This is a genomic window from Microbulbifer mixtoriginis (SeqCode), assembly GCF_052467235.1.
The window spans coordinates 4466089-4696774 of record NZ_CP174305.1 but is presented as its reverse complement, the minus strand read 5'-3'; the positions used below and the strand labels follow the sequence as shown (position 1 = coordinate 4696774).

Below are 230686 nucleotides of genomic sequence, written 5' to 3'. Positions count from 1 at the left end.
TGGGTATCTCCGATATCAGAAAAGTTCTGGTCGAGGAGGGAAATCAGTATGCCAGTGAGCAGGAGGCCGATGATGCAGCTCAAGCGCTAAATCGTGAACTGGCCTTAAATCTCAATCGTGATATTTCTATCGAAGAGGATTCCAGTGATTTGGATGGGGATGTGAAAGCGAGTGTAGGCAATCGTTTTTCCCTCAATGATCATTGGGAGTTGGGGTTTCTGGCTGGAGCTTCTTATAAAAATAAGTGGAGGGAGTCTGAGAGAACCCTACGCAATTTTGGTGCCCCCAAAGAGCAATTGAATAATCGTAACAAGTCAACTTATTCAGTGGATATCAGTGGGAATTTAAATTTAGGTATACGCTTTGCTGATGAGCATGTGATTGAAACTACGAGTATATTCCTGCGCAATACTGATGATGAAACCTCTATTACTGATTACTTTAATGAGAATCGACAGGTGTCGGACGGTTCTGGTTATCGTGAGTATTTGCTGAAGTATGAAGAGAGAGAGCTAGCCCTGAATCAGGTCAAGGGCAGTCACTCTCTGGGGCCTGAGACCAAAACTCTTATGCCCTTTGACCTCCTCAATTGGGTTCCGGAAGAGGTGGTTGTCGATTGGTTTTATTCGGATGCAACAGCGACCACAGATATCCCCAATCAGGTCGACGTCATTTCCGATACAGTTACTGATCCTACGACGGGTGAAGTGCTTAGCTCTAAGGTCAGTACGGGTTCTGGAAGTGCAGGTTTCCGATTTACAGAGCTTGAAGACGAAGTCAAAAATTACGGTTGGTCAGTCAACTTGCCTCTAGAATTTTCATTTTCAAGTTTGGAGTTGACGGGCGGCTTCGCGAGGATGGAGAAGGGGCGCTCATACAAGCAAACTGAGCTGCGCCTAGATATCTTCAGTGTGGCTACTGAAGATGTACTCGTTGGCCCGCTGGGCGAGGTATTTGGTGATGAAAATATCACCAACAATGGAAATGACTACGTTTTCGACTTGGCGGGAAGTAACAAGCAAAGCTATTTAGCAGCTACGGCTACAGATGCAGTATTTGGTAAATTCGATTGGACATTATTTGAAACCTGGCGAATTTCGGCTGGGGCGCGCTGGGAGGATTACAGTCAAGTGGCACTTGAGTGGAATCCTTATGGCTACACCATAGATGACCCTCAAGTAATAACTGACCCGAAAGAACTGCTGGAAGCCGTATATTCTGAAGATGACATTTATCCATCTTTCTCACTGACTTATATGGGAGAGTTTTGGACGGAGACTTTTCAGCTTCGTTTTGGAGTCTCAAAGACAGCTGTACGGCCGGATCTTCGTGAAATTACCGATGCGTATTATATCGATCCTATTACTGGAGAGCAGGTCAAAGGTAACCCCAGTGTTCGTCCCTCTGAAATCCATAATTATGATCTGCGTGCCGAATGGTTCTTCGATAGTGGGGACAACTTAACGGTTTCCGCTTTTTATAAGGATGTTATTGACCCCATAGAATTTTTTGAAGCGGCTTCCAGTGATACCAATGTAGCCAGGGAAATTATTAATGCCGAGTCTGGAGAAATTACCGGTATTGAAATCGAGGGCATGAAGCAGCTCGGCTTCCTGGGTGACTCGATGGAGAGTTTCTTTGTGCAGGGCAACGTCACTTTGCAGGAGACGGAATTGGTTGCGGGGGGTGAGGCTGATGCGCCTACGAATCCTGAGCGGGAAATGACGGGGGCTTCGGAGTTTGTCGTGAATATGCTTTTGGGCTTTGATAGTCCTGATGGCAACCATTCGGCAACATTGGGGTATAACGTATTTGGTGAGAGGTTGCATCTCGCCGGCCGTAAACTCGATCCAGACTCATATGAACAACCTTTTCATTCTTTGGATTTGACTTACTCCTGGTATCCCATCGAAGAAGTGACAATAAAAGCCAAGATGCAAAATTTGTTGGATGAGTCTATCGAGATTGAGCGTGATGGCGTCATCGTATTCGAAGAGAAGCTTGGCCAATTCTTTGCCTTAAGTGCTCAGTATAAATTCTGATTTTCTGCCTGCTAAATCCTGCTTCCGACTTCTGGGAGCAGGAGTTCATCTGGTTTTGCGTTCTTAGAAGAGCGCTGACTAATAACGCGGATACAAAAATGGCGCCCGAAGGCGCCAGAAAGCAAACTGCTTACATATTTGGGTAGTTGGGGCCGCCGCCACCTTCTGGAGTAACCCAGACAATATTCTGGGTTGGGTCTTTGATGTCACAGGTCTTACAGTGCACACAGTTCTGTGCATTTATCTGGAAACGTTTGCCGTTGGTATCTTCAACCACTTCATAAACGCCTGCAGGGCAGTAACGCTGAGCCGGTTCATCATAAATCGGCAGATTGTGGTTAAGCGGAATCTCCGGATCCTTCAGGGTTAGGTGACAAGGCTGGTCTTCCTCGTGGTTGGTGTTAGAAATAAACACAGAGGAGAGCTTGTCAAAGCTGAGTACGCCATCGGGCTTGGGGTAATCAATTTTTGCGCAGTCCGCAGCCGGTTTCAGTTGTGCATGGTCAGCTTTGGTGTCGCGCAGGGTCCAGGGCAGCTTGCCTTTGAAGATATTGATATCGACAAATGCGTAAGCTGAACCGAGGATGTTGCCCCACTTGTGTTGTGCCGGGCCGAAGTTGCGCTGCATATGCAGCTCTTTCCAGGCCCAGCTGTCACGATACTTGGTGGTGTAGTCGGTCAGCTCTTCACTGTTGCGCTCTGCGGCAAGGGCTTCCACTACGGACTCAGCGGCGATCATGCCGGACTTCATCGCGGTATGATTGCCCTTGATTTTGGCGAAGTTCAGGGTGCCGGCGTTGTCGCCGATCAGCAGGCCGCCAGGGAAGGTCATCTTCGGCTGAGATTGCAGTCCACCTTTAACAATGGCACGTGCACCGTAAGCGACACGCTGACCACCGTCCAAGTATTGTTTGATTACCGGATGATGTTTGTAACGCTGAAATTCGTCAAAGGGGCTTACGTGTGGATTGCTGTAAGCGAGATCGGTAATTAGGCCAACCACAACCTGGTTGTCTTCCAGGTGATAAAGGAAACCACCACCGTGGGTGCCGCTTTGCTCCAAAGGCCAGCCTGCTGTGTGAACTACCAGGCCTTGCTGGTGTTTGTCCGCAGGAACTTTCCAGATTTCCTTAACGCCAATGCCGTAATGTTGCGGATCGGCATCTGTATCCAGCTTGAAGCGCTCGATCAGTTGCTTGCCCAGATGGCCGCGACAGCCTTCGGCAAAAAGAGTGTACTTGGCGTGCAGCTCCATGCCTGGCATATAGGAGTCTTTCTGCTCACCATTTAAGCCAATACCCATATCGCCGGTGGCAATACCTTTTACAGAGCCATCTTCGTTGTACAGAACTTCTGCAGCGGCGAAGCCGGGGAAAATCTCCACCCCCAGGTTCTCTGCCTGCTCGGCCAACCAACGGCAAAGGTTACCGAGGCTGATAATGTAGTTGCCCTCATTGTGCATGGTGCTTGGCACAAACATGTTGGGCACTTTGATGGAATTCTCATCGCTGCGTAGAACGTAGATATCGTCGCCCTTGACCTCTGTGTTCAGCGGGGCGCCGCGCTCTTTCCAGTCTGGGAATAGCTCATTTAGAGCAGTTGGCTCAAAAACTGCGCCGGAGAGAATGTGGGCGCCGACCTCGGAACCTTTCTCCACAACGCATACTGAGACATCTTCATTGAGCTGGCGAATACGGCAGGCCGCTGCCAATCCGGCCGGACCGGCACCCACGATCACTACATCGTATTCCATTGATTCGCGTTCCACGGCACTCTCCTCAGCAGTTGTATTCAACTTTTTGCGGCCATTCCGGCCTTATCATTTATATAGAGGGCGGATTATATAGGCGTTTATTCAACCCTACCAATTGCATGACTATTCATTTGCTATGGCAAATGTGCTGTATTTCAACAGCTTAGGGAAGCTGAATAGATGGTCTCTATTTCCTGAAATAGATTGCATGAATGGCAGAAGTCACTTCTATTTGGCTATTGATTTTGCGGTATAGAACCGCCACCATACACGCCGTTCAAACACCTGTTTGACCAGAACACCGTATCCGTTCGCGATGAGAATCGTCAGTCGCGGCTGTTAAAAAGCATATTTGAGACGGGATTTCCATGAAAGTTCTTGTAGCTGTGAAACGCGTTGTCGACTACAACGTCAAGGTTCGCCCCAAGGCGGACGGCACTGACGTTGATACTGCCAACGTCAAAATGTCTATCAACCCCTTCTGCGAAATTGCAGTAGAAGAGGCGGTTCGCTTGAAGGAAAAAGGCGTTGTTAGTGAGATAGTCGCCGTTTCCATGGGTCCCAAGCAGAGCCAGGAGCAAATTCGCACAGCACTGGCGCTGGGAGCCGACCGAGGCATTCTGGTTGAGACCGATGCCGAACTGCAGCCTCTGGCTGTGGCTAAGTGCCTGAAGGCGATTGTCGATAAAGAAGAGCCGCAAATGGTTATTCTCGGCAAGCAGTCTATCGATGGCGACAACAACCAAACTGGCCAGATGCTGGGCGCATTGACTGGTATGGGGCAGGGCACCTTTGCTTCCGAAGTGGTTGTAGAAGGCGACGCTGTGAAGGTAACCCGTGAAATCGATGGCGGCCTGCAGACTGTTGAGCTGAAGCTGCCAGCTATCGTGACTACCGACCTGCGTTTGAATGAGCCACGATATGCATCTTTGCCGAATATCATGAAGGCCAAGAAGAAGCCTCTCGATACTACTACTCCCGATGAGTTGGGTGTAGACATCGCTCCTCGCACTAAAACCCTGAAAGTCGAGCCACCAGCAGAGCGTCAGGCTGGCGTTAAAGTTGCCGACGTGGCGGAACTGGTAGAGAAACTGAAAAACGAGGCGAAGGTAATCTGATGAGCATCCTGGTTATTGCTGAACACGACAACGCCGAACTGAAGGGCGCTACGCTCAACACTATCGCCGCAGCTAAGGCTATCGGTGGCGACATCGCCGTCCTAGTCGCTGGCGCAGGCTGTTCTGCTGTTGCAGACGCCGCTGCTAAAGTTGATGGCGTAAGCAAAGTATTGCTGGCTGACAACGCTGCTTACGAGCACCAGTTGGCTGAAAACGTTGCCAAGCTGGTTGCCGATCTGGGAAAAGATTACGGCCATATCCTGGCGCCAGCCACTACCACCGGTAAAAACATGCTGCCGCGTGCCGCTGCGCTGCTGGATGTTCAACCGATCTCTGACATTATCTCTGTAGAGAGTGCCGATACTTTCAAGCGTCCAATCTACGCTGGCAACGTTATCGCGACCGTGCAGAGCTCTGACGCCATTAAGGTGATTTCCGTTCGTACTACTGCTTTCGACGCAGTGGCTGCAGAAGGTGGAAGTGCAGCTGTTGAGGCTGTAGATATTGCCGATGACGCCGGTGTTTCTTCTTTCGTAGGAGAAGAGCTTGCTAAATCCGACCGCCCTGAGCTTACCGCCGCTAGCGTGGTAGTTTCCGGTGGTCGCGGTATGCAGAATGGCGACAACTTCGAGATGCTGTACAAGTTGGCAGACAAGCTGGGTGCGGCGGTTGGCGCCTCACGCGCTGCAGTAGACGCTGGATTTGTGCCAAATGATATGCAAGTTGGCCAAACCGGTAAGATCGTTGCTCCGGACTTGTACATTGCCGTTGGTATTTCCGGTGCCATCCAACATTTGGCTGGCATGAAGGATTCCAAGGTTATTGTGGCTATCAACAAAGATGAGGAGGCTCCAATCTTCTCCGTTGCTGACTACGGCTTGGTGGCAGATTTGTTTGAAGCAGTCCCCGAGCTGGAAGCAAAGCTGTAATTTCTGATTAGTATACTGATCAGTACTGGAAAAGGCGGCGTATTGCCGCCTTTTCTCATTTTTGGCTTCTGGACTACGGAACTAGTGTGCAATTTCGGGGACGAAGTGTTGGTTTGCAACGTTTAACTGGGCAGGAGCGTTGCCTTTCGAAGGCGAAGGCAACAAAATAGGCGTCAAAAACCAATAACCTAAGAAAGTTGAACTTGTATGTGGGTATGTTCATGTCCCCATTAAAGCGAGCCATTGGCTCAGTCGGTAAAGGCTTTAGCCAGGGCGATTCACGCAGATCGCTCTCTCGTGGCACCATGGCGGCATCTGCGGTGGGGTTGCTGTGGGTATCTGGCAATCTACTTGCCTATGGCTCTTTACTGATTCCTGCAGAGCCGGAAGAGTCTCTGCTGGCCGAGCGCAATGATAGTCGTGTGAGTGCCCCCCAGGCAGCTTCAATACCGAACACTCCCTTCTTTGGTTATGCCGAAGCCAAGAAGCAAGAAGCTGTTCCCGAAGTTGATCTCTCCAACCTCCCTATAACCCAGCTGAACATCGTCCTCTCTGGCGTTTTGGATAATTCGGACAAGAGTAAAGCCAGCGCCCTGGTTGCCGAAAAAGGCAAGCCTGCAAAGCGTTTGTATGTGGGGGATTCCCTTCCTGGTGGCGCAGAACTTTATTCTGTTGAGGTAGACCATGTAGTTCTTCGTCGTAATGGCAGGATGGAAAAGCTGACATATCCCGAGATGGATGGCCGCCCCAATGTCCCGCTGAAAAACTACTCAAGCCTGTCACGCAAATCTAGGCAAAGTAGTAGTGCGGGAAGTTCCTCAAGACGTGAGGCGAGCCAGGAAAGTATTCGAGAGCGGATGGAAAAGCTGCGTGAACTGGCCCGTGAGCGTCGTGCTCAGCGCCAGCCCCAATAAAAACTGTCTAACTAGATTGTTTTGAGTTTTTTGAACATTTACTAGAGCCAGATAAATAATGATGAAGATGTTTTATCGACGGCTGATTGCGGTCGGGTTTAGTTTTTTTGTGTCTACTGCAACGCTGGCTCAGGGCCCGGAGAGAGTTACCCTTTCTCTCGACAATGCCGATGTTCGCGACCTGATTAACTGGGCAGCGGATTTCACCGGAAAAAATATAATTGTCCACCCCAATGTAAAGGGAAAAGTCACCGTTGTTGCCGGTGACCCTATGACACATGATGAAGCCTTCGATGTTTTTATGTCGGTGCTTCAAGTAAATGGTTTCAGCCTGGTAGAGCAGGGTGGTACCTGGAAAGTGGTACCCGATGCCCTTGCCAAGCAGCAGGCGATTCCGGTTGCTGATGAAAATACCCGTGCGCCGGCCGAATCATTAGTCGTTCGTACTGTTCGAGTTGAGAATATCTCAGCTTCCCAGTTGATCGCTATGTTGCGCCCGCTGATTCCTCAGACTGGCCACCTGGCAGCTTATGCTGATACCAATACCCTGATTATTGCTGATCGTGCTGCGAATATTGACCAGATTGTTCTATTGGTAAAACAGCTCGATCGTGCAGGTGCCATCGACATTGAAGTGGTGCCACTGATGTTTGCTTCCGCCAAAGAAGTGAAGCAAATTCTCAATGACTTGTTGCAGGCGTCTGGTGGCAAGGGCGCTGGCCGGGAAGTTCAGCCGTTGCGAATCGCAGTGGACGAGCGTTCCAATAGCGTTCTTTTGACCGGTGACCCAGTAACACGCCAGCAGATCAGAACCGTTATTGCCCGCTTGGACCAGCCGCTGGATGGTGATGGCAATACGGCTGTGGTTTATGTTCAGTATGCCAATGCCGCCGACCTGAAACCAATTCTGGAAGGCATGAGCGGTAGTATTCAGAATACAGAAAAAGACCAGCAGGCTGCGAACGTTGAAGTCAGTATTCAGGTCAACGAATCCCTCAATGCGCTGGTTCTCACCGCGCCTCCGGCACTACTGGAAACAATGAAAGGCGTGATCGCACGGCTGGATGTACGTCGTGCTCAGGTGCTGATTGAGGCCATTATTGTCGAGGTTAAAGAGGATACCAATAATAACCTTGGTATCAGCTGGATCACGGGTGATGAAAACCTTGTTGCAGGCTGGAACAACCTACCGGCTGAAGACGGAGATGGGAATATCAATCCGTTCTCCCTTCCTTTCACGAGTATCACTGGCGCGAATGCATTACATTTAGGCTATTTGAGTGGAAGTGATATCCGAGTTGCAGTGAATGCGCTTGCCACAGCGGGCAATACCAATATTCTGTCTACGCCGACCATTATGGCTTTGGATAACGAAGAGGCTGAAATCCTCGTCGGGCAGAATGTACCCTTTATTACTGGTGAGCAATTGTTGTCCGGTAGCAATGACGACCCTTTCACCACTATTCAGCGGGAAGATATTGGTACCACCCTCAAAGTCACTCCACGTGTAAATAACAATAACTCGGTAACTTTGGAAATTGAGCAGAAGGTTGAAAACCTGCTTTCCGCTGCTGCTGATGCCGCTGTGGGTGCCTCGGACATCGTTACTAGTAAACGTGAAATTCGCACCAAGGTATTGATTGATGATGGTGCGATTTTGGTTTTGGGTGGGCTGATAGAAGATAATGTTACTGACTCCGTGCAGAAAGTGCCTCTGTTGGGGGATATTCCAGGAATAGGGCGTCTGTTCCGAAACAACACCAAGAAAGTCGTAAAAACTAATTTGATGGTGTTCCTGAAGCCCAAGATTCTGAGCACCCAGTTGGCTGGCTATGAAGAAACCCGCAAACGCTACATGGATATGCAGCAGAAGCAGATCTTCTTGAAAGACAGAACGAGCCTGCTGTGGGATTGGCACCGCGGTGATGCACTGCCTGACCTGATGCCGCCAACAGGAACTTATAACGAAAGCCCAGCGCCGGTAGATGGTTCTATCAATGCCGTTGACAACCTGGAAGACGCCCTTGAGGGAGTACCTGGCGAGGTTGAAGTGTTGGATGGTGAGGTTGAGGTGCTGGAGGTAGAAGAATCTAAATGACGGTTGATACAGGAACAGGGACTCCAGCAATTCGTCGCCTTCCATATGCTTTCGCTAAGCGCCACAAGGTCCTGCTACTGGAGCAGGAGGGGCGCCCGCTGTGCCAATACGTTGCACCGCTGAGCCCCTCTGCGATTGCCGAGGTGCAACGTATCAATGGTGGTGCGGTAAGCCTGGAGTCGGTGGAAGATGAAATTTTCCAGGTAGCCTTGCAGCGCCTCTACGAAAACCGTGAGGGGGGCAACCTCTCCGAAGTCGAGGGGCTGGGTGATGACTTGGATTTGGCCGCAGTTGTAGATTCGCTACCGGAAACAGAAGACCTACTAGAGCAGGAAGACGATGCGCCCATCGTTAAGCTGATCAATGCGATTTTTGCGGAGTCCCTGAAACAGGGGGCTTCGGATATTCACATTGAGACTTTTGAAAAACGCTTGATTGTGCGTTTTAGGGTAGACGGCGTGCTGCGCGAGGTGTTGCAGCCTCGGCGCGCCCTGGCTCCGCTATTGGTTTCCCGTATCAAGGTAATGGCCAAGCTGGATATCGCTGAAAAGCGTATTCCGCAGGATGGCCGTATTTCGCTGCTGATGGCCGGGCGTGAAGTCGATGTACGTGTTTCCACCATGCCGTCCTCGGCAGGTGAACGGGTGGTGATGCGCCTGCTTGACAAGCAAGCGGGTAAAATGGACTTGTCCAAACTTGGCATGTCCGAGCGGGACCACAATGTCATGACTGAGCTTTTGGCTCACCCACACGGCATTATTCTGGTTACGGGCCCGACGGGCTCAGGTAAAACGACCACTCTCTATGCCGGCCTCGGCAGCATTAACAGCCGCGAAAAAAATATCCTGACGGTGGAAGACCCGGTCGAATACAACCTGGAAGGGGTTGGACAGACCCAGGTCAACACCAAGGCAGATATGACTTTTGCACGGGGCTTGCGCGCAATTTTGCGTCAGGACCCGGATGTGGTGATGATTGGTGAGATTCGAGATCTTGAGACTATGCAGATCGCCATCCAGGCGAGTTTGACTGGTCACTTGGTACTCTCAACCCTGCATACCAATACTGCACTTGGTGCTGTTACCCGTCTGATGGATATGGGCATCGAACCTTTCTTGCTGTCCTCCAGCTTGATTGGAGTTCTGGCACAGCGCCTGGTCAGGGTGCTTTGCCCTACCTGTAAGCAGCCCCATGTTCCCGATGAAGGGGAGAGGCTAGTGCTCGGCGTCGCTCCCGCTGAAGATGCTCTCATCTACCGCCCCAATGGTTGTGATGAATGTAACCATAGCGGCTATGTGGGCCGAATCGGTATTTATGAGTTGGTGCCGCTTAATGAAATCATGCGCCAGCTGATCCACGATCGAGCCTCCGAGAGCAAGCTGGTGGCAGAAGCACGTAAATTGGGGCCGAGTATCCGCGATGACGGTATTGCCAAGGTCCTGGCCGGCAGGACTTCCCTTGAAGAAGTCATGCGGGTAACCCAGGAGTCTTAATCGTGGCAGCGTTTGAGTACACAGCCCTCGCGGCATCCGGTCGAAAAAGCAAGGGAACCCTAGAGGCCGATAGTGCCCGTTCGGCGCGGCAGCAATTGCGTGCTAAAGGCATGGTGCCTCTGGATGTTACCCCTGCCGCCGAGCAATCTGAGAAGAGTGCTGGCGGTTTTATGTCCGGAAGTCCCGGGCTCAGCATTAAAAATCTGGCCCTGCTTACCCGCCAAATTGCCACTTTGTTGCGCGCCGGTATTCCGTTGGAGGAGACCCTAGGGGCAATTGCCAACCAGACTCGCAACCAGAAAATCCGGCGGGTAGTGCTGGCGGTGCGCGGAAAGATTTTGGAGGGCCACAGTTTTGCCCAGGCCCTTGGGTGTTTCCCCAAGGCTTTCCCCAAGCTCTACCGGGCTACCGTGGAGGCCGGTGAGCACTCCGGACACTTGGATGCGGTGCTGGAACGTTTGGGAGATTACACCGAGGGGCAGCAGCAGTTTCGTCAGAAAGTGCAATTGGCACTTATTTACCCCATGGTATTGGTATTTATCTGTGTCCTCGTGGTTACTGGCCTGATGGTTTATGTGGTGCCGGATGTCATTGAGGTCTTCACCGGCACAGGACAAATTTTGCCGCTGCCCACTCGGATACTGGTCTCAATGAGTGACTTTATTGCCGCCTGGGGCTGGCTGGTGCCTCCAGCGCTAGGGGCCATTATTGCGGGTGTGGTCATTATGCTGCGCCGCCCGGCGATCAAATATAAGTTTCACCATCGCCTATTGGACCTGCCGGTAATTGGTTGGATGGTTCGCGGTGCGCAGAGTGCCCGTTATGTGGGAACCTTAGCGATCCTTACCGGCAGTAGTGTCCCACTGGTGCAGGCAATGGGTATTGCTCGCGGGGTAATGACCAATGAGTTCTTAAAGGATCGTCTGGAAACTGCACAGAAGACGGTACGTGAGGGCGGTAGTTTGCACCGAGCTATGGAGGATATTGGGTATTTCCCGCCAATGATGATCTATATGATCGCCAGTGGTGAGTCTTCTGGCACCCTGGACGAAATGCTGCAGAGGGCTGCGGAGTCCCAGGAGCAAGACCTTCAGGGGGCGGTGACTGCTTTTGTGAGCTTGTTCGAACCGCTGATGTTGCTTGTTATGGCCGCTATCGTACTATTTATCGTGATGGCCATCATGATGCCAATTATGAGCATGAACGAACTGGCTATGTAGAGTTCAAAGTAGTGAAGTCCACAGATTCAGGATGCAGGTTATTTAGGAGGGGAAGATGAAATCCTTACTAAACAGCCGTGGCTTTACCCTACGCGAGGCCTCAAGGGTACTTATTGGACTCGGCTTAGTAGGGGTGCTCGGCTTCTTACTGCTTTGAGAGTGTAGATAGATCTCTTTTTACAAAAACTGAATATTTTTAAATTGGGGCCACGATTCCCTTCGTGGCCCTGGGGGTTCCCAGCTTTCAGCTGAACTTGGAGAAAAAAATGCGAAACCTACGCAGAAGTGGTGGCTTCACCTTGATTGAAGTCATGGTGGTGATTGTGATCCTCGGTGTTCTCGGCGCCATGGTGGTTCCCAGTGTTTTGGGCAAAACTGGTGAAGCCCGTATGAAGGCCGCTCGCGTTGACCTTCGTGCTATCGAGACTGCCCTCGACATGTACCGCATGGACAACTTTGTTTACCCAAGTTCTGACCAGGGTTTGGAAGCTCTAGTTTCCCGTCCCTCCGGTTTTCCCGAAGCTAAAAACTGGACTGAGCCTTACTTAAAGAAAGCGCCCAAGGACCCTTGGGGTAATCACTACCAGTACATCAGCCCCGGCAGTGCCGGCGCATTCGATTTGTTCTCCCTGGGTGCAGATGGTAAGCCTGGTGGAGAGGGTGAAGCCGCCGATATTTTTGCCGCTGACCTGTAACTCGGTTCAATCAGCAATCGATGTATAGGCGATCAGCCCGCAGTAGGCTCAAGCGTAATCAGGGTTTCACGCTGGTCGAGATTCTGGTGGTGATTGTTATCATCGCCAGCTTGGCTGGCATGGCCATGATGTCCCTGGGCAGTTCCGGGGTGCGTGTCTGGGAAGGGGAGACTCAACGTCTCTCCGCCTTGTTGCAGCTTGTCGCGGACCGTGCCCTGATAGATAAAGCCCATTACGGCGTAGTGCTTGAACCCGAGTCTTATACGGTAGTGCGATTTGATCCCACTTCAATGACTTGGCAGGCTCCCGATATGGCTGCTGCCGGTCGGCGCAGCCAGCGATTTGCGGCTCATGAGCTTCCCGCTATCGTTCGTTTGGAGGTGCTTGAAGAGGCGGAACTGCCTTCCACCCAATCCACAGAGTTTGCTGAAGAGCAGAGCGATGAGGAAAAGATCAAGCCGCAGTTTGTCGCTTTATCGAGTGGTGAAGTGCTCCCGATCAAACTAGCCGTTTTTCTGGTCGAGGATGGTGACTTCTCTCGTGGCGCGACAATTTCTTACAGTAGCCTCTATGGCTTGCAGCTAGAGTGGCAAGCTGATGACCTTTAAGCGCAATTCCCTGGCCCGGCAGGGCGGTTTTACCCTGGTTGAGGTTTTGATCGCCCTGGTCATCTTTGGGGTTATTGCCGCCAGCGTATTGCGTACTATGCAGAGCAGCGTGCAGCGCCAAAGAGTTATGGAGGAGCGGCTCGCAGCTAACTGGGTCGCTCAACAGGTACTTTCGCAAATTAGAGTACAAACTCCCTGGCCCCCGATTGGTGAGAAAAAAGAGGAAATGTCCTTTGCGGAGAGAGACTGGGAAGTGACCGCAAAGGTAGAGGCAACCAGCGAAGAGCGCCTTCGCCATATCGTGATTCAAGTGGGTTACCCCGATGCCGAAAACCCAACTTTAACACTGGATGCCTGGGCGGCGCAGGAGTAGCTTCTATGCAGATTTCTCCAATAAAGGGCCAGTCAGGCTTTACTCTGGTTGAAGTGCTCGTCGTACTGGTGCTGGTGGCGATTATCAGTGTTGGTTCGTTTTCCCTTCTAGAAGTTTTCCATAATTCCGACAGTGTTGTTGAGCGTCGTGCAGAAGAGTTGCGCCGTTTTTCCATGGCTCTCTATCGTCTGGAGGAGGACCTACGCCAGGTAACAGCGCGACCGATTAAAAATGCCTATACGGGCTATGAACCCGCTTTGCGCGGTGATCAGGACGAATTCGAATTTACCCGCCTTGGGGCGGCAAACCTTATTGGTGAGCCTCGGGGTGAACTTCAGCGGCTGGGTTACAGTATCGGCTACCCGGAAGACGATGAGAGAAGCAGCTCCTTTACTGAAGAGGAAGATCCTGGGGCTTTGTTATTGCGCAGTCGCTGGCAAGTTTTAGACCGAGGCCCTGATTCCGAGCCAATTGTTGAACCTCTGCTCGCCGGTGTGGAGAGCCTGACTTTACAATATTTTGACCCTAGCTCAGATGCCTGGGTTGCCCAATGGCCGCCAGCCGGTACTACAGCATCTACTACCAGTGCAGATAGCCGCCTGCCAAAGGCTATCGAGTTCGTGTTAATGACTCGTCAGTACGGTGAAATACGCCGCGTATTCTCCTTCTCAACTGTAGAGTTCAGTCCTCCTGGAGTTAATTCCGGCAACGGTGGTAATGGAGGGGGGAACAACTCTGGAGGTGGGAACAACTCAAACGACGGCAATTCAGGTGGGGATAATTCCGGCGGAGGTGGTAACGATGAGCGGCTCTAAGTCGATAAAGACTTTTCGCCGCCAGCGGGGCGTGGCTTTAATTACCGTTTTACTTGTAATGGTGATTGCAATTGCCCTGGTCTCGCACGCCATTACCCGCGATCAGATTTCCATCACCCGAAGCGGTGCTCTTTTGGCCAATTCGCAATTAGCCGAGTTTGTCGCTGGGGCTGAGGCCTGGAGTAGGGTGGCGCTTCTCAAGGATTATGAAGAGGATAAAGACGCTGCCCAACCTGCCGATCACGCTCTTGAGGCCTGGGCAGCACCGGCGTTGCAGTTCAATCCTGATAACGGAAAAATACGCATAAATATCAAAGACTTAAATTCTTGCTTTAATGTAAATAATCTTGTCGATAGCGGTAACGGCACCGATCAGTTTGATATTTTTCGCCGACTGGTGAGCAATGTCATAGGAAAATCAGACTTAGCCGGGACTATTGCCGACTGGATGGATGACAACGACACGCCGCGTTCTTCAGCAACCGAGGATGATGGCTATCTCGGTAGGGATCTTGCCCATCGCACCCCAGACACCTTAATCAGTGATATATCGGAACTGTCTTCTGTACAAGGTATGGAGCCGGAAGACTGGCAGAAGCTGGCTCCATACCTGTGTGCGCTACCGGAGACTGGAAGCAAGATCAATATCAACCTGGCTTCTCAGGAGCTTCTGGAAGCGGTGGACCCCTCTGCTAGCGTGAGTAAGTTGCTGCTGTTTCGAGAGTCTGGCGGCATCCTTAGCCAGTCGGGGGATCTGTCCTCTCATGGCTTCAACAACACCAACCAGTTTGTGTTTCATAGCCAGCACTTTCTGGCGCGTATTGCTGTCCAATTGGGGGATAGTGAAGACTACCGCCAGTATTGGGAGACGTCTCTATGGCTCGATGAGGCCGGGGACGGTGAAGTCAAAGTTGTACAGCGCCAGCGGCGCACTTTTTCTGGTGCAATGATGCAGGAATTACTCGACTACAAGGCACCGTAGCGAGTCTAGATAGTAGATAGCCAATAAGATTGTATGTTTAAAAAGAAAAGCGTAAATGAAATCGGCATGCCTGCAGTGCCACCCAAGCCAGCTTTGGTCTTGCTGCGGCTCTCTGAAACTGGCGCCGGTGGGCTCACCTTACATCATTGGGAGAATGGCTCTTGGTGTGAAGCTGCTCTGGATGATGAATTCCTTTCAGCCTTCAATCCAGAGTTTGAGGCATCGGCTGTACCTGACATCCACCCAGCGTTGAACTTGCCAGAGGGCAGTAAGGCGCTGCTACTTCTGCCTGGTAACTGGGTTTGGAGTGGCGTTGAATCTATCCCCAAAGCAGCTAGACGTCAGGCCAACGCTATTGGCTATATGGTCGAAGAGCAGCTTGCGGAGGATGTAGAAGATCTGCATTTTGTCTGTGCGCCTCGCAATGGTGATATCTGTAGCATTTACGCGATTTCCAAAGACAAAATGGAAATTTTGCACAGTCAGGTGGAGCGACTCGGCTGGCCTTTGACTGCGGCATTACCAGAATATTTACTTTTGGATCTACTCGATATTGACCTTTCCCTTTGGTTGGATGGAGAGCAGGCTCATTTTTGGCAGTCGACGGGGCAGGGATTGTCGATCCGCCGCGAATACCTCCAGCCTCTGTTAGGCTCCCTTCTTGGCGCAGATATTACTTCTGAAGAAGGTGCTGATGAGGAGGAAGGGGAAGAGGGCAAAGAACTCCTGTTACTGGGTGGCGGTGAAGAGGACGGTCTTGTTGTTGCCGAGCTGGAATCACTTTTTGCCGATCGCCTACAAGTCAATCAGCGCCCACCTGAAGAAGTTTTTCTTGAGCGTTATAAGCCCGGCAAACTTAGTAATTTGCTCAGTGGCGATTATCAACTAGCCAGCGGCAAAACTGAGTCGGTATGGTGGCTAAAGCCGGCCAAAGTAGCCACCTTCTGTTTTGCCGCACAACTTCTGTTTTTTGTCGGTGCTGGGGCCTACTACCACTGGCAGGCTGAGCAGGCAGAAGAGCAGGCTAGAGCCATGTTCACAGAGATGTTCCCCAATGTACGTCCCTCGGCCCAGATGCGTAGGCAGCTAAATGGCTTCTTAAAAAATGCGGGGAATCAGGGCGGCGCCTTTACCACCCATATGCAGCAGCTCAGTAAGGTGTGGACTCAACAGCGAGGTAAAGAGTTGCAACTTCAATCACTTCGCTTTGATGGCCAGCGCGGTGAAATGGTATTGCAGCTTAAGGCACAGAACCTCTCAGATTTGGACACTTTTGTCAGCAAGCTGTCTGGCAATGGTTTGCGTGCAGATTTACTTGGTGCCAATGAGTTGAAGAAGGGCGTATCCGGGCGGGTGCGTGTGCGCTAGAGGCGCAAGGTATAAGGCGAAAGAATTCGGTATTTAAAGCAGAATGAAAGAACAAATCGAGCAGTGGAAACAGAAGTGGCAGGCGATGTCACCCAGTGATCAACGCGCCTTGAGCATCCTTAGTCTTTTTGCCGGGGCGCTTTTTATTGTCTATGGCCTTTACAGTCCGGCCAAAGGTTTTTTCGATGAGTCTCGCGCGCGAGCAGAGGAGTCACAGGAGCTGGTTCAGTGGATGGAGTCCCAGCGACCCGTGCTCTCCCGTGTTAAACCCAATGGTGGGGGCGGCCAGGCTTCCGGCACTTTGTTGCAGCGGGTAACTAATGCGGCCAAGCAAAACCGGGTCACGATTAAACGATTTGAGCCCGAAGGGGAAAATCGTATTCGTCTATGGGTTGAGGAGGTGCGCTATCAGGATCTTCAGCCATGGTTAAACCAGTTGATGAAAGAACAATTGGGTGTTCGCACCATCAACCTTGATGCCTTGCCGGAGCAGGGTATGGTTTCCGCTCGCCTGACTATTGAGGGCTAAAGGAGCCCTATCATTTTCTATAGAATTTGGAGAAGTCCGGATAAGATTAGGCTTCTCCTTATCAATCCATATGTGTTCTGCAGATCACAAGCTCTTTACAATTATGTGCTCCTCCTTGCCCTGTAGCTGCATTTCTTTTTTACATCTTTTCAATAAACCCTAATTTAGCCAGAATTGTCGCCAAAAGCCCTATACTGAAGATGGGAAGTGGAAAAAGGTGCCACTATGCTTTTTAAAGATGTAACCACCAAGCACTTGGTTGAGGTGGCAGATGTTGTCACACTCTCAAATCCCTATGAGCTCACGGTAGTTGGCCGCTATCTGTGGGGGGAAGAGGTACAAGACCCAGAAGTTTTCGATAAAACAGACTTATGTTTTCTGTCTGGTGAGCCACTACCAAGATGTTGGCACGATAGCCGCTATCGTGAGAAGGAAGTGCGTCGTTTGCGCTGTGGAACCCACGCGCAGGAAGATGGTGACTATTATCAGGGTGCTTGAACTGCCAGTCATGTTAATGGGTGAGCTGACCGACTGTATTCGGCCAAGTCTTACCTGTAGCTGTTAAGCGCTGTACAATGCGCGCCAATTTTTACAAGCGAAGATTTGCATGACTTTTGAGCAGTTTGAAGAGTATTCCCTGTGGTTGGGAATTGGCGCACTAATCTTATTCATGGTGTTTATCGTCTGGAACCTGGCCAAGGATTCTAAAGCGGGTAGGTTTGGCACCTTTATCCTGTTTCTGGCACTAGGTCTTGGACTGCTCGGCTTTATTATAAAAACAGTACTGGTTGAAGTACTTGGGATAGGCTAGGGACCTCTATGTCACCGGATACCCAATGCTCCAGGGAAGGTCGCTATGACATTATTTGATCGCCCTGAACTCAAGGTGCAGAAGGATCGGCGTATTTGCCGTGCCACCGATATGCGTATCGCCAAATATAGCCGGCGAGGCATGGTGCTCTCATTCTGTGCATTTTTGATCGCGGCCACCATCGGTGATATGCGCCTGGAAGCTCCGCGCTTATTGCTGATTCTAGGGGCCGGGTTAGTGGTTCTCACGCTGATCCGCGGTTACTACGTTTTTCGTTTTGGTCATTTGTATAGTTCGGGACCCAATCGCTGGCGTAATCATTACTTTTTTGTATCGATTCTTGGCTCTATCTGGTGGGGCCTGACTTTATTCTATTTTGTTTACTATATGGGGTTTGCCCCAGAGACCCACTTTCTGTGGATCTATACCGTCATCTTTTGCTCCAGCGTGACCACGGTATTCTCGCCTTATCACCGTTTTCTCACTTGGTTTACGGTTACTTCTCTACTGCCAGCGGCATTGATGGCTCTTTTCTCTGGCATGATCCTCGGTACTATTTACGGGACGCTCACTCTGGCCTTTATCTGGCTGACCGCTCACCAGGGGCGGCGAGAGTCGGAGAATTATTGGGAGCGCCTGTCGGCTATGCAGGAGTTGCAGCAGCGTGCGAGCAGCCTGGCCGCAGCACGAAAGCACTCTGAAGCAGCCGTTGAATTGACGAATGAATTTATTGTTAATATTGGTCAGGAATTCCGCAGCCAGCTTTCTGATGCCTTGGGGGCCTTATCTCTTTTGGAGGCAGAACCGCTAAGCGAGCGTCAAAAAGAGTGGGTGGGGCTGGCCAAAAATGCCAGCAGCCAACAGCTTAAGCTAGTGGACAATGTAGGGCTCTTTACCCGCGTTGCTCGCAAAGATATCCGTATGCGCCAGGGGCCGTTTAACCTGGTCAAAACCATTGAAAAGTCCTTCAAGTTCGCTGCGCGAGCAGCCCATAGTCAGTCTTTGGAATTTAACTTTCAGATTGATGACAGCCTGCCGGTGATGGTCACTGGCGATAATCGCAAAACAGCTCAGTTGATTCGCAATCTGGTGGACTCGGCTACGGGTATTGCCCAACGGGGAGAGCTTTGGGGCGAAGTGAGTTTTACCCCGATCACCTCTGTAGAAGGGCAGTTGAATATTACTCTGAAAGATGACGGCCGCGGTGAAATCCTGCCCGATGAGAGCGAGCTGTTTGGCGCTTTTTCCAGAATGGATACCAATCAGGTAACTACAGGTTTAGGGCTGTCTATCGCCAAGGGTCTGGCGGAAGCTATGGGGGGGTATCTACAACTGCACTCCAATCAAGACGGTAACCGCTACCAGGTCGTAGTCAAATTTACTATTGAACCTAATCAGCGTACCTACTTAACCCCGGACCGCCGTTTGCAGGATAGTGAGGTTTTACTGATACACCAAAAGGGCCTGTTTATTTCCGGCTTGATGCAGATGCTGCGCTCCTTTGGTATGGACGTAAAGTCCCAGCGCTGGTGTGAAGGTTGCGAGTGTGAAGTACAGCAGCTCCTTCAGCAGGCTTTGGAGCGAGGGCAACTGATCATGTTGGTGCCCGCCATGGGCGATGAGATACTCTTCGAATCAGTTACACCATTCTTTGAAAAGACTCATGCTGAGGACCGTGATTGCCCATTGATATGCCTGGGCGGCTTTGGTCAAAAGTCCTCTTTTGCGGAATTGCAAAGACTCGTACCTTCAGCTCTCTACCTGGGACGACCGGTAACCCGTAAGGAGTTGCACGATACTCTGGTGGAGAGAATCTTTGGCGGCGCCAAGCGAACTACTCGGCGTGTAGTAAAAGGTGGTGCCGACCAGCCGCGGCAATATTCTCTGCTGTTGGTGGAGGACTCCCGTCCACATCAGTGGGTAACGGAAGAGATGTTGCAGGCACTCGGTTACCAGGTAGATATCGCCAGCAATGGAGAGGAGGCCTTGCTGCGTTTATCAGAGGGGCATTACGACCTGGCCCTGGTAGATTGTCAGCAAAATACCGATCACAGTGCCGAGATAATCGAGATACTGCGCCGATGGGAAACAGAGCACAGGCCTGATGATCGATTACCAATCGTTGCTTTAACTAGTACCACAGAAGAACAATTCGAAGGGCGTTGTTTAGCGGCAGGAATGGATGATTATCTAACCAAGCCCCTGAGCAAGGATCTGTTACGGGAAACCTTGGCCCGTTGGTTGGGTAGCGCCTAGAGTTGCTGAACTAGGATTATTTAATAATTGGATAATAGAAAGCCGCGGCAATTGCCGCGGCTTTCTTATGGTTAGAATTCGTAGCGAACGCCTATACGAGCGCTCCAATAAGACGGTTCAGCAACCCGTGTCTGGCCTGATGGCTCTAAGAATTTATTGAAAACGTAGCGGCCTTGATCATCGATATCAGCCTCTACAGCGGCCTGATAGCGCGGGAAATCTCCTTCATACATCACGCCCCAATCATCGTTAATCAAGTTCCCCAGATTTTCTACGATAAAGTAGGCGTTGATCCTGTCATCCGCGCGCCAACCGGGTAATTCCTGGTCAATACGTAGGTCGAACTTGGTCCACCAATCACTATGGATTTCATTTCGCTCCATAATCTGACCGCGATCAAGATCTTCAGAATCAACAAAAGCGAAAAAGGCTTCAGTATCGAAGTCTTCAGCAAATACTACATTTGCGTCATCGCTACCGGTTGGTATGTACAGTAGGCTGCGGCCGGAGCCTACATCGCCAAATAAGCCGCCGCCAAAGGTATAGCTATAGGGTAGCCCTTCATTTGCACTGCCAAACAAGGTAAAGCGCGTTTCATAGCCTGCAAAAAACTCGTGAGCGTAGTCCATTTTGAGAGTGAAGCGGTGGGGTACCACATAGTTGGAGGTAGCGGCCCCCGGGTTCTCAGCATCGACAGTTGCAATTTTGGTGTAGTTAGACCAAGCCACAGAACTGGTCATTGGATTCACATCCTCGGCTTCTGTGTAGGCATAGCCCAAGGCTACATTGAGACCAAAGTCGAAGGATTTGCTTAGACCCAGGGATAGAACGCTGGAAAAACCGGAATCTCCTTTTACGTTAGTGAGCATAAAGTCTCCGCTACGACCATTGGCGCTTTCATAAATTGGGCGCCCATCCACAGCAGTATCTACTTGTTGCAGGGATATATCGCGGACAATGGCAGCATCTTTATAGTCGCTATAGAGGTAGTCAGCAGAAAGCAAATAGCCGGATTCAAACTCGTAACTAGCGCCGATGGCATACTTCCAAACTGAAGGGATTTCGAAATCCGGATCCATTAGATTGACGCCACCAGATCTACCTTCTCCATTGGCAACCTGGTCATATAGATTTTGCGGTATGTCATAGATGGGGCGGCCACTGCCAGTCCAGTCCATATCGAAGAGCGGGGTTCCACTACTATCGGTGGTTTCTATCTGCAATACCCCGTTGTTGGAATAATTGTTGGAAATCCAAACGTTGGGATTGCCACCAGAATATAGGCCCAGGCCACCGTGTAGCTCCAGGCTATCATTGACATTCCAGTTGAGACCGAGACGTGGCTGTAAAAGGTCTATGCCATCCATATTATGCTGGTTACTGAAACCGTACGTTTCTGTGATATCCAGATTCTTCACCGGCCTATCGTTGCTGCTGTAGCGGTCATAGCGCAAGCCTGCTACGACTGTGAGATCAACTTCGGCAAAAGTGTATTCATCCTGCAGGTAGAAAGTATCGATGTCATAAGCAAACTCTGCTGCAGCATCCAAGGGATTATTGGTGATGGCAGCATTTTCATAGATAATTTTGCTGGCAACGCCATTTTCAAAATCTTCGATACTAGCAAACCGGTACTCCCCCTGTGCTTCCTGAATAAACAGGTTAAATACATCGAAACTTTCATGTTCGTAGCCGGCGGTGAGATTGTGCTCACCCAGCAATAAGCGCCCGGCGAGTTTTATGCTCAAATTATCGTAACTCAGCTTATTGGCATGGCGGGAGTCATCAGATCCCAAGTAAACCGTTGCGCTCTTTAGGCCTTCTTCGTCCTTACTGGTGACCTGGACTTCACCAAATTCAGTACCACCGAGAGAGAGTTGCCAGTTATCCAACTCTGAATAACCGATCTTTATTTCTGTAGAAAAGATATCGCTCCAATCGGAAAACAGCTGAACAATATAAGAATTCAGTTCGGCACCGCGCTCATAATAATGATTGGATAGCTCTAGCTCATTGTAGTCGTCGTCGGATTCGGCAATAGAGTAGCCATCGTTGTAGTTATAGGTAAGAGAGGCTCGATGATTATCGCTGATATTCCAGTCTAGCTTGATCAGCAATTTCTCATCTTCTTCCGGCAGGCTTGAGGGGAGCCGGCCAGGGTTATAATCGTACACATCATTCGCGATGCGCACGATTTCCTGCAGCTGCTCCTGAGATACGCCCTCAACCTCAGAGGGAGAGTTACTACCTGTTGGTCCACGGTCAAAAGTAGCGACACCTTCTAGCTTTTCGTAAGCGGTGAAGAAGAACAGTTTGTCCTGGATAATGGCTCCACCTAAGGTAGCGTTGTAGCGTTTCTCATCAAAGCTGGCTACAGGGAAGTCTTCACCCTCAAGAGAATCTCCACGGAAACCATCATCGGTATAGTCATAAAAGAATGAACCATGCCACTCATTGCTGCCGGACTTGGTCACTGCATTGATGTTACAGGCGCTGAATCCGCCGTACTGCACATCGAATGGAGCCAGCTCTACAGCAACTTGCTCGATTGCATCGTATGAGAAGGGCATGCGTTCTGTTGGATAGCCATTGCTATTCAAGCCAAAGTTGTCATTCATGCGCACCCCGTCAACAGTAAGGCTGTTGAAGCGCGGGTTGGCGCCAGTACATTGAATAGAGTCATAACTGGCTTCGTCGATGTAAACTCGTGGGTCCAGACGTAGCAAGTCCTTGATATCGCGGTTTACTGCGGGTGCACTGGCTAGGTCATCGCTATTGAAGTGAGATGCCGGGCCTACCGCTAGTCGGGAAGTAGTGATAGCTTGTCCAAGCACGCTGACTTCCTCAAGGTTACTTGTGTCGAGGGATACCACCAGGGGCAGGGTATCGCCTACTGAGAGATAAATATCTTCAAAGGTACGATCCCCCTGTTCGGTTTCAATTTTGACGATATAAGGGCCACCCACACGCAAACCACTGAGATTAAACTGTCCTGATTCTCCTACCTCGGCCACTCGCCGACTATTGGATGGCGTGTGCACTACAGTAATTTTTGCATCGCTGATGGCTTCGCCTGCGCTACCAGTAATAGAGCCGCGAATGGCTGCGGCAGTTTCCTGAGCGTAAGAGATATGTGTTGAACCAATCGCGGAGATAATCGCGGCGGATAAGCACATGCGCCGGAAGATAGAAGGTTTCATAACTAGATCCTGGTCTTTAAGTGGGCCAACAGCGTGGCTTTGAGAGAACTGGTTGTAAACGGCTCCCGAGACTCATCCCCAGGTCTCGGCCAGAGTGCTTTTTAGCGGGTGAAATTGAAGGGCTGGTTAACGATTTGTTGCAATTTTGTAACAGGTTCGTGAGATGGCATTGATGCATACCAATTTGTCACAAGTGTTTATTAAGCTTGCCGCAAATTTCTGCAGTGGATGATTGAGATGATTAACCTAAAAAAAATAATTTGTATAAATATTCTATTGGTTGGGCTGCTCAGCACCCTAAAAACCCATGCTTGGGGAGATGATGGCCATAGAGTGGTTGGAGAAATCGCTTGGCATTATTTGGCACCTAATGTAGCCGCAGAAGTTGAATTGTTACTTGATGAGGTTGGGGAACCACATCTGGCAGAGTCAGCCACCTGGGCGGATCGTATTCGTTCCAACGAGCAATATAATTGGGCAGCGCCCATGCACTATATCAATCTATCTCGGGACTGGAACCGCTATGACGCGGAGAGGGATTGCCCTCCAACAGGATGTATTGTCAAAGCCATTCAGCAGTTTGAAGAAGTTCTTGCAGATCGCACCCGGTCAGGGACAGAGCGTGCCGAGGCCTTAATGTTTATTGCGCACTTTGTAGGGGATCTTCATCAGCCGCTACACACAGGTCTTTATTCGGATCGTGGTGGCAACGATGTATTCGTGCACTTTTATGGAGAGGAGACCAATTTACACGCTCTTTGGGATATCCATCTTGTCTCAAGAGTGGTTACCGATTGGCAGGGTTATGCAAAAGAACAGACAGAAAAAATTGGTGCAGTCCAGAGCCAGCTTTGGCAGTCTACAGATGCAATAGACTGGGCAAAGGAGTCCCATCAGTTGGCTCATAAACTGGCATATACCAATGAAACTCAATTGGGGGAAAAGTACTTCTTGCGCTGCAGGGATTCCTTAGAAATGCGTCTACAGCAAGGTGGTGTGCGCTTAGCTGCCGTACTTAACAAAGTTTTGGGTGGAAGATCATTGAAGATGGTCGATCGATAATTAATCTAGTGGTTTTATTGTGGTGTTAGCCTCCACGAGATAAGGGAAACTAGCATCCATCGCTCATTGAGTGAAGGAGTTTTCCTAAACACCGGCTTAAGGATGGTAGATTCTAAATAATGCAATTCGAGCTCTTTTGACAATTAAAGTGCCCGTCCAAGCCCGAATTGCTCCTAAAAACTGGACATTAGTTTAGAGCTACTTCTCCTTGAGCATGTGAGCGCAAAAGCAACTGTTTGGAAGTAATTGAAGACATGCTATCTCCCAAGCTCAACCTTGAAGAACTCCCAGGCTAACTGATTATCTGAAGCGGACAGGTTACGATTTGCGTCCGCCATCACATATTTTCCGTGGGCTGTTTTCAAAGTGATTTTGTCATTTTGATTCAAACAGGCCCATCCGTTGGAATGGTTGTAAAGGACAAATTTCTCCCAGCCTAAAAGCACACTGGCTCTTACATCGACATTATGGTTGTTATGTGGAGTGGCACGTAAGTAATGACCGTTATGGGCGCGCAGTGAAACCGTGTCACCACTCTGAATACAGCGGTGATCCACCCACTGCTGGGTGTTCCCTTTTTGCTCCAGCGCAAGAGTAAAAGTCTCCCATTCTGCAGCCGCAGCAGGCATATTTTTTGCCTCATCGTTACCACCGTAGACAGCCTGAATGCGTGTGTTGTGGTGGGTATTAAGCAGGGAGGCTGTATGTGCCCTCGCATAAGTGGATGAATAGGCGGCAGCGTGATTGGTCCAACTTAATGTTGCCGTAATGGGGTTGTGATCACTGATGCTCTGGTGGACTTCATCATACCGGTTGGTAAAGAAGCTAATTTGCGAGTTGCCGCGAAAAGCAATATGGTCAACACCCTTACAGGGGCCCTTTACATCGTTAATATTCGTATTACCTGCGGCATAACTTACCTGGCTACAGGACCAGGTTAAGCCCAACTCGGAAGCCCAGCGCCCCAACTCCGACTGATTAGGTCCTGGCTGCCAGCCGCCGTTGTCAATCCATGCATTAAAGTCACCCATTACAATCACTGGATATCCGGCCGAATTTTGTTGAATAAAATGTTTGAGCTGGTTGAACTGGCCTGTTTTCTCCTGGCCGTTACTGGTGTCCATGTGAGTATTGTAAAAGTGTACTTTTAGGTCCTTGGCTAGCTGAACTTCAGTGAAGGTGAAGCCTTTTTCCGTCTCACAATCGGGACTTGAGCCGTTTGCGATGAAGTCTGAGTAGGTACCCTTACAGCTTGAATACTCAACATGCAGCTGCCTTCCATTAATAGGGTGTTTGCTGATAGTGCTTAAACCATCGCCAAAACTGAAGACCCCGCCCTGGAAATGATCACTTCGATAAGGATATTCTGTTTGGCTAAGGGGAGACATCACCGCGTAATTTCTGACCCAGTTTTCCTGGAGTCCGACAATATCGTAGGCCTGCCCAGCAATATAGGTGGATGAAAATAGAGATGCCTGGCCATCAGAAATACCCTGTAAACCTTCAGGAAAGCCCTTTATGTTGGCTGCCATTACTCTAATTTGGCCACTTTGCCCAGCCAAGCTTCCCGGCCTGCTATAGGCTTGATTGCCCACAGTGCCGGTAAAACCTACCTGAGTGCTGGAACTAACCAGAATATCCCATATTTCTGACAAAGTTATTGCTGAAGCAGAAGCGCTTAGGCCCAGGCTTCCTACGATAAGAGCTGATCTTAATAGTTTGTTTTTCATTTATTGTTATCCGTTATTTAAATTGTCCGATTTTATTGTTCTATCAATGGTGTATCTCGGATATCGGTCTTTTGGTTGTGCGTGATAAGGGGAACGATTTTTAATTAATTATGAGGCCTCCTTAATTGACAAATATTACTAGCAATATTTAAGCGATTTTATTTGGCGCCTACCGGACGGATAAAAGACTTCAGTAATAGATACTAATTGTCATTTCATCAATAAGTAAGATAGAAAGAGCTTTAACGGGCTATGGCCAAAATAAAAGGTTGGGCAAGCGTACTAGAAAGCAATTGCCGGAATAATAAAGGATTGGTGATATGAGTGGATACAGGATTAGTAAATTTTAAAATCAATAATAGACTGAGCAGTTCCGCTTGTTGTCTTAGCTGCCAGCCTGATTAACAATGGTTGCAGTTTAAGTACACAACGCCCACCTCAGGCTCCAGAGCCTGGGAAATATTAACAATAATGTAGTAGGTGTACATACATGGAACTGGTAGGACCTCACCGGAGCCTTAGGCTCTTCTGCGCCCCCCTTATTGTGGCTTTACTGACGAGTGGTTGCTCGGAATCCAGCGACAGTAGCCCTAAAAACCGTTTGGCCTTAGCCCAACAAGCGCTGACTTTGGCGCCCGCTGATCCAGAAATTGCTGAAATCTATCAGCGAACCTGTCGCAGCTGTCACAGCACTGGGGTCAGCGCTGCGCCACTCACTGGGGACATTGCCGGCTGGGAACCGCGTCTCGACAAGGGAATGGATGTATTGGTTGAAAACGCGATTAATGGTTTCCAGGGGATGCCGCCACTGGGTCTTTGTTTCGAGTGCTCACCGGAGCAGTTTGAACAGTTAATTGCCTTTATGGCCTCTGCGGAGTAAGGGATTATGCAGCAGTCACGTCGCCGCTTTATTACAACTATTGCCGCTGGTTCTACAGCTATCGCTGCTACTCCAATCTCCTCTATGGCACGCACCTTGGTACAGGCGAGTGACCCAGTAAAGCGTAAGGGTATCCGCTGGCGCAACTGGTCTGGTTCGCAAGACTGCCTGCCCAGTGAACGTCTGGCACCAAAGACAATCGCCGAACTACAGCAACGTGTAGCTGATGCTAGAGGTACTGTTAGAGCTGTGGGGGCTGGGCACTCCTTCACGGCCTTGGTGCCCACCGATGACACCATTCTCTCGCTCGGGCGCATTAGCGGTGTGGCCGATCATAGTAGCGAAACCACCCAGGCTACGATTTACGCGGGTACACGTATAGCCGATCTTGGCCAGCCGCTTGAAGATATTGGTCAAGCCTTGATTAATCAGCCGGATATTGATGAGCAAACTCTCGGCGGATGCCTGGCCACTGCCACTCATGGCACTGGGGCCGGTTTAGGTTGTATGTCCAGCTATGTAACGGGATTGGAGCTAGTTACGGCAGATGGCAGCACTCTGTGGTGCGATGCAGAGCAAAACCCAGAGACTTTCATAGCAGCCAAAGTTTCCTTGGGTAGTCTGGGGTTAGTGACCAAGGTGCGTATGCAGAACCAGTCCAGTTACAAACTTCGGCGAGAATCCTGGGTGGCTCCCATGGGGGAGGTGCTTGAGCAGGCGGAGACACTGGCGGAGTCAAATCGCAATTTCGAGTTTTACTATATTCCTTTCTCCGGAATGTGTATGGCTGATACGCACCAATTAACCGATGAAGAGATCTTTACCACCGCGCGTGAAGATACTAACGAAGCTGTAATGACCCTTAAAACTGTTCGAGACTGGCTTGGCTGGTCGCCCAGATTACGGAAATACGCCTTACAGTCTGCAATGGAGGATATTGAAAAGGAGGTGGTTGTGGAGTCCTCTTGGCGAAACTACGCCAGTGAGCGAAATGTTCGCTTCAATGAGATGGAATACCACCTTCCCAGGGAAGCCGGACTGGCCGCTTTTGAGGAGCTACGCCGTACAATCGAAGAGAACAATCTTAATGTGTTCTTTCCTATCGAAGTGCGCTTTGTAAAGGGGGATGATATTTGGTTGAGCCCCTTCTACCAGCAGGATTCCGTATCTATTGCGGTACACCGTTACTTTGAGGAGGATTACCAGCCCCTTTTTAAGGCACTGGAACCCATTATGCGCAAGCATGGTGGCAGACCGCACTGGGGGAAACTTAATACCTTGCATCGGCAGGACCTGGCTGGTTTGTACCCCCGCTGGCAGGATTTTCTTGAGGTAAGACGTGAACTTGACCCTAAAGGAAAATTTTTAAACCCGTACCTGAAAAAACTAATTGGTTGATAGGGCCCTTATTCATCTCAGGGCTGAAGAGAGACTAGGGGAGCGAGCTGTGCAGAAAACGCGGAGAAAATTTTTACTGGGCGGAGCGGCATTGGGGGTTGCGGCCGCATTTCCTTTGTTAAGGCCTAAAGCTTTGGGGAAGGGGGGGCACACTAACTATTTTCAAAGTCTCTCTAAGGCTCTGGATTCCGCAGGTTTCTCTGGTCCCACAATGGTAGTGGATTTAAACCGCCTGAGAGCCAATGCGACTGTACTTTCTGGGCATCTAAATGGGCACTTTGACTATCGAGTTGTTGCCAAATCGTTACCAGCTCTGGGGTTACTGGAGGCGGTTGCCAAACAGACTGGTACGCAGCGGTATATGGTTTTCCATCTACCTTTTTTGCAACAGTTGGCGCAGTCACAACCACAGGCAGATATTTTGCTGGGTAAGCCTCTTCCGATTGCTGCGGCCAAGAGCTTTTATAGCCGCCCAACAACCAGTGGATTTGACCCTAGAACACAACTTCAGTGGCTGATTGATAGCCCTCGGCGGCTACAACAGTATGCGGCACTAGCCGGTAGCCTTGAGCAAAGGTTACAAATCAATATCGAGTTGGATGTGGGGTTGCACCGCGGTGGAGTCAGCGATGCTCGTGACCTTACTGAAATGCTCAATATTATTAAGGCAGAACCACTGCTTACTCTGTCGGGATTTATGGGCTATGACGCCCATGCGGCTAAGATGCCGGGTATTTTAGGTGGCCCAGAGAAGGCCATTGATCGCGGTTTGGAGATTTATACTCAGAGGCTTGAGCAAGCTAAACAATTGTTGGGTGACCAGTATCCTAAAAGGTTGACGTTGAATGGCGCCGGCAGCCCGACTTACCAGCTTTATAAATCACGCTCAGATAGTGCACCCTGTAATGAGCTGTCGGCAGGTTCCTGTCTTGTTAAACCTATAGATTTTGATATCCCCACTCTCAGTGATCACAAGGCGGCTGCATTTATCGCCAGCCCAGTATTGAAGAAGTTACCGCAGACACAAATTCCTGGTTTGGAGAAACTAACGGGTACGATGCGCTGGTTAAACCCAAATCGCGAGCAGACATTCTTTATCTCTGGGGGGTATTGGAAGGCGCTGCCCGAATCTCCAGAAGGTCTTTCGATCAATCCTATTTATGGACGCTCTACAAATCAGGAAATGCTCAATGCTTCCAATCAGGTTGTCCTACAAGAGGATGACTGGGTTTTCCTGCGACCAACTCAAAGTGAGTCTGTATTTCTTCAGTTTGGGGATATAGCTGTGTATGACAAAGGGGAGATCGTGGAGCGCTGGCCTGTATTAAGTAACTCCTGAAAAAACATCTTTACATGGTTCTAAATAGATGACGCTGTACTGTATATAACCGTATGTAATCACAAGTAATTATTATAATAAATTTGGAGAGTGACGTGATCTTTGAGCTGGTTTTAGTGCTAAATACTATTTGGTTTTTAATGGGTTTCAATGTTTTCTCCTTGCGGGGAAAGATTTTTGCCAAGCTGGTTGTTCCTAGAGAGCATAGGGATACCCCTGTCTTTGGAATACTGGCTGAGTCAGGTAAATTTCTAGGCGGGTTTAATTTTTCATTGGCGCTAATGAGTATTCTTTTATTGGTTAATCACGCCTCCTTTTCTGGGGATATTCAAAGATCTATATTGCTTTTTGTTTTTTCTGTTACACATGGTTCTCAGTTTATTTATAACTTGCCAGTCGCGCTAAAGAACCGAAAAGGGGGTGGGCCTTGGAAAGTGAAAGGTGTGATGAAGTTTATATTTATTATGGACTTTATCATGATGATGATTAATTTAACCCTGGCGCTTTGGTATTGGTTGTAATGAGGCTGGTCGTTCGGTGTCGGCTAGTGTTGCCATTGCTGTTATGGGTGGCTTTTACGGTTTAATAGGTGATGCGATATTGAGTGATATTTTCCATATAAATATGCTGCGTTGAAGGGATGTGAAATAGGTGCTTAAATTAACAGATGTACCTACTGAACAAGTTTCGGCAATAACAGACTTGGTATTGGCTGTATTGGCGTTGTTTATATTTCTTTATTTTATTAGACCGGAATTCAAGTCCGGCTGGAAGAGAAATTGCTGGATTTGTTTCTTTGGGGTGATGTTTATCGTTGGCCTATTGGGTTCGGTAATTCATGGCTTTCAGATTGCCGGGCCTGAAAGAATATTCATGTGGCATATTTTATTTTTTTTCCTCGGTCTTTTTCTGGTGTCGTTTACACTCGCTATTATTGGTGATCTTGCCGGTGAGCGAATATCGAGAAAATTATTGCCCTACATATTTTTAATTGGCCTGATATTTTATTTCATTGCAGTATCTAGAATTGATGGTTTCATAGTATTTGTGGGTTATCAAGCGTTAGTGATGATTCCTGTTGTTATTGGTTATACATGGATGGGGGTTAGGGGGCGTTTACCTGGGGCTTGGTATATGGTTGTTGGCGGGTTTATTTCTCTCCTAGCTGTGGTATTGCAAGTCAGAACGGCTCTGGAGTTTACGTTTATTTGGACGTTTAACCACAATAGTCTTTATCATATGGTTCAAACAATAGGCGTATTGTTCTTTTTTGCAGGAATAAGAAAGTCACTGCAGGCATCAATATGATTTTTTACGCAATTTAATTCTTTAGGTTTTTATGAATCGAAATCCTCTACTCAAAGTGCTGTGATCTATAGGGGGGCAGAGAAAAGGCGCCCACACCCCCCTAAGTATTCATGATTGAAGCTGTATTATAAGGCCCCTGGCCAGCTTTAGGGTTATAGTGTTTTAGGCTGCACAATTTATAAAGAAGGCATTCTATGGGCGCCCGAAATACTATCTATGAATATGGGGCAGTTGCTAAGTGGCTTCATTGGATAATAGCATTCTTAATTCTAGGATCTTACGTCAGTGTCTATTACCTCCAATGGTTTACTGAAGAGGATACCCCAGCAAACTGGATTGCCTTACAGCTGCACTTGTCTATTGGCATAACGATTGGTGCTTTTGTACTGTTACGGATATTTTGGCGTTTGACTAACCCCACTCCGAAACTGGAACCTGGCTCCAGGCTAGAGCACTTTGCCGCGCATACAGGCCATTTTCTGTTATATGTAGTCATGATACTAGCACCATTAACCGGATACCTAGGAACTGGGGTGAATACTGAGTACTTTTTCCTGTTTGAAATCCCTCAGTTTGCTGACACTTCCCTTTTTGCCCACCTTGTTCAGAATAAAATGGGCTTGACCTTCAAACAGTTCGAGGAACCTATCGATTTCATTCATAAGGAAGTGCTGGGTGAATGGCTTATCTGGTTACTTATTTTGGGACACTTCTTGGCAGCCCTTTATCATCACTTTATAAAGAAAGACCGTACACTGATTAGGATGACTACGGGTAATCAGTGAAACAAGTACTCTTATAAAGTCATTTACCTTGCCCGTGATTTAAATGGCTCTACTATGTGTTCGTTGGTCGAAAACCATAAAGCCGGAGTGCTCTGTTTGACCCTTGATAATGTTGCAGAGACCAGGAATGTATTTTTGAAAATCAGTTGTGCCTGCATTAAGGTTTTATTTATGACTCTAGTGAGGAAATTACTTTACCTAATCGCATCCTCAAAGATATAAAAGGCTTTACTGGCGATTAAGTCCAGTATCTGAAAGTTACAGGGGGCTGATAACCTTGGTCTTTCATACCTATGTAAGCGCTATTGAGCTAAAAAGTTCTCCGCACCTGACAGAGTTTTGAGACTAGTATTGGCGCCAGATTTCAGTGCCGTTCCCGCAATTGATGTTTATATAAATTTTGGAGATCCTTCTAAGGAAACCTGAATGTTTATTGTACTGAGTAATTTGCATATATAACCCCGTCAAGATTTTACCCAGGTGTATTGGCAGAATTTGATGCCAATTTGGCATAGAAGTTTGGCGCTCGGTTTTCTAATCTTCTGCCCATAACAATGTACCCATCCATAGAGATGGCCTGATAGTTTGGAGTCTGGGTAATAACCGGTATGGTCGTTTACTGCGGGTCCTAAGTGGTAGCTTATGTGTAGTCGTTTATCTTGGATATTGTGGTCCGGAGCTCTCTTGTTGTTGGTTGGCTGTGATCCCCCCGGGGAATTCCACCCCATAGCGAGGGTGGAACCATTGTTCATACTTTCAATTGAAAGCCTCTAATCAGCTATCTGATTAAGTTACTGCATTGATCATCGGGTTGTCTTCTTCGTTGTGTTTTGGCAATGCAAGCGAAATGAAGGTTGCCAAAAACAGCAAGCACGTGGATACCAGCAGGCAAGCTTGTAAACCGGCAATCTGGAAAATCCAGCCCGACAACATAGTTCCGGTAAGGCGGCCCAGAGCGTTTGCCATGTAGTAAAACCCCACATCCATAGAAACGCCATCTTCTCTGGCATAAGCGACGATCAAGTAGCTGTGCACAGAAGAGTTCACTGCAAATAACACAGCGAATACCATGAGGCCCAACAAAATGCTGAGTTGAGAGTGGAAGCCGATATAGAGTGAGAAGGCAATCAGCGCAGGTATCAGAGTTAATGCGCAGCCCCACAATAGGGCGGTTCGCCCATCAGGCAGTGCCGAAGAAAAACTTCCAGTGATCCTTGGGGCAAAGGCTTGTGCTGCGCCATAACCGATGATCCAGCAGGCTAGGAATGCACCGACTTGCCAGTGGCCCCAGTCGAATTGGCTCGCCAGGAAAACGGGCAGGGCGATTACAAACCAAACATCACGAGATGCAAATAGGAACAGTCTTGCAGCCGCAAGGATATTCACCGGGCGACTCTTAGAAAATACATCTTGAAAGCGGGCTTTCACCTTTGCTTTACCCAAGTCTTTTCGTAAAAATTTCTTACTCAATAGCAGTACTGAGGCGAGAGCGACTGCCATTGCGAATATAGCCCCACGAAATTCCAGTAATGCCAATAGGCCTCCGCCCATAAAGAACCCAATGCCTTTCAGGGCATTCTTGGAGCCAGTCAGTAGTGCAATCCAGCGATAAAGAGTTCCTTGGGTATTGTCGTCAGGTAGTAAAAGCTTGATTGAGCTTTTCGCGCTCATCTTGTTTAGGTCTTTGGCTATGCCAGATATTCCCTGAGCGGCCATAACCAAAGGCACACTGAGATAGGTAGAAGGGACCAATAACAGAGCTAAAGCACAAACCTGTAATATCAGACCAATATTCATGGTGCGATTAAGGCCTAGCCGGGCACCGAGCCATCCGCCCACCAAATTGGTGACCACTCCAAAAAACTCATAGAAAAGAAACAGTAGGGCTATTTCGAGAGGGGTGTACCCGAGGGTATGGAAATGCAGAAGCACCAGCATGCGCAGTGCGCCATCGGTTAGAGTAAAAGACCAATAGTTACCAGTCACCAATAAATATTGGCGTACCGAGGGCGAAAGGGTGGAGAAAAACTGCATGGGTTTTGGCTCTAACTACTAGGGGCTCCTGGCCTGAAGATCAGGCCAGCCCCGCGGGTATTTATCAGTTTTTTATTGGTGGGATCTAAGACATTGGCTTATCCAATCAGGCGAGCCAGCTCTGCAGTACGGTTGGCATAGCCCCACTCGTTGTCATACCAGGTATAAATTTTCACTTGAGTGCCATTGACCACCATGGTGGACAGTGCATCAACAATGCTGGAACGTGGGTCGGTTTTGTAATCCACAGATACCAGAGGACGTTCCTCATAACCGAGAATATTTTTCAGCTCGCCCTCTGCTGCGGTTTTCAGTAGGTTATTAACTTCATCCACAGTTGTTTCCCGTTCTACTTCGAAAACACAATCCGTCAGGGAGGCATTGGCCAGCGGGACTCGTACGGCATGGCCGTTTAGCTTGCCAGTCAACTCCGGGAAGATGGCGGTGATTGCTGTGGCTGAGCCGGTAGTAGTGGGTATCAGACTGGCTCCACAGGCCCTTGCGCGGCGCAGATCTGAATGGGGCGCATCAAGGATTGTCTGGGTATTAGTGATATCGTGGATAGTAGTGATAGAGCCATGCTTGATGCCCAGTTTTTCATGTATCACTTTTACCACCGGGGCCAAACAGTTCGTGGTGCAGGAGGCTGCAGTAACAATTTGATGCTTGGCTGGATCATAAATATGCTGATTCACCCCCAAAACAATATTTGGGACCCCGTCTTCTTTGACGGGGGCCGAAACCAGTACACGCTTTACCCCCTGCTTTAAATAGCCCTCCAATTGCGCGCTAGTCTTCATTTTCCCAGAGGCTTCAATAACTAGGTCGCAAGCACTCCAGTCTGTGTCGGCAATGGCGAGATTATGGTTACAACTTATTTCCTGGCCAGCAACCGTAATTGTGTTGTCCTTAGCTTCTGCATAATGCTGCCAACGCCCGTGTACCGAATCAAAATTCAGTAAATGCGCAAGGGTGGAAGCATCTCCAGCGGGGTCATTGATTTGCACAAACTCCAATTCTGGCCAGTCCCAGGCTGCGCGCAGCACAAGCCGACCGATACGACCAAATCCATTGATTCCGACTTTGATAGCCATGTTGTAACTCCTGAGTAATCTGAACATATGAAAAATCGCATATGTCCAGGTAAATTTTTTCAGCGACTTAGTGATATTACTTGCCAGCAAAATACCTACTGCCGTGACTTAGCAGCATAGGCTAGCTCTTTGGGGCCTATCTCCCATTAGGATCAAGTTGCGAAGATCTTCGGCAATAAAGTGCTGATTTGCCTGCAAAGTGTCTTGAAGGATCGATTTGGCCCAGTTGCCCAGTTCAGGGTTGATGCGGTAAAAGATCCACTGTCCCTGGCGGCGGTCCCGCAATAAATCAGCGCCGCGGAGTAGGGCTAAGTGCCGAGATATTTTGGGTTGACTCAAACCCATAGCAGCAGTGAGCTCGCACACGCAAAGTTCTCCCTCGTGGGCGATCAGTAGAAGCGTACGCAGGCGGGTATCGTCTGCCAGGCACTTGTAGAACTGAACTGGGTTCAAGGCTTACCCCAAATCTTGTTTATGCCGCTTTAGCGGCCTTGTTATACACCAGTACAAAAAGTTTGATGCGGGTACTCAGTTCCAACACCGTTGTGTAAAAGGGTTTGAAGCAATGCCGACTGGCAGGGTCTTCAAAATTCCATGAGATCAATTTTCCGTGCCCAGCGGCAGGCACATATTCATTGTGGCTTTTATCACATAAGGTAATGACTAAATCAAAATCCCGGTCAGCTACTTCTTGTAAACTCTTGGAAAAGAGCCCTTTGATCGGGATACCAAAACGTTGGAGAGCCTTGATGGCACGAACGTCCACCGGGGTGGGGTCTGTCCCTGCACTTGAAACCTCGAAGAACTCTCCCCCATAGTTACGCAGTAAAGCCTCAGCTATTAATGAACGAGCCGAATTCCCCGAGCAGACAAACAAAATCTGCCTCTTCATAAATTGCTCCCGAACGGTATACCGTCCGACTTAGTCCGCATTATATATGGAAAAACGAATATTCAAAGGACCAAAAAAACCGGGAGCAGGTCCCGGTTATTCACTATAAATGTTTAGAGCTTGAACTCTGCCCAGACCGGCGCATGGTCTGAGGGGCGCTCCATAGCGCGTATATCATAATCGACCCCTGTGGCCACACAATGTTCCATCAGAGGGCTTGTAGCCATAATCAAGTCGATCCGCAGCCCACGCTTGGGCTCGCGGTCAAAACCCTTACTGCGATAGTCAAACCAGCTAAATACATCATCTGTATCAGGATTCATCGCACGGAAAGTATCCGCCAAGCCCCAGGCCTCAATTTTCTGCAGCCATTCGCGCTCTTCTGGAAGGAAGCTGCACTTGCCGTCGCGCAGCCAGCGCTTGCGATTGGGCTCGCCGATACCGATATCTTGATCACTCGGAGAGATGTTCATGTCGCCAATAACCAGCACCGGGGCTTCGGGATCGCAGGTGGTTTGTAGATAGGTATCGAGGTCAGCGTAGTACTTTTGCTTTGCCGGGAATTTTACTGGGTGTTCACGATTCTCGCCCTGGGGAAAGTAGCCGTTGATGACGGTGAGAGGTTTACTGCCGCCAATATCGAACTTTCCCATGACCATACGGCGCTGGGCGTTATCGTCGTCGGTAGGAAAGCCATATTCGCGATCGATAAATGGTAGGCGTGAGAGCAGGGCAACACCGTAGTGTGTTTTTTGGCCAAAATAGATTAGCTCGTAACCCAGGTCGCGAATGGCATCTACAGGAAAGTCTTCATCGGTAACCTTGGTTTCCTGAAGACCAATGATATCGGGTTGATGGCTATCTACCAGAGCCTGCATTTGGTGCAGGCGAGTGCGAATACTGTTGACGTTAAAGGAAACGACTTTCATTTCTTCCCCCAAATGAAAAAGGTCGGGCAAGCCCGACCTAATTGTTTACTGTGCGCATGGGTGTGCCTGGCACACCCAAAGGGCATCACATCTTTAGAAATTGGCGACTTGCGGCGGTGCCTTGCTGGCTTTGTCAGCCAGTCCAATAAAGTCCGCCATTATATAGCCCGCTTCGTTCAAGATTGGATCTTTTTCCAATTTGATTTCCACAGGGCCACCAATAGTTGCCACTTCTTCAGACTCACTCTCTTCATAAGCCTCGAAATCCTTGTAGGGTTCAAGCCCTTTTGCTTCGCGACGGCGGTTCTCCATGGAGAGCAGGCGCTGGTTCACGTTTTCACGTTCTTGCTCTCGCATTACCTCATTAAGGGAGAGATGCTTTCTGTCGGCGCGTTCGCTCTCAAACTTGAATTGATCGCGCAGGAATATGAAGTCCGGATCTGATGCTGTGCGCTTATTGTGCTTAGTGAGCAGATTAGGAATCAGAGTCTTCAGATTAAAGTACTTGGCGTGTGGTACGGCGTGGATACGGTCCCAGGGCAGGGCGGTATCGTAAGCGCTTTCACCAACACTCTCCGCATCAATAAGTTGCGGCATGGGGATATCGGGTTTCACGCCCGCGTGCTGGGTGCTATCACCAGATACGCGGTAGAACTTGGACTGGGTAATTTTTAACTGGCCTTCTTTCAGGGGCGCCATAGTTTGCACGGTGCCTTTACCAAAAGATTGATTGCCAACAACCAAGCCGCGGTTGTAGTCCTGGATGGCGCCGGCGAAGATCTCGGAAGCTGATGCCGAGAGGCGGTTAATCAATACCATCAGCGGGCCGCGATACATTGCGCGAGAGCGGGAGCGGTTGTGCCGTGAAATCTGCTCATTAGCGTGGCGGATTTGGACTACTGGACCCTGATCGATAAACAGGTCGGTCAACATGGTGGCTTCCTGTAGGGAGCCGCCGCCATTGTTGCGTAGATCCAGAATGATACCGTCTACCTTTTCCTCTTTCAGTTCGCTGAGCAATCTAGCCACATCGCGGGTAGTACTCTTGTAATTGGGGTCGCGGCGACGGTAGGCGTCAAAGTCTATATAGAAGGTCGGCAAGTTGATTACACCGATCTTGTAGCTCTTCTTACCATCTGAAAATTCGAATACGGCCTTCTTGGCAGCCTGATCTTCTAGCTTCACTTTACTGCGCTTGATCAGGATGGTCTTGTGCGTGCCGTCGCCGCCGGTGGGAATAGTTTCCAGGCGCACGAAGGTGCCGGCCTTACCGCGGATTAGATCCACCACGTCATCCAGCCGCCAGCCGACGACATCGACCATTTCACCATCTTTATCCTGGCCGACCCCTACAATCTTGTCGTTAGGCTTGATCTTACCGGTGCGGTCAGCAGGACCACCCGCTACCAATCGGGCAACCTTGGTGTATTCCTCATCCCCTTGCAGCACGGCACCGATGCCCTCCAGAGACAACGACATGCTCATGTTGAAGTTTTCCAGGGAGCGTGGGGACAGATAGTTGCTGTGGGGATCATAGAGGCGAGTCAATGAGTTCATATAGAGCTCGAATACGTCATTGCTGTTTTGCTGCTCAAGGCGCTTCTTTTGACCTTTATAGCGGCGTTCCAGCAAATCGCGAATATCCTCATCCTCTTTACCTGTGAGCCTCAGGTTTAAGACGCTGCTCTTCAGGCGCTTACGCCAAAGATCATCGGCATCACTGATGGAGGTAGGCCACTGACTCTCCTCACGGTCGAGTTCGAGGGATTCATCGCGATCGAAATCGAAAGCGGGCAAGCCTTTTTCGAGCTGGGATAGGATATTGTCCAACCGATCGCCCATACGCAGGCGGAAACGGTTATAAATCTCAAAGCCTGCTTTGACATCGCCAGCGCGTAACTGGTCATCCAGCTTGGTTTGCCACTCGCGGAACTCATTGATGTCTGAGGCGAGGAAGTAGCTTTTGGTGGGATCTAGAGCATCAATGTACTCGTCCCAAAGGTCTTCCGACATTTCGTCTCCGACCTTGATTTTGTTGTAGTGCAGCATTTCTAGCTTGCCGACAATCTCCCTGGCAGTACTGCCCTGGTCCTTTTCAGGTGCCAGAGGCTCGGTCTCTGCCAGAGCGGTTGTGGAAAGCAGGCCAATGACCAAGAAGCCGGAAAATAGAGCGGCGATCCGATTGGTAAGCATAGGGAGTCTCTTTATACGTCCTACTTCATAGGCGACCAGCCTTTATGGCTTAGCGACCTATAGCTTAGGACAAGTATAAAGGCTGAAAGCTCCGAAGGGCATGAAATACCTCCAATCAGAGATGGATCTTTTCCACATTAGGCACATTTAGCAAAATAGAGTTTCCTACTATCCATTATTTAGGGCATTTGGTCTCAAATGGAGGCGGTTGGCACGGCTCGGTTTTGATGATTTTTACGCCGGAAGAGCATCTTTGACCAGGTAGTCGAGTATAGAGTGATTGAGTGCCGGGAAAATGGATACCGCTAAAAAGAAAAGGAATTGAGTTGATACGCCCGCTGTTTTAAGAGCCCCTAAACAGTTCCGGGATGTCTCTAGCGTTCTGAGTGGTTCGGGTGAAAGTGCGGCTTCGCAAGGATATCTAGCCCTCAGAATGAAATCGCAACACAGAGTGAACTGCTCTAAGTGAACTGCTCTAAAAGACTTACCGGAAGGGCCCCTAAGGCCGAATTTTCTTTTACGGCGAGCGGTGCCAAGCAGCGGCAATCCTCAAGTCCCGCAGAGTCATTCTGAATTAGTTCAGAGGCCTTTTAAATGCATACTGCTTCAACGTGGCTTAACGGTCACGCCCGAGGGCTCAATTAATGGGATTGGTTACCGATTATTTATATCTAAGACATATGTATTGATATTGAAGGTAAGCATCTAGGCGAGAGTTAATTGCGGTTCAGGTCAACCTTTTCTGCTTAATACTGCTCATTATTCCCGGTAAAAATGTTGCACTGAATCGATCTACTGGCTCCCTAGTGCTGTTCCATGGAGTTGTAGGATGAAGGTTGAATTTGCAACGTCGCGTTCACAAGAAATCTATGAGATGGCTGACCTAGCGGTAATAGGTATAAGTCCTTTCAACAGCTACTTTTCCGAGGGGCAGATTGCTCGGCTTGCAAAGTGGGCGCAAAGTCACTTTAAGCGAGTCATGTTTTTTATTCCCGATAATGCTGCTGAATATACACAGATCGCACTTGGCTATGAGGAAGAGAAGGCGAGAAAAAGAGCTCGACGACAGTGCCACTATCTGCATAACAAGGTCTATCGCGCTTCGGGCTCGTGTGCTATAGACAGTGAATTGGTTGACTCCGAGTGGTTGAAACAGTCTGAGCTCTATTCTCGCTGGCTCTATCAGTTTGAGCAGGAGTTTCACTTGAATGATGGTTTCCGCGAGGGTTGCTTGGAGGCTAGTAGATGGGTGCTGGAGCACCATCTTGCAGAAGAAGAAGTTACTGTCGAGATGGTTTCAATAGCAGTGAGATATCTTTTGGCGGAGTTGCCGGTGATTTTGCATTCTGCAGATATCGTGGGTACAGATTCCTCATGTTTCTGCTATCACAGCTGTCCCAGATATTTAGATGACCTTTTTCACGAGAGTGGCCAAGAGGCTGCGGGAGAGAGAAATGGTTATGTGATTGTGAGAAATGACGGTGAGTAATAGAAGACGCTATGGCCTGCAAATGTGGTGTGAAAGGACACAGTTAATCTAGAAAGTACATTAATAAATAGGCATAACTCATTGATATATATGTATTTGTAAAAACTTAATGTAAATTCTAACTTTCAGGGGGCGAGTGAAGCAAAAGCTCCGCTCGCCTTTGGTTCATTGGGTTAATTTGGTAGCTGCTTGGTCATTATGATGTGGTCGATATTGTAACCGTGCTTAGTGACAGCCAATTCAAGCAGCTCATCTACAATGGCCTCATCCAGTTGTGGAGTTCGACTTAGAAGATAAAGGCTGCTGCGATCGGGGTCGCCCACGAGGGACCATTGATATGCTGGGTCTAGCTCTAGAACCCAGTAGTTACCATTGGTTTTCCCATCGAAGAATGAAACCGCAAGTTTGCTATTCGTATCATCTAGAGGGGTAGCGGTACCTTGCACGCTGATGGGAAAACCGTACTTTGGGTGTAGGATTCGGCAAAAGTTGAAAACACTGAGTGTGCCATCATCGTTGAGACCGTAGTCTGCCGTGACTGCTGTACAGGCAGGCTGGAAGATCTGTGGCAGTCGGGCTATTTCATACCACTTGCCAATGTACTGATAAACGTCCACGTAGGGGACCGTCTCAAGCTCAGATTCATTATCAGCCCAAGAGAGGTGCCCTCCAAAAGCCAATAGAAGAACCCCCAAACCTTTTACCAAACCCTTCATATTCACATTTCCTTGTCATTGGATTGAATTACTTTCCACCGTACCAATTGTGCGATGGCCAACTCTTTACGGGAGGTAAGCTGGAACGGATTAATCAATTGTCCGTTTGGAGCAAAGCTTCACAATAACTTCAAGAATGGCCAGCACTGCCCGCTGAATTTAGGCCAATCGATTGACAAAAAAGGCAATCTTGACTAACTGCCTATTCATTAGCGGAGTAGCAAGGGAGCAACAGTGAGCAAAACGCCATCACTATCGGCCGTAGTTACATTGACATGGGCGGTTAGCTGGAGAGCAATTCTTATCAACCTTCCGATTTACATGCCGTTTTCCGTTCTACATAAACTGGGCTATGAGTTTCCAATCTGGTTTTGGTACCTTCTTTGTATCGTGGGTGGGTTTTTGTCTTATGTTCTTGCATTTTGGTGGCTCTTCTCGCGAGGTTACGGCGCCCCAAATCTCCGGAAATTGAAAATAGTTGAATAAAAAAACAGCAACAAGCAAGTAGCAAACGAGATAGATTGAGGTTGTTTTTCCGGCATCGTCGCAAATTCATTGCGGCAACTAGGGCTGACAACTACTCCAATCATGCCAAACCATTAAGCAGGCCATCCTATGTCACAGGAAATTCCCGTTGATGTACTGATCCTAGGAGGTGGTATTCAGGGGGTAACCCTGATGAGAGAGCTGATACCAGAGTACTCGGTGGTACTGGTCGACGATGAGTTCGGTGACGCCGAGTCTCTACATTTCCACGGTTATTTCTCTTCCGGCTGGAATGCGGCTAACCCCCAAGCTGCTGAAATTTACCGATGTACCGCGCAGCGCTGGCACAAAGAACTTGCGACTAGCGGCGTGAACAGTCGAATAACAGATTTCCATGCAGCGCTGACTCCGGACTTTCTAAACACTGTTGAAGATAACTGGGCCAGAGCGGCTATTCCCTTTGAGGAAGTTGAGTTGCCTGAGATCTTTGATCCGGATAATTTGCCATCAAATCGCAGGTTCAGATTTCCTGATGATCTTATTTTTGATGGAGCTGCAGCCTATCGCAGTGTCAGCGAACCCTTGAGGAAGCAAATCTATCGTGGGAGGTTGGCCTCGTTTCAGCTTGGGGGGGCAGGGATTGAGCAAGTAACTCTGGATATGGATGGTCGCTCGTGTGTGTTAAAACCAGAACTGGTGATTTCTGCTTGTGGTGCGGGGAATGCTGAAGTAATTCGGCACTTGGGTGTGGCAGAGGAGCAGATACAAAATGCCCAGTTAGTAAGGCCTCTTCATATGCTCTTGGCTCGCGGCTCCAATATCCCGCCAGTTTCAGCTTTGTTGATCGACTTGGTAGTGATGTACCACCCGCTGGAGGGTGGGGAAGGGCTCTGGATTCTTACGCTTAACCCAGAAGTTCCCAGGTTCAAGGCGGGTGTTGTCGATATGTGTATCCCGCCAGAAATAGAGAATGATCTACTTTGTGCATCTTTTGAGCGCCTTTCCAGCGCGATGGTGGCTTTTGAGGCTTGGGCGCAGGGCTGCCAGTGGTCGGTATATGCAGGCTGGAAAACAGATGCACCGGGACCAGATGGTGATCTATTAGTGCACTTGGATTATCCCACTCCATACCAACTGGATGATTATGGCGTGAAAAATTTTCTCGCGGTATGGCCAAACCATTGGGGATTGGCTGCTAATGTCGCCGATGATGCTGGAAACTGGGTGCGTACCAAGCTCAAAAGCTGTCATCCCCAGCCGGGCGCCGATAGTGGATTGCCTCCAGACTCGGGGGTTGGCCATCCCATAGAAAATAAGTGGCAGAGCGACAAACTCAATTGGCTGTGCTGGGAAGATTTCGCTCGAAAAGTAGGTTATCACCGTTAACTTTAACCTCTTCGGGTTAATCAATTTGATTGGTTTCTGTTCGGTGTGGATATAAATACATCGCTCTAAGGAGCAAAATAAACGTCATGCAATGAAACTGTTGCTTGCAACGGTGAGTTTTTTCTGTATCTTAAAAACAAATGTAACCGGTTACATTTTGCTGCAAGGGTCCGTGAAAGAAGAAGTGGACCAATAGCGAGGCAAGATACTTGGCCGGATAGAGACTCAAAATAATAAGAACCTGGTTGCCAGAGGCAGCTATACGGGAAGTGGTATGGGAAAAAAAATAAGAATGGGCATGGTCGGTGGTGGAGAGGGTGCCTTTATTGGTGCTATCCATCGTATGGCAGCTTCCCTCGACGGTGAGATAGAGCTAGTGGCGGGATGTTTTAGCAGTAATCCTGAGCGTGGCCGTAGCAGTGGAGAGAAGTTGGGCCTCAACCCAGAGCGCGTTTACCAGAGTTATGAGCAGATGTTCCTGGAGGAATCCCAGCTTCCTGTTGATGAGCGCATAGAGTTTGTCTCTGTGGTAACTCCCAATGATTTACATCTACCAGTTTCTATAGCCGCACTGCGAGCGGGGTTTCATGTTCTTTCTGATAAGCCAGCCGCTTCCACACTTGAGGAAACCCTTGCGCTCAAAAACGAGGTCGTGCGGAGCGGCCATCTCTATGGTTTGACTCATACCTATGCGGCTTATCCACTTGCGACACAGGCCAGGGCAATCTTAGCCAGGGGAGAGCTAGGGCAAGTCCGCCGAGTGACTGTTGCCTATCCACAAGGCTGGCTGGCATTGGCTGGCGACTCCAGCGGAAGTAAACAAGCCAGTTGGCGGACAGATCCCACACGCTCGGGGGAAAGTGGCTGTTTTGCTGACATTGGTACCCATGCTCACCACTTGGTCGAATTCTTTACCGGTCAGCGTATCTCTGAGGTCTGTGCGGACTTGCAATCAGTAGTCGACCAAAGGGCTCTGGATGATGATGGTGCGGCGCTATTTAAATTAGATCAGGGTGCGCGCGGCACCCTGACAGCCAGCCAAGTCTGTGGTGGGGAAGGGAATAACCTGAATATCAGCGTTTATTGCGAACATGGCTCGCTGTTCTGGGAGCAGGAATCTCCCAATCAATTGCAGTTAAAACGCAGGGGGCAGCCAGTGGCCCTTTTGAAGGCTGGTGCAGACTGTGAATACCTGGATGACGAGGTCCGAGCTCTTTGTCGAACCCCGCAGGGGCATCCTGAAGGTTATATAGAGGCCTTTGCGAATATTTACCGCGACTTTGCTGCCCAGGTTCGATGCCGCCGGCAAGAACAACCCATTAAAGAAAGTTCTGTCGTGGGGGATATTGATGCGGGAGTCCGTGCTATGGCATTTGTGCGCGGTGCATTGGAAAGTAGTCGTGCGAGTTCTTCTTGGGTGGCGCTGTCGCCATATTGGGAATAAGCAGCTAAATCGTATTGATTCATTTTCAAATAATTTAGGAACCTCTGGCAGGGTGGAAGTCCGGCAGTTAGTACGGCACAGGGAGGTGTCGATGTCGGCCCAGTGCCAGTCCGCTTTTGGAAAGACAGCATTGTGCTTTTCAAAAGAAGCAAGCTGATCACCCAGGACGGATTGATTGGTTGCAGAGGTAAATAAGTACAGCAGTAAAAAGGATAAGAATAAATGAAGGCACCCAGAATTCAGGGGCCCGGGATATTTCTCGCCCAGTTCCTTCCTCCGAGCGACCAACCGGCTTCACTGGAGTCTATGGCCTGCTGGGCATCGGATCTGGGTTATAAAGGCATTCAGGTTCCCACTTGGGACAAGCGCATCTTTGATCTGGAATTAGCCAGCAGTAGCCGGGCTTACTGTGACGATGTTTTGGGAATCTGTGAGAAGGCGGGAGTTGAAATCTCAGAACTGTCCACGCATTTGCAGGGCCAGCTGGTTGCAGCGCATCCAGCATATAAAGAGATGCTGGATATTTTTTCCCCAGAGGAAGTGCGAGGCAACTTGCCAGCCCGCGCTGAGTGGGCGAGCAATCAACTGATGTTGGCTGCTCGTGCCAGTGCCAATCTAAAGCTTAAGTCGCACGCTACATTTTCTGGCGCACTACTTTGGCATACTTTTTATCCCTGGCCCCAACGCCCCGCAATGTTAGTGGAAGAGGGCTTTCGCGAACTGGGCCGGCTGTGGCGCCCTATATTGGATGCGTTTGACAGTGCTGGAGTTGATGTCTGTTATGAGCTTCACCCTGGTGAAGATCTGCACGACGGGTTGACCTTTGAACGTTTTCTCTACGAAGTGGAGGACCACCCAAGGGCGAATATCCTCTATGACCCCAGCCACCTGCTTTTGCAGCAGATGGACTACCTGGCTTTTATCGATATCTATCACGAGCGAATCAAGGCGTTTCACGTGAAAGATGCTGAGTTCCATCCGAGTGGTAGGGCCGGAGTTTATGGCGGTTATGCCCCTTGGATTGATAGACCTGGCCGCTTCCGTTCCCTGGGCGATGGTCAAGTGGACTTCCGTGGGATTTTCAGCCGCTTGACCCAATACGGTTACGACCGCTGGGCGGTACTCGAATGGGAGTGTTGCATTAAGGATCAACAACAGGGGGCCAGTGAGGGTGCACCATTTATTCGGGATCACCTGATTACCGTGGCAGGCAAGGCTTTTGATGATTTTGCTGGTGCAGAAACAGATCGCGCGCGAAATCGTCGGATTTTAGGATTGGATTAAATTTTTCCAAACCAAGTGAATAACCAATAACAATAAATCATGCGGAGACTGGATAGATGAGTACACAGACAAAATCCCTGCATAAGAATGTCTTTCTTGTGGGGAACCTCTCGATTTTTATGATTGGCCTCGGATTTGCTGTGAGGGCTTCAATCGCCGGTGATCTCCAAAGCGACATTTACGATCATATTGATCTTGCCAACTCTACCGCCATGCTTGGTGAAGCCCTGGGTTTCACTTTCACAGGTTTTGCTCTCACCTTGTTATTTGGAAGCGCACTTGTGGACTTGGTCGGTATCAAGCGAATGCTGATGCTCTCATCTATAGGCTATGTATTGGGCAGTTTGCTTATTATTGCTGCCTCTTTTGTGGCTCCTGGGGAGGGGGTAGAGAATCTGGTACTAGCCGGCCTATTACTGACAGGCTTGGGCTGGGGTGCCGTGGAGGCAGCCAGTAATCCTATGGTTGCTGCAGTCGACCCAGAAAATAAAACGCAACGTTTAAACGTACTACATGCCTGGTGGCCTGCAGGCATTGTGGTTGGAGGATTACTGGGGTTGTCAATCTCTGCCCTCGAGCTTCCCTGGCAGTTGAACCTTGTCGTGTTGGCACTGCCAGCTGTTGTTATGGCTTGGCTTGTGGCTAAAACAGATTTCCCAGTTACTGAACGGGTTTCTTCAGGTATCAGTTATGGCGAAATGTTTAAAGAGGTATTCAAGCAGCCGATGTTTATCCTGCTGTGGGTGTGCATGTGGCTGACCGCCGCAACCGAGTTGGCCCCTGGGCAGTGGGTAGACCTGACCCTGTCACGCGTTGTTGGCATGAAGGGTATTCTTATTCTTGTTTATGTCAGCATGTTGATGTTTGTGATGCGCCACTTTGCCGGACGGCTGGCAAAGAAACTGTCCTCTATCGGACTTCTATGGTTAAGCAGTCTCCTTGCCGCAATTGGGCTCTATTGCCTGGGTATGGCTAGGACGCCAGTAACTGCATTTTTGGCGGCGACTGTCTGGGGCATTGGTGTTTGTTATATGTGGCCCACTATGCTGGCCACAGTCTCCGAGCGTTTTGTGCGCGGTGGGGCATTGTTTCTGGGATTGCTGGGTTTTGCCGGTGGTATGTCTATCCAATTTGTTCTGCCAAAGCTTGGCGCTATTTTTGACAATGCCAAGATTGAGGCAGCGGGGGGCTTGGAAGCCTTTGAAAAGCTGAGTGGGGATGAGTTGGATGCGGTATTAGCCACCGCTTCTGTTGAGTCATTCCAGTCATTGGCAGTAGTTCCACTTATCCTGCTCCCCATTTTTGCCTTTATTTGGCTTTGGGATCGAAGGCAAGCAGCCAGCAAATCAGAAGCAGCCGTTTCAGTGGGGAATCCGTAGATGGTATCCATCTGTGCGAAAATAACCCGCTTCTAACAGGTAATTAGCAGGAAATTATGTCAAACATTCGCGAAGTTGCACGCCGCTCCGGCGTATCGGTCGCGACCGTATCCCGAGCATTGAAAGATCCGCAGATGGTCTCTCCGCGAACCAGAGAGCGGGTGCTAAAGGCTGTAGAGGAGGCGGGCTACCGGCCGAACCTCCTTGCGCGGAACTTCAGTTCGGGAAAGTCATACGCAGTGATGGTTTTGGTTCCCAATATAGCTAATCCATTTTTTTCCCGGGTCATTCGCGGGATTGAGAAAGCGGCACAGGATCAAGGCTATTCGGTGCTGCTGGGGGACACAAAAGGGGATTCCAGCAATGAGCAATTTTATGCAGGTATGGCGCTAACCAATCAAGCGGATGGTGTTATCCAGCTTGGTAGTCGTTATCCGTTTGCAGAGAAGGACGCAAACCTGGCTGCATCTGTTCCTTTGGTGAATGCCTGTGAGCGCATAGTAGAAGATGATCGTTATCCGGTGGTGGAGTTGGATAACCATGGTGCGGCCCAGGAAGTTGCGCGGCACTTGATGAAGATGGGACACCGTCGCATCGGGGTTATTACCGGGCCCTCGCAGAGCCCTATAGTGCGAGATAGGCTGTCCGGATTTTCCGAGGCGCTAAAAAAACGTGGGTTAGAACTTGATCCTGAAATGGTTGTTCATGGGGAATTCACCATGACCTCTGGGCAGAAAGGCGCAGAGACTTTGCTATCGACCCCTCATCGGCCGACGGCCATTTTTTGTATGAACGATGAGATGGCAATTGGTGCTGTGCACCAAGTGAAGAGAATGGGCCTCAGGGTGCCGGAAGATGTGTCTGTTACAGGGTTCGATAACATTGAATTCTCACAATTCACAGATCCGCCTTTAACTACGATCAACCAGCCCGCAGAGGAGTTAGGCCGTTACGCAATGGAAACGCTGCGATTGATCATCGATGGCAAGCCATTGAAATCCAGCCGGACTATTTTGCCATTTGAGCTGGTGGAACGGGAGAGCACAGGTCCTTGTTCGTACAAGTGAGAGCCGCAGATTCCCATGGACTGTTGCCCTAGAAAGAGCGGCATTGATTAGATAACAGCGTTAGGTGTGGAGATAATAATGATGAAAAACCTTACTAAAGCCAGATCCAAACTATCCGTAGCGATCGCAGCAGCAGTGATGCTGGGTGCTGCAGGTTGCGAGCGGGTGCCCGTGTCGAGTACCCAACAAGTGGACGGAGAGTGGCGTTACCTGTTTGATGGAGAAACGTTACAGGGCTGGACTGGCACAAATGGCTCGCAAATTGGAGAGGCCTGGCAAGTTGTTAATGGCAATCTGGTCTTAACTGCCGGAGGTGCTGGGGATCTGGTAACAGCTGAACAATTTGAGGATTTTGAATTGCAGCTGGAGTGGAAAATTTCTGAGGGCGGCAACAGTGGCATTATTTATCGTGTCGCTGATGGAGATGCGCCAGTTTGGATGAGTGGCATGGAATACCAGGTGTTGGACAATGCTGCGTTTCCCAATCTCGAAAAGCCAAGCCACAGCGCCGGCTCAGTGTTTGATATGTATGCGCCCAGTGAAGAGAGTGTCAAACCTGCGGGGCAGTTTAACCAAACTCGTATACGCGTAGAGAACGGAAAGGTCGAACATTGGTTGAACGGCAATAAGATTGTTAGCTACGAGCTTTGGTCAGAGGATTGGGGCAAGCGTTTGGCGGGCAGCAAGTTTTCGAATTATCCAGATTTCGCACGCTCTGAAAGCGGCTATATCGCTTTGCAGGATCATGGTGACAAAGTCTGGTATCGCAATATAAAAATCCGGGAGCTATAAGCTCATGGGTATTTCAGGAATCAGTCTCTGGCAAATCCTGATAGTACTGGTGCTTGCAGTTTTACTGTTTGGCAGCGGCAAGATTCGTCGTATGGGAGAAGACCTGGGGGGAGCAATCAGTGGCTTTCGCCGCTCTTTAAAGGATAACGGAGAAGAAGGCTTCTCTGCTGAATCTCCCTCAAAATCTGCTGCTGAGGTTTCCCAAATAGGAGGGCGGCAATGACTATCAATAGAAGGCAGTTTTTGGCAAATAGTGCAAGGCTGGCAGCTTTGGGGCTTGCTGCCCCCCTTATTGGGTTTAGTCGTCTTAGCCACAGCGCGGCAAGTGAACGCTTTTTTAAAATCTCTTTAGCCCAGTGGTCCCTGCATCGGCAACTGCGAAGTGGAGCTCTTAAGGTTCTGGACTTTCCAGTAAAAACACGCAAAGTCTTTGGCATTGAAGCGGTTGAGTATGTCAATCAGTTCTTTAAGGATCAGGCAAAGGACTTGAAGTTTCTCGCTGCAATGAAGGCTAGAGCAGAAGACCATAATGTTCGCAGTCTGTTGATTATGGTTGATGGCGAAGGCGACCTAGGCGACCCCGATAAAGGCAAGAGAAAGCAGGCCATAGAGAACCATTACAAATGGGTCGAAGCGGCTAAGTACCTCAATTGTCACTCTGTGCGTGTCAATGCCGCAGGGCAGGGGAGTCGCGAAGAAGTCGGTAAGGCTGCTGTTGAGGGACTGCGCGCGCTTTCGGAATTCGCCCAGGATTTCAATATTAACGTGATTGTTGAGAATCATGGTGGCTATTCATCGAACGGGGAGTGGTTGTCACAGGTCCTTCAGCGTGTAGATATGTCCAACTGTGGCAGCTTGCCGGATTTTGGAAACTTCGGAGATTACGATCGCTATTTGGGGGTTCAGCAACTGATGCCGTTCGCCCAGGGTGTTAGTGCCAAAAGCTTTGAGTTCGATTCAGCGGGAATTGAAATCAATACGGATTTTGCTCGGATGTTACGGATAATTCGCGATGCGGGTTATCGAGGCTATATCGGCATTGAGTTTGAAGGGCCGGGAGATGAGGACCATGGAATCCTGGCAACTAAGCAGCTGCTTGAGCAGCTTGGCAGGAAGGTGGAGCTGCCCGCGCAACTAAATGAAAAAAATCGATAAAATTTAGTTTTGCATGTAACCGGTTACATATTTTTAATTTCTCCAGACGTAAAAATATGTACTTTAATGTCTGTTTTCTTTAAGAAATCAGACTCCAACGCTAAAAATTTTAAATCTAGACTTTATAAGCGCCGAAAAAAGCAGAAAAATTTTCCAAAAATGTAACCGGTTACAGGAAAATATTTCCAGCTGGTAGAATTTATCCGGTCAGAAGAAAAATAAATGATCATGTAGGAGAGATGTTATGGCGAGTGAAGATATCGAGAATAAAGAGTACGACGCCTTAATAGTCGGCTCTGGTGCTGGGGGCGGCATGGCTGCCTATGTGCTGGCCACAGCCGGTTTAAAGGTACTGCTGCTTGAAGCGGGGCGATCCTACGACCCGGTCAAAGAAACCCCTATGTTTAACTTGCCCAAAGACGCGCCCCTGCGCGGTGGTAGTACGCCAGAAAAACCGTTCGGTTTTTACGATGCGACAGTGGATGGTGGCTGGCAGGTACCCGGCGAGCCCTATTCCCAGGGATCTCAAGAGAAAGGTCGACGTTTTGACTGGTGGCGAGCGCGTATGCTGGGTGGCCGCACGAACCATTGGGGGCGTATTTCCCTGCGTATGGGTGAATACGACTTTAAGCCCTACTCAAGGGATGGGCTCGGCTTTGACTGGCCCATCAGCTACCAAGACCTGGCACCCTACTACGATAAAACCGAGATGCTTATTGGTGTCTACGGCACCAATGAGGGATTGGAAAATACTCCGGACTCTTCCGACGGCGTATTATTGCCGCCCCCTAACCCCCGTGCTTATGAACTGCTAGCGAAAAAAGCTTGTGATAAGCTGGGTATCCCCGTGATCCCCTCACACTTGGCGATTCTCAGTGAGCGCCTCGACCATGAAAATATTCCGCAGAAACTGTTCCCCGATAACAAGCTTGCCCAGGATGTAACTCGCGAATCGATGAAATCCCGCGCAGCCTGTTTTTGGGCCACACCCTGTGGTCGCGGTTGTTCCATCAAGGCAAATTTCCAGTCCACCACAGTACTACTGCCTCCTGCGTTGGCTACAGGCAATCTAGACATCATCACTGACGCGATGGTGCGCGAAGTTACCGTTGATAAGAAAGGCAAAGCCAACGGGGTTGTTTACATTGATAAAGATACCCGCCAGGAAAAGTTTGCCAGTGCCCGCGCCGTTGTCGTCGCGGCCAGTGCCGCCGAGACATCGCGCATTCTTCTCAATTCAAAAAGTACCTTATTCCCAGACGGTATCGCCAACGGCAGTGGTGTTGTAGGTAAATACCTGATGGATACTGTGGGTGCCGGAGTCGGTGGCCAAATTCCAGCCCTGGAAAATATGCCCGCCCATAACGAAGACGGCGCGTCGGCAATGCATATGTATATGCCCTGGTGGTTATATAAAGAGCAGTTGCGCGGAGACCTGAATTTTGCGCGCGGTTATCACATTGAATTCGGTGGTGGCCGCAGTATGCCTGGAGCAGGTGCCTTCGGTGGTATGGGTGACTTTACCGAAGGTGCCTATGGTAAAGATTTGAAAAAGGCCTGCCGACGCTATTACGGCTCCTTTGTTTGGTTCGATGGTCGTGGGGAAATGATCCCTAATGATGATAGTTACTGTGAAATTGACAAGAATCAAGTTGACCAGTGGGGTATCCCGGTTCTGAAATTCCACTGGAAGTGGAGCGACCAGGAGCTCAATCAGGCTGCCCACATGCACAAAACCTTTGCCGAAATTATCGAGGGTATGGGCGGCAATGTGACCACAACGGTACAGACCGATGGTGCCAAGGCCATTATCAACGGTGGTGCGATTATTCATGAAGTTGGCACCGCGCGAATGGGTTCCAACCCGAAAGACTCTGTGCTCAACCCTTACTGCCAGTCTTGGGAGGTTCCGAACCTCTTTTTAACCGACGGCGCTCCCTTTGTTTCCAATGCCGATAAAAACCCAACCCTGACCATTATGGCGCTGGCTTGGCGTACCTGTGACTACATCGTGGAACAGTTTAAAAAGAGGAACATTTGATATGAGCAAGGATAAAACAAACCTGAGCCGCCGTAATGCCCTGCGTTTGATTGCTACTACTGCGGCTGCGGTCCCGGTAATCGGTTGTTCTGAGAAAGCAGCACCAAAAGTTGAGTTGAAGGAAGATAAAGCAGCTACAAAACCAGCGGTTAAGAATCTTGACGCACCTAAACAAACTTTAGCCAGGGGTACACCAACAGATCCTGATCTGCTTAACCCCGTCGTACCATGGGAAATGCAATTAGATGCGCGTGAGTTGGCGGTACTCGCAGCGCTTTGCGATGTGATTATACCTGCAGATGAAATTTCACCGAGCGCTTCTTCAGTAGGTGCACACCATTACATCAATGAATATGTCAGCGCACCTTATTCCAACAATAAGGCGGACCTTGTCACTATTCGCGGAGGGGTGGTCTGGCTAGATGGAGAGTCCAGGCGCAGGTACCAAGGCCCATTTGTTGAGCTGAATGAATCTCAAAAAAATGCAATCTGCGAGGACATCAAATGGACTCGTAACGCGAAGCCAGAATTCCAAGCCGGTGCACGTTTCTTTGCCAAGGTAAGAGTTCTTGTATCTACCGCATTCTACACCACCGAGGAAGGCATGGCGGATATTGGCTACGTAGGTAATAGGCCTATGGCCAGCTTCCCTGGCGCACCGCCTGAAGTATTAAAACGACTCGGCTTAGAAAGCTGATAACCGTGTAAGGCAACCCCCTGGGAAAGGGGTTGCCTATAAAAGTAAGCCAGGGATGGATAGATCTGGAACCGGGCTTATTCCGAAAACTTGGTATGAGGGTATGCCGAGTTTAGAGGGTGCACGGAAGGCTCAAAAATTATAATAAAAGTGATGCTTAGCTATGAAAGAGAAAACCCAAAAAGAAAACCGCAGGGCGGAGTTACTTCGCACATCCGCCAGTGCACTGGTGTTATGCAGTGTCGTCGGCATGGCACAGGCGCAAAATACAGAGGAAGCCCAAAAAGAAAACTTGGCTCTTGAAGAAGTAGAGGTATTGGGCATTCGACAGAGCATGGAGAAAAACCTCGATGTAAAGCGTTTTTCCAATGCGGTGGTGGACTCAATTACCGCTGAAGATATTGGCAAGTTCCCAGATAAAAACGTAGCCGATGCCTTACAGAGGGTGCCAGGAGTCTCTATCGTACGTAGTGGTGGTGAAGGTGCGGAAGTGAGTATCCGCGGTACCGCTCCGGAGCTTACCTTTACCCAGCTGAACGGTAACTATATTGCTACTCCGGGCGATGAGCCGTCACGCTCGCTAGATTATTCCTTGTTGCCCGCAACAATGATTGCCCGTACAGATGTTTATAAGAGCCCTGAGGCAAAGCTGGATGAAGGCGGAATCGGTGGTACTGTCATTTTGCATACCCGCAAACCTCTGGACCTGGACGCGGGAGAGGGCATGCTATCGGTTGAAACAACCTACGCGGATGTCACTGAGAAGTATGAGCCACAATACACGGGTTTTTACTCATGGAAAAATGATCAGGAAACCTTTGGTGTATTAGTTGGTTATTCCAAGCAAGACCGTCAAAATCGTGTGATTAGCACCACCACAGAAAACTGGGGATGGCAAGGTGACGTTAAGCCCCATGAAGGGGTAGAAGAAAGGGGGCCCATGGTAGATATCGACGGTAATGAGTACCGGGATTTCTATGCCCCCAGAGCCGTAGTGGGTAGCGTTTTTGAAGAGGAGCGTACCCGCGAGGGAATTCAGCTCAGTGCTCAGTGGCGTCCGGTTGAACAACTTGAGCTAGGTGTCAATTATTTTCGCTTTGAGCAGGGTGGCAACTCAGAGAATTACCGTATTGTATTTCCAGAGTGGAACTATGGTGATGCAGTTGCACCCGGTAGCCTTAAATTTGACGAGGATGGCGATACCTTACTCGGTATTGGCATGTTGGACAGAGGCCAGGCCGAATTGCAGTCTCCTCAAGTCGCTGGTGACTACACGCGAGCTGAATATGTGTCAGATACCTTGGATTTTAATGCTATTTACCAAGGAGATGGATATAGCGTGCGATTGGTTGTGGGCAGCACCAGTGCGGAAGGCGGACCTTCCGAGAAATTGTTTGCCTCAGTAAACTCTCGCTATGGCACTGTGACTGACTGGAGCTGGGACCTAAGCAGTGGTACTGCAGAGATTGATACCAGTGCCGATCTGGGAGACCCCAATACTTACCCCTTATACGATTGGTTTTCTTCGCACTGGACCAGTAGTGAAGATGATGAAAACTACTACCAGCTAGATGTGTCTATCGATATGGATTACGGTTGGCTGACTTCCCTTGATGTAGGGCTTAAATACCGCGACCACGAAATTAACCGACGCATTACTAAACAAGCTTGGGATGATGATAACCCGCCGTGTCCGACTATTAACTGGCCGAATGAAGACGGTAAAGATGGTCTTTGTTATCCCTGGTGGCCGGACGATTCTTTCCACACCGACCCTAATGGCGTTCCGGATACGATTGATATCCTTTCCAGTGGCCCACTCGATAATATTATTGGTGGTGTAAAAGTGCCCAACTTTGCCCACCTGGAGTTTGAGAAGCTAAAAGAGTTTCTCTATGAGACTTATGGTGATCCTACAGTAACCGTAGAACGGGACCAGGACTATCGCATCGGTGAGGAAGTTACTGCGGCCTATGTACAGCAAAATTTTGCTTCTGCCACTTTGCGCGGTAATTTTGGTGTTCGCGCGGTGCAGACCAAGCAATATGCCCGAACCTATGACAATATTGACGGGGTTTTGCAAGATGAGCCCAATATTCGCGATAGCAGTAACACCGATTTTCTGCCAAGCGCCAATATCGCTTGGGATATTAACGATGATTTAGTAATGCGTGCAGCCCTCGCAAGGGTTGTTGCCCGAGTTAATTATGATGACCTCGGTGGCTCTGAATCAATACACGCCCCACTGCCAGGAGCGACCGTAAGAGATGGATTTGCGGGGAACTCCGAATTGGAACCCTACAAAGCGGATCAGTTTGATTTGGGTCTGGAATGGTACTTCGACGATGCTTCCGCAATGGGAGTAACCCTGTTCAGGAAGGATATTGCATCATTCGTCATTAACGGCAGTTCCCTGGTAACCAGGGAAATAGATGGTGACATTTGGAATGTAAATATGTCGATGCCTGTTAATGGCACCGATGCCACCGCTCAGGGTGCCGAGCTGTTTGTGCAATATGCCTTTGATAACGGTTTTGGAGTTTTTGCCAACTATACCTATACGGACACAGAACTGGCCAATCTTGACCTCGAAAGCGGTGAAACAATCAAAACAGAAATTGCGGGTACCTCTAAAGATCAATACAACCTATCGGTGTACTACGAGAATGACCTTTTCAGTGTGAGAGCCTCTTACAACTATCGCAGCGCCTATGCGGATGGCTATAGCAACGGCGTGAATACGTTTACTGATGAGTATGATCAGCTTGATGTAAATGCTTCTTATAGTTTGATGGAAAACCTTACTCTCACTGCCTCCATTATTAATCTCACCGAAGAGAAGGTGGATAGATATTGGGGTGAAGAAAACAGAGTCTTGGGTTCCTCCTACTCAGGTCGCCGCGCCTATATGGGGCTGACTTACAGCTTCTGATCCCGTCATAACTTCGGCGCACAGATACAGTAATGTCTCTGTGCGCTTTCCATTTGAGACAAATCATTGTGATCAGCAAAAGAAAATTCCTGAAATATTCCTTCCTGGGCACTGCTGGCGCCATGGCAACACCTTCAGCGGCAGCTATGGCAAGGCGTTATACGAAGAAGGGAAAAAAGCCCATAGTCATATCAACCTGGAACCATGGGGGCCCAGCCAATGAGGCAGCTTGGCAGGTTCTCAGCGAAGGTGGCAGGGCTTTGGATGCCGTAGAGGCAGGTGCTCGGGTGCCGGAAGCTGATCCGCAGGTAACCAGTGTTGGCTATGGCGGTTTTCCCGATCGCGATGGTGTAGTGACCCTTGATGCCTGCATTATGGATGACAAGCAAAATTGTGGTTCAGTGGCTTTTTTACAGGGTATCAAGCATCCCATCTCGGTTGCGCGAAAGGTGATGGAGGAAACTCCACATGTAATTTTGGTCGGCGAGGGCGCACAACGTTTTGCAGTTGAACAGGGGTTTGACATTGAGAACCTGTTAACTCCAAAAGCTGAAGCCGCCTGGCGTGAGTGGAAGCGCGAGTCCCGTTACCAGCCGGTAATCAATATAGAAAACCACGATACTATCGGCATCTTAGCCGTGGACCAGGACGGCAACCTCTCAGGTGCCTGCACCACCAGTGGCGCGGCTTTCAAGATGCATGGGCGGGTAGGGGACTCACCGATTATCGGCGCCGGACTCTATGTCGACAATGAAGTGGGTGCGGCTACTGCAACGGGTATGGGCGAGCTAATGATCAAGACTGTCGGTTGCCATCAAGTAGTGGAGCTGATGCGTCATGGCTACACACCGGAGGAAGCCTGTCGTGAGGCGGTGGAGCGTATTGCGCGCAAGCTGGGGGACTATAAGAAGTTTCAGGTGGGTTTCCTGGCTTTAGATAAAGCCGGTAATTACGGTGCTCACTGTATTCACCCAGGCTTTAATTATGCAGTAAGAGATGCGAGCGGTGCACAATTAGTAGATTCGAAAAGTAAACTCGGCTGATTGTCTTCTAGGGGCAAGCAACAGTTAGTTGACTTGCCCCAATAGGAAGAAAATTCGAATTTGCTCAATACACTGCTCAGTGCAAAGTTCGTGCTTGCTGCCTGTTTAGACGCAGTTCTGGGGAGAAGCGAATCATATCTAGGAGAGCATCAAAATAATGTTCGCCTAAGTCGCCAAGGTCTACAAAGCGAGGAGAAAGAAGCCAGTCTTCCAGAACACCAAAAAGGCCTCCGTGAAGCATTTGTTGGGCCAGTTTCAAATCCAAGTCAGCAGGTAATTGACCGACTGATAGTGCAATCTCCAACAATTCTCCCATTCGCTCCAGCCGCTCTGTGCGGCCTTGCTTAATACGGTGAGTGGACTCGCATACTTCACTGATTGGGTCACATGGCAGGAAGATAATCTCCAGTAAGCGCTGCCATTCATCATTACAGGCAATCTCATCGAATAGCCATATCCAGCGGGTACGCAGGGTGCCTAGAGGGTCTCTCTTCAACTCATCACCGGCCGCCGCGCAGAGGTCTTCACCGGGCAGGCGCATGCGCTCGGTTAGAGCGTTGAGTAGGCCAACTCTGTCGCGGAAATGGCTATGCAGGGAATCACGAGTGACTCCGGCAAGCTCTGCGACTGCCGTTAGGGAGGCGTGGGTGACGCCAGATTCGTGAAAAACACGAATCGCGGCGTCTAAGATACGCTCTCGGGTGTTAAGTATTTGTTCTTCTCTATATTTAGCCATGGGCAATGCAGCTTCTTCATTATCGTAATCGCCTCATTTGACCGCATATTCACGGCTGTTCGCCGCATGAAAACAAATGAGACTTTAGTGCAAACCCTTGAAAACACTGGGTAAAAGTGCATGTTAGTCGATATTCATGCGCTGATGAATAGTTGATCGGATTTCATCACTACACATAAAATGCGTGGCCACTGGAGTTTGACCTTCCTGTCACCATCTCTTTTTCTCCCGAACTGACCGCAGTATCCAGGCCGTCAGCCCTGATCGAGGTAACCATGCTCAATAAAAAAGCGTTTATCAGTCTTTTGATCACTAGTGCATTGCTTGCCGCTTGTGATGAAAGAACCGCTGCGCCACCGATGCCCGCGCCACAGGTGACTGTGGTTACGCTGGAATCCGAGCCGGTTACGCTTACCAGAGAGCTGCCTGGTCGCACTTCACCTTTCAAGGTGGCGGAAGTTCGTCCACAGGTAAATGGCATCATAAAACAGCAATTGTTCCGTGAAGGTGGGCGTGTCGATGCAAATCAGCCACTTTATCAGCTGGATGACGCCATTTACCAAGCGGATGTGGATAGTGCGCGCGCTAAATTACAGGGTGCAAATGCGGCAATGAATATCGCCCGCCTTAAGGCCGAGCGCACCGCAGGCCTTGTTAAGAGTGGCGCTGTCAGCAAGCAGGAGAATGATGTCGCGGAGGCAGACTTACAGGAAGCCCGCGCCACTGTTGCAGCTGCCAGGGCGGAGTTACACCGAGCCGAGATCCAGCTGGACTACGCTCAGATTACCTCGCCGATTACTGGCCGTATTGGTAAATCCAGTGTCACTCAGGGTGCCTTGGTAGCGGCCAATCAGGCCGCAACTTTGGCCACTGTACAACAATTGGACCCCATCTATGTGGATGTTACCCAGTCCGCAGCAGAGCTGGTCAGCCTGCGTCGGGCTCTTCAGGCGGGTACATTGGCAGATGCCACAAATCTGCCAGTCAAGATTTTGCTGGAAGATGGCAGTGAGTTTGAACATCAAGGCAAGCTCGAGTTTGCCGAAGCCAGTGTCGATCCCTCTACCGGAAGTGTGTTGCTGCGAGTCGTTGTCCCCAATCCAGACAATATGCTGCTGCCAGGCATGTACGTGCGCGCGATAGTGGGTAGCGGAGTACGGGAAAAAGCCATTCTGGTGCCTCAACAAGGTATTGCAAGGGACCCAAAAGGCAATACTTCGGCAATGGTGGTCAATGAAGAGAATATTGTTGCCCAACGCTCTGTTCGGGTCAGTCGCACAGTTGGTAACCGTTGGTTGGTAGAAGAGGGACTGGAGCCCGGTGACCGTGTCGTAGTGGCTGGATTACAGAAAATTCGCCCCGGCGCGCCGGTGCAGCCTAGTGAACGTGAGGATAAACAGGCACCAGCAGCTGGTGACGGCAACGCTGCTACTGAGCAGGGTTCCTGAGGGTAGGGGTTATGGCAAGCTTTTTTATCAACCGGCCCATCTTTGCCTGGGTTCTGGCAATTATCACCATGCTGGCAGGTGCATTGTCTATCAGCAAGTTGGCGGTGGAGCGCTATCCGAATATCGCACCGCCCTCTATTAATATTGAGGCCAGTTACCCTGGCGCCTCCGCCAAAGTGGTAGAAGATTCGGTGACGCAGATTCTGGAGCGGAATATGAAAGGTCTCGATGGCCTTCTCTATATGTCTGCTGTCAGTCAATCCAACGGTGGTGTGTCTGTCTCCCTTACGTTTGAGAATGGTACCGACCCGGATACCGCACAGGTGCAAGTCCAAAATAAGGTACAGCTGGCAATGCCGCTGCTGCCCCAAGAGGTGCAGTTACAAGGGGTCAATGTCAGTAAGTCCCGTGGTGGCTTCTTGATGGTTGCAGGTTTTGTCTCCGAAGACGGCAGTATGAACCGCAACGACATTGCTGATTACATCAACTCAGCGATTGTGGACCCGGTTAGCCGGGTGCCAGGTGTTGGTAATGTGCAGGTATTCGGCTCCAAATATGCAATGCGTATCTGGCTCGATCCCAATAAACTGACGACCTACGATTTAACGCCGAATGATGTAGCCGCAGCGGTACGGGCCCAAAATGCCCAGGTCACAGTGGGCAGCCTTGGTGGCGCACCGGCGGTGCCAGGGCAGCAACTCAATGCCTCTATTACCTCCCAGGAGCGCCTGCAAACCCCGCAACAGTTCCGGGAAATCGTGGTACGAGCCAATGATGATGGCTCCATACTACGGCTTGGCGATGTCGCCCGCGTTGAGTTGGGGGCAGAGAATTATGAATTTATCTCCCGCTACAATCGTCAGCCGGCTACCGGTATCGCCATTAACCTGGCCACCGGTGCCAACGCACTGGAAACGGCCGAAGGCGTGAAAGCGAAGCTTAAAGAGCTGGAGCCTTTCTTCCCTCGGGGGCTTACTTCGGTCGTACCATTTGATACCACGCCCTTTGTCGAGGTCTCCATTAAGGGTGTGATCAGCACATTGATTGAAGCAATTGTGCTGGTCTTCCTGGTGATGTATCTGTTCCTGCAGAATTTCCGTGCAACCCTGATCCCTACAATCGCAGTACCGGTGGTGCTGTTGGGTACCTTTGCCGTACTCGCAGCACTGGGCTTCTCGGTCAATATGCTCACCATGTTCGCTATGGTATTGGCCATCGGCCTGCTAGTGGATGACGCTATTGTGGTGGTGGAAAACGTAGAACGGGTGATGCGCGAAGAGGGCTTATCGCCAAAGGAAGCCACTAAAAAATCCATGCATCAGATTACCCCGGCATTGATCGGAATTGGTGTCGTGCTGTCGGCGGTGTTTGTGCCAATGGCATTTATGGATGGCGCCACTGGCGTAATCTACCGGCAGTTCTCAGCAACTATTGTTGCTGCCATGGCCTTGTCCGTATTAGTGGCGATTATCCTGACCCCCGCACTATGTGCCACCTTGCTGAAACCACTTTCAAAAGGGGAAAGCCACGGCGAGAAAGGCTTCTTCGGTTGGTTCAATCGCAACTTTGAGCGCGGTAGTCAGCGCTACCAGGGCGGAGTGCAGGGCATCCTAAAACGTAGCGGCCGCTTTATGCTGTTGTTTGTGGCCCTTTCCGCTGTGATGGCCTTTTTATTCCTGCGTTTGCCCAGCTCCTTCCTGCCGGATGAAGACCAGGGCGTGCTCTTCTCTATGGTGCAGGCACCCGTGGGTGCGACCCAGGAGCGCACCATGGAATCCATCCGCAAAGTGGAAGATCAATTCCTGGATAATGAGCAGGGCACTGTGAAGTCCGTATTTTCGGTGCAGGGCTTTAGCTTTGCCGGTAGTGGCCAGAATACCGGTATCGCCTTTGTGAATATGGAAGACTGGTCTGAGCGGGAAGAAGAGTCGCAAAGTACTGGAGCAGTAGCCATGCGTGCTATGGGCGCGCTGATGCAAATTAAAGATGCCATGGCTTTTGCCTTTGCGCCGCCGCCTCTACCAGAGTTGGGTTCTTCTGGTGGCTTTAACTTTTACTTAAAAGATAACGGCAACCTGGGACACGAAGCGCTGACCGCTGCCCGCAACCAATTCTTGGGAATGGCCGGGCAGAGTAAATTACTCTCTAACGTACGCCCCAATGGCCAGGAGGACACGCCGCAGTTTCGGGTGAAAATCGACAACGCCAAAGCTGCGGCCCTCGGCTTGTCTATTGCCGATATTAACAGCGCGCTGAGTACCGCTTGGGGTGGCTCCTATATCGATGATTTTATCGATCGCGGCCGGGTGAAGCGGGTTTATATGCAGGCGGATGCGCCATATCGCATGGTGCCGGAAGACTTCCAGCTTTGGTCTGTGCGCAATGATAAAGGCGATATGGTACCTCTATCTTCCTTTGCCAGTTTTTCTTGGGAGTACGGATCTCCTCGCCTGGAGCGCTACAACGGTGTGCCCTCCATGCAGATCAATGGCCAGGCAGCAGCGGGGGTCAGTTCTGGTGAGGCCATGGCAGAAGTGGAGAGCTTGGTAGCGCAATTGCCGGCGGGGGTTGGCATTGAATGGAGCGGTCTTTCCTATCAGGAGCGCGCCGCCGGTGCACAAACACCACTGCTCTATACCCTGTCATTACTGATTGTATTCTTGTGTCTCGCGGCTCTCTATGAGAGTTGGACAGTACCTACTGCCGTATTGTTGATGGCACCGCTCGGTATTCTCGGTGCCGTGCTTGCCAACAGTTTGCGCGGCATGGAGAGGGATATCTACTTCCAGGTGGCTATGCTGACCACTGTCGGCTTGACCAGTAAGAACGCCATTCTGATTGTCGAGTTTGCCAAGCAAAACTTAGAGAATGGTATGGAGCTTGTGCAGGCGACCATGCGCGCAGTCCGTGATCGGCTGCGCCCAATTTTGATGACCTCTTTGGCTTTTGGCTTGGGGGTTCTTCCTCTGGCGATAGCCACTGGTGCAGGTTCCGGCGCACAACGGGCAATTGGAACCGGGGTACTGGGGGGAATGGTTGTGGGCACTCTGCTGGGAATCTTCTTTATACCGCTGTTCTTTGTAGTGGTGCAGAGACTGTTTGGGCGTAAAGCTAGCAGTACTGATACTGGGCAGGATCAAGTTCTTGCCAGTAAAAAGACAGAAGCTGCGGAAGCTTTGTAAGTCTCAAGCCAGAGAAAAGCCAGGCCGCATTTCCCGGCCTGGCTTTTTTGTATTCGCTCTTTGATAGAGCACACCTTAAATGTAAGTGAACTCAGTAATTCCCAGGTTGGCAGTAGCTTCGGCTATTTTCTTCGCCCCATGCCCAGCTTCCGAGAAATGCGTTAATTTCATAAAATGGACAAAGTAATCCTTGATACAAAAAAAGCGGGATTTTGATACTGAAGCTTTCTTGTATTTTAGAGGCAGGAGCAGGATGGAACACTGCAAATACGACATTATTGGCGATATCCATGGCCACGCCAGCGCATTGATTGAGCTGCTCGATGTACTGGGTTATCGGGAAACAAGCAGCGGTTTTGCGCACCCAGAACGCAAAGTCATCTTTCTTGGAGACTTTATCGACCGCGGTGAGCACCTGATAGAGCACCGTAAGCTCCTGAAGATAGTCATGCGTATGGTCAAAAATGGTCATGCCAAAGCGATTATGGGTAATCACGAGTTTAATGCCCTGGCTTATCATACCGAAGTCAATGGCAAGCCCCTGCGCCCACATACCGATAAAAATACAAAACAGCACCAGGCTTTTTTGAATGAGTACCCGGATAACGATCCAGAAAAATCTCAGGTATTGGATTTCTTCAGGTCATTGCCTCTGTGGCTTGATCTTGGCCCTCTGCGTGCGGTACACGCTTGCTGGGACGAAGAGAAAGTTAATTTTTTAGTATCGAGAACCGATAGCGGCAGGTTAACGTCTGAGCTTTTGCTGCAAGCTAGCTCCCCGGGCAGTGATGCCTTCAAAGCGGTGGAAACTTTGCTCAAAGGGTGTGAAATTGAACTGCCTCAAGGAGTGAGTTTTCTGGATAAGGATGGTAATCGCCGCTCTGCCGTCCGCGTTCAATGGTGGAACGCTTCTGCAAAAGCGCTGGGGGAGATAGCGTTACCGCGTGGTGTTGATATCGGTTCCGCCGCTAGCTTGCCTGTGCCTAGGGGTATTCCTTATTACCCTAAAGCAGATAAGCCCTGCTTTATCGGTCACTATTGGCTTAAAGGTGTGCCAGCACCTCTAACCGAGAAAGTTGCTTGTCTCGATTATTCCGTGGCGGGTAACGGCAAACTGGTTGCTTATCGTTTTGATGGTGAACGGGTCTTGAGTGAAGACAAGTTTGTATTTGTGAAGTAGATACCGCCCGCTTGAGTTTCCATTACAGGTTTCTTGTGGATAGCTAGCCTGCCAGTAAGGTCCATGTAAAGAATTGCTGGCATTGGCGCACAGCAAGGCCACTCCGCAGAAATTACGCTGTAAAAGCCAGGCTTGAGAATAGAGCCTGGCTTTTTTAATTCAGGAATATTCTTCGTTTAAGCAAGTTCAGCAATACGTTCATTTGCCGCAGTGGTGGCTTTCTCTTTTGCCTCTTCACCAGTGGCAAGCCCTTCGGAGTAAACAAACTCAACATCAGTGATGCCCACAAAACCGAGGAACTGCCGCAAAAATGTGCTCTGTGCATGGTTGTCACCGTAGTAGCCCCCCCGAGCAACAAAGATGATCGCTTTTTTATTTTTCAGTAACCCTTCTGGCCCATTTGCCGTGTAGCGGAAGGTGATGCCGGCTCGGGCGATATGGTCAAAATAGGTGTGCAGGGTAGAGGGGATTGTAAAGTTGTACATAGGTACGCCGAGGACCAAGGCATCTGCTGAAGAGATCTCTTCGATCAGTTTGTCTGAAAAATCGACAATCGCCTGCTGATCTGGAGTGCGCTGATCAGCCGGGGTATTGAAGGCCTGCAAGCGATCCAAGGATAAATGCGGTACCGGATCTGCTGCCAGATCACGCTGAACAACTTCGCCCTCCGGATTATTCGCCTTCCAGCGCTCAATATACTTTGCCGCCAACTGGGAGGTCTGGCCACCGGCTTGAAACATGCTGGATTGGATATTGAGCAACTTTGTCATGACGGGTTCCTTATGAATCATTTAACTTGAGCACTATTGAAGCATTGATTAATTAGATTAAAAATATGAAAATCTTGCTCAAATCCATCTAAAAATTCGATATATGACTGATCAGTTAGCGAACCCGGCTTTAAGCCCAAAGATCACCCTGGAGCAATGGCGTTGTTTAGTTGCGGTTGTTGAAGGGGGAGGGTATGTACAGGCGTCGGAACTCCTACACAAGAGTCAGTCTTCCGTGAGCTATGCGGTACAAAAGCTAGAATCCATCCTCGATGTAAAGGCATTTACAATCACTGGTCGCAAAGCGGCACTTACGGCTGCTGGGCAAATGTTATATCGCCATGCCAAACAATTACTGGAAGATGCTTCGGCAATGGAAATGGCTGCCCGGCGTGCTTCTGTGGGTTGGGGGTCGCTGGTGTCAATTTCTGTGGAAGTGCTGTTTCCAACTTGGCTATTGCTAGATTGCCTGGAGGTATTTGGCCAAGAGAGCCCACATACCCGTGTAGAGGTTTACGAAGTGGTGATTAGCGGTGCCCTCGATGCCCTTACCGAGGGAAAGGTGGACTTTGCGATTGATCCGAGAATTCCTCCCGGTTTCAATGGCGAGTTACTGCCAGCACCAGCACGCATTATCCCAGTGGCCCACCCCAGTCACCCATTACATCAACGGGAACGCGAACTAACCCTGAAGGATCTGCGCAGTCATCGGCACCTGATCGTTAGAGATTCAAACCCCCAAAGCGATAGTGAAACCCTAACAGTTGAAGTTGCCAAGCGATGGACGCTGAGCAATATGGCAACGGTAATCGGGGCAACTTGCAGGGGCTATGGGTTTTCTTGGTTGCCGCAGGATAAGATTCTTGGGGAGCTGGCCAATGGAACACTCAAACCTCTCCCCTTAAAAGGAGGGCAAGAAAGGTGGCAGCCTCTGTATCTTATTTTTCCTAATCGCGATGACATATCGCCCGCAGCGCGCCGGTTGGCGGAGATAATCCGCCAACGACTTGAAAGCTTACATATTGGTACGTGATAAGGCGTTAGGCGCTGTCTTTTAGTTGCTTGGTTTTTTCAAACCAGAAAGCATAAAAATCTTCAGTTACCAGCTGCTCGATATTGGTTGCCTCTTCACGGGGACAAAATACGGTCGCGGTGATGACATCATGGCCAAGATCATTAGTGGTCACACTTACTTTTGCGTCAGGGCCAGAGAGCTCCACACCCATCCGATTCTCAATTAGCTTGCAGTAGCGCTCGGCAACTTCCCGAAAAGATTCGCAGTGCTCTTTCAGTCGTTCGGCAATAAACTTCTTGGCTTCAAAGGGGTTAATCTCACTGCGCTCACGGGTTATCGAGAAAGTGTGCTCGATATAACGGCGCATAAAATTCAGGTTCTTTACCGGCTGAGTAAAAAAAGCATTATTGGGAATATAGAGAGTGGTTCCGGTATAACCATTGCCGAGGCCATGGGGATCAATCTCCAAAAGCGTGGTGCTTAACCAGTCACTATCAGTAACCTCGCCAAATTGGTCGCCCACTTTAATCCAATCGCCAACAGTAAAGGAGCGCATATTGGCTTGGTATAGGCCACCCACCAAGCACTGCACGGCCTCACGCAGAGCGAGGACAATCGCTACAGAAAAGGCGGCAATAGAGAGGGCGAAATCTCGTAATTCTGTCACCCAAACAGCAATTACACCGATGACCAATAGCAGGTTGCCGATGTTGTGTACGGTGTTGATCCTACGACGCTTATCGGCTTTTGCCCAGTTACTGCGAGCAATGGCAAGGGTCAGTAAGCCGCGGACTAAAAGAATGACGGCAACTACACAGAGAGTAATAAAGAGTTTGCTGTGGAAAATCTGTTCCAGTAACTCGGGATTCATTCGGGGTGGTAGACCTCAGTTTTTTTGGTTGTTTCTTAGGTTGTAGCCTTATAAGCCCCTCTGTTTAGGTAGGTGCATTGAGAGCACTGGGCCAGTTGAAGGCGACATCAGTGGGCTGTAATAAGAAGGAAGGTGCGCAATGTATCTTTAGGTGGCCCATTTTGTAAATGGGCAGAGTAAATTACAGCCTTGATTGGCCATTTCACCCCATTACTGCCTGCTCCGAACGTAGTTATCGGTAATCGGGATTGGAGAAGTCGGGCTTGCAACCTGCATCCCAAGCAGAGCGCCGGTTCCCATGGGCGGGTATACCCCCCGCATCTTTTATCATTCGGGCCATATGCATTAGGTTCCAGGTCATGAAGGAGGTATTCCGGTTGGTAAAATCATTTTGTGGACCGCCAGAACCGGGGTCGAGGTAAGAGGGGCCTGGGCCGGCTTCGCCAACCCAGGCGGCATCTGCTTGTGGTGGAATGACATAACCCAAGTGTTGCAGGGAATAAAGGATATTCATTGCACAGTGTTTAGCGCCATCTTCGTTACCTGTTATCAGGCAGCCGCCGACTTTTCCATAATAGGCATACTGCCCCTGATCATTAAGGTTTGACGAGTTGGCGTAGAGACGCTCTATGGCTTGTGTGCAGATAGAGGATTTTTCACCGAGCCAGATAGGGGTTGTGATGACGAGAATATCTGCCTCGTTAACCTGGTGATAAATTTTGGGCCAGTCATCGTTCTCCCAGCCGTGCTCGGTCATATCTGGATAGACACCGAAGGCGATATCATGGTCAACGGGCCTGAGCAGGCTTACCGATATGCCATTTCTTTCCATAATCTCTCGTGAAATACGAATCAGTCCGTCGGTATGGGAGAGTTCTGGCGTTGGCTTGAGGGTACAGTTTAGGAACAGTGCTTTCAGATCTGAGAAATCCCAGTGGCTGGATTCGCACTCTTTGATTTGTTGATTGTTGAGAGGCATCTCAGAGCTCCTTTTGCATCAACTATTGAGCAAGTGTCGAGATTTGAATACAGGTATAGCAGCCAGGGAGCTATTAAAGCTGTCGGTTGGTTCCAACAACCAATGGCTAAAGGCATGAGATTAGCGCGACTGCTGTTCTCGCTGCCATAGATCCCAGTGGTGAACTTCAACGATTGATAATGAGAGCGAAATGGGTAGGGGGCTACAGGCCTGCCAGCTGAAATTTGAATTGGCGCTTCTCATCCACTAAAAGTCTGAAAATTTTAGGAGGTACCTGGGTTAATCCGCTACTTTATTTACTTAAAGTTCACAAGCGACTTACCGAGGTGCACCATGAAGGCGAATCTACCTCTGACTTATAGGTTCCTACCGGCCGTTTTCATTCTGACAGCTCTTTACTCTGCTCCATTGAGTGCAAATCCTGACATGAAAAATACTTTAGATGGCACTTGGTGTGCTGTCGATGGGGAGTCGTTTATTTTATATGAAAGCCAAAAAGACGCTTTGGATGTAGGTAAGGATATTTATTGTCGAACTTTCAAAGTCCTTAAGAAAACTAAAACCGGTGGGGGTGGCCGCTTCATTGACAGCTTCAAGAAGCCTGCTGACTTTAAGCATAAATTGGGCGGTCACGAAGAGACAAAAAATGGAGCGACTACCAATAAGGATGTCGGCATCTTTGTCTTTTCGAACTCCGGTGATACCACCCGTATAGTGACTGTCGACGTTTCAGATGAAAGCGTGGGCGACTTTACTCTCGACAGTAGCGGAATAATGCAGGGGTTTACCGAGGAGGTGACTTCTGATGCTCAAGTTCACGAAGCGCATGTGGGAATTTTGACTTTCAAGAGGGCTCCAGGCCCTATACCAGCAGCAGCAAAATTTGATCAGGAGTGGGAGTCCGTCTTCCAGGCGACACATAAGAAGCAATAGGTGTTGGCCCTCCCAGCAAAGGGAATTAGCCGCGTCTTTCGAAAAGGAGCGAAAGACGCAAAGAATCACCAAGCAACAATCTAGCAAGGAGAGGGTTGCGGCTTAGAGAAGCTCTGCCATTTTCTTTATTAGGATGGCCGAGGCGTTCTCACTAAACTGCTGCCCCTCCTCAATATACTCCCACACGGTGGCGTCGCTCTTCCAGCCACCTTGCTTCTTGATAAGCTCAAAGCCAATCTTTTCACGAGCCGCAGAGGTCGATAAGCCACGGCGAAAGCTGTGGCTGCTCAACTCGTCAACAAAATCGAATCCGCAGGAGGCGCCCAAGTTTTTTAGTAAGTCATTAATTGTTGCTGGGTTTAGCTGCCTGCTTTGCACCGTATCCCACCGGTTCACCGCTCGAAATACGGGCCCACTTTCAATGGCGCTGACCTTGAGCCAGGTTTTCAGAGCTCTTGCAGGGCAAGCCTCAGGAGCACCAAAGGGCAGGGCGCGCATCATTCCTTCGCCACTTTGGTCTGTTTTTGACTTGGGAAGCTTTACGATCACGCCTTCCTCCTCCCATACCAGGTTTTCCACCTGAATAGCCACTAGCTCACTGCGACGAAAGGCACCAAAGAACCCTACCAGGATAAGAGCCAGATCACGTGCGCTCTTCCTCGTCTGGGGTTGAGTACGTAAATATCGGGTCATGCTAGCAATGTGCTGCAGGCTGAGCGCTTTTGATTTCTCTTTAGGTTTGCCGTGAGTGCGACGGACACCACGCATGGTTTTCTGAACCAGTGGATCTGTGACGGGGTTTAGCATTCCCTGGTATTGATGCCATTGCCCGATTGCGGTGAGGTGAAGGTCTAGAGTGCGAGGATTAAGCTCCTCAGCGCGGCCGAGGATATAGCGCACCAGAGTGCCGCCATCTGTGGGTAGCCGCCCTCCCCATTTTTCAAACTGGCGAATTGCCGAGCGATAAGCCCTGCGGGTGTTATCGGATGTGGCGGCACTCAGGTATTTCTGAATGTCCTCATCGGTCAACAATTCACCAGTGCCCCCAAGTGTACTGGGAGTGTTCTTTTCGAGGTGCTTTTTGGCGGCAAGAGATTTGTGATGTTTCATGATGCTCGAACTGCTGGGAAGCCTCCTGTTTGTACTGGAGGTACGTTATTACGGGAATCTTACAGAAAGATAACCTGCGATAATAGTCATTATCGCAGGTTATACAGCGGCATTTTTCAGGTATGAAAAAATACAAAATAATGTAATATTACGTATTATGTAATTTGTAACGAAATAATCTAAGGTGAAGCTTATGGCACGCACTGGGGTCACGTATCTGGATATTGTTCAGGCCGCCAAGGCCATCAAGGCTCGTGGAGAAGAGCCCACCGTTGATCGAGTGAGGGCTCAGTTGGGAACCGGCAGCAAAAGCACTATTGCCCCTCTGCTTAAAAGGTGGCGCAGTGAATTTGCGAGCAATACGGATAGTAGTGGGCTCCCGCGAGACCTGGTGGATGCACTGAAAGGCCTACACCAAAGGATCCAGGAAGCGGCAAGCAAGCAGGTAGAGGAGCTTCAGCAGGAGTTCCTCGTGCAGGAAAAAGAGATCACTTCACAGTTAGAGGAGTTGCGAGTCACTAGTAACCAGCAGGCCGCCAGTATTCGTGATCTTGAGCACAGGCTTTCGTCGACCGAGGCGGAAAAGCGTAGATTCAAGCAGTCCTTACAAGAGACCCAGACTGCCCTGGAAAAAAGTGAGTACCAGAAGCAGGAAGCTTTGCAGCGTATTGCGGAGCAAAAAGTGATGATTGAGGAAATAAAGCAGGAAAATAGGGATGTCCGCGAACACTTTGAGCACTTTCAACAGCGTACTGCCAATGACCGGCAATATGAGAGAGACCAGTATCGCTCAGCTGCGGAGCAACTGAAGGGGCAGATCGCAGTACTTACTGAACAGCTGACCCTCTCAGAGCGTAGATTCAACGAGCAGGAGTTGCTTTACAAGCAGGGACAGGCGCTGATTGCTGAAATCAATCGAGAGAAGCAGCAGCTTAGCGAACAGGTTGGGGTGGCTAGTACAGAGGCTGCAAACCTAAGGGAGCAGGCAGAAGAGCAGGCGTGTGAGCTGAAAGACAGGCAGACAGAGGTGGCTAGCTTGCGCGAGCAAATCTCTAAGCTGCAACGTGAAGGTTCTTCGGCTCAGAAGGAAGTGCAACTACAACAGAGTGCCCTCAACAGATTAGAGTTGGAGCTTACCACTACAAAAGATCGCCTCGAACAACTCGCCGATGAGAACCGCACCCTGATTCAGGAGAAAGCGGTGATTCAGGGGCAGTTTTCTCAGCTGGAGAACTCTCTAAAACCCTAGACAAGTCTTGGGCTGGCTATACTTCTAGATGAAGCTCTAATTGAGCGATTCAGGGCAAAAAGCCTCGCTTTTACTAAATTTCCAGCCCTTACTTTGAATCTGTTAGACCGCAAATAGCTGTTTGCGGCAGTATGTCCAGGCAGTCTCGCCCCAAGCTGCCTCTAAAATGAACTTATCGCCTTGGCTGACTAATTCGTAGGCAGCTAAACTTGCTAGCAAGCCACTCAGTTTGCCTCTACCCCAAACAAAAGGATTTAGCCCCACATTTTAACTCCAGGCTGACAAGCACGTTTCTTTTAATTGGCCTGATCAGTTCTTTGAGTATCCTGGAGAGAAGTATTGGCAGGAAACTTTCAGCGGATCATCGATAAGCCAACTTTCTTTGGGGCGCTTGGCTTGCTTCTCATGGTTACCCTTCCGCTCATTATTTATCCAAAACTGGGTGCGAAGTGGATTCTGAATGCGAAGAACTTTGTAACGGATGACTTGGGTGTTTTTTATCTGTTGCTGGGAGTTGGTGCATTACTGTTTATGACCTACATCATTTTTAGTGATATCGGTCAAATCAAACTTGGAAAACCTGAAGAAGAGCCAGAATTTAGCACCTTGTCCTGGGCCTCCATGCTTTTTTGTACAGGCATTGGGGCATCTATTTTGTACTGGTCAATGGTGGAGTGGATCTATTATTACCAAACGCCGCCATTTGAGTTAAAAGGGCTTACTCCGGAGGCTGCCCGCTGGGCAATCGCTTTTGGTATATTCCATTGGGGTCCTATTGCCTGGTCGATTTACCTGATTCCGGCTCTACCAATTGCTTATTTTTATTATGTAAGGCACCGCAATGTCTTAAAAGTAAGTGAGGCGCTTATGCCTGTTTTAGGTGAGCAGCGGGCAAAAGGGTCTATTGGCAAGTTGATAGATGTTTGTTTTGTTTTTGGTATGTTAGGTGGTGGGGCAACGACATTAGGAATTGCTGCGCCCTTGATTTCTGAGGGTGCACACGAACTATTGGGTGCGCCTACAGGACTGACTACACAAATTTTTATTCTGATGCTCTGCACTGCAATATTTGGCTGCAGTGTGTATGCCGGGCTTAAAAGGGGAATTAAGACTTTATCAAACCTGAATATGTGGCTTGCGATGTTTTTATTGGCTTTCATCCTTATTGCTGGCCCTACTTTATTTATGCTTAATGCGGGATTGGATTCTTTGGGGAAAATGCTTAACAGTATTCTTCATATGGCCACATGGACAGAGCCCTTTGGTCGATTCAGAGAATTCCCTCAAACCTATGTCTCTCAAGACTGGACCATCTTTTATTGGGCCTGGTGGTTAGTGTTCGCCCCAAGTGTTGGATTGTTTATTGCTCGCATATCACGGGGGAGAACCATAAAAGCTATGGTTGTTGGTGCAATATTTTATGGCACCCTGGGCTGCTTCTTATTTTTCCTAACCCTGGGAAACTATGGGGTTTACCTGCAGTTCTCAGGTGAACTGAATGTAGTACAGCTTCTCAACCAACAGGGGGGTACTGCAACTATATTCGCCATCTTGCAAACACTCCCTATGAGTAATTTGGTCATTATTGTTTTTACTTTACTCGCGATAATTTTCACAGCCACTACATTTGATTCTATATCCTATATACTCGCTGCCGTTGTTCAAAAGGAAGTGAATGATGAGCCTGCTCGCTGGAATCGCTTGTTTTGGGCATTTGCATTATCAGTGATGCCTATTACGCTTCTCTTTTTGGGTGGGCTGGAGGCCCTACAAACAGCAAGTATTGTCGGTGGTGTTCCGTTGCTACTTGTTGCAATAATGCTTTGCGTATCGATTGTAAAGGCAGCTCATTACGATTTACGTCACCAGCCGAGCTACGAGGAAAAGGAAATCTATATCAAACACCCGCCAGAAGATACCCCCTGGAGTGAAGAGGGTGATTGGGGGACGGCTTGTAGCTCTGTAAAGAAAGATGGCAGTAAGGAAGCTTCCAGAAAAAAGGATCTTTAAAGGCTTATATACCCTCAGTCTTAGGGGACAATTCAGTGAGAAGGGTATATGAGCTCACTATAAAATACCTATGAGTGCGCATATAGGCTTTACACTTAAATTCCAGAGTCTGCATACATTCTGATCCATTTGGGAATGATGCGTAGTCAGGATGTACTCATAAAGAGGTTATAAAAGCTGTAGGCTACAGAGATTAGTGTCTTATATCTTATCTTTTAGCCCTTGTTTGATGGCCAGATTGTTTTGCTTTTGAACACTAAAAACAGCCTGTTATTGAAATTAATAGCCTTCCTGTTAAAATTGCAGACGAAATAATAATCATATCTAACCAATCATATTCCGTCTCTATAAAAGTTATTCCACTCTACCATCTGTCTTCATTTCCCTTCGGAGATCGAACCCACTTTTATTTTGTCGGCTTTGTACACTGCTCGGAGAAGTGCATTGACTAAGAGTTTTAGAGAAATTATCGACAAGCCAACATTCTTCGGATCACTTGCACTACTTTTGCTAGTTACAGTTCCACTGATTGTTTTCCCTGAAGTCGGATCAGTATGGGTTAAAGTCGCAAAGGATTTTGTTACCGACCAGCTCGGAGTCTTTTATCTATTACTGGGGGTAGGGGCCATCCTCTTTATGGTTTATATCGTATTTAGCGATATAGGCCAGATAAAGCTCGGCAATTCGGAAGAAGATCCGGAGTTTTCTACAGTGTCCTGGGCATCCATGTTGTTTTGCTCTGGTATTGGAGCTTCAATCCTCTACTGGTCGATGGTGGAATGGATTTACTACTATCAAACTCCACCCTTCCAAATTGAGGGTGGAACACCTGAGGCTGCGCGCTGGGCCGTTGCCTATGGCATTTTTCACTGGGGGCCATTAGCTTGGGCGATTTACCTGATTCCCGCTCTGCCGATTGCTTATTTTTACTATGTCAGAAATCACAGTGTACTGAAGATTAGTGAAGCACTAATGCCCGTGCTAGGTGAAGAACGCGCGAAGGGGGGTATTGGCAAGTTAATTGATGTGCTATTTATCTTTGGCATGCTGGGAGGAGGAGCCACTACATTGGGGATTGCCGCTCCACTGATTACTGAAGGCGCACATGAGCTACTGGGAGTACCAAGAGACTTGGGTACACAGGTTATTGTGCTTATGATCTGTACACTTATTTTTGGTTACAGTGCTTTTGTGGGCCTAAAGAACGGTATTCGAGCCCTCTCCAACATTAATATGTGGCTTTCAGTATTATTGCTGGTATTCGTGTTTCTTGTTGGTCCCACCCTGTTTATGTTGAATACTGGCCTGGATGCTTTGGGCAGGGTGCTTGACAACATCTTCCATATGGCTTCCTGGACTGAACCTTTCGCACAATTTGAACAGTTTCCTGATACTCATTTTCCTCAAGATTGGACCATATTCTACTGGGCATGGTGGCTGGTTTTCGCACCAAGCGTAGGCTTGTTCATTGCCAGAATATCCCGAGGCCGCACCATAAAGGCAATGGTAGTCGGCTCGATTTTCTTTGGCACTCTCGGCTGTTTCTTGTTCTTTATGGTTCTGGGGAACTATGGAGTCTACTTACAGTTTTCAGGTGAATTGGATGTGGTGCAGGTATTGAACCAGCAGGGAGCAACTGCAGCAATATTTGCCGTTTTACAGACTCTGCCAGCGAGTCAGTTCGTAATATTGGTTTATACCATTCTTGCACTGATCTTCACGGCCACTACCTTTGATTCTATTTCCTATATTCTTGCTGCAGTAGTACAGAAAGAAGTAGATGAGGAGCCAGTGCGCTGGAATCGGGTCTTTTGGGCATTTGCCCTGTCCATTATGCCCGTAACACTGATGTTTCTTGGTGGGCTGGATACCTTGCAAACAGCCAGTGTTATTGGAGGTGTCCCACTTCTGATTGTTGCGCTTCTGTTATGCATCTCAATCGTTAAAGCGGCTCACTATGATTTACGCTACCAACCCAGTTACGAGGAAAAAGAAATTTACATTGAAGACTTCCCTAAGGATGACCCCTGGAGTAAAGATGGGGATTGGGAGTTGCCGGCTTCTTCCCCCCACGGGGTATCTCATGACGACAAACCACATATCGAAGGGGACCCAGGTAGTCATCCGTCTCGTTTATAAACGATAACAAACGGCTGAAACCTATAAGAGGTTATGATTAGGGGGTATAGACAGCGGGAGTAGAAGGGCACTATATATTACTGGTGCCCTTTACTTTATCCTGGCGCGGCTCAAAAGCTGCACTTACCTTGTCTACACAATACTTTCTAAGAAAGTTAACATCGCTAATACTTTTCCCATGCTCAAAGCACTGCCTCAATTGACTCGTATAATTTTCAAACAGTAGCCTTGCCTGCTCAATAGGTAGAGCTACTAGATGTTCGATAAACTGGCGAGATCCCACCTGGAAGTGCATGTAATCAATAGGCACATCCCAATCTCCGCCCCAAACGGCAAAACCATACATGGCAAATAGAGAGGTTACATCTTCAGACATCCCGGCACGCACTGGTTTTCCTGCTCGATACTTTGCTCGATTTAAGTAACCTTCCTTCGTGTTTTTTGGTATCAAGATTGGTTTAGAGGATTTATCAATATAAAGATAAGGGTTCTGCATTGGATTAATATCAATCGCAACCCCATAAGCATGTTCAGACCATTTGCTGCCATCGGTAATGGGTCGAGAATCAAATGCCAGAGAATTGTTCATATCCTCTGTTTTTCGCTCCTTTTTACTGAAGTATTCTATTGGGATAGCAGACTTAATAGGGAACTGCCGTTGATAGAGTTCTCCAAATAGAGCGAGAACATTATCGGCAACAACATCAAGAACTATAATCGCTCCTTTTTGTCTATTTGTATCGTTTTTATTTTTTAAATCATGCTCACTGTTCAGTGCGCCAGCAATATCTGAATCCTCCGGTAGAGGATAAAAATCAAAAACTACTTTTTTTAATCTTTCGCAACCAATCGGGGATTCCTTTGTTATTATTTTTCGATACATCATTAATTCGCACTCACTCTGAGATACATTAAATATGCCTGTTTCAGCCCCTGGTTGAAAATCTTGCTCCGTGATATCTTTCAAAGTGTCTTTGCCACAGGCAATTAGGCCAAAGACAATCAAAACAAAAATTATGTAGTGGGACATGTTTAACTAACCTCAGCACCAATAGCATGTCGTTTCCGACGCCCGTTCTTCACGATCATTACATGTATAAGTTCAGATATACTGGATTGTGGCTGATTTTTAAAAATATATCCGTACAGGGAGATATGTGCCGTTCTAGTGGATGATTGACGCCCAATTAGTTATTAGAAGTGTCGTTCTCATTATTGGCGTAATTTAACCACACCCAAAACCTAAGTTGTTGCTCTTCGGAATGGAGATAGTCGTTGAGTAAGGGGTCAAGAGAGCTGATTGATAAGCCCACTTTTTTGGGGGCAATCTTATTGTTACTGATAACGACAGTGCCGTTGATCTTGTTTCCAGATTTGGGCGCACTGTGGATTTTGGCGGCAAAGGAGTTTGTAACAGAACGTTTTGGTATTCTCTACCTTTTACTGGGAATAGGGTCGATTCTTTTTATGGCTTATATCGCTTTTAGTGATATAGGCCGCATCAAGCTTGGAAGCAAGAAGGAATCCCCTGAGTTCTCGACAGTTTCTTGGGTTGCCATGTTGCTAAGCTGTGGCATCGGCGCCTCCATTCTATATTGGTCAATGGTTGAATGGGTTTACTATTATCAGCAACCGCCATTTCAGGTTGAAGCAAATACACCGGAAGCGGCCCGCTGGGCAGTCGCCTATGGCATATTCCACTGGGGTCCCCTGGCTTGGTCCATCTACCTAATCCCGGCGCTGCCAATCGCTTACTTTTACTATGTGCGCAGAAGTAGGGTATTAAAGTTTAGCCAGGCTCTTGTCCCGGTGCTGGGTGAGCGCAGGGCCAAGGGTGCCACTGGAAAGCTTATTGATATCTCTTTGGTATTCGGTATGTTGGGTGGCGTCGCTACCCGGTTGGGTATAGCTGCACCCTTAATCACCCAGGGGTTTCATGAATTGTTAGGGTTACCTATTAGACTTGAGACGCAAATAGCTGTACTTATACTCTGCGCTCTATTGTTTGGTTACAGCGCTTTTGTTGGTTTAAAGCGTGGGATCAAAACCTTTTCCAACTTTACTATGTGGCTTGCCCTATTATTATTGCTCTTTGTTCTTATTGCAGGGCCAACTCTATTTATACTCAATAATGGGCTGGAGACATTAGGGCGGATGTTACACAGCTTCCTGCGAATGGCTACCTGGACTGAATCCTTCTCTTATTTTGAGCAACTTTCCTACTTTCGTTTTCCTCAACAGTGGACCGTTTTCTATTGGGCTTGGTGGTTAGTCTTCGCACCAAGCGTTGGCCTTTTTATCGCCCATATCTCTCGGGGGCGGACAATAAAAGAGATGATCATTGGTTCTATATTTTTTGGGACCCTCGGTTGTTTTCTTTTCTATATGGTGCTTGGCAACTATGGGGTATACCTGCAGTTTTCTGGAAAGCTTGATCTGGTGCAGCTCCTAAACAATCAGGGAGCCAATGCCACTATTTTCGCCATACTGAAGACTTTGCCTGCAGGTCAGTGGGTTGTACTGGTGTATACATTGATTGCACTGGTTTTTACTGCTATTACCTTTGATTCCATTTCCCATATCCTCGCCTCAGTTGTACAAAAAGAGGTAGACACAGAGCCTCTTCGCTGGAACCGAATTTTTTGGGCATTTGCCTTGGCATTACTGCCGATTGCCTTAATGATACTGGGTGGATTCGAAGCGTTATTGGCAGCGAGCATTATTGCAGGCATCCCGCTATTATTAGTTGCTCTATTACTTTGTCTCTCAATCGTTAAAGTTGCACGGCATGACTTGGGCTCCCACCCAACTCTAATTGAAAAGGAAATAGTTCTTGAAAAGCTATCCGCAAAGGGGCCATGGAGCCAAGAAGAGGCGGGCGAGCAAGATGGAGCCACTTTAGGGGGTTCTGGAAACGCTAAACAGGGAAGTGCGGGGGAGAGGTCTTAGGATTTTAAGAGTGAGAATACCGGGGCACAGGCCCCGGTATAAACCTCTAGCCTTACAGGCTGAAAGTGCGAGCGACAGAGAAAACGATACGCTCGTCAGCCGTGTCCCAATCCAGATTGGTATTCTCGGCGGCAATATTGAAATCAAAACCGTTAAGAGAAGTCATGTATTCTACACGGTAGTGGTTGTAGGATTTTTTGTTATCCCAGCTCCAGTTGTCCAAGTTCGTAGAAGTAGAACGGTCCACACTGAAGCGAACGTTATGCCCCTCTGCAAACTCAAAAGTGTGAGCCAGCATCATAATGTAGTGGCTGCCGCCTCCGCCAAAGTAGTCCCAGCTGTACCAGCCATTCACTTCGGACTCACCCAGATCGGAGCTGTAACCTAACTTAGCGTAAGCCTCTGGATAATTTCCGTCATCAGAAGCCTTATCACCGTGGTAGGTGTAGTAAGCAATACCTGTATCCAGGCTCACTTTGTCGGTAAGTTGCATGAACTTACCTGCGTAGAAGTCCCACTCCAGGTTAGTGTCATCACCTTTGCCAAAGTCCACATTGGAAGCCCAGGTACCAACATACCAACCGTTATCAAAGCCGTAGTCCAGGCTAGCCTGCAGAGCTGGGTCATTCTGAGTCTGGCTAACACCGTTAAAGGTGTAGTCGGTGGTCAGGTTTACAGTAGAAGACAGCTCTGCTTGGGATTGCTGAGCAAGTACCAGCAGGGAAGCACAAGTGAGTGCAGAAAGTTTCAACGTCGATTTCATTGTTCAATAACCACTTATTTATATTTTGTAGCCCCCGCCAAACTAGGCGGGGGATTTCAACAGTTAGCTCGCCAGTTCGATCTTGTTAAAGTCGATTTTGTTTTCTTTAGGCGAGGAGTCGATAGCTGCTACCGCTCTGAAGCGCTTCACCAGGATGTAACCCAGGCAGCAGAAGAAGATGCCAATCACCAGAGCGCCGATCCACTGGATTTGCAGGAAGTCCAGCTTGAACAACAGGGTGAGCAGGCTCATTGCAGCCAGGTTCAGCACGAAGTACTTCCACTTGCCCAGGCGCGCAACGGTCATGCCCAGATTGTCGGTGTACAGGCGAATCAGGGAATCCAGCGAGTTGATCACGAAGGTAATACCCACAATCACCATAGCCAGGTTGTAGAAGCCACTGGTATCCAGGCCTTGGCTGGAGTAGTAGTAGAGCACGGTGAACCAGAGCGCGATGGGGATGGATGGGAAAATCAGCATCGCCGCCAGCACTTGGTAAGTGCGCAGGCCACCCACAAAGCGGGAGGTAAACTGGCCGATCATAATGCTCCAGGCAAACCACCAGAACAGGTAAAACTCGTGATAGTCATTTAACGGCAGCACGAACTGGTGGATGTTGCCGAAGTAACCGCCGAGCAGCGCAAAGGTGGAAGCAAAGTCTCCAACACTGCCGTTCTCACCGGTAAAGGCGCCTACCCACATTACCGCGATCAGACCAATAAACATCCAGGTGGTTGCCAGGCTGAGGAAACGCACATAGCGCAAGCTGGTAGATGAGTAGACCGCTGCGGCGATCACTGCAAAAACGATCAGGTAGAAGGTGCCCACAATGGTTTCACCATCACCAACTTGCGGCAGATACCAGGGCAGGTTGCTAAGCAGCAAGTAAGCGGTAAAGGCGCAGGTTCCGATAATCACCACATTGTTAATCAGTTTTACTGGGCCCAACTCAAAGAATTTAACTTTAGGTTCGATAATGCAGAAGTAAAAACAGGTGAGGAAGTAGAAGCCCCAGATCAGGAAGGCCCAAAAACCAAACTCAATCGCGAGTGGGTTGGTGAAACCATATTCTGGGCTATTGGCTAAGTCTGCGTAGCCACCGAACTCGGTGAGGGGGAACATGATCAGGCCTACATCGAGGCCGGAGGTGAAAAGGATCGCTATAAAAGTGAAGGTTTTGACCGGGGTTACCCCGACCATCTTCACATTTCCCCATTTAATCAGCGAGAAAATTATTGCCGTGAAGGTAAACAATAATCCCGCAGAAAGCCAAGCTGTCATGCTGAGTCTCCAGCTAGTTATTGGTATGCCGGCGCCCCCAGAGGGCATTGCTGTGCGAGATTTGAGTATCCCCGTCGCATTTGAAGGGGGCAGTCAAATCTCTGCCAGAGCGCCGACGTAAATTCAGCTCACTGAGCGCGCAGGGCGGCCAGGTCGCTGAGTGCTGGTAGCCTTGGTCGCTACCGGTGCCTCGGAGGGCGCCAATACAGGGCGCCCTAAAATCAGGTCAGCAGCCCGCTCCGCCACCATAATGGTGGGCGCATTCAGGTTGCCGTTGGGAATGGTCGGAAAGATGGAGGAATCTACAACTCTCAAGCCCTGCAATCCGTGTACACGGGTTTCCGGGTCTACCACTGCCATTGCATCAGTGCCCATCTTGCAGGAGCAGGATGGGTGGTAAGCACTCTCAACGGATTCCCGTACGAAAGCGTCAATTTGTTCATCAGTCTGGATATCGGTGCCGGGCTGGATTTCATCGCCTCGGTACTCGTCGAAAGCCGGCTGATTGATAATCTCTCGAGTCAGTCGCACACAAGCGCGGAAACCCTCAATATCCTCTTTCTCCTGCAAATAATTAAACAGGATGGAAGGGGATTGCTTGGGATCGCTGCTCACTACTTTGACCCTGCCGCGACTCTTGGGCTTGTTGTGCCCGATATGCACCTGGAAGCCGTGGCCATCGAAAGCTTCGCGGCCGTCATAGCGCATGGCTGCCGGCAGGAAGTGATATTGCAGGTCCGGCCACTCCACGTTTTCTTTGGAGCGAATAAAACCACAGGACTCGAAATGGTTGGTGGCTCCAAGACCATCCTTCTTCAGTATCCAACGAGCGCCGATCAGGAATTTATTCCAGGGGTCGAGCTTGCCATTCAGGGAAATCGGCTGGTTACAGCGGAACTGGAAATAGAATTCCAGGTGGTCCTGCAAGTTTTGGCCGACGCCGGGGAGTTCGTGTTGGAGTTCGATACCGGCTTCTGCCAGTGTGTCGGGATCTCCGATTCCGGAGAGCTGAAGAAGGTGAGGGGAGCCGATGGGACCTGCGCTGAGGATGACCTCCTGCCGCGCCTTGAATTCCAGGATCTTTCCCTTGCGTTCAAGTTTGATTCCGACTGCCCGTTTACCTTCCAGAATCACCTTATGCACAGTGGCGTGGGTCAATACCGTCAAATTGGGGCGCTGCATTGCCGGTTTCAGGTAAGCGTTGGCGGTAGACCAGCGCTTACCATCTTTTACCGTCATATGCATGGGGCCAAAGCCCTCTTGCTGCTCACCGTTGTAATCTGCGGTGTAGTCGTAGCCAGCTTCTTTACCAGCTTCGATAAAGGCTCCATAAAGGGGGTTGGCCATTTCGTTGCCGTTGTTGACCCCCAGTGGACCTTCGTCGCCACGGTAATCGTCACCGCCGAAAGCCCAGGTCTCAGAGCGTTTGAAGTAGGGCAGGCAGTGGGCGTAATCCCAGCCTTCGGCGCCGTGCTGTGCCCACTCATCAAAGTCTTTGGCGTGCCCGCGCACGTAAACCATCCCGTTAATCGAGGAAGAGCCACCGAGCACCTTGCCCCTGGGGCAATGCATGCTGCGGTTGTCCAGGTACGGCTCTGGCTCAGTCATAAACTGCCAGGCATACTTGTCTGTATTCATGGGAATAGATAGTGCGGTGGGCATCTGGATAAAGATGCTGCGATCGCTCCCCCCGGTCTCTACCAGGAGGACTTTTTTATCTTCCTGGGCAGACAGGCGGTTGGCCAGAACGCAACCGGCAGAGCCGGCGCCGACAATGATGTAGTCAAACTCACTCATACAGGGTACCGCTTAAAATGGACTTTCCAGTGGTGCCAGGCCCACATACACCGCTTTTAGCTGGGTGTAGTGGTTCAGGGTCGCAAGTCCATTTTCGCGTCCGATTCCGGATAACTTGTATCCGCCCACCGGCATTTCTGCCGGGGAAGCGCCGTAGGCATTAATCCAGCAGATACCCGCTTGCATCTGGTGGATCACACGGTGGGCGCGAGTGATATCACGGGTAAATACGCCGGCGGCGAGGCCCAAACGGGTATCGTTAGCGCGGCGGATCACCTCGTCCTCGTCATCAAAGACCAGTACCGACATTACCGGGCCGAAGATCTCTTCGCGGCAAATGGTCATATCGTCATGACAGTCGGTGAATACGGTGGGAGCAACGAAGTAACCGTTAGGTGAATTTTCTGGTGAAAGGGTGTGGCCGCCGCAGAACAGGGTCGCGCCTTCCTCTTTCCCCTTGCTGATGTAGTCCATCACCAATTGCTGGTGCTTGGCAGAAATCAGCGCGCCGAAGTTTGTATCCGGATTCATCGGATCACCGGCAATAATATTTTGCTCAACACGCTCTTTCAGACGAGCGAGGAACTGATCGTGGATACTGCGGTGTACAAATACCCGGGTTCCGTTGGTGCAGATTTCGCCCTGGGTGTAGAAGTTGCCCAGCATGGCAGCAGAAACGGCTTGCTCCAGGTCGGCATCATCAAAGATCACCAGCGGGGACTTGCCACCCAGCTCCATGGTGACTTCTTTCAGGTTGGAAGCCGCTGCGGCCATCACTTTCTTGCCGGTACCCACTTCGCCGGTAAAGGAAACCTTGGCGATATCCGGGTGATTAGTCAGCCAGGCACCCACGGCGCCATCGCCCTGGATTACGTTGAAAACACCCGGGGGCATGCCCGCTTCAATAAAGATTTCAGCCAGCTTCGAAGCACCTTTGGGGGTTTCTTCGGAAGGCTTGAAGATCATGGCGTTACCGCAGGCCAGGGCCGGGGCGGCTTTCCAGCAAGCGATTTGTAAGGGATAGTTCCAGGCACCGATTCCAGCGCAGATGCCCAGGGGCTCGCGGCGGGTGTAGTAGAAGTCCTCACCGACTTGCTGCTGATTGCCCTCAATGCCTGCGGCCAGGCCGGCAAAGAATTCTATCGAGTCGGCCCCAGTCACCACGTCGACAACACTGGCTTCCTGCCAGGGCTTGCCGGTGTCAGCAACCTCTATGGCTGCAAGCTCATCATTGCGCTCGCGCAACAGTGCTACTGCTTTCAGTAGGATGCGACTGCGTTCGACCGGCATCATCGCTGACCACTGGGCAAAACCACGCTTGGCGCTCTCGATGGTTTCTGCCAGTACCTTTTCGTCGGCAACCTCAACCTGATAGCTGACTTCGTTGGTCGCCGGGTTGAACACGTCAAAACATTCACCGCTTTCGTTTGCCAGGTAGCGGCCATCAACAAAGCTTTGTTTTTTTTCCAATGACATCTGTTTCTCCATACTGCTTTAACAGAGGGTCAGTCGGTTATTTGTTAGCGATGGGGCAGGGCGGTAAATAGCCGTCCAGTGACCCATTGGCCATCGCAAAAAAATGGGCTGGTCTGACGTAGACTTTTGTGCCAAATCGTCAGGCTCCAGCCCCGGCCCGACGGTCAAATGTCGGGCGATATGGCACAAAATATAACATATTTTTAATTTGAACTCTAATTGTTAGCACTCAATGCAACAAAACCGACAGGTTCACAGGGGGTTTATATTTCTGCAGTTTGAGAGAAAAACCCTTGATACAAGGATAAAAACCGAGCTGAATTGGGTCAAAAATCTCATTTGAACTCTACAAAAAGAACTGTGCAAATTTTAACCTATTCTTAGGGCGCAAACTCAAACGTGACTTCGATAGCTAAGCATGAGATGCCTGGGTGGGGTAAGTTGAAAACCGTAATGCTGAGTTCCAAGGGGAGGGATAGCCTCCCCTTGGAACTTAACTATTTACTTCGCGCAAAGGCGATGGCTGGGGGAGAAAATTAGCCAAATAAAACACAATCAGACCCGAGGCTATACCAGGTAAGCCCTCATAAATCAGGCTATGAAGGTCCAATAATCTCCAGGCGATTGCTGTCGTAAACCCAACGGTTACAGCGGCAATAGAGGTTGCTTGTGAGGGTCTTCCTCCAAAACAAAGCACCAGCAATAGGGGGCCAAATGCGCTGGCGAGGCCAGACCAGGCAAAGATCACCATATTGAAGACGCTTTGGTTGTTGGCAAGCGCCAGAAGTAGTGCGCCCCCGGTAATAACAACAGTTATGAGCTTAAGAAACCAAGTCTTCTCAATCTTACGGGGAAGAATATCGTGAGTAATGGCTGCGGAGCAGCTAAGAAGTAGTGAATCTGCAGTGGACATGGTTGCAGCAAAGATGCCAGCCAGGATCAACCCAACTACGATTGGTGGCAGCAATTCTATGGCCATGGTCGGCAATGCTAGCTCAGCATCAAAGCTGCCGGAATCGGCGATGAAAACCCTGGATAGCAAGCCGACCCCTGTGGCCATGGAGTAAAAGAGAACAAACCACAGGTAGTACCAGCCCCGCGCCGTACGCATTTTGCCGGGATCACTCAGAGTCATGAAGCGGACCATTATGTGGGGCTGGCCAATCACAGATAGTCCCGCAATCCCCCAGCTGATGACAAAAATAACGAGCCCGCCCCAACCAGAAAAGGCCAGGTCTTGGGGAAACCAGTTCGTAAATCCCTCGACGGCTTGCATTTGCCCCATTGCACTTGAGACACCTCCCAGGCTGGTAAGGGCTACGGCTAGAAGTGTGCCCATAGCGACGATCATAACAATCGACTGTGCAGCATCAGTCCAAATGGAAGCGCGTATGCCGCCGGCCAGGCAATAAAGACATACCAGCAACGCCCCAACCACAGCGCCAGACCAGAGAGGCCAGTCCAGTAGTACATGTAGCGCCTTACTGCCGGCAACCATCTGTGCTGATGCATAGGTGAGCAAGAATAGTAAAGATATGATACCTATAATCCGCTGTAGGGCAGAGTGATTTTGCCCATACCAATTGCTAAGCACGCCGGCATAGCTGACTTCACCACTTGAATCAGTGGCAGTTCTTATTCTTTTGTGTACATAAAGTGAAGCAATAAAGTCACCAGCGATCCAGCCCACCATTAACCAGACAGAAGCGAACCCGGTCATGTAGGTATAACCAATAACCCCGATGAACATATAACCGCTATTGTTAGTCGCCACTGCCGACAGGCCCACTAACCAGGGGGGAACTCCACTGCTAGCCAGGTAATAATCGGCCTTGGTGTTGCGGCTAAAAAGCGCTGAGAATACACCTACCAGCACGAATAATAATAAAAACCCAACAAATGAATAAACCAATGATAATCCTTATTTTAGCAATTTTTGTTTTTATTTTTGAAGCACAAATTTCGTGCGTTTTTACGTTCTAGCTTTTATTTTTTTATTTAACACATCAATTAGTTAAATCAAATAAACAATGTGCTCGGGATACATTTGACCACCTCACTATTTTGTAGCCTCCTCAATATAAGTTGCCAAAGAACTAATCTGCTCTTTCGTCATCAAGTCATTGTATGCTGGCATGGCGCCAACGCCATTGGTAACAGCGTTTTTCACGCTTTCTGCATTAGGTTTTAATTCATTAAGGTTGGGGCCTATAAGGCCCTCAGAGCCGGCATCTTTCAAGGTATGGCAAGCTCCACAAGAAGGTTGAGACTCGAGGTAGACTTGCTTTCCGGCTTGACCCTCTGCAGATAAAGAAACCGATTCACGCTCTGGGGGGGTGCTTTCTTCTTTCACCATATGTTGATCGGTTGCTACAACTTTCTCCTTGGGTAACTCACCCAACAGGTTTGCCGTAAGTGCTGCATCCAGCCAGCCGTTGTGTGCATAGCCGCGTTCGTTCTCTACACGTTCTTTAGGTTGGATATCCCCTTGGGTATCTGTGGCGCGCGAGACGATGGTGTGCGGACCCTTTGGTAAATTCACGGTATAAGAAAAAACTCGCCAAGCGTTGGGGCCGAGGTCCAAATCCTCTAACTCTGCATTCTGCCAGGTTTTGCCCATATCGAGCGAGACTTCTACTTTCTTCACGCCGCGTTCACCAGAAAGCGCAACACCGTAGAAAGTCACTTCTCCAGCTAGAGCTGGGGTATTGTCCGCACCCGGGCCATTTACCCAAGACTTTACAGGCATACGCCACATGCTTGGGTAGTCTGGGCCAGGGGGAGCGCCAATGGGTCTAAGGCGGTAACCCGTTTTTTGGATTTTGGCCTCGGATTCTTGCGGTGCGCAGGTGAGAGTCTTGACGTACTTAATATTGTTACAGCCGAAATAACCAGGAACGATGAGCCGTAAGGGGCCGCCATGCAGTAGCGGTATTGGTGCGCCATTCATTTCCCAAGCCAATATAGTATCGTCCAATGCCTTCTTGATAGGGATTGATCGCTCTACGACCAGATCATTGCGCTCCATCTCCTCAGGAATGATCTCGCCTCCAGTAGCGGTCAAAAAGTTCATACCCGCATCCACACCGCCAAAATGATCGAACAGAGTTTTCAGCCGAACGCCTGTCCAGATAGCGCAGCCGGCTGCGCCAACTCCCCATTTAGAGCCTGCCGGTTCATGCTTGAAAAAAGCGCGGCCGTTGCCTGTACACTGAATAACTGCACCGACGGCATCTAAACCCAGCCCTTTCAGCTCTGCTACAGAGATAGCAGTGGGCTGCTTTACGCCTTTGACTTCAAGCATCCAGGTATCCGGTCGTTCAACAATCTGGGGGGAGGGCAATGGCAAATTGTTGCGCACAAAAAACCGGGCCTCAGGGGTGATAGCGCTCATGCCCATCAAAGACCGACGGGTTTCTATTGTCAGTGGGTTAATCCCATGAATAATGAAATTTTTGGGGTTAACTCCACTTGGCAATTTGGACGTTGATGAGGGAGTAAGGGCAACACTTGCAGGGGGGGCGGCTAGTAAGGCGCCTGTAGCTGCAGTCATGGCTCTTAGAAATCCACGGCGGCTTTCATCAAGGCTTGATTCACTCATGGCTTTATTGATCCGCGTATTGATACTTGAGTTCACATAGTCTTATAGCTTTAAAATGCCAAGGTGACAGCTTGCTAAGTATCTTTTTCGCGGCTATGTGGCGGCGGGGTTTGAGCAATAACCTTGTCTAGATCCTTGAAAACGTCACTTACCGCCAGTGGCTGTAAGGCATTGTCACTGAGAATTTCATCCCGATAACTTTCTCGCCTCTTAATGGCCTCAGCCAGATACCGTAGCGCTTCATCAAACTGCTCCATAGCCGTATAAGCACAAGCTAGCTGGTAGAAGGCATGGCTATTATCTGGATCAATACCTAGGGCTTGCTGACAAAGATTTGCAGCCCATTGGGGTTCGTTCAACTCCAGCACTGCATCAGCTTTGTATGTCAACGCTTCAACATCTTCATGACGAAGACGCAGAATCTCATCATAGATCGCGATTTTGTTGGCGATTGAGGATTCCTGCTGAGCACGCAGCCAGAGAGATTGTACTTCTTGAGTCAGCTCAATTTCCTCGCGATTCTCTTCAATGTGCTGGGTCTTTTGTTGTAATTGACTCTCTATGACCTCCAGACGTTTTTCATATTCTTGAACCAGCTTTGATATCTCCTCATCCGCTAGGGAGTGCACACGCTCTTTAATATCTTGTAGCGATCGCCAACCCACTAAGACCAATATGGAAGTGGCGGCGGCTATGAGATAGAAGAAGTAGGTGACCGTATCGGTTGCGTAAGCAACCGCTCGGTCCACGGAATTATGCTCTCGGTCGACAATCTGCTGAATCAACTCTTGTTTAGCTTTGGCTTGGTCGATACGCAACTGTTTGATTTCATCCAGCACATACCGCTCTATAAATGGTGTATATAGCGGCTTCTGTAAAGATTCCACCTCTTTCTGCGCACTGTCTTCTTTATTCGCTTCCGTTTCCTGGGAAACGGAAGCCGGGGAAAGTAAAAGAAAAGTCAAAAAACAGGTATTTAGGAGGCGAGGCATATTGCGGTCCCATGATCATAAACCTCAACCAGTGCCTCATGAAGTGTTCTAATGGCAGTGTCATAATCTGGTTCACTAACAACAAACTGCATGTCCACATGCCGCATAGAGTGGTGCATGGCGAGTACTGTAATATCGTTAGAAGCCAGTGATTGAACCGCTTTTGCCAGCACGCCGGGGATTTGCATATCGCTCCCGATGGCGGAAACAATAGCCACTTTCCTTTGGTTTAATTCTGCTTCTGGGAAGCGTTCTTCCAGAGATGCCTGTATACGCTTGATGGTTTTCAGGTTCGTAGCCAAAAAGTGGGTTAGGGTATTGGCGTTGGTATTTTTAGACACAATATGCGCCTTGTACCTTTTAATTACCGTAAGCACTTCCCGATCATAATCGTGGATCGTGCCTGCCATATCCTGATCAAAAAGTTCCAGCGCATAGACACCTTTACAGCCAGCAATAATCTCCACACAGGGCGAATCACTCACATAGTCACGGGTGATTAATGTTCCGGCGTGCTCTGGCTCAAAGGTATTCTTTACCCGGAGGGGGATATTCTTCTGGCGTAAACCCTTTGCCGCCTTGGGATGAATTGCCTCCATACCCAGATTGGCCAGTTGATCGGCCACATCGTAATTTGTACGACCGATAGGCACAGCGTTATCTGGCCCAACTAGGCGAGGGTCCGCACTGCTCAAGTGGAACTCTTTGTGGATCACCGCCTCTTTGGCTCCTGTGAGTACGGCAAGGCGGCTAAAGGTCATTTCACTGTAACCCCGGTCAAAGGAAATAAGCAGACCCTTATCGCTGTGGGCGTAACCGGTAACAATCGGTAACTGTTGATTCAAGTCGATGTTGGCGAAGGCATCACGAATGCGCTCATCCAGCGGTATGTGCTTACTGGTACGCCAGCCCGTTAGATCTACAAAGCACGCATTGACTCCATCCCGCTGCAGCAGTTTTGATGTATTCCAAGCGCTGTGTGCCTCGCCAAGGCTGGCAAGCATCTCTCTTACTGTTCCCAGGTGGGCATCTAGAGAGAAGTGGCCATGCTGGCAGAGACTTTGTAAGTCTCGGAGGCACTTCTTAGCCCCTTCCAGGCGCTCATCCAAGAAGAGATTGGCCTCCTTGAGCAAGTCAGTGTCACCAAATAGACGATCGTTGATCTGTCGCAGCTGTGTGCGAAGCTCACCAAACTTCACCAGCCAGCTATCATCCTCAATACTGCTTGAGAAGAGGCCATAAATACCCGGCTGGCCACTCTTTTTATGCTCTAGAAGTAGATCGGTAATACCACCATAAGCTGAAACTACAAAAACACGATTGTAGAGCCTTTTGGAGTCACCTTTAATAATGTTGTCCCGGACAGATTCATAGTCCGACATTGAGGTGCCACCAATCTTTTCTATCGTATGCATTGTCTCTTACTGGTCCTTTCTTTCTCTTGATAACGGCGTATCCAATGGATGAATGCCACTGGATTGATTTTCATATCAGATAACAGAAATCGATTTCCTCGTGCAGATATGTTCTGGCCTTGGTGGGAGGCTACAAAATGGGTCTTCTACCTTATTGCTCAATGCATTAAAGACAAAAAACAAGTTGGATCTCGGGTATGGGCTAATATTGCTGCTGGAGCCGTGCATCAGGTTGCAATCAAATACGACTAAACTGCCAGGTTTACCTGTAACAGATTTTATGCCCCCTTCAGATGTCAGCCTGCGCAGGTGATCATCTGACGGAATTCCGAGCTCTTGTTTTTTCAAAGAGCTTAAGTAATGCCCCTCAGGGGTTTCACCATCACAGCCGATGTAGTGATGATGGGACTTCGGAATGAGCATTAATGGGCCGTTGTAATTCCGGCTCTCGGTTAAGATTACGGATACACTGAGTGCACGCATTCGCGGCATTCCATCCTCGACATGCCAAGTTTCAAAGTCAGAATGCCAATAGAAATCCTTGCCACGAAATCCAGGTTTATAGTTCGCCCGAGATTGATGGATATAAACCTCATCATCCAAAATATATCTCGCGATATTTGATATCCGGTTATCTCTTGAAAGCTTCCTGAACAGGCTGCTGCGTTCATGAATACGAAATACCGAGCGCACGTCTTCACTTTCTAACTCAGTAATGAGTTCATCAGAGCTGCGGATGTCATTGTCTTCCTTGAGGGTTTCCAGCTCTTTTTGAAAGACCTGAACCTCCCTCTCAGAAAATACATTTTCAAGAACGATATATCCCTGCTGCCTATAGGCGTCCACCTGCTCAAGATCCAGCGGGGGAGGGGGATTTGGTCCACCATAAACCACTGGATCTCTACGCCGTGTTACTCGACCTGCGACTCCTCGTTTCCTGGAGGGGTACATATCATTTCTGAGCGAATGGATGCGTTCTAGCAGGTACTTCATTTCAGCTGCTGCCCTGTAATTGACTACCTATTCAATGGGATCGGCTTTTAGTTCATAAGCACCTTCAGAATTGTGTACCTCCTTTCCATTTAAAGGAGGGTTAAACACACAGGCCATGGTCATTTCTTCAAATGCCCTCAAAGTGTGCCGGTCATGTTTGTCGAGGACATAGATGGTTCCAGGCTCGATAGGGTGCTTTTTCCCATCATCCATCGTCTCCACCTCTCCTCTGCCGGAAACGCAGTAAACTGCTTCCAGGTGGTTTTGATAGTGCATTTGGAAGTCAGCACCGGTGTATATGGTGGTGATGTGGAAGGAAAAACCAACGCCATCATCCTTTAAAAGTAGGCGTGTACTCTCCCAATTGCCATCCGGCGAGACGATTCTTCGGTTTGATTTTTTGGCTTCTTGTAGATTTCTAACAATCATGAATATTCCGTTATGTTGTATGTGTAACTATATAGCCTGGTTATCAGCAGGCTTAGCTTTCCAGCTGGACCAATGAGTTTTGGATACAATTGGGTCTAGCAGGCCTCGAAATAGACTCTTTCTTCAGGGATATCCTGCTCTCCAGCACAGACTTCTCGAATTGCGGATTCAATAATGTCGATACCTTTCTTAAGGTTCTGGTCAGTGATGACCAGAGGGCAGAGTAGCTTAACGATTTGATCATCTGCGCCACTAGTTTCAATGATTAACCCCTGCTTGAAGGCGAGTTTGGTAATCTTTTCTGCAAGTTCGCCACTCACACAATCAATACCTTGGAACATGCCGCGGCCTTTAGTGGTGAAGTTACCCTCACCATATTGACTGACAATACTTGCCAACCGCTCGGAGATGTACTTCCCTTTACGCTTGATTTCCCGCGAAAAGTTATCATCTGACCAATAGTGATCAATTGCCGCTTTGGCCGTAACAAAAGCCAGATTGTTTCCACGAAATGTGCCGTTGTGCTCACCAGGTTTCCATTGGTCTAATTCGGGCTTCATTAAAACCAGGGCAAAGGGCAGCCCGTAGCCACTAAGTGACTTGGAGAGAGTAATAATGTCAGGCTCGATACCTGCTTCTTCGAAACTGAAAAAATTTCCAGTGCGGCCACAGCCAGCCTGAATATCATCGACGATAAAGAGCAGCCCGTGCTTTTTGCAGACAGCTTGTAGGTTTCTCAACCACTCGATACTGGCCGCATTGATACCTCCTTCACCCTGAACGGTTTCGACGATAATCGCCGCGGGAGAATTGATCCCGCTGCTGGAGTCTGCAAGCACCTTGTCGAGATACTCTGTAGTATCAATATTTTTGCCAAGATAGTTGTCATAGGGCATGCGATGAGTGCCATTCAAGCTAACCCCTGCTGCGTCCCTGTGATGAGAGTTGCCCGTAGCTGCCAGGGAGCCCAAACTCACACCGTGAAAACCATTGGTAAAAGTCACAATATTTTGCTGTCCGGTAACATTGCGGGCAATTTTCATTGCTGCTTCAACCGCATTTGTCCCGGTTGGGCCAGTAAACTGAACCACGTATTCCATATTGCGTGGCTTGAGAATTTTATCGTTAAGTGCTTGCAGGAACTCGCCCTTGGCTTTGGTGTGCATATCCAAACCATGGGTAATGCCATCACTCTGAATGTAATCCTGCAGAACTTGCTTAAACAGCGGGTTGTTGTGCCCATAATTGAGAGTGCCAGCGCCTGCCAGAAAATCCAGATATTGATTCCCCTCCTCGTCCCACATGAGTTCGCCTTTTGCACGATTGAACACTCGCGGAAAGGAGCGGGCATAACTTTGTACTTCAGATTCAATCTCATCAAAGATTTTCATTCTTCTCTCTTTTTTAAATTGTTGTTTGAGCAATAGGCCCGATACGCACACAGGTTTCGGAGTCATGCAGACCATCAAAGTGAGTCTGGGAATCCATCCAAGGGGAGGATTGGAGGCCTGCGGAGAGCTTCTCTGCAGCGCTCTGGAAGAGGGCCCAGGAGGGAAGGTTGTGTTCAGTGATCGTTGTCTCGATAAATCTCACCGACCTGTACTGGGGGCGTTCGATGATATTTCTGAGCATGATAGAGGCTAGCCCCAGCCCTCTCGCCTTTTCCGCCACGGCAACCTGCCAAATAAACAGAGTGTCTGTACGACCTGGAATCAAGTATCCGGAGATAAACCCCAACTTCTCATCACCTTCTTCTGCGATCACTGAAGTATCGGCAAAGTGACTGCACTGGAGGAGGTTGCAATAACTTGAGTTGGCATCCAAGGGTGGGCAGCTGTCGATTAATTTGTGAACAGCCATGCCATCCTCCAGGGATGGTGGCCTCAAAAAAATATTTTCTGGACTAGACAAAATAACTTCCTATACGACAACCCATAGTTTCACCTCTAAGTATTTCAGTGAGTGATAAATATGCAGATAGATCATTATTTATGCTCATTTTGGTTGTTTTTCGCAAAAAGCCACAACCAAATACTTAGAACGCTAAACATCGTACACAAACTAAATATAAAATCTAGTGGGTGAAGAGAATCTGATCACAATATCCGCCCTAAAAATGGGCAAATTTATTGGGTAAAAGCCCTGGAAATGGGCAGAAGCGCCTATGAATGGGGGGATTTTCGCAATTCAGGGTTCCAAACGAAGGGGTATGTTCTTGGCAATTGTTTAGTACTGTAGATATTTTCCTGGGAGAACCATAAGCGTTTAGTAATTAGGATATAGGGTTATATAATCCGCCCAATCGCCCTGATTCTGAGATTGAGAGGTAGCTTTGAACAGTATTGAACAAGTGCTAGTGGCCCTTCGGCGTGTAATAAGAGCCACAGATTTACACTCCAAGCACCTGGCCAAAACAACAGGCCTGACCGCTCCCCAGGTGTTATTGCTACAGGCCATTAGAAATAAGGGCGAAGTCACCATCGGTGAACTGGCCAACGAAGTGAGCCTCAGTCAAGCTACAGTGACCAATATCTTGGATCGCCTTGAGAAAAGGGGGCTTGTCTATCGCCAGCGCTCTCAATCAGACAAGCGTAAAGTGCATGCTTACCTCACAGATCAAGCTGCAGAAACACTGAGAGATGCACCTATCCCGCTCCAAGATCAATTCGCCCGCCAATTTGGTGATCTGAAGGATTGGGAGCAGAGTATGATCATTGCCTCGCTCCAGCGTGTAGCCCAGATGATGGATGCCCAGCATATTGATGCCTCCCCTGTTCTGGATATCGGTGTTTTAGACAGGCAGGGAGCAGCTATGGATAAGTCAAGTTCTTCCTTGGGATATGGCGAAGTAGCTGATTCAGCGGAAAAACCTGGGAGAGAAACACCCTAGTACCCCCGCCCCCTTTGTGGGTATCAGCAACCGGTTCTACCCCAGGTTGCTGAGCCCCATGTCAAAGTTGTCTAAGCTTGCAGCAATTGCTCTTTGTAGTTGAGTGGAGGCACTTGCATGTACTGCTGCCTCGAGCACCTCTTCATAGATTGTAAGTGGTGAATATGGACATTCTGGTTATTGGTGCTGGCCCCACCGGGTTAACTGCTGCAAACGCTTTAGCCTACAAGGGGGTGAATTGTCGTATTGTTGAGCGTAAAAATGCGCCCTCGGAACTCTCCCGAGCGGTTGGCATTATGCCTGCGACTATAGATGCTTTGGGCGAGCTGGGTGCTGCAGATCCACTCCTTGCTGAGGCCATGCCCCTCAAGAAAATGCATATTTTACGCGATGAGAGGACCCTCGTTTATCTGGATAACAGTGGCAATGAATTCAGGAAGAGGGTGCCGCTCGGTTTGCCGCAAAACCGCACCGAGGGAATCCTGCGTGATGTGCTATCCGGCAAAGGTGTTGAGGTTGAGTATGGGCTCTCAGTTACCGGCATAAGCACCACGCAAGACAGCGCATTGGTTAGTTTTTCAAATAATACCAGCGACTCATTCGACTGGGTGATAGCTGCCGATGGCATCCAATCAGCAACCCGCGAACAGTTGAAAATCCCCTATCCGGGAATAGACTTACCCAGCAAATGGTCCATAGCAGATGTGGATTTGGCGGGTGACTTCGATCCAGAAGAGATCACTTTGGATCTCTATGGGCCTGATAACCAGTTTTCCCTGATATTGCCAATCGAGAAGCACCGCGCACGCATCGCATCCTCGACAGAAGATGCTCTGTCAGCAATAAAACTGCCCTTGGATATCACCAACGTTCGACGAACAGCAGCCTTCAAAATCTCAATACGGCAGGCCGAATCTTACCGTAACGGCCGGATTTTACTGGCAGGGGATGCTGCACATTGTCATTCTCCTGTTGGTGGGAAGGGTATGAATCTTGGTATGGCGGATGCGATTGCTGCAGCAACGGCAATCACTAACGGGAGCGTTGATGAATACTCACGGTTACGTCATGCAGCAGGTAAAGCTGTGGTGAAGAAAACTGAGTTGGCAAGGCATTTAATTTCTTCCGCAAATCCCATGGCAAAATCCCTTTTATGGTTATCGTTTAAAGCAATCTCCTCAATCCCTGCCGTCCATCGGGCCTTTATGAAGCAATGGACTGCGATTTAATCAATCGCGAACTCTAATTGTGAACAACCTATCGCTGATTTTACTCCCCTTGAGCGAATGAGAAGTCAAGATAGATTATTAACATTCTCTTGAATATTGGGACACAATGATTACCAGGAATGAAGATGCCCGCCACACCTATAGATATTGAAAGCTGGAATAGAGGGGACCACTTTAAATTCTTTATGAGTAGTGCTGGGTCGACCCGTTTAAGTTTAACCCAGCCTCTAGATGTTACGGAGTTAGCCTTTTTTTGTAAGAAAAATACAATATCTTTTTATTACAGCCTTATTTTTCTTGTTACTCAAACCGCAAATGAGATAGCCGGATTTAGGCATAGGGTAGTTGATGGTCAACCCTTCGAGTTCGATATATTGCATCCGCTGTTCACCGATTTGAATAAAAATGATGATCTCTTTAAGCTTGTTATGGCTGAAATGGAAACACACCTCATTGACTTCGTCAAAAAAGCAAAGCAACTCTCAAAAGATCAATCAGAATACCTCCCGGTAAATACATTTATGGATCGCTACGATATTTTGAATATCACCTGCTACCCCTGGGGTGACTTTTCAAGCATGCAAGTGAAACCGGTCCAACAAGAAAACTGTGATCCAGGGATACCTTTTATTGCCTGGGGTAAGTACCAACAGCAAGCCAACCGACTTATGACCTCATTACATACTGAGGTAAATCATTGCTTTCTTGACGCCATTCATCTGTATCAATTCAAAACGCAACTGGAAGATAAAATTAAACTCTTAAAGTAAGGACGACGAATCTTCTAGTTAATAAAAGCAAGTCAATATTACTGATTGGCTCGCATTAATGACCAAAGGCTATTTCCCAAGCAGGAAAAATAAGCCGTAAAAGCCTGATTGATTCTTAGACGCTGCTGATCTTGCGGATATAAGCCTAGTTTTGCCTCCTGGCTGGCTTTAGAGCCTGCAACCAAAAAATTATTATTGATACTGGAATCCTGAATAAAGGCCTCAAAAGCCCTGGCACAAAGTTCTACTGGCTGGCTGTAATAAATAGAGCCATTTACTTTATCGGCGTTAACAGAAGCTTTCACCAGTTCACTTGGGTTATTGCCACCTTCATCCAGCATCACCGTTTTAAAGCATGCAAAAAGCAGGTCATTCAGAGGGTGGGGTACCGGGGTTGCATCGCGTAGCCAGGCCTCAGAGGCATACATGCTACTCGAAGTGTCGCTAAATGCTTTTTGCGCAAGATAGTGATCCAGTGCATGAAACCACTCATGGGCAATAGCTCCTGGACCGGCATTTTTGGCCAGGGAAAACGACTTGGCTGAAGGGTCATAAAATGCGGAGACTCCAGGGCGGCCACCAATACCGTATTGAAAAGAGAGGTTCCCGCGCAGGGAAATCAATGTTTCGGGCCCCTGCAGTATGACCATTAAGTCGGAAAGCGCATCATAAAACAACCCTGCTGCGCGATCGCGCTCCTCCTCAGTCACCCAGCGACCAATGGCTATGGATCTAAAGCCAAAACGCCTGCGAACATCGACAAAGGATACCTGCTCACTACCGCGCATATCCGGTCCACGGCGATAAAATTTTCGGGTTGCTACCATAGCTAACTTAGGTGAGAACGGATGAGTGGAATTTTCCCGGGATACTATTACAAGCTCGACCTGCTCCACAAGAGGGTTACCTGATCGGACCCCCGAATAAACGGCTACACTTTGGCCAGGCACCTAAAAGCTCCTTTTGCTAAGCCTTTGGTGACTCTAAATGCCCTGAAGTTGCTTATTGTGGAAAATCGAGTCAAGAGCCCTTAGAGCTTTTACACCTACTTCTGCCTGTAGCAGTTTTATCTTGCCTGTCAAAATCGGTAATTCACCGGGAGTCTAACTATGGTCAAGTCCAAGCGCCCTCTGATCTCTATCAATCCATTAAACGGTGAAACCTTAAAGACTTTTCATGAGATGACTCCAGATGAGCTCGATAAAGCTATTGGCCGAGCTGATAACGCTTTCGTGGAGTGGAGTAAACGAAGCTTTAGTGAGCGAGCAACAATACTCAAGCGCGCTGGACAGCTATTCGAGGAGCGCGCCGATGAGCTAGCCAAATTAATGGCACAGGAGATGGGCAAAAAGGTTAACGATGGGCTTGGCGAATTAGCGCTCTGCGCAGAGATTTTTGCTTATTATGCCGAGGAAGGTGAGAAGATTTTGGCTCCGCAACACCTTTCTACCCGGGAGGGGGAGGGCACGCTGGTATTTCAACCCCTCGGTGTTGTCTATGGTATCCAACCGTGGAACTTTCCTTTCTACCAGCCTTCCCGCTTTACCGCAGCCAACTTAATCGCCGGCAATGTAGTTCTAACGAAACACGCCTCAAATGTTCCCCAGTGTGCTGAGGCATTTGAGCAACTGTTATTCGATGCCGGTGTGCCCAAGGGGGTCTACACCAACTTGCCAATTACTTCCGCAGGTGCCGCACCAATTATCGATGATGATCGGGTAAAAGGGATATCTTTTACAGGCAGCAATGCAGCGGGCGCGAAGGTTGCTGAGCAGGCAGGGCGCAATGTGAAGAAAACCGTGATGGAACTCGGTGGTGTGGACCCATTTATCGTACTCGAAGATGCAGATATGGATTTGACCGTTGAGCGATTTGTGGAAGGTAAGCTTGGAAATTGCGGCCAAATCTGCTTAGCGGCAAAGAGAATCATCCTGACGGAACCTATTGCCGATGAATTCCTTGGGCGAGTCACCAAACTGTTTGAACAATTGAAACCGGGTGACCCCCTTGAGGACACCACAGATTACGGGCCCTTGTGCACCGAAAAAGCCGCGGAGCAACTGGAAGAGCAGGTCAGTGAGTCAGTTAAAGCCGGGGCTCACTTGCTGGTAGGCGGGAAGCGCAACGGAGCGTTTGTTGAGCCAGGCATTCTAACCGATATACCGGCAGGCTCACCTGCGGCCGAGGAGGAACTCTTTGGACCCATCGCTTGCGTCTGGGTGGTAAAAGATGAGAAGGCAGCTATTGAGATGGCCAACGATAGCCGCTTTGGCCTGGGAGGATCGGTTTATACCAAGGATCACGAGAGGGGGCAGCGAGTGGCTGAAAAACTCGAATGTGGAACTGCCTTCGTCAATCATGTGGCCTCAAGCTATGCGAGTATGCCAATGGGTGGTGTAAAAAAATCCGGTTACGGCCGTGAACTGGGTGAGCTGGGCATCAAAGAGTTTGTGAACCAGAAGTTGATACGACATTTTAACTGAGCAGTTAGCCACTCCTATTGCCCCTGTGAAATCACAGGGGTTTTAAACGGGTTTTCAGTGACAACTTTATAGATATTACTCACTTGGTAAGCCTTTTTACACAGAGGGCTGAGTATTTAAATAAAAACACTTTGCCGGAATACCCTCATCGTCATTACATATACCCCTTGGCAGCATTCCTGCTTTTAGTAAAACACGTTCTGAAGCAATATTTTCAGGCGCAATAGTCGCAATGAATTTGCCAATGCCAAAAGCTATTGTAGCGTAGTCAATCAGCCCAACCACTGCTTCGGTCGCCATGCCTTGCCCCCAGTAATCCCGGGAAAATGCATATTTAATTTCGGGATCAACTTGGTCATTAGGGTGGACAATTCCGCAGAAACCAATAACCTCTAAAGTATTTCTTAATTCTACAGCGAACATACCATAGCCACGACTCATATAGTTATTATGGGTGACTTTCAGCCATGCCTTGGATTCCTCATAACTTAATGTATTTCCATCCCCAACCCATTGCATTGCCTCACTATCGCCATATACCTTTTGAATCATAGAGAGATCTGAATCTCTCCATTTCCTAAATGTTAAACGATTAGTGGTAAACAAACTTTCTCGCACTGCACTATTATCCCTTTCGCGCTAATATTCAAATAACTAGTAGACAGTGCATATCATAGCCTATCCATCGGATTGCTCGAAGGATCGGGGCGTAATTTATCCATTGCTATGATTGAATTCACTTTGCCTTTTAACACTTGCCGCAGGAATTGATAACCGTTTCATAGCTGCTTTGTTGATACTAACTATATTTAATTTGCCAAATCTGCTTTACCGATAGTCTTCAAAATAGCAGCGGGAATATCTTCAAACGGCTTACAAGGCCCTAAATCATGGCAAATGGTACTCAGGCCAATTTGCCTGCCAGGCTCTGAAATTGAAATAGTGATTATTGCTCCATCAGTCATTACAATTTCGGTACAACCATCACCTTCAGGTAAATAAGTCGCCCTCTCACTGTATGAAAGTTGGTCACACTTGCTGTCATAATTCCAAATAGGGGAGTTCTCTACTGTTGCCTCAATAAAAGCCCATTCTTCCATAGAAATCTCAATCTGTTTAAGTGAAGATACTGAGCCTTCAGATATGGCATACGAGACAAAAGCTTTTGAGTATTCTCCAAAAGCATTCTGTACTAGATGAGCTTTCAAATAGATAATCGGTTTCCAAGATCTTGACCAAATAATCTGGTACTCGGTTTTTCCAGCTCTTGAAACCAGGGGGGAGAACTCTGGGTGATCATCTAAATATCCCACTACATCTCTTCCTGCACAACTGGAAATAAAACTGATTAAAAATAACACTAAAAATACGCGTAGAACCAAACTTACTTCTCCAGGGGGAATTGCTATGTTCTGCGCAATTACTTGTCAGGCCATTTGGTCATATTTAAAATCATGAATTTTGAATTTGGATTGCATTCTTTATTACACCACATGCCCCATTGAGAATTACCATAATCAAAGAAGTGGAAACTCAGGGACTTGCCGGAAACAGACTCTACATTAAGCTTATATACCGTGGGCTTTGCCTCTGATACATCAAAGCCTTCCTCAAACTGCTTTACTGAAGCTTCCGCCTCATTGTTAGAGAGCTCACTCATGTTTATTCTTGTAAAATACGATTCATTAGCTAGCCGCACTGGATTACTTTGAACCATTTGCGATGGAATCATTACAGGACTATAACTGCCGGGCTTTGACCAAGCCCAACCTTCTTTATTTGTGATAATGTGGCCGTAAGGGGTACATACTATTTGCCCCCACTTATTGATTGGATCTGGCAAAGAGGTTACGGCAGATTTTGGCGTCCCTTTGCAATCTCCAGCTGGTTCTGCGTATGAGGCAATCGAAAGCACGGCCATAATAACTAGGGTAATAAATCTCATCGATACTCCTTAGAGAACTATTCTCCTTATTAAGGGACAACTGAAACGCAATGGAGGTCCGGAGGGGAATTGAGCAACTTGTTAGGTAATTGCACTATATCCCCAAATGAATACTGACAGTGCCCACCAAATACATGACAACAGTAACCCGAAACCCACATATTTAAACTTTGACTCGTAAGCTTTAACCAACTTATTACCAGCAGCAACAACTGATTCATGTTTACAGCTTTTGTGACCGCCAGATAATACAAAGTCGAAACAAGCAAAGCCGGTAGTATATTTTAGCGGTGACCAACCTGAGTTTGCTTTGAAATTTGCTGGTTCTCTGCTTTTAAACTCTCGATAAAAGAGAAGGTGTAGATATGCCCAGTAAGCGCATATGCCCACCCAGATGATTACTAACACTATCCCTATCATTAATACTTAATAATCCCCAGAGGTTTGAAGCCGCACTGCCCACTTTTCTGGGTAGATGCACCTTTGATCTGTAAAGTGTTTAGATCGCACGGTAGTGGACACTTATGTTATGCGTTGTTGCTTTGTAAGTCTCACCTTGTCTATCGAAGCATACCTTGCGAACCTCTTTTTCTTCATATTTTCTTTCGCCAACGACTCTTTGATTCACCGTACTCGAGGTAGCACAAAAAGAATTCTCATTGTTTGTCTCAATTTTCGTAACACTTGCTTTTGAACGCGGCATAGAACTTGGCTTACCAATTTGCCTCATGCTCGCTAAGAGATGCTTTTTTGTTATATGCCTTGTATCAGCACCCACTCCAGGAATATGTAAAGTTTGGCTGATTTTGTAATTTTTACTGAGCCAGGGAGATAATAATGAAACATCATTGCTCATGTAAACCTCTTCAAACTTTAAATACACTGATATCTTGTCAGTTTCTGCTTTTACAAATGGCGATGTAAGTATCATTATCCAGATTAAGTTCTTCATATTTATCTTCGCTATCAATGTTCAAATGAGTCGCTCATTTATAAGTTATATGACGTCTACCTTTCTTCGTTAGGAGTCTACTACTAGATTGACTCCGATAAAATGGAAAGATCACTTTGCGCAGCATTCTCAGATTTTGGCAATAGGATATGATAGCCAGAGAGTATTGGTATGTATTTCGTAGCCACCGCTTCAGTCGGCGGCCTGCCACCTTGATTAGAAAAATAGTATTCAAAATAGTAGGCTTTACCCCCTTCAAATGCTTCAGTGAACTCTAATATCTTTGGCTCCATGAAAGCATTTGCTTGAAGAGTTATTGTATAGGTGCCAGGATTCAATCTGACCTTGAGGAAACCAAGGTTGTTTAGGCAACCTTCCTCCTGATCATGAATCAACAATTTTAGGCAAACCGTTGTTCCATCATTGGCCTCTGGCCGATAAACGTAAATTATTGCCTCTGATTTTGACAGAGTCTTATGCGGGGTATATTTAGGGCCTTTTGCTATAGGCCCGGCACAGCCAACTGCCAATAAAAGTAGTATTGATAATATTCCAATTCTCAGTGTCATATTAAGACCTTGATGATTTCTAACGCCCGCAATAGGGGCGGCAGGAGTTTAACGTAGACCGGTGCACACTGCCTGTGATGTTATGAATGCCATGCTTCAATGGAGGTGATTGTGTACCTTTTGCTCTCATAAATCCTTTCGGCAGGACAAAAATAATCGATGAAAACAGCCATGCTATATGAGCTTTCCTTGACCAAATAACCAATCATTTCTGGGCTTTCGGCTCTTTTGCGAAGCTGTGTAATATACACTGATACTTCTTTTCCAGTCTTATCCAAAATATAGCTTCCACTTTCGGGTTGCCTGCAGCTGGAGTTAGCGTGCCACTGCGGCAGATACTAGCCACCCATAGCCAAATACCGCGGCGCCATAGAGAATCAACAAAATCGGGATTGCAATAGCAGATAAAGTACTAAAGCGCTCAACTTCAATGTATGCATTTTTAGGTGAATGTGGTAGTAGGCGTACTTTAACACTATCGCCTTCCTTATACCTATTCAAAAGATCATGCTCTATATTGTTGTCTTTAAACAATTGAGGGGAACGAAGTAATGGCGTGTCAGAGTAGAATTTTTCTTCCTTGTATTCATATTCAAACTCAATTTGTGCTTCGTAGATTCTTTGACCTTCCGTGTTCGCAAAATTTTTCAATTTAGATTTAGTAACTGTTGCGTCAATTAAGGGCAAAGAAGCCCACTTTTTCTTTACCCTTAGATAGACAAAGGTTTGGCAAAATCCGAGGCCTACGATTACTATCAATCCTACGTACTTAATAACCCCAAACATCATTTTTTCACTCTAAGAAACGCAACATTTATATAGTGGCCACCATGACAACTGTTTCCTACTTTTAAATAGGCTACTGCTATGGCGAAAAATGGAAAAATGGTCGTTATGCCCAATATCTACTGCTAACCAATCTAATAAGTTAATGGTTATTAGGGATTTATCCTTAACTCTATGAGTTTCTCAGGACAAATCAAACACTTTTCCGAAAGATGCTGGACTTTTTTGTCAAAAATGAAACAGGCTCAGATCATCTTTTGTTGTCTTTCGGCGGCGTTACATTGTGCAAGAGAATATTTCCAGGGTTCGCGCTAACCCATGGATTTATGCAGACCTCAAAAAAAGAAAGCGCGCCATTATGTTAGGCATCCCCCCTGAAAGCAAGTAATTATGTGGACTAGAGGGGGATTTGAGAGACTATTGGTTCAATACTTTGGTGCTGTTCATTTGCAATATAGGAAAGCAGGCAGCGGCTTATTTTGTTGGTGGCATCAATTAGATATAACCACCCAACTTTTAAATTCAAACGATATATTTATTCTACGATACACACGCTCAAGCGTTGCTGCTTCCAAAAACAGCTTAATTGCTGTGAAAGTTGTTCACCACTCTTACTTGTTTGGATTTGCCAATGTTTGGGATAAAGGTTTTGATAAAACATATCCGCAAAACGGTAGTCAGCTAAAATAATCACGCCCCGATCTGACTCAGTGCGAATCACTCTTCCCGCTGTCTGCAATACCCGAGTCATGCCGGGATAGCGGTAGGCAATATCAAACCCATTGACCGCTGAGGGGGGCTGTGGGTGCTCCGCCGACTGTCGTAACAGCTCTTGCTCTTCATTTACTTGGGGAAGACCGGTACCTACGATAATTGTGCCAATCAATTTCTCCCCGACAAAATCAACGCCCTCAGCAAAAACGCCGCCCATAACGGCAAAACCCAGGCTCTGTGCACCCTCACTAAACGAGGCCAGGAAGGCTTCTCTTTCGCGATCACTGGCGCCTGGCGTCTGTTGTAGCGGCTGTATTTCCGGATAATCCTTCTGGAAATGCTCTACGACCATTTGCAGAAAGCGGTAAGAGGGGAAAAACACCAGGTAATTGCCAGGACGGCTGAAGTAAACTCGGGCAATCAAGTCCACTAGTGCTGGGAGTGCACTTTTCCGAGCCTGATAGCGGGTATCCACAAAAGGACAAAGAAAAACCCCCTGGTGGGAAGGCTCAAAAGGTGATGGCAGCATCAAGTAAGGCGTTTCTGGCTCAATCCCAAGCTGTTCAGTGACAAACTGTGTGGGGCGTAGGGTGGCTGAGAAGAAAATAGCTCCATGAAACTGGGCGCAAGATTCCTGTAGGAAACCCGCGGCATTCATACACATCAGCTTTAGTTGGTGTTCCTGCCAGGGGGCGTCCTGATCGATTACACGGGTCAGGGCCTGGTGTTGACCAGAAAGAATTTGTTCTATGCAGGCGTATCGATAAAGACTTTTCAACCATTCCCCGATCTCTTCAGGGGGGAATTTTCCCTGTTCAGATAATTCACCCAGTGTATCTAGCACCTTCTGGATAGCGCGAGATACAGTTGCAGGGCGATCCTCTTCGGAATCCAGCGGGCTACACCAGGCTTGTACATTTTGGCTTGAGCGTATTTCCTTATAGAGGTTTTGCTCTTGAAACCGTTTGCTCCATTGAGCAAGTGCGCGTACCAGGGATTGGATACGCCGGTACAACTGTGGGTGGTTGCTTTTACAGGCCAGGTCCGCGCGGCGACTATCCCTGCGGCTCAAACTAGCGCTGTACATTTCCCGTGCGCGCTCGCTTAAATTGTGCGCTTCATCTACCAATAGTGCGCGCCTGTAACGCGGATCTTGTAGTGTGGAAATACGCACCAAAGGATCAAAGACGTAATTAAAGTCACAGACCACCAAATCCGCCCAGGGCAGCATTTGCAAGGACAACTCAAAAGGGCAGAGATGCCACTGATCTGCAACCTTCGCGAGCGCTTCCGGTGTGATCCAAGGTTGCCCCAGCAGTTGTTTGCGCGCTTGCGGCAGGCGGTCGTAAAAGCCCTGTGTGCGAGGACAGGTGCCTTCATCATCGCGGCTACACAATCCCAGTTTGCAAGCGCAGGTCTTATCACGCGCACGCAGCTCCAATAGTGAAAGCTTTAGCCCAACTCCATGTAGCTTAGCGATAGTCTCTCGCACCACCTGCCTGCCAGAGTTTTTCGCCGTGAGGTATAGCAGCTGGTCCAGCTTTTCCTCACCAAGGGCTTTGATAGCGGGGAACAGTGTACTAATGGTTTTGCCAATACCAGTGGGCGCCTCCACAACCAGTTGTCCTGCATCCCTAAGGCAGCGATAAGCGGATACCGCCAGCTGGCGCTGACCGGGTCTGTAATCAGGGAAGGGGAATGAGAGGCTTTTTGCTGTTTGAATCACTTGTTGCCGATGCGCTTGCCAGGACCTATGCCAATGGATATACAGACTGAGGGCATCGCCAGCAAAACTTTCCAAAGCCTCCCAGTTGAACAGGCTTTGCTCCGGGTAGGACTTTTTCTCTTTGAGGTTGTACCAGACCATCTGCAGTGAGACCTCTTCAACCGAACTCCCTTTTTGGCGCTGCTGTAGCAAATAGCAGAAACCGTAAATTTTAAGCTGAGCCCAATGGTATAGGCGGGTGGTCTCGGGAAGCTTATCTGGATGGCAATAGGTGGTTTTGATTTCATCCAGTTGTGCCGGCTGGCGCAAGTCAGCTTGCGGATGAAGGATATCGACCCGTCCCTCCAAGAGGATATCCTGGCCTGCGCACTCCAGCTGAACCTGTAAACGGTATTCCGCTTCTGCGCCTTTGGGGCGATGTTTTTGCAGCTTTTGGTGAGCGCGAATGCCCTCCTGGGCGGTTGGGCCTGGCCCGCCGGTATGGATCAAATCCCCTCTGCGGCAAGAGAAAGCCACTAATTCACCCACAGATAACTTTAGGGAAGAGGCGCTTGCGGAGATATCATGCTCCTCAGTAGGCACCGCCAGTAGCCCTGCAACTGTAGGCTTACCCCTCAAGGCTGTAACCATTCCACATGTATCACCCGGTGGGGAATATTGTGAGCGGCAAAGAACGTCAGCCAGCGCTGCTGGTTTTGCTGGAGACGATCACCGGGGCCCTTGACTTCCAACAACTCATAACTTCCTTTTTTGGGAAAAAGAATCAGATCTGGCAGGCCATTGCGGTGATGATTGATATCACCGAGTAAACGTTGAAACAGTGCGTGCCAATGTTCAGCAGGAATACGATCCAGGGCCAGCTCCAGCAGTTCCTGGGGTAGTGCTTCCCAGGCTACTAGTGGATTGGCAATACCCTGTTTTCCACGGTAGGTTTGCATAACCCGCAGCTTTAGCGAGCTTTGACAAAGCTCTGACAGTCGCGATTCAAGTAAGCTCTGGCGTGATGAGTAAAAATTTGGGCTACGGAAATCACTGGGGGCTATTTGGAAAGGGTTATAAAAGGCACCTGGCACTGAAGCAAAGAGAATGTCCCAGATATAGAGGCCCAGTACCCCATTGAATAGACTGTTCTCTACATAGTGGCAAACACCTTCTTCCTGCCTTGCCACTTCCGCAGCTGCCAGAATTTCTACTCTTTCTGGGGCCTGGGGTAGGGTAAACATTTCTTGCGGTGGCTGATAAGGCTGGGGATTCTTCCAGGCTTGAGCACAGCCCATGCGCTTGGCCGTGCGATACCCAAAACTCTCAGCAAAACATCGTTCGGCTTCATTGAGGGGAGATTCGAGAATTTCACGGCATAGGGAGAGCGCCTGATCGAAATTACCACGCTTTGCGGCAATTCTCGTCCGGCGTTCACGGGCAGGCGGCTGCGCACAATCCTGATAGAGTCTCTCTGCAGCTTCCAACTGATCCAGTCTTTCCAGTTGTCGCGCCAGCTTCAAGCGTAGACGATCCACTCGCCTGGCCAGAGTCAAATCTCCAGGAATGCCAGCGGGTAATTGACCAGTCAGTTTATGGATTCCACCGGTATCACTAGAGAGTACCCCCTCAGCTTGTTCAAGGCAGCTGTAATAGAGTAAGTACTGCTCAATCTGCTCTCGACTCTGGAAGGGCAGCTGGTGACTATCTAATGGGTAGGGCTCATATTGGTATAACCCCAGGTCCTTCAATACGTATTCCGTAAGGCTCTGGTTCAGATTGCCAAAAAAACAAAGCTGAAAGGTTTGAAAGCACTCGGCCCTTTGAACTGCAAGCAATGCCTCATCGGCTATTAACCGTTCTCGCCATTCAAAGGAGGCCGCCAATAAAGCTTCCTCTAACTCTCCCCGTTTTAGGGACTTGCGTAGGCCAGCAGGCCCCGCTGAGAACAATTCCGCCTTGGTAAACAGCGCTATAAGTTCGCGGTCTGCCAGGGGTGGACTCCTTTTCAAAAAACCAGCAGAGCAAAGAGAGTCAATGGCCTCACCAAGATCGTCAATTTCTCTGTAAGACAGTTTTCCCTCTCTGAACAGTGCTCCCAAAGATGATGGAATACCCTTACGGGATAGCAGCCGAACATAAAGACGCTGACTGTCAGCATCGAGCTCGTAGAACTCACGATAAAAGTTAATCTCAGCAGGGGAAAGTAGCTGCTTGTAGCGGGACACTACAAAATCAACCAAGGCCCGGAAGTTGGTCAAATAGTAGTCAGGTGCTAGCTCGATAGTGGCGGCCATGATACGGGCAATAATGTGTCAACAATAAATCGTGGTGGGTAATATTGATATAAGAGCTGTATGGTTATACAGCATATCATTTCTGGAAACAAAACCATAGGCTGACTTTACGGACATATAAGAAACACAGCAGCAGTAAGCTTTGAATGATTCTGAGTAGCTTCCTCGTTGGTTAAAGTATCAATACTTCAAGAGACTATCGATCAAGCTATAACAGAAGGAGTGTTTTTGAGAAGGAGTGAGAGCCAATAAGGAATAAACTTAAATAGGTGAGTTGAGACACTCAACGATTTACCCATGGGTATGGAAATAGCCTTGTAAATATGTTTTTTAATAGGAGGGGAAAATTGCCCCTCCTATTCAGCTAAAAAGCTATGTAAAACTCAAGAAGCTTGAATTGAGGTTTTACTTTGATGCGCACTCGATCTGGGAACCTGTACTCTATATTCTGGGAACATATTTACGGTAACAGTAAAATCACACTTAGTAGGACCAGCAACATGCTTCAGGCCCCACCAGTATTTTATTTTAACGGTTTCGCCTGGGGCGATGGGGTGACCGTAGCTTACAAAACCATCTTCTATGGGAGTACCTACTGAATTACACAGGTATGCATCCCAGGTCATACCATTGTCATCGAGATCTAAGAATACTTTGGCGTCGAGGATAGGAAATTTTCCAGTATTTTTGAGTTCTATAAGCCCCTGAATATAACTTCCTTCTGTAGAGTCCTCGATACCAGTCCATGCAGCCCAGTGAAAACTGGTGGCCTCAAGACTATCAGAAATAAATGGCTTATCTGTATCCCAACCTTCAACATGACCAATATTTGACATGATTAATCCTTTTCTTCAGAAATATCATTAAAAAATTAATGACTGCAAGTGGGTACCGCCTATTTTTAAAAACGAAAGCATGAGAAGAGGGGAAGCAAAACAATAGCAAATCAAAAAACACGAGATATATGTTCTGGGCTTTACCCTAAGATCCCTGCTCACTGTGCACCTCTTGGTGCACAAGCGGAGTATTGGGGCCATAAAAGTTGAGATCAACCCTTAAATATTAGATGGGCAATAGTTGCGAGAATAACAACGCCAAAATTTTTACTGGGTGGAGTATGCATGCCATATAAAGCAGTCTTTGATCAGCAGCCTGGCATTGCGCCGGCAACAATTGACCGTCTTAAAGGCTGCAAAACTAAAGTAAATTCCACCAAGGCATCCAGGGCTATGATTTTGCAGGCACGCAAATAGAAAAAATCGTCTAACTCTTATTTAATATACCGAAAAACTTTACGGTACCTAAAAATAATAAACCAAAGAAATAGGGCTAATGGTGTAATCATTAATACAGCCATTTGGTTTTTTAATACCGCCATATTCATTGTGATGATCACAGTCCCCAATTCATAGATATCGGTGGCAATGATCACAGGAAGGAAAAACGCCCAAAATCTCGCGCTGCCAATTTTTTTGGCAAAAGCCAACCCAAAGAAACCCACAAAATAAGTGGTATAGATGATCAGGCTTGCTATCAACCACCAGATCGACTGATTGTATTCATTGTAAGCAAAGGCTTCATACTGAGAGATCACTTCTATCGGAACCAGAAGAAAAAACAATACCTTCCAGAGTACACTTGGCTTGTAGATTAAAGATTCATTACCAAGAGCACTCTCTGGGGCCCGGTAGAGTTCCTGCATGAAACATCCCTATTGTTATTACTTTGCAGTTCAATAAAGCTTATGTTACTAACACAAGATCCTTGAAGCTTCCCGAAGAAGGAGCCTATTAGTGGGCGCCTCAATCAACGAGAGGGCGCAGAGGATATTCTGATCCCAGGCAAAGTCAACTAATTCAATCCCCATTTTCATAACAATGCGAAATCAACCTGAAAACTCTTGTTTTTAGTCAAATTCATACTGTTTGAATACAGAAAAACCGAGGAAAAATCGGGGCAATACCTATTAGGTGGTAAATTTCTGTGACGATAAACGCAAAGTCAGGTTTTAACCTTTGGTGACATAAGTTACAGGTTTAATGCATTTCCACTTCACGGAATCATTCTTTTTTTTCGCCCGTTTATTAAATACTAAAGGCCACCTTGACCATCACCCCGTTGGCTCAGGCCGACTCCAAATCCAGATTAGCCCACAACCGATGCCGCCAACAGCGAAAAAAAGTAAATACAGATTGGAAATGTGATGAACGGCAAGAGCCATAGAAAGTGCCATGGTCAGCGTAGCCAGTAGTTTGGTTCTCCTACTGATGTAACCACTACGCCAGGTTCTTAATAGGTGACCAAATAAGTGATGTTCCTCAATCCATTGATGCAGCCGTTCAGAGCTTTTAGAGGCCGCCCAGGCACCAACAACAATAAATACGGCAGAGGGTAACCCAGGCAGGATGGCACCAATAATTCCGACAAGCATAAAGAAACAAGCCACGGCCCCCCATAGCCAACGCATCCACCCTTTGGCTAACGGAGGGGTTTCCATGTCAGGCACTTCTTCATTATGTTGACTCAACCTGAATCTCCAGTTTTAAAATCCGTTAAACAGATAAAACAATGGCTATTAGCAGCTATCTGCTCACTATATCAAAGAGGCACTAATGAGTGACACCTGCAACTTGCATTCTTACTGCGGAGCTTGGCTCTCAATATACAGTTGTGGGACCGGCAAGATTGTTACAAAGGCAACCATTGTTGTTTTCTAATGTGCTACAGGGGCGCGTCTTCATACTTTTATTAATAATCTGTAATGTCTAGCATGATAAAAAGGACTGCCTAAAAACTGTCGTCATCAATGCTCTTAAACAGAAGAAAATAACAATACGACTTTCTTCCCTTATGCCTGTAACCCAGTGTTGAAAAACACTTCTGCTTTAACACTACACTGATTAACAAAGCCGCTATCGGCTACCAAGCTGCATGTTTTATTATTGAGCATTAAGCACTATGGATTATCGGCTACAAGCGCCCGATCTGGAGTGCCTTATACAAGCAATCCGTGATAGAGGATACCTGCTGTACGGGCCCAGATTGACCGATGGAGCCATCACATACGGCGAAGTTCACTCACTCTCAAATCTGCCTCAAGGCTGGACCGATGAGCAGCAGGCTGGGCAGTACCGAGTTAAGCGCCGGGAAGATGAAGCTTACTTTGGCTATGCCGTAGGGCCTCACTCCTGGAAGAAATACCTGCAATTACCCCGCCGGCCCATATGGAAGGTCTCCAAGCAACATCAAACCATAGAAATCGTTGAGATTCAGGATTCAGCCCCAAAGCAGGCATTCCTGGGAGTTCGAAGCTGTGAGCTGCACGCCATTGCTATCCAGGATCGTATCCTGTGCCAGGGGGAATATCCCAGTGAGAGTTACCACCAAAGGCGGAAACAGTTGTTTACCGTTGCGGTGAATTGCACCTCGGCAGCAGATACCTGCTTTTGTACTTCGATGAATACCGGTCCAGAGGTCACTTTGCCCAGCGATCTCACCTTGACAGAGGTGATTGAAGCCGGGGAGCACTTTTTTCTGATCAGCAGTGGCTCGGATGCCGGTAAGGAAATTATTGAGCAACTCCCCTTGCTTCCAGCAAGTGAGGGGGAAAGTAAACTGGCTAAATGTAAGGTGAAGCGCCTTGAGGAGGAAATGCGGCGTGGACCACGCCAGTTCGATAGCTCAGATTTGAAAGAGCTACTCTATAGAAACCTCGATAGCCCGAACTGGGATAAGGTCGCTGATCGCTGTCTATCTTGTGCCAACTGCACCATGGCCTGTCCAACCTGTTTTTGCTCCACCGTTGAGGACACCACCGATCTCAGTGGCGAACATGCTGAGCGCTGGGAGCGTTGGGATTCCTGCTTTACAGCAGATCTCAGTCATATTACCGGCGGCTCCGTACGCGCCGATACCCGGTCACGCTACCGGCAATGGATGACTCACAAACTGGCCAGCTGGCACGACCAATTTGACAGCTCTGGTTGCGTGGGCTGTGGTCGCTGCATCACTTGGTGCCCTGTGGGTATCGACCTCACCGAAGAGGTCCGAAATATCCGAGCCCTGGATCAAAAACAGACGCCCAGCCAGGAGTCACCATGAAGACCATTGCCGATCTTCTTCACGAGCATCCTTTCTTTCAAGGTTTGGCAGAGAGTGATCTGCAGTTTCTGGCTTCCTGCGGTGAGAACTGTATTTATCACAAGGGCGACTACCTGGCGCGGGAAAATAGTCAGGCAAACCACTTTTTCCTAATTCGCAGTGGCCGGGTAGCAGTAGAGACTTTTGTTCCCAATCGCGGCCCCCTGTGCCTGCTCACACTCCATGGCGGTGATATTTTCGGGTGGTCCTGGCTGTTTCCTCCCTATATCTCTGCTTTTGATGCCCGCGCCATGGAAGATGTTCGCAGCCTGCGCCTGGGCGGGGAATGCTTGCGCAATAAATGCGAACAGGAACCTAAACTGGGTTTTGAGCTGATGAAGCGCTTTGCGCGAATTGCTACTGAACGGCTGCAGTCCGCACGTATTCAATTGCTGGATATTTACGGCCCAGATCACCAGGGCCACCCAACATGATCCCCTCCGTTTACCGGGTGTGCCAGCGGCGCGTGGAATATCCGGGGACTTTCACATTGCAGCTGGAAGCTAAGAACGGTAGGCGGCATAAGCCACCGATGAATTTTGCTCCCGGTCAGTTCAATATGTTGTACGCCTTTGGTACCGGAGAATCCGCCATTTCCTTTAGTGGACTGGGGAGCGAGGACGGCAAGCTCATCCATACCATTCGCGCCCAGGGGAATGTCACCCGGGCCCTAGAGCGCCTACAGGAGGGAGACACTTTAGGTGTAAGGGGGCCTTTCGGCATCGGTTGGCCTCTAGATACTGCCGCTGGCAAAGATCTTTTGATTATTGCCGGCGGTCTCGGACTGGCGCCGTTGCGCCCAGTAATCTATGCGGCGCAGCGGGAGCGACTTACCGCACGCGAGGTGCGTCTCTTTTATGGTGCCAGGCGCCCAAGTGAATTGCTGTATAGAGAGGAGCTCGCTCAGTGGAGCACCCAGCTCGAGCTTGAGACTTCGGTAGATCACGGTGATGGCTCCTGGCCTGGGCATATTGGTGTGATTACCGATCCTTTACAGGCCGCACAAATAGATGGCGCCAACTCGGTGGCGTTTCTGTGCGGCCCTGAAATTATGATGCGCTTTTGTATCCAGGTTTTGGTGCGCAAAGGTGTGCCAGCGTCCTCTATCTATCTATCCATGGAGCGCAATATGAAATGCGCCATCGGTCTCTGCGGACACTGCCAGTGGGGTCCAAACTTTATTTGTAAGGATGGCCCTGTTTTTTGCTATGAGGATATTCGCCCATGGCTGCAGATTCGCAGCTTATAAGCCGACAGCCCTACAAACCCAAACTGGCGGTCTGGAAATTCACCTCCTGTGATGGCTGCCAACTCAGCTTGTTGGACTGTGAGGATGAGCTGTTGCTGTTGGGGCAGGAAGTGGAGATCGCCTATTTTATGGAGGCCTCCAGCAAGGTAGAAGAGGGGCCTTACGATATCTCCCTGGTGGAGGGCTCCATTACGACACCCGCCGACCTGTTGAGAATTCAGGAGGTGCGGCGTCAGTCAAAGTTCCTGGTAAGTATTGGCGCCTGTGCCACTGCCGGCGGTATCCAGGCACTACGCAATTTTGCCGATGTCGTCGAGTTTACTTCTGTGGTTTACGCCGAGCCCTCTTACATTCACACCCTAAAAGAGTCCACCCCCATTGCCGCCCATGTGCCAGTGGACTTCGAGTTGCAGGGCTGCCCGATCAACAAACTGCAACTGTTAGAGGTCATCAGTGCTTTTCTGAATTCTCGTGCACCTCAGGTTTCCAGTCATTCAGTGTGTATCGAATGCAAACTTAAGAACAATGTCTGTGTATGGGTAGCCCATGGCACCCCCTGCATGGGGCCGGTAACCCATGCTGGTTGTGGCGCGCTTTGCCCCAGTTACAACCGCGGTTGCTATGCCTGCTATGGCCCGAAGGAGAACCCTAATGGTGAATCCCTGTGTCACTGGTGGGAACAAAATTTAGGAACAGACAGATCTACCGTCATTGAAAATCTACGTAATTTCAATAGCTTATCACCTCATTTTAAAGAAATTAGTCAAGATAGAGAGCATCGCCAAAAGGGAAAATCCTAACGGGTAGAGCAACTAATGGCCGGTAAAAGTAAAACCATCAAAGTCGATTATTTGGCACGCGTTGAAGGCGAGGGTGCACTCTATATACGCTACGACGATCATGGCGTGCACGAAGTGCAGTTAAAGATCTTTGAGCCCCCACGCTTCTTTGAAGCCTTTTTGCGGGGGCGCGATTACACAGAAGCACCGGATATCACCGCCCGTATTTGCGGCATTTGCCCAGTGGCCTATCAAATGAGCGCGCTGCACGCCATGGAGAACGCACTGGGTCTGGTTCCTACTGAGCCCCTGAGAAATTTGCGCCGTTTGCTCTACTGTGGAGAGTGGATCGAAAGCCATATGCTGCATATCAGCATGTTGCATGCACCGGACTTTCTCGGCTATCCCAATGCCGTGGCCATGGCCAAAGACCACCCAGAAGTTGTACAGCGGGCGTTGGAAATCAAGAAAACTGGAAATGCGTTGGTGCGTCTGCTTGGGGGTAGGGAGGTCCACCCAATCAACGTGCGCGTAGGGGGCTTTTATCGAGTGCCCAGCCTGGAGTCCTTTCAAGCACTGCGCCCCCAATTGTTAGAAGCCCACAATCTGGCAGAACTCATGACGCGTTGGGCGGCGGGTCTGCCATTTCCCCATTGTGAGCAATCCTATGAATGCGTCGCCCTGTCCAACCCCAGTGAATACCCCATGAATGTGGGGCGTATTGTTTCCAATCGCGGGCTGGATATTTCGGTAAAGGACTACGAAAAACATTTTCGCGAACAGCAGGTACCGCACAGTACGGCATTGCACAGTCTATTGATCGAGCGGGGCGCCTACCTTGTCGGGCCCATGGCGCGCTACAACCTCAACTACTCCCAACTCTCAGGAGAAGTGAGAAGCCTTGCCGAGGCGTTGGGTTTCCGAGCCCCCTGCAATAATCCCTTCAAAAGTATTGTGGTGCGCTGCCTGGAAGTACTCTACGCCCTGGAAGAGGCACTGCGCCTCATCGATGCGTTTCAACCCCCCGATGAGCCCTACCTGGCTGTAGAACCCAGAGAGGCTAGTGGCTGTGCCGCTACCGAGGCCCCTCGCGGACTGCTCTATCACCGCTACGCCATGAATGAGCAAGGCAAAATTACTTTTGCCAAGATCGTCGCTCCCACCTCTCAAAATCAAAAAACTATCGAAGATGATCTACGCCTGATGCTGCCAAAATTCATGCACCTGCCCGAGCAACAATTACAGGGTTTATGTGAGCGCGCCATTCGCAATTATGACCCCTGTATTTCCTGCTCAACCCATTTCCTGCAGCTACATTTGCAACATGAGCCAAAAAGAATCTCCTGAGCGCTGGCTGTTGGTCAGCCTTGGCAATCGCTTCCGGGGAGACGATGGTGTGGGGCCCTATCTGCTCGACAAGCTGCGCAGCCAATTAAAAGGAAGCGCAGATTTTCTGGAGAGCGGCAACGACATGGTAACCCTTGTGGGGCATTGGAAAGATCGTCAGGTCTGCTTGGTAGATGCGATTTTGTCCGATGAGCAAAAATCGGGCGAACTAATCCGTGCTGATGGTCTGGCCGATATTATCGCGCCCAGTAACTGCACGACTTCCAGCCACGGCTTTAACCTCAGAGAAGCGATCGACTTGGGCAGAGTGCTGGGAGCATTGCCCCACAGGCTGGAAATTTTTTCCATCTGTGCCGAGAACATCAGCTCCTGTGATCGTCTCACTGCCGCAGTGAAGTTAGGCGCGGAGCGTGCCGAGCAGGAGCTACTTGCGTTTCTACAAGGCGATAACGGACAAAGCTGACAACGGAGACCAGTGATGCATGAACAGTCCTTGATCAGCAATCTGATCGAAAAAATACAGCAGCTTGCCGAGAACGAAGGCGCCAGGGTAGTGGGTGCCAAGCTGCGCCTAGGTGCTCTTGCACATATCTCCGCCCCACATCTACGGGAACATTTCGAACAGGCAACTTTCGGGACCAGCCTGGAAGGATTGCAACTGGAAATTGAAGAGCTCACCGATATTCATCACGCCGAAGCCCAGGACATTATCCTGGAAAATCTGCAATTTGAGGCCAGTGATGGACAATGAGCGTCGCCGGCTAGCGATTAAAGGCCTGGTACAGGGCGTAGGGTTTCGACCTTATATTTATCGCTTGGCGCGGGATTGCCGACTGACCGGCTGGGTTGCCAACCATAGTGGTGGATTACAGTTGGAGGTTGAGGGAAAAAGCACAGGCATCGAGAAATTCCTACAGCGTCTTCCTCTGGAAAAGCCGCCGCACAGCCTGATACTCAGTATTGATAGTGAGGTAATTCCTGCCGAGGGTGACAGCGATTTTGAGATTCGAGAAAGCACCGTTGCCGCCGCACAATCTACCCTGGTTCTGCCAGATATAGCTCCCTGTAACTCTTGCCAGGCCGAATTGCAGGATTCCCGTAACCGCAGGCACAAATACCCATTCATCAACTGCACGCACTGCGGCCCGCGCTTTAGCATCATTGATAAGATGCCCTATGATCGCGCCAACACTGCAATGGATCAGTTTCCTCAATGCGCCAAATGCCAAGCTGAATACACCAATCCCGAAGACCGCCGTTTTCACGCCGAACCCAATGGCTGTCCAGAATGTGGCCCACAGCTGCAGCTCTGTGATAGCAAAGGCAAGGTGCTTCTCACCGGCCTGGCAGCCTTGAATGAGACGTTCGCCAGCCTGGCCAGTGGAAAAGTTGTTGCGTTGAAAGGTGTAGGGGGGTTCCAACTATTGGTAGATGCCGGCAATAGCCAGGCATTACAGACATTACGCAAACGCAAGCAGCGCCCACACAAACCTTTTGCCCTGTTGTATAGCTCTTTATCGGCAGCGCGACGTGATTGCCGGATTTCGGAGTTGGAGGCAAAACTGCTTACTTCACCGGCACGCCCCATCGTACTACTGGAAGCAAAACCGGAAGCGAATGCCAGGGTACACGAGCTGGTAGCGCTGGGTTCACCAGATCTGGGGGTGATGTTGCCAGCCTCACCACTGCACCTACTCCTTGCCGAAGAGTATGCGGCCCCCCTTGTCGCCACCAGCGGCAATTTGGCTGAAGAGCCAATTTGCATTGAAAATACGGAGGCTTTGCGGCGCCTTGGCAAAATTGCCGACCGTTTTTTACTGCATAACCGCCGCATAGTGAGGCCATTGGATGACTCGGTACTGCGCGTAGTAGAAGACCGCCCCTTGATGTTACGCCGTGCACGTGGCTATGCCCCACTACCCATTACCCAGGCAAAACTGTCACAACAGGCACTCACTCAATCCTATTTAGCCCTGGGAGCAGATTTAAAAAATTCCGTGGCGCTGTCCCACAATGGTTGGATTTATCAGAGCCAACATATTGGCGACCTGAGTAGCGCCACCGCAATTGAGCACTTTGACCGCACGATTGCGGACCTCACTGGCTTACAACAGCGTCGACCGCAAACGCTGATCCACGACCAGCACCCAGGCTATAGCTCTCATCGCTGGGCACTGCAACAGCAGGCTCCACGCCTGGGGGTACAACACCATGTTGCCCATCTGTTTTCCTGTATGGCCGAACACGGTCACAGTGGTGCCGCACTTGGCGTCTGCTGGGACGGCACTGGCTATGACAGCAGCGGCATAGTGAGGGGCGGGGAGTTCCTCCTCTGGGACGGTAAATCGCAAGTAGAACACGTCGCCAGCCTGCGCACATTTCCCCTGCCAGGTGGAGAAAAAGCCGTGCGCGAACCACGGCGGGCTGCGGCGGGCCTGCTATATGAAATTTCCGGATACATGGCGCTGCAACACCAGCTGCTCAAGCGCTGCTTTACCCGCAGTGAACGCCGTAACCTGGTCACCATGCTGGAAGGTGAGGTCAACAGCCCTCTATGCAGCAGTGCCGGGCGCCTGTTTGATGCAGTGGCCGCACTGTTGGGGCTATGTAGCCAGTCGAGCTATGAGGGGCAGGCCGCCATGGTGCTGGAACATAGTGCCCGAGGAATTCAGAGTAGTGACAGCTATCCATTCGACCTGTATCAGCGTCAAAGCAAGTGGGAGCTGGACTGGGCCCCCTGTATTAGCGCCTTGATACACGATGAAGGGAAGTCGCTGCCGCAGCGGGCTGCGGCTTTCCACAATACCTTGGCAAATATGATTCTGGCAGTGGTCAGTGAGATCGGGGAGCGTCAGGTCTTTCTCTCCGGCGGTGTTTTCCAAAACCGAAGACTAACGGAACGCACCGCGACACTGCTGCGTGAGCGGGGATTTACCGTGCATTGCCACAGCCAGGTCCCCCCCAACGATGGCGGTATTGCTCTTGGGCAACTTCACTATGCCCACTGCATGGCTGCAGCCGGACAACTTGCGGGGGATTAAGTGGGCATGTGCTTAGGTATTCCCGGCCTTATTGAAGAGATCACAGATAATTCCCCCCTCGAACGCCTGGGCAAGGTACGTTTTGGCGGCATAGCCCGGCAAGTCAACTTATCCCTGGTGCCAGATGCCGGCGTTGGCGATTATGTGGTAGTCCATGTGGGTATCGCCATCAGTCAGATACAGGAAGAAGAAGCCGAACGTGTTTTTCGCGACCTGGAATCCCTGAGCGGGCCGAGCGGCCAGGAGTGATGCCGTGAAATTTGTCGATGAATACCGCCAGAGCGAAACTATCCAAAAGATAGCCACAGAAATTCGCAAAGAAACCACGCGCCCCTGGACGATTATGGAAGTATGCGGTGGACAGACTCACGCCATCGTTAAGAATCGCCTCGACCAGTTACTACCGCAAGCAATAGAGTTGGTTCATGGACCGGGCTGCCCGGTTTGTGTGACCCCCCTGGATACCATTGATCGGGCCATTGCCATCGCTGGATTGCCGGGAGTGATTTTCTGTTCCTTTGGCGATATGTTGCGAGTACCCGGGTCAGAACACAGCCTGCTCGATGTGAAAGCCAATGGTGGCGACATTCGCATTATCTATTCCCCCCTACAGGCGGTGAAGATTGCCGAGGACCACCCAACAAAGCAGGTGGTCTTTTTTGCCGTAGGATTTGAAACAACCGCAGCCGCGAATGCCATGGCTGCCACCCAAGCCAAACAAAAGTCGCTTAAGAATTTTTCCCTGTTGGTTTCCCAGTTTTTGGTGACACCGGCCATCGCTTCTATATGCGCCGCCAAGGATACACGTGTGCAGGGATTTCTTGCCGCTGGTCATGTGTGCTCAATAACCGGTTACGAAAGCTATCTGCCCCTTGCCGAAAAGTATCAGGTGCCGATTGTCGTTACCGGCTTTGAACCCCTGGATATTCTTGAAGGATTGTTGATGTGCCTGCGCCAATTAGAGCAGGGCAGTTATCAGGTGGAAAACCAGTATCTAAGAGCGGTAGAGCGAACCGGCAACCGCCCGGCACAAGTGTTACTGAACAATGTATTTAGCGTTTCTGCTCAGTGTTGGCGGGGCCTGGGTGAAATTCCAGCGAGTGGCTTGGCACTTGCTGAAGAGTTTTCAGATCTCGATGCAACAAAGAAATTTGCATTGCCAGAGATCAAACCCCGGGAGCAACACCAGTGTATTAGTGGTGCCATTATGCTCGGCCTCAAAAAGCCCGGCGACTGTCCCCATTTCGGCACAACCTGCCGCCCAGACCACCCCCTGGGCGCCCCCATGGTTTCCTCCGAGGGTGCCTGCTCCGCCTACCACTGCTATAGCCAACAGGTAAAAACCCGTGAATCTTCAATGTCCTCTCCCAACAACCAATAAGGACAGTATCCGCCTGGGGCATGGCAGTGGTGGCGAGATGACCCAGCAACTTCTGAAGGAGTTTATCCAACCTCTGTTCAAAAACACCTGGATCGACCAAGCCCACGACAGCGCTACCTTGCCTTGGGATTCTGATCGCCTGGTATTCACCACCGACTCATTCGTAATTACCCCTTTGTTTTTCCCCGGTGGGGATATCGGCAAATTGGCCGTTTACGGCACCATCAATGACTTAGCCATGGGCGGTGCCGAGGCAAAATTCTTGAGTTGCAGCTTGATACTGGAAGAAGGGTTGCCGTTCAACACATTAAAAAGAGTGCTGCAATCCATGGCTGGCGCAGCCGAGGAAACCGGTGTAAAGCTGGTTACCGGGGACACCAAGGTCGTGGAGAGAGGCAAGGGCGATGGTATCTATATCAATACCAGCGGAGTGGGTGGCTTGCTGAGTAATCACCCAATAGACCCCAGTTATATCCGCCCAGGTGACAGAATTCTATTGTCCGGGGATATTGGCCGACACGGCATTACCGTTATGGCAAGCCGTGAGGGATTGGAATTCGAAACTGCACTCACCAGTGACTGCGCCCCGCTCAATGCCGCAGTTTCAGCATTGCTCCAGGGCGGTATTCCGCTTCACTGTTTGCGGGATCTCACTCGCGGTGGTCTCGCGACGGCCCTGGTGGAACTGGCCGAAACCAGTGGGCAGGCCTTCGAACTGGATGAAGCGCAGATCCCAGTCTGCGAATCAGTCTACGGAGCCTGCGAAATGCTGGGCCTAGACCCCCTTTACGTGGCCAACGAGGGGCGTTTCGTTGCTGTTATTCCCGCAGAGTACGCTGATCAGGCCAGCGCTATCCTAAGAGAGGAACGGGTAGGGGCATCCTGTGCAATTATTGGGAAAGTCACTGGCAAGCCCAGTGCCCAGGTTATTCTAAAAAACAGCCTGGGGTGTGATCGCCTGTTACAGCGCTTGCCAGGAGAACAGTTGCCAAGAATTTGTTAGCCAATAGCATTTATAAACATCCTGCGGAAACATTGATAGCAGCCTCAACCTCCCTGGCATTGTTCATTTTAATGTCATGCATCGCCCTGATTCCCGCCCCGCAGTTTCGGGTAAGGTTCTGATTAAACTAAGTGCTAGAGCGCGATTAGTTGGCAGTGGCGTTTTGTCACAGCAAGCGGCTGGCTTCATTTTTACTAAGCTTCCCAGTCTAAACGCATGACTATTCATTACTAAGATCAGTCGAAACTAAGCTCAGTCGAAAACTGTGAAAGGTAATCCGATAAAGGTGAACCGTGCTTCAGACAAGGCCTGAGAAAAACTGGCACTCAATGTCCCCAGATGCGGTGTTCTCCGAGCTGAAGACCAGTATGGCCGGAATCAGTGAGGAGGAAGCTGCACTAAGACTGCGAACCGACGGGCCTAACTGCCTGCCAGCACCAGCTCGCAAAGGGTTTCTGCGGCGCTTCTTCTCCCATTTCAACAACCTCCTGATCTACGTCCTGCTCGGGGCGGCGCTTATCACAGGCCTACTACAACACTGGGTAGATACCGGGGTCATCCTGGCGGTGGTTATCGTCAATGCGATTATCGGCTTTGCTCAGGAGGGTAAAGCGGAAAGGGCCATGGATGCTATCCGCCATATGCTGGCTCCACGTGCCGCAGTCCTCCGCAACAATCAGCGGCTCACTGTGGAGGGAGAGAAACTAGTACCCGGCGATATTGTGCTCATTGAGGCCGGTGACAAAGTGCCTGCCGATTTGCGGCTGTTAAAAACGCACGGTCTGCAGGTACAAGAGGCCATCCTGACCGGGGAATCCATCCCGGTAGAAAAACATACCGATCCGGTAAACACCGATACCCCCTTGGGGGACCGTAGTTGCTTAGCCTATAGCGGAACCACTGTCACCAATGGGCAGGGAGTGGGTGTAGTAGTGGCCACCGCAGCAGAGACCGAGATCGGTCATATCAGTGGCATGCTCGCCAGTGTTGAAACTTTAACCACTCCGTTGGTTGAACAGATGGGTTTCTTCGCCAAATGGCTGGCCCTTTTTATTCTGGCCGTTGCTGCGTTGATCTTCGCCTTTGGGCTGTTTGTATTGCAGCACAATTTTAATGAACTGTTTATGGCCATTGTTGGGCTTTCGGTAGCGGCCATTCCCGCGGGCTTACCGGCAGTTCTAACCATCACATTAGCGGTCGGGGCCCAGGCGATGGCGCGGCGCAACGCCATTGTCCGGCGCCTGCCGGCTATCGAAACCCTGGGATCAGTATCGGTAATCTGTACCGATAAAACCGGGACGCTCACACGCAACGAGATGTGCGTCGCCACAGTAGTTACAGGCGCACAACGCTATAAAGTAGAGGGTGAGGGCTATGAACCGCGGGGTGAAGTCATGCTCGGCGGCGCGCCGGTAGCGATGTCATCCCCACTGCAGGAGTTAGCCCGTGTCGCGGTTCTTTGTAATGACGCCGAGCTCAGAAAAGAGGATGACAACTGGCTCGTGGAGGGTGATCCCATGGAGGGGGCCTTACTGGCCTTCGCAGCAAAGGCGGGAATGAATAGCGGGGAGGTACGCAAGCAGTGGACCCGTACCGATATTATCCCCTTTGATGCACAGCATAAGTTTATGGCCAGCCTAAACCACAACCATGAGAATCATGCACTGATCGCCGTTAAAGGTGCGCCGGAACAGGTTTTGGCAATGTGCAAAACCTATCGCAGCAAGGATGGAGGCTGCGAACCGCTGATGGAGACCTACTGGCGACAAAAGACCGAGGAGGTGGCGGCATTGGGACAGCGTGTCTTGGCGCTCGCCACAAAAGAGGTAAAGCCAGAGCACACGGTGCTGGAGCACTCAGACGTGAAGGGAACTATGACTCTTCTCGGCTTGGTGGGATTGATCGATCCACCCCGTCAGGAGGCTATAACCTCAGTTGCAGAGTGTAGGGGCGCGGGTATTCGAGTGAAGATGATTACCGGCGATCATGTCGCGACCGCAAAAGCCATCGGTCAGCAGATAGGCTTGCAGCGGCCTAACAAAGCCCTAACGGGAGTGGATATCGACAACCTGAATGACGCGGCATTGGCGGCAGAAGTCCTGAAGGTGGATATCTTCGCCCGCAACAGGCCTGAGCATAAATTGCGGCTGGTAACCGCATTGCAGGCCCACGATATGACTGTGGCAATGACTGGCGATGGCGTAAACGATGCCCCCGCTTTAAAACGCGCCGATGTGGGTATTGCCATGGGCCGGGGGGGAACAGAGGCTGCCAAAGAGGCCTCCGAGCTGGTTCTAGCCGATGATAATTTCGCTTCCATCGGCGCTGCGGTCCGTGAGGGGCGCACAGTTTATGACAATATAAAAAAAGTGATTAGCTGGACGCTGCCCACCAACGCAGGGGAAGCCTCAACCATTATTGTGGCGCTGCTCTTTGGCATGGTACTGCCGATAACACCGATCCAAATACTTTGGGTGAACCTGATTACCGCGGTTACGCTTGGTATTGCGCTCGCCTTTGAGCCCACAGAAGAAAATACCATGCACCGCCCACCCCGGTTGCGCGACCAACCGCTCCTTACCAGTGTACTGGTATGGCATATCACATTAGTTAGTACCTTATTCCTGTGTGGCGTATTCGGAATATATACCTACGCCATTCAGCAACACTACTCATTGGAATTGGCACGAACCATGGCCATGAATACATTGGTGGTAATGGAAATTTTCCACCTGTTTTTTATTCGCAATATGTATGGCACCTCTCTCACCTGGAAGGCAGTGCGCGGCACCAAAGTGGTGTGGATGGCAGTCATCATGGTCACTTTGGGGCAATTTGCCATTACCTATGTCCCACTCCTGCAGGAAGTCTTTGCTACTGAGGCAGTGCCACTTTTTGATGGCATTCTGATCGTTGCGATTGGCGTAGCGCTGTTTGTCATTATCGAGATCGAAAAACAGATGCGTATACGCCTTTCCCGCCAGACACAAAGCTTCACTGCCAGGGAAAATTCTTAATTCCGTACCTTGACCTGTTCTCAGCCTGACCAACCCTACAGCCTAAGCCCCGCTTTAATTGGCTCACAATTTGCTGCCTCTTTATGGGTTTATTCTTATTACTAGTGATCAGATGCTCTCAATGTGTGTTGAAAGCCAGCGCAGCTCTACCAAAACTGAAACTTTCAGTGACATAGAGCACATTTTTGCAGGTTGGCAGCAGGGGCAACACCGTCATAGACACTTTGCAATACTCTTGAGCTTAACCGTGCTAGAGAGCTTTTCAGGGATCGCGTTTAACACAAGGTTAAAACCCGGAACAGCAGTGTAGCGAGCAAGTAAAACTTTCCGCCATAAAACCTTATGACATTTAGTGAAGATCCAGGCCGGGCCCCGGTAGGGAGTAATGAGATGCCGTTTAAACAAATCCTACTTCCTCTAGATGGCTCAGCTATCGCTGAAGAGGCCATCGCCCATGGAGTTATGCTGGCGCAGAACAGTGGTGCAAAAATTCACCTTCTTCATGTACAAAATTCTGAAGAGCAGAGCATAGATCCGGTGGACTGGCGGCTGCGCAGAGTAGAGCTGCGTAGCTACCTCAACCGTTTGGCTGAGCCCATTTCGGAGCAGGGTATTACTGTAAGCCAGTCTGTGGTGGAGGGGCGCCCAGCAGAGCAGATTGTAGAGTACTGCGATGAGGTCGATATCGATCTGATTGTACTCACTGCATACGGCAAGGGTGGCGTCAGCCGTTTCGATTTCGGCAGCACCGCCCAAAAGATTTTTAGTGGCTCTGGGCGGTCCTTCATCATAGTGCATCCGGGTTTAAAACCTCCGGCCCAGGAAAACATGGCTTACCGCCGTATTCTGGTCTCGATGGATGGTTCCTCTCATTCCGAGTGGGTTGCTTGCCAGGCGGCATCAATGATGCGTGGGCAAGAAATGGAAATGATTCTGCTGCAAGTGATTGCTGTGCCAGATATGCCCCGCAAAATGCCGATCACCCGCGAAGAACACGCCACACGGGAAAAGTTTGTCGAATGCAATCGACGCGCGGGTGAAGTCTACTTGGAGGAGATGGCTCGCCAATTGGAAAACGGCATCAAAGTGCGGCCCTTGCTGCTGGTTGCACAGAATGTCGCCGAGTGTATTTATGCCACTGCTGCGGAAGAGGATGTCGATCTGATTGCCATGAGCGCGCACGACTGGCAAACCGGTGAGCAACACGTAACGGGTACCGTCTGCCACTCCGTTATATCCCACAGTAACCTGCCGGTTCTGGTATTCCAGGATTTGCAGGAATCCCAATTACAGGCTCTGCGCGCTGACAACATAGCCTGCCAAATTCGCCACTCAACTCTTCCGGTAAGAAATGAAGCGCATCGATGAAATTGCGGTTTTGGAAAAAGCAGGGCGCTCGCCAGGGGTACAAGTTCTTTGTACATGCAAAGTCCGAGCAAAGCGGTACTCAATCTGGGAGTACCGCCCACGGGATTGGTAACAATTCGAACCGGGATAATGAACAGCAGCGCCTGGAAGACATAGCCGCGCTGGCCAAGCAGCACGCAAGCCCTGTCGGTACCGGTGGTGGCTACCGCTTGCGACTGCACTTGCGTCAGTTAGAAAAACATTTCGAGAAAATCTATCGGCATCTCGCCACTCGGGTAGAGGCGGGCGAAAAAAGTACTCGCAGTGAAGAGTGGCTACTAGATAACCGCCATGTGGTCCAGGAAGCCCTGCAGTTGGTATGTGAGTCCCTGCCGGTGAACTACTTAAAGCAGTTGCCACAAGTTTCTGCCGAAGACGGCAGTGTCGACCTGCGTTTGCATGTCCTTGCCGATGCATTGATCACCGACTTCTCCCAACCCGTAGATATTCAATCTATTCACCTGTTGGTTGAGCACTACCAGGAGGATGCTGTTTTAACCACCGGCGAACTCTGGGCACTGCCCGCACTTTTACGCCTTTGCCTATTGGAGCACTTGGCGCAGCTGGCCGAGGATGCCTTGGGAGGACATACCGCTACAGAAGAGGAACTCAGCGTTGGCATTGCCAGCGGTATCATTAGCCTGCGAGAACTGCGCAGTTGTAACTGGCGGAATTTTGTTGAGTCCCTCAGCCGTGTAGAACATATATTGCGCAAAGACCCTGCAGACGCCTACCGCCGAATGGATTTTGAAACCCGCGATAGATACCGGGATGTGATAGAAAAGCTGGCACGCGGCAGTGGCAAAACCGAGCAGCAGGTTGCCCAGTGCGTGGTGGAACTGAGCGGCGTACAGAAAACCGATAAGCGCACCCGGCATGTGGGATACTACCTGATAGATGAAGGGCGTCCACAGCTGGAAACCCTGATGGACTATCGCCCTGGCTTTCTGCAGCGCCTTCATTGGCAGCTATTGCACAAGGCATCCAGGGTATTCTTTTCCGGATTGGCTCTTTTCTCGATTCCACCGCTACTTGCCCTGGCTGTTTATCTACTCTGGAGCGGTGCTTCTATCATTTTGACGTTATTGGTACTGCTGGTTACCGCAGTGCCAGTGGTCGGTATGGCCCTGGCTCTGGTTAACGGCTTGATTACCCACTGCTTGCCCCCGCGCCTGCTGGCAAAACTGGATTTTGATAAGGGCATATCCAGTGAATACCGCACGGTTGTGGTTATGCCGGTACTGTTTGCCGATGCGGAGGATATGCAAAGGATTCTCGAGTGTCTGGAAATCAATTTCCTCAACAACGGAGATAGGAATCTTGTTTACGCAGTTTTAAGTGATTTTGCAGACGCCGATACGCAAAGTACCAGTGAGGACACAACATTATTAGAAATCGCCAAAGCATCTATTGAAACCCTGAACGAACGCCACAGGGTCGATGAGGGCAGATCACCGTTTTTACTATTACACCGTGAGCGTCGCTGGAATGCGTTGGAAAACTGCTGGATGGGCTGGGAGCGCAAGCGCGGCAAACTGATCGAATTCAACAGACTATTGTCTGGCAATGAGGAGCACAGTTTTACCACTTGTTTTGGCGATCGCAAACAGCTGCAAGGCATTCGCTATGTCATCACTCTCGATGCCGACAGCCAGATGCCACCAGACACCGCACGACGCCTCGTTGGTGCCATAGCGCACCCACTCAATCGCGCAGTGGTCAACAGCAGCACACAAAGAGTGGTAGCAGGTTATGGATTTTTACAGCCCCGGGTGGAAACCGACCCGGCTAGCTCTGATGGAACCCTATTCAGCCAGATTTTTGCCGGTGATCGCACCGTAGACCTCTACACCCACGCCGTCTCGGATGCCTACCAGGACCTGTTCGGCGAGGCGATATTTACCGGTAAAGGAATTTACGATCCGGAGGTTTTCTCCCAGACCCTGGCCGGGCATCTTCCAGAAAATGCCATCCTCAGCCACGATTTAATCGAAGGTGCCATCGGTGGTGTAGGGCTGCTGTCGGATGCAGTCTTCTATGAACAATACCCACCTAATGTTTTCGCCATGCTGCGCCGCTCGCACCGCTGGATTCGCGGTGATTGGCAGATACTTTCCTGGCTGGGCAAACGTGTACCGGTCGATAGCGGTGAACGAGTCGACAACCCTTTACCGACAATTCAGCGCTGGCAAATCGTCGATAATCTGCGACGCAGCCTGGAGGCCCCCTGCCTGTTGGCACTTTTTCTGCTGTCCTGGAGCGGTTGGCTACCAGGCCATGCCTGGGCTTGGACTTCGGCGCTACTTTTGTTGTCTTCCGCATCGGTATGGCAGGAATTACTATCAATGGTCTGGCGCAGCATCGCTGATCCCAGCCGCGCCCATCTTCATTTCCGAGGAGGGCCGGCGGTTCTACAGCAGCGCTTTTTACACTGGCTGCTATCGCTGGTTCTGCTCCCGGTGCAAGCGATTAACGCGTTGGATGCGATCGTACGCACACTCTATCGGCTGCGCGTTTCCCACCGCCATTTGTTGCAATGGACATCAGCGGCACATGTGAATCGCTCTGTCAGCAGTGCACTGACTGCGTTTGGCAGTTGGCGTGCGATGTGGGTTTCCCCACTGATCGCTCTATTGGTAACTGCAGGCTTGGCTTATTGGGTTCCCGCCAGTCTCTTACCTGCAGCACCGTTTTTGTTGGCCTGGCTCTTTGCACCCCAACTTCTTCACCATATCAATTTACCGCGAGAGCTGGAGCCATCAGTTCTATCAGAAGAGGACAAGCGCGAGTTGCGTTTGCTAAGCCGGCGAACCTGGTTTTTCTTCGAACACTTTATGGGGCCTGACGATCACTGGCTGCCGCCAGATAATTATCAGGAAGAACCCCTGGCGGTCCTGGCCCGGCGTACATCCCCCACCAATATCGGGCTGGGCTTGCTCTCTATTCTCAGCGCCTACGATTTTGGTTACGTTGATCTCAGCCTGCTATTAGCTCGACTCAACAACAGCTTCGACCGTATGCGCGGACTGGAGCGCTATCGCGGACACTTCCTCAACTGGTATGAAACCCGCGAACTACACCCGCTCAACCCCCGCTATGTCTCCACCGTGGATAGCGGCAACCTGGCCGGCAGCCTACTAACCCTGGCCTCCGGCCTGGAATCCCTGAAAACTGAACCACTGAGTGGACGCCAGCTGGTACTGGGCATCACCGATACCCTCGATGCCATGGCAGAAACCCTGCAGCCGGTCGATACGGACTCCGCCCCCAATGAAATCCGTGAGATCAACGCGCAGCTAGCGCAGTTTCGCCAACGTTTACAAGCCGGCGCGGAGCACAATCGCTGGTGGCAAACCATCGACGATATCTATGAGAGAGATGTACCCTGGCTACAGAAGCAGATGCTGGCGCTGATCGAGGGTGACGAAAAAAATTTCAGCGCAGAGGATCTCGGTCGACTACGCCAATGGCTCGATGAACTGCACCGCCATGCGGTGGCAGCGAGGCGCTATCAGGAGGCGCTCGAACCCTGGCTGCGACTTATGCAGGTACCACCCAAAGTCTGCCGGGAGGGTGTGGAGCATGTCAGAAAAGCTTACCTCTCCCTCGCAGACACTTTGAAAATCCCGGTTTCCCTATCGACCATGCCAGACTTTTGCGATGCCGCGGAACAACAACTGCTGCAACTGCAAAATCACCTCGCTGCAGAACCACAAGGGCACGATGAAGCCGCCTCTTGGTGTGAAAAAATGCACAACGCACTGGAAAGCGCACGGGAAAATGCCGCCAGTTATTGCCGAGACATTACCAGCCTTTCCACCAGGGCACTCAACTGGGTGGAAGAGATGGATTTCGCCTTCCTCTACGATCGCGATCAGCATCTATTTCATATCGGTTACAACATTACCGATGCTGCACTAGACGCCAACCACTACGATTTACTCGCCTCAGAATCGCGCCTGACCGGCTTCCTCGCTATTGCCAAAGGCGATGTACCGGCGCGCCACTGGCGCCACCTTGAGCGACCATTTCGGCACCTTCATCGCCGGGTGGTGTTGATGTCTTGGAGTGCGACCCTGTTTGAATATTTAATGCCGCGGCTGTTTATGGAAACGCCAGAGCACAGTTTGATAGGGCGGGCCTGTCGCAATGCCATTGAAGTGCATCGCAAGTTTACCGGCCGTTTCGAACTGCCCTGGGGTATCGCCGAATCCGGTTACTACGAACTGGACAGCCAATTGCACTACCAATACCGTGCCTTTGGAGTGCCAGGTATCGGTTTTCGTCGCGACCTCGGTGAACGCCTGGTTATAGCGCCTTATGCTTCCATGATGGCACTACCATTCGATGCCGCAGGGGTTATGGAGAACCTGCGCCAGCTTCGCGCCGAAGGTGGTTACGGCCAGTTCGGCCTGTATGAAGCGATTGACTATGGCCGTACGGCCAAAGCTATACCTCGACGCGCACGCACTGTGCGCTCCTATATGAGCCACCACCAGGGCATGATCCTGCTGGCCATTAATAACTACCTCCACGATGACATAATGCAACAACGCTTCCACAGCGATGTGCGCATTGCCGGCCTGACGCCACTACTGCACGAGCGCCTGCCCACCGCGCGGCCGGCCCTAAGACCCTGGCAACAGCCGGGGCTACAGCGCAGTTTCCACGCCGAAGGAGCCCTGCAGAGCTGGTCTGCTCTTCCGGGGAGACCCTATCCACAATACAACCTGCTCTCTAACGGCCACCACACACTGCTGCTGGGAGCAGATGGTTCAGGTGGCAGCTATTGGCACAATCTTGCCCTGACACGCTGGCAGCCAGATCCGACCCAACACCAGGGCGGGCACTGGAATTATGTCCGCGATCTGGATAGCGGCGAACTATTTTCTGTGGGGCTGGCCCCCTGTGGCGGAGACTCCGGCCACTGTATGGCCAACTTCTCACCACAGGAAGTAGAGTTCCAGCGCCGTGAAGCGGAGTTATTCTGCCGCTTACACATTGCCCTCAGTTCCCAGCATGACTTAGAAGCTCGCCGACTGGTAATCAAAAATGAGAGCAATCGCAGCCGCCACCTGCTGCTGGCGGATTATGCCGAGGTGGTGCTAGCGCCAGAACGCGATTACCAGCGTCATCCCGCCTTTGCCAAACTGTTTGTGGAGAGCCAGTACCTGCCCGATGAGCAGGTGATGCTCTATCGAAGGCGGCCTCGCAGCGGCGAGGAAAAACCGATATATCTAGCCCACTGCGCATTGGTTTCTGCCGATGTAAGCCACCAGCTGGGCTGGGAAACCGATCGGGTACGTTTCCTCGGCCGCGGCGGGTCCCCGGCAAGGCCTCTGGCTCTGCAACGAGGCCTGGAAGGCTTCACGGGAACCACTGGCCCTGTATTAGACCCGGTAATTGCCTCAGCCCAAGAAATTTCTATTTCGCCTCATTCTGAAGTCGAAGTGATCTACCTGACTGGCGCCAGTAAATCACGCCGGGAGTTGTTGGCTGTATTGCGCTCTTATCGCTCGCGGCCCAAGGCACGTTGGGTATACGACCTGGCGCGAATGCAGTCTGAACAGGAATTACACAACCTGCGTATCCCTGCGGCAGATGTTTACTGGATGATGGAGTTGCTCTCCGCTGTACTAGCTCCCTCCGGCGGGCTGCGCGCCTCTTCCCGAGTATTGGCCCGCAGTCATCATATTCAGCGTTGCCTGTGGAGCCGTGGCATCTCCGGAGATAACCCAATCCTGTTACTGCAGGTGCGCAGTGAGCAGGGCATTGATTTTGCCGAGCCCATTCTGCAAGCCCACACTCTCTGGAGCGGCCGCGGCCTGGCTATTGACCTGGTTATTGTTGATGAGGATTCCGCCGGTTATTCCCAGCAGACCCGCGACAGGTTACAGGAGATGATCGCCGATATTCGCGGTCGCACTATGCGCAAACTAAACGGCTCAGTGGTGATGGTGCCAGGCCAGGAGCTGCCAGAGTCTGATCGTATGGGCCTTTTGGCTGCAGCACGGGTATTGCTCGATTCCTCAGCAGGGCCAGTGGCCACACAGCTGGAGAATAGTGCCGCCGCACTACAGGCTCAGATGCAGCCATTGCCTCCTTTTGTACCGGTGCAATCTGCAGGTTATGTCCAGTTACCAACACCAGCCCTGCAACGCCCAAATGATCTTATATTTGATAATGGCCTGGGTGGATTTTCAGCGGATGGGCGCGAGTACATCCTGCATCTACAGTCAGGCAAGCCGGAAAAACCGGGCCAGCGCCCTCCTGCACCCTGGGTAAATATCATCGCTAATCCCAACTTCGGTTGTCTGGTATCCGAAGGGGGCTCCTGCTGTACCTGGAGCGGCAACAGTGGTGAACACCGGCTGACCGCCTGGAATAACGATCCGGTCCGCGACCCCAGTGGTGAAACCCTCTACCTACGCGATGAAGAGAGCGCCCAGGTTTGGTCTCCAACCCCGGCCCCGCGGCCCGCCGAGACCGACTATCAGGTAAGGCATGGGGCAGGTTACACCGAGTATCGCCATAACAGCCACGGCCTTGAGCAGTCCTGGCGTATTACGGTCGATCGCACTGCTCCGGTGAAAATTGGCCGGCTGACATTGAAAAATGGCTGGAACAGGCCTCGCCGATTAACTGCCACCTACTACGTGGAGTGGGTAATGGGACTGACCCGCGGCAACAGTTGGGCTCATCAGGTCAATGAGTTCATACCAGAAAGCAATACGTTATTGGCCCGCAACGCCTTTGTCCCGGATGCCAAACCCGGTGTCGCCTTCCTGACTGCCAGCCTGCCACCTCACGGTCTGACCACAGATCGGCATGAGTTTATTGGCAGTACCGGGAGCCCACAGGCACCGGAGGCACTGTTTCGGATTGGCCTCTCCGGGAAGGTGCAGTCTGGCGGCGACCCTTGCGCCGCTTATCAAGTCCATATTGATCTGGCTATCGGCGAAACCCAACACATTTATTTTGTGATGGGGGAGGGGATTGATCGTGCCCAGGCATTGGATTTGGCCGGTGAATTCCGGGATCCACAAAGAGCCGCAAACTCCCAGGCCGAGTTCGAACAGTTTTGGGAGAATTATCTGCGCTCTGTTCAGGTGCGAGTGCCCGATAAGGCCACCGAGCTGATGGTAAACCGCTGGCTACCTTATCAAACCCTGGCCTGCCGCCTCTGGGGCCGCAGCGGCTTCTATCAATCCAGTGGTGCCTTTGGTTTCCGTGATCAGCTTCAGGATGTACAGGCACTGCTTTGGACACATCCCGATTGGACACGCCAACATATTTTGCGCACTGCCTCACGCCAATTCCAGGATGGAGATGTACTGCACTGGTGGCATGAAAATCCCTTGCGCGGTGTGCGCACCCGCTGCTCCGACGACTTACTGTGGCTGCCATTTGTTACAGCCCAATACATTCGCACCACGGGTGATTACCAAATCCTGGATGAACCGGTCAGCTATCTTGCCGGGGCACCACTGGGCAAAGATGAGCACGAACGCTACGCCGAGTTTGAAAGCAGCGATGAATCTGGGTCTCTTTACGAGCACTGCTGCCGCGCAATTGAGCGCGCCGGCGCCGTAGGGCCTCACGGGCTACCGGTAATCGGCAATGGCGACTGGAACGACGGTTTCAGCCGTATCAGTACCACCGGCCGCGGTGAGAGTGTGTGGATGGGCTGGTTTTTACTGCGAGTTTGTCGGGATATGGCGCCCCTGTGCGACTATATCGGCGATTCTGCACTGGCGGAATATTACCGTCAGCTGGGAGAAAATTTCCGTCAGCAGGTAGAAGACAGCGGCTGGGACGGCGCCTGGTATCGGCGCGCTTATTACGATGACGGCACGCCGATTGGTTCTAAGGACAGCGATGAATGCAAAATTGACCTGATTGCACAAACCTGGTCGGTGCTATCCCAGCAGGAACCCACTGAGCGATCCCGCAAAGCGATGGAATCGGCCGACCAGCACCTGGTAAACGAGTGCGCCCGGCAAATACTGTTGCTTAAGCCACCGTTTAACAAAACCAAGAAGGACCCCGGCTATATCAAAGGTTATCCACCGGGAATTCGTGAAAACGGTGGCCAATACACCCACGCCGCCACATGGGCCGTCTGGGCCGCGGCCGGACTCGGACAGAGCGAGCGGGCTTGGCATTACTTTAATTTGTTAAACCCAATTACCCACACCGATACCCTTGAAGGCGTAAAGCGCTATCGCACAGAGCCCTATGTATTAGCCGGCGATGTCTACGGCGTGGCCCCCCATGTGGGGCGCGGTGGCTGGACTTGGTATTCCGGAGCGTCCGGCTGGCTGTATCGCAGTGCACTAGAGGCATTGCTCGGGGCAAAAATTCTTGATGGCGATCACTTGGTGATCGAACCCTGCCTACCGCAAACCTGGCATAACTATCACTTATCGCTGCGCTTTGGCAGCAGTCGCTATGAGATCGACATCAGTAATTGCGGTGGCTGTCCGCGAGAGATCGAATCACTGACGCTGGATGGAGAAAGACTCACTTCAGGAGTCATTCCGTTAAAAGACAGCGGCCAGGAGCATCAGGTAGCTTTAGTATTCAAGCCTGTTTTTAATCCCCCCAAATAACAACGAAATACTTCACTATTAAATTTTCCAGTGTGGTCAGCAGGTTGCCTTATATGGCTTCAAATACGATCAATACAAAATTTTTTCTCACGATAGCTTTTAGCGCTCTACTTATTTTGGTTACCCCCACCATAATAACGACAGTGATTTACTGGTTTATTGGTAGTGATTTCTCAAACAGGGCAAAATCTGATGCGGACCGACTTCTGGGAATAGGTAACTACTGTATTATTGCCCCACATAAAAGATCGGAGGCTGCATATTTTATCACCAACTTTAAACATGTAAATTTGAAGGAAGTTATAAAGCAGGCTGTATACTTCAAGTTATACTTGCCTTCACAGGAAGTTGGAAGTGGATTAGCCAGCGCAAGAAAACGAAATTACCACTTTGCTATTTATAATAGTGATGCCATGTATTATTGGAGCCTCAGGGAAGATAGGTTTATTAAATCTCCCGACTATGTATATGTAACTTTTCAGCAAATTCTGAAAGTCTACTCCATGTACAATGGGAGGCCAGATATTTTGGGAAAGGGTGGCTTTTCGCAACCATCATGGGATTATTATGATTGCCCCCATTGAAAAGAAAGCATTATTGAACTTATCCCAGTTCTGACTGGGTCTAGCAGTTTTCGCTTTTTCATTGGTAGCACCAAGCCTTTCTTTGAAAATTTAGTGAACTTCGCTGTCTGAATACCACTCATGCTCTTAGTGTCATGATGAAGCGCCAACCTCCTCAGTAGTGATTTTTCTTTCCTTGCGAGTTTAGAAGTTGGCAAGATACCCAAAAGACGCATTGATGATCCAGTGTTCCGAATCAATACTCGCCCAAGGAAGGTGTTAAATTACTTGAGTCCGCTGGGTTTTTTGGCGGGAAGACGTGTGTCACTTATGTTAGCAATCTAGGTAGCTCTTCATATTTAAAGCATGGGTTGGACTTCGCCATATAAACCGGGGGATTACTTACAAAGAACTTTTTGGCTGAAATCTAGTCAGATCTGGAACCTCGCAAGCCAACAGGTCAGATCTTTTCTTTTTGGATGCTTGCCGAGGCATTCTACGGAAGTGATATTTAAGTCAGATGGAATTCCAGCCTCCCCCCTTAGTATATAAAGATAACGAAACATCAATTTCATGGCGCCTTTGGGTTTCCCTGGCGATAGCACTGAGTTTGCATATGGTTTTATTGACAATTCCAGTTTCCGTGCCACCAGATAATCAGTTGAACAAACAATCTACAATTAGGTTTATCTTAAAACATAAAAAACCGACTGCGAGCTCGCCAATAAACAGCCCAGACAGTACAGGTAGGCCCAAAAGGTCTGTAACCACTACAAAACCGAAAGTAGGGCAGAGTGAAGTATTGCCTGCAGCTTCAGCTACTGCAAAACCGCCCTCATCCGGAATTCAGCAAAAACATGAAGCCCCGAGTAGAGTGACAACCAGTGAACATAGAGACCGAGCAAATACTACTCAGCCCGAAAACTTATCGTCTCAAAAAGCCGTTACTTTAACGGTTCCCGCTGAATCTGGAGCAAAAAGCAAAGCGGTGGTTTTTGATCCGAGGTTAAAGAGAGCTTTAGATCGAGAGAACAACAAAGTTCGCCAGCTTCAAACAAAAGATGCCCTCTACACAACAGCGACAGGCACTTTTGTTCAACTCGGTGATAAATGCTTTGACCTGAAAGATTTACCGGCTGGCAGTGATAGCGATCTGAACCCCTGGTTTAGAGCCAAATGTCCCAAGAACTCTAGATCCCAAGCGGATATTGATCGCCTCGCTGAAAAATATGGTATACCTTAGACCCACAATCATTTGTGATGAATAGTATGAGCAAGGCCTCGTCCATACAGAGGAGACCTCACATAAGAATACCAACTAGCGTTTGAACAATCTCATGGGTGAATAAATTGGAGCCGAACTTTTTGCAGTCTTAGAAGGTTGGTAGCAGCATCAAACCTTACCCTTGCAAGGTAATAACAGCTTTGTGTATTAATCGGGCGGCTAGGGATGTTAATTGCGGTTGATCCATTAGCTGCATCAGTGCTCGTACTATTGACTACAAGTGTGAATGTTATTGCACCAGCGCCGAAGGCCGGTTGACAAACCTCAAATAGCATAGCTGCCATCGCAGAATTGGGGTCATTATCAGACCACCACCACCGAAAAAACTCCAAGGTTCCACCATTAGGTAGATCCCAAAATTGGGCATCGGCAAACCGCTCAGTGCCAAGCCGGCTCAGCTCAGTGCCACCTCCTACGGAATATAACCATTCCGACCCAGTAGTATCCTGCCGCCCAATAAATGACTTCGGCATAATTGGTGAATAGTCTGTGCTCCCTGTGGGGAATAGCCCCTCTTGGGAATCAGGATTACCCGATGCATATAAGGAAAAATCAAATGGCCTTTCTGGGTCAAGCCCTTCAGCTACATATACATTAGACGCCGCCCTATCAAAACCCATGGCTTCAAGTGCCGCCGGATTAGTAATTAGATTATCCTTATTGCCCGCAATTACCATCTGTGAAGCCGCTGTGAAACTGACAAGTGTGGCGAGGGTATATTTAAGCCACCGGTAGGACATCTTCATATGAACTCTCCAAAATTAGTATCGAAATTATTATCAAAATCCCCAATAATGAGTAAATTCTGAGCATCCTTAACGACGTAGGGATAAGGTATGTAATTAGTAGAGAAATGAATTTCTGCAAGTAATCTCAACACAAAGGCGGAAAAATCTCTCAGAAATGCCCCTCAAAACTTATTGAGAAATCCCAAGCGTATACATGAATAAATTCAATCGATTCAGCATGCATCTCACCAGGAGGTATTGATCTAATTAAATTTCTAAGATCAAAATGAAAACACCAAGTTACCCATTTTAAGAGATAAACTTACCCCCTAAATTGAGCCCAGATGATTTTGCGCTGGGGGTTTCAACTATTTCCCATGTGGCCCGCTGAAACCACAAAAACTTGAACTGTCTTTTGCTAATGTTGAATTATGTTAACAATTGCTGATCGCCGGCCGCTATGTAAGTTGTCCTTGTCAATTCCATCCCAATCACGAAGTATAAAAACTATGTGTTCTTACTGTACGTTGAGTGGGTAGGGGCCTTCTTAATAATAAAGAGAAGAGAGAAGAGTTTAAGCTCTTCTCTGGACTTCCACGTTATGGTACACGCTTGTAGATATAGGTTTTGTCATCTTGACGGAGGATCAGCGAAACGACAGGGCCCACATCGGCTCCTTCAAATTCGATAGTTAGCCCTGGTACCATCTTAGAAGCATATAGTGTGGATGATTGCGGCCGAATGACGAACTCTCCGTATCCCGCTGAAACAATAAGGCCCGTATAGCCACGACTAATCTCAATGACATCGTCCTTAGCCTGCTCATAGTGTCCGATCCCCCTTAAAAGAACTTTCTCAGGTAGAGAAATGAAATCTGGGGTAGGGACGATCTTAGTAGATACTGTTTGCTGGGGGTTCAAAAAATGGTGGCCGATATCGTCTAATCCTTCGCCACTCGCAGCATCTGCCAAGGCAACAACACCGGCTCTCCGTGCTGGGTTAAAACCCATAAATGTGCGTGATCCATCGCTGCTGCCGTTAGACCAATAATAGGTTTCTCCATGGGTAGTCGTTCTGCGCCAACCCAGGGCCATGCGAGTGATATCATTGCCCCCAGGCCTATCGACCGACAACATCAAACGTGAGGCAGCCACCAAATCCTTAGGGCCCTGGCCGTTGGTGAACAAGTCGAGAAGAGTGAGGAGATCGTTGGCAGTAGAGCGCAAACCACCAGCCGGTGCGAGCACACCATCACTAGTGGGGCCAATCGGGCTGAGGTAAAAGTCATGGCCTTGAGCGCGTCGAGCTGCCTTTCTCGGGTCATCCTCTAAAGTAGTGTCACTCAACCCCAGTGGCTCTGTTACACGCTCTCGCAGTATCTCTGCAAAAGAGCGGCCTGACTTCAAAGCAATGCCCTGGCCTAAAAGTCCAAAAGCCAGGTTTGAATAGTTAAATTGAGAGCCTGGACTAGTTTGCAGATGGTAGCTTGGTAAGCTGCCATAGAGCTGTTCAAAGGAATAACCTGCATATTTATTCGGCGCATCGGGTACCGATGTAGCAAGGTTGTTGGGCCTAAGCGGCAATGCAGCACCATGTGTAGCCAGGTCGGTGAGGGTGATTTGTCGTCCTTTAAAAGTTGGAGCCTTTACTCCGTCTGGTACGTAATCCTGAAGTGGGTCGTCGAGCCTTACGCGCTTATGTACGACTTCAACAGCTAATAGCAGGGCGGTAAAAATCTTAGTTAGCGAGGCAACTTCAAAAATGGTATCACCGCCTAGCTGGTAGTCGTCCTTGGCTTCAGGGTCCCGAACGGTAATGATGCGACGACCAGAGGGTTTCAGGGTGCCTGTAACCGCTGCATGTGCCCCATGCTGCTTAAGAATGCGATGACGTACAAGACGTTGAAGCTCGTCTACACCTTTCGCTGTATTATTTGATAAAGCGTCTAACGCAAAGAGTGGCTGGGGCAGGGTATATGCGATGGCAGCCCCCAAAAAAACTTTAGAAAAATCACGTCGATCCATGGCGATCAGTACCTATTAAAGAAGTCAGTCAGGAAAATCAATATATGTTTACAATACCTAACCAATCGTTAATTTAAAACAATCAAATTGCTGAAAGAGTATCGACTACCAATATCTACAGAAGTTTCAGTATTTCATTCGTCATATTGTCAATGAGTACAAAGGAGTGAATTAGATTGAGCGACTTATGAAGAAATCGATATCCACAAAGGTCTGTTGTTTCCTTGTCAGCCTACTCAGGGGAATTAGCCAAGTCATCCTACAGAAGAACGCATTGAGTGGAGCTTTGTTTTTGTTTGGTGTGGCAGTTAACTCCATCACTATGGCTATTGGAGTCCTAGTTGGTGTTATCTCCTCAACAATTTTTGCACATATTAAACATTACCCGGTGAATGATATTGAAGAGGGGCTATTTGGGTACAATGGCGCATTGATTGGTGTAGTCGTATTCTCTTTATATGCACCTTCGTCACTCACCGTTTTCTTAATTATTGCTGGAAGCGCTCTAACCGTTTTAATAATGCGCTTAATGATGATTCACTTTCCTCTTCCAGCTTATACCGCACCATACATTATGGTGATATGGGTTATCTGGGCCATGGCTCCGGCACTCAATCTAGAGCCAGCTATAACATCAATTAGTGAAAAAATCTCAACTTGGGGGATATTCGAAGGTATAGGACAGATTATCTTCCAAAATAATGCCATTACGGGGGCTTGTTTTTTGCTTGGGATTTTCATTTCCAATAAGTTACATGCCCTTTGGGGCATCATTGGTGGGCTATTTGCTACATTATTGGCTGAGCTTATATCTTTATCGACAACACTCATTCTTGCCGGAATCTTTGGCTACAATGCATCACTTTGTGCTATTGCCTTAACAAGTAGAAGTAAGCAATGGCTTGCTCCACTTGTGGGGAGTGCATTAACCGTGCCCATCGCAATGGCTTTTATCAATACTGGCATCGTTGTATTAACAGCACCATTTGTACTTTCCAGTTGGGCGATATTATTGCTTAAGAAAAGATTTTCATTAACTTACTGATAGAAAGGTCAGAGTGTGGCCAAATCTTATGACTGATTCGGCCACAGTATTTAACTAGGCATACTTGAGCTTTTTATCTTCACAAAGAATAACTTAATAGATATCTGTTAGTTTCTTCCAGCTATTACACCACCATCTACATCCCAAATTGCACCGGTAACCCAACTAGAGTTTTCACCTAGAAGGAAGTTAACAACATTTGCAACATCATTTGGCACACCAATTCTCCCAATGGGGTGGAAAGAATCAAATCCGGATAGTGCTTCATCTATTTCATTAGGATCAATAAAGTTCTCATAAATTGGTGTTTTCACGACTGCTGGAGAGACTGCATTAACTCTTATGTTGTACTCGGCAAGCTCCATGGCTAAATGCTGGGTTAGGGCATGGAGCCCAGCCTTTGCCATTGAATATGCTGAAGATGGAGTGGCTTTAATTGCTTGCTGGGCCCACATAGAACCAATATTAACTACACTACCAGAGCCATGCTTTATCATATTCTTCGCAACAGCTTGAGTAATAAAAAATAACGAACGATTGATTTCTAGATATCTGTCATAGTCATCATTTTCATGCAATAGAAATGGCTTGGGGTTGAAATAACCCGCAGCATTTACCAAGTATCGATAATGAGCTTCATCTTTCTCGATAAGCTCAATGAGAGCACTGACATCTTTTTCTTGGTAAAGATCTGCCTGGAGCGTTTTCACTTCACCATAGGTAGATAGATAATCCTCTGCCTTTTTTAGCTTTGCTTCCTTACTACCAACGATTATGGGCGTTATCCCTTGTTTTATCAGCTGCTCCGCAGTAGCTAGTCCAATTCCACTTGATCCTCCCACAACAAGGGCCAACTCACGTCTATCTTTGTCTTTAGCTTCAACTATAGTCTCGTTCACAAATTTTCCTCGATAAGATAATGTAGATAGCGTGCAAGTAGTCTAGGCAAAGCAAAGCCCTGATGAAAAGTAGGTACAATTCGGTGTATTAGTTACTTTTTGGTAAGTATTTATGGAACCAAACAAAAAGAAAGTCCTAAGAAAGGCGCCACCAAAGCAAAGCGCCCGGATGGTTGAGACTATCTATGGCTGTAAATGGTCGCTTACAGTCTACCGCTTGCTGGCTTTGGAAATAAATCGACCAGGAGAGATGGTACGCAGTGTGGAGGGTCTGAGCGCAAAAGTGCTTAATGAATGTCTCCGTAAAAACGTAGAGTTTGGTATCTTGGAACGCGTGAGCTATAACGAAATTCCTCCCAGGGTTGAATACACAGTTACAAAATTTGGTAAAAAATTTTTAATTGTATTGGAGGAATTAGAGAAACTGCAAGATGAGATAGATCAAATGAACTCACAGTGAAAAATTACCTACAAGGATCATATTCACATCCAAATCAAAACCATTTCACTACGTTTTCCAATATATATTGCGCAAGCTATCTGATAAGAGTTGAGTTTGAAGGTAAACCGGAACACAAGATTCCATTTGATTAATAGCTACACTAAAACCTTTAACGTGGTGCATTTCTAGGCACAACTTTTCCATTATGACCAAAGAATAGCTGAATGTTTTAATTAACAAACTAAGGACGGTTATAGCATGAAAATTGTAGTGATTGGCGCTAACGGAACCATTGGTAAATCAATTGTGGCTGAACTTAAAGACCATGAAGTTGTAAAAGTAGGTCATAGCAAAGGCGACTACAGAGTTGATATTGAGGACAGGGCATCTATCAAGGCCATGTTTGAGAAAGTCGGCCAAGTTGACGCCGTAGTTTCAGCCACTGGAAATGCAGTTTTTGCGCCAGTTGAGGAACTGACATTTGATCAAATTAAGGCAGCTATCAACAGTAAGTTGTTAGGGCAAATTAGTATTTTCCAGATTGGCCGTGACCATATTCGAGAGGGTGGCAGTATCACTTTAACTTCAGGTGTTTTGGCTCAACATCCTATGCGGGGCGGTTCTGCACTCAGCCTGGTGAATGGGGCCATTGAATCCTTTGTGAAAGCCACAGCGTTAGAGCTCAGCCATAAGCTTCGTTTGAATGCTGTTAGTCCACATTTTGTGAAAGAAACCATGGATATGATGGGTATGGATAGTTCTAGCGGCATCTCAGCGTCGGACACTGCAAAAGCGTATCGCCATGCAGTTTTAACCAATGAAACTGGGCAGTCTTTTGACGTAGTAGATTATATATAACCCTCAAAACTGAAACTTATTGTGAGACTTTTTATATCGATGATATGCAGTTTATTGATGGTTATGTATTAATTGATACACTAGCTTTTTCTTGGCGAAATTGATCAAGACGTGAGTTAGTGAAGTAACTACATAGAGTATCAACGTAAATGCGATTGACTCCGAGCTGGTAGAAAATACATTCTTCAAGGAGAGAAAACAGCAATAGCCTGTACGAAATACAATGATGAAAATATTCCTGCTCAATCGCTATACATTTTTTGGCTGTTGTGTTCTCACGACTATCGTCAGCCTGCCTCTGTTGCACTCTTACTCCTGGCTCTGGCCTATTGCCGCAATCAGCAGCCTTCTGAGCCTCCTAGGAATTTACGATCTGATTCAAAAAACCCATGCGGTGCGCCGTAACTACCCCATATTGGGCAATATTCGCTATCTCATGGAACGTGTTCGCCCAGAGCTACGCCAGTACCTGTTAGAAGGAGAAGAAGACGAGCTGCCTTTTTCCCGGGCCCAACGCTCCCTGGTCTATGCCCGGGCCAAGAATGAGAATGCATCCAAACCCTTTGGTACCTTGATTGACGTCTACGAACCTGGTTTTGAGTTTATCAATCACTCCATACGCCCCAAGGAGGTCAGAGAGCACAAGAGCTTCAGGGTGCTCATAGGGGGACCTCAGTGCAGCCAGCCTTATTCGGCCTCAATCTTCAATATCTCCGCTATGAGCTTTGGGTCCCTTAGTGCTAACGCCATCAGGGCCCTGAACAAGGGCGCCAAGCTAGGGGACTTTGCCCACGATACAGGGGAGGGCAGCATCAGCCCCTATCATCGCGAGTTCGGCGGCGATCTGATTTGGGAAATAGGCTCGGGTTACTTTGGTTGTCGAGCCCAGGACGGTAGCTTCGATCCAGACCGCTTCAAGGCACAGGCTCGTAACCCGCAAATTAAGATGATTGAGCTAAAACTCAGCCAGGGCGCCAAGCCCGGCCATGGCGGCATCCTACCCGGGCACAAGGTGACTGCGGAGATAGCATCCACCCGCGGCGTACCTGAGGGCGAGGACTGCATCTCACCTTCGAGCCACAACAGCTTTTCTACCCCCCTTGAGTTGCTGACTTTTATCAAACAACTGAGGGAACTTAGCGGCGGTAAACCAGTGGGTTTTAAGCTGGCCCTCGGACACCCCTGGGAGTTTATCGGCATCGCAAAGGCCATGCTCCAAAGTGACATATTGCCAGATTTTATCGTGGTAGATGGCAAGGAAGGGGGTACTGGAGCAGCACCGTTGGAATTCACCAATCATATCGGCGTGCCCCTGCGCGAAGGCCTACTGTTTATCCACAATACCCTGGTCGGCCTGAGCCTGCGAGACAAGATCAAGATAGGTGCCAGCGGCAAGATAATCTCGGCGTTCGATATTGCCAGTGTGCTGGCTATAGGGGCCGACTGGGCCAACTCGGCACGCGGCTTTATGTTTGCAATCGGCTGTATCCAATCCCAATCCTGCCACACTAACAAGTGCCCCACGGGCGTAGCCACCCAAGACAAGCTGCGACAGCGAGCCCTGGTGGTGCCGGAGAAAGCCGACAGGGTACATAATTTCCACCACAACACCCTTAGTACCCTGGCCGAGATGTTAGCCGCCGCCGGATTAGAGCATCCAGCACAGCTAGAAGGAAAACACCTAGTACGCCGTACCGGTGGCACAGAAGTTCAGCTATTTTCGCAAATCCACGTCTACCTCAAGCCTGGCGAATTGCTCAGGGCACATAGCGAGGGGGGCTTCTATGCCCGGGCCTGGCGCATGGCACGTGCCGACAGCTTTGATCCAACCGAGAACGGCCCAGCCGGTATCGATTCGGAAAGCGAGGCCGGCACAGCTGAACTTGCGCTCAGTTGACCAGGGATCATGCCCCCCAAAACTGTTGTGAGGCTCCTGAAATAAACGGTCTTAAGCAGTGAGATTAAAGTCACGACTTTAATCAATCACCTCTCAAAAAGTTAACCGTTGCACACTGTTGTTGGAAATTTAACCGAGCGAATTTATATGAAATCTTGGGAGACTCTGAATAATTTCGCAAAGCCTTGAAGGCTGTAGATGTTAAGCGCATCTCGACACGGACGGACTTAGCCCCTTGCAAGAACTGCGATGCAGCAGATGTGCTCTTCATGGCTCGCCCCATGGGGCTTTCGGAGCGATTTATAGACAAGAGTCCTAAATGTAGTGAGCTGATTTAGCCTTTGATTAAAGTAACTTAGCTCAAGTGATTTGGAGCCCGAAAGGGGCTTTGATCGTGTTTCTTTCTCTATTTTAAAAACCTATTGACGATCGGTTTTTGTCGCTCTACCATCATTCAAGGAATGATTTTAACAGTTGGAATAATGGTCTATGCGACTTGGTGATCTTGAGAAACAGGTGCTCCAATATCTCTGGGATAGAAAATCTGCGGATGCCAAACAGGTCCACTCGGACTTGAGCCGGGCCCGTGGAGGTTCTCTCAATACTATCCAGAGCACGCTGGATCGCCTTTACAAGAAAGGTTTGCTGTCCCGGGAGAAGCAGGGGCATGCATTCCAATACAGCCCGGCAGTGGAACGCTACGAGTTTGTCGGGCAGCTGATTCAAGACGTTACTCGTGAGTTCGTTGATGATGAGAACGGGTTGGTAGCCGCATTTACCTCCATCTCATCGGAGTTAAGCGAAAGCCAATTGGAGCAGCTGGAGCAATTGATCGAAAGCCAGAAGATTAAGCGCCAGCAGGGTGATCGCGAATGATTTTGGGGCAGGTTGCACTCTGGCTAAACCTGCTGACTATTGCAGCGCTTGGCCTGTTTGTCGGTATTCTACTGGTATCAGCTGCCTGCCTTTCTGCTTCCCGGCATTCACTTCGCCTGTCTGCCAGTAGCCGGCGTTTACTACTGTGGAGCGCGGTATTGCTGCCGTGGTTCGCGGCTTCCACTGCCGCTGTTATCCTGGCTTTCCCCAGCCTTTTGGGAGGCGTTGCATCACTGGCGCACTGGCACCATATCAACGCTTTTAACCTCTACAGTTGGCATGGTGTTTTTACCATTGCATTTCTTTTTCTTACCGGGTTTTTGGTGTTTCAAAGTTTTAAACGAGCTCATCGCCATTTGGCGCAGCTCCGTTTGTTAATGCAACTTTGCGAAAGGGATCAGTCTGATCAGAGCATCATCCAGGCAAAGGGGCCCCAGGCTTTCACCAGTGGTCTGCTCCGTCCGCAAGGGTTTTATACCAGCGGTCTGCGAGACCAGTTAACAGCGGAAGAATTTGAGGTGGTGCGCTTACATGAGGAAGCCCATGCGCAAAAATTTGATCCTCTGAAGAAATTAATATTCGCTTTGTTTGCCAGCTTTTTCCCTACGCATTTGGGGAATTACTTGAATCGACAGATGGCGCTGTGTATGGAGCAGCGTGCAGATGCTTATGCCCATAGACAGGGGTGGAGTGAGACTTTTATCGCACAAACCCTGCTTAAAGTAACCCGTATCTCCAATGGGTTGCAGCCCAAAGAGAGAAGTTCAGCAATGGTCTGTTATTTCGCTCTTGACCAATTGGATGCTCGTATTCGTTACTTGCTGTCTGATGATAAGGGGCGCAGCTTACCCCCCTTGTTATTAGCTGGAATGTTTGTGGCTCTTACAGGCACTTGCCTTGTTTCGGTGGATGCGTTCCACCACACCATCGAAACCCTTTTCTCCCACTAAGGAAGCCGAAGTGTTTAATTGTTTGCGTTTAGTCATAACTAAAAAACCGATTGTTAATCGGTTTTTTGTGGCCGGAGCCGTGTTCTTTTTAGTCGCATTAAGTGGGCCCCTTAGGGCAGAACAGGGCGAGGAGTTATCGGGCCTCACTTATGAGCAGGCAATTCTTAAAAGCTTGCAAAATCATCCTGAACTATCGGGTTACCGATATCAGTTTGAGGCTGTGGATGCTTTATCGAAGCACGCCAAGCTTGGACCACGCCCGGAGCTTAGTGTTGCCGCAGAGGGGTTGAGGGAGGACAAGAGCAGCGATGGCAACGGCAGTTCCCAGGTAACAGTCGGCATCAGTTGGCTATTACAGGGTGATCTTGCAGAAAAACGTGTATTGGCTACACGCAGTAAGACCTCCGTGATTGAGGCCCAAAAGCAGGTTCTTGAGTTAGAAGTTGCCGCAAATACCGCGCGTTACTTTTTCCAGGTCCTGGTGCAGCAGGAACGCCTGGAAATTGCTAAAAGAGCAGTCGACTTGGCTCGTAGGATATCCGCTGAAATTAATCGTCAGGTTAGTGTTGGCAGAACGAATGAAGCCGATGCTTTTCGGGCGGAAGTCGATTTGCAGCGTCGACTCTTAGCTGTGGAAGATGTCGAGCACGAGTTGGATATTGTCAGATATCAATTAGCTGCCCAATGGGGCTCCAGAGAGCCCAGCTTTCTTGGGGTGTCCGGCTCTCTTTCCAGTGTCATTCCCGAGGTTGATTTATCTAGATTGCGAAGCTTGGTGGCGAGCAACCCAAATTTAGAAATATTTATGAGCCGTGAGCGCGTGGCGCAGGCGGAAATTGATTTGGCACGTGCAGAAGCGGGCATTCAGTGGCGGATTGATACAGGAATTCGTCGCAACGAAGCGAGCGGAGATTATGGATTGGTGGCTGGTTTCGCAATCCCACTAGGTAAAGGCGATCGCAATCGCGGCAAGGTATCTGCTTTGAGAGCGGAACAGAATCGTTTTCGAGCAGAAAGAAATGCGAAAGAGATTGCATTGGATACACAACTCTTTGTGATGACCCAAAGGCTACAGCATCACCGGCACGTGGCTGCCGCCTTGAATGAAAAGATGATTCCCAGTCTGGATAAGGCGCTCACCGCTACGCAAAAAGCCTATCGACGTGGCCGCTACAACTACTCGGAATTGGCTCTAGCCCAACAGGGGCTTAGCGATGCGCAGCTTTCACTGATCCAGGCACAGTACAACGCACACCTTAGCCTGATTGAAATTGAAAAACTTACCGGCCTGTCATTGGCACAGATAAGCGAGAGCGAGATATGAGATCCGCAGTTTTTTCCAGCCTGATATTCAGTGCTTTACTTTCCTTGTTCCTTAGTGGCAGCGGCAGTGTCTATGCGGCCGGAGCTGTCGCAGAGGCGGAACCGGAAAAAGGTCCCAATCGTGGGCGCATGTTGCGAGAAGGTGATTTTGCCGTTGAGCTAAGTATTTATGAAACTGGTGTTCCCCCGGAGTTTCGGGTTTGGGTGAGTAACGATGGAGAGCTGGTTAATCCTCAACAGGTTGATCTTAAAGTGATTCTTACAAGGCTTGGAGATGGAGAGGACCACATCGAATTCAGGCCCGAGGGAGATTATCTGCGTGGTGATATGGTGATCTATGAGCCCCACTCATTTGTTGTGACTCTAACAGCCAAGTACCAGGGGCAAGAATACCGTTGGCAATACGATAATTTTGAGGGGCGAACCCGTATCGAATCCAGTATTGCTGAATCCATGGAAATTGATACGGAAACCGTTGGCCCAGCCAGGATGAGTGAAACCAGCCGCGCTTACGGCAGGCTTATTGTAGATCCAGAGCAGGTTCGTGAAATCAGTGCGCGTTTCGATGGCTTTGTAGAAACTGTGCAGGTGGGGTTGGGGGAGCGCGTTAAAAAAGGGCAACCCCTGATTACCATTAACAGCAATCAAAACCTAAACACCTACACTATTCAATCCCCAATTGCCGGTGTAGTAGTCCAGCGCAATGTAAACCCTGGTGAACAGACCGCAGGTAGAGCTTTATTAACGGTTGCCGATGATACTGCCTTGTTGGCAGAGCTGGATGTTTTTCCCTCGACACGCCCCCAGATTCGCCAGGGCACGCCCGTTTCCGTCAATATCAAGTCCCTGGAAACTCCTCTGCTCGGGGTAGTGAAACAAATTGATACTTTGATGAAACCCAACCAGGCCACCGCCGTTCGAGTGTCACTGCAAGATATTCCCGCAGGCCTCGCACCGGGTTCTTTTGTAAGCGGCGATATCCAAGTTGCTGAATATGAGGTGCCTCTTGCCGTCAAGCGTTCCGGTTTACAGGCGTTCCGCGATTTTACTGTCGTTTATGCCAAGGTGGGCGACCAGTATGAAGTGCGTATGTTGGAGTTAGGGCGTGAAGCCGGTGATTGGGTAGAAGTGCTGGGGGGGATTCGACCGGGAATCGAATATGTCACCGGTAACAGCTACATCATTAAAGCGGACATTGAAAAGTCCGGTGCATCCCACGATCACTGAGGGTTCGACATGCTTGAGTACTTGATAAGAACCTCAATTCAAAATCGCGGGCTGGTTATTGCCCTTGTGCTACTACTGTACGGTTTGGGCATTTGGAATTTCACCCGGCTGCCCATTGATGCGGTACCGGATATCACCAATATCCAGGTGGTTATTAATACGGAGGCACCAGGGTATACCCCTAAAGAAGTTGAGCAACGGGTTACATACCCAGTGGAAAATGCAATGGCTGGATTGCCGAGCCTTGCTTATACACGCTCCGTTTCGCGGTATGGGTTGTCTCAGGTTACGGTGATTTTTGAAGATGGCACCGATATTTATTTTGCCCGCCAGTTAGTGAATGAACGGCTCACTAGTGTACGTGGTGCACTGCCTGCTGGTTTGGAGCCGGAGCTTGGACCCATCGCCACAGGTCTTGGTGAAATCTTTATGTTCACAGTGGACTCCGAACCCGGAGCCACCAATGCTGATGGCAGTGCAGTAACACCTAAAGACTTGCGTTCGGTGCATGACTGGATTGTGCGCCCGCAGTTACTGCGTGTACCTGGTGTGGTGGAAGTCAATCCGATCGGCGGGTTCAAGAGAGAAATTCTAATTGCTATAGAGCCAGAGAAACTGCTGGCATTCGGCCTGACGCAGGAAGACCTGATTCGCTCGATCGAGGAGAACAATCGTAACCGCGGTGTAGGCTTTATTGAACACAGTGGCGCCCAGTGGTTGCTGAGGGTTCCTGGGCAGGCAAGCTCGTTAGAGACACTGAAGGATTTCCTGGTTGCGGAAGTGAATGGCGTTGCTATTCGCCTTGGCGACTTGGCCAAGATTGAAGAGGGGCGCGAAATGCGCACCGGGGCGGCTACTCAGAACGGCAGGGAAGTGGTGATGAGCACCGTTTTCATGCTGGTTGGCGAAAATAGTCGCACCGTTGCAGGTGCAGTTGGTGAAAAGCTAGAGGATATCAAACAGAGCCTACCGCCTGGTATCACATTGACTGCGGTTTATGATCGTACCGGTCTGGTTGACCAGACATTGCGCACGGTCCAAACCAATCTTATGGAAGGTGCGCTGCTGGTTATCGCGGTTCTTTTCCTGCTGCTGGGGAATGTTCGCGCAGCAATTCTCACTGCGCTGGTCATTCCGGTGGCCATGTTAATGACTATCACCGGCATGGTTCAGGCCCGCGTAAGTGCAAACCTGATGAGTCTGGGGGCGCTGGACTTTGGCTTGTTGGTGGATGGGGCCATCATTATTGTCGAGAACTGTCTGCGACGTCTCAGCGAATCCGCCCGCGAGCGTGGCCAGTTAGATCTAAAAGAGCGGCTTACCCTGGTATTTCAATCGACGCGGGAAGTGATTCGCCCGGCCATGTTTGGTGTTTTCATTATCACAGCAGTGTATTTACCCATTTTTGCCCTGACCGGCGTGGAGGGCAAGATGTTCCATCCGATGGCAATTACCGTGGTGATTGCGCTGCTTTCTGCGATGTTTCTTTCCATCACTTTGGTGCCAGCCGGCATAGCGCTGCTATTTCGCAAACCGGTGATCGAAAAGAAAAACCCTGCACTGGAGAAGCTGAATAGCTTTTATCGCCCGGCCCTGGAGTTTGCATTGCGCCAGCGTGGCATGGTTGTCGCTATTGCTGCGATACTGGTGTTGGTATCCGGCTATACGGCGAGCAGAATGGGTAGCGAATTTGTGCCGAATCTGGATGAAGGCGATATTGCCATGCACGCCTTGCGTATTCCCGGCACATCCCTGGAACAAGCGATTGCACTACAAAAATCCTTGGAGGAGCGGATTAAAGAGTTGCCCGAAGTGGAGCGTGTATTCGCCAAAATTGGTACTGCAGAAGTGGCTACCGATGCCGTTCCCCCAAGTGTTGCCGATAACTTTATTATCCTGAAACCCAGGTCTCAGTGGCCAGATCCGGATAAGCAGAAAGAGCAATTGGTAGAAGAGCTGGCAAAGCTGGTAGAGCCAATCCCCGGCAACCGCTATGAATTTCTCCAGCCAATCCAGATGCGCTTTAACGAACTTTTAGCGGGGGTGCGTGCGGAATTGGCGATCAAAGTCTTTGGCGATGACTTTGAGCAATTAGAGCGTTTGGGCGGTGAAATTGAAGCGGCTATTGGCAGTGTAGAAGGCGTTGCTGATATACAGATGGAGCAAACCAGCGGTTTACCGGTTCTCGCCATTGTTCCTGACCAGGCCGCACTAACCCAGTATGGGCTGGCTATCAATCAGGTACAGGAGCAGCTGGCAACCGCCCTGGGAGGTACGGTTGCTGGCCGCTTTTATGAAGGAGACCGCCGCACCGATATTGTTGTGCGTTTGCCAGAGGTATTGCGCCAGGATTTGGATGCGCTAAAGAAACTGCCGATTCATCGACCCAATGGCAACTATGTGCCCCTGGAGGAAATTGCCAGCTTGGAACTCACTGCCGGTATCAATCAGGTTTTCCGCGAGAACGGTAAACGCAGGGTAGTGGTAACGGCTAATGTTCGGGGTAGGGATCTGGGTAGCTTTGTTGCTGATGTACAGCAGTCCGTTTCCGATAAAGTGGAAATACCACCCGGTTACTGGGTTGAATACGGCGGAACCTATCAAACGCTACAGTCTGCTACTGAACGCTTATCGATTGTAGTGCCGCTGACCCTTGTATTGATTATGGGGCTTCTCCTGCTGGCGCTTCGCTCCATAAAAGATGCGGCAATTATCTTTACCGGTATACCCCTCGCATTAACCGGCGGTGTGCTCTCTTTAATGTTGCGGGATATCCCTTTCTCCATTTCCGCTGCGGTTGGTTTTATCGCACTTTCCGGGATTGCCATCCTTAACGGCCTGGTGATGGTTTCCTTTATTCGCGACCTGCGTGACCAAGGTTACAGCATAGAAAAGGCCATTATTGAGGGCGCCCTGATCCGCTTACGTCCGGTCATTAGTACCGCACTGGTTGCCTCACTCGGTTTTGTGCCCATGGCCCTGAATACTGGTATTGGTTCTGAGGTACAGCGCCCACTGGCTACGGTGGTTATTGGCGGTATTGTCTCATCAACAATCCTGACACTTTTAGTGTTGCCGGCACTCTACAGAATTTTACATGGCAGGAATGCCAAGTCGGAGAGCTTACAAGATAACCCTGAAGTGGCTCTGGCTGGAGCCAGTTAACTGGGCCTGTGTGCGCTTTGGTTCACAAGAATTTAGAACTTTAATAACGGGAGATTGTAACGTTGCACAATAGTTTAAAAACAGTTTTCGGCTTGATGGCGCTGATAGCAGGTATGGTGATATCTATGCCGCTATTTGCCCATGGAGTGGACGATGCGACCAAGACTTTTCTTGCCGGTAATGAAGGGGTATCTATTATTCCCTTTCTATATATTGGCGCCAAGCATATGGTGACTGGCTATGACCACCTGCTGTTCCTGGTGGGAGTCATTTTCTTTTTATATCGCTCAAAAGATGTTCTTATCTATGTAAGCTTCTTTACGCTCGGTCATAGCTTAACCCTTTTATTTGGAGTACTGAACGACACCCATGTGAATGCCTATTTGATCGATGCCATTATTGGATTATCCATTGTCTATAAAGGCTTCGATAATCTCGGCGGCTTCAAACGGGTTTTTGGCTTCCAGCCTAATACCAAGGCTGCCGTACTGATTTTTGGACTCTTCCACGGTTTTGGTTTGGCTACCAAATTACAGGAATTCAAGCTGTCCAGCGATGGGTTGGTGGAGAACATTCTGGCCTTTAATGTCGGAGTAGAAATTGGTCAGTTTGTTGCGTTGCTGTTTATTCTCCTCGCCATCAATTATTGGCGTCGCTTTGACAGTTTCCTGCGATTTTCCACTATGACAAATACCTTACTAATGAGTGGTGGACTGATGTTGGTGGGTTACCAGATGACAGGTTACTTCGTAGGTTAGATAGCCTACAAATTTATTGAACAGAAAGAACACAGATTTAGAGCTTACAGAATGAATACAACTGAAATGCCAGTGCAGTCTGCACAAACGCTGATTAAATCCACACTTGCTGCTGGCGTGCTTGCAGCCATTATGTTGACCACAGTAATCCTGCCAGCTGAATACAATATAGATCCTACTGGAATCGGCAGTGCACTGGGGCTGACTGAATTAAACAGTCAAGAGCAGGAAATCGCTGTGCCAGAAGTAGTGCAGCGTGGCGAGCAGACCTTTGCTTATCGAACTGACACCACAACTATTGAAGTGCCCGCTGGCCGTGGGATTGAATACAAATTTCAATTGGATAAATACGGCCATCTGGAGTACGAGTGGGTAACGGAGAGTGGTGAACTTTACTTTGATTTTCACGGCGAACCCGCAGGCGATACTACCGGCTACTTTGAGAGCTTTGCTATTGCTACCGCAAACAAGATGAGTGGCTCTCTCACCACGCCTTTTGATGGTTCCCATGGCTGGTATTGGAAAAATAACGGTCAGGAATCTGTGAAGATCACTCTAAAAACAAAAGGGTTCTACGAGGTTATTGGACTCAAACAGTAACGCTTTTTGATCAACATTCGCTAAAACCGAGAAGAAAGAGAGTATTATGAACAAACTTATTCGAGCCATCTGTGTATCAGTTACCTTAGGCTTCGCAAATCTTGCTTTCGCCCATGGTGACCATGAGAGAGACAATTTTGCCACTGTATCCATGGTAGAAGCCAAAGGCATCGCCAGCCAAGAAGTCGCTCGCCTAATCAAAGAGGGTAAGCTTAACGAGTTATGGTCTGACAAGCCGCTCAGCGCCGCTATGCAGCGTGTTAACAATCAGCGTCAGTGGGTTGTTACAGCAAAAGAGCAGGGTGGTGTACTGAATCAGCAGCTACAGGTTTTCTTAAGCACCGAAGGTTACTTTCTGACTTTTAAAGTGCAGAACCTCTAACTGATAAGACATACTCTGGCAGCGGTAAATTAGCCGCTGCCTTCAATGAAAATTCTTCACACACTTGATAGGCATATTGGTCGAACTTTATACGTCAGAAAACGCTATGAAGAATTTAAGGCCTTAAATGCGCATGTGGTTGGTAGTATCAAATTAGACAGCATGTAAGATGTGCACAGACGCATGACTGCCATCAAAGACACCTTGCCATCTCAGATCAGATTTGCCGATCCAGAAAATCGAGCCTCCATACATCGAAGTGATTGGGCCCAACTGATCGCTGCCAGCTCTGCGTAGTCAGGGTTTAGAAGTGTATGCGTAAGCGAAACGACAGTGCCAAGCTCACTGCTTCTGAACACTACTTCGACCAATGACGAATTCTTTTGCGGTTCGGTGCCATGTGGCAAGCTGAGATTGCAATGTTTATGGACCTCAAAACTTAGAAACTTCGGTCTATCGACACGACGATATACTCCAGACATTACGCAAGAGCTACCGTCTGGAGCTGTCATCTCAAAAGCAAAACTCCCGCCAACCTCTGCCGTGAGATTGAGCACACGCGTAGTGAAACCGTCAGGCCCCCACCATTTTTCAACCATGCTCGGCGTAACCCAGGCTGTAAAGACTTCTTCCGGTGTTGCCCTGACGGTGTAGGAGATAGGCTTGGTTTGAACGTCCGCTTGATAGGAAAAATCGATCACTATTGCACCTTGTTCTTTTTATCAGGAGGTTTCCTGCTTTCTGTTAACACTAAAACATATCTTTTAGGGAGGAGATGAAGCACTTTTGTTAGGGTGTTTTTTCGGGCATTAGCAAACCGCGGCCATTGCCTAACGATTTTACACCTATATACTTAGTCAAATGGGTAACAATCACGAAAATCTGAATACAGTCTTCCAAGCCTTAGCAGATCCAACGCGCCGCGCTGTCATTCAGCACCTGATCAGCGGACCAGCATCAATCACCGAGCTCGCTAAACCGTTTGAAATGGCACTACCTTCATTCATGAAGCACATTGGTGTGTTGGAAGATGCGGGCTTGATCCGCTCCAAGAAAATTGGCCGCGTACGAACCTGCGAGATCAAGCCGAAGCAACTGACAGCTGCAGAAACTTGGATTAATGAACAGACCGCCCAGTGGGAAGGCCGGATGGCAAGAATGGCGAGCTTTGTCGAAGCACTTGGCGCTGAAGGACAGGATGACTGAGTACGATAGAGATACAGGGTGCCATATTACAAACCCTGTAGATCACCCCTCCATTCCAATAGCCGACTACTTGATCTTCAGTTAAAAAACTGGAGGGTGTGATCGGCTCACATACCGCACCCTCTTATGACATTACCGATCATAGTTGTTATGTCATTGCACCTCACTCTGAGCAGATAGAGGTCAATTCTCTTACTCTTTTACGCCACTAGTAAGTTATCCATTGACCTAACTATTATTGCTTTTTATAGTTATCCAATCAGCTAACTATTAGTCGGTAGCCTGGGAACTGCCATTAAGCAAAGGGACTAGCATGAGCCAACAGTTATCGCACGACACCATATCCATCAGTAAAACAATCAAAGCACCAGCAGAACAGGTTTTTTCAGCATGGGAAAACCCAAAAGCCCGATCAATATGGGGGGCACCTTCTAAGGATGAGGCAGTCGAGTTTATTGAAAACGACTTTCGCGTCGGAGGCCTTGACGTACATCGGTGCGGCCAAAAGAATGATCTGCAATTCCGAGTCGAAACACACTACTACGACATCAGTAAGCCGCATCGCCTGCTTTTTACCGAGCGTGTGTATACCGACGACTCTTTATTGAGTGCCTCTTTGATCACCGTGGCGATTAGTCAAAATAAGCGCGCGACTGAACTCCAGGTGACGATACAGATCACCTCTTTGGTCGGTTTGGGAATGATCGACGGAACACGCAATGGATGGCAGTGCGCTCTTTCTAATCTCGCCGCTTACCTGGAGGCAACAAGGGTGGAAGTCGAATAAAGAAGATCAATAAGCTATCTCTTCAAGTCTCAATGGTGATTGAAAGCAATAGCCTAAGCACAACTCGAGACGCCATTTTGATCAACAAAATCACCAAGGAAGAACTGTGTGCGAAAAATAATTGTAAACACATTTGTTAGTCTGGATGGCGTGATGCAGGCTCCCGGTGGTACAGAGGAGGACACTTCAGGGGGCTTTGAGCATGGTGGATGGGTGGTACCTTATTTCGATGAAGGTGTAGGTAAATTTATGGGAGATGTCTTCGCAGCCCCATTCGAACTCCTGCTTGGCCATCGGACTTACGATATTTTTGCTGCTCATTGGCCAAAAGTAGCTGCTGACCCTCCACCTGAGGGTGTTGATGATGGAGAAATCCAGATGGCCCAAAAAATTGACAGTACAATACGGTATGTGGCCTCGCGCACGAAACCTGAATTTACCTGGGAAGGCAGCGAATGGCTGGGCGATGATCCGGTCGCACGACTTCGTGAAATCAAGGCTATCAATGGTCCTGACTTGCTGGTTCCGGGCAGTGCCAATTTTATTCAGACTCTACTTAAAGCAGACCTGGTAGATCAGTTTAAACTGCTGATTTTTCCCTTGGTTCTGGGCAAAGGAAAGCGCCTCTTCGGTGCTGGTGTGACCCCTTTGGGGTTCCATGTACAGCAATCTACGACGACAGATAGTGGCGCTATTTGCGTAACCTATATGCGGGATGGAAGTATCTCCACTGGAGACTCCTCGCTTCAACAAGGTTAGCGCCGGCAGCCCAATCGCAAGCTGGCATAATCGATAGGAGATTTTGAATGCTGGTTATGACGCTGATCAAAACTCACAGATAAATATGGAACGCCATAGTTGCTAAATTACGAGGGTTCAAAGGCAGGAGCCGTAGGGGAGGGGACATCAAAATCTAACTCCGGAAAAATGATAGTTTGATAGTGGCAGGGACTTTGCTCGTATGGGACAACCGGTTATAGCAATGATTTCAGATATCGCAGATTATTTTTCGAAAGGTTGTGGGCGTTGTGAACGCTTTGCAACGCCTGATTGCTCGACCCAGAAATGGAAATCCGGCCTTAATGAGTTGCGCCGGATATGCCAGAGCATGGATCTGGAAGAGCACGTAAAATGGGGGCAGCCTTGCTACACATTCGCCGGTCGAAATATTGTCATCCTTGGAGCGTTTCGAGAGAAATTCCTCATTAGCTTTATGGATGCGGCGTTATTGAAAGACACCAAAGGCTTACTTCAAAAGCGTGGTGAGAATACCCAACACCCACATATGATCCCCCTGAAATCCAACGACCAAGTGACAAAGCTCGAATCAGTTATACGAGCTTACATCGAGGAAGCGAAGGGATATGCCAAAGCCGGCATTAAGCCCCCAAAAGCAGAACGCGATATCAAGCTCCCAGATGAACTGGTTGAAGCCATGGATGCCGACCCCGAGCTTGCAGAAGCGTTTCATGCATTAACACCAGGGCGCCAGAGAGGCTATGCCTTCAACTTAAATTCAGCCAAGAAACCAGCTACACGGGTTTCGAGAATAGCCAAGTTCCGCAGCAAAATAATTTCAGGCAAAGGCGCTATGGAGCGATAAAAAAAGATGCATCGATGAACAACTCGCATCGACCTCGAGCGACCTTTGGAATAGCGCAGATTTGGCTAAGCAGTTCTAGACGATATTTATCATGCCGAGTGAGGTAACAGAACATCCTCCTCGGGAGGGTACCGAGACCGCCATTCATCACAAATACCAAAGGGGCAGGGGTCTTTATCAAACCTGAACCAGGGCGCAGTTACGATATGGAGCGCATTGCAGCAACCTTCAAAGCTGACGGTGAAGAGACCGCATACTGTCCAAAGCATAGGAGAATACATATGACTGAACTCGTAAACTGCCTGTGGTTTGACTATGGCGAAGCAAAGAAGGCGGCGGAATTCTACGCCGCAACTTTTCCAGATAGTCATGTAGATCGAGTTAATCAAGCGGTGACCGACTACCCTGGCGGTGAGGAAGGCAGTGAACTGACTGTCGAATTTACCGTACTCGGGCGCAAGTTTATTGGTCTGAATGGCGGTCCGAATTTCAGGCCAAATGAATCCGTTAGTTTCATGGTTGTCACCGAGAATCAGGAAGAAACCGACCGCTACTGGGAGGCGATCATCAGTAATGGTGGACAAGAAAGTGCCTGTGGTTGGTGCAAGGATCACTGGGGCCACTCGTGGCAAATTACACCAAGACAGCTTCTGGATCTGACAACGAACTCTGATCGTGACAAAGCGAAGCGTGCCTTTAAGGCGATGATGTCCATGAGTAAGATCGATATCGCCACGATAGAGGCAGCCGCCGAGGAAGTATGAGTTCATAGGGAAGTACTCTTCTCAACTTAACTCAAGATCTGGAGCTGATTATGGCTTTAATTCAGAACAGGAAAACTAAGGAGATCTCCGGAGTAGTCCGGCAGATCCTGTTACCGGAGGCCTGGAAGGATGAACTCGCTGAACTCCGCAAAGCAGAAAAGGAGCTGACCCGTGCCCACGACCGGCTGGCAGAAAAACGACGGTATTCGGGTTGGGTTAAGATCGAACAAAATTATGCCTTTGCGGGTCCAGGAGGCACTGCGACTCTGGCTGACTTATTCGATGACCATTCACAACTCATCGTTTACCACCATATGTTGAAGCCCGCTGATCCCAGCCCGTGCGAAGGCTGCTGCATGGTCGCCGATCAGATTCCTCATCTTGCCCATCTACATGCCCGAGACACCTCTCTCGTCTTTGTGTCAAAAGCGCCAATCGTTGAGATAGAGGCATTCCGGAAACGTATGGGTTGGGCAATCCCCTGGTATGAAACCAAGGACAGCTTCAACGCTGATTTCGATGTGGCTACCGGATTTGGCATCAACGTTTTCTATCGCGATGGAGAGGACCTCTATCGAACCTATTTCACTAACGGTCGAGGTGTCGAAACACTTGGCACGGTGTGGACTCTTTTGGATATCACACCGCTCGGCCGCCAGGAAAACTGGGAAGCGGCTCCCGACGGCACTCAGCAGACACAGCCATATCATTGGTGGCGGAGACACAACGAATATGGCTAATACGGGTGCCTGCCACACATCATCCAGCTACAAAGGGAAGAATTCATCTACTCAATCGCTTGTTTAGGAGAAACAGGATATGAGGCGTTTAGTTGTTTGGAATGTGATGACGTTGGACGGGTACTTTGAAGGCACTGCGCCCTGGGCGTTGGACCATCACGGAACAGTGTGGGGCGACGAGTTAGAAGCTTTCTCTCTTCAGCAGGGCGATGAAATCGGCACCTTGTTGTTTGGACGCTGCACCTATGAGGGGATGGCCAGTCATTGGAGGAATGAAACCGGGGCGGTTGCGGACATGATGAACTCACTTGAGAAAGCTGTCATCACGCGCACACTTGAAACCGCCGATTGGTCAAACACTCGTCTTTTAAAAGGTGAGGCCGTCGAACACGTTAGCACGCTGAAGAAGGAGACCGGGAAGAGAGATATCTTCGTTTTCGGAAGCGCAGACCTTGTGGCTACTCTGCTCGCAAGGGGCTTGGTGGATGAATACCGGATATGTCTTGCACCCATCGTACTTGGAGCAGGCTCACCTCTCTTCAAAGCTGACGCCATCCAGAAGAATTTCGAACTCATGCGGACGGACGCCCTTAAATCGGGGGGGTGATCCTTCGCTACAAGTGCTTGCAGAAAGGTGGAGAAGTATAACAAATCGCAAAGTTTCTATTTTCTTTAAGGGCATTAGGCCTTCACGGAAATCCGTGGAATTCCTATATTCCAGCAGTCATATGGATTGATTGATACAGTTCAAATAGCCATCTATCTTGTACCGGTGTAATCACCAATTTTTATACTGTCATGATAAGGCCTCAACCTTTTGGTTACCACTTGATTCGGATAGAAGGCGATACGAGCATTAATTACTTTGGCAAAGTTGAATACGGCTTTGTAAGTCCATGCAATGGTTGAAGTAGCTGGAGCGGACAATGGGGCGTCTTTACCTTAATATGAACCAGTTAAAAGAAGTGAAGAAGTATTCTGAAAAGTTGAAGTAATTCATCAATATATATTGGATAATATTATGGAATTTAATTTCCCAAATCGTGACGGTGTAGAATTAAAGGGTAAATTAGAAAATTCCACCGGGAACCCAAAGGCCTATGCAATTTTTGCACATTGTTTCACATGCTCAAAAGATATCATTGCTGCGAGCGCTATTAGCAAATCATTGACTAGCAAAGGAATATCAGTATTAAGATTTGATTTTACTGGGTTAGGTAACAGTGATGGAGATTTTTCCAATACTAACTTTTCATCTAATGTTGAAGACTTACTTAGTGCTTGCAATGAAATTAAAAACCGCTTTGAAGCGCCAAAATTGCTAATTGGGCATAGTTTTGGTGGTGCTGCCGTATTAAAAGCCGCTGGTATGCTAAAGACAGCTAAAGCTGTTGTTACTATAGCCGCTCCAAGTGATGTAAAACATATCCAACATATGTTTAAAGATGAGCTCGATAACATCAATAAAACAGGACAGGCAAAAGTGGTGCTTGCTGGCCGAGAGTTTACACTTAAAAAGCAGTTTATCGACGATATAAATGAAGCAGACATCTTGGTTAACCTTAAGGAATTAAGGAAAGCTTTACTAGTTATGCATTCACCACTAGATAGCACTGTTTCTATTGATCATGCTGCAAAAATATTTAGCGCCGCGCACCATCCAAAAAGTTTTATTTCCTTAGATAAAGCCGATCACTTGCTTATGAAGAAATCAGATGCTGAATATGTCGGCAATGTTATTGGAGCCTGGGCTCAAAGATATATTAGTTAATACGACATATAATAGAGAATAATGTTGGAGCTTAGAATCCAATAAAAATATGGGCTCGTCTGTTAAGGATTAAATTGCATAACTGAGCTTTACTGACTTCCAGGAACCTTTGGATCAAACAACATAGCCAGCACCAGATGGCCTTTGGATTGCTCCCTTATTACATTAAACATCCAGAAGCTTAATTAAGCTCATTTTTCAAAATAAACGATGAAAACCCTTGTTTTTGTAAGCATAGATATTCCGCAAGGAATCATCGCGTCAATCCATCGCAGCCGCTACTTACTCAAGAATGAGTTACTTTAGTTTGACTGCACTCTGAGTGAAATTTCGAAATTATATCGATTACGACGAGAAAGTAAGCAGTTACGGATAGAGAAGGAAATCTCAAAAAAGGCCGGTGTAGATTCAAAAGTACAGCATTATTAAGGTACAGCAAGGCAGCTTTCAAGTGAGATTGCTCTACCGGGTAATGCAGGTAATGCACTACAAGCAAAAATGTACGAGATGCCAGGGTCTGAGCACAGAAATTCGTTAGCTGTTACAACGATCATCATCGCCGTAGTCAATTCAATTTTGTTACAGCCAATCAGCGTCATCGAGGAGAGGATTACGTAATAACTCGTATTATTCTTTTCCACTCCGTTATATATATTATGCCTATCAAATTGGTACACTGGATTCACTACTCTCACTATCAGACATAACAAAAAAGGAAATTTTGATGTTGCATCTAAAAACTTTACCCAGCCAGGTCGGCAACTCTTGCGCCGCTCACTGCACCGAGATCGCAGTGTCAGGATACGACATCCGTGCACCAAGGCCACAGGCATTTGTGGAAGGGACTCTGTGGAACGCCGTCAAATGGCAGAATGCGGACCTACCTCCTATGCCAAACGGAGCTGACCATCCCTTAGTGGCGGCCAACAATAGTTCGCCGATGCGTGTGCGAAACTATGTGAATACCCAGTGCCCTGGGCGTACCGGTCGGATTTTATATGACGCGACTCAGAAAGACATGTGCCTTCAATTCGCGCAGGCGGGCAATAGAGTTGATTATAATGCGTTGTTTACAAATCTCATACAGCCAGCTAGTAATGGGGGAATGCCGAGGAACTTGCGTGCCGACACCTTTTACAATTGCGCTTTTATGATGTTTCGAGGCCCTTCCCCTGGGTCTGCTCATGAAATGGGTTTCCATAATATCCTGGTTGCCAAGGATGGGAACACAATCAAATATTATAACCCGAATGAAGCTCAACCAGTTTGGAGGGCTGATATTGGATGGCGAACGTTGCGTCATCAAAACGCTGGAAGGCATAGTTACGTTTGGAGTGGTATTGCAATCGAAATCACCTAGCAGTTAATGTTTGATGATGCGATCATTAGTATGGATCATGGGGTTTATCCTTGGTTTTGCTTTTAGCTTTAGGCACTTTCATCAAAACCGGTAAACCCTTCTTATCCAAGACGATTTGTCAGATTTGGTCTGATTTAGTCCACATCTTTACACCTTCCTCCAGCTTACTCGCTCCCTTATTTGTTAAGAAATACTAAATTCCTGCTAGAACTGAATGTAAGTTACTCATGCCAGCCACTACTAATAGATCGATAAAATAAATTCGATTGTATCCGTTTTCGCAACATTGTTTCTCTATTCGAACTGATTATTGAGTCAATGTGATGTAATAGGATAGATCCCAAGTTTTGGACATTAACCCAACGCTTCAGGAGCTTGAAATGAAAGCAAAACTTATTTTACCAATGATTCTATTAAACATGCTTGGCGGAGTAGGGTCCGGCATCATGATCTATATATCTGGTGGCGATCCGGTTTGGGTCGGCGCACTTTTAGCGACCTTGCCTTTACCATTTTTCTTGATGGTCCTAACAAATGTGTTCAGCATTTCAAGAACGTCAGAAAGATTACCAGTTATTCAAGCCGTTAACTTTATAGGAGTTGCATTGGTTGCTTATTCAACTTATTCGAACCAGGCTCCAATGTCCTTGTCTCTATACATTCCTATTGCAGCTGCTGCTCTGGGCTTCCTATCCCTTCACTGGTATATCTGGTCATTCTCCGTCTACAACCGTAAAAAGAGCAAAGCCATATCAAAAGGCCAAAAACTGCCTGAAATGAACTTTAATCGATTAGATAAATCGGGTGTGTCTTCCACCTCTTTTGACGAATCTAAAACACTATTAGTGTTCTTTAGAGCCAACTGGTGCCCATTTTGTATGAACCAGTTAAAAGAAGTGAAGAAATATGCTGAGACACTTAAGCAATATGATGTGAAGGTGAAGTTTATCTCTAACCAAGGCTACGACAACTCAAGGAAGTTAGCCGACAAGCTTGATCTGCCTGGTCATTTTGAAATTCTTCAAGATGACAACCTAATGGGTGCTAAAGCTCTAGGCATTGAAGATATTGGCGGTTCCCCTGCAGGAATGCCTGGATACCCTAAGGATACCGTTATGGCCACGGTGATAGCACTGGATGAAGGTGGCAAAGTTCTATTCGGAGACGAGACCGACAATTATCGCAGACGCCCAAATCCTACGACTTTCCTGCATGTTTTCGCGGGCTCAGCACCACAGCTAGAAAAGGACAAACCAACCTTTAAGAGCATTGCTTAGCGAAAGCCCTAAACTTAGCAACCAGAAGGTTTTCGTCAGCCAATCTCCCCCTTTCTAGAATTAGAGAGGGGGTTCTCTTGATGAAATTATTCTGCGATTTCGCCTGACACCCTAAATCCTAATCCAGCACGCTTTGTAGAAAATCGATAAAAACTCTCGTTTTCGCAGGCATCGCTCTACCACTGGGAATCAGTGCACTAACCGGTGGACCGGGTACTACTTTCTCAGGAAACAACTCAATAACTTCGCCAGTCTGAATAGAAGAACCGAGAGCAGTATCATATACCTGAGCAATACCCATACCAGCGACTACTGCATCTATCAGTGTTCGCCCATCTCTAAAAATTGCCAGCGGGGAAGGGGAAAACTCAGTAATTGAGTCATCATTTTCTCGAAATGACCAGGCTCTTACTTTTCCTGTAGGCGCTCTGAAAACAAGAGCATCATGCTCTCTTAACTCCTCCAAATTCTTAGGTTTACCTTTCTGCGAAAGATATTCAGGCGAAGCACACAAGATACGTCTAGATCCACATAATGTTTTTGCGATAAAAGAACTATCTTCTAGTTCGCCAATTCTAACAACGACATCCCATTCTCCTTTAATAGCGTCCTCCAGGCTATCTGAAAGAGAGACCTCGACCGTAACCTTGGGGTGCAACTGCGTGAACCCCTTTAAAGCACTGACAATATTTCGGCCTATTCCTATTGGCAAATTGATACGCAATCGTCCGGCAGGCTCATCCTTCCTGGCATGCAGCAAAAGCCTGGCCTCATTGATTGTTTCTAACGCATGTTTTGCGGCATCCAGAAATATTTTGCCTTCTTCTGTCAGCCTGATACTTCGAGTGGTTCTGTTGAATAGCTTAAGACCCAATTCCTCCTCAAGCTTCTTAACTGCCTTACCAGCGCCTGATTTGGTTGAGTTCAATGATGCCGCTGCCTTTGTAAAGCTTCCGTGTTCGGCTACGGCAATAAATACGACTATTTCGTTCAAATGGGCTTGTTGAAACACAGATTGTGTCCTTAATGGATACAATGAGTTTCAAAATAGCATGTTTATAGCGCAAATCAAAGTAACTAATCTTCCCAATAGTGGTTTGGCGTAAGTACCTGCATAGAGGCCAATTGGAGAGTTAAGCACGTCGCCTCTTGGCCCATCGAAGGCTTACCCAAAGCTCGCGCTTCCAAACTTTAAACCATTAGAGGAATAGGTTATGTCTCTTCAAGACAAACTAGATGCTTTCAAAGAAGTATTTAAGCAACAGGCCCCGGAAGGAGCATTTGAAGCCTTTGCCAGATCATCCAAGGAATTGGCTGCTAGTGGCCAAGTTGAGCGTTCGATTAAAGTAGGGGAGAAAGTCCCATACTTTACATTGCCAGATTCAGAAGGTAACGACGTTGCCCTGGAAGAACTCCTTACCAAAGGGCCCGTTATTCTAACGTTCTATCGAGGCGTGTGGTGCCCTTACTGCAATATTGAGCTGCAAGCGTTAGAAGAAGTTGCTGCAGAGATCAAAGCGCGTGGCGCAACGCTGGCTGCTATTTCCATGCAAGGGCCCGCTGAAAGCCGCAAATCTCAGAGAGATAACAAGTTAAGCTTCCCAATTCTGACTGATCAAAGTGGAAAGCTTGCTGAAAAATTTGGTATCCGCTGGACATTACAACCTTATGTAATTGAGTTCCACAAGGTGTTCAAAGTCGAACTCCCGACCATCCATCGTGACGGCGCGTGGAACTTACCTATGCCTGCAAGATATGTCATAGATACCGATGGAACAATCGCATATGCGGAGGTGAATCCTGACTATACGCGTCGCCCCGAACCCAGCGACTTATTTCCCGTACTTGAAAAGCTGAGTCAGTCTACAACTGCATAGTATGTAAACAACTCCACCTCTTTAGCGCTGACTAGCGCCAAAGAGGTGCGAGCACTCAATGTAAATCGATATCGAGCACCGTAAAACCCAACTTATATGGTAAGACTCATGGTCAATTTTACACGTTACACAATTGAAACAGCACCAGAAGCCTCTAAGCAAACTCTAGAAGCCGCTAAAAAGAAAATGGGATTTGTACCCAATCTAATGGCAACCATGGCCGAATCACCTGTAATGGTAGAGAGCTATCTAACACTTATGGGATTATTTGATAACTCTCGCTTGAGCGAAACGGAGCGAGAGATAATCCTGATGACAAACAGCCGCCTTAACGGTTGCACCTACTGCATGGCTGCGCATACCGCAGTTTGCAAAATGGCCGGTGTAGATGAAAATGTAATCAAGGCGCTGCGTAGCGGCAAAACACTCGATGACCCTAAACTCGAAGCGCTCCGAGCATTCAGTGTCATTATCAATGAGAAACGTGGATGGGCTACAGAAGAAGAGGTTGAGGCGTTTCTTGCAGCAGGTTATACGAAAGAGACGATTCTAGAGGTGATAGTTGGAACCAGCCTAAAAGTACTCTCGAATTACTCTACCCACAATCTGAATGTCAGTCTCGATGATGCGTTTTTGCCAATGGCTTGGAGTAAGGATATGGATTCGAATGGTTGAGCGCAAAAGCAAATAAAAAACATGTATCCGATTCAAGCGTCTAATAAAGACTGGGCCTTGGGAAGAGGGCGCCTGTCCAGATCATAAAAGTGACGATAAGAACCCCACTGATTCACCAAAGTAATGAGGCCCATATAGCCACTATGGGCCTCTACTACAAATACAGCCTTCTTTTGGCTTATCGTAATTACTCCATTTCGCTACGAATAATACCGGGTGTTTTGGCTTGTCCTCGCACTCGGTCAGGATGATCGCGCTCGTTAAAGCGCCTCAAGCCTTCGGACAGCTCTGCTTTGGATTCAGAGTCGCTGAATAATCGGTTAAAGCACTCAGCCTCAATTCGTAGACCTTCATCAAGATCCTTTCCATAACCACGAATGGCGGCTTCTTTATCAGAGTGAATCGCTGGCTGGGGAAGGGTAGAGATATATTGTGCTAACTCAACGGCACGATCTAATGCGGCTCCCTTTGGCACCACTTCGTTGGCTAACCCAATGCGATAAGCTTCTTCAGCATTAATAACTTTTCCCGTGATGATTAACTCCAGCGCTCGCCCCATACCAACAATACGCGGCAAACGCTGAGTACCACCATCGGCTAAGCCGATATTCCAACGACGACAAGTCATTCCAAAGGATGCGTGTTCTTCTACAATCCGCATATCGGCAAAACATGCCCACTCAAAGCCACCCGCATATGCAATTCCGTTCACAGCCGCAATGATAGGCTTATAGATATCGGTCCAGCGGGATGGACCTATAATCCCTGGAGCTTCACCTCGATTATGCCGGGCAATATCAGCGGGTTCTACAGGGCATAAAACAGCCTCGTCAGGATCGGGGTGGTTGGTGGGTTCGGTTGCAGCAAGATTGCTTTTTAAATCACCCCCTGCACAAAATGCAGAATCGCCAGCGCCGGTGATTACCGCAACTTTAGCTCCGTCATCGGTACGAAAACGATCGAATGCATCCACCAGCTCGCGATGAGCGCGTGTTCCAATGCAGTTCTTAACCTCTGGACGGTTAAAAGTAACGATGGTTACAGGGCCATTTTGCTCATATTTAATATGATGATATTCCATGTCATAAGACCTTTATCATGTGGCGTTGAAGTAATATTTAAAATCTACCCTTGATACATCAAATAAGAATTTAATCCAGGTGCCGATTAATATTTTATCAACATATACCGCAATAAATTAGTACAAATGAACCTTGGTTGCTGACTGGTTTTTAACCACTATTTCCTGATCTTCATCAATTGTATCAGGCAAAATAGAGGCGCATAATGGCGCTTGGACTCCACCACGGACCAAGGCGAAATGATACACAAACGGCACAGCAACAGCGGTTTTTCAACCCCTCAATCCAACCAACTCTTTCACTCCGCGGAAGCGCCAGTGGTAGCCTTTCCGATTCAGTCCGTACTCATTGAATGGGATTACACAGCGGTCAATCAGGTAGTAGGACTGAAAAGCCCTGGTAGTAGCGACCTCCATGCGGCTTGCATTGATATGGCTCATTAAATGAACTGCCACTGCGGCTAGTATTTGATCGAACCCCGGTAGCGGTATAACAATAAGTTTTTAGCAAGATATTCTGAAAGAAAAGTTCTGACATGAATTCTACGAATACGGATGAACCAATGGCATCTGGGCCCGCCGTTCAGTTAAAGATAGATCACTTATCCACCTTCTCATTGGCCGCACAACAAAATGCGTATCCAATATTCAGGTCAATTAGCTTGTACGCGCCAACCGCGCCCGAAGAGCCAGTGGAAAATGCACCAATCGCACTATTAAAGAACTTGGTTGTCACGCTACGTTCGGATCCCGAAATCTTCGCGCCAGAAGAATGGTCTATCGATGAAATTCGACCAGGACAAGCGATCTCGCTTCAAAAACGCCCGCTCAACGTGCCGCATGATTTGTTGTTTAATTTAACAGAAGAGCTGAAGAAGCTGAAAAACTAGAGCTTTCGTTTGATGAAAACGCCACGTTAGAAGAGGTAACATCAGCTATTGAGCAGCTGCTCACTGGAGCAGTCAAATTCAAGGCGTGGAGTGAATGGCTTTCTGCGAAAGAAGAACTGTCACGTTACAAGCTCGAAAATCTCACCAAAGATCTAGAAGCCAGAACTATTCTGTCGGACGATGCTGAAGATCAAGCTCTCACGGCATTTTGTCGCTGGTTGGCGCCACAGCTGATCGATCAGAGTGAAGAGTTGCGGCAGTTTAAGGCCTCTACACATGAGCAATTGATTGATGAATTCCGAAAGCTCGACGAAGAAGTTTCCATAACAACCAGTGACTATGTGGCAGCGATCGCAGCAAAGGCGATTCCGGATCCATTTGCCAAAAGTAGCCCTAAAGAATTTGGGCTATTGGCCAGGGAGCTGCAGAAAAAAACACGCCATAAGCCAGTACGCTCATTATTCAATGAAATGGGTGGGCGATTACTGGACCTATGCCCCTGTATGATGATGTCACCATTGTCAGTTGCCCAATTTTTACCCTCAGATTTTAACGGTTTTGATTTGGTCGTTTTTGATGAAGCATCGCAGATGACTACGTGGGATTCAGTAGGGGCAATTGCCCGAGGGAAAAATGTGATTGTGGTCGGTGACCCTAAACAAATGCCGCCAACCAGCTTCTTTAGTGGGGCAGTGAATGTAGATGACCCAGATGAAGAAGACCTTGAATCTATTCTGGATCAGGCTCTAGCCGCACGACTGCCTCATTTGAGACTGAAAGGACACTATAGAAGCCGGCACGAAACACTTATTGCCTTCTCCAACAGTAAGTACTACGAGAACTCGCTAGTTACATATCCATCGTCCGACACCAAGCAGTCTGCAGTTACACTACATCGTGTAAATGGCGTTTATTCAAAAGGTAAAGGAAGGAACAATCCTATTGAAGCGGCAGCAGTCGTTGATGAAATCGTTCGACGTTTGACCAATCCTGCAAACACCTCCCAGACTATCGGCGTCGTAACTCTGAATACCGAGCAACAGCGAACAGTAGAAGATTTACTGGATGATGCCCGTAGAAAACATCCCCACATAGAACCATATTTTCAGTCTACTGATACTTATGATGGAGTTTTTGTTAAGAATCTGGAGTCCGTGCAGGGGGATGAACGTGACATTATTATCCTCAGCCTGGGCTACGGACCGACCGAAGCACATGGCCGAACGATGAGTATGAACTTTGGGCCATTGAATAAGTCCGGTGGCGAACGCCGTTTAAATGTAGCGATCACAAGGGCTACCAGTGAAGTACTGATATTCTCGAGTTTTGACTCTTCAATGATTGATCTTAGCCGTACGTCGGCATTGGCAGTTGAACATCTAAAACACTATTTAGAATTTGCTGAGAAGGGACCTATTGCTCTAGCAGAGCAAGCGACCGCAGATTATGGGGTAGACCAGTTCGATAGCGATTTTGAGCAGTCTGTAGCCTGGGCACTACGAGATAAGGGGTGGAGGAGTCAAACTCAGATTGGAGTTAGTAAGTTCAGAATTGATTTGGGAATAATACATCCAGACCATCCAGGTGTTTATTTGGCAGGCGTTGAGTGTGATGGAGCAACGTATCACGGCTCTCCTTCAGCAAGAGATCGTGATCGAGTCCGTCACGCTATTCTCGAGAACCTTGGGTGGCGATTAGTAAGACTGTGGTCTACAGACTATTTTCAAGATCCAGAAGAGGCGATCGATAAAATTGATCGCAGGTTAAATGAAATACTAGAAGAGGACAGAAGGTCAGCCCCAGGCGACGAGTAGATTAGCCCAGCTAACAATGAACCTGAGGATGATATTTTGACAGAAGAGGCTGAGCGTGCAGAAGAGACGATATCATCCGACGAATATAGCCATTTGCGCTACTTCGACGATGACCACAAGGAAACACTTGTGGGTATAGCAAAATCAATTCTATCCCAGAAAAATGGTATTACACTTCATGAATTGGCACTTGATATTGCCAACCTGCATGGCCTATCAAGGACAAGTAAAAAACAGCTTAAGCACATATTTGAATTGCTCACCCCCTGGGCAGGAATTAAAAGAGATAACATTCATAAGCCCGTAGTTTGGCTATCACCGAATGACATCGTCGATGAAATCCCATGGCGAGGGCTCGCACCTTGGGAAGAGGAGAGGGACTGGGCAGAAATACCTCATCCTGAAGCCTTGGGACTTGCTCGATTGGCCATTGAAAAATCGCCAACAAATCCTGTCGAATACATATGCAATGAATTCCGATTGAAACGCCGACACTTTAAGACGCTACAGCAGTTTCAAGCATGGGTTGACGAGGTTACTGAAGAATTAACTGTGAACTAGCTGAACGCGTTCATGAGACTTTCTTATGACTCAGGCAATGGAGCTGGAATCTTGGTAGATAACCCGGCTCCGTTTGATGTGCACCTAACAATATTCGCTAACGAAGTTCAGCCGCTCCGCGACTTCCTTGCGAGCATAAACACCGACCTGGTTAACCTAAAAACCAGGGACCTAAAACAGACGGAAAGCATCATGGGAGCACTTCAGGAAATCATCGGCGAGCTAGACCAGATACAAGTTCGGCCAGAGCATCTCAATCAGGCGTTTCCACAGGAGGGACAGACGTGGTTATCGGAAATAGCCGTCAAGAAAAAACTTCAAACCTAGGCCCTGTAAGGGCTCCCACTATTTCCGATATTTGTGAATATCGGATATTTTATAAATACCCGATTTTACGTATAATTTGCCACATTCCAACAACAACTCCATATTTCTATGTCTGCTTCCAACCGGCCACCAGCACCAATCATTGACAACCTGAGCAATCTTGAGAATCCATTCCGCTGCACCAGCTTTTCAGCTAGCCGTTATCTCAGCAAGCAGATTCCTGGTGCTGATACCGATCTGGAGTTCACGCTTAAGTTTCTTTACAGCTACAACGGCAGCCAGGCAACGTTTAACAGCTACCGCCGTGAACTTGAGCGCTTGCTGCAATGGGCTTGGCGCATTGAAGAAGTTTCAATAATGACTCTGAAGCGCGAACACATTGAGGAGTTTGTGCAGTTTTGCATTGAGCCGCCAATTGCCTGGATCGGAACTAAGAATGTTGCCAGATTCAAAACACAGAATGGCGAGCGCGTTGTAAATGCCGATTGGCGGCCATTCGTAGTCAGTGTGTCCAAAGTTGAGTTTCGTGCTGGCAAGACAGCTTCTCCCAAAGAGTTCCGGCCATCCCAGACAGCGATCAAATGCATCTTTACTGCATTGTCATCCTTCTTCGATTTTCTCTATCAAGAAGGCTTGGTTCCAGCCAATCCTGTGGCACTGATTCGTCAGAAAAGTAAGTTTGTTCGACGTGAGCAACAAAGCCAGGTTGTACGTCGAATCAGCAACTTGCAGTGGGATTATGTCCTGGAGACTGCTGAGATCATGGCCGAGACATCACCAACTGATCACGAGCGAACTTTATTTATTATGAACGCCCTATTCGCTATGTATTTGCGAATCTCTGAGTTGGTTGCGGATGAAAGATCGGCACCAGTTATGGGTGATTTCAAGAAAGATCGCGACGGAAACTGGTGGTTTCACGTTACGGGTAAAGGAAACAAGGGCCGGGCAATCACTGTTTGCGACCAAATGCTGAAGGCCTTGAAGCGCTACAGAAATTATTTGCAGCTCCCTGCTCTGCCCAGCATTAATGAGCAGACACCTCTGGTGCACAAGTCCCGTGGCAAGGGACCAGTTACCAGTACCCGACAGGTGCGCCTGATTGTTCAAAACTGCTTTGATGCTGCCCACCAACGGATGGTTGAAGAAGGCTTAGGGGAAGATGCTGAAGATCTTAAGGCAGCCACTGTGCACTGGCTCCGCCATACAGGTATTTCTGAAGATGTAAAGTACCGTCCCCGCGAGCATGTGCGCGATGATGCGGGACATGCAAGTATGGCTACGACCGATCGCTACATTGATTCCGACATGCGGGAACGACATGAAAGTGGACGGAGTAAGCGGGTAAAGGAGGAGCGGTAATACTACCGCCCTGCCCTATAATGAGGCTCAGGAGTCCTTATCTGGCCTTACTAGGTTTTCCGGAGTTCCTATTATGGTCTCCTTATCAATTGAGTTACGACCAGTAAACATGGAGTCAGATGATTTCGGAAGTTGGTAACTCAGGCTCTACCCGCCACTTCCTACCATAAATAATCTTCTGGCAAGGTTGCTGCTGTAGAGGAATATAATTATCGTAACTAATCACACCGACTTGAATATATATTCCGGAGCTGTCTTCACAGACAAATATGGGGAATTTTTCATCATAGTGAATATCTAACACCAACTCCTCTACAGTTTCTCTTGTATGGTAATATCGCAAAAATTGCTGAGGCATGTAACTGAGCTTCTTATTGTCTAAATGAATCTCAGGTGCTCCCTCTATTGCCACCTCTCGACGTCTTAAGTCTACTGAATACGACATTGAAAAACCTTAAGGGTAGGTAATATTTGGGGGTATAGGTACTCAGCCCCCGAGAGATATCATTATTTCCTGTTGATATTACTGCTAAGCGACCTTAGCTATGTTAAGTTTCATTTGTTCTTCTTTTCGCGGATGGACTTTTCCGGTTTCTGAAAAGACTTTCAACTCCTCAAGCACAACCTTGGCAAGTTTGTTAAACTGCCTCTTCATTAGTACTCCCATAATCTGAGCAAATATGGGGAGCAAAGTTACACCAATTTCAAAGCTAACTCGTGACTGCCCATTAGCAACCGGTTCAACTTTCCAAGTATTAATCATGGATCTAACAAAGAATGGCATACTAGATAGCTTTACCTCATAGGAAAAAGTGTGCTGACCACTATCCACATTCATTAATGTTTCACTGGCAATGGCTCCATCAGGCAACTCGCACTTTCGACCATCACCTTTCGGTAAATCTGGATTTTCAGTGGATACAACAACGGCACTGGTCCAACTACTAATCTCGCTAAAATTACCTGATAATATTTCCCACACTTTATCAATAGAAGTGTTGATATTAATTTGATTGACAATCTTCATTTGCACTCTCCCAATTAAAAGTTATGACGTAAAAATATAGTATTCTGTTTTTAAGATATACGAACCCCTAAGCCTTAATTGCCTATTCATTAAAAATCTGATTTTTGATATATTTTACTGTTCGATATCTATAGGACTTTACCTATATATTCAAACAGGAGTGGTTGGCCTTGTTACCGGAAATTGAATCTCACAAACGCAATCTTCAGGGTCCCCTTGGGATGGTGGCTTTATAAATATTTCTTTTGCAGGCCCTGATATTTGAAAATCACTATTCTCTATCCACCTACCTAGCTGAGCATATTTCTCATACCCGTTTTCAAATGCTCCTACCCTGATCGTAGAAATAACACTCTGCTCTGATTGGAGAACCCGCCCTTTAACTTCACTTCCTCCAGGTAGCAGTAGAGCTCTTTCGATACTCCTCTTAACTGGAAACCCTACTTCGATATCTACGTTTTCAATACTAAAAGCATTACCGTGAAGTATGATCGTTAGAGGGCCAAGCTGGTCTTTCCCCGCCACGTCAGGTACATATTCCCTTAGCTCGGTCACCAAGTGGATTGTGTCAAATAGGTTTGGCATTATCTTTCTAACAGAATAGAAAGGCTGCTCAGCAATGCTTTTCAGAATAATTCCATCGAAATTCAAACTCTCAGGCCTTTCAGCCTCTTTTAGGCGTGCTTCAATGATCTTTAGGTGATTAATTTGTTCCTGAACAGTTTGTTCTATTTGTGCTTTTCTCAGCAGTAACATACCTTGAATTTCTTGCACCGATACGTCCTGAAGAACCATGACCTTAATTTGTTCAAGCGAAATTCCCAGCTCTTTCAAGGCGATAATACGGTTTAATTCAGGCAACTGATTAGTGCTGTAGTATCTATACCCTGTGGACTCGTCTGTGTGATCAGGCTGAAACAGACCAATTTGATCGTAATACCGTAATTGTGAAACAGCGGTCTGGGCTATTTTTGAAAACTCACCGATTCTAAACATTGTTCCACCTATCTGTTCACCCTTCTGCGCGTGAGTTGAAGTATGGACTCTCAAGCCACTTGAGAGTCAACAGATAGATACAAGAAAGATCTCCTTGAGAGACAAAAAGTTATAACCGAAGAGTTGGTTATAACTTTTAGAGCTTGAAAGGCAGAAGGCCCTCGTGAATTAAGGCCCGCGAACTATTGGAAACGGGCACATTGCAAGTCGAACAGATCGCTTGGCAAGTGGAATATGAGGGTGTCAGCGCATTCCGGAAAATGTTTCGCAAACAGACCGGTCTTTCTCCTCGGGAGTATCGACAGAGATTCTCAGGTGGCTCTAGAATGTAACTCCCCGAAAAGGCGGACTAATTGGTAAAGTACCCAATTTCACTAAAGGGATTAATCGAAGAGATTCCTGTTAAGCCCGGTAGCTTGATAGGCAGCGGAACACCTCTATTTAGGGTACGTAGACCAATATAAAAGTTAAATAGATATAACAATAAGATTAAAAACTTCCTAAAATCTAAAAGCTCTAACTAAAGAGTTGACCACATTCAGATAGTTAAGGGGGCATTTATCGTTCGAGTAAATATTACCCCACCAACTGACTAGCAGAAATACGAATCATTTCTCTTTGGAGATACCGATAAGTATCCCCTCAACCCTACACTTCCTCGCCATCTCAGAAATTGCCCTGCAATTCTCAAAGGTAAATAGCAAGATTTCAATCTCGTCAAATCCAGTGCACTCAATGTATAGGTCAAGTTTTAAATACTATTTGGAAAAATATTTTGTTAACAATTCTGGATATTCCAAAAATCAACAAATTTTTTGTTAAATCATGGTATCAGCTGAACGAGCTCCCCTATATAGTGGCACCGTCTAACTTTGATTAAAAATAGGTTAGTTTTCATTCTTTTTTGAGATTTGGGAGAGATACCAAAGTGATTAAGAAAATTTTTTCGAAAAGAGATCTAAAGCTTCCAATCATTGGCGGCTTGATAGCGGCAGCAAGCTTGCTATCAACAACGGCAACAGCCGAAGTTGATATAAATCAATTACGTCAACAATCAAAAATTATGTTCGGCACTCTCTCAGAAACTATGCCAGGCAGTGAGAATGACACCCCAGCTATGGTTGAGCTTGGAAAAACACTGTTTATGGACAAACGGCTTTCAGTCAATGATAGCCAATCCTGTAACAGCTGCCATCAAGTAGGGAACTACAACGGTTCGGGCGTTGACAATGAAGCGACATCACCGGGAGCTTTACCTGGTACTAAGGGTGATCGAAACTCTCCAACGGTCTGGAATTCAGGATTCCAAATGGCTCAATTTTGGGATGGTCGCGCAGAGGACCTGAAGGAACAGGCCAAAGGTCCAATTCTAAACCCTGTAGAGATGGGAATGCCTTCAGAAGAGGCTGTTGAGACAAAGATTTCAAAAATTGCCGAATATCAAGAAAGTTTCAAACACGCCTTTGGTAAAGAAAATGCTATCTCTTACGACAATATTGCTCAGGCCATAGCTGCATTTGAGCGCACCCTAATTACGAATGATCGTTTTGATGATTTTATGAGCGGCGATGATCAGGCTATGACAAAAAGTGAGTTAAAGGGCTTGCAAACCTTTATCAACACTGGTTGTTCGGCATGCCACAATGGTGCAACCTTGGGTGGAAACATGTACCAGAAGATGGGGCTAGTCAACCAATATCCACACCAAGAAGATTTAGGTCGTTATAAAGTTACAGGCCTTGAAAAAGATAAAATGATGTTTAAAGTTCCAATGTTACGCGATATAAGCAGAAGCGCTCCTTACTTCCACGACGGGCGTGTAGAAACCATTGAACAAGCAATTTACGATATGGCTTGGTACCAATTGGGGCAGAAATTAAGCACACAACAAGTAGATGATATTGCAACTTTCCTAAATGCTTTAGAGCATCAAACCCATTAAGGTATTTCCCACCCTTCGGGGTGGGCCCCTTTCGCTCTATTTAATTTTGGCTAGGCTCGCGGATTTTAAATCACTACTCATTGATAACTTATTATCACTCTGCCCTACCTTTGTGTATCAGCCACGTTCAGAGATAGAAGCTAGCGGACTAAACAGTTTCCTAATTGCTAACCAGTTGGTAATGTATAGCCCTCTAACAATATCTATACCAAGTCGGAAAAGTGAAATCCATAGTGAGGTGTACAGTTTTAGCTATCGATTTGCGGCAGCTACATTAGATTACCGTTCACTACCTGAGCATTCAGTTATCAGTTGTCTTTATCAGAAGGTGTTCTGTCCGTTCAAGGTCAAGTAATCTGATTTATTCGGCGGAAGGTATCAAGTTAATCAGTAATGATTAGTTTAGCTTTAGACGATAGTATCGAATTCACATCTTTTCAGCTATTAGCTACTAATACAAGTTGCGACAGTCATGCCCCTGCCAATTAGATTTATTTAGATAAACCATTTGCACAAGGCGAGCCAAAGTCACTTTCTCAACACAGAAGCCTAAGAGTATTACGAAATTATTAATGCAATATTTCATGAGATTGCAGAATCAACTTTTAAAAGCTTCGTGAGATCAGTTTCTCACTATACGCCATCTCTGTTTGACCCGATCAACAACAAGGTCTTACATTGCTGAACGAATTTTGAAGTTCGAACAGCCAGCATACATCACTTACTTTATCCAATAATAATTTAATATGCAGCATTGCAAAAATTTCGTGGAACTTTCTAAATTATATGATTAATTTTTAACAAAAAATATTTCCCCTCCAAAGAGTTACTTCTATTTGGTCAAAAAAACAATATAGGACTTGATCATGAAGCTCAAAAAAATAGGTGCGTGTATCGCACTTATGTTTATTCTAATTTTACCAGCATATGCCCATGCAGGATTGTGGGATAAATTTACAACCTGGGTTGTTGATACTTGGGATACTGTTGAAGAGAGAGTTGAAGAGATTATTGAGGATGTCGTTACAACTGTAGAGGATGGTGTAACGTCAGCAATTGGTTTCTTTGTAGATACCGGTGAGTGGATATACGATGGACTAACGACCGTGGTTGAAGGTTCACTTAATTTCTTCTACGGCGTTGCCGATGGTACAGTCACGGCATTAAATTACTTCGGCCTGGATCTCGATATATCGGACTGGTTCACCACGGGGGGGCAGAATTCCGAGGACGGTGCGCGGCTGTGGAGCCTTACAGACTATGATACGTCCTCGCATCCTGCATATTTAAATGCCTTCCGTGATCGGCAGGTAGCTTATATCGAACGCGTTCTTGATTCATCCAAAGCCGAACCTAATAACGATCATTATGTACTCAGGGCATATTATGATTTACCGCTGGATAAAGAGGCTCTGGCTCGGGGGCTGACCGATCTTTTTACACCAGGAAAGCACGCTTACAAAAACCCTGATATGCGCCTGATAGAATATATTAGGCTATTGGCAGAGAGTGATGAGTACGATGATATTATCCTGAGTGAAATTATCAAACTACCTTATTGGCAGGATGAAGATACTGAAGGAAAGCGAGTTTACACTTCTGAAAATCACGTACTTATGTGGCTATCTTCCAGCTGGTTACTATCTGAAATGGAAGGTTGGGATATAGGTGGTGGGCCCGAAAAACTAAGGGAGCGTCTTGTACGTTATCTGGAGGTTAAAAAGCAGTTTGGAGTATATGAGTCCACTTCAAATGTTTATAGTCCATTTTCCCTGACAGCATTGTTAAATTTATACGACTATGCCCAGGATACAGAGATTAAAACCCTAGCTGGACAGGTTGCCCTTATTTTTCTTAATGATATCGCTATGGTCACCAACGACCTTGGTGCTGCTATAGCTGTCGATTCAAGGACCTATGAAGGTGTTCACCAAGATCTTAACTTCTTGAATAATAAGTTCGCACGATATATCGCGTTGATTACTGGCAAAGGTCCACAAGATTTTACGGGTAGTACCCATATGGATATTTTTGCCATGACTTCACTTGATGTAAGCAGTGTTGCCTATAATCGCCTTGAAAAACTTAATGGTGAGATTAACATAAGCTATTCTTCCGGCCACCCTATCACTGAAGTTGATACCGTATGGGCTGGGTTGGACCTCCAAGATAAGTTAATTTTCTCTCAATCTGCCGGCGCCTATGCCCACCCAGAACTGATTGATGAGATGCTGGAATATTACCTGAATCCACTTGCCGGTCTGAACTTCTTTTTGGAAGATTTGATTGTGGAGTCTAACCTGGCAGATGACGTAGTCGACATGTCAGGTGTTCTTCTTACTGAAACCAGTGCACCTTTCACCACAAGCTCAATTATTTCAGAAAAAACCATGGATCTGTATCGCCATGGTAATGTGCAATTATCGTCATACCAGGATTTCCATGCGGGGAATGCAGGTTGGCAGCAGCTGCCCTGGATAGCAACAACCGGTACTATACCGGTTTATACTCGTTCAGGTGCGGAATACGGTGGCTGGAAGGCTGGTGGCCAGGAGCAAATGAACACGCACTTACCCTATATAAAGCAAAATGAGAATGTAGCCCTGGTTTTGTACAAACCTGCGATGGAGCTGCGCTTTATGGATGGTGTTAACAGAGCAACTGACTTTTTACCTGTAGATGACTTTCTAACTGCACCAGTAAATTTGCATTGGCCAACAGAGCAATTCGATGAAGCAACCAGTTTCCAGAACTGGTTGTTTGCACGTGAGGGTGATGGTTATGTGGCTGTTTATCGTCACTGCCTGGATACCAAAACCTTTATTCGCAATGAAGAGGTTGTAGAAATTTACAGCTGTAGTGCTGATGAACAAGTCTGGGCAACAGTTGTTGGTAATACGCAGACTCACGAAAGCTTTAGTAATTTCATTTTTACTGTTTCACAAGCCAAGATCAAAAGCAAATGGTACTGGAGCTGGGCAGAGACCCGCCATGTATGGGAGACAACTTTAGAAGTCGATGGAAAGACCTTAAGTTTTGGCTGGGAAGCAAACGTAGATGATTTAACGGATAGAGAAATGTGGGAATTGGCCAGTGCTAATAACGCATCTACTATCGAAATGGCTTCGGTGAGTGGATTCCAGGTCAATAATGTAACAGACACAGAAACTAATACGGGGCATGGTAACTGCGAGAGTTCAAACGATGTGCTTTTACATCAAAACGTAAGCTTTAACGGTTTTGATCCAACAATATTACGTATGGCAGAGGCCGATAACGGTGAATGCTATCTGATTAACGTAGAAGATCAGTCACAAGATATGGAATTGATCCATGAAGGTGAAAAGGTCGATGTAGTGCGTTTTACTAACCGACGCTTTGTAGGTGGCGAGGCTGATAAGGCTTACGGGATAAATCACGAATGGACTACTATAGAGTTGGACTTCAGTTATGAAAACCCTGTGGTGTTTGCTTCAGTAATTGGTATTGCCGGCACTGACCCGATAACAACTGAGATTCGCAATATCACTTCAACCAGCTTCGATGTGCGTGTTGCGGAGTTTGCCTGGAACGATGGCATCCATACATCGGAAATGGTGCATTATGTAGTGATGGAGGCTGGTAGTTACTCAATTGCCAATGGATTGCAGCTTCATATTGGCGCCGTTGCACTGGAAGATAATTTGAGTGGCTCCCCGGACTTTGAAACTGTCGGGGTCGACTTACAGGATTACTTACTGATCAGCCAAGTACAAGGTAGTGACAGGGATGAAACACTAAGCACGCGTGTCAGAAATAAGAAAACTGGCACATTTGAAATGAGCCTGATGGTACAGGAGGCAAACAGTAATAATGAGGAAACTATAAAGGCAGTTGTAGGTTATATGGCTGTCGGAAAGCCCCCCGTTAAATCCTTAAAAGTGGCACTTAAAGGTGCCCACGGGAGGTATCTGGGCGCCGCAGGTAATGGAGGAAATGGCAAAACTGCCAACGCCAATGCCTCAGTAATTGGTAGCCATGAGACTATTGTCCTTACAGGAAATAGCCTGCAACAAGGTTGCCTAATAGACGGGGATGACGTGTGGCTGCAAAGCACCGATGGTTATTACTACAGTGCCCAACAAAGTGGTGCTTTAGATGTCGATAGAACGGCTAGGTACAGCTGGGAAACATTTAAGTTGATCAATCACTCAGACAATTCGGGCTGTTTACAAAATGGTGACGTGATCTCCTTATACAACCCAGAACATGGTAATTACATCGTTGCAGAATCAGATGGCCGGGCTAATGCGAATCGCAAAGCAATAGGTTCCTGGGAGAAATTTATTGTTTACGACCTAAACGATAACTAACAAGTACCAGGCGGGCACCCACATCCATTCTTACTGGGTTTGGGTGCCCTAATCTTTGGAGATTACGTATCTGCAAAATTATCCTGTGTCAATAAGCTAGACAGATACTCATCAGTGATCCTAACTCGGAGCTTTTCAAGCTCCAAACTTTGGCTCCGGGAGCCCCCGAACACCAAGGCCATGAATAGCAAAAATACTACCTGGCTGCGGGTGACGAGCCAGTTCCTCAGGAGTTACAAATGATTGCTGTGAAGTAACATAGAGAGTTTCATAATTGTCGCCGCCGAATGTGACGCAAGTGGGACTTCGGATCGGTAGGTCAATCTCACGATCAAGGCGGCCCTTAGGATCAATCCTTAAAATCTTACCGCCAAGATTCAAAGCAAACCAATAATACCCTTCAGCATCGACTGTTGCGCCATCTACAATCGCGGGCTTACGCTCTTGAACTGAAAAGAACGGCCTTCGGTTACTGATACGGCCCTCATCCATATCCAAGTCAAATACATAGACCATGCCACCAATGGTATCGCCAAAGTACATACGAGTGTCCTCTGGGTCGAAAGCAATCCCATTGGAACATACAAAGGAAAAGTCTTTAGCAACCTGGCGCACGCTAAAATCAGGCTCAAGGCAATATAAATGAGAGACTTTACCTTTCAATTGCGTATCCATACTACCGCACCAAAAACGCCCTCTTCGATCGATCTTTCCATCGTTTAGCCGGTTTTGGGGTAGATTCGGTTCCGGATCAACAACTGTCTCAAACTCCCCTGTTTCGAGGTCAATGGTGCAGAATCCTGAATTGGCAGCGCCAACTAACCCTCTCCCCTTACGGAAACCAAAGGACCCTACCTGCTCCGGCATTTCCCAAGTCTTTCTTTCACCAGTAGAGATGTTTAGCCGCCGAATCGATGGCCGCCGGAGCCCTGCCAGATCAACCGAAGGGCCGACATGATCCGCCCAGTAGATAGAGGTGTCTTCTGCATGCCAGATGGGTGTTTCTCCCAATCCATCGTTACACTCCCAAAGACATTCAATCTCCATTGTCAAAACCCTTCTTAATAGTTTCAGTAGGTCTTAGACTTGAAACTTGGATGGAATAGGAACATCAATATCCTCAGTATGTAGCAATGCGGACTCTATTCCAGCATGGACTCCAAGAGCTGAGGTCTCTCTGGACATGCTGGGTGTGCCAAGGTTTTCGGGCAAAGCCGCTACTTGAGGTAATTGCGGAAGGTGAATCCACCCTGCGCGTATATCCAGTTGATTGCTGGCAATAAAGTGCAAAACGCCATACATCAAGTGATTACAGCAAAAAGTGGCAGCATTATCCGAAATATCTGTAGGCACTCCGGCTTCACGCATTGCACTAACCATAGCTCTGAGAGGAAGATTACTACGATAGGCTACCGGTCCATTGGCAACCGTAGGTGCGCCCTGCATCTCTACGCCACGGTTGTCCTTTAGGTCGTATCGAGTAGAATCGTTAAAATTTTGAGCAATTCGCTCTATAGTAACCATCGATCGTCCACCATATTCACCCATCATGATCACTATTTGTGGACGGAGCTCATCTATAGCGCTAGTTACTACGTCAATACATTCAAAGAAGTTACTAGGAACCAGGATTCCAAAAACATCTGAATTCCCAATACGGGTACCATCCAAAACACGCATTACCGATTCTGCAGGATTTATTGGCGTATGCCCGAATGGTTCAAAGCCGGTCACTAAAACCTTTTTCATGACAATACTCTTTGAGTAGTTTGAAATTGGCCTTCAGAAATATGTTGTCTGATTCTATTTATCAAGAATAGAAACTTTTAAGGGCTCAGACTTAAAAGAACGATTTTATATGAATACTGATTAAGTACTTTACTTGGCCGTCCACACAGTTGGACTGTCCAGGTTAAGTGTTTAATTTTCCCCAATTCCTGCTGAGCTTTCATCCATCATCCAGCACAGTCATAACACAATCCAAACCCTTAACTCCTTGATAGGTTGCAAATTCGGCTACTGTGAAGACATTGAATTAATCAGACCTCGCCCCATCCACGGATTTCTGCTGAACCGGTGTGGTCGGTGCATACCGATACAACTCCCAACCCCCTTCGGGATTTAGATGGAAAGGGTTTACGGTGCCCAGCCACATAAAAGTTGGGTGGTTGATCATCGTACGGAAACCGAAATTACCCGAATTGCCTACACCATTTATAGTGGCAGGGATTGCTTGTAGATCTGGAGAGAAAAAACGATAGAGTTTTGCACCAGAGATTGCTGGGCTGGATAACGCATCCTCAAGGAACATCAGCAATTCCGAGGGAAGCTCACCCGCAAGATCAATTACACTCGGTATAAGTGAGCTGACGTCCAGTGTGGCCAGATACAGATTGTCTCCAGTCACTCCCAGGCGCCAAGTGTATACATTAAACAGCCAGCCCAGTCCGGCTCCCCCTAGCTTTGGAGGCCCTAACAAGGTTTCTGTTTCCACAAACTTGTTGAGATCGGGGTCCCAAGCCTGAACCGTTTCATATCCATAGAGAACTTCAACATTTGGCTGCCCTTCTCCTTCAAAGTTGTCCCCGCGGAATACAGTTGTTGCTCTATGGGTTGCCATAATGGTGTCCAGCTCTCCAATAGGAGTACCCCATGTCTCACCATAGGCGAGAACATGGCTCCTGAATCCACCGAACGGAAAGTTGATCGTACCCCAGTAAAGATTCCCACGCCATGAAGTAATATCGCCACCGGCATAGGCCCGAGCACTGACAGGGTCTGGCTCGTACTCGCTAATATTCCAAACTTCCTCCCACTCTTCGACATCATTGGGCATGAAGCCACCTGAAGGTATTTGGGGACTCATCACTATCCCCGCGTAGGCTTGCACCTCTCCTGTTTCAATATCACCATTAGGCCAGGTAGACGAAAATATACGCCCGTTGTGTATCGTCATGTCTGCCGGAGTACTTTCCATAGTACCGATGATTTCAAAATGGAATGGATCATCGAGATTGCCCATCCAACGCAGAACCCGGCCCGCCCCACCAAGATCCTCTTGCAATCGCACACCGGTATATAAAACGCCTTCGTAGTTAAGAAACTCACGGATATTCGAATATTCAGAAAATTTCTTTGAGCCCAAATACCGTCCGGTACTTGCCTGCCAAGCCAACATGATAATACTGTTACCACTGCCAACGCCGGCAATTCCCTCCTGTATACCACCCGGCCCGGCAAGAAAAATCACATCGTCCGCGTAGCCACCCGAGCGTAATCCAAGGATGTCCTGTAGAAGCGGATCGTAAGTGGGAGTAACTTCTGTGACTTCAAGTGTACAAGTATCCATACGGTAGGCAGAGGGAGCCCGCCAGTCCCCAAGGTTCTTGAGGTTTGGGTTTTCCTGAGCGAGTATCCCATCGGCAAACTCGCACACCCACCCCTGGGTTGGGGCTAATAGCGGAGTCAATACTGCGGTTGGTGACGCTTGTGCGGTACAGAGAAAATTACTGCCGGTTCCCCAGTATAAAAATTGGGGAGATTCAGCCATTCCCCAAATCCGCGTACCATTGCGTTTAGGTTCTCCTGCCGAACAGATGCCGTCCACTAACTCTGGATAAGGTTGACCAACTCCATTGAAGCATTCATCGACTGGCGCTTTAAATAGCTTGTCAAAATGCGGCTTAACCCGTTTGCACATTTCATCTGAATAAGCCGAAGTACCTATTTCTGGAATAGCCAATTGGGCTGTGGCGGAAATTGGAACTGTGGAAGTTAAAAGTAACGAAAGTGCAATATATGATGTGGTTTTCATCAGCATCCCCTACCCTACCCACGACCGCTACTGCGGAAGGTTCAACGATTGTTGTCCTTAGTTATTGCTAGTTTGGCGCACTAACAAAATTCAAGACTATGTAGAGATTAGGTGGCAGCGGGATAAAGGAAATGATTTTTACTAGGAATCACCCGCCAAATGTTGTTTGATCACAACCGCTTGATGAAGTCTTAAGAGTCACATCTTTGAAGCATAGATCTGTAGAAAGGTAGCGAAGCGTTTTTTTAGTCTCCATTAACTAAAGCGCAATCTACAGGCTTATACCTCGGTATGCCGAACAATGCCTAGCGACACGCACCTCTCACTGAAAGAGTGTGTACTTAAACTCTCTCTGATATCACACTGCCTGTAATGCACCGCCAGCAAGTGTGGTACGGTGCACCACAACTTTCGGAGCAAACCTGCCCTACATATACAGAGTTTTTCTGCCTCAATTTGTTGAGGAGGATTGGCGATATTCCAGGGATATTGCTGTTAAGGCGTACGTTGTTCAGAAGTTGGGGCAAACCTATTCGCTGATAGTTGGCTAGCTTTTGGTGCTTAAACGCTATCAGAATGAAAGGGTTATGCTATGCCAACGCTAAATACTCTCTCTAAGCATACTAGGAGTAGCTAAAGACAAGGCAGAATTGAAAACCTTATCCAAGTCCGAATACTGGTCGTTCAATTTGGCCGTCCACTGCATTCCAACAACAACTTCATTTCCTTTCTATGTCTGCCTCCAATCAATCACCGGCACCAATCATCGATAACCTGAGTAATCTTGAGAACCCATTCCGCTGCACCAGCTTTTCCGCTAGTCATTATCTCAGTAAGCAGATTCCTGGTGCGGATACCGATCTGGAGTTCACGCTCAAGTTTCTTTACAGCTACAACGGTAGCTAGGCAACGTTTAATAGTTATCGCCGCGAACTTGAACGACTACTGCAGTGGGCTTGGCGTATCGAAGAAGTTTCAATCTTGTCGCTCAAGCGTGAGCATATAGAGGATTTTGTTCAGTTCTGTATTGAACCGCCACTTGCCTGGATCGGTACAAAGAATGTCGCCCGGTTTAAAACTAGAAACGGCGAACGTGTTGTTAATTCAGATTGGCGGCCATTCGTAGTCAGTGTATCTAAGGTTGAGTTTCGTTCAGGTAAGACCCCATCCGCCAAGGACTTCCGGCCATCTTAGGCGGCCATCAAGTGTATCTTTACCGCACTGTCTTCTTTCTTCGACTTCCTCTTTCAGGAAGGCTTGGTTCCCGCCAACCCTGTGGCATTGATCCGGCAAAAAAGTAAGTTCGTCCGGCGTGAGCAACAAAGCCAGGTAGTTAGGCGCATCAGCAATCTGCAGTGGGATTATGTGTTGGAAACTGCTGAGGTTATGGCAGAGATGTCACCACTTGAGCACGAGCGTACATTGTTCATTATGAACGCCCTATTCGCTATGTATCTGCGTATCTCTGAGCTGGTTGCCGATGAAAGATCGGCACCCGTTATGGGTGACTTCAAGAAAGATAGCGACGGAAACAGGTGGTTTCACGTCACCGGTAAGGGGAATAAAGGCCGAGCCATTACCGTGTGCGACCAGATGTTAAGTGCCTTAAAGCGCTACAGAATCCAGTTGCAGCTCCCTGCTCTGCCCAGCATCAATGAGCAGACACCCTTGGTGCAAAAATCTCGCGGCAAGGGACCTGTCACCAGTACACGCCAAGTTCGACATATCGTACAGAACTGTTTCGATGCCGCTTACCAACGGATGGTTGGAGAAGGCCTTGGTGAAGATGCGGAAGACTTGAAAGCTGCCACGATGCACTGGCTAAGACACACTGGAATCTCCGGAGATGTGAAATATCGTCCCCGGGAACATGTTCGTGATGATGCAGACCATGCAAGTATCGTCACAACCGATCGCTATATTGATTCCGATATGCGGGAACGGCATGAAAGCGGACGAAGCAAGCGGGTTAAGGAGGGGCTGTAAAACTACTGCCCTACTCTACTAACAAGTATGCCCTATTCGCCGAGGCGTTTGTATTATGCACGCGGTTGCTGTGCAGGATCTTCTTATGCGTAATTGGGAGGATACAAAAGCCTGCGTACTAAAGGCCTTTTTAGAGTTGCTATCTAGTTAGACATCAATCATTTTGCGTTAATCAAGGGGAATATTTATGGATGTTGTGAATTACAAGATAATCACTAAAGTCTAACCTTTTACTTTCACCTCAAGATTCTGTTAGGCAAAAAAAACATCAATGCCAATGAAAGCAATAAAAATATATTTATAGAAAAAAGGGCGTTTTTCAGACCAGTATTTGCGGCTCTCGAAACTATATCTGAATAAGCTAATCTGATTTTTTCTGGCAACTCTGAGACATACTTTTCTTCTTCAGGGACAGAGATACTATTAAATATATCTTCTAATTTGACAACCTCTTCCTGGCGAGTTCTATCTGATAAGGTTTTTCCCTCTATATTGGCATACGAGTCTGCCATACTTGCATATACGGATCCAAAAAGTATAGAACCCGCAAAAGCCACAGCAAAACCTTGCCCTAATATTTCTTTCATAGTTTCAGTTAAACCTGACGCTGCTCCACTATTTTCAGGTTTAACATTCATCATCGTAACTCCCGTATATTGGGCCATTATTAATCCGCCCCCTATTCCCGCAATAATCATAGGAACTAGCAACACAAGAGGTGTCATATCCATTCTGGCCAACTGCCCGGATAACCATATTCCTAGGAGCATACAGATTGCACCAAAAATCAGAATCCATTTTGGTGCAATTTTTTTTCCGAGGGGTGGAGTTAAAAATGATAATATCGCTAAAATTGCTGTGAATGGTAATGTTGTTAGGGCCGTAGAGAGCGAGTCCATCTGAACACCAGCCTGTAGATATACAGAAACAACAAATAGAAACCCCGCATTTACCAGAAAAAAGAAGCCACCAATGAACAACCCTAATGAAAATGATATATTTTTAAACAGAGTTAAATCTAACAATGGGACTTTCCCCTGCTTCTTCAATCTAACACATCGAACAATAAACAAGAATATTGCAATTAGACTCACCCCATAAATAATTGGAACAACTGACAGCTCTCCAAAGGTAATAGTGTTTCCAGCGATTACTAATGGCCTCTTCTCCCACAACCAACCATACTGCCCAGCAAGAGTTGTGCTTACTAAGAAGAAACCAAAACCTAGCGTCGACAAGATGACACTTCTGACATCTATGCTTATCGTTTTATCGCCTTCTGTTTCAGGAAGGGAATAAGCCATCAATAAAGTAATTATTCCAAATATAGGAGATAAAGAAAGTGATACGCGCCAATTAACATTGTCAGCTATTAAACCAACAATTACTGGAGCTAATGCCGATACAGCTGAAAGAACAGCTCCATAAACCCCAAAAGCCAACACCCTCTGGCTACCATGATAATAATTCATGATTAAAGCGATTGAAGTGGGCACAACCATAACCATCCCCAGAGGCCACACAATGGCCCACCCTACAATGAAAATAAGGGTATTTGGGCTTAAAATGACAATTATCATCCCAAGAACATAAATGGCCACTCCAATAGAAAATATTTTCTTTTCTCCATATTTATCACCGAGCCTTCCTGCTGTCACCATTAATGCCCCACCAATTAACGAAGCAGAAACAATAACGGCCTGTAAGGTTGAAACCGTGCTTTGAAGGTCATTTACGATCGGAGATATAAGAACATTTACACCAAAGGTTGTTATATAAAGCATCACATTTGACAGAGAAATAACAATCATTGGAAACCAGCTGCGCTCAACTTTTGACATTTTATTTAATCTTAAATTAAGAGCTGAAATACTAAGGCTAATGATAACTAGTTAATCCATGGAGGAATAATATCCCGTTGAAACACCTCATCTTGTGTTTCAGGTCGCTTAATCCAGCTAGCTTTATGGCCACTCACCAATAGCATACCCGGTCGAGGGAGAGCGTTAAAATTACACGCATAGGTTTCTATATATGAACCAGTATTGAGGAACGCCAATATATCTTTTGCAGCAACTTCTGGCATCATGACTTGCTCAGCAATACATTCATAATTACACGTTATTCCTACAACATCATATGGAGCATACTCGGGTGAATTTGCTCTGTTGGCTAATAAAATATCAAATGGAGGATTTGTATTTAAGCTGCCTATACCTAGAAAACACTCAGAGGTATCAGTCTCTATCCAACTGCGGGCAATATAGTTTCGTTCCAATTTTATGTTATGAACTTTTGTTAAATGGATAGCAGTTTCATTGTGGAGTGCTCTTCCTGGTTCAATCTCAAGTACAATCCCTTCGGTTGAAAGACCTAGTTTTTGCATTGATTTTCTAAATTGCTTAGTAATCGTCTTTGCATAATCTTTAGGTGTAGGAGTTTCATAATCCGTTACCGGGACTCGGGTCTCATGATCATTAGAGGCTGCAAAGCCACCACCCACTGAAACTATTCTCGGTACCCAATCCCCTCTCATTAACATACTTATTTTACCTATAAGTGATGCATAGTCTCTCATTAAAGCCTTCCAGAAGGCCGCTTTCTTAGAATGGCGTCCTGCATGAGTATGAACGCCTACGAGATCACACCATTTCGAGCTTTTAAGCTGTGGAATCATATCTACAAGCTCACTGTGAGGGATACCATACTTAACAGTTTGTGTCATTTCTCGAATAGTACGATCAGGGTAAAAATCTGAATTTAGATCAAGATTCTTTAGCCAGGGCTTGACTCTAAGTATTACAGTAGCTTTCTTTTTTAAAAATTTAGCTTCCTGCTCACAATATAAAAGCTCTATAGGACTATCTAAAACAATGGGAATACCTAGATTTATAGCTTTACTTATAATCTCTCGCCCCTTAATAGATCCATTTACAGCTATATCCTTTAATGGAACGTTTCCTCGAAGAGCCAGCTCCAACTCCCCTTTACCGAAAGTGTCACAACCGGCCCCTTCTCTTGTCAGTATTTTACGTATTGCTGTAACAGGATTTGCCTTAATCGCTGCCATAATTCTGACCTTACCCTCAGGCCATTCAGACTCAAATGCCTTCCTGTATGATCTTAAGTTTTTAACCAAATGGTTTTCTGATACAACAAATAATGGGGTTCCATATTTCTCAGCAAGCTCAACCGTATCACAGTCTTCAATGAACAAATGGCCATGCCTAACGGATAGAAATTTATTTAAATATTTATATTCCATGCAAAGTCCATTTAAAGTAAATTAAACTATAAAATCCTCATTTGTATATCACAGGCTTGCCTTACCCATAGCTAAAGGCCATTCAGTCTTTTGTTTTTCTCCCTTACGCTTAGCTACACAATCCGCCAGCCAACAGAGCAGTTTCCAACTAATACCGCATGCTATATATGCGTCTCTATGTGTAGAGTCTAGGTATGGAGCATATTCACATACATCAGCACCAACAAGATCAATGTCTCCATTTTTTCTGAGATATCGAATAATGTCCCATATTTGTCTAGACTTTAGTCCAAAGGGTTCCACCGCTGAATTGGAAGCATTATCCGTAGCGTCAAGGCTATCGAGATCTAGAGTGAAATATGTAGGTCCATCTCCAACAACCTCTAAAATCCTTTCTGCAATTTTGTCCGTCCCCAGCTCAAATACTTGATCGGCAGTATAAGTAGTTACGCCAAAATTTTTTGCATGTCCACCAACCAAGGCTGTCATCCTTCCCCGGATACCCATAGTTATCATACGTTCTGGGTCGAGATATCCCTCTGCCATATTTTTAGTGAATTGATTGCCAGAGTGATATGGATATTTAAAATCCGCGAAGGTTACCAGGTCATAATGCGCGTCGAAATGAATCAAACTTAATGGGCCAAATTTTCTGCCGAGAACATTAATTGGTGCATAGCTAATTGTATGATCACCACCCCAGGTAAATGTGACACAGTCATTATCTAGAACTATCTTTTCATATTCCTGGATTATTTTAGATACCTCATCAGACAAATCAAATCGCCCGTAAGTATCAATATTTCCATAATCTATGATTCTACATGTATCGAAAGGTATATCCCAACCTCCATCAGGACTTGGTTCGATAGTCCCCATGGCATTCTTTGAAAACTCACGAAGGACTTTTGGACCATATTTATGAGATGCATTCATCGGCGCAGCCTTTTCTAAGGGCTGGCCAACTATTACGAGGTCTGCATTTTTACAGTCCCGAGAGTAAGGCGACATAAAGCCACCTAAATAATCCTTGTTTAGGTTACCAACAACTTCTAATCCAACGCCGCCCATCTTACCCATTCTTTGTAGGTGAGCAGCTACTTCCGGGTCTATCCCATCAGAGCTTCTAGAATGTTTCCATAAATCCTGAAGACGTGCTTTTTTCTCTTTCGACATTTCTGGATAAGGGTAATTCCTTTTACTCATTTTTACGTCCACTTAAATAACAATATGAAACACCTTAAATTATATCTAAGTATGAGCCAATTTATTGAATGCAGAGATAGAAAGCCCTGCACTAAAACCACCATCAACATTAATGGCTTGACCATTGATAAAGGTACAGTCATGTGACGCCAGAAAATGTATCAAAGCGGCAATTTCATCTGGATGTGCAATGCGTCCCAAAGGAACAGCAACTTTTTCCATAGCTAATTGTGGTTCACCACCTTCTGCTTGGGCCATTGGTGTATCAACGGAAGTTGGGCATATGGCATTTACCCTAATATTTTGTGCCCCTAACTCCAATGCTGCTGTCTGTGTAATACCAACGACTGCCCATTTTGATGCAACATATGGAGCAAGGTAAGGAACGCCAGATTTTGCGGCGGCTGAAGCAACATTGACTATGGAGCCACCATACTTCATATGAGGTGTGGCGTATTTTATACCAAAAACGACTCCCATTGTATTGACGCTGTAGTTTGCCCCAAAGTCATTGCAATCTACGTTAAGCAGCGTTTCATATCCTTTGTTTATGCCTGCACAATTAACCAAAGTATCTATTTTCCCGAATTTTTCTGCTGCGTAATTCATTAATTCTTTTACTTGTGACTCACTTGATACGTCTGTTTCAACAAAGTCGCCGCCTTCTATATCCCGAATTGCATTATCCCCACTACCAATACCCGCTATAATGACGTGAGCGCCAGCCTTATGAAAACGTTTTGCAGTGCTCAATCCAATTCCTGAGTTTCCTCCAGTTATCACTGCCACTTGGTCATTAATGTCAAAGAATCTATTCATAGCTTATTTCTCCAAAATCCGGTTCTCCTAGGAACTGTTAGTTTTCGGCTGCTATCATTTCTTTGTTAAGGTTTTTGACCTTTTAATTGGATTAATTTTTTCAAAAAAAATGAGTGGGGAAGTACAAGTGCTGAGAATTTTGAATGCTCACATGGAAATCTTATTAAATACAATATAATTATATAAACCTAAAAGTAAGCTATTATCTCTTAAATATTACTAAATCCCTGGAGACAAGCCTCCACTTACAGGTAATACAACACCTGTAATATACGATGCCTCATCACTTGCTAAAAAAGCTATTGCCGCAGCAACCTCAAAGGGTTCTGCTGGGCGCCCTAACGGTATAGATGAGTTTTCTTGTTCGGCTGCCTGAGAAATAGAAATTCCTTCGCCTTCTGCTATTGCCGCATAAGCTTTCTGCAACATATCTGTATTGATTGCACCAGGTGCTACAACATTAACCCTTATGCCCCTGTCTGCATATTCCAAAGCTAAAGCTTTGGTTGTACCTACCAATGCATGCTTTGTAGCTATATAAGGATATGGCATACCCGCAGAAACCCCGATACCAGCTGTAGATGCAACATTGACTATTGCCCCAGAACCCTCTTTTTCCATTATCTTCAGTACTCCCTTACACATAGATAATGCACCTTTTACATTGATGCTGTAATTAATATCCCAATCTTTATTCTCATTTTCATTTAAAATGGCGGATCCAAATCCAACCCCAGCGTTATTGACTAAAATATCAATGCGACCAAATTTATCTGCCAGGTCATTAACTGCATTATCTATTTGATCAGGTTTTGACATATCTATAAATATATATGTAGCCTCCCAGCCACTAGATTCTATTTCTTTAACATTACATTCAAGGCTATCCTTTGACTTTTCTCTCCCTGCAAGTATCACAGTTGCTCCTAATGAGGCGAGTTTTATTGCTACAGCTTGACCCAACCCTTTTTGCTTGGTAGCACCAGTTATAATCGCGATCTTACCTGAGAGTTTTTTCATAATGCAGGCTCTGAGATTAATAGCTAGTTATATAGTAGCTAACTACTTAATCGTTTAAATATAAATTTAGAGCTAGATTTTAACTTACTACAATTAATTTTTTGGATAAATCATAAAATTATAGTTTGTAGTTCTCCTTTGATACCCATCTATACTTTGACCAACAGGTTAATATAACTGGAAGAAAATATGAATGCTGATGCACAAACGAGAAAAACAAGTGGAGATTTTTTAAGTTACTGCATTAGAAGGATATGGAAAGCTGAGGGGGCAAGCGATGAGCACTGCAATGCGGTGGCAAATGCATTAATGATCGGAATATTCCAGGGCAAACTAAATCAGGGACTCGGTGTTTATGAAGCCATAGATTTGACCCATAAAGTGGGAATGTTGGATATCAAAGCTGAACCTGAGATTGTTGATGAAGGTCCTACTTGGGCATCAATTGATGGTAAACGCTCATCTGGATACTATACGATGACGAAAGTTGCCCAGACTGCGATCAAAAAAGCAAAAGAGCAAGGTATTTCAATAGTATTTGCTCATAATCATAATGATGCTGGCAGTTTTGGCGCCTACACGTGGCTTGCTCATCAAGCCGATTGTGTAGCACAAGCGTCGAATAACTCTGTACCCATGTGCTCCCCACTGGGCGGTATGGGAAATACAATTGCCGTACCGCCGCTTGATGCCATAGGCCCAAGCGGAGAACAGCCACCGGTCTGGATGAGCACGAAACTGTGTGAGTGGTATGATGCAGATACTGCACAGGCTGTTTTGCAAGGTACCAAGCTTAAATATAATGCTGTAATTGACCCGGATACAGGTGAGCTGGGTAATGATTTGGCTCCCTATGCAATTCCAGTCGAGGGATATGGTCGTGTATATGATCAGACCTGCTTCCAGAATCTTCACGAACCTCGGGTTTATATGCTGAATCTATGGAACGAGTTACTAACAGGCATCATAAATCCTAGAGGTATCATAACCCCAGAGGTTCCCACTTTAGCAGACTTCATAAACGGTAAGGCACAGGCTACCTCAGTAGGTGGTAGTTACTATATATGTATTGATCCCTCTAAATTCGGCCCTATTTCCGAAGTAAAGGCTAAGTCTGATCGTTTTGCGAAAGCTATACAGAATACTCCCCCGTTACCGGGCGGTAGAAACTGTCGTATGCCAGGTGGTACTGGTTGGAAGAAGTTAAATCAAAAGTCTGATGAAGTTGAAGTACTTGAAAGTCACTGGGTTCCATTTTTTGAAACCCAAGCCGGCCGACATGGTTGGAGTGAGGAAAGCTTGAAAAAGGAATGGGAAGCGCAGCGGGAATAACGAGGCTATTCATATTTATTACATCAAATTAGATTGGTTTTAAGCTCTACTCTGGCCGCTTCTGCGGTTTTCTTTGTAGTGATTTACATGCTTGGACTCGATCCATCAACAACGGACACATCATTTTTCTACCAGTTGATCTTCAATTTCGTCTAGGCTGAGATAAGCATTAGGGCTGTTAATATCGGAACTTCTGAGATTATGGCCGAGACATCGCCAACTGTTCACGATCTATCCTTATTCATTATGAGCAGCCTATTCGCTATGTACTTGTGAATCTCTGAGTTGGTTGCCGTTTAAAGATCGTTACCCGCTATGGGTGATTCCAAGAAAGATTGCGGCGCAAACTAATGGTTTCACATTTTAGGTAAAGGTACAAAGGCTGTACGATCACTGTTTGCGACCAAATGCTTAAGGCGCTATCGTCCATTGGTTTCGCCATACTGGTATTTCTGAAGATTTGAGGTACCGTCCCCGTAAGCATATCCGTGATGATGCGGGAACGGTATGAGAGCAGGCGACGTAAGCGGGTTAAGGAGGAGCGGTAAAACTACCGCCCTACTCTACTGGCAAAAATGCACTATTCCAAATTGAAACGATTAAGGCTCACTAATGCGCTTGAACCTGCAAGATATTAAATGACAACTATAAGGTATAGCTGTTTGAACTGTATTTTTTAGGATCAGCTAAGCTGATATATCAAGATTAATCTGTCGCGGGATATCGCCAAGTGAGCAATTTATGGATTAGTGAATTTATCTACGCGCCATATGAATAAACTGCAGTTACCATTTGAGTTAAAGCGATATGAAAGCCAAGTCAATTTTAGCCAGAGTGCTAACTGTTATCTCTATATGCATTGCTATCTCATCCTGCTCTCAAAGAATAGCTAGCTCAATAGAAAAAGCTGAACACTTCTCCTTTGGAGAAAGGATAACTGTCGAGCGAATAGAACAGTTAAACTTCAGGAAAGCTGAATATTGCCCACCTGGAAAAAAGACATGCATTAGTTATTATTACGGATCACCTTTAGCCGACGCCAACCTAAACTACTCTGTAACATTTGGTGAGGACGAAAGAGAAAATATTGTTAAGATTAATTTAAGTAGAGATTCATTAGATCGAAGCTACTTTGGCACCGTAATCTTACTGCATGGATTCCGTACTTCCAAAGAATTTATGCTGGATTCTGCTCTTTATTTTCGTTTTCTTGGGTTTCAGGTTATTGTTCCAGACCTTCTAGGTCATGGTGAAACTGGAGGCAAGAAGAAATATGGGGTAAATGATACTAAATATATCAACTCCCTTATTGACAACCTAATTGAAGAAGGGATCATCAAAAATGAAAATATATATATTGTAGGAAACTCTATGGGCGCCGTAACAGCCTCTCATATTTCTTCTTTAAGATCAGACATTAGCGGAGTTATTCTTTTAGCTCCGATGTTGCAACTTGATGAAGCTGTATACAATTATGCAAAACGTGACCACCCCATACTTAGCAGAATTATCCCTGAGAGAGATATACGCAAGGGGGCGATTTTGGCTCTAAGAAAATCTAATATAAATTTGAAAGATACAAACATAAAACCTCTCTTAAAATCCTCCCAGACTCCGACTCTACTAATGCTCTCAGATTCAGACCATATTTCACCATATGCAAGTTTCAAACAATTGAAGAAAGATAATATCAAAATATTTAAAGTTCATGATAGGTATCATCCAAGCATGAATACAATAGGTGAGATCGAGCATAAAGCCATTGTTAAATGGCTCAATACTACTCAGTAATACTGCCTATATAGTTTTCGGATATATTCAAAATTTAAATATCGCTGGATAAACCTACCAGAGGTAGAGCGAGATAGAGCAGTTATCTTTGTCGACCCTATTAGTTTTTTTCATAATAAGCCTGGATAAGCCACAACCACGGCTACTTAATGAGCAATTAAAGATAATGTTCTTGGGGTGTTCCTTCACACTGCCTGGTCGATAGTGACATAGGAACAACTATTAATTAACAACTGCTATTATTTGAGTTTGAGTAAATATCTGCTCATATCCTACCCGCCCCTTGATTCATAAAGGAGATGTGCATGAAGAAGTATTCATTCTTATTCATAATGATTTTGATTGCTCTTGCCTTTGTAGGGTTTAACACAGCGGCTGAAGAAGGTAAGCCTAAGCCTCCTCAAAGTAGTGAAGGCAATATTTGTAGTAATGAATATGTCTTATGCACTTCCGCCCCTTGTATCCCGGACCCTAGAAATCCGGATTCAAATGCAATTTGCCAATGTGATGTTAACAAGGGTTTAAACTTCGGGATGTCAGCATGTAAAGCCCGGATTCCTGTAACTAACTCGACCGGTGTAAAAAAAGTCTTATCGACTTTTTCTTTCGCTCAGGCACCTACTAAACCAGTGCTTTCCTGTCCAGAAGGTAACCCTTGGGCGGATTGCCTGGATCAACCCTGTATTGTCGACCCAATGAATCCACTCAAGGCCATTTGCACATGCAAAATAGTACGTGATCAGCCTTTTGTAACTTTTGGAGGAGACTGCGTTACGTTGACTTGTGATACCGGCTATTGGTCAGGCGCAACAGTAGGGTCCTATATTGGGGCAAGCAGGCAGCTGATGAAGGCTTTTGGTTTAGACCAGACGCCTGCTAAATATTGTGCGGGAACGAAGGCGCATGTCTCAGAGTGACCCGGTATTGACTAGCCAGTCGCCCTACAGGCGTCTAATCTAATGCCAAGATAATATCTACTCTTCTGGCTCTCCCCCTTGCCATAACTTTACGAGGCTTCCTATGAGAAAAGCAACCAGTGAACAAGTAAGCGCAAAGGATCAAGCCAGACTTAAGGCTCCAACTGATTTAGGCGAGAACGCTAGGAGTAGCATTACTACTGCTGTCAATACACTACTGGCAGACACCTTTGGCTTATACATGAAAACGAAGAATTTTCACTGGCACGTGAGCGGTCCGCACTTCCGGGACTACCATCTACTGTTTGATGATCAGGCCAGTCAAATTTTTGAGATGACCGATGTTTTGGCAGAGCGTGTGCGTAAACTGGGGGGAACCACACTTCGCTCCATTGGCCAGATCGCCAAACTACAACGATCTTCAGATAATGATGCGGATTATGTAGACCCACAAGATATGCTCACGGAACTTGCCGAAGACAATCAGCAAATGATTGCGAATATGCGCAAAGTCCATGAGCTTTGCGATGAGCATCGTGACATTGCAACTGCGAGCATACTGGAGGAGTATATTGATCAGGCTGAAAGGCGATCTTGGTTCTTATTTGAGGCTAGCCGGAGTTCAGGATTAACGCACCACTGAGCGTCACCCCAAAAGACACAATAATTTGTGCTCTAGTTGAAGAAGGGAGTTGTTGTATTTTTAGCGGGCAACAATTCCTTTCTTACATCTCTACTAAAACTTCCACTTATTTACAGCGTAAAATTTACAGTTCCAGCCTCAATTTTCTATAAAATTTATCTCTCCAGTTATGGAACGACTAGATAATGTGAGGGATACTTTATTGGGATTTCAGGTTTGCCCAGGTGGCTGAAATACCAATCTTTTCAACAAGGAAATCAATAAACACCCTGACTTTTGAAGTGAGTACATTAGATTTAGGGTAGACAAGCCAAATCGCTGCCTGGTCATCAATTCTGTAATCCGGAAGTACCCGAACCAGTGTGCCCTCTTCTAATTCAGAATAAATATTCCATAACGAACTCATACAAACCCCAACCCCGGCCTTTGCGGCTATACGCATGCTGGCGCCATCATCACAAATTACTCGAGACTTGCCTTTCGGTGGAGGAAATGATCCAGCTTGTTTATCACTTTCAGATATCAGCTTTCTGGGCTTTGAATTCATAAACACCAAAAGCTGGTGCCGAATGAGATCTTCAGGCGTATTTGGAGCACCGTATTTCTTTAAGTAGCTGGGGGAAGCGCACAGGATTCTCTTGTCTTCCGCAAGTTTACGTCCAATAAGACTACTGTCTTCTACGGCATAGTTGCGTAGGGCTAAGTCAAAGCCTCCCTCGATTAGGTTAACTTGTGTATCAGATAGCTTAAGCTCCACATTCACACCGGGATATCGCTCAAGAAATTCAGGCAGTATTGGTGCTACAAAGCGCTGTACAAATGTGCTTGAAGCCGCAAATCTTAGCGTTCCACTCACATTTGAACTGCCTTTACCCAGGGCTGCCAAGGCAGCATCTTCTTGGGCAAGGATCTCTCTAGCATAGGGAAGGAATTCGGCTCCTTCTGTCGATAAAGTGACCTTCCGAGTGGATCTATGGAATAGATCCGCCCCTAATTGAACCTCAAGCTTTGACAGGCGCGCACTGGCTACTGATGGAGCCAACCCAAGCTGACGCCCTGCGGAACTGATATTGAGCAGGTCAGCAGCCAGTACAAAGAGCCTTATTCCGTTCGTATCCACCAATTATATCCAAAATCAGAATTCTGAATCCATTTATACCTCATTTATTCGCAATAACCAATGAATTAGGCTTTGCCCAGCTGTTGAGTAGTTGCCCTCAAAAGGTCTTGTAGCTAAGCAATAACAGGAAGTTCGTTCGTGATTAGAAGAGATCAATAGAAGGTATTTTCTCTCTTCAGAACATTTATGGGATATGAGCCAACTGAACCCAATTGTGCAAAGGACATGGCAATGCCAACAACCATAACCCGCTGTGTCAACTATGTTGAAGGGGATGTTTAGTGACTTCTGACCAAAGAGATAGAAAAGCTTGGTTTCCCGAAATCAATACTGGCTTCAATAGCGTATTTAAACCTGGACGACTTTCTATAGGCCTAGTCGTCCCTATTGAAAACTACTCGACAACCTCTGTGCCAACTATGGCAGATCATATTGAGAGAGTTCAACTCGCTGAGGAGCTAGGTTTTAGCGCCGTTTGGCTAAGAGACGTGCCGTTCAATGTGCCTTCATTTGGTGATGCCGGGCAAGTGTTTGATCCTTTCGTCTATCTTGGATTACTTGCAGGTGCTACTTCAAAGATTAGCCTCGGCATAGCGAGTCTTATTTTGCCATTACGTCACCCGGCACACGTTGCAAAAGCAGCTGCCTCGGTTGATCAACTCTCCGGAGGGCGACTTATCCTTGGCATTACCAGCGGTGATCGCCCTGAAGAGTATCCAGCGATGAATGTTCCTTATAAGGATAGGGGGGAGATTTTTCGTGAGAGTTACGAATACATTCGAAAAATAACAGCCCCCTACCCTCATTTTGAGAATCGCCTTGGGGCAGTATCTGGCGAAGTGGACCTTTTGCCAAAGCCTTATGGCCAACAATTGCCGTTACTAATAACAGGGTCTTCCCAGCAGGCCCCAGATTGGCTAGCGAGCAATGGCGACGGATGGATTAAATATCCCAGGCCCCTTACAGAGCAGAAGCATTTTATTAAACAACTAAGAAAAAACATCTGCGAAGAAGGGGTCCCTGCCAAGCCAGTTATGGAGCCACTGTATATTGATGTTATTGACGACCCTGATTGTCCGCCACAACCAATACATTTGGGGTTTCGCATCGGCATCAATCAATTAGCTGCGTATTTGAAGTCAAGAGCGGCAATTGGCATTAATCATATTGCGCTTAATCTACGCTTTAATAAACGAGACGTACAAGAAACACTTCAACAGATTGCTACAAATATTCTTCCAGAGTTGAAAGGATAGGAATAATTAATGACGAAGACAATTTTACTAACAGGCGCAACAGATGGTATTGGACTGGAAACGGCAAAGCTATTAGCGTCAAAAGGCCATACTTTACTGTTGCATGGCAGAAGCAAGTCTAAATTGGCAAAGGTAAAGAAAAGCATCTCACAAGATTACCCTAAAACCACAATAGACACTTTTCTGGCAGACCTCACTAACCTATCTGAAGTTGAGGCACTGGCAGTAAAAGTTAAAAGTCACTATTCAAATATTGACGTACTAATAAACAATGCTGGTGTACTTAAAATACCCAATCCAGTTACAGACTCAGGGTACGATATTCGTTTTATCGTAAATACTATTGCACCATATATATTAACCAAGCACCTTTTAACTCTGTTCAATAGTAGTGGCCGTGTCATCAATCTATCCTCTGCCGCCCAGGCGCCTGTGAATCTGGAAGCGCTTAAAGGTGAGCAACTCCTCTCTGATAGTGATGCTTATGCCCAGAGTAAATTGGCTATTACGATGTGGACATTCCAATTATCCAAATCCCTTGGCAATGAAGCCCCAGCATTCATTGCCATTAACCCCGCATCATTCTTGGGCAGCAAAATGGTGAAAGAGGCTTATGGCTCGCTTGGGAGAGATATAGGTATTGGTGCTGATGTATTGGTTCGAGCAGCTCTTAGTGATGAATTCTCCAGTGCTACCGGCAAGTACTTTGATAACGACCTGGGCAATTGGTCTCAGCCACACCCCGATGCTCTTGATGAGGCAAAGAATGAATTGCTTATTTTAGAAATTGAAAGCGTTGCTAATGAGTTAGGGGCTCAAATCCCCTAAAGCATAACCTGTAACTTAAACAATCAATACCTTCCCCCTCTAAAAGGACATAATGATGAAGTATGAAGGCTTTACTACATTCTCAACCGCTCAAAAGGAAGGCATTTTAACGGTCACATTTGATTTTGGGCCAGTGAATGTCCAGGGGCAAGAAATGCTGGCGGACCTTAACAGTTTAGCTATGCGCCTGGAACGGGATCGCAATACCAAAGTGGTAGTTTTTCAATCGGCAAACCCTGAAATTTGGGTCTGCCACTATGACACCGAGCTCTTAAAGGATATGTCTGATGAGGCAATATCCCGAGATGAAGTTAAGTTACTCGATTTACAAGCGGTTTGTGAGCGAATTAGTAAAGTTCCACAGGCAACCATTGCCAAACTAGAAGGCTTTGCTCGAGGCGGCGGCCACGAGTTGGCGCTGGCAATGGATATGCGTTTTGCCGCACGTGGCAAATTTAAGTTTATGCAAATGGAAGTTGGTATGGGAATACTGCCCTGCGGTGGTGGCGCATCTCGGATGGCTCGCCAGACCGGGTTAGGGAGAGCATTAGAGATCATTCTAAGTGCTCAAGACTTCGATGCGGATGAGGCGGAGAGGCTAGGCACAATTAACAAAGCACTGGACCCTGATGAAATCGGTGAATATGTAGATTCACTAGCAAAGAGAATCTCTCAATTTCCTGCTGAATCTATCAATGCCTGTAAACAGGCTGTATATGAGTCCATCGACAAGCCCATAGATGAAGCATTGAAGGCTGAAGCCTACTGGTTATATCAAGCGACCAGTAAAACACCTGCACTGAAGCGGTTTTCGATCGCTGATGAGCAGGGATTAGAGCACGATATTGAAAATCAACGTAATTGGAGTGAACTGGTCATGCAAGTACAGAACATCAATTAACCCTTTGAAAGGCTTCTTTTTCTCATAGAAAAATAGAATCTATTTATTCTAAGGGCTGATTATTAGTAATTCGCCCTGATAATCAGTCCAAAATCCTGATTAGCTACCATTATTACCCGTGATATTTGAGAATTAAAAATGAAAGCAATGATAGTAAATGCCTTTGGCGGTCCAGATGTATTTGAAGAAGCCGATGTAGCAAAGCCAACAATTAAGGCTGGGCATGTACTGGTAAAGGTTGCAGCAACCAGCGTTAACACCGTCGATACGATGATCCGAGAAATGGGCACGGAACTGCCCTTCTCTCCACCTCTCCACGCCATCTTAGGCATGGATTTCGCTGGTACGATTGAAGAGGTTGGTGAAGGTGCCAGTGACTATAAGGTTGGCGATGAAGTCTATGGTTGTGCCGGTGGTTTAGCAGATTTGCCGGGCACCCTGGCCGAATATATGATTGCGGATGCCAACCTGATCGCATTAAAGCCCACAAATTTAACCATGCGAGAAGCAGCAGCTTTACCACTGGTTGGTATTACCGCGTATGAAGGGCTAAAACGTGCCGGTATTAAAGCGGGTCAGAAAGTCCTTGTTCATGGTGGTTCGGGGGGCGTTGGGCATATTGCCTTGCAATTAGCCCGTCACTTTGGCACCGAGGTCTTTTCAACAGGAGCCGGTGAGCCTCAAATGGCTCTAATCAAAAAGCTCGGTGGAACACCAATCAACTACAAAAAAGAATCGGTCGAGGAATACGTCAAAGAACATACAGATGGCAAAGGCTTTGATATCGTATTCGATTCTGTGGGTGGCGTTAACATGGCAAAATCATTCGAAGCAGCCACACTCAATGGGCATGTGATATCAACTGTTGCTATGGTTGAGCTTGACTTAACAACGGCCCACCTTAAAGGCCTTTCTTTGCATGTCGTTTTTATGCTGATCCCCATGATCCATAATCAAGGGCGCAAAGACCATGGGACCATCTTAAAAGCCCTTAAATCTATTGTAGAAAAGGGTGATGTCAAACCCGTACTCGACGAATCATCCTTTGGCTATAAGGAGATTGGCAAAGCTCACGCAAGGCTGAGTAGCGGTAAAGCTATGGGCAAAGTTGTGGTTACTATTGACTGACTCTTGAAAAATTCAAAAGCTACGGCCCACTTGTTGGGCCTAAACAAACCATTTAACATCGAACTAGTATCCTAGCTGAACAATTGCGAGCAAACAAATTTTACTCATCAGGCTTATAACCCGGATTATATATCGAATATACCCTAACATACGAAAACTTGTTGCTTGGACTTACATCATAAAAAGCACACATCATAAGCCTGAATTTTGAGCCGGCATTATAAGTTATGCCATTCCACTCAAGATCCTCTTTACAGAGGAAATCTATCGGCGCTTCAGAAGCTACAGTTTTTTCATCCGCCAAGAAATGAGTATGACTTAGAATCACCTCCTGCATTTTTTCTGCAACGCCCTCCCAGAAGGCCAGAATTTGGTCGCGCCCAATATTTTTACGAGCTTGAGGAACATACTCAAAAGTTGCACTCTTTTCGTAATACTTACCAAAGAAATCACCCAGGCTAACTCCTCCAGTGAAAGTAGAGTTAAAATCACGAATATACTGCCGATATCTTTCCTCAGTAAACATTTAAATAACCCTTACACTCTCAAACCAAAGGGGGAAAGTTAAAATTGCTTACAATATAAATTTCAACGGCCACATTACGAACTTAAAAGCTTTCACCAATATTTACCATAACCGTATCAAGTTAAATTGTAGTGGCCAGGTGCAATAACGCCATTTGGATCGAAAACCTTCTTAATATCCCTTGTGACCTGCCAAAAAATATCATCAGGATCAACTACAAGATCCATAAAATCAACAAACAGACGGTTAGGATGGAAGCCGGCCTTAATGAATTCTTCATTAAGCTCCTTTGCCAAGGATCGCGATTCCTCTCGCGCTACTTTATCGGTACGTATAAAGTGCGTTGATATACTGAAATGAGTTGTCTTGTCATCAACAAGGCCAAATGCATAACTTGCTTGAGCCTTACTGTAATGTGTATTTACTTTGCGAACAATTGAGTTTGCCTGCTGAACATATTCAACATTCATGGGCACTGTTGGAAGAATGAAATGCATACCAATGTCAGTGTGATCCGGATTCTCCCATCCTTCAGGAAGTTCCGTTTGAGCCGGCCAATAAATGCTCATGATAGGTCGATCACTTGGCTCACCCAATGCCATACGATAAAAGCCTGCATTACAATGAATAAAAGAGTTCATTTTTTTCCAGCCGACAAGCTTGGAGGTATACAATCCTAAGTTAATCAACCTATCCGTTACATAAAAAGTAATACCCCAAGGACTCAACCTCTTCAACTCTTTTTTTGCTGCTTTTATCTGGTATTTGGTACCACTGATATTTGAAAATATTACACCTGCACCAAATGAGTATCGATTCAGAAATCCCATCAAGCTCTCACGATCTATATCAACACCCTGCCCCTTAAGATCTTGATACATTACAGGAGCCAGACCATTTTTAACCCTGACATTTTCATAGTAATGAGTAATAGAATTAACCAACCCAAGTTGTTTAATTCCTTTGAGGGCATTGATTGCATCACCCAGGTAACTTTCATCCTTTAAAACCGTCAAAAACATGCACTTTTTTTCAGGCCTTCTCCTCAACTCTATTGTTGCACGTGTTACAACTCCAAAATTTGATTGCAAAAAAATCCGAAGATATGATGGCCCTATTCCTTCCGGAAAGGTATTAGTTGCTTTACAATTTGCATAATGCCCAAATCCCGTCTTAAATATTCTCCCATCCCCTAGAACAACCTCCAGATTAAGAAGTTGCTTATATCGCTCCATATTGTACCCCACCCCTTTGTCTAGAGCGTTGCCTACTATACTTGTATCCTTTGCAGAGCCTGTTGTGTCTGAAAAATACTTTGAGCCAGTCTCGTTGAGGTAATTAAAAAGTTGAAACTGTGTCACTCCCGGCTCAATAACTGCATAGCCAAACTCTTCATTTACTTCGATAATCTTATTCATTCGATGAAGATCAACAAGTATTAGATCACCCTGCGTTGATAATTTTGAACCAAAGCCCCAGGACTTTCCGGTACTAAAAGGCTGTATACAAACTTTAAATTTATTTGCATATAAGACTATCTGTCGAACTTCCTCAGCAGACTCAGGATATAAGATTAAAGGAACATCTACGTTATATGATGTAACATTTTCAATATGCTGTGCTATTTCATCCTGCTCAGATACAACTTGATCAGCCCTAAAAGTTTTTTTCATCTCCAGCAAAAAATCTCTAATCATAACCACTCCACACAGCCCTATACTGGTACAAAATCGCGACATCCTAGTGCTTTACTGGAGATCTACTATTACTCTAAAAGCAAAAGAGCTAACAAATAGACCTAAACCAAAGCGAAAAGACAAACAAACCTTAGAGTTCATTTAGGTGACAAAAATAGAAGTTAAGCGACAAATCAATATATAAATCACTTCTACACATATTAGAGTGTAACCCTTCGTGTTAAAGATATTTATAAAGACAATAGTGAGGTAGAGCATGTATATAAAGGCGCCCACCTCCTCAGACACCCCCTTATGGGATCGCCTGATGGGCAACTACACCTTTGCTTGTCTGAAGGTTGCCGCTCAACTTGATATTTACGGCCTGATAGACAAGGGCTACAACACTAGCGACAAGATCTCTCAGGCACTGCAACTTAGTAGCAAGGGTGTTGAGCAATATCTTTTGATTCTTAATCACCTGGGTTATATCAAAATGGAACTGGCCCAGTATGAGAACACTGAGCTGGCAAAAAATTATTTAGATAAGAACAGTTTATATTATTGGGGGGAAGTCTTGCTGGACCCCTTTGCTATTTACGATATCAATCATTTGGACAAGAAAATTATAACCAGCCTTAAGCGGGAATATGAATTAGAGTGTAAGGGGCGTTCAGTAACCGATATGTGGCAAAACGATGAAATGGATAATGAATCGGCAGCGGCGTTTACTCATCTAATGCACTCTCAGGGTTTCGCCTCTGCAGTTAAAGCCGCTTCAGACGGTATTTTCAAACAGGTTGATACCTTACTTGATGCTGGTGCCGGCTCAGGGACTATCGCCCTAGCCTTCTGTGAAACATATCCAAATCGCACTGCTGTACTCTTTGATCTTGCCCCAGTCTGTGAAATTGCCAAGGAGTATGTACAAAAATTTAACAAAACTCGGCAAATAACCATTGCAAAGGGGGACCTATTCAGCGCTGAGTGGCCCACGGGCTTTGACGGCCTCTGCTTTAGCAATGTACTACACGACTGGCAAGAAGCTATCTGTGAATCCTTACTGAGTAAGGCCTTCTCTCTACTGCCCAAAGAGGGTTTTATCTTTATTCATGACATGCTCCTAGATGAAAGCCAGCTTACACCGAGCTTATTTAGCTTCCATCTTTTTATGAATCATGGTTCACGGTTATATTCCGAAAAGGAGCTATACCAAATGCTCACTAAAGCCGGCTTTAAAAATCCGCAAAGCGACAAAGCACTCGGCTATTTCTCAGTCATTTCAGCGCAAAAGCCCTAGCTGATGCATTCATAACCATGGCCATCCATCGGGCAAGTCAATAAAGAAATGAAAGCACGGAGCTCCCCATGACCATCGGACACTTAGATTGGAGCCAGCTGTTACACCATGCCAGATCAATATCTGTACAGGGGGGGCTCAGTGTGCCCCCAAACGCCAACCGGATTGAAGACCTACCTATCAGTGGGCCGAAAGAAATCTTAAAAATCTCCAAAGCCTTGGCAAGAACAGAGGGCGCTATATTAATGTCCAGCGGTGGTACCACAGGAAACCCCAAGCTGGCCTATACGCCCTTCCATCAGGCAACACAGAGACTTCTACAACAGTGGAAACCACTTGGGCCTGGCGATGTACTCCTCAACCTTTTCAACCCCGGCCGCCTATGGGGTGCCCACTACTTTATTCAAACTCTCGCCGAAAAAAGCAGAGCTATCACCGCACCTGTAGGGCCCTTTACTCCCACTGAAACAGGCGCTTGGCTGGAGACATTTCGCAAGATAGAGATTAATGCCCTTGCTGGAGCTCCCACAGGATTAGCGGACTTCGCCCAGGGCATCCTTGATGGCAATTGCAAACTGAACATCAAAACAATTATTTGGATGGCGGAACCCTGGACCGAGAAAAAGTTTAATACGGTGCGTATGGCCTTTCCAAATGCCGGCTTCTGGTGTGACTACGGTTCGGTGGAGACCAACAGCATCGCTGTTAACGGGCCCGAGTGTGATCGGGATACTTACCACCTTTTAGCGGATCAATTGATTGAACCCGACGATCACGGGGCCCTACTCACACGTATTGGCGATGGCTGGACAGTACCAGTTATACGCTATCGGTTAGGGGATTTGATTCGGCACGCCACTTGCCCATGTGGTCAGCCAAATGCATTGCTGATTGAGGGGCGCGCGGACGATGATGTGAGTCTTTGTAGTGCGATTTTTAGCGTTAGGAACATACTTGCTATCGCTAGAGAAGAGGATGGTGTTGAGGAGGCGCAGCTGATTCTCACAAAAAGCGGGGAAACACGTAAATCTGCAAGCGAACTTACTTTAGCTTATACCGGTATTACAGAATCCGACATAGTTCGAAAACGAATTCTAGTTGAGATTCATAACTTGGCATCTGTAGTCCAGCAATACCCTGGAGCCTTTAGCACAAAACGGGTTGAAAGGCTGATGAGGGTCAAAAGAACTAACAAGGTGCCGCCTATTATTCAGGCAGACGATATCAATTTGTAGATTTCAGTCAAGCACTAAAGATACAGCATAGGAAACATAGAAATGAAGTCCATAGCTAATTTGTCAGTGCTATTCTCAACCCTACTGTTACGCCCTATACGTGCTGTATGTTCTCAAATGATTGCCAACTTTATAGAAAGCTCTAAATGCTTCCCATTTGATGAGATAATAACCATTGAAAGAATTATAAAACATGGTTTTAAGAAAGATAAATATTGCTTTGTGAAGGATGACATCTGTATAAGCTATTATCATGGACCTCCTTTAATAGATCAAAATTTACAATACTCTGTTACATTTGAAGCAAATGGCAGTGAAAGTACTGCCAGCATGAACTTGAATAAGAGTTCTTTAACAAGGATATATTCTGGAACGGTAATATTATTACACGGATTTCGGGTATCCAAAGAATTCATGTTGAACTCGGCAATATATTTTCGTTTCTTAGGTTATCACGTTGTTGTTCCAGATCTCCTCGGCCATGGTGAATCAGGTGGGATTAAGAAATATGGAGTTTATGATAGCAAGCTCATCAACCCTTTTATTAACAACCTCATTGAAGAAGATATTATTAAGAAGGATAATTTTTATATTGTTGGGAACTCAATGGGTGCCCTAACCGCTACATATATCTCAAATTTGAGAACGGATATCAGTGGAGTTATTTTATTAGCCCCAATGCCCCAATTTGATCAAGCCTTATATAATCACTCTAAAGTCACACATCCAATACTTAGCAAAATCATTCCGGAACAAGATATTCGCAAAGGCGCCAGTTTAGTCTTGAAAAAAAATAATATTAACCTGGAGGATACAAATATAATCCCCCTTATCCAATCATCTAAAATTCCAATACTTTTAATATCCTCAGATACAGATCGAATCGCTCCTTACTCCGACTACAAAGGCTTAAGCCAAGATAATATTGACTTAGTCAAGATTCACAATAGGAACCATCAGAGTATGACAACAATTGGAGATGACGAACATATCTCGATTATTAGATGGCTCAATAAAAATGAAAAGGAATAATACTAAATTTACACATCCTATTTATACCCGAATAAATAAATCATCTTACCAACCAAAAAAAACAGTCACGTCCCTGGGACCTTAGGGATATTAGCTCTTAGTGCACCATAGATTTCAAAAATTATACCGCTATATAAATATGGCAATATAGGCATAGACTGGTGCTGGCGATTCAGGCCCCGGTGAATGATACAAGTTCATGAACGCTGTAAGCCTGGAAACAAAAACCCCTGATCACTATCGAACTTGTAGTCTGGATGCTCCCAGGCGATCATCTTACCCGGATTGAGTAGCCCCTTGGGGTCTGTCTGCCTTTTAAATGCAAGCAGCACCGGGTCAATTTGCTTCATCCCCCCTTCTTCCAGAGTGAATCGGTGCGGATTGAAAATCGTACACCCGAGCGCTTCATGCCGTTTGATAATTTCATCAAGCCGGGTTTTATCCGTGAAGCGAACAAAGGGTAGACCAATGGGAACTAGGCGTCCGTTGTAGCGAATAAACTCCAGGTGGCCGGGCAACTCTTCAGCGTATATGCTCTGCAACTTGCCGACGGTCTCAAGTGGGTTCATATCAGGATAACGGACCTGAAGATAGGTAATCGATGGGTCAACGCTTAGGCCACGCAAGGTTGTGTGGTTCCAGGTGAGTTCATAAGCCGGCGGTAAATGCGTGATATCTTCAGCGGTTGCCCTATCGGAGCGGTACAACATCTCAGCACCCGGCGATCGGCTCAGGAGCCCATCCAATGCCCCCATGGCAAACGCTGCCACCATGAGCACAACAACGGACTGTTCCTTGCGGATAAATTTTTTGTGCCGTAAGAAATAGTCATGGGGCAACGGCGCTTCAATCGTAGCGATATCTTTTGTCAAAAGGCCATCCATGTTGGCAAGCTCTTCAGAAAAACGGATCGCATTTATAAAATCATCAAACCCGACGAGCACATCGATCCAGTCATAAGCTTCTGTCAGCGGTACTTCGATCTCGGTGATGATGCCTGTCGTACCGTAAGCGTGTAGAGCCTTTTGGACATCGCTTCCTGTCAGCTCCAGAACCTGTGGCTCCGCCTCCATGGTTACCATCCGCAGACGGATGACGTTACCTAGATCCCTGAGCCCTCCCCAATTCACCGAGCCGACCCCCGCAGCCCCCCCTGCAAGAAATCCTCCGATGGTCGCGATACGGTAGGTGGAGGGATGTATGCGGAGGGCATGACCGGTCCGGGATATCGTCTGGGCATCGATATCCGCCATAACGGCTCCAGGCTCGGTAACAACAACGCTTGGTTTAATATCCTTGACAGCATCCATTTCCGACAAATCCAGGACAACGCCACCGGAAAGTGGCATGGCCTGACCATAATTGCCGGTACCCGCCCCCCGAGCTGTCACCGGAATGTCCGCGGCGTAGCACACTTTTAGAACGCGAATAACCTCGTCAACATTTTTCGGGCTGACAAGCAGATCACCGGTCACACCATCAAGCTGCTCCTTGAGGATCGGGGAATACCAAAAGAAATCCCGGCTCTTTTTTCTCACTATCCGTGGATCATCCTCGACCTTGATACCGTCGAGATTCGCTTTCAAAGCGGAGATGTCAGTCATGGGCGTTGCGCTCCCATGTGCATGTGATGATCCAGTTCGCGGAAATCCGGCAAGTCCTTGTCAATGCTGTACCCTGCGCGCAGCACATGCCGTGGACCATTTGGGCGTGAAAGGAGTTCATTCCAATTGCGCGCACGAAAGAGAAGCAGATCTGCCGACTCACCGGCCCCAATCCAGCCGGCAGAAACCCCCATTATATCCGCCGGCGTGGTCGTTATTGACCGAACCCAGTCTCCAACCGGATGGTCCAGATGCAGAGTGCGAGTCGCCTGAGCGTAGACTTCAATCAGATCGAGGTCACCGTAGGCGCAAAAGGGGTCCCGTGTATTATCCGAAGCAACAACAACATCTATTCCACGGGAACGCATTTCATGCAACAGCGTGACACCCCGGCGGCGCGGAGTCCGGCCCATTACCCGGTCCTGAAGATAAAGATTGCTCACCGGCAGAGTCACGACCGCGATCCCCGCCTTAGCCACCAGGTCCAGCGTACGGTCTACCTCGTCATCAGGCTGTACCGATAAAGTACAGCAGTGCCCGCACACAATTTTCCCCTGAAAGCCCATGCGCAGAGCTGTTTCCGCGATGTGGCGCAAGGTCATTCCGGATGGGTCGAGCGTCTCATCGACATGAAAGTCGAGGTCCAACGCATGCTCCATAGCCGCACGGAACATCGCTTCAAGATACCGATCTAGATCGGGCACCATGTAGGTCGCTGCTCCCAAGATGCCCCCAGCAGCTTGCACCCTAGACGCAATGCGCCCTAAATATTGATCGTCTGCAGCAAGGCGATGGATGCCAAACAAACACACGCCCTGAAGTTCAACTCGGCCCGCCCATTCGGTGCGAATCTCGCAAAAGAGCGGCCAGGTGATCTCATCTTGCAGCGGCGAACTATCCAGGTGCGTCCGGATGACGGCCGTGCCATGGGTATAGGCACAACGCAGCCCAAATTCCATACGCACCCGAACATCCTCTGCTGACCAATTTTTACTCCGATCCCTGTCAACCGCCTGCATCGCCCCCATGAAAGTGCCGTCGGGATTGGATGCACGCGGCCAGATATGCCCTTTATCCAGATGGGTATGCAGATCGACAAGAGCCGGTAGGACCAAGCCGTTATCCAGGTCGAGCCCACCTGACGCCTCTGGCAGACTGGCCGCTGGAGCAACCTGGACCAGCGTTCCGTCACGAAATACCAAATCGCAGGAAACAAGATCCGATAGCTCAGAATTGCCAGGGTCGCGCAAGACACAGGCAGGGACCGTTGCATTTCTTATGGTGCCAGTGCCTTTGAAACTAGAGCCCCAACTTGCCTGCATCTACACCTCCCGTTCCAATGCGCCCGCACACAATTTGCGCATAGCTGGTAAGAAAAGAGATTGAAAGACAGAGATACCAAAATGCATGCAACAACCCAGTAGGGAATCTTCTGCTGATACTCTGCTCCAGTACAAATATGGCAAGGCCAAGTCCGGAATAGGATATGCCCACAATGAATACGACTGCATCGATAAAATACTGGCCGCCAGCGATCTGCTATCGGCCCAGGAGATACAGTAAGGACATGCTTGATTGTCTTGCAGGCTAAGTCACCGGCCGATTTGCCTCACCAGCAGCTTGCACCCGTAGTTAAAACCGGCGCTATTTGCGTGATGTTGCACATCTTTGATTGTAGCCGGCCCTCTACTTCTGCGATTTGGATATCTGATTAGTTTGAGCTGCTTTTTCTTCTCTGAGCCTTAACACCTGTTACTGCCCTAGCTGACGTGTCCTTTCACTATTCAAATGAGACTAATTAAGCTCCCCTACCGGCAGTCTGGAGCGACTTCTCCCTAAAGATCGGTGGAAGCTTCAGATAGGTTAGTGCCCGCCAAAACCACTCTAAAGGCCCCATACGGAAAACTTTCAGCCACAAATCAGAATAAGCGAGCTGAAATAGGACAAGACCAATACAAACACCAACAACTTCTACTCTTGTCAGCGCACCATATAGCCCCATTCCAAAGCCATAAAATATAAACACACCAATCAAAGACTGAGCGAGGTAATTGGTAAATGCCATTCGGCCAACCTGTTGTATTTTATTCTTAATCCACAGATGTGTATTACTCTGATACCAGAGACAGGCCAAGCCAACATAGCCGATACTGGTGGAGGTAGCCCCTACCAGATTAAATGCATCGCCATATAAGAAGTAGTGATTAATCTCCCAATCATTGCTGTAGTTCCAAACTAAACCCAATACAGTAAGGATCAAACCAATGGGTGTTGCGACAACAGCCATCTTTTTATAGGTCTCAGGGCTTGCCTCACCACGTAAGATACCAACTTTATAGAGTCCCATACCTATTAGTATCATCGCGGCGATTTTCAAAATAAACGACAAACTGAAAAATAGCATCACGATATTCGCCTCCATATCTGCATCGCTATCTTCAGCTGCGAATCGGTGATTGACCAACTCCCAGAAACCACCTGTATAGGCCGCAACTTCCCTTTGAATTTGTGCTGTATCAGGTGCGAAGATATCTGAGACTATATATTTAGCTTCCCCACTGAGCCCGGATAACACCACACCGGTATAGTTTGAAACCAGTACAGCGCCTATTAAACTCAAAGTTCCCAGTGTAATGAGCCAACTTCCACGCAGTCCACGGAATATATAAAGCACCATAGCAACAAGCGCATATACTGTCAGTATGTCGCCCTCCCAGATATAGATCGCATGGAGCAAGCCTATAACCAGTAGCCAAAAGTTGCGGCTGTAATGAATCTTAGCGGCAGATTTTTGCTGGTTTAATCGCTTCTCCGCAAGAAGGATAATACCCGCTCCAAAAAGCATGGCAAAAAGTCCCATAAATTTTTGATCGGCAAATATATGTAAGAAAATAAAAATCAGATCATTAAGTGGTCCATCTGCCAGATACGCTTTAGGGTTCAAATAGGCAGCCATGGGCATGGAAAAACTAACCATATTCATAAAAGGAATGCCCAATATGGCAATTCCTCTCAGCAAATCCAATTGTGAAATTCGGGCTGGCATGCACATCCTTTTAAGCAAAAATAGAGCAGGTTAATGCCAGTGTAGGTTTGACACAAGATTGAACCACTTAAAAGTATTATTCTTTTATTGACCAGACATACCAACTTAAAAAATTAGCCGGTTAACACTCCTTTTGGGACGACTGGACTAATAGTTTTTTTAGATCGGTTAGAAAAAATATTTGAAATCTGTCGAGCGCGCATCACCATAATACAAAAATTGCCACTTCCGCTGTCCATACAAGACCTTGGATATCACAATCTTATCAATGGCAATTTATATAACGATTAGATTATCACCACAGACTTAAAAATTGTCCGCTTCTATTATTAATGTAAAGGATATTTAATCTCCTTAGCCATCCCCCACATCTTGTAGTCTGCCGGCATTTCGGAGAGGTAATTTAGAGTGTTATAGATCAGGCTCTTCTCCATTTGGTCTATTCCCAAAGATTTACTCCACCCCTCAGCTGCCAATCGATAGCTCATTACAATCAGAAGAAATTTCTGCTCATTCGATAGCCCACTGCCATGCCCATTAATTAAGAGGTGCATGGAGACAAGGTCATAATCCAGATCAAACTTAGATTCATTAACCTGGATATTAATTTGGGCTGATCGCCCAGACACTGATGATCCACGAGCAACTATCTGCATCTCGTCCAGAAAAAAAGATACATGGGCGTTATCTTTATCAGAACTATTCACATAGCGCCCTCTTAACGCCAGTTCCCGAATCTGCCTTTTGCTAATTTCACCCCGGAGCCATAAGTTGGTCATTTTTGTAAGGGGACCGTAGGATTCAGCGGCGGGGGTGTTTTCTTCTGCCGCAAGAGGCAATGAAATGAGAAGTACGACAAGACAAATACAGATCCTTGTTACAGCCATTGCTACTACCACTCAAAATCAAGAATTGACCACATAAGCGACACAGGAATTACCGCTATTAATGAGTATATTCAATGATTAGCCTACAAACATTGTTCTGGGGGACAGTGACACTTATTGATAGATTTGTCCATTGGAGGCTTAAATTCAACATTAATTTTTGCTTTGTATGCTTGGCTCTTCTCTTGGTGACGCTGCAATGACTCCCTCAATGAAGCATGTAGCCCTCCAGAGAGAAAATAGCCCATAAACATCTCAACCTCATCGTCCAAACTCAAGCTCTCCTCCCCTCTCCCCATTCCTATTCGAGAATTAATTTTTGACAAGCTGTAAGTCAATAAAATTTCTTGAGCATCGCGTTCGAACATGCTGAACAGTTCTATTGCCCAATCGATTTCTAGTGTCTGGGAGAGCGCATGAAAGTTATCCCTAAATTCTATGTAGATAGAAGAAAAGTCTTCACCTCCTTGAAGGAATCTACTTACGTAGGTGGATTCCTCATTCCGTAAAAAATCCAATTTCGCCTGGATCGTTATTTCCTGAATATCATTGGCAAGGATATAGCCAGTGAGTCTATTGACTTCAACTACCGTCATGCCAAGTTCATAAAGTTTAACTTGGTGTTCAAGCAGTCCTCGCAAAGAGGATAACGGCACTAGCAATCGATATGCAGTTATCCATTCAGGATGATCCTTTAAATTAATTTCATACCAACTTGGACCCTTTTTTTCAAGACCATGCTTTTGGAGGAAAGACAAGTCTTCACCATCATAACTTGCTTGGCGAACTGCTTTCATTCGTATCCAGGCAGTCAAATTCCGCTCTCTACTCAGTACCCAGTCGATGTCAATTTCCTTATTGAGATCATTGGCCGTAGCATACAGTATCGCTAAGGCATCTTGGTGAGTACTGGCGACAGTGGGAATAGCAAAGATGGGGGTAACTAAAGAAAGCAGCAGTAAGGTGGCTTTGGAGAGGGATGACATGAGGATACCTTCTGTCGCTTTGAGTAACCCTATAAAATTAAGGCCCATGGAGTTAAAAGGGACCAACTTTAATTATCGCTCTGAGCCCTGTTAGGGAGAGACAATGGATGTCAGAATTTCCACCACAAAGCCCATGGGAAACGGACAGCCTGGATGGTCAAAATATAGCCACACAAGCGCTATAACAGAGTTATCGCTATTAATCAGTATATTCAGGGATTCTGATACGAACATTGCTTTGGAGAGCAACTGTACTTATTCATAGCTCTATCGATTCGGGGATTAAACACCGTATTTCTCTGAGCTATTTCAGCTTGCCTTTTCTCTCTGTGTTCCTCTAAAGAACTTCTCAATGATGCAGTCAACTGGCCGGATAGGAAATATCCCATAAATAATTTAACTTCCCTATCCAGATTGTAATTTCCCATACCACTCATGGAGGCAATGTTCGATACACCATAAGTCAATAGAATGCTTTGTGCTTCAGAATCAAACAGGCTAAACAATTTTATCACCCAATCTATATTAACGAGATGTCTGCGCAAATTGAATTTATGAATTAGTTCGATGTAGATATTGGCAAAGTCCTCACCACCCTGAAGGAATCTACCAACGTAGGCATCCCCTTCTTCCTGTAAACAATCCAGTAGTTCCTTGGTTTCAATTTCAAAGAGATCATTGGCGAGAACATAACGACTTAACTTTTGGACTTCAGCCACACTCATACCAAGTTGATAAAGTTCAGCTTGATTGTTTTGCAACATGTGCAAGGAGGATAAAGCCCCTAGTAGATCATATGCAGTTAACCATTCTGGGTGATCTGCATAGTGAATCTCATACCAAGATGGTTTCTTTTTCTCAAAGCCATACTTACTGAGGAAGGATAAGTCTTCACCATAGTAAATCGCTTGATGAACAGCATTCATTCTTTTCCAAGCAGCCAGGTTTCGCTCCCTGCTTAGCACCCAGTCACTATCAACCTTTCTGTTCGGATCATAGGTTTCAGCAAACAATGCCTCCAAGGATGCCCTTGAGGATTCGGCATAAGTAGAAGCGGCAAACAACATCAGCAGGAGCAAACAGATTTTGGTAAGTAATGACATGGAGCTCCCCTTACGGTGTTGCGTGTGGCTTTATTAGCCATAAGCGATTCCATTAACTATCGCCAATATCCTTCCGCCAAAGCGATAAACCGTGCCGGAATTATCAGTGATCGAGTATTGAAAGACGTGAACCCCCACAGTTTTAGAGGATCTAATAATACCAGTTGGTCATATCTTGCTGGGAAACTTTGTCGGGTGGCCGATCTCTGGTGTATGATTTACTAGTAATGAAACACTACTCTTCCACATTTCGCGCCAAACTGATTGCTATGGCGGCCTTGCTCCTGCTGATGTTCCAGGTGCAAACTGTGCTTGCCTGCGAAATGATGGAGAGCCCTGAGCCAGCCGCGGAATGCTGTTGTGACCACATGGTTACCAGCTCAGAGCCCGATGAGGTCGACTGCTGTGAATACGACACCCAGGTTTCCCTCAAGACCTCCCTGGATGATCACGAAGTCGCCTTAACCGCTGCCTTCCTCGGCCTTGAACTTCCTCAGCTGGCACCACCGCCCACATACCAGTGGCCGCAAATACTAGCTCCACCGGTGCTCAAGGCGGTTACACCCTTCCAACTAGCCTCCACCTTCCCCGGCAATCGAACCTGGTTAGCCACTCTACGCCTGCGTATTTGATCACTCCCTCTCTCTGATTTGCGCGAAATTTCCCGCAGCATCATTCAACTTTTGTCATTGCTGCTGTTGGGCTTCAGAAAGATTGTTCTAGGAGTGAACCCTTTGATTTCCCTACAAGCCGTTGCTGCCCGTAGCAGCAAAGAAATGGGCAGTGCCTTTGATAGCCAACTTGGCACCCCACACAGCACCGAGCTCGGTACCCAAATTCTGATCCCCTCTGTCTTTGGAGGTGTGCTATGAGCCGCGCAAAAACGCTGAGCCTGGTTTCTTTCGTTTTTTTACTGGCGGCGGCGGGCGCTGCCTTCTATTGGAAGAAAACAGCTGGATTAGCGGTGACCGACCATATTGAGTTTATACCTGCCGGCCCCTTCCAGATTGCTGTAACCGTTGATCCACAGCAGCCCCGCGCCGGTAAGAACCAGATTCGCATCGAAGTTAGGGACAGAGAAAACCGTCCAGTCAGCGGTGCCGAAGTTCGCGCAGTAGCGGAAATGCCCGCGATGGGTGCTATGCCAGCGATGCGCGCCCAAGCGGACATCAACGAGACCAGCCCTGGTATTTTTCAGGGGGAGATAGAGCTCGCGATGGTGGGCTCATGGCCCATGGTGGTAGATGTGGCTACCGGCCACGATCGCCACGTGGACCTGGCCTTTGATATGAGTACCAACCGCAAAGGTTTGCGCTTGAAATCTGCACCTGAGGCCTCCGATACCGCTTACTACACCTGTGCCATGCACCCGTCTGTACGAGCTGCACAGCCAGGCACCTGCCCTATCTGCGGTATGGACTTGCAGCCGGTCAGTCATGATGAGCTTCAAAGCGGCAGTATTGTGGTTGAAAGTGGTCGCCGTCAGGCTATCGGTATCAAAACCGGCACGGTTGAAAGACAGCCATTCGCCCTCCCCATTCACCTGCACGGTCAGGTGACTTACGACGAAACCCGCCTGCGGGATATCAGCCTGCGCTTCGATGGCTGGATTGGCGACCTGGATGCCGACTTTGAGGGCAAGGAAGTTAAACGCGGTGAAGTGCTGTTTTCTGTGTACAGCCCGGAGCTTCTGGCCGTTCAGGATGAATACCTGAAAGCGCGCCGCCGCGGCGATTCCCTGGAAAAAGCCGCACGCCGGCGCCTACTGCTCTGGGGACTCTCAGAGGAGCAAATCGATTGGCTGGTAGAGCAACAGAAAGCACAAGACTATGTACCGATATTCGCTCCGGCCAGTGGCGTGATCATTGAGAAGAATATTGTCGCGGGTTCGGCCTTTCAGAAGGGCGACAACCTGCTGCGTATTGCCGATCTGAGCCAGGTCTGGATAGAAGCCCACGCCTATGAGGACCAGCTGCCACTGCTGGAAAAAGGTATGCCGGCCAAGGTGCGTTTAACCAACGTCTACCACGAGGAAATTCCGGCAACCCTCACGCAGATCGACCCATTTCTAAATCACAGTAACCGCAGTGCGCGGCTGCGCGTAACCCTGCCCAATACTGACGGCGAGCTTCGCCCCGGGCTGTTCGCGGACATTATGTTAAGTGCCAAACTGGGTAATCTGCTAGTGGTTCCCAGGGATTCTGTGCTGATCTCCGGCAAGAAGCGTATCGTTTTCCGTGATCTGGGCCAGGGCCGCCTGGAGCCGGTGCAGGTACGCACCGGTTACGGGGATAGCGAGCGTATTGTGATTCGCTCCGGACTGCAGGAAGGTGACAAAATCGTCACCTCTGGCGTGTTCCTGATCGCGGCAGAGAGTCGCCTGAAATCGGGGGTACAGCAGTGGTAAATACCGAACCCAAAGGGCTGATCGCCCGTATTATTGGGGCCTGCGCTGGCAAGCCGGGGATCACGCTGATCCTTGTGGCGATTGCCGCCCTGGCGGGATACCGGGCCCTAATCAGTGTTCCCCTGGATGCTATCCCGGACCTCTCCGATGCCCAGGTGATCGTCATGACAGACTGGCCCGGCCGCAGTCCAGACCTGGTGGAAGACCAAATCACCTATCCGCTTTCCACCGCTATGCTGGGGTTGCCCAAAGTCAAATATGTCCGCGGCCAGAGCTTTTTTGGGCTCAGTTTTGTCTACGCCATTTTTGAAGACGGCACCGATATTTATTGGGCCCGTTCGCGGGTGCTCGAATATCTCAACCAGGTGGCAGACCAACTCCCCGAGGATGTTCAGCCCACTTTAGGGCCAGACGCTACCGGAGTCGGCTGGGTATTTCAGTATGCATTGGTGGATCGCAGCGGCAAGCAAGATCTGCAAGAACTACGCGCGCTACAGGATTTTAAATTGCGCTATTGGCTCACTTCTGTGGAGGGTGTGGCCGAAGTCGCGTCTATCGGTGGTTATGAGAAGGAATATCAAGTCCAGATCGACCCCCATCGATTGCAGATGTTTAATGTTCCACTGGGCAAAGTGGTCGAAGCCATTCGCCGCAGTAACAACGACACTGGCGGGCGGGTACTGGAGATCGCCGGCCACGAGCATATGGTCCGTGGCCGCGGTTATATCCGCAATGTTTCTGATCTGGAAGAAGTAGTCATTGGGGTAAACGCGGCAAAAATTCCCGTAACCCTGGATCAGGTTGCCGATATTACCTTGGGGCCGGCCATGCAGCGCGGCATTGCCGAGCTGGATGGTGAGGGACAAACCGTCGGCGGTATTGTGGTAATGCGCTACGGTGAAAACGCCCTAAAGGTGATTGAAAGGGTTAAAGAGCGCATCGAACAGATTCGCGCTGGGTTGCCAGAGGGCGTCGAGCTGGTGGTGACTTATGATCGCTCAAAGCTGATTAACAGCGCGATCGACAACCTTAAAAACACCCTGATTGAAGAGATGTTGGTGGTCGCCGCTGTAATCGCCATTTTCCTGCTGCACGCACGCTCTGCTTTGGTCGCGGTTATCACCCTACCCATTGCTGTATTGTTGGCTTTTATTCCACTTTCCCTGCAAGGGTTAACCGCCAATATTATGTCGTTGGGGGGGATTGCTGTCGCCATTGGCGCTATGGTGGATGCCGCCGTGGTGATGGTGGATAACATTCATAAAAAGCTGGCAGCCTCTGGCGATAAGGCATTGTCTACTGCTGAGCGAAGAAGGTTGGTTGTTCGGGCAATGCAGGAAGTGGGGCCGAGCATCTTCTTCTCCCTGATTATTATTACGGTTTCCTTCCTACCGGTGTTTGCACTGGAAGCCACCGAGGGCCGTTTGTTCAAACCCCTCGCCTATACAAAAACCTACAGCATGGCCTTTGCCGCACTGCTGGCGATCACCCTGATCCCGGCACTCGCCGTACTGTTGATGCGTGGCAAGATCCGCACCAAGGAAAACCCGATCACCCGTGCCCTGGTTTTTACACTGCAACCGGTGATCCACTTCTGTGTGCGCCAGCGCAAAATGGTGGCGGCCCTCGCGGTAATCGCCCTGGTTTCCGTGGCCTACCCCATCAGTAAGTTGAGTGGTGAATTTATGCCGCCACTCAATGAGGGTAGCATCCTCTATATGCCCACTGCCCTACCCGGTATGTCTGTGACCGAAGCGGGCAAAGTACTGCAGCAAATGGATGAAGAGCTAAAAACCTTTCCCGAGGTTGAGCACGTGTTCGGTAAAATTGGCCGCTCAAACAGTGCGACTGACTCTGCACCACTCTCCATGGTAGAGACTGTGATTACCCTGAAGCCCAAGGATGCATGGCGGCCCGGCATGACCTGGGATGACTTGCTAGCGGAGATGGATGAGAAACTTCAGTATCCCGGTATGCCGAATATCTGGTGGATGCCCATCCAAACCCGTACCGAAATGCTCGCCACCGGTATTCGCAGCCAACTGGGTATCAAGGTTTTTGGCGATAACCTGGAAGAAATCGAACAAACCGCATTGGCTATTGAGGAAGCCCTGCGCAGCGATCAGCGCACCGCCGATGAAACCCGCAGTGTCTTTGCCGAGCGCCTCACCGGTGGCTACTTTTTGGACTTTGATATCGATCGCGCACGAGCCTCCCGCCACGGTTTAAATGTGCAGGATATCGAAGATGTGATTGCCGCGGCTGCCGGTGGCTTGGCTGCAACCCAGACCGTCGAGGGGCGCGAACGTTACGACGTGCTGGTGCGCTATGCCCGCGACTACCGGGATACCCCAGAACAGCTGGAGCAAATCCTGGTTCCCGCTTCCGATGGTTCCCAGGTGCCTCTCAACCAACTGGCTGATATGGACTTCCGCACTGGCCCGCCCATGATTCGCAATGAAGACGGGCAGTTAGTGGGATTAGTATTTGTCGACCTGAAAGGCGATGTAGGTGTTGCCGACTATGTGAGCCGTGCAAAACAGGTGGTCGCCGACCAAGTCAATTTGGTGCCCGGTCAGCGCATCGCCTGGGCTGGCCAGTATCAATATCTGGAGCGGGCCAAGTCCCGCCTGCAATGGCTGGTGCCCTTGACCTTACTAGCAGTTTGTTTCTTGCTTTACCTGCACCGCGGCAGGCTGTCTGACACCCTGTTTGTACTTACCGCTATGCCGATGGCACTGGTCGGGGCCTTCTGGTTGCTGTATCTGCTTGACTACAAACTCAGCGTCGCCGTATGGGTGGGCATGATCGCTATGGCCGGCCTTGCCGCAGAGATGGGGCTATTGATGCTGCACTATTTATCGGCTGCTGGAACCAATAAGCCGCAGCAAGACAATACCGCTGCAGTCGCACAAGCGGCAGCGGGCCGTATACGGCCAATGTTAATGACCAGCCTCACCTTGTTGATTTCATTAATTCCAGTCATGGTTTCCGATGGCACCGGCGCAGATGTCATGAAACGCATTGCTGCACCCATGGTCGGCGGCACCCTCACGACACTCTTGTTTGTACTGTTGGTTATGCCCGGAGTGTTTTATCAGTGGAAGGCTCGTACAGATAAGGAAAGCTAGAAAAGCGGGGGCATTGGCTCAACTTGGCCCATTGCCCCACCGATTTTCTACTGATCATTTTTCATCAGCGTAAATTACCTATTTGTCAGCTGTGCACTGCTGTAACGGCAGCGGGCAAATAGGTTTCCTCAGAGTTAACTGTTAAAATGCCAGGCAAGATTTGTATTGCCCAGATTGCAACATTGCAGTAATGACAAAAGCTAGAATGTGAAAATCACTTTCCTGGCTGGTTGAGTAATACGCGTATTTGACATTCAACGACTCCAGGATTTACCTTGACTGCCCCCTTTTCCGAACTCCCCTTGAAGCCAGCCCTGCTGAAAAACCTGGCGTCTCTCAACTACACATCAATGACCGAGGTTCAGGCCAAGACACTTCCGCTCATACTCGACGGCAAAGATGTCATTGCACAGGCAAAAACCGGCTCCGGTAAAACGGCAGCCTTCGGTTTGGGGGTGCTGCAGCGGCTCAGTGTTGAGCGATTTCGGATTCAATCGCTGATTCTGTGCCCCACACGGGAACTTGCCGACCAGGTTGCACAGGAACTGCGCCGAATGGCCAGGGCAATACACAACATTAAGATTCTGACCCTGTGTGGCGGCATGCCGTTTGGCCCACAGATTGGCTCCCTGGCGCATGGGGCGCACATTATTGTTGGTACACCAGGGCGCATCGAAGAACACCTGCGTAAGGGAACCCTATCTTTAGAGCATGTCGACACACTCGTCTTTGACGAAGCCGACCGGATGCTCGATATGGGCTTTCAGGACGTTATTGATACCATTCTGGCGCAAGTGCCAGCTCGGCGACAGTCGTTACTGTTCAGCGCGACTTACCCGGATCAAATCGAACGGCTCAGTGCACGAGTTATGCAAAAGCCGGTGATGGTACGCGTTGCGTCCGCGCACAGTGAGGAGGTGATCGAACAACGTTTTTACAAAACTGAGAGTTTCGATGATCGCCTGGGGATGACCCGCCGCATTTTACTCAATGACAGGCCAGTCAATACCCTGATTTTCTGTAACACCAAGCGCGAGACCGATGACGTCGCCAGTGACCTAAAGCAGGCGGGATTCAACGTGCTGGCCCTGCATGGGGATATGGAGCAGCGCCAGCGTAACGAAACCCTGATCCGCTTCGCCAATGGCAGCGCCTCGATTCTGGTGGCCACCGATGTAGCGGCGCGCGGCCTGGATATCGACAAACTGGATGCAGTAATCAACTTTCATATTGCCAAAGATCCGGAAGTACACACCCATCGCATCGGACGGACTGGCCGCGCCGGTGAACGCGGTTGCGCCTACTCCCTGTTTTCCGAGAAGGAAGGCCACAAACTACTGCGAATGGATCTGGCCCAAGACCCGCTATCCGACCCCGATACACCACCGCCTGCTGATATCCTAAGCGAGCCTCCATTTCAGGCACCCATGGCCACCTTGCAAATTGATGGCGGCAAAAAACAAAAAGTCCGCCCCGGCGATATTCTGGGAGCATTAACCGGCGGCGATCGCCCCATCAACGGTAAAGATGTAGGCAAGATCAACGTACTGGATCAAACTGCCTATATTGCGATTAAACGCAATGTGGCATCCCAAGCACTGAAAAAGATCGAAAATGGGAAACTGAAAGGGCGTAAATTCCGGGTGCGACGTATACGAGGCTAAGCTTTAAGGGCCAATGAGTTAGGTCCGTATGGGCCTAACTCCCTGAGCTGGGGATTAGCTTTAAGGTGTGGCGTTAGGTTAGAAAGCCTATAAATACTTAAGTCCTAGCCTTTTTGGAGCTGTATCCATGTCCAAAATATTGATTCCCCTTGCAGATGGCGTTGAAGATATCGAGGCCATTGCTATCTACGACATTTTAAGTCGGACGGATGCGGAGCTAACACTAGCTTCTATTATGCCGAGTAATCGCATCACTACTCTACGAAATCTTGTTATCGAAGCGCCTTATCGTATAGAGGAGTGTTTAAATACCACTTGGAATTTAATAGCTCTGCCAGGAGGTAAGGAAGGTGCCGAGTGTATGCATAACTCGGAACCTCTAATGGAGCTTATCCGCGCACAAATCGAATCCAGCCGTTGGTTAGGGGCAATTTGTACCGCCCCAGTAATCGTACTTGGCCGACATCAGTTAATTACCAATTTTAAAGCAACTTGCTACAAAGCTTTTCGTAGTGAGCTTAGTCAATATGTAAGGGAAGTCAGCGATCAGCGAGTGGTTGTTGACCGTAACTTAGTGACCAGCCAATCACCAGGAACCGCGATAGAGTTCGCACTTGCACTCGTAACCTGCTTGTTTGGGGAAGAGCGAACACACTCTATTGCTCACACTATGAATGTCTTATTACCAGGTAAGTAATCTAACATTATCCTGACATTCAGTTTTTCAATCGAATTCCACTCTGCCGAGCTACTCGGACTCCGCTGAAACTAACAAATCAAAATCTGACTTTCGCAAACGCCTCTCTAGAAAACTCAAAAACAAATCTATTTTTTTTGAGCTATTACGCCTAACTTTATACAGAGCGCCAACTACTTGAACCTCTTGCTTTAAATTAGGAAATATCTCTATTAGTTGACCGCATTTAATGGCTGGCTGACAGAAATAAGAAGGCAATATAGCAATACCATTGCCATTTATTGCCGCAGCGCGAATATGAGTGGTCTTGTTAGAAACAAGATTACCCTTAAACTGATAGAACTTGCCATTGAATAGCCACCCATCTTTCAAACCATTAAGCCTGGCCAACAAAATATTATGTTTTCCGAGTTCTTCGATTGAGCCTGGATGCCCTTTCTTTTTTAAATATTCAAGAGATGCCACAAAAATGGGGTGAATATGAAAAAGTGGCAACGCATAAAACTGGCTATCTGGTATTGCCGACCAAACACGGATGGCAATATCGATATCATCCTCAACCATATCCAAATGGTGTGGCGTAAAGATCAGTTCGAGATTAAAGTCTGGAAAGGTTTCTTGAAAGTCAATACATATCTGGCTAAAGACATTTTCACCCAATGTTTCAGGGAAGGTTAAGCGCAATTTGCCTCGGTCCAAGGCCCCAATTTCAGCAACCCGATCTTCCAGGTCAGTAAAGGCATTGATTATCTGCTGCCCTTGCTGGTAAACAAGCCTGCCTGCATCGGTTACCGAGACCGATCTGGTTGTTCGGATCAATAGTACCTGGCCCAGCACCTGCTCCAATTGAGCCAGTGTCTTGCTCACAGTTGGCGCTGACAAGCCCAAATGGCTACCGGCTTTGCTTAGAGAGCCATGATCCACTACCGCACAAAAGACACTGATCAAGTGGTACTTATCATATTCCCGCCGCACCGACTATTTCCTTAAAGCTAATTATGACTTTCCGCTGATAATCTTTATTAAGATCGGCCAAATAGTAAACTTTAAACCCATACTAATCCACTCTGGAAATTAACTCATGAATCACTTAACTTGTCACTGTGGGGCTATTCATTACAAACTTTTCAATAGCTCAGTTTCCCCTAAGGTAGCTGGGGCAATAAGTCTTGTTCAGACTTCCAATCCAGCGTTCATTGAAGATGCCACAAAACAGCTCAATACCTATTCTTTTAAATCTGGACCAGTAAAAGAATATGGATTTTGTAGTCGGTGTGGTGCGGGTATATATCAAACAGATCGCCGTGGACAAACCCATCTCGTAATACATAGCCAGCAAAATTATCAAGCCGACTATAGTGGAATTCTGAGCTTTGGTTTTTAATTAGCCTTATCAATCCTTCAGACAGAAAATTAACTTAGTCCGTCACTCTCTAGGATTCGCTGTTGCATAAAGGTGTGCATGTGGTTAAACCTCATCGAATGGTTGATCACCCAGCTCCTCAAGAATGTGATTGATAAAGCTGGTAATACGTGATGAAAGTGCCGTGTTACGGTAGTACACCGCATTAATAGATTGTTTCATGTCTAAGGTTTCACTAGAGAATAGCTGCACCAATCGCCCAGCTTGGCGATCTCTCTTGGTCATAAAGTCTGATAAACATACGATTCCTGCATCTGATAGTGCTAGTTGCCGTAAAGTCTCGCCACTAGATGAAGTAATCGTTGGCTTAATGTGCAGTATGTCCCCACTCTGCTCATACAAGGGCCATTTGTTGAGTGATTCAGGCTTTGTGAAACCAAGCAAGGTGTGTTGGGCGAGTTGCTCCACATCCTCCGGGGTACCATGTTGTTGCAAGTAGCCAGGACTGGATAGAATTCGAACTCTGCTAGAACCTATTGGCCGGGCATATAAGGTTGAGTCTTGGAGCTTACCGATACGAATAGCCACATCAGTGCGCTTCTCTATCAAATCGGTTATCCCCTCATTACTGTTTAGCTCAAGCTCTATCTGAGGGTATTTAGTTCGAAAGCTATTTACCATAGGTGCTATTACATGCAGCATAAATGGTGTGGCGGCGTCTATACGCAGAAGACCAGAGGGGTGCTTTTTGCGGGCCGCCATCTGCTCCTCGGCCTCTTCCACTGAGATGAGAATATCCCGTGCATATTTGAGGAAAGCTTGCCCCTCCTCTGTTAATTCCAGACGCCTGGTAGTGCGCTGTAGCAATGTAGTTTGCAGTTTATTCTCCAAACGGCCTAATGCACGGCTAACCCCGGAGACAGTCTGCTCTAACCGTTCCGCAGCCGAAGTGATCGAAGCGGTATCTACCACAGTGGTAAATACCTGGAGCTCTTGAAGGGTAACCTGCATTGTTGACCTTAAATCAATAGTATATTGCCTATATGCGGCTTTTTCATCAAAAGCTATTACCCCACACTGACTCCATCGACCCACTACCGTCGGCTACTACAAACAGGCCATATCGCCATAGTAATCAGCTGCAGTTTTTATGCTAAGTACATTGGTAACGGGACGTAACTGGCTAGTCAGGCATTTTTAACCGCCCGACCACATAGTCAAAACCTCTTAAGTTAAGAATTTCATTGATGGGAGAAGCAAGTGAAGCTGAAAAATCTATTGCCCAGTAAGCTCGGATTTGGCACAGCACCTCTTGGCAATATGTTCCGCGAGATTCCGGATGCTGAAGCCTTAGCAACGGTACAGGCGGCCTGGAATAGCGGTATCAGGTATTTTGACAATGCGCCATTCTATGGAGCCGGTCTTGCAGAAATTCGTATGGGTGAGGCGTTGTCTAGCTTCCCACGCGAAGACTATGTTATCAGCACCAAAGTTGGCCGCTTAATTTTGGATGAAGTTGAAGATGTAGCGAACCGAGATATTCAAGATAAGCGTGAGATATTCAAGCATGGCCGCCCCAATAAGGTTGTTAATGACTACTCATACGATGCAACAATGCGCTCGATAGAAGGCAGCCTCAAGCGGTTAAAGACCGACCGTATTGAAATTGCATGGGTTCACGATGTTGCCCAGGATTTCTATGGTGACGAATGGCTTGGTATTTTTGAAAGCGCGCGGAAAGGTGCTTTCAGGGCTCTCGATAAACTGCGTGATGAAGGCGTAATTCAAGCTTGGGGCCTGGGAGTAAATAGAGTGGAGCCGATTGAAATACTTCTTGATCTTGAGGAACCCCGCCCCGATGGCTTTTTACTCGCTGGCCGCTACAGCTTGCTGGATCACTCTCGAGCTCTCCAGAGAGTAATACCACAGATAATAGAACGCGACCTCGGTATCGTAGCTGGAGGCCCCTATAGCTCCGGAGCGCTAGTCGGAGGACCAAATTTTGAGTACGCGCCGGCATCAGACTCGATACTGCAAAAAGTTTCCAAAATAAAAGCGATTGGCGATAAGTACGGAGTTAGCACTAAGGCTATTGGTTTGCAATTTGTACTGGCTAATCCAGCCATTGCTGCGGTGATACCAGGTGCGAGCAAACCTAGTAGGATCAAAGAAGATATTGAGGCTTTGGAAACTAATATCCCTGATGCACTTTGGCAAGAATTGCGTCAAGAACATCTTGTCGATGACTCCGCTCCACTGCCAAATGGAAAGTAAGGGTAAATATCAATAGCTATAGAATACTAATTCCAGCCAATAAACATTGTTGGTGAAATTATTAGGAATAATTTAACTTAATGTTTTGTCGTTAGAACTTGATCTGACAGTAACCGGTTTTTTTATAAGTTGCTCTGCCAGGTCAAGTTCAGCTTCCCAATCATTTACTTTACTCAATAATCTCTATAGCCAACTGACTATAAAAATTTTAAACACAACGGATAGAAGCAAAATTTATGCAAGCCTGCAATTTTGCATGGCAACTTAATAAAGTTAAAATAATTATCAGAAATCCTTGTAAATTGGGAATTCCCAGATATAAAAAGTATATACACTTTCAGAATCTCACAACTTAACCTAAAAAAAGTTCCAAAACCTACTAGCAATTGGCCCCAGAGCACGTTCTCTATTGCGGATAATACATAAATCAAAACTACTAAATGCCTTGATGCCTTCGACATTGATTGGGACGAGTAAGCTCTTCTTCAGCTCATCCTCTATAAAATGCCTGGGAATTCTCCCCCAACCAAGTCCAGCAAGAGTCAATTCTTTTTTTGTATGGTAATCATTAACAAGCCACCTGCGCCCAACTTCTAGCAAGCTAATATTTCCTTTGTTTCCCGAGTGGCCGGTATCCCTCACAACAATTTGCGGTAACTGTGCAGCTTCCAACTGTGAGACACTTTCCCCTGGGAGGACCCCAGGCGCCACTACATTCACAAGCTCAACCTCCCCTATTTTCTTCCATTCATGTTTACTCTCAACACCGTATAAAGTAGCGAATGCTAGATCAGCTTCATTATTATCGACACGTTCCATAACACCCGATAATAGTTCAGTACTAATACTGAAATCTGTATTGGGAAAAGACAACACTATGGGTTTGATCTGTTTTAATAAAGGAGATAGCTCAACAATACCGCTGATGACCACGGTGAATTTTGGCTCGATTCCCGCTCCAAGCTGGTGTCCCATTACGGAGAGCTGTTCAAGGCTCTGAATAACGCGCTTAGACTGCTTATAAAAAGCCTCCCCCTGCTTTGTAAGACTTGGACGATAGCTATCCCTATGGAATAAGGGAAAGCCAAACTCTTCTTCCAACTTCTTAATTGCATTACTGATTGTCGGCTGGGTTTTGAAAATGGTCTTTGCCGCACCTCGAAAACTGCCCTGTTCAACTACAGCGATAAACATCTTGAGTTGTTCCTGGGTCATAACAAAACCTGATTCAACTGATTAATCATGTTGATACAAATATACCATTATCTATCTATCGTATACATAATTATCCTACGCCCTATCAACACAAGCAGAGTTAAGCGATATGGCTAAGAATCATCTAAATCTGAGTCTTTTTTCATCAGGAAATCTCGGATCAATAGAAACTGACAACCGTGTCATCATGGCTGCGTTGACACGTGCTCGAGTTGGAAGGGATGGCGTACCTACAGACATCAATGCCAAGTATTACGCCCAACGAGCCGGTGCAGCAATGATCATCTCTGAAGCCACAGCGATTTCAGCTCAAGGGCTCGGATGGGTAGATACCCCTGGTATTTTTACGCAAGAACAAATCAAAGGCTGGCAAAAGGTTACCGATGCTGTACATCGCCGTGGTGGGAAGATTTTCATCCAACTTTGGCATATGGGCCGAGAAGTGCACCCCGATCTTATCGGAGGCCAGGCTCCCGTAGCGCCCTCAGCAATCGCTGCAGAAGGCGCAGCACATACTTATGAAGGAAAGAAACCTTACGCAATGCCCAGAGCCCTAACTCACAATGAGATTCAAGGCATTATCGCGGATTACAAACAGGCGGCTAAGAATGCTCTCAAAGCCGGTTTTGATGGAGTCGAGCTCCACGCTGCAGGGCCTTACCTGCCGGCTCAATTTCTACATGACAGCAGTAATCAGCGCACCGATGCTTACGGGGGGAGTATAGAAAACAGAGCTCGCTTCACCTTTGAAGTTCTATCGGCACTGTGTGAAGTCTGGGGGTCTGACAGAGTCGGTATCAAGCTATCACCAGAGATTAGCTTGGTAGACAGCCGCGCTCAAGAAACCTACTTATATATTGTCAGTCAACTCAGTAGATATAACCTGGCTTACTTACAGATGATGGAGCGGGCATGGGATAGAAATGAGCAACCATCCATTGACCATACCCAGCTGCGTGATGCTTACAAAGGTTGCTACGTTGCCAATGGTATGTATGACTCGGAATCTGCAAACAACGCTATTGCCGATGGCACAGCCGATTACATTTCATTTGGACGCCTCTTTATATCAAATCCTGACCTAGTAGCGCGCCTGTCAAGTAATGGGCCCTATAACGAAGAAGATATGTCTTCATTTTTTTCCGGTGATGCACGGGGATATGTGGACTACCCATCTTTATCCGAGCAAAGCGCTTAAGCATCAATTTATTATTTGTATTTTGGACACAGCTATGGAAAAAATTCTGATTACCGGCGGAACTGGAAACAACGGCAAAGCCATTCTTGAGAATCTCGCCAACACCAATATGCCTGTTAGAGCTATGTTACGTGATATTTCGAAAGCGCCAATAAGGGCTAAGAATATCAGCTACGTAAAGGGGGACTATGAAGATGAACACTCTCTATTAGAGGCGCTGAATGGTATTGAATCAGCCTTTTTGGTTACCGCGTTCGAATCCTCATTCACCAAGAAACATGCCGCTTTTATCCGTGTAGCTGAGCAAGCCGGTGTCAAGCATATAGTGCAACTCTCCGGTTTAGGGGCCGATGTAAGTTCGCCTATAGATATAGCAAGATGGTTAGGAGAGGCAGAAGACTACCTTTTTCAATCCACTTTAAACTGGACGATACTACAACCCGCCAGCTTTAACAGCAATTTCTTCGCTTCGGCCGATGAAGTTGCCAACTTAAGTACTATTAGTGCGCCTTTTGGCTCCGAACCGGGCGCAACCGTTGTGACGGTCGATCATCAAGACATTGCCGATGTGGCAACAAAAATCTTAATGGAACCAAATTTACATAAAGGAAAGAAATATATTCTCACTGGTCCGGAAAAATTAACTTATAGCGATATAGCACAGATCTTATCTGAGGAGTTAGACAGAGAAATTAAATACATGCCCATCAGCGATGAAACTGCAAGGCTGGGATTACTCAATTCTGGAATTCCAGAGAGCGACATTGATGCCTTAGCACAACTTTGGCCAGTAACTCGCGAATGGGGCCATACCTTTGAACTTTCGGACCATACAGAAAAACTACTGGGTAGAGGGGCAACCTCAATTAGAGCCTTTTTCCGCAGTGAGATACATCGATTTAAGAAAAAAGAACTCTAGATAAGTAGTTACCCCATTGGAAAGTTAGTGTTTAACAATGAGCACTAACTTTCCAACGATGCCAATAATCTTTGATAAGTAGAAATGAAAGGCATTCTTCAGTATGACGCTTCCGATGGTTGTGTCTTTTTTCAGCACCAATGGCTGTAGACCTCGGGATAAGAATTGAACCGCAGCGGTAATGCCGATAGGATCGGCACCGATAACAATCACATCATGGAGGTTTTTCATTACCTGTGGCAGTGCCCCGCTAAGAAACACCCCCACCCATCGCAGGCTGGGCGTCACTGTTCTTAGAGCCCGAGTTACAACCTTTAGACTCCAGGTAGGCTTTATCATAAACAAACCGTTCAAAGCCTGATTTCTCCAATAGGAACCCAGCCAATCTCCCCAAGACCAACATTAACTAACATGTAAAAAATTTCTACAACACTGATCTTGCACTATGAACCTTTTTGTTTTCCAAGTTTATTAATAAGGAATTTTGCACGCTCCACGGTTTCAACTAATTTCTTGGGTACAGCATTGTCTTCCCAGTCCTGCATAAAGACCACAGACAAACCGCTATTAAGATCACTAAACCCATATTGCCCATAGGAACCAGCTGTGTAGATGACATTGTATTCTGGCAAGTACCAGGCTTGAGACCCATATGCCACAGGAGTACCCAACGCAGTGGCAAGTGCCTTGCCACTTTCAGATTTAGCAAGAAGGTCCTTATCAAGATTTTTTACTGAATCATAAAAGCTCTTTGGAGCCTTGCCCTGGGCAATCCACTGATGAAAAAGTGCATAGTCGCGTAGGGTAGTACTGATACCATAGGAAGGGCTAGCAGTACCATCAACGGTTAAGGCAATGGAGCCAGAACTATTTGCCCCAAAATCATTAAAGAGATCCGAAAGAAGCTTGTTGAATGGGTGCCCTGAAACTTCTTCTGCAAGTATGGCTAATAGATCGGTGTTTTTATCATTATATGTATATACTTTGCCCGATTCATTCTGGACTTTAGCATTCTTGATGGCACTGCGATGTCCAGTTGGTTTACCCGGCTTTAAGCCTTGCTCAACCTCAAATAAATAGGCTTCACCTCCTGGCACGTGATAATCTGTCGCGGGTAATAAGCCAGAGGTCATATCAAGCACCTCTTGCACCTTGGCTTTTCCAATTTTTGAACCAGCAAAATCCGAGAGATAATCTCCAATCGTCAAATTAGGATCTATCTTACCCTTATCAATCAGCTTTGAGATAATGACTCCTGCATAAGTTTTGGAGGCGGATTGCAAAAGCTGAGTTTGATTGTGATCAAGTCCATTATCATAAAACTCCGCGATAATTTTATTATCTTTCATAACCAGAAAACCTTTTGTTTGAGTGGCATTTAGCGACTCAACGAAAGGCCAGCCCTTGTGGATTTCCAGACTTATATTAAAGGGCTCTTTAACTACCTCCAGATTGGATGGTTTATCTGCACCCATTATATGCACCGTGCCAAAGATGCCATAGTCATCCCAGTGCATGGATGTATATCTGTAATATGGCCAAGTTTGCATATTATTTTGATTAATATCAGATAGATCAAACGGCCGATAAAAATCATTGAGCGTAACTTTTTCTTTAGCTAGAGCAGATGGAAAAGAACTAATCGCCAAGATCATTGCTACACACCCATACTTCAAACATATTCCACCATTTCTCATTGGATTTATCGTTGTTGACATAAAAAAGAACTCGTTGCTGTTTAGCCTGACACGACCTCAATTAACACATCTTCCAAAATCGAAGCAGAATGAAAATTTCAATTTAAATTTAGATACAGAAAAATGTACTTAACATGACCTACAACCAAGTGACCGGGAGTTGCACGATTCTTGGCTTCAGGAGGGCGCTCACAGGTGGATATCATTTCAACGGTACTCAACTTCGGCAGCTCTTCTGTGGAAGCCCTCTTCGCATGTCGCATGCTGTATTTTGACCTAAAGTCATTCACCAGCTGCTTATTAAGTACGCATCTAGATGGGAGGGGCAATCCCGCCATATACGCTTTAAGAGCCACTGATCGAGCCGGCATGTTTGTTGAGCCCCTACAAATCTCGAGCTAGGCAGGCAGTGAGCGCACCACCATCAACCGCTCTTCGGTCATATCCTTGATCGCCCAGCGCACCCCCTCTCGGCCCAGGCCCGAATCCTTCACACCACCGTAGGGCATATTGTCTACCCGCCAACTGGGCACATCCCCTATTACCACACCACCCACCTCCAGGGTGTCCCAGGCTTTTTGGGCTCTGTACAAATCACGGGTGAAAATCCCGGCCTGCAAACCAAATGCGCTGTCATTGACCTTTTTCAGCACCTCATCGAAATCATCAAAAGGTTCCAGTATTGCTACAGGCCCAAAAGCTTCCTGCTGCACTACATTGCAATCACTGGGGACATTCTCTAATAACGTGGGTTCGAGCATGGCGCCATCGCGGTTACCACCGCAGAGAAGCGTACCTCCCTGTTCAACCCCTTCTTTAACCCAGTTATGTAACCTTGTCGCTTCCCCCTCTGAAATCATCGGACCAATAAAC

Annotated in this window: 194 protein-coding genes (2 of these 194 running past the window's edge); 120 read left to right on the top strand and 74 right to left on the bottom strand. The window is 47.8% G+C overall.

Going from position 1 to position 230686, the window contains the following annotated elements:
* Window positions 1-2042, top strand: the 3' portion of a protein-coding gene (locus ACJJIO_RS20510; RefSeq protein ID WP_444909656.1) for a TonB-dependent receptor domain-containing protein. The gene continues 688 nt to the left of window position 1, outside the view; the window shows 2042 of its 2730 coding nt (coding positions 689-2730); its start codon lies beyond the left edge, outside the window; it ends in the stop codon at window positions 2040-2042.
* A 130-nt stretch (window positions 2043-2172) separates the two neighbouring features.
* Here ACJJIO_RS20510 and ACJJIO_RS20505 read toward each other — a convergent pair whose 3' ends face one another.
* Window positions 2173-3810 carry an electron transfer flavoprotein-ubiquinone oxidoreductase gene (locus tag ACJJIO_RS20505; protein ID WP_444884977.1) on the bottom strand — a complete coding sequence of 546 codons (1638 nt, stop codon included), beginning with the start codon at window positions 3808-3810 and terminating at the stop codon, window positions 2173-2175.
* Window positions 3811-4163: 353 nt separating this feature from the next.
* On the opposite strand from ACJJIO_RS20505, the gene ACJJIO_RS20500 reads away from it, so the two are divergent.
* The 16 genes from ACJJIO_RS20500 (at window position 4164) to ACJJIO_RS20425 (ending at window position 20004) form a co-directional block, all read left to right on the top strand.
* Window positions 4164-4913, top strand: coding sequence for an electron transfer flavoprotein subunit beta/FixA family protein (locus tag ACJJIO_RS20500; protein ID WP_252085838.1), 750 nt, complete (start codon window positions 4164-4166; stop codon window positions 4911-4913).
* A complete protein-coding gene (locus ACJJIO_RS20495; RefSeq protein WP_444884976.1) occupies window positions 4913-5842 on the top strand; it encodes an electron transfer flavoprotein subunit alpha/FixB family protein in 930 nt (309 codons plus the stop codon). The genes ACJJIO_RS20500 and ACJJIO_RS20495 overlap by 1 nt, the downstream gene beginning before the upstream one ends.
* A gap of 221 nt (window positions 5843-6063) precedes the next feature.
* Window positions 6064-6756: a type II secretion system protein N gene (locus ACJJIO_RS20490; RefSeq protein WP_444884975.1), complete on the top strand. Its 693-nt coding sequence runs from the start codon at window positions 6064-6066 to the stop codon at window positions 6754-6756.
* 58 nt (window positions 6757-6814) lie between these two features.
* Window positions 6815-8854 carry a type II secretion system secretin GspD gene (gspD, locus tag ACJJIO_RS20485; protein WP_252085841.1) on the top strand — a complete coding sequence of 680 codons (2040 nt, stop codon included), beginning with the start codon at window positions 6815-6817 and terminating at the stop codon, window positions 8852-8854.
* On the top strand, window positions 8851-10347 hold the full coding sequence (gspE, locus tag ACJJIO_RS20480) for a type II secretion system ATPase GspE (protein WP_444884974.1): 1497 nt from the start codon (window positions 8851-8853) through the stop codon (window positions 10345-10347). The genes gspD and gspE overlap by 4 nt, the downstream gene beginning before the upstream one ends.
* A 2-nt stretch (window positions 10348-10349) precedes the next feature.
* Window positions 10350-11567 (top strand): type II secretion system inner membrane protein GspF, encoded by a 1218-nt coding sequence (gspF, locus tag ACJJIO_RS20475; RefSeq protein WP_252085843.1) that lies wholly within the window; start codon window positions 10350-10352, stop codon window positions 11565-11567.
* Window positions 11568-11833: 266 nt separating this feature from the next.
* On the top strand, window positions 11834-12262 hold the full coding sequence (gspG, locus tag ACJJIO_RS20470; protein WP_252085844.1) for a type II secretion system major pseudopilin GspG: 429 nt from the start codon (window positions 11834-11836) through the stop codon (window positions 12260-12262).
* Window positions 12263-12282: 20 nt separating this feature from the next.
* A complete protein-coding gene (locus tag ACJJIO_RS20465) occupies window positions 12283-12870 on the top strand; it encodes a prepilin-type N-terminal cleavage/methylation domain-containing protein (RefSeq protein ID WP_252085845.1) in 588 nt (195 codons plus the stop codon).
* Window positions 12860-13243, top strand: a complete 384-nt coding sequence (gspI, locus tag ACJJIO_RS20460; RefSeq protein ID WP_252085846.1) for a type II secretion system minor pseudopilin GspI — start codon at window positions 12860-12862, stop codon at window positions 13241-13243. Before ACJJIO_RS20465 ends, gspI begins: the two co-directional genes overlap by 11 nt.
* A gap of 5 nt (window positions 13244-13248) precedes the next feature.
* The gene (gene gspJ / locus ACJJIO_RS20455; protein WP_444909655.1) at window positions 13249-14058 is read left to right on the top strand and encodes a type II secretion system minor pseudopilin GspJ; all 810 of its coding nucleotides are present in this window, start codon (window positions 13249-13251) and stop codon (window positions 14056-14058) included.
* The gene (gene gspK / locus ACJJIO_RS20450; RefSeq protein WP_444909654.1) at window positions 14045-15040 is read left to right on the top strand and encodes a type II secretion system minor pseudopilin GspK; all 996 of its coding nucleotides are present in this window, start codon (window positions 14045-14047) and stop codon (window positions 15038-15040) included. Before gspJ ends, gspK begins: the two co-directional genes overlap by 14 nt.
* Window positions 15041-15073: 33 nt before the next feature.
* Entirely contained in the window at window positions 15074-16408 is a 1335-nt protein-coding gene (gspL, locus tag ACJJIO_RS20445) for a type II secretion system protein GspL (protein ID WP_444909653.1), read from the top strand.
* A 43-nt stretch (window positions 16409-16451) separates the two neighbouring features.
* Entirely contained in the window at window positions 16452-16937 is a 486-nt protein-coding gene (locus ACJJIO_RS20440) for a type II secretion system protein M (protein WP_444884969.1), read from the top strand.
* A gap of 225 nt (window positions 16938-17162) precedes the next feature.
* Window positions 17163-17435, top strand: coding sequence for an acetyltransferase (locus ACJJIO_RS20435; protein WP_252085851.1), 273 nt, complete (start codon window positions 17163-17165; stop codon window positions 17433-17435).
* 109 nt (window positions 17436-17544) lie between these two features.
* A complete protein-coding gene (locus ACJJIO_RS20430; protein WP_252085852.1) occupies window positions 17545-17748 on the top strand; it encodes a DUF2788 domain-containing protein in 204 nt (67 codons plus the stop codon).
* 45 nt (window positions 17749-17793) lie between these two features.
* Complete coding sequence (locus tag ACJJIO_RS20425) at window positions 17794-20004, top strand: response regulator (RefSeq protein WP_252085853.1); 2211 nt, start codon at window positions 17794-17796, stop codon at window positions 20002-20004.
* Between the two features lie 71 nt (window positions 20005-20075).
* Here ACJJIO_RS20425 and ACJJIO_RS20420 read toward each other — a convergent pair whose 3' ends face one another.
* Window positions 20076-23204 carry a TonB-dependent receptor gene (locus ACJJIO_RS20420; RefSeq protein ID WP_444909652.1) on the bottom strand — a complete coding sequence of 1043 codons (3129 nt, stop codon included), beginning with the start codon at window positions 23202-23204 and terminating at the stop codon, window positions 20076-20078.
* Between the two features lie 237 nt (window positions 23205-23441).
* Here ACJJIO_RS20420 and ACJJIO_RS20415 point away from each other — a divergent pair, with 237 nt between their 5' ends.
* Window positions 23442-24266, top strand: a complete 825-nt coding sequence (locus ACJJIO_RS20415; protein ID WP_444909651.1) for a S1/P1 nuclease — start codon at window positions 23442-23444, stop codon at window positions 24264-24266.
* A gap of 257 nt (window positions 24267-24523) precedes the next feature.
* Here the strand turns inward: ACJJIO_RS20415 and ACJJIO_RS20410 are convergent, their stop codons facing one another.
* Window positions 24524-25996 (bottom strand): endonuclease/exonuclease/phosphatase family protein, encoded by a 1473-nt coding sequence (locus ACJJIO_RS20410; protein WP_444909650.1) that lies wholly within the window; start codon window positions 25994-25996, stop codon window positions 24524-24526.
* Window positions 25997-26486: 490 nt separating this feature from the next.
* On the opposite strand from ACJJIO_RS20410, the gene ACJJIO_RS20405 reads away from it, so the two are divergent.
* From ACJJIO_RS20405 to ACJJIO_RS20380, 6 genes are all read left to right on the top strand, one after another.
* On the top strand, window positions 26487-26876 hold the full coding sequence (locus tag ACJJIO_RS20405) for a c-type cytochrome (RefSeq protein WP_252085857.1): 390 nt from the start codon (window positions 26487-26489) through the stop codon (window positions 26874-26876).
* 6 nt (window positions 26877-26882) lie between these two features.
* The gene (locus ACJJIO_RS20400; RefSeq protein ID WP_444909649.1) at window positions 26883-28274 is read left to right on the top strand and encodes an FAD-linked oxidoreductase, L-gulonolactone oxidase family; all 1392 of its coding nucleotides are present in this window, start codon (window positions 26883-26885) and stop codon (window positions 28272-28274) included.
* Window positions 28275-28323: 49 nt separating this feature from the next.
* Window positions 28324-29613, top strand: a complete 1290-nt coding sequence (locus ACJJIO_RS20395) for a DSD1 family PLP-dependent enzyme (RefSeq protein WP_444909648.1) — start codon at window positions 28324-28326, stop codon at window positions 29611-29613.
* 95 nt (window positions 29614-29708) lie between these two features.
* On the top strand, window positions 29709-30134 hold the full coding sequence (locus ACJJIO_RS20390; RefSeq protein ID WP_252085860.1) for a hypothetical protein: 426 nt from the start codon (window positions 29709-29711) through the stop codon (window positions 30132-30134).
* 130 nt (window positions 30135-30264) lie between these two features.
* The gene (locus ACJJIO_RS20385; protein ID WP_444909647.1) at window positions 30265-30921 is read left to right on the top strand and encodes a DUF6962 family protein; all 657 of its coding nucleotides are present in this window, start codon (window positions 30265-30267) and stop codon (window positions 30919-30921) included.
* 194 nt (window positions 30922-31115) lie between these two features.
* Entirely contained in the window at window positions 31116-31706 is a 591-nt protein-coding gene (locus tag ACJJIO_RS20380) for a cytochrome b (RefSeq protein WP_252085862.1), read from the top strand.
* Window positions 31707-32492: 786 nt separating this feature from the next.
* Here the strand turns inward: ACJJIO_RS20380 and arsJ are convergent.
* From arsJ to ACJJIO_RS20350, 6 genes are all read right to left on the bottom strand, one after another.
* The gene (gene arsJ / locus ACJJIO_RS20375) at window positions 32493-33740 is read right to left on the bottom strand and encodes an organoarsenical effux MFS transporter ArsJ (RefSeq protein ID WP_444909646.1); all 1248 of its coding nucleotides are present in this window, start codon (window positions 33738-33740) and stop codon (window positions 32493-32495) included.
* Between the two features lie 98 nt (window positions 33741-33838).
* Window positions 33839-34834 (bottom strand): ArsJ-associated glyceraldehyde-3-phosphate dehydrogenase, encoded by a 996-nt coding sequence (locus ACJJIO_RS20370; RefSeq protein WP_444909645.1) that lies wholly within the window; start codon window positions 34832-34834, stop codon window positions 33839-33841.
* 108 nt (window positions 34835-34942) lie between these two features.
* Window positions 34943-35287 carry a metalloregulator ArsR/SmtB family transcription factor gene (locus ACJJIO_RS20365; RefSeq protein ID WP_444909644.1) on the bottom strand — a complete coding sequence of 115 codons (345 nt, stop codon included), beginning with the start codon at window positions 35285-35287 and terminating at the stop codon, window positions 34943-34945.
* A gap of 19 nt (window positions 35288-35306) precedes the next feature.
* Window positions 35307-35726 (bottom strand): arsenate reductase ArsC, encoded by a 420-nt coding sequence (locus tag ACJJIO_RS20360; protein WP_444909643.1) that lies wholly within the window; start codon window positions 35724-35726, stop codon window positions 35307-35309.
* Window positions 35727-35839: 113 nt separating this feature from the next.
* Entirely contained in the window at window positions 35840-36655 is an 816-nt protein-coding gene (gene xthA / locus ACJJIO_RS20355) for an exodeoxyribonuclease III (protein WP_252085867.1), read from the bottom strand.
* 93 nt (window positions 36656-36748) lie between these two features.
* Window positions 36749-38848: a carboxy terminal-processing peptidase gene (locus ACJJIO_RS20350; protein WP_252085868.1), complete on the bottom strand. Its 2100-nt coding sequence runs from the start codon at window positions 38846-38848 to the stop codon at window positions 36749-36751.
* Window positions 38849-39677: 829 nt separating this feature from the next.
* Between ACJJIO_RS20350 and ACJJIO_RS20345 the strand changes: the two genes are divergently transcribed.
* On the top strand, window positions 39678-40337 hold the full coding sequence (locus ACJJIO_RS20345) for a tRNA-dependent cyclodipeptide synthase (RefSeq protein WP_444909642.1): 660 nt from the start codon (window positions 39678-39680) through the stop codon (window positions 40335-40337).
* 173 nt (window positions 40338-40510) lie between these two features.
* Here the strand turns inward: ACJJIO_RS20345 and ACJJIO_RS20340 are convergent, their stop codons facing one another.
* Entirely contained in the window at window positions 40511-41053 is a 543-nt protein-coding gene (locus tag ACJJIO_RS20340) for a lipocalin family protein (protein ID WP_444909641.1), read from the bottom strand.
* Window positions 41054-41668: 615 nt separating this feature from the next.
* On the opposite strand from ACJJIO_RS20340, the gene ACJJIO_RS20335 reads away from it, so the two are divergent.
* The 12 genes from ACJJIO_RS20335 to ACJJIO_RS20280 all read left to right on the top strand — a co-directional run bounded on the left by ACJJIO_RS20335 (window position 41669) and on the right by ACJJIO_RS20280 (window position 56759).
* Entirely contained in the window at window positions 41669-42925 is a 1257-nt protein-coding gene (locus tag ACJJIO_RS20335) for an FAD-dependent oxidoreductase (RefSeq protein ID WP_444909640.1), read from the top strand.
* Between the two features lie 274 nt (window positions 42926-43199).
* Entirely contained in the window at window positions 43200-44369 is a 1170-nt protein-coding gene (locus tag ACJJIO_RS20330) for a Gfo/Idh/MocA family protein (protein ID WP_444909639.1), read from the top strand.
* A gap of 222 nt (window positions 44370-44591) precedes the next feature.
* Window positions 44592-45653, top strand: coding sequence for a sugar phosphate isomerase/epimerase family protein (locus ACJJIO_RS20325; protein WP_444909638.1), 1062 nt, complete (start codon window positions 44592-44594; stop codon window positions 45651-45653).
* Between the two features lie 56 nt (window positions 45654-45709).
* The gene (locus tag ACJJIO_RS20320; RefSeq protein WP_444909637.1) at window positions 45710-47032 is read left to right on the top strand and encodes an MFS transporter; all 1323 of its coding nucleotides are present in this window, start codon (window positions 45710-45712) and stop codon (window positions 47030-47032) included.
* Between the two features lie 56 nt (window positions 47033-47088).
* Complete coding sequence (locus ACJJIO_RS20315; protein WP_444909636.1) at window positions 47089-48099, top strand: LacI family DNA-binding transcriptional regulator; 1011 nt, start codon at window positions 47089-47091, stop codon at window positions 48097-48099.
* A 78-nt stretch (window positions 48100-48177) separates the two neighbouring features.
* Window positions 48178-48891 (top strand): 3-keto-disaccharide hydrolase, encoded by a 714-nt coding sequence (locus ACJJIO_RS20310; RefSeq protein WP_444886144.1) that lies wholly within the window; start codon window positions 48178-48180, stop codon window positions 48889-48891.
* 4 nt (window positions 48892-48895) lie between these two features.
* Window positions 48896-49114: a twin-arginine translocase TatA/TatE family subunit gene (gene tatA, locus ACJJIO_RS20305; RefSeq protein WP_152453619.1), complete on the top strand. Its 219-nt coding sequence runs from the start codon at window positions 48896-48898 to the stop codon at window positions 49112-49114.
* A complete protein-coding gene (locus ACJJIO_RS20300; RefSeq protein WP_444909635.1) occupies window positions 49111-50046 on the top strand; it encodes a sugar phosphate isomerase/epimerase family protein in 936 nt (311 codons plus the stop codon). Before tatA ends, ACJJIO_RS20300 begins: the two co-directional genes overlap by 4 nt.
* A gap of 244 nt (window positions 50047-50290) precedes the next feature.
* Complete coding sequence (locus ACJJIO_RS20295; protein WP_444909634.1) at window positions 50291-52087, top strand: GMC oxidoreductase; 1797 nt, start codon at window positions 50291-50293, stop codon at window positions 52085-52087.
* Between the two features lies 1 nt (window position 52088).
* Window positions 52089-52784, top strand: coding sequence for a gluconate 2-dehydrogenase subunit 3 family protein (locus ACJJIO_RS20290; RefSeq protein ID WP_252085880.1), 696 nt, complete (start codon window positions 52089-52091; stop codon window positions 52782-52784).
* A 163-nt stretch (window positions 52785-52947) separates the two neighbouring features.
* Window positions 52948-55716, top strand: coding sequence for a TonB-dependent receptor (locus tag ACJJIO_RS20285; protein WP_444909633.1), 2769 nt, complete (start codon window positions 52948-52950; stop codon window positions 55714-55716).
* Window positions 55717-55784: 68 nt separating this feature from the next.
* Window positions 55785-56759: an isoaspartyl peptidase/L-asparaginase family protein gene (locus tag ACJJIO_RS20280; RefSeq protein ID WP_444909632.1), complete on the top strand. Its 975-nt coding sequence runs from the start codon at window positions 55785-55787 to the stop codon at window positions 56757-56759.
* A gap of 76 nt (window positions 56760-56835) precedes the next feature.
* Here the strand turns inward: ACJJIO_RS20280 and ACJJIO_RS20275 are convergent, their stop codons facing one another.
* On the bottom strand, window positions 56836-57495 hold the full coding sequence (locus ACJJIO_RS20275; RefSeq protein WP_444884944.1) for a TetR family transcriptional regulator: 660 nt from the start codon (window positions 57493-57495) through the stop codon (window positions 56836-56838).
* A gap of 275 nt (window positions 57496-57770) precedes the next feature.
* Between ACJJIO_RS20275 and ACJJIO_RS20270 the strand changes: the two genes are divergently transcribed.
* From ACJJIO_RS20270 to ACJJIO_RS20260, 3 genes are all read left to right on the top strand, one after another.
* The gene (locus ACJJIO_RS20270; protein ID WP_444909631.1) at window positions 57771-58943 is read left to right on the top strand and encodes an efflux RND transporter periplasmic adaptor subunit; all 1173 of its coding nucleotides are present in this window, start codon (window positions 57771-57773) and stop codon (window positions 58941-58943) included.
* A gap of 11 nt (window positions 58944-58954) precedes the next feature.
* Window positions 58955-62125: an efflux RND transporter permease subunit gene (locus ACJJIO_RS20265; RefSeq protein WP_444909630.1), complete on the top strand. Its 3171-nt coding sequence runs from the start codon at window positions 58955-58957 to the stop codon at window positions 62123-62125.
* A gap of 253 nt (window positions 62126-62378) precedes the next feature.
* The gene (locus ACJJIO_RS20260) at window positions 62379-63305 is read left to right on the top strand and encodes a metallophosphoesterase (protein ID WP_444909629.1); all 927 of its coding nucleotides are present in this window, start codon (window positions 62379-62381) and stop codon (window positions 63303-63305) included.
* A gap of 176 nt (window positions 63306-63481) precedes the next feature.
* Here ACJJIO_RS20260 and ACJJIO_RS20255 read toward each other — a convergent pair whose 3' ends face one another.
* Window positions 63482-64075, bottom strand: coding sequence for an FMN-dependent NADH-azoreductase (locus tag ACJJIO_RS20255; protein ID WP_444909628.1), 594 nt, complete (start codon window positions 64073-64075; stop codon window positions 63482-63484).
* A 103-nt stretch (window positions 64076-64178) separates the two neighbouring features.
* Between ACJJIO_RS20255 and ACJJIO_RS20250 the strand changes: the two genes are divergently transcribed.
* Entirely contained in the window at window positions 64179-65108 is a 930-nt protein-coding gene (locus ACJJIO_RS20250; RefSeq protein ID WP_444909627.1) for a LysR family transcriptional regulator, read from the top strand.
* Between the two features lie 7 nt (window positions 65109-65115).
* Here the strand turns inward: ACJJIO_RS20250 and ACJJIO_RS20245 are convergent, their stop codons facing one another.
* Complete coding sequence (locus ACJJIO_RS20245; protein WP_252085888.1) at window positions 65116-65961, bottom strand: mechanosensitive ion channel family protein; 846 nt, start codon at window positions 65959-65961, stop codon at window positions 65116-65118.
* A 232-nt stretch (window positions 65962-66193) separates the two neighbouring features.
* Window positions 66194-66940 (bottom strand): flavodoxin family protein, encoded by a 747-nt coding sequence (locus ACJJIO_RS20240; RefSeq protein WP_444900792.1) that lies wholly within the window; start codon window positions 66938-66940, stop codon window positions 66194-66196.
* Between the two features lie 426 nt (window positions 66941-67366).
* On the opposite strand from ACJJIO_RS20240, the gene ACJJIO_RS20235 reads away from it, so the two are divergent.
* On the top strand, window positions 67367-67873 hold the full coding sequence (locus ACJJIO_RS20235; protein WP_444909626.1) for a hypothetical protein: 507 nt from the start codon (window positions 67367-67369) through the stop codon (window positions 67871-67873).
* Between the two features lie 102 nt (window positions 67874-67975).
* Here ACJJIO_RS20235 and ACJJIO_RS20230 read toward each other — a convergent pair whose 3' ends face one another.
* Window positions 67976-68983 carry a site-specific integrase gene (locus ACJJIO_RS20230; RefSeq protein WP_444909625.1) on the bottom strand — a complete coding sequence of 336 codons (1008 nt, stop codon included), beginning with the start codon at window positions 68981-68983 and terminating at the stop codon, window positions 67976-67978.
* Window positions 68984-69176: 193 nt separating this feature from the next.
* Between ACJJIO_RS20230 and ACJJIO_RS20225 the strand changes: the two genes are divergently transcribed.
* The 3 genes from ACJJIO_RS20225 (at window position 69177) to ACJJIO_RS20215 (ending at window position 74381) form a co-directional block, all read left to right on the top strand.
* Window positions 69177-70232, top strand: coding sequence for a DNA-binding protein (locus ACJJIO_RS20225; RefSeq protein ID WP_444909624.1), 1056 nt, complete (start codon window positions 69177-69179; stop codon window positions 70230-70232).
* Between the two features lie 339 nt (window positions 70233-70571).
* Window positions 70572-72242 (top strand): BCCT family transporter, encoded by a 1671-nt coding sequence (locus tag ACJJIO_RS20220; RefSeq protein WP_444909623.1) that lies wholly within the window; start codon window positions 70572-70574, stop codon window positions 72240-72242.
* Between the two features lie 444 nt (window positions 72243-72686).
* Entirely contained in the window at window positions 72687-74381 is a 1695-nt protein-coding gene (locus ACJJIO_RS20215; RefSeq protein ID WP_444909622.1) for a BCCT family transporter, read from the top strand.
* 70 nt (window positions 74382-74451) lie between these two features.
* On the opposite strand, the gene ACJJIO_RS20210 is transcribed toward ACJJIO_RS20215, so the two are convergent.
* Window positions 74452-75411 (bottom strand): M15 family metallopeptidase, encoded by a 960-nt coding sequence (locus ACJJIO_RS20210; protein ID WP_444909621.1) that lies wholly within the window; start codon window positions 75409-75411, stop codon window positions 74452-74454.
* A gap of 245 nt (window positions 75412-75656) precedes the next feature.
* Between ACJJIO_RS20210 and ACJJIO_RS20205 the strand changes: the two genes are divergently transcribed.
* Entirely contained in the window at window positions 75657-77330 is a 1674-nt protein-coding gene (locus ACJJIO_RS20205) for a BCCT family transporter (RefSeq protein WP_444909620.1), read from the top strand.
* A 52-nt stretch (window positions 77331-77382) separates the two neighbouring features.
* Here the strand turns inward: ACJJIO_RS20205 and ACJJIO_RS20200 are convergent, their stop codons facing one another.
* The 12 genes from ACJJIO_RS20200 to ectA form a co-directional block, all read right to left on the bottom strand.
* Window positions 77383-78093 (bottom strand): TorF family putative porin, encoded by a 711-nt coding sequence (locus ACJJIO_RS20200; RefSeq protein ID WP_444884930.1) that lies wholly within the window; start codon window positions 78091-78093, stop codon window positions 77383-77385.
* A gap of 63 nt (window positions 78094-78156) precedes the next feature.
* Window positions 78157-79374 (bottom strand): BCCT family transporter, encoded by a 1218-nt coding sequence (locus ACJJIO_RS20195; RefSeq protein ID WP_444886162.1) that lies wholly within the window; start codon window positions 79372-79374, stop codon window positions 78157-78159.
* Window positions 79375-79497: 123 nt separating this feature from the next.
* On the bottom strand, window positions 79498-81171 hold the full coding sequence (betA, locus tag ACJJIO_RS20190) for a choline dehydrogenase (RefSeq protein WP_413665769.1): 1674 nt from the start codon (window positions 81169-81171) through the stop codon (window positions 79498-79500).
* Between the two features lie 12 nt (window positions 81172-81183).
* A complete protein-coding gene (betB, locus tag ACJJIO_RS20185; RefSeq protein ID WP_444909619.1) occupies window positions 81184-82647 on the bottom strand; it encodes a betaine-aldehyde dehydrogenase in 1464 nt (487 codons plus the stop codon).
* A 493-nt stretch (window positions 82648-83140) separates the two neighbouring features.
* The gene (locus tag ACJJIO_RS20180) at window positions 83141-84559 is read right to left on the bottom strand and encodes a sodium/proline symporter (RefSeq protein WP_444909618.1); all 1419 of its coding nucleotides are present in this window, start codon (window positions 84557-84559) and stop codon (window positions 83141-83143) included.
* A gap of 147 nt (window positions 84560-84706) precedes the next feature.
* Complete coding sequence (locus tag ACJJIO_RS20175) at window positions 84707-86248, bottom strand: molybdopterin-dependent oxidoreductase (RefSeq protein WP_444909617.1); 1542 nt, start codon at window positions 86246-86248, stop codon at window positions 84707-84709.
* A gap of 74 nt (window positions 86249-86322) precedes the next feature.
* Window positions 86323-87240 carry a TPR end-of-group domain-containing protein gene (locus ACJJIO_RS20170; RefSeq protein ID WP_444909616.1) on the bottom strand — a complete coding sequence of 306 codons (918 nt, stop codon included), beginning with the start codon at window positions 87238-87240 and terminating at the stop codon, window positions 86323-86325.
* Complete coding sequence (locus tag ACJJIO_RS20165; protein ID WP_444884923.1) at window positions 87225-88655, bottom strand: aspartate kinase; 1431 nt, start codon at window positions 88653-88655, stop codon at window positions 87225-87227. The genes ACJJIO_RS20170 and ACJJIO_RS20165 overlap by 16 nt, the downstream gene beginning before the upstream one ends.
* Window positions 88656-88730: 75 nt before the next feature.
* Window positions 88731-89648, bottom strand: coding sequence for an ectoine hydroxylase (thpD, locus tag ACJJIO_RS20160; protein WP_444909615.1), 918 nt, complete (start codon window positions 89646-89648; stop codon window positions 88731-88733).
* Between the two features lie 27 nt (window positions 89649-89675).
* Window positions 89676-90077: an ectoine synthase gene (locus ACJJIO_RS20155; protein ID WP_444884921.1), complete on the bottom strand. Its 402-nt coding sequence runs from the start codon at window positions 90075-90077 to the stop codon at window positions 89676-89678.
* A gap of 95 nt (window positions 90078-90172) precedes the next feature.
* Window positions 90173-91468 carry a diaminobutyrate--2-oxoglutarate transaminase gene (gene ectB, locus ACJJIO_RS20150; RefSeq protein WP_444909614.1) on the bottom strand — a complete coding sequence of 432 codons (1296 nt, stop codon included), beginning with the start codon at window positions 91466-91468 and terminating at the stop codon, window positions 90173-90175.
* Window positions 91469-91481: 13 nt separating this feature from the next.
* Window positions 91482-91964 (bottom strand): diaminobutyrate acetyltransferase, encoded by a 483-nt coding sequence (ectA, locus tag ACJJIO_RS20145; protein ID WP_444911021.1) that lies wholly within the window; start codon window positions 91962-91964, stop codon window positions 91482-91484.
* A 445-nt stretch (window positions 91965-92409) separates the two neighbouring features.
* On the opposite strand from ectA, the gene ACJJIO_RS20140 reads away from it, so the two are divergent.
* From ACJJIO_RS20140 to ACJJIO_RS20130, 3 genes are all read left to right on the top strand, one after another.
* Window positions 92410-92967, top strand: coding sequence for a MarR family winged helix-turn-helix transcriptional regulator (locus ACJJIO_RS20140; protein ID WP_252085909.1), 558 nt, complete (start codon window positions 92410-92412; stop codon window positions 92965-92967).
* Between the two features lie 164 nt (window positions 92968-93131).
* Window positions 93132-94196, top strand: coding sequence for an FAD-dependent oxidoreductase (locus tag ACJJIO_RS20135; protein ID WP_444909613.1), 1065 nt, complete (start codon window positions 93132-93134; stop codon window positions 94194-94196).
* A gap of 125 nt (window positions 94197-94321) precedes the next feature.
* The gene (locus tag ACJJIO_RS20130; protein ID WP_444909612.1) at window positions 94322-94966 is read left to right on the top strand and encodes a CatA-like O-acetyltransferase; all 645 of its coding nucleotides are present in this window, start codon (window positions 94322-94324) and stop codon (window positions 94964-94966) included.
* A gap of 38 nt (window positions 94967-95004) precedes the next feature.
* On the opposite strand, the gene ACJJIO_RS20125 is transcribed toward ACJJIO_RS20130, so the two are convergent.
* Window positions 95005-95793, bottom strand: a complete 789-nt coding sequence (locus tag ACJJIO_RS20125; protein WP_444909611.1) for a CLCA_X family protein — start codon at window positions 95791-95793, stop codon at window positions 95005-95007.
* Window positions 95794-96075: 282 nt separating this feature from the next.
* Between ACJJIO_RS20125 and ACJJIO_RS20120 the strand changes: the two genes are divergently transcribed.
* Window positions 96076-97449, top strand: coding sequence for an NAD-dependent succinate-semialdehyde dehydrogenase (locus ACJJIO_RS20120; protein ID WP_444909610.1), 1374 nt, complete (start codon window positions 96076-96078; stop codon window positions 97447-97449).
* A 96-nt stretch (window positions 97450-97545) separates the two neighbouring features.
* Here the strand turns inward: ACJJIO_RS20120 and ACJJIO_RS20115 are convergent, their stop codons facing one another.
* The 12 genes from ACJJIO_RS20115 to ACJJIO_RS20060 form a co-directional block, all read right to left on the bottom strand.
* Window positions 97546-98067 carry a GNAT family N-acetyltransferase gene (locus tag ACJJIO_RS20115; RefSeq protein WP_444909609.1) on the bottom strand — a complete coding sequence of 174 codons (522 nt, stop codon included), beginning with the start codon at window positions 98065-98067 and terminating at the stop codon, window positions 97546-97548.
* Window positions 98068-98258: 191 nt separating this feature from the next.
* Window positions 98259-98831 (bottom strand): hypothetical protein, encoded by a 573-nt coding sequence (locus ACJJIO_RS20110; protein ID WP_444909608.1) that lies wholly within the window; start codon window positions 98829-98831, stop codon window positions 98259-98261.
* Window positions 98832-98869: 38 nt separating this feature from the next.
* Window positions 98870-99394 (bottom strand): hypothetical protein, encoded by a 525-nt coding sequence (locus ACJJIO_RS20105; RefSeq protein ID WP_444904748.1) that lies wholly within the window; start codon window positions 99392-99394, stop codon window positions 98870-98872.
* A 499-nt stretch (window positions 99395-99893) separates the two neighbouring features.
* Window positions 99894-100346 (bottom strand): hypothetical protein, encoded by a 453-nt coding sequence (locus ACJJIO_RS20100; RefSeq protein ID WP_444909607.1) that lies wholly within the window; start codon window positions 100344-100346, stop codon window positions 99894-99896.
* Window positions 100347-100429: 83 nt separating this feature from the next.
* The gene (locus ACJJIO_RS20095) at window positions 100430-100915 is read right to left on the bottom strand and encodes a DUF2846 domain-containing protein (RefSeq protein WP_444909606.1); all 486 of its coding nucleotides are present in this window, start codon (window positions 100913-100915) and stop codon (window positions 100430-100432) included.
* A gap of 80 nt (window positions 100916-100995) precedes the next feature.
* Window positions 100996-101193 (bottom strand): hypothetical protein, encoded by a 198-nt coding sequence (locus ACJJIO_RS20090; protein WP_444909605.1) that lies wholly within the window; start codon window positions 101191-101193, stop codon window positions 100996-100998.
* Window positions 101194-101230: 37 nt separating this feature from the next.
* Window positions 101231-101704, bottom strand: coding sequence for a DUF3592 domain-containing protein (locus tag ACJJIO_RS20085; RefSeq protein WP_444909604.1), 474 nt, complete (start codon window positions 101702-101704; stop codon window positions 101231-101233).
* 532 nt (window positions 101705-102236) lie between these two features.
* The gene (locus ACJJIO_RS20080; RefSeq protein ID WP_444909603.1) at window positions 102237-104771 is read right to left on the bottom strand and encodes an ATP-dependent DNA helicase; all 2535 of its coding nucleotides are present in this window, start codon (window positions 104769-104771) and stop codon (window positions 102237-102239) included.
* Window positions 104756-106417: a VRR-NUC domain-containing protein gene (locus tag ACJJIO_RS20075; protein ID WP_444909602.1), complete on the bottom strand. Its 1662-nt coding sequence runs from the start codon at window positions 106415-106417 to the stop codon at window positions 104756-104758. Before ACJJIO_RS20075 ends, ACJJIO_RS20080 begins: the two co-directional genes overlap by 16 nt.
* Before the next feature lie 383 nt (window positions 106418-106800).
* Entirely contained in the window at window positions 106801-107253 is a 453-nt protein-coding gene (locus ACJJIO_RS20070; protein WP_252085917.1) for a hypothetical protein, read from the bottom strand.
* Between the two features lie 434 nt (window positions 107254-107687).
* Window positions 107688-108119: a hypothetical protein gene (locus ACJJIO_RS20065; RefSeq protein ID WP_444884913.1), complete on the bottom strand. Its 432-nt coding sequence runs from the start codon at window positions 108117-108119 to the stop codon at window positions 107688-107690.
* A 408-nt stretch (window positions 108120-108527) separates the two neighbouring features.
* Window positions 108528-108944: a YbaN family protein gene (locus tag ACJJIO_RS20060; protein ID WP_444886180.1), complete on the bottom strand. Its 417-nt coding sequence runs from the start codon at window positions 108942-108944 to the stop codon at window positions 108528-108530.
* Between the two features lie 431 nt (window positions 108945-109375).
* On the opposite strand from ACJJIO_RS20060, the gene ACJJIO_RS20055 reads away from it, so the two are divergent.
* The 16 genes from ACJJIO_RS20055 (at window position 109376) to ACJJIO_RS19980 (ending at window position 134199) form a co-directional block, all read left to right on the top strand.
* On the top strand, window positions 109376-110518 hold the full coding sequence (locus ACJJIO_RS20055) for a 4Fe-4S dicluster domain-containing protein (RefSeq protein WP_444890310.1): 1143 nt from the start codon (window positions 109376-109378) through the stop codon (window positions 110516-110518).
* Window positions 110515-110991 carry a cyclic nucleotide-binding domain-containing protein gene (locus ACJJIO_RS20050; RefSeq protein WP_444884910.1) on the top strand — a complete coding sequence of 159 codons (477 nt, stop codon included), beginning with the start codon at window positions 110515-110517 and terminating at the stop codon, window positions 110989-110991. The genes ACJJIO_RS20055 and ACJJIO_RS20050 overlap by 4 nt, the downstream gene beginning before the upstream one ends.
* Window positions 110988-111806, top strand: coding sequence for an FAD/NAD(P)-binding protein (locus tag ACJJIO_RS20045; RefSeq protein WP_444909601.1), 819 nt, complete (start codon window positions 110988-110990; stop codon window positions 111804-111806). The genes ACJJIO_RS20050 and ACJJIO_RS20045 overlap by 4 nt, the downstream gene beginning before the upstream one ends.
* Window positions 111782-112606 carry an NADH-quinone oxidoreductase subunit B family protein gene (locus ACJJIO_RS20040; protein WP_444904755.1) on the top strand — a complete coding sequence of 275 codons (825 nt, stop codon included), beginning with the start codon at window positions 111782-111784 and terminating at the stop codon, window positions 112604-112606. Before ACJJIO_RS20045 ends, ACJJIO_RS20040 begins: the two co-directional genes overlap by 25 nt.
* 15 nt (window positions 112607-112621) lie before the next feature.
* Entirely contained in the window at window positions 112622-113932 is a 1311-nt protein-coding gene (locus ACJJIO_RS20035; protein WP_444909600.1) for a Ni/Fe hydrogenase subunit alpha, read from the top strand.
* Entirely contained in the window at window positions 113910-114395 is a 486-nt protein-coding gene (locus ACJJIO_RS20030) for a hydrogenase maturation protease (protein WP_444909599.1), read from the top strand. The genes ACJJIO_RS20035 and ACJJIO_RS20030 overlap by 23 nt, the downstream gene beginning before the upstream one ends.
* 15 nt (window positions 114396-114410) lie before the next feature.
* The gene (locus ACJJIO_RS20025) at window positions 114411-114683 is read left to right on the top strand and encodes a hydrogenase/urease maturation nickel metallochaperone HypA (RefSeq protein ID WP_444884905.1); all 273 of its coding nucleotides are present in this window, start codon (window positions 114411-114413) and stop codon (window positions 114681-114683) included.
* Window positions 114673-116973, top strand: a complete 2301-nt coding sequence (gene hypF, locus ACJJIO_RS20020) for a carbamoyltransferase HypF (protein WP_444909598.1) — start codon at window positions 114673-114675, stop codon at window positions 116971-116973. The genes ACJJIO_RS20025 and hypF overlap by 11 nt, the downstream gene beginning before the upstream one ends.
* A gap of 6 nt (window positions 116974-116979) precedes the next feature.
* A complete protein-coding gene (locus ACJJIO_RS20015) occupies window positions 116980-117222 on the top strand; it encodes a HypC/HybG/HupF family hydrogenase formation chaperone (protein WP_444905242.1) in 243 nt (80 codons plus the stop codon).
* Window positions 117223-117226: 4 nt separating this feature from the next.
* Complete coding sequence (gene hypD / locus ACJJIO_RS20010; protein WP_444904758.1) at window positions 117227-118354, top strand: hydrogenase formation protein HypD; 1128 nt, start codon at window positions 117227-117229, stop codon at window positions 118352-118354.
* Complete coding sequence (hypE, locus tag ACJJIO_RS20005; protein WP_444909597.1) at window positions 118320-119357, top strand: hydrogenase expression/formation protein HypE; 1038 nt, start codon at window positions 118320-118322, stop codon at window positions 119355-119357. The genes hypD and hypE overlap by 35 nt, the downstream gene beginning before the upstream one ends.
* A gap of 293 nt (window positions 119358-119650) precedes the next feature.
* A complete protein-coding gene (locus ACJJIO_RS20000) occupies window positions 119651-122374 on the top strand; it encodes a cation-transporting P-type ATPase (protein WP_444909596.1) in 2724 nt (907 codons plus the stop codon).
* Window positions 122375-122764: 390 nt separating this feature from the next.
* Entirely contained in the window at window positions 122765-123742 is a 978-nt protein-coding gene (locus ACJJIO_RS19995; RefSeq protein WP_444884900.1) for a universal stress protein, read from the top strand.
* Window positions 123739-132393, top strand: a complete 8655-nt coding sequence (locus ACJJIO_RS19990) for a GH36-type glycosyl hydrolase domain-containing protein (RefSeq protein WP_444909595.1) — start codon at window positions 123739-123741, stop codon at window positions 132391-132393. Before ACJJIO_RS19995 ends, ACJJIO_RS19990 begins: the two co-directional genes overlap by 4 nt.
* A 53-nt stretch (window positions 132394-132446) precedes the next feature.
* Complete coding sequence (locus tag ACJJIO_RS19985; RefSeq protein ID WP_444909594.1) at window positions 132447-132977, top strand: hypothetical protein; 531 nt, start codon at window positions 132447-132449, stop codon at window positions 132975-132977.
* A gap of 595 nt (window positions 132978-133572) precedes the next feature.
* Window positions 133573-134199 (top strand): hypothetical protein, encoded by a 627-nt coding sequence (locus ACJJIO_RS19980; RefSeq protein WP_444909593.1) that lies wholly within the window; start codon window positions 133573-133575, stop codon window positions 134197-134199.
* A 92-nt stretch (window positions 134200-134291) separates the two neighbouring features.
* On the opposite strand, the gene ACJJIO_RS19975 is transcribed toward ACJJIO_RS19980, so the two are convergent.
* Entirely contained in the window at window positions 134292-134918 is a 627-nt protein-coding gene (locus ACJJIO_RS19975; protein ID WP_444909592.1) for a hypothetical protein, read from the bottom strand.
* Window positions 134919-135568: 650 nt separating this feature from the next.
* Window positions 135569-136993 (bottom strand): serine hydrolase domain-containing protein, encoded by a 1425-nt coding sequence (locus ACJJIO_RS19970; RefSeq protein WP_444909591.1) that lies wholly within the window; start codon window positions 136991-136993, stop codon window positions 135569-135571.
* A gap of 187 nt (window positions 136994-137180) precedes the next feature.
* Between ACJJIO_RS19970 and ACJJIO_RS19965 the strand changes: the two genes are divergently transcribed.
* The gene (locus ACJJIO_RS19965) at window positions 137181-138038 is read left to right on the top strand and encodes an urea transporter (protein WP_444909590.1); all 858 of its coding nucleotides are present in this window, start codon (window positions 137181-137183) and stop codon (window positions 138036-138038) included.
* Window positions 138039-138145: 107 nt separating this feature from the next.
* Here the strand turns inward: ACJJIO_RS19965 and ACJJIO_RS19960 are convergent, their stop codons facing one another.
* Window positions 138146-138937 carry an SDR family NAD(P)-dependent oxidoreductase gene (locus ACJJIO_RS19960; RefSeq protein WP_444890296.1) on the bottom strand — a complete coding sequence of 264 codons (792 nt, stop codon included), beginning with the start codon at window positions 138935-138937 and terminating at the stop codon, window positions 138146-138148.
* A gap of 112 nt (window positions 138938-139049) precedes the next feature.
* On the opposite strand from ACJJIO_RS19960, the gene ACJJIO_RS19955 reads away from it, so the two are divergent.
* The 11 genes from ACJJIO_RS19955 to ACJJIO_RS19905 all read left to right on the top strand — a co-directional run bounded on the left by ACJJIO_RS19955 (window position 139050) and on the right by ACJJIO_RS19905 (window position 151415).
* Window positions 139050-139397 (top strand): winged helix-turn-helix transcriptional regulator, encoded by a 348-nt coding sequence (locus ACJJIO_RS19955; RefSeq protein WP_444909589.1) that lies wholly within the window; start codon window positions 139050-139052, stop codon window positions 139395-139397.
* 240 nt (window positions 139398-139637) lie between these two features.
* Window positions 139638-140237: a short chain dehydrogenase gene (locus ACJJIO_RS19950; protein ID WP_444909588.1), complete on the top strand. Its 600-nt coding sequence runs from the start codon at window positions 139638-139640 to the stop codon at window positions 140235-140237.
* Between the two features lie 223 nt (window positions 140238-140460).
* Window positions 140461-142134, top strand: a complete 1674-nt coding sequence (locus ACJJIO_RS19945) for an FMN-binding glutamate synthase family protein (RefSeq protein WP_444909587.1) — start codon at window positions 140461-140463, stop codon at window positions 142132-142134.
* A gap of 489 nt (window positions 142135-142623) precedes the next feature.
* On the top strand, window positions 142624-143010 hold the full coding sequence (locus tag ACJJIO_RS19940; protein ID WP_444909586.1) for a BlaI/MecI/CopY family transcriptional regulator: 387 nt from the start codon (window positions 142624-142626) through the stop codon (window positions 143008-143010).
* Window positions 143007-143960, top strand: coding sequence for a hypothetical protein (locus ACJJIO_RS19935; protein WP_444909585.1), 954 nt, complete (start codon window positions 143007-143009; stop codon window positions 143958-143960). The genes ACJJIO_RS19940 and ACJJIO_RS19935 overlap by 4 nt, the downstream gene beginning before the upstream one ends.
* A gap of 10 nt (window positions 143961-143970) precedes the next feature.
* The gene (locus ACJJIO_RS19930; protein WP_444909584.1) at window positions 143971-145284 is read left to right on the top strand and encodes a TolC family protein; all 1314 of its coding nucleotides are present in this window, start codon (window positions 143971-143973) and stop codon (window positions 145282-145284) included.
* On the top strand, window positions 145281-146510 hold the full coding sequence (locus ACJJIO_RS19925) for an efflux RND transporter periplasmic adaptor subunit (protein WP_444909583.1): 1230 nt from the start codon (window positions 145281-145283) through the stop codon (window positions 146508-146510). The genes ACJJIO_RS19930 and ACJJIO_RS19925 overlap by 4 nt, the downstream gene beginning before the upstream one ends.
* Before the next feature lie 9 nt (window positions 146511-146519).
* Window positions 146520-149675 (top strand): efflux RND transporter permease subunit, encoded by a 3156-nt coding sequence (locus ACJJIO_RS19920; protein WP_444909582.1) that lies wholly within the window; start codon window positions 146520-146522, stop codon window positions 149673-149675.
* A 62-nt stretch (window positions 149676-149737) separates the two neighbouring features.
* Window positions 149738-150433: a HupE/UreJ family protein gene (locus ACJJIO_RS19915; RefSeq protein WP_444886199.1), complete on the top strand. Its 696-nt coding sequence runs from the start codon at window positions 149738-149740 to the stop codon at window positions 150431-150433.
* 51 nt (window positions 150434-150484) lie between these two features.
* Window positions 150485-151033: a hypothetical protein gene (locus ACJJIO_RS19910; RefSeq protein ID WP_444909581.1), complete on the top strand. Its 549-nt coding sequence runs from the start codon at window positions 150485-150487 to the stop codon at window positions 151031-151033.
* Window positions 151034-151079: 46 nt separating this feature from the next.
* Window positions 151080-151415: a DUF6488 family protein gene (locus ACJJIO_RS19905; RefSeq protein ID WP_444909580.1), complete on the top strand. Its 336-nt coding sequence runs from the start codon at window positions 151080-151082 to the stop codon at window positions 151413-151415.
* 212 nt (window positions 151416-151627) lie between these two features.
* On the opposite strand, the gene ACJJIO_RS19900 is transcribed toward ACJJIO_RS19905, so the two are convergent.
* Complete coding sequence (locus ACJJIO_RS19900; RefSeq protein ID WP_444909579.1) at window positions 151628-152116, bottom strand: SRPBCC family protein; 489 nt, start codon at window positions 152114-152116, stop codon at window positions 151628-151630.
* Window positions 152117-152276: 160 nt separating this feature from the next.
* Between ACJJIO_RS19900 and ACJJIO_RS19895 the strand changes: the two genes are divergently transcribed.
* The 9 genes from ACJJIO_RS19895 (at window position 152277) to ACJJIO_RS19855 (ending at window position 160923) form a co-directional block, all read left to right on the top strand.
* The gene (locus tag ACJJIO_RS19895; RefSeq protein WP_252081673.1) at window positions 152277-152621 is read left to right on the top strand and encodes an ArsR/SmtB family transcription factor; all 345 of its coding nucleotides are present in this window, start codon (window positions 152277-152279) and stop codon (window positions 152619-152621) included.
* Window positions 152622-152934: 313 nt separating this feature from the next.
* Window positions 152935-153408: an SRPBCC family protein gene (locus ACJJIO_RS19890; protein WP_444890283.1), complete on the top strand. Its 474-nt coding sequence runs from the start codon at window positions 152935-152937 to the stop codon at window positions 153406-153408.
* A gap of 108 nt (window positions 153409-153516) precedes the next feature.
* Window positions 153517-154167 carry a dihydrofolate reductase family protein gene (locus ACJJIO_RS19885; protein ID WP_444909578.1) on the top strand — a complete coding sequence of 217 codons (651 nt, stop codon included), beginning with the start codon at window positions 153517-153519 and terminating at the stop codon, window positions 154165-154167.
* A 202-nt stretch (window positions 154168-154369) separates the two neighbouring features.
* Window positions 154370-155011 carry a YdeI/OmpD-associated family protein gene (locus ACJJIO_RS19880; RefSeq protein ID WP_444909577.1) on the top strand — a complete coding sequence of 214 codons (642 nt, stop codon included), beginning with the start codon at window positions 154370-154372 and terminating at the stop codon, window positions 155009-155011.
* Between the two features lie 281 nt (window positions 155012-155292).
* The gene (locus ACJJIO_RS19875; protein ID WP_444909576.1) at window positions 155293-155775 is read left to right on the top strand and encodes a VOC family protein; all 483 of its coding nucleotides are present in this window, start codon (window positions 155293-155295) and stop codon (window positions 155773-155775) included.
* A gap of 50 nt (window positions 155776-155825) precedes the next feature.
* Window positions 155826-156515, top strand: coding sequence for a DUF899 domain-containing protein (locus tag ACJJIO_RS19870; RefSeq protein ID WP_444909575.1), 690 nt, complete (start codon window positions 155826-155828; stop codon window positions 156513-156515).
* Between the two features lie 79 nt (window positions 156516-156594).
* Window positions 156595-157122 carry a dihydrofolate reductase family protein gene (locus ACJJIO_RS19865; protein ID WP_444909574.1) on the top strand — a complete coding sequence of 176 codons (528 nt, stop codon included), beginning with the start codon at window positions 156595-156597 and terminating at the stop codon, window positions 157120-157122.
* A gap of 414 nt (window positions 157123-157536) precedes the next feature.
* The gene (locus ACJJIO_RS19860) at window positions 157537-158286 is read left to right on the top strand and encodes an alpha/beta hydrolase family protein (RefSeq protein ID WP_444890279.1); all 750 of its coding nucleotides are present in this window, start codon (window positions 157537-157539) and stop codon (window positions 158284-158286) included.
* Between the two features lie 1740 nt (window positions 158287-160026).
* Complete coding sequence (locus ACJJIO_RS19855; RefSeq protein WP_444909573.1) at window positions 160027-160923, top strand: TlpA family protein disulfide reductase; 897 nt, start codon at window positions 160027-160029, stop codon at window positions 160921-160923.
* 118 nt (window positions 160924-161041) lie between these two features.
* On the opposite strand, the gene ACJJIO_RS19850 is transcribed toward ACJJIO_RS19855, so the two are convergent.
* Window positions 161042-161935 (bottom strand): LysR family transcriptional regulator, encoded by an 894-nt coding sequence (locus tag ACJJIO_RS19850; protein ID WP_444886208.1) that lies wholly within the window; start codon window positions 161933-161935, stop codon window positions 161042-161044.
* A gap of 202 nt (window positions 161936-162137) precedes the next feature.
* On the opposite strand from ACJJIO_RS19850, the gene ACJJIO_RS19845 reads away from it, so the two are divergent.
* Both ACJJIO_RS19845 and ACJJIO_RS19840 read left to right on the top strand, forming a co-directional pair.
* A complete protein-coding gene (locus ACJJIO_RS19845) occupies window positions 162138-162800 on the top strand; it encodes a peroxiredoxin-like family protein (protein ID WP_444890278.1) in 663 nt (220 codons plus the stop codon).
* 108 nt (window positions 162801-162908) lie between these two features.
* Window positions 162909-163475: a carboxymuconolactone decarboxylase family protein gene (locus ACJJIO_RS19840; protein ID WP_444890277.1), complete on the top strand. Its 567-nt coding sequence runs from the start codon at window positions 162909-162911 to the stop codon at window positions 163473-163475.
* A 187-nt stretch (window positions 163476-163662) separates the two neighbouring features.
* Here the strand turns inward: ACJJIO_RS19840 and ACJJIO_RS19835 are convergent, their stop codons facing one another.
* Window positions 163663-164556, bottom strand: coding sequence for an enoyl-CoA hydratase-related protein (locus ACJJIO_RS19835; RefSeq protein WP_444909572.1), 894 nt, complete (start codon window positions 164554-164556; stop codon window positions 163663-163665).
* A gap of 273 nt (window positions 164557-164829) precedes the next feature.
* A complete protein-coding gene (locus ACJJIO_RS19830; protein ID WP_444909571.1) occupies window positions 164830-164997 on the bottom strand; it encodes a hypothetical protein in 168 nt (55 codons plus the stop codon).
* A gap of 95 nt (window positions 164998-165092) precedes the next feature.
* On the opposite strand from ACJJIO_RS19830, the gene ACJJIO_RS19825 reads away from it, so the two are divergent.
* From ACJJIO_RS19825 to ACJJIO_RS19805, 5 genes are all read left to right on the top strand, one after another.
* Entirely contained in the window at window positions 165093-165446 is a 354-nt protein-coding gene (locus tag ACJJIO_RS19825) for a hypothetical protein (RefSeq protein ID WP_444909570.1), read from the top strand.
* 218 nt (window positions 165447-165664) lie between these two features.
* Window positions 165665-167260, top strand: a complete 1596-nt coding sequence (locus tag ACJJIO_RS19820) for a PDDEXK-like endonuclease domain-containing protein (RefSeq protein WP_444909569.1) — start codon at window positions 165665-165667, stop codon at window positions 167258-167260.
* Window positions 167261-167296: 36 nt separating this feature from the next.
* The gene (locus tag ACJJIO_RS19815; protein ID WP_444909568.1) at window positions 167297-167821 is read left to right on the top strand and encodes a hypothetical protein; all 525 of its coding nucleotides are present in this window, start codon (window positions 167297-167299) and stop codon (window positions 167819-167821) included.
* A 51-nt stretch (window positions 167822-167872) separates the two neighbouring features.
* A complete protein-coding gene (locus tag ACJJIO_RS19810; RefSeq protein ID WP_444909567.1) occupies window positions 167873-168148 on the top strand; it encodes a hypothetical protein in 276 nt (91 codons plus the stop codon).
* A gap of 108 nt (window positions 168149-168256) precedes the next feature.
* Window positions 168257-169510 carry a tyrosine-type recombinase/integrase gene (locus ACJJIO_RS19805; RefSeq protein ID WP_444909566.1) on the top strand — a complete coding sequence of 418 codons (1254 nt, stop codon included), beginning with the start codon at window positions 168257-168259 and terminating at the stop codon, window positions 169508-169510.
* 115 nt (window positions 169511-169625) lie between these two features.
* Here ACJJIO_RS19805 and ACJJIO_RS19800 read toward each other — a convergent pair whose 3' ends face one another.
* The 3 genes from ACJJIO_RS19800 to ACJJIO_RS19790 form a co-directional block, all read right to left on the bottom strand.
* Window positions 169626-169955 carry a hypothetical protein gene (locus ACJJIO_RS19800; RefSeq protein ID WP_444909565.1) on the bottom strand — a complete coding sequence of 110 codons (330 nt, stop codon included), beginning with the start codon at window positions 169953-169955 and terminating at the stop codon, window positions 169626-169628.
* Window positions 169956-170039: 84 nt separating this feature from the next.
* Window positions 170040-170537, bottom strand: coding sequence for an SRPBCC family protein (locus ACJJIO_RS19795; RefSeq protein ID WP_444909564.1), 498 nt, complete (start codon window positions 170535-170537; stop codon window positions 170040-170042).
* Between the two features lie 150 nt (window positions 170538-170687).
* Complete coding sequence (locus ACJJIO_RS19790) at window positions 170688-171533, bottom strand: MerR family transcriptional regulator (protein ID WP_252081689.1); 846 nt, start codon at window positions 171531-171533, stop codon at window positions 170688-170690.
* Window positions 171534-171700: 167 nt separating this feature from the next.
* Here ACJJIO_RS19790 and ACJJIO_RS19785 point away from each other — a divergent pair, with 167 nt between their 5' ends.
* The 3 genes from ACJJIO_RS19785 (at window position 171701) to ACJJIO_RS19775 (ending at window position 177827) form a co-directional block, all read left to right on the top strand.
* Entirely contained in the window at window positions 171701-171865 is a 165-nt protein-coding gene (locus ACJJIO_RS19785; RefSeq protein ID WP_444911020.1) for a helix-turn-helix domain-containing protein, read from the top strand.
* Between the two features lie 596 nt (window positions 171866-172461).
* Window positions 172462-173475, top strand: coding sequence for a cytochrome-c peroxidase (locus ACJJIO_RS19780; RefSeq protein WP_444904815.1), 1014 nt, complete (start codon window positions 172462-172464; stop codon window positions 173473-173475).
* 866 nt (window positions 173476-174341) lie between these two features.
* A complete protein-coding gene (locus ACJJIO_RS19775; protein WP_444909563.1) occupies window positions 174342-177827 on the top strand; it encodes a fascin domain-containing protein in 3486 nt (1161 codons plus the stop codon).
* Between the two features lie 135 nt (window positions 177828-177962).
* On the opposite strand, the gene ACJJIO_RS19770 is transcribed toward ACJJIO_RS19775, so the two are convergent.
* The 3 genes from ACJJIO_RS19770 to ACJJIO_RS19760 all read right to left on the bottom strand — a co-directional run bounded on the left by ACJJIO_RS19770 (window position 177963) and on the right by ACJJIO_RS19760 (window position 181641).
* On the bottom strand, window positions 177963-178874 hold the full coding sequence (locus ACJJIO_RS19770) for an SMP-30/gluconolactonase/LRE family protein (protein WP_444909562.1): 912 nt from the start codon (window positions 178872-178874) through the stop codon (window positions 177963-177965).
* A gap of 33 nt (window positions 178875-178907) precedes the next feature.
* Window positions 178908-179576, bottom strand: a complete 669-nt coding sequence (gene pcp / locus ACJJIO_RS19765) for a pyroglutamyl-peptidase I (RefSeq protein ID WP_444909561.1) — start codon at window positions 179574-179576, stop codon at window positions 178908-178910.
* Window positions 179577-179862: 286 nt separating this feature from the next.
* Window positions 179863-181641, bottom strand: a complete 1779-nt coding sequence (locus tag ACJJIO_RS19760) for a hypothetical protein (protein ID WP_444909560.1) — start codon at window positions 181639-181641, stop codon at window positions 179863-179865.
* A gap of 732 nt (window positions 181642-182373) precedes the next feature.
* Here ACJJIO_RS19760 and ACJJIO_RS19755 point away from each other — a divergent pair.
* Together ACJJIO_RS19755 and ACJJIO_RS19750 are read left to right on the top strand one after the other, a co-directional pair.
* Window positions 182374-182547: a hypothetical protein gene (locus ACJJIO_RS19755; RefSeq protein ID WP_444886243.1), complete on the top strand. Its 174-nt coding sequence runs from the start codon at window positions 182374-182376 to the stop codon at window positions 182545-182547.
* Window positions 182548-182898: 351 nt separating this feature from the next.
* On the top strand, window positions 182899-183627 hold the full coding sequence (locus ACJJIO_RS19750; protein ID WP_444909559.1) for a site-specific integrase: 729 nt from the start codon (window positions 182899-182901) through the stop codon (window positions 183625-183627).
* 236 nt (window positions 183628-183863) lie between these two features.
* Here ACJJIO_RS19750 and ACJJIO_RS19745 read toward each other — a convergent pair whose 3' ends face one another.
* From ACJJIO_RS19745 to ACJJIO_RS19725, 5 genes are all read right to left on the bottom strand, one after another.
* The gene (locus tag ACJJIO_RS19745; RefSeq protein WP_444909558.1) at window positions 183864-185468 is read right to left on the bottom strand and encodes an MFS transporter; all 1605 of its coding nucleotides are present in this window, start codon (window positions 185466-185468) and stop codon (window positions 183864-183866) included.
* 47 nt (window positions 185469-185515) lie between these two features.
* Window positions 185516-186892 (bottom strand): diaminopimelate decarboxylase family protein, encoded by a 1377-nt coding sequence (locus ACJJIO_RS19740; RefSeq protein WP_444909557.1) that lies wholly within the window; start codon window positions 186890-186892, stop codon window positions 185516-185518.
* Window positions 186893-186940: 48 nt separating this feature from the next.
* On the bottom strand, window positions 186941-188098 hold the full coding sequence (locus ACJJIO_RS19735) for an arginase family protein (RefSeq protein WP_444890254.1): 1158 nt from the start codon (window positions 188096-188098) through the stop codon (window positions 186941-186943).
* A gap of 45 nt (window positions 188099-188143) precedes the next feature.
* Entirely contained in the window at window positions 188144-188917 is a 774-nt protein-coding gene (locus ACJJIO_RS19730; RefSeq protein ID WP_252081698.1) for an SDR family NAD(P)-dependent oxidoreductase, read from the bottom strand.
* Between the two features lie 219 nt (window positions 188918-189136).
* Window positions 189137-189937, bottom strand: coding sequence for an SDR family NAD(P)-dependent oxidoreductase (locus ACJJIO_RS19725; protein ID WP_444890253.1), 801 nt, complete (start codon window positions 189935-189937; stop codon window positions 189137-189139).
* 189 nt (window positions 189938-190126) lie between these two features.
* Between ACJJIO_RS19725 and ACJJIO_RS19720 the strand changes: the two genes are divergently transcribed.
* The 4 genes from ACJJIO_RS19720 to ACJJIO_RS19705 all read left to right on the top strand — a co-directional run bounded on the left by ACJJIO_RS19720 (window position 190127) and on the right by ACJJIO_RS19705 (window position 194620).
* On the top strand, window positions 190127-191269 hold the full coding sequence (locus ACJJIO_RS19720) for an Ldh family oxidoreductase (RefSeq protein WP_444909556.1): 1143 nt from the start codon (window positions 190127-190129) through the stop codon (window positions 191267-191269).
* An 807-nt stretch (window positions 191270-192076) separates the two neighbouring features.
* Window positions 192077-193060, top strand: a complete 984-nt coding sequence (locus tag ACJJIO_RS19715) for an alpha/beta hydrolase (RefSeq protein WP_444890251.1) — start codon at window positions 192077-192079, stop codon at window positions 193058-193060.
* A 305-nt stretch (window positions 193061-193365) separates the two neighbouring features.
* Window positions 193366-193977 (top strand): hypothetical protein, encoded by a 612-nt coding sequence (locus tag ACJJIO_RS19710; RefSeq protein ID WP_444909555.1) that lies wholly within the window; start codon window positions 193366-193368, stop codon window positions 193975-193977.
* Between the two features lie 103 nt (window positions 193978-194080).
* Window positions 194081-194620, top strand: a complete 540-nt coding sequence (locus ACJJIO_RS19705) for a Dps family protein (protein WP_252081703.1) — start codon at window positions 194081-194083, stop codon at window positions 194618-194620.
* A 199-nt stretch (window positions 194621-194819) separates the two neighbouring features.
* Here the strand turns inward: ACJJIO_RS19705 and ACJJIO_RS19700 are convergent, their stop codons facing one another.
* Window positions 194820-195740, bottom strand: a complete 921-nt coding sequence (locus ACJJIO_RS19700) for a LysR family transcriptional regulator (RefSeq protein WP_444909554.1) — start codon at window positions 195738-195740, stop codon at window positions 194820-194822.
* A 281-nt stretch (window positions 195741-196021) separates the two neighbouring features.
* Between ACJJIO_RS19700 and ACJJIO_RS19695 the strand changes: the two genes are divergently transcribed.
* From ACJJIO_RS19695 to ACJJIO_RS19680, 4 genes are all read left to right on the top strand, one after another.
* The gene (locus ACJJIO_RS19695) at window positions 196022-196996 is read left to right on the top strand and encodes an LLM class oxidoreductase (protein ID WP_444909553.1); all 975 of its coding nucleotides are present in this window, start codon (window positions 196022-196024) and stop codon (window positions 196994-196996) included.
* Between the two features lie 9 nt (window positions 196997-197005).
* Window positions 197006-197824, top strand: a complete 819-nt coding sequence (locus ACJJIO_RS19690; RefSeq protein WP_444909552.1) for an SDR family NAD(P)-dependent oxidoreductase — start codon at window positions 197006-197008, stop codon at window positions 197822-197824.
* A 52-nt stretch (window positions 197825-197876) separates the two neighbouring features.
* Window positions 197877-198725, top strand: a complete 849-nt coding sequence (locus ACJJIO_RS19685; protein WP_252081707.1) for an enoyl-CoA hydratase/isomerase family protein — start codon at window positions 197877-197879, stop codon at window positions 198723-198725.
* A 138-nt stretch (window positions 198726-198863) separates the two neighbouring features.
* On the top strand, window positions 198864-199853 hold the full coding sequence (locus ACJJIO_RS19680) for a zinc-dependent alcohol dehydrogenase family protein (protein ID WP_444909551.1): 990 nt from the start codon (window positions 198864-198866) through the stop codon (window positions 199851-199853).
* 100 nt (window positions 199854-199953) lie between these two features.
* Here ACJJIO_RS19680 and ACJJIO_RS19675 read toward each other — a convergent pair whose 3' ends face one another.
* Both ACJJIO_RS19675 and ACJJIO_RS19670 read right to left on the bottom strand, forming a co-directional pair.
* On the bottom strand, window positions 199954-200379 hold the full coding sequence (locus ACJJIO_RS19675) for a nuclear transport factor 2-like protein (RefSeq protein WP_444909550.1): 426 nt from the start codon (window positions 200377-200379) through the stop codon (window positions 199954-199956).
* Window positions 200380-200495: 116 nt separating this feature from the next.
* A complete protein-coding gene (locus ACJJIO_RS19670) occupies window positions 200496-202076 on the bottom strand; it encodes an FAD-binding oxidoreductase (protein ID WP_444909549.1) in 1581 nt (526 codons plus the stop codon).
* A 256-nt stretch (window positions 202077-202332) separates the two neighbouring features.
* Between ACJJIO_RS19670 and ACJJIO_RS19665 the strand changes: the two genes are divergently transcribed.
* The 3 genes from ACJJIO_RS19665 (at window position 202333) to ACJJIO_RS19655 (ending at window position 205622) form a co-directional block, all read left to right on the top strand.
* Window positions 202333-203355 (top strand): methyltransferase, encoded by a 1023-nt coding sequence (locus tag ACJJIO_RS19665; RefSeq protein WP_444909548.1) that lies wholly within the window; start codon window positions 202333-202335, stop codon window positions 203353-203355.
* 68 nt (window positions 203356-203423) lie between these two features.
* Window positions 203424-204590, top strand: coding sequence for an AMP-binding protein (locus tag ACJJIO_RS19660; protein ID WP_444909547.1), 1167 nt, complete (start codon window positions 203424-203426; stop codon window positions 204588-204590).
* Between the two features lie 42 nt (window positions 204591-204632).
* Window positions 204633-205622 (top strand): alpha/beta hydrolase, encoded by a 990-nt coding sequence (locus ACJJIO_RS19655; RefSeq protein WP_444909546.1) that lies wholly within the window; start codon window positions 204633-204635, stop codon window positions 205620-205622.
* 197 nt (window positions 205623-205819) lie between these two features.
* Here ACJJIO_RS19655 and ACJJIO_RS19650 read toward each other — a convergent pair whose 3' ends face one another.
* Both ACJJIO_RS19650 and ACJJIO_RS19645 read right to left on the bottom strand, forming a co-directional pair.
* Complete coding sequence (locus ACJJIO_RS19650; protein ID WP_444909545.1) at window positions 205820-207226, bottom strand: FAD-binding oxidoreductase; 1407 nt, start codon at window positions 207224-207226, stop codon at window positions 205820-205822.
* A complete protein-coding gene (locus ACJJIO_RS19645) occupies window positions 207223-208548 on the bottom strand; it encodes a cytosine deaminase (protein WP_444909544.1) in 1326 nt (441 codons plus the stop codon). The genes ACJJIO_RS19650 and ACJJIO_RS19645 overlap by 4 nt, the downstream gene beginning before the upstream one ends.
* Before the next feature lie 85 nt (window positions 208549-208633).
* Between ACJJIO_RS19645 and ACJJIO_RS19640 the strand changes: the two genes are divergently transcribed.
* Window positions 208634-208789, top strand: coding sequence for a hypothetical protein (locus ACJJIO_RS19640; protein ID WP_444909543.1), 156 nt, complete (start codon window positions 208634-208636; stop codon window positions 208787-208789).
* Between the two features lie 235 nt (window positions 208790-209024).
* Here ACJJIO_RS19640 and ACJJIO_RS19635 read toward each other — a convergent pair whose 3' ends face one another.
* From ACJJIO_RS19635 to ACJJIO_RS19620, 4 genes are all read right to left on the bottom strand, one after another.
* The gene (locus ACJJIO_RS19635; RefSeq protein ID WP_444909542.1) at window positions 209025-210272 is read right to left on the bottom strand and encodes a DUF418 domain-containing protein; all 1248 of its coding nucleotides are present in this window, start codon (window positions 210270-210272) and stop codon (window positions 209025-209027) included.
* A gap of 329 nt (window positions 210273-210601) precedes the next feature.
* Entirely contained in the window at window positions 210602-211159 is a 558-nt protein-coding gene (locus ACJJIO_RS19630; RefSeq protein WP_252081718.1) for a hypothetical protein, read from the bottom strand.
* An 83-nt stretch (window positions 211160-211242) separates the two neighbouring features.
* Complete coding sequence (locus ACJJIO_RS19625) at window positions 211243-212145, bottom strand: hypothetical protein (protein WP_444909541.1); 903 nt, start codon at window positions 212143-212145, stop codon at window positions 211243-211245.
* A gap of 212 nt (window positions 212146-212357) precedes the next feature.
* Window positions 212358-213248, bottom strand: coding sequence for a hypothetical protein (locus ACJJIO_RS19620; protein ID WP_444909540.1), 891 nt, complete (start codon window positions 213246-213248; stop codon window positions 212358-212360).
* Between the two features lie 227 nt (window positions 213249-213475).
* Between ACJJIO_RS19620 and ACJJIO_RS19615 the strand changes: the two genes are divergently transcribed.
* The 5 genes from ACJJIO_RS19615 (at window position 213476) to ACJJIO_RS19595 (ending at window position 221147) form a co-directional block, all read left to right on the top strand.
* On the top strand, window positions 213476-213880 hold the full coding sequence (locus tag ACJJIO_RS19615) for a hypothetical protein (protein ID WP_444909539.1): 405 nt from the start codon (window positions 213476-213478) through the stop codon (window positions 213878-213880).
* A 236-nt stretch (window positions 213881-214116) separates the two neighbouring features.
* A complete protein-coding gene (locus ACJJIO_RS19610) occupies window positions 214117-215655 on the top strand; it encodes an efflux RND transporter periplasmic adaptor subunit (RefSeq protein WP_444886270.1) in 1539 nt (512 codons plus the stop codon).
* Window positions 215649-218786, top strand: coding sequence for an efflux RND transporter permease subunit (locus tag ACJJIO_RS19605; protein ID WP_444909538.1), 3138 nt, complete (start codon window positions 215649-215651; stop codon window positions 218784-218786). Before ACJJIO_RS19610 ends, ACJJIO_RS19605 begins: the two co-directional genes overlap by 7 nt.
* Window positions 218787-219061: 275 nt before the next feature.
* Window positions 219062-220450, top strand: a complete 1389-nt coding sequence (gene dbpA / locus ACJJIO_RS19600) for an ATP-dependent RNA helicase DbpA (protein ID WP_444909537.1) — start codon at window positions 219062-219064, stop codon at window positions 220448-220450.
* 127 nt (window positions 220451-220577) lie between these two features.
* On the top strand, window positions 220578-221147 hold the full coding sequence (locus tag ACJJIO_RS19595; RefSeq protein WP_444886273.1) for a DJ-1 family glyoxalase III: 570 nt from the start codon (window positions 220578-220580) through the stop codon (window positions 221145-221147).
* A gap of 51 nt (window positions 221148-221198) precedes the next feature.
* Here the strand turns inward: ACJJIO_RS19595 and ACJJIO_RS19590 are convergent, their stop codons facing one another.
* Window positions 221199-222122, bottom strand: coding sequence for a LysR family transcriptional regulator (locus ACJJIO_RS19590; protein ID WP_444909536.1), 924 nt, complete (start codon window positions 222120-222122; stop codon window positions 221199-221201).
* 106 nt (window positions 222123-222228) lie between these two features.
* On the opposite strand from ACJJIO_RS19590, the gene ACJJIO_RS19585 reads away from it, so the two are divergent.
* Window positions 222229-222531, top strand: coding sequence for a hypothetical protein (locus ACJJIO_RS19585; protein ID WP_444909535.1), 303 nt, complete (start codon window positions 222229-222231; stop codon window positions 222529-222531).
* An 84-nt stretch (window positions 222532-222615) separates the two neighbouring features.
* On the opposite strand, the gene ACJJIO_RS19580 is transcribed toward ACJJIO_RS19585, so the two are convergent.
* A complete protein-coding gene (locus ACJJIO_RS19580; RefSeq protein ID WP_444909534.1) occupies window positions 222616-223521 on the bottom strand; it encodes a LysR substrate-binding domain-containing protein in 906 nt (301 codons plus the stop codon).
* Between the two features lie 249 nt (window positions 223522-223770).
* Here ACJJIO_RS19580 and ACJJIO_RS19575 point away from each other — a divergent pair, with 249 nt between their 5' ends.
* Window positions 223771-224784, top strand: a complete 1014-nt coding sequence (locus ACJJIO_RS19575) for an aldo/keto reductase (RefSeq protein ID WP_444909533.1) — start codon at window positions 223771-223773, stop codon at window positions 224782-224784.
* A 357-nt stretch (window positions 224785-225141) separates the two neighbouring features.
* Here the strand turns inward: ACJJIO_RS19575 and ACJJIO_RS19570 are convergent, their stop codons facing one another.
* Window positions 225142-225999: a LysR family transcriptional regulator gene (locus ACJJIO_RS19570; protein WP_444909532.1), complete on the bottom strand. Its 858-nt coding sequence runs from the start codon at window positions 225997-225999 to the stop codon at window positions 225142-225144.
* 109 nt (window positions 226000-226108) lie between these two features.
* Here ACJJIO_RS19570 and ACJJIO_RS19565 point away from each other — a divergent pair, with 109 nt between their 5' ends.
* Together ACJJIO_RS19565 and ACJJIO_RS19560 are read left to right on the top strand one after the other, a co-directional pair.
* On the top strand, window positions 226109-227197 hold the full coding sequence (locus tag ACJJIO_RS19565) for an alkene reductase (RefSeq protein WP_444909531.1): 1089 nt from the start codon (window positions 226109-226111) through the stop codon (window positions 227195-227197).
* 34 nt (window positions 227198-227231) lie between these two features.
* Window positions 227232-228116 carry an SDR family oxidoreductase gene (locus ACJJIO_RS19560; RefSeq protein ID WP_444909530.1) on the top strand — a complete coding sequence of 295 codons (885 nt, stop codon included), beginning with the start codon at window positions 227232-227234 and terminating at the stop codon, window positions 228114-228116.
* A 24-nt stretch (window positions 228117-228140) separates the two neighbouring features.
* Here ACJJIO_RS19560 and ACJJIO_RS19555 read toward each other — a convergent pair whose 3' ends face one another.
* The 3 genes from ACJJIO_RS19555 to ACJJIO_RS19545 form a co-directional block, all read right to left on the bottom strand.
* The gene (locus tag ACJJIO_RS19555) at window positions 228141-228470 is read right to left on the bottom strand and encodes a hypothetical protein (RefSeq protein ID WP_444909529.1); all 330 of its coding nucleotides are present in this window, start codon (window positions 228468-228470) and stop codon (window positions 228141-228143) included.
* 89 nt (window positions 228471-228559) lie between these two features.
* On the bottom strand, window positions 228560-229771 hold the full coding sequence (locus ACJJIO_RS19550; protein ID WP_444909528.1) for a serine hydrolase domain-containing protein: 1212 nt from the start codon (window positions 229769-229771) through the stop codon (window positions 228560-228562).
* 440 nt (window positions 229772-230211) lie between these two features.
* Window positions 230212-230686, bottom strand: partial view of an aldehyde dehydrogenase family protein gene (locus ACJJIO_RS19545; RefSeq protein WP_444909527.1) — the 3' end only. The gene runs 1019 nt beyond the window's last position; the window shows 475 of its 1494 coding nt (coding positions 1020-1494); the start codon falls outside the window, past its right edge; its stop codon occupies window positions 230212-230214.

What these genes read in the sequence shown, in the direction of transcription:
- ACJJIO_RS20500 (WP_252085838.1), top strand. Translation starts at nt 4,164, where the DNA reads ATGAAAGTTCTTGTAGCTGTGAAACGCGTTGTCGACTACAACGTCAAG.
- ACJJIO_RS20495 (WP_444884976.1), top strand. Translation starts at nt 4,913, where the DNA reads ATGAGCATCCTGGTTATTGCTGAACACGACAACGCCGAACTGAAGGGC.
- ACJJIO_RS20490 (WP_444884975.1), top strand. Translation starts at nt 6,064, where the DNA reads ATGTCCCCATTAAAGCGAGCCATTGGCTCAGTCGGTAAAGGCTTTAGC.
- gspD (WP_252085841.1), top strand. Translation starts at nt 6,815, where the DNA reads ATGATGAAGATGTTTTATCGACGGCTGATTGCGGTCGGGTTTAGTTTT.
- gspE (WP_444884974.1), top strand. Translation starts at nt 8,851, where the DNA reads ATGACGGTTGATACAGGAACAGGGACTCCAGCAATTCGTCGCCTTCCA.
- gspG (WP_252085844.1), top strand. Translation starts at nt 11,834, where the DNA reads ATGCGAAACCTACGCAGAAGTGGTGGCTTCACCTTGATTGAAGTCATG.
- ACJJIO_RS20465 (WP_252085845.1), top strand. Translation starts at nt 12,283, where the DNA reads ATGTATAGGCGATCAGCCCGCAGTAGGCTCAAGCGTAATCAGGGTTTC.
- gspI (WP_252085846.1), top strand. Translation starts at nt 12,860, where the DNA reads ATGACCTTTAAGCGCAATTCCCTGGCCCGGCAGGGCGGTTTTACCCTG.
- gspJ (WP_444909655.1), top strand. Translation starts at nt 13,249, where the DNA reads ATGCAGATTTCTCCAATAAAGGGCCAGTCAGGCTTTACTCTGGTTGAA.
- gspK (WP_444909654.1), top strand. Translation starts at nt 14,045, where the DNA reads ATGAGCGGCTCTAAGTCGATAAAGACTTTTCGCCGCCAGCGGGGCGTG.
- gspL (WP_444909653.1), top strand. Translation starts at nt 15,074, where the DNA reads ATGTTTAAAAAGAAAAGCGTAAATGAAATCGGCATGCCTGCAGTGCCA.
- ACJJIO_RS20440 (WP_444884969.1), top strand. Translation starts at nt 16,452, where the DNA reads ATGAAAGAACAAATCGAGCAGTGGAAACAGAAGTGGCAGGCGATGTCA.
- ACJJIO_RS20435 (WP_252085851.1), top strand. Translation starts at nt 17,163, where the DNA reads ATGCTTTTTAAAGATGTAACCACCAAGCACTTGGTTGAGGTGGCAGAT.
- ACJJIO_RS20430 (WP_252085852.1), top strand. Translation starts at nt 17,545, where the DNA reads ATGACTTTTGAGCAGTTTGAAGAGTATTCCCTGTGGTTGGGAATTGGC.
- ACJJIO_RS20425 (WP_252085853.1), top strand. Translation starts at nt 17,794, where the DNA reads ATGACATTATTTGATCGCCCTGAACTCAAGGTGCAGAAGGATCGGCGT.
- ACJJIO_RS20420 (WP_444909652.1), bottom strand. Translation starts at nt 23,204, where the DNA reads ATGAAACCTTCTATCTTCCGGCGCATGTGCTTATCCGCCGCGATTATC.
- ACJJIO_RS20415 (WP_444909651.1), top strand. Translation starts at nt 23,442, where the DNA reads ATGATTAACCTAAAAAAAATAATTTGTATAAATATTCTATTGGTTGGG.
- ACJJIO_RS20410 (WP_444909650.1), bottom strand. Translation starts at nt 25,996, where the DNA reads ATGAAAAACAAACTATTAAGATCAGCTCTTATCGTAGGAAGCCTGGGC.
- ACJJIO_RS20405 (WP_252085857.1), top strand. Translation starts at nt 26,487, where the DNA reads ATGGAACTGGTAGGACCTCACCGGAGCCTTAGGCTCTTCTGCGCCCCC.
- ACJJIO_RS20400 (WP_444909649.1), top strand. Translation starts at nt 26,883, where the DNA reads ATGCAGCAGTCACGTCGCCGCTTTATTACAACTATTGCCGCTGGTTCT.
- ACJJIO_RS20380 (WP_252085862.1), top strand. Translation starts at nt 31,116, where the DNA reads ATGGGCGCCCGAAATACTATCTATGAATATGGGGCAGTTGCTAAGTGG.
- arsJ (WP_444909646.1), bottom strand. Translation starts at nt 33,740, where the DNA reads ATGCAGTTTTTCTCCACCCTTTCGCCCTCGGTACGCCAATATTTATTG.
- ACJJIO_RS20370 (WP_444909645.1), bottom strand. Translation starts at nt 34,834, where the DNA reads ATGGCTATCAAAGTCGGAATCAATGGATTTGGTCGTATCGGTCGGCTT.
- ACJJIO_RS20360 (WP_444909643.1), bottom strand. Translation starts at nt 35,726, where the DNA reads ATGAAGAGGCAGATTTTGTTTGTCTGCTCGGGGAATTCGGCTCGTTCA.
- xthA (WP_252085867.1), bottom strand. Translation starts at nt 36,655, where the DNA reads ATGAAAGTCGTTTCCTTTAACGTCAACAGTATTCGCACTCGCCTGCAC.
- ACJJIO_RS20350 (WP_252085868.1), bottom strand. Translation starts at nt 38,848, where the DNA reads ATGCTTACCAATCGGATCGCCGCTCTATTTTCCGGCTTCTTGGTCATT.
- ACJJIO_RS20345 (WP_444909642.1), top strand. Translation starts at nt 39,678, where the DNA reads ATGAAGGTTGAATTTGCAACGTCGCGTTCACAAGAAATCTATGAGATG.
- ACJJIO_RS20340 (WP_444909641.1), bottom strand. Translation starts at nt 41,053, where the DNA reads ATGAAGGGTTTGGTAAAAGGTTTGGGGGTTCTTCTATTGGCTTTTGGA.
- ACJJIO_RS20335 (WP_444909640.1), top strand. Translation starts at nt 41,669, where the DNA reads ATGTCACAGGAAATTCCCGTTGATGTACTGATCCTAGGAGGTGGTATT.
- ACJJIO_RS20330 (WP_444909639.1), top strand. Translation starts at nt 43,200, where the DNA reads ATGGGAAAAAAAATAAGAATGGGCATGGTCGGTGGTGGAGAGGGTGCC.
- ACJJIO_RS20325 (WP_444909638.1), top strand. Translation starts at nt 44,592, where the DNA reads ATGAAGGCACCCAGAATTCAGGGGCCCGGGATATTTCTCGCCCAGTTC.
- ACJJIO_RS20320 (WP_444909637.1), top strand. Translation starts at nt 45,710, where the DNA reads ATGAGTACACAGACAAAATCCCTGCATAAGAATGTCTTTCTTGTGGGG.
- ACJJIO_RS20315 (WP_444909636.1), top strand. Translation starts at nt 47,089, where the DNA reads ATGTCAAACATTCGCGAAGTTGCACGCCGCTCCGGCGTATCGGTCGCG.
- ACJJIO_RS20310 (WP_444886144.1), top strand. Translation starts at nt 48,178, where the DNA reads ATGATGAAAAACCTTACTAAAGCCAGATCCAAACTATCCGTAGCGATC.
- tatA (WP_152453619.1), top strand. Translation starts at nt 48,896, where the DNA reads ATGGGTATTTCAGGAATCAGTCTCTGGCAAATCCTGATAGTACTGGTG.
- ACJJIO_RS20300 (WP_444909635.1), top strand. Translation starts at nt 49,111, where the DNA reads ATGACTATCAATAGAAGGCAGTTTTTGGCAAATAGTGCAAGGCTGGCA.
- ACJJIO_RS20295 (WP_444909634.1), top strand. Translation starts at nt 50,291, where the DNA reads ATGGCGAGTGAAGATATCGAGAATAAAGAGTACGACGCCTTAATAGTC.
- ACJJIO_RS20290 (WP_252085880.1), top strand. Translation starts at nt 52,089, where the DNA reads ATGAGCAAGGATAAAACAAACCTGAGCCGCCGTAATGCCCTGCGTTTG.
- ACJJIO_RS20285 (WP_444909633.1), top strand. Translation starts at nt 52,948, where the DNA reads ATGAAAGAGAAAACCCAAAAAGAAAACCGCAGGGCGGAGTTACTTCGC.
- ACJJIO_RS20275 (WP_444884944.1), bottom strand. Translation starts at nt 57,495, where the DNA reads ATGGCTAAATATAGAGAAGAACAAATACTTAACACCCGAGAGCGTATC.
- ACJJIO_RS20270 (WP_444909631.1), top strand. Translation starts at nt 57,771, where the DNA reads ATGCTCAATAAAAAAGCGTTTATCAGTCTTTTGATCACTAGTGCATTG.
- ACJJIO_RS20265 (WP_444909630.1), top strand. Translation starts at nt 58,955, where the DNA reads ATGGCAAGCTTTTTTATCAACCGGCCCATCTTTGCCTGGGTTCTGGCA.
- ACJJIO_RS20260 (WP_444909629.1), top strand. Translation starts at nt 62,379, where the DNA reads ATGGAACACTGCAAATACGACATTATTGGCGATATCCATGGCCACGCC.
- ACJJIO_RS20255 (WP_444909628.1), bottom strand. Translation starts at nt 64,075, where the DNA reads ATGACAAAGTTGCTCAATATCCAATCCAGCATGTTTCAAGCCGGTGGC.
- ACJJIO_RS20250 (WP_444909627.1), top strand. Translation starts at nt 64,179, where the DNA reads ATGACTGATCAGTTAGCGAACCCGGCTTTAAGCCCAAAGATCACCCTG.
- ACJJIO_RS20245 (WP_252085888.1), bottom strand. Translation starts at nt 65,961, where the DNA reads ATGAATCCCGAGTTACTGGAACAGATTTTCCACAGCAAACTCTTTATT.
- ACJJIO_RS20240 (WP_444900792.1), bottom strand. Translation starts at nt 66,940, where the DNA reads ATGCCTCTCAACAATCAACAAATCAAAGAGTGCGAATCCAGCCACTGG.
- ACJJIO_RS20235 (WP_444909626.1), top strand. Translation starts at nt 67,367, where the DNA reads ATGAAAAATACTTTAGATGGCACTTGGTGTGCTGTCGATGGGGAGTCG.
- ACJJIO_RS20230 (WP_444909625.1), bottom strand. Translation starts at nt 68,983, where the DNA reads ATGAAACATCACAAATCTCTTGCCGCCAAAAAGCACCTCGAAAAGAAC.
- ACJJIO_RS20225 (WP_444909624.1), top strand. Translation starts at nt 69,177, where the DNA reads ATGGCACGCACTGGGGTCACGTATCTGGATATTGTTCAGGCCGCCAAG.
- ACJJIO_RS20210 (WP_444909621.1), bottom strand. Translation starts at nt 75,411, where the DNA reads ATGTCCCACTACATAATTTTTGTTTTGATTGTCTTTGGCCTAATTGCC.
- ACJJIO_RS20200 (WP_444884930.1), bottom strand. Translation starts at nt 78,093, where the DNA reads ATGAAATCGACGTTGAAACTTTCTGCACTCACTTGTGCTTCCCTGCTG.
- ACJJIO_RS20195 (WP_444886162.1), bottom strand. Translation starts at nt 79,374, where the DNA reads ATGACAGCTTGGCTTTCTGCGGGATTATTGTTTACCTTCACGGCAATA.
- betA (WP_413665769.1), bottom strand. Translation starts at nt 81,171, where the DNA reads ATGAGTGAGTTTGACTACATCATTGTCGGCGCCGGCTCTGCCGGTTGC.
- betB (WP_444909619.1), bottom strand. Translation starts at nt 82,647, where the DNA reads ATGTCATTGGAAAAAAAACAAAGCTTTGTTGATGGCCGCTACCTGGCA.
- ACJJIO_RS20175 (WP_444909617.1), bottom strand. Translation starts at nt 86,248, where the DNA reads ATGAGTGAATCAAGCCTTGATGAAAGCCGCCGTGGATTTCTAAGAGCC.
- ACJJIO_RS20170 (WP_444909616.1), bottom strand. Translation starts at nt 87,240, where the DNA reads ATGCCTCGCCTCCTAAATACCTGTTTTTTGACTTTTCTTTTACTTTCC.
- ACJJIO_RS20165 (WP_444884923.1), bottom strand. Translation starts at nt 88,655, where the DNA reads ATGCATACGATAGAAAAGATTGGTGGCACCTCAATGTCGGACTATGAA.
- thpD (WP_444909615.1), bottom strand. Translation starts at nt 89,648, where the DNA reads ATGAAGTACCTGCTAGAACGCATCCATTCGCTCAGAAATGATATGTAC.
- ACJJIO_RS20155 (WP_444884921.1), bottom strand. Translation starts at nt 90,077, where the DNA reads ATGATTGTTAGAAATCTACAAGAAGCCAAAAAATCAAACCGAAGAATC.
- ectB (WP_444909614.1), bottom strand. Translation starts at nt 91,468, where the DNA reads ATGAAAATCTTTGATGAGATTGAATCTGAAGTACAAAGTTATGCCCGC.
- ACJJIO_RS20135 (WP_444909613.1), top strand. Translation starts at nt 93,132, where the DNA reads ATGGACATTCTGGTTATTGGTGCTGGCCCCACCGGGTTAACTGCTGCA.
- ACJJIO_RS20130 (WP_444909612.1), top strand. Translation starts at nt 94,322, where the DNA reads ATGCCCGCCACACCTATAGATATTGAAAGCTGGAATAGAGGGGACCAC.
- ACJJIO_RS20125 (WP_444909611.1), bottom strand. Translation starts at nt 95,793, where the DNA reads ATGGTAGCAACCCGAAAATTTTATCGCCGTGGACCGGATATGCGCGGT.
- ACJJIO_RS20120 (WP_444909610.1), top strand. Translation starts at nt 96,076, where the DNA reads ATGGTCAAGTCCAAGCGCCCTCTGATCTCTATCAATCCATTAAACGGT.
- ACJJIO_RS20105 (WP_444904748.1), bottom strand. Translation starts at nt 99,394, where the DNA reads ATGAGATTTATTACCCTAGTTATTATGGCCGTGCTTTCGATTGCCTCA.
- ACJJIO_RS20100 (WP_444909607.1), bottom strand. Translation starts at nt 100,346, where the DNA reads ATGAAGAACTTAATCTGGATAATGATACTTACATCGCCATTTGTAAAA.
- ACJJIO_RS20095 (WP_444909606.1), bottom strand. Translation starts at nt 100,915, where the DNA reads ATGACACTGAGAATTGGAATATTATCAATACTACTTTTATTGGCAGTT.
- ACJJIO_RS20085 (WP_444909604.1), bottom strand. Translation starts at nt 101,704, where the DNA reads ATGATGTTTGGGGTTATTAAGTACGTAGGATTGATAGTAATCGTAGGC.
- ACJJIO_RS20080 (WP_444909603.1), bottom strand. Translation starts at nt 104,771, where the DNA reads ATGGTTACAGCCTTGAGGGGTAAGCCTACAGTTGCAGGGCTACTGGCG.
- ACJJIO_RS20075 (WP_444909602.1), bottom strand. Translation starts at nt 106,417, where the DNA reads ATGGCCGCCACTATCGAGCTAGCACCTGACTACTATTTGACCAACTTC.
- ACJJIO_RS20070 (WP_252085917.1), bottom strand. Translation starts at nt 107,253, where the DNA reads ATGTCAAATATTGGTCATGTTGAAGGTTGGGATACAGATAAGCCATTT.
- ACJJIO_RS20065 (WP_444884913.1), bottom strand. Translation starts at nt 108,119, where the DNA reads ATGCAGGAACTCTACCGGGCCCCAGAGAGTGCTCTTGGTAATGAATCT.
- ACJJIO_RS20055 (WP_444890310.1), top strand. Translation starts at nt 109,376, where the DNA reads ATGGATTATCGGCTACAAGCGCCCGATCTGGAGTGCCTTATACAAGCA.
- ACJJIO_RS20050 (WP_444884910.1), top strand. Translation starts at nt 110,515, where the DNA reads ATGAAGACCATTGCCGATCTTCTTCACGAGCATCCTTTCTTTCAAGGT.
- ACJJIO_RS20045 (WP_444909601.1), top strand. Translation starts at nt 110,988, where the DNA reads ATGATCCCCTCCGTTTACCGGGTGTGCCAGCGGCGCGTGGAATATCCG.
- ACJJIO_RS20040 (WP_444904755.1), top strand. Translation starts at nt 111,782, where the DNA reads ATGGCTGCAGATTCGCAGCTTATAAGCCGACAGCCCTACAAACCCAAA.
- ACJJIO_RS20035 (WP_444909600.1), top strand. Translation starts at nt 112,622, where the DNA reads ATGGCCGGTAAAAGTAAAACCATCAAAGTCGATTATTTGGCACGCGTT.
- ACJJIO_RS20030 (WP_444909599.1), top strand. Translation starts at nt 113,910, where the DNA reads ATGAGCCAAAAAGAATCTCCTGAGCGCTGGCTGTTGGTCAGCCTTGGC.
- ACJJIO_RS20025 (WP_444884905.1), top strand. Translation starts at nt 114,411, where the DNA reads ATGCATGAACAGTCCTTGATCAGCAATCTGATCGAAAAAATACAGCAG.
- hypF (WP_444909598.1), top strand. Translation starts at nt 114,673, where the DNA reads ATGGACAATGAGCGTCGCCGGCTAGCGATTAAAGGCCTGGTACAGGGC.
- ACJJIO_RS20015 (WP_444905242.1), top strand. Translation starts at nt 116,980, where the DNA reads ATGTGCTTAGGTATTCCCGGCCTTATTGAAGAGATCACAGATAATTCC.
- ACJJIO_RS19995 (WP_444884900.1), top strand. Translation starts at nt 122,765, where the DNA reads ATGCCGTTTAAACAAATCCTACTTCCTCTAGATGGCTCAGCTATCGCT.
- ACJJIO_RS19990 (WP_444909595.1), top strand. Translation starts at nt 123,739, where the DNA reads ATGAAATTGCGGTTTTGGAAAAAGCAGGGCGCTCGCCAGGGGTACAAG.
- ACJJIO_RS19985 (WP_444909594.1), top strand. Translation starts at nt 132,447, where the DNA reads ATGGCTTCAAATACGATCAATACAAAATTTTTTCTCACGATAGCTTTT.
- ACJJIO_RS19980 (WP_444909593.1), top strand. Translation starts at nt 133,573, where the DNA reads ATGGTTTTATTGACAATTCCAGTTTCCGTGCCACCAGATAATCAGTTG.
- ACJJIO_RS19975 (WP_444909592.1), bottom strand. Translation starts at nt 134,918, where the DNA reads ATGGTAATTGCGGGCAATAAGGATAATCTAATTACTAATCCGGCGGCA.
- ACJJIO_RS19970 (WP_444909591.1), bottom strand. Translation starts at nt 136,993, where the DNA reads ATGGATCGACGTGATTTTTCTAAAGTTTTTTTGGGGGCTGCCATCGCA.
- ACJJIO_RS19965 (WP_444909590.1), top strand. Translation starts at nt 137,181, where the DNA reads ATGAAGAAATCGATATCCACAAAGGTCTGTTGTTTCCTTGTCAGCCTA.
- ACJJIO_RS19955 (WP_444909589.1), top strand. Translation starts at nt 139,050, where the DNA reads ATGGAACCAAACAAAAAGAAAGTCCTAAGAAAGGCGCCACCAAAGCAA.
- ACJJIO_RS19950 (WP_444909588.1), top strand. Translation starts at nt 139,638, where the DNA reads ATGAAAATTGTAGTGATTGGCGCTAACGGAACCATTGGTAAATCAATT.
- ACJJIO_RS19945 (WP_444909587.1), top strand. Translation starts at nt 140,461, where the DNA reads ATGATGAAAATATTCCTGCTCAATCGCTATACATTTTTTGGCTGTTGT.
- ACJJIO_RS19940 (WP_444909586.1), top strand. Translation starts at nt 142,624, where the DNA reads ATGCGACTTGGTGATCTTGAGAAACAGGTGCTCCAATATCTCTGGGAT.
- ACJJIO_RS19935 (WP_444909585.1), top strand. Translation starts at nt 143,007, where the DNA reads ATGATTTTGGGGCAGGTTGCACTCTGGCTAAACCTGCTGACTATTGCA.
- ACJJIO_RS19925 (WP_444909583.1), top strand. Translation starts at nt 145,281, where the DNA reads ATGAGATCCGCAGTTTTTTCCAGCCTGATATTCAGTGCTTTACTTTCC.
- ACJJIO_RS19920 (WP_444909582.1), top strand. Translation starts at nt 146,520, where the DNA reads ATGCTTGAGTACTTGATAAGAACCTCAATTCAAAATCGCGGGCTGGTT.
- ACJJIO_RS19910 (WP_444909581.1), top strand. Translation starts at nt 150,485, where the DNA reads ATGAATACAACTGAAATGCCAGTGCAGTCTGCACAAACGCTGATTAAA.
- ACJJIO_RS19905 (WP_444909580.1), top strand. Translation starts at nt 151,080, where the DNA reads ATGAACAAACTTATTCGAGCCATCTGTGTATCAGTTACCTTAGGCTTC.
- ACJJIO_RS19895 (WP_252081673.1), top strand. Translation starts at nt 152,277, where the DNA reads ATGGGTAACAATCACGAAAATCTGAATACAGTCTTCCAAGCCTTAGCA.
- ACJJIO_RS19890 (WP_444890283.1), top strand. Translation starts at nt 152,935, where the DNA reads ATGAGCCAACAGTTATCGCACGACACCATATCCATCAGTAAAACAATC.
- ACJJIO_RS19880 (WP_444909577.1), top strand. Translation starts at nt 154,370, where the DNA reads ATGGGACAACCGGTTATAGCAATGATTTCAGATATCGCAGATTATTTT.
- ACJJIO_RS19875 (WP_444909576.1), top strand. Translation starts at nt 155,293, where the DNA reads ATGACTGAACTCGTAAACTGCCTGTGGTTTGACTATGGCGAAGCAAAG.
- ACJJIO_RS19870 (WP_444909575.1), top strand. Translation starts at nt 155,826, where the DNA reads ATGGCTTTAATTCAGAACAGGAAAACTAAGGAGATCTCCGGAGTAGTC.
- ACJJIO_RS19865 (WP_444909574.1), top strand. Translation starts at nt 156,595, where the DNA reads ATGAGGCGTTTAGTTGTTTGGAATGTGATGACGTTGGACGGGTACTTT.
- ACJJIO_RS19860 (WP_444890279.1), top strand. Translation starts at nt 157,537, where the DNA reads ATGGAATTTAATTTCCCAAATCGTGACGGTGTAGAATTAAAGGGTAAA.
- ACJJIO_RS19855 (WP_444909573.1), top strand. Translation starts at nt 160,027, where the DNA reads ATGAAAGCAAAACTTATTTTACCAATGATTCTATTAAACATGCTTGGC.
- ACJJIO_RS19845 (WP_444890278.1), top strand. Translation starts at nt 162,138, where the DNA reads ATGTCTCTTCAAGACAAACTAGATGCTTTCAAAGAAGTATTTAAGCAA.
- ACJJIO_RS19840 (WP_444890277.1), top strand. Translation starts at nt 162,909, where the DNA reads ATGGTCAATTTTACACGTTACACAATTGAAACAGCACCAGAAGCCTCT.
- ACJJIO_RS19835 (WP_444909572.1), bottom strand. Translation starts at nt 164,556, where the DNA reads ATGGAATATCATCATATTAAATATGAGCAAAATGGCCCTGTAACCATC.
- ACJJIO_RS19830 (WP_444909571.1), bottom strand. Translation starts at nt 164,997, where the DNA reads ATGAGCCATATCAATGCAAGCCGCATGGAGGTCGCTACTACCAGGGCT.
- ACJJIO_RS19825 (WP_444909570.1), top strand. Translation starts at nt 165,093, where the DNA reads ATGAATTCTACGAATACGGATGAACCAATGGCATCTGGGCCCGCCGTT.
- ACJJIO_RS19805 (WP_444909566.1), top strand. Translation starts at nt 168,257, where the DNA reads ATGTCTGCTTCCAACCGGCCACCAGCACCAATCATTGACAACCTGAGC.
- ACJJIO_RS19800 (WP_444909565.1), bottom strand. Translation starts at nt 169,955, where the DNA reads ATGTCGTATTCAGTAGACTTAAGACGTCGAGAGGTGGCAATAGAGGGA.
- ACJJIO_RS19795 (WP_444909564.1), bottom strand. Translation starts at nt 170,537, where the DNA reads ATGAAGATTGTCAATCAAATTAATATCAACACTTCTATTGATAAAGTG.
- ACJJIO_RS19790 (WP_252081689.1), bottom strand. Translation starts at nt 171,533, where the DNA reads ATGTTTAGAATCGGTGAGTTTTCAAAAATAGCCCAGACCGCTGTTTCA.
- ACJJIO_RS19775 (WP_444909563.1), top strand. Translation starts at nt 174,342, where the DNA reads ATGAAGCTCAAAAAAATAGGTGCGTGTATCGCACTTATGTTTATTCTA.
- ACJJIO_RS19770 (WP_444909562.1), bottom strand. Translation starts at nt 178,874, where the DNA reads ATGGAGATTGAATGTCTTTGGGAGTGTAACGATGGATTGGGAGAAACA.
- pcp (WP_444909561.1), bottom strand. Translation starts at nt 179,576, where the DNA reads ATGAAAAAGGTTTTAGTGACCGGCTTTGAACCATTCGGGCATACGCCA.
- ACJJIO_RS19760 (WP_444909560.1), bottom strand. Translation starts at nt 181,641, where the DNA reads ATGAAAACCACATCATATATTGCACTTTCGTTACTTTTAACTTCCACA.
- ACJJIO_RS19755 (WP_444886243.1), top strand. Translation starts at nt 182,374, where the DNA reads ATGTCTGCCTCCAATCAATCACCGGCACCAATCATCGATAACCTGAGT.
- ACJJIO_RS19745 (WP_444909558.1), bottom strand. Translation starts at nt 185,468, where the DNA reads ATGTCAAAAGTTGAGCGCAGCTGGTTTCCAATGATTGTTATTTCTCTG.
- ACJJIO_RS19740 (WP_444909557.1), bottom strand. Translation starts at nt 186,892, where the DNA reads ATGGAATATAAATATTTAAATAAATTTCTATCCGTTAGGCATGGCCAT.
- ACJJIO_RS19735 (WP_444890254.1), bottom strand. Translation starts at nt 188,098, where the DNA reads ATGAGTAAAAGGAATTACCCTTATCCAGAAATGTCGAAAGAGAAAAAA.
- ACJJIO_RS19730 (WP_252081698.1), bottom strand. Translation starts at nt 188,917, where the DNA reads ATGAATAGATTCTTTGACATTAATGACCAAGTGGCAGTGATAACTGGA.
- ACJJIO_RS19725 (WP_444890253.1), bottom strand. Translation starts at nt 189,937, where the DNA reads ATGAAAAAACTCTCAGGTAAGATCGCGATTATAACTGGTGCTACCAAG.
- ACJJIO_RS19720 (WP_444909556.1), top strand. Translation starts at nt 190,127, where the DNA reads ATGAATGCTGATGCACAAACGAGAAAAACAAGTGGAGATTTTTTAAGT.
- ACJJIO_RS19715 (WP_444890251.1), top strand. Translation starts at nt 192,077, where the DNA reads ATGAAAGCCAAGTCAATTTTAGCCAGAGTGCTAACTGTTATCTCTATA.
- ACJJIO_RS19710 (WP_444909555.1), top strand. Translation starts at nt 193,366, where the DNA reads ATGAAGAAGTATTCATTCTTATTCATAATGATTTTGATTGCTCTTGCC.
- ACJJIO_RS19705 (WP_252081703.1), top strand. Translation starts at nt 194,081, where the DNA reads ATGAGAAAAGCAACCAGTGAACAAGTAAGCGCAAAGGATCAAGCCAGA.
- ACJJIO_RS19690 (WP_444909552.1), top strand. Translation starts at nt 197,006, where the DNA reads ATGACGAAGACAATTTTACTAACAGGCGCAACAGATGGTATTGGACTG.
- ACJJIO_RS19685 (WP_252081707.1), top strand. Translation starts at nt 197,877, where the DNA reads ATGATGAAGTATGAAGGCTTTACTACATTCTCAACCGCTCAAAAGGAA.
- ACJJIO_RS19680 (WP_444909551.1), top strand. Translation starts at nt 198,864, where the DNA reads ATGAAAGCAATGATAGTAAATGCCTTTGGCGGTCCAGATGTATTTGAA.
- ACJJIO_RS19675 (WP_444909550.1), bottom strand. Translation starts at nt 200,379, where the DNA reads ATGTTTACTGAGGAAAGATATCGGCAGTATATTCGTGATTTTAACTCT.
- ACJJIO_RS19670 (WP_444909549.1), bottom strand. Translation starts at nt 202,076, where the DNA reads ATGATTAGAGATTTTTTGCTGGAGATGAAAAAAACTTTTAGGGCTGAT.
- ACJJIO_RS19665 (WP_444909548.1), top strand. Translation starts at nt 202,333, where the DNA reads ATGTATATAAAGGCGCCCACCTCCTCAGACACCCCCTTATGGGATCGC.
- ACJJIO_RS19660 (WP_444909547.1), top strand. Translation starts at nt 203,424, where the DNA reads ATGACCATCGGACACTTAGATTGGAGCCAGCTGTTACACCATGCCAGA.
- ACJJIO_RS19655 (WP_444909546.1), top strand. Translation starts at nt 204,633, where the DNA reads ATGAAGTCCATAGCTAATTTGTCAGTGCTATTCTCAACCCTACTGTTA.
- ACJJIO_RS19650 (WP_444909545.1), bottom strand. Translation starts at nt 207,226, where the DNA reads ATGACTGACATCTCCGCTTTGAAAGCGAATCTCGACGGTATCAAGGTC.
- ACJJIO_RS19645 (WP_444909544.1), bottom strand. Translation starts at nt 208,548, where the DNA reads ATGCAGGCAAGTTGGGGCTCTAGTTTCAAAGGCACTGGCACCATAAGA.
- ACJJIO_RS19640 (WP_444909543.1), top strand. Translation starts at nt 208,634, where the DNA reads ATGCAACAACCCAGTAGGGAATCTTCTGCTGATACTCTGCTCCAGTAC.
- ACJJIO_RS19635 (WP_444909542.1), bottom strand. Translation starts at nt 210,272, where the DNA reads ATGCCAGCCCGAATTTCACAATTGGATTTGCTGAGAGGAATTGCCATA.
- ACJJIO_RS19630 (WP_252081718.1), bottom strand. Translation starts at nt 211,159, where the DNA reads ATGGCTGTAACAAGGATCTGTATTTGTCTTGTCGTACTTCTCATTTCA.
- ACJJIO_RS19625 (WP_444909541.1), bottom strand. Translation starts at nt 212,145, where the DNA reads ATGTCATCCCTCTCCAAAGCCACCTTACTGCTGCTTTCTTTAGTTACC.
- ACJJIO_RS19620 (WP_444909540.1), bottom strand. Translation starts at nt 213,248, where the DNA reads ATGTCATTACTTACCAAAATCTGTTTGCTCCTGCTGATGTTGTTTGCC.
- ACJJIO_RS19615 (WP_444909539.1), top strand. Translation starts at nt 213,476, where the DNA reads ATGAAACACTACTCTTCCACATTTCGCGCCAAACTGATTGCTATGGCG.
- ACJJIO_RS19610 (WP_444886270.1), top strand. Translation starts at nt 214,117, where the DNA reads ATGAGCCGCGCAAAAACGCTGAGCCTGGTTTCTTTCGTTTTTTTACTG.
- ACJJIO_RS19595 (WP_444886273.1), top strand. Translation starts at nt 220,578, where the DNA reads ATGTCCAAAATATTGATTCCCCTTGCAGATGGCGTTGAAGATATCGAG.
- ACJJIO_RS19585 (WP_444909535.1), top strand. Translation starts at nt 222,229, where the DNA reads ATGAATCACTTAACTTGTCACTGTGGGGCTATTCATTACAAACTTTTC.
- ACJJIO_RS19580 (WP_444909534.1), bottom strand. Translation starts at nt 223,521, where the DNA reads ATGCAGGTTACCCTTCAAGAGCTCCAGGTATTTACCACTGTGGTAGAT.
- ACJJIO_RS19570 (WP_444909532.1), bottom strand. Translation starts at nt 225,999, where the DNA reads ATGACCCAGGAACAACTCAAGATGTTTATCGCTGTAGTTGAACAGGGC.
- ACJJIO_RS19565 (WP_444909531.1), top strand. Translation starts at nt 226,109, where the DNA reads ATGGCTAAGAATCATCTAAATCTGAGTCTTTTTTCATCAGGAAATCTC.
- ACJJIO_RS19560 (WP_444909530.1), top strand. Translation starts at nt 227,232, where the DNA reads ATGGAAAAAATTCTGATTACCGGCGGAACTGGAAACAACGGCAAAGCC.
- ACJJIO_RS19550 (WP_444909528.1), bottom strand. Translation starts at nt 229,771, where the DNA reads ATGATCTTGGCGATTAGTTCTTTTCCATCTGCTCTAGCTAAAGAAAAA.